General features: G+C 73.3%; 195 protein-coding genes and 6 pseudogenes (1 of these 201 cut by a window edge). 92 read left to right on the top strand and 109 right to left on the bottom strand.

Annotated elements, in window-relative coordinates; all coding sequences use genetic code 11:
• Positions 1 to 297 precede the first annotated feature (297 nt).
• The 3 genes from OG299_RS34425 (at position 298) to OG299_RS34415 (ending at position 1,954) form a co-directional block, all read left to right on the top strand.
• Entirely contained in the window at positions 298 to 600 is a 303-nt protein-coding gene (locus tag OG299_RS34425; protein WP_266631994.1) for a hypothetical protein, read from the top strand.
• Positions 601 to 798: 198 nt separating this feature from the next.
• Positions 799 to 1,260, top strand: a complete 462-nt coding sequence (locus OG299_RS34420) for a cyclic nucleotide-binding domain-containing protein (protein ID WP_266631992.1) — start codon at positions 799 to 801, stop codon at positions 1,258 to 1,260.
• Between the two features lie 250 nt (positions 1,261 to 1,510).
• Positions 1,511 to 1,954 (top strand): SSI family serine proteinase inhibitor, encoded by a 444-nt coding sequence (locus OG299_RS34415; RefSeq protein ID WP_266631990.1) that lies wholly within the window; start codon positions 1,511 to 1,513, stop codon positions 1,952 to 1,954.
• Between the two features lie 122 nt (positions 1,955 to 2,076).
• Here the strand turns inward: OG299_RS34415 and OG299_RS34410 are convergent, their stop codons facing one another.
• Both OG299_RS34410 and OG299_RS34405 read right to left on the bottom strand, forming a co-directional pair.
• Positions 2,077 to 2,949: a GNAT family N-acetyltransferase gene (locus OG299_RS34410; RefSeq protein WP_327363600.1), complete on the bottom strand. Its 873-nt coding sequence runs from the start codon at positions 2,947 to 2,949 to the stop codon at positions 2,077 to 2,079.
• Positions 2,950 to 2,981: 32 nt separating this feature from the next.
• The gene (locus OG299_RS34405) at positions 2,982 to 3,407 is read right to left on the bottom strand and encodes a hypothetical protein (protein ID WP_327363599.1); all 426 of its coding nucleotides are present in this window, start codon (positions 3,405 to 3,407) and stop codon (positions 2,982 to 2,984) included.
• Between the two features lie 149 nt (positions 3,408 to 3,556).
• Between OG299_RS34405 and OG299_RS34400 the strand changes: the two genes are divergently transcribed.
• Entirely contained in the window at positions 3,557 to 4,300 is a 744-nt protein-coding gene (locus tag OG299_RS34400; protein ID WP_327363598.1) for an SIR2 family NAD-dependent protein deacylase, read from the top strand.
• A 50-nt stretch (positions 4,301 to 4,350) separates the two neighbouring features.
• Here the strand turns inward: OG299_RS34400 and OG299_RS34395 are convergent, their stop codons facing one another.
• From OG299_RS34395 to OG299_RS34355, 9 genes are all read right to left on the bottom strand, one after another.
• Entirely contained in the window at positions 4,351 to 4,836 is a 486-nt protein-coding gene (locus OG299_RS34395; protein WP_266631982.1) for a VOC family protein, read from the bottom strand.
• Positions 4,837 to 4,993: 157 nt separating this feature from the next.
• Positions 4,994 to 8,575, bottom strand: a complete 3,582-nt coding sequence (locus OG299_RS34390) for a bifunctional glycosyltransferase/CDP-glycerol:glycerophosphate glycerophosphotransferase (protein ID WP_327363597.1) — start codon at positions 8,573 to 8,575, stop codon at positions 4,994 to 4,996.
• 179 nt (positions 8,576 to 8,754) lie between these two features.
• Entirely contained in the window at positions 8,755 to 9,129 is a 375-nt protein-coding gene (locus OG299_RS34385; protein WP_266631978.1) for a hypothetical protein, read from the bottom strand.
• 94 nt (positions 9,130 to 9,223) lie between these two features.
• Complete coding sequence (locus tag OG299_RS34380) at positions 9,224 to 9,649, bottom strand: roadblock/LC7 domain-containing protein (protein WP_266631976.1); 426 nt, start codon at positions 9,647 to 9,649, stop codon at positions 9,224 to 9,226.
• 80 nt (positions 9,650 to 9,729) lie between these two features.
• Positions 9,730 to 10,521 (bottom strand): transcriptional regulator, encoded by a 792-nt coding sequence (locus OG299_RS34375; RefSeq protein ID WP_327363596.1) that lies wholly within the window; start codon positions 10,519 to 10,521, stop codon positions 9,730 to 9,732.
• Positions 10,518 to 10,922 carry a roadblock/LC7 domain-containing protein gene (locus OG299_RS34370; protein ID WP_266631973.1) on the bottom strand — a complete coding sequence of 135 codons (405 nt, stop codon included), beginning with the start codon at positions 10,920 to 10,922 and terminating at the stop codon, positions 10,518 to 10,520. The genes OG299_RS34375 and OG299_RS34370 overlap by 4 nt, the downstream gene beginning before the upstream one ends.
• A 207-nt stretch (positions 10,923 to 11,129) precedes the next feature.
• Entirely contained in the window at positions 11,130 to 11,372 is a 243-nt protein-coding gene (locus tag OG299_RS34365) for a helix-turn-helix domain-containing protein (protein WP_266631971.1), read from the bottom strand.
• A gap of 162 nt (positions 11,373 to 11,534) precedes the next feature.
• Positions 11,535 to 12,146 (bottom strand): DUF6461 domain-containing protein, encoded by a 612-nt coding sequence (locus tag OG299_RS34360; RefSeq protein ID WP_266633745.1) that lies wholly within the window; start codon positions 12,144 to 12,146, stop codon positions 11,535 to 11,537.
• Positions 12,147 to 12,198: 52 nt separating this feature from the next.
• Positions 12,199 to 12,762, bottom strand: coding sequence for a TetR/AcrR family transcriptional regulator (locus tag OG299_RS34355; RefSeq protein WP_327363595.1), 564 nt, complete (start codon positions 12,760 to 12,762; stop codon positions 12,199 to 12,201).
• A 154-nt stretch (positions 12,763 to 12,916) separates the two neighbouring features.
• Here OG299_RS34355 and OG299_RS34350 point away from each other — a divergent pair, with 154 nt between their 5' ends.
• Positions 12,917 to 14,236 carry a helix-turn-helix domain-containing protein gene (locus tag OG299_RS34350; RefSeq protein ID WP_327363594.1) on the top strand — a complete coding sequence of 440 codons (1,320 nt, stop codon included), beginning with the start codon at positions 12,917 to 12,919 and terminating at the stop codon, positions 14,234 to 14,236.
• Between the two features lie 2 nt (positions 14,237 to 14,238).
• Here OG299_RS34350 and OG299_RS34345 read toward each other — a convergent pair whose 3' ends face one another.
• The 4 genes from OG299_RS34345 to OG299_RS34330 all read right to left on the bottom strand — a co-directional run bounded on the left by OG299_RS34345 (position 14,239) and on the right by OG299_RS34330 (position 20,655).
• Complete coding sequence (locus OG299_RS34345) at positions 14,239 to 16,191, bottom strand: APC family permease (RefSeq protein ID WP_266631965.1); 1,953 nt, start codon at positions 16,189 to 16,191, stop codon at positions 14,239 to 14,241.
• 51 nt (positions 16,192 to 16,242) lie between these two features.
• Positions 16,243 to 17,646, bottom strand: coding sequence for a helix-turn-helix domain-containing protein (locus OG299_RS34340; protein ID WP_266631963.1), 1,404 nt, complete (start codon positions 17,644 to 17,646; stop codon positions 16,243 to 16,245).
• Between the two features lie 307 nt (positions 17,647 to 17,953).
• The gene (locus OG299_RS34335; RefSeq protein ID WP_266631961.1) at positions 17,954 to 18,409 is read right to left on the bottom strand and encodes a (2Fe-2S)-binding protein; all 456 of its coding nucleotides are present in this window, start codon (positions 18,407 to 18,409) and stop codon (positions 17,954 to 17,956) included.
• 35 nt (positions 18,410 to 18,444) lie between these two features.
• Positions 18,445 to 20,655: a xanthine dehydrogenase family protein molybdopterin-binding subunit gene (locus OG299_RS34330; RefSeq protein WP_327363593.1), complete on the bottom strand. Its 2,211-nt coding sequence runs from the start codon at positions 20,653 to 20,655 to the stop codon at positions 18,445 to 18,447.
• A 337-nt stretch (positions 20,656 to 20,992) separates the two neighbouring features.
• Between OG299_RS34330 and OG299_RS34325 the strand changes: the two genes are divergently transcribed.
• Positions 20,993 to 21,241: an SCO4226 family nickel-binding protein gene (locus OG299_RS34325; protein WP_266631957.1), complete on the top strand. Its 249-nt coding sequence runs from the start codon at positions 20,993 to 20,995 to the stop codon at positions 21,239 to 21,241.
• Positions 21,242 to 21,461: 220 nt separating this feature from the next.
• The gene (locus tag OG299_RS34320) at positions 21,462 to 22,886 is read left to right on the top strand and encodes a PP2C family protein-serine/threonine phosphatase (RefSeq protein WP_327363592.1); all 1,425 of its coding nucleotides are present in this window, start codon (positions 21,462 to 21,464) and stop codon (positions 22,884 to 22,886) included.
• 119 nt (positions 22,887 to 23,005) lie between these two features.
• Here the strand turns inward: OG299_RS34320 and OG299_RS34315 are convergent, their stop codons facing one another.
• Complete coding sequence (locus OG299_RS34315; protein WP_327363591.1) at positions 23,006 to 24,487, bottom strand: DNA-binding protein NsdB; 1,482 nt, start codon at positions 24,485 to 24,487, stop codon at positions 23,006 to 23,008.
• A gap of 230 nt (positions 24,488 to 24,717) precedes the next feature.
• On the opposite strand from OG299_RS34315, the gene OG299_RS34310 reads away from it, so the two are divergent.
• Both OG299_RS34310 and kstD read left to right on the top strand, forming a co-directional pair.
• A complete protein-coding gene (locus OG299_RS34310; protein WP_266631951.1) occupies positions 24,718 to 25,842 on the top strand; it encodes an aminoglycoside phosphotransferase family protein in 1,125 nt (374 codons plus the stop codon).
• Between the two features lie 211 nt (positions 25,843 to 26,053).
• Complete coding sequence (kstD, locus tag OG299_RS34305) at positions 26,054 to 27,853, top strand: 3-oxosteroid 1-dehydrogenase (RefSeq protein ID WP_327363590.1); 1,800 nt, start codon at positions 26,054 to 26,056, stop codon at positions 27,851 to 27,853.
• 13 nt (positions 27,854 to 27,866) lie between these two features.
• Here kstD and OG299_RS34300 read toward each other — a convergent pair whose 3' ends face one another.
• The 4 genes and pseudogenes from OG299_RS34300 to OG299_RS34285 form a co-directional block, all read right to left on the bottom strand.
• On the bottom strand, positions 27,867 to 28,367 hold the full coding sequence (locus tag OG299_RS34300; protein ID WP_053787178.1) for a hypothetical protein: 501 nt from the start codon (positions 28,365 to 28,367) through the stop codon (positions 27,867 to 27,869).
• Positions 28,368 to 28,504: 137 nt separating this feature from the next.
• A complete protein-coding gene (locus OG299_RS34295; protein WP_327363589.1) occupies positions 28,505 to 29,356 on the bottom strand; it encodes a maleylpyruvate isomerase family mycothiol-dependent enzyme in 852 nt (283 codons plus the stop codon).
• A gap of 34 nt (positions 29,357 to 29,390) precedes the next feature.
• A complete protein-coding gene (locus OG299_RS34290) occupies positions 29,391 to 32,231 on the bottom strand; it encodes an ATP-binding protein (RefSeq protein WP_327363588.1) in 2,841 nt (946 codons plus the stop codon).
• A 145-nt stretch (positions 32,232 to 32,376) separates the two neighbouring features.
• Positions 32,377 to 32,793, bottom strand: a pseudogene (locus OG299_RS34285) (ACT domain-containing protein); the annotation flags it as partial.
• Between the two features lie 25 nt (positions 32,794 to 32,818).
• On the opposite strand from OG299_RS34285, the gene OG299_RS34280 reads away from it, so the two are divergent.
• Positions 32,819 to 34,030 carry a low temperature requirement protein A gene (locus tag OG299_RS34280; RefSeq protein ID WP_327363587.1) on the top strand — a complete coding sequence of 404 codons (1,212 nt, stop codon included), beginning with the start codon at positions 32,819 to 32,821 and terminating at the stop codon, positions 34,028 to 34,030.
• On the opposite strand, the gene OG299_RS34275 is transcribed toward OG299_RS34280, so the two are convergent.
• The 6 genes from OG299_RS34275 to OG299_RS34250 all read right to left on the bottom strand — a co-directional run bounded on the left by OG299_RS34275 (position 34,000) and on the right by OG299_RS34250 (position 39,269).
• Positions 34,000 to 34,485 (bottom strand): hypothetical protein, encoded by a 486-nt coding sequence (locus OG299_RS34275; protein WP_266631938.1) that lies wholly within the window; start codon positions 34,483 to 34,485, stop codon positions 34,000 to 34,002. The genes OG299_RS34280 and OG299_RS34275 overlap by 31 nt on opposite strands.
• Positions 34,486 to 34,614: 129 nt before the next feature.
• Entirely contained in the window at positions 34,615 to 34,854 is a 240-nt protein-coding gene (locus OG299_RS34270; RefSeq protein ID WP_266631936.1) for a DUF397 domain-containing protein, read from the bottom strand.
• Between the two features lie 130 nt (positions 34,855 to 34,984).
• Positions 34,985 to 36,160 (bottom strand): thiolase family protein, encoded by a 1,176-nt coding sequence (locus OG299_RS34265; RefSeq protein WP_327363586.1) that lies wholly within the window; start codon positions 36,158 to 36,160, stop codon positions 34,985 to 34,987.
• On the bottom strand, positions 36,157 to 37,227 hold the full coding sequence (locus tag OG299_RS34260) for a thiolase family protein (RefSeq protein WP_266631933.1): 1,071 nt from the start codon (positions 37,225 to 37,227) through the stop codon (positions 36,157 to 36,159). Before OG299_RS34260 ends, OG299_RS34265 begins: the two co-directional genes overlap by 4 nt.
• A complete protein-coding gene (locus tag OG299_RS34255; protein ID WP_327363585.1) occupies positions 37,227 to 38,189 on the bottom strand; it encodes a Zn-ribbon domain-containing OB-fold protein in 963 nt (320 codons plus the stop codon). Before OG299_RS34255 ends, OG299_RS34260 begins: the two co-directional genes overlap by 1 nt.
• 279 nt (positions 38,190 to 38,468) lie before the next feature.
• On the bottom strand, positions 38,469 to 39,269 hold the full coding sequence (locus tag OG299_RS34250; RefSeq protein WP_327363584.1) for a crotonase/enoyl-CoA hydratase family protein: 801 nt from the start codon (positions 39,267 to 39,269) through the stop codon (positions 38,469 to 38,471).
• A gap of 190 nt (positions 39,270 to 39,459) precedes the next feature.
• Between OG299_RS34250 and OG299_RS34245 the strand changes: the two genes are divergently transcribed.
• A complete protein-coding gene (locus tag OG299_RS34245) occupies positions 39,460 to 41,103 on the top strand; it encodes an acyl-CoA synthetase (RefSeq protein ID WP_327363583.1) in 1,644 nt (547 codons plus the stop codon).
• Positions 41,104 to 41,169: 66 nt separating this feature from the next.
• Here the strand turns inward: OG299_RS34245 and OG299_RS34240 are convergent, their stop codons facing one another.
• Both OG299_RS34240 and OG299_RS34235 read right to left on the bottom strand, forming a co-directional pair.
• A complete protein-coding gene (locus OG299_RS34240; protein WP_327363582.1) occupies positions 41,170 to 41,385 on the bottom strand; it encodes a hypothetical protein in 216 nt (71 codons plus the stop codon).
• Positions 41,386 to 41,519: 134 nt separating this feature from the next.
• Entirely contained in the window at positions 41,520 to 42,383 is an 864-nt protein-coding gene (locus OG299_RS34235) for an alpha/beta fold hydrolase (protein ID WP_327363581.1), read from the bottom strand.
• Between the two features lie 123 nt (positions 42,384 to 42,506).
• Here OG299_RS34235 and paaK point away from each other — a divergent pair, with 123 nt between their 5' ends.
• Entirely contained in the window at positions 42,507 to 43,808 is a 1,302-nt protein-coding gene (paaK, locus tag OG299_RS34230) for a phenylacetate--CoA ligase PaaK (protein WP_327363580.1), read from the top strand.
• Here paaK and OG299_RS34225 read toward each other — a convergent pair.
• A complete protein-coding gene (locus OG299_RS34225) occupies positions 43,774 to 44,724 on the bottom strand; it encodes a LysR family transcriptional regulator (RefSeq protein WP_266631923.1) in 951 nt (316 codons plus the stop codon). The genes paaK and OG299_RS34225 overlap by 35 nt on opposite strands.
• A gap of 149 nt (positions 44,725 to 44,873) precedes the next feature.
• Here OG299_RS34225 and OG299_RS34220 point away from each other — a divergent pair, with 149 nt between their 5' ends.
• The 3 genes from OG299_RS34220 (at position 44,874) to OG299_RS34210 (ending at position 46,815) form a co-directional block, all read left to right on the top strand.
• The gene (locus tag OG299_RS34220; protein ID WP_266631922.1) at positions 44,874 to 45,623 is read left to right on the top strand and encodes an SDR family NAD(P)-dependent oxidoreductase; all 750 of its coding nucleotides are present in this window, start codon (positions 44,874 to 44,876) and stop codon (positions 45,621 to 45,623) included.
• Between the two features lie 59 nt (positions 45,624 to 45,682).
• On the top strand, positions 45,683 to 45,889 hold the full coding sequence (locus tag OG299_RS34215; RefSeq protein WP_327363579.1) for a tautomerase family protein: 207 nt from the start codon (positions 45,683 to 45,685) through the stop codon (positions 45,887 to 45,889).
• 104 nt (positions 45,890 to 45,993) lie between these two features.
• The gene (locus tag OG299_RS34210) at positions 45,994 to 46,815 is read left to right on the top strand and encodes a YhjD/YihY/BrkB family envelope integrity protein (RefSeq protein WP_327363578.1); all 822 of its coding nucleotides are present in this window, start codon (positions 45,994 to 45,996) and stop codon (positions 46,813 to 46,815) included.
• 16 nt (positions 46,816 to 46,831) lie between these two features.
• Here the strand turns inward: OG299_RS34210 and OG299_RS34205 are convergent, their stop codons facing one another.
• Positions 46,832 to 48,382, bottom strand: coding sequence for a fatty acyl-CoA synthetase (locus OG299_RS34205; protein ID WP_327363577.1), 1,551 nt, complete (start codon positions 48,380 to 48,382; stop codon positions 46,832 to 46,834).
• A gap of 164 nt (positions 48,383 to 48,546) precedes the next feature.
• Between OG299_RS34205 and OG299_RS34200 the strand changes: the two genes are divergently transcribed.
• Positions 48,547 to 51,048, top strand: a complete 2,502-nt coding sequence (locus tag OG299_RS34200) for a penicillin acylase family protein (protein ID WP_327363576.1) — start codon at positions 48,547 to 48,549, stop codon at positions 51,046 to 51,048.
• A 50-nt stretch (positions 51,049 to 51,098) separates the two neighbouring features.
• Here the strand turns inward: OG299_RS34200 and OG299_RS34195 are convergent, their stop codons facing one another.
• The 4 genes from OG299_RS34195 to OG299_RS34180 form a co-directional block, all read right to left on the bottom strand.
• Complete coding sequence (locus tag OG299_RS34195) at positions 51,099 to 52,229, bottom strand: calcium:cation antiporter (protein ID WP_327363575.1); 1,131 nt, start codon at positions 52,227 to 52,229, stop codon at positions 51,099 to 51,101.
• Positions 52,226 to 53,266: a hypothetical protein gene (locus OG299_RS34190; protein ID WP_327363574.1), complete on the bottom strand. Its 1,041-nt coding sequence runs from the start codon at positions 53,264 to 53,266 to the stop codon at positions 52,226 to 52,228. Before OG299_RS34190 ends, OG299_RS34195 begins: the two co-directional genes overlap by 4 nt.
• Positions 53,267 to 53,474: 208 nt before the next feature.
• Entirely contained in the window at positions 53,475 to 55,064 is a 1,590-nt protein-coding gene (locus OG299_RS34185; RefSeq protein ID WP_327363573.1) for an acyl-CoA synthetase, read from the bottom strand.
• Positions 55,065 to 55,078: 14 nt separating this feature from the next.
• Positions 55,079 to 56,185 (bottom strand): NAD(P)H-dependent flavin oxidoreductase, encoded by a 1,107-nt coding sequence (locus OG299_RS34180; protein ID WP_327363572.1) that lies wholly within the window; start codon positions 56,183 to 56,185, stop codon positions 55,079 to 55,081.
• A gap of 145 nt (positions 56,186 to 56,330) precedes the next feature.
• Between OG299_RS34180 and OG299_RS34175 the strand changes: the two genes are divergently transcribed.
• On the top strand, positions 56,331 to 58,190 hold the full coding sequence (locus tag OG299_RS34175; RefSeq protein ID WP_442817553.1) for a serine hydrolase domain-containing protein: 1,860 nt from the start codon (positions 56,331 to 56,333) through the stop codon (positions 58,188 to 58,190).
• A gap of 17 nt (positions 58,191 to 58,207) precedes the next feature.
• Here the strand turns inward: OG299_RS34175 and OG299_RS34170 are convergent, their stop codons facing one another.
• On the bottom strand, positions 58,208 to 58,594 hold the full coding sequence (locus tag OG299_RS34170) for a VOC family protein (protein ID WP_327363571.1): 387 nt from the start codon (positions 58,592 to 58,594) through the stop codon (positions 58,208 to 58,210).
• A gap of 150 nt (positions 58,595 to 58,744) precedes the next feature.
• Between OG299_RS34170 and OG299_RS34165 the strand changes: the two genes are divergently transcribed.
• Complete coding sequence (locus OG299_RS34165) at positions 58,745 to 59,206, top strand: nitroreductase family deazaflavin-dependent oxidoreductase (RefSeq protein WP_266631910.1); 462 nt, start codon at positions 58,745 to 58,747, stop codon at positions 59,204 to 59,206.
• Between the two features lie 6 nt (positions 59,207 to 59,212).
• On the opposite strand, the gene OG299_RS34160 is transcribed toward OG299_RS34165, so the two are convergent.
• From OG299_RS34160 to OG299_RS34140, 5 genes are all read right to left on the bottom strand, one after another.
• A complete protein-coding gene (locus OG299_RS34160; protein WP_266631908.1) occupies positions 59,213 to 60,784 on the bottom strand; it encodes a phytoene desaturase family protein in 1,572 nt (523 codons plus the stop codon).
• A complete protein-coding gene (locus tag OG299_RS34155; protein ID WP_266631906.1) occupies positions 60,781 to 62,856 on the bottom strand; it encodes a serine/threonine-protein kinase in 2,076 nt (691 codons plus the stop codon). The genes OG299_RS34160 and OG299_RS34155 overlap by 4 nt, the downstream gene beginning before the upstream one ends.
• A 33-nt stretch (positions 62,857 to 62,889) precedes the next feature.
• Positions 62,890 to 63,828 (bottom strand): oxygenase MpaB family protein, encoded by a 939-nt coding sequence (locus tag OG299_RS34150; protein ID WP_327363570.1) that lies wholly within the window; start codon positions 63,826 to 63,828, stop codon positions 62,890 to 62,892.
• A gap of 122 nt (positions 63,829 to 63,950) precedes the next feature.
• Positions 63,951 to 64,919, bottom strand: coding sequence for an agmatine deiminase family protein (locus OG299_RS34145; RefSeq protein ID WP_327363569.1), 969 nt, complete (start codon positions 64,917 to 64,919; stop codon positions 63,951 to 63,953).
• Positions 64,814 to 66,808, bottom strand: a complete 1,995-nt coding sequence (locus OG299_RS34140) for a serine/threonine-protein kinase (protein WP_327363568.1) — start codon at positions 66,806 to 66,808, stop codon at positions 64,814 to 64,816. The genes OG299_RS34145 and OG299_RS34140 overlap by 106 nt, the downstream gene beginning before the upstream one ends.
• Before the next feature lie 192 nt (positions 66,809 to 67,000).
• Here OG299_RS34140 and OG299_RS34135 point away from each other — a divergent pair, with 192 nt between their 5' ends.
• From OG299_RS34135 to OG299_RS34120, 4 genes are all read left to right on the top strand, one after another.
• The gene (locus OG299_RS34135) at positions 67,001 to 67,564 is read left to right on the top strand and encodes a TetR/AcrR family transcriptional regulator (protein WP_327363567.1); all 564 of its coding nucleotides are present in this window, start codon (positions 67,001 to 67,003) and stop codon (positions 67,562 to 67,564) included.
• A 167-nt stretch (positions 67,565 to 67,731) separates the two neighbouring features.
• Complete coding sequence (locus OG299_RS34130; RefSeq protein WP_327363565.1) at positions 67,732 to 68,898, top strand: agmatine deiminase family protein; 1,167 nt, start codon at positions 67,732 to 67,734, stop codon at positions 68,896 to 68,898.
• A gap of 108 nt (positions 68,899 to 69,006) precedes the next feature.
• On the top strand, positions 69,007 to 69,726 hold the full coding sequence (ureA, locus tag OG299_RS34125) for an urease subunit gamma (protein WP_327363564.1): 720 nt from the start codon (positions 69,007 to 69,009) through the stop codon (positions 69,724 to 69,726).
• Positions 69,723 to 71,486: an urease subunit alpha gene (locus OG299_RS34120; protein ID WP_327363563.1), complete on the top strand. Its 1,764-nt coding sequence runs from the start codon at positions 69,723 to 69,725 to the stop codon at positions 71,484 to 71,486. Before ureA ends, OG299_RS34120 begins: the two co-directional genes overlap by 4 nt.
• Positions 71,487 to 71,515: 29 nt before the next feature.
• Here OG299_RS34120 and OG299_RS34115 read toward each other — a convergent pair whose 3' ends face one another.
• Entirely contained in the window at positions 71,516 to 72,091 is a 576-nt protein-coding gene (locus OG299_RS34115; protein ID WP_327363562.1) for a TetR/AcrR family transcriptional regulator, read from the bottom strand.
• A 294-nt stretch (positions 72,092 to 72,385) separates the two neighbouring features.
• Here OG299_RS34115 and OG299_RS34110 point away from each other — a divergent pair, with 294 nt between their 5' ends.
• Genes OG299_RS34110 through OG299_RS34085 form a run of 6 tightly spaced genes read left to right on the top strand, consistent with a single transcriptional unit; the run spans position 72,386 to position 78,743 of the window.
• Positions 72,386 to 73,405 (top strand): agmatine deiminase family protein, encoded by a 1,020-nt coding sequence (locus OG299_RS34110; protein WP_327363561.1) that lies wholly within the window; start codon positions 72,386 to 72,388, stop codon positions 73,403 to 73,405.
• A 20-nt stretch (positions 73,406 to 73,425) separates the two neighbouring features.
• On the top strand, positions 73,426 to 75,120 hold the full coding sequence (locus OG299_RS34105; protein ID WP_327363560.1) for an ABC transporter substrate-binding protein: 1,695 nt from the start codon (positions 73,426 to 73,428) through the stop codon (positions 75,118 to 75,120).
• Positions 75,117 to 76,076 (top strand): ABC transporter permease, encoded by a 960-nt coding sequence (locus OG299_RS34100; RefSeq protein WP_327363559.1) that lies wholly within the window; start codon positions 75,117 to 75,119, stop codon positions 76,074 to 76,076. The genes OG299_RS34105 and OG299_RS34100 overlap by 4 nt, the downstream gene beginning before the upstream one ends.
• Complete coding sequence (locus OG299_RS34095; protein WP_327363558.1) at positions 76,073 to 76,927, top strand: ABC transporter permease; 855 nt, start codon at positions 76,073 to 76,075, stop codon at positions 76,925 to 76,927. Before OG299_RS34100 ends, OG299_RS34095 begins: the two co-directional genes overlap by 4 nt.
• On the top strand, positions 76,924 to 77,931 hold the full coding sequence (locus OG299_RS34090; protein WP_327363557.1) for an ABC transporter ATP-binding protein: 1,008 nt from the start codon (positions 76,924 to 76,926) through the stop codon (positions 77,929 to 77,931). Before OG299_RS34095 ends, OG299_RS34090 begins: the two co-directional genes overlap by 4 nt.
• A gap of 14 nt (positions 77,932 to 77,945) precedes the next feature.
• Positions 77,946 to 78,743 (top strand): ABC transporter ATP-binding protein, encoded by a 798-nt coding sequence (locus OG299_RS34085; protein WP_327363556.1) that lies wholly within the window; start codon positions 77,946 to 77,948, stop codon positions 78,741 to 78,743.
• A gap of 15 nt (positions 78,744 to 78,758) precedes the next feature.
• On the opposite strand, the gene OG299_RS34080 is transcribed toward OG299_RS34085, so the two are convergent.
• Positions 78,759 to 79,412: a TetR/AcrR family transcriptional regulator gene (locus tag OG299_RS34080; protein WP_327363555.1), complete on the bottom strand. Its 654-nt coding sequence runs from the start codon at positions 79,410 to 79,412 to the stop codon at positions 78,759 to 78,761.
• A 175-nt stretch (positions 79,413 to 79,587) separates the two neighbouring features.
• Here OG299_RS34080 and OG299_RS34075 point away from each other — a divergent pair, with 175 nt between their 5' ends.
• Entirely contained in the window at positions 79,588 to 80,766 is a 1,179-nt protein-coding gene (locus OG299_RS34075; protein ID WP_327363554.1) for an agmatine deiminase family protein, read from the top strand.
• A 72-nt stretch (positions 80,767 to 80,838) separates the two neighbouring features.
• Here OG299_RS34075 and OG299_RS34070 read toward each other — a convergent pair.
• Positions 80,839 to 80,949, bottom strand: a pseudogene (locus OG299_RS34070) (sulfite oxidase-like oxidoreductase); the annotation flags it as partial.
• A gap of 557 nt (positions 80,950 to 81,506) precedes the next feature.
• On the opposite strand from OG299_RS34070, the gene OG299_RS34065 reads away from it, so the two are divergent.
• Positions 81,507 to 82,757 carry a methyltransferase domain-containing protein gene (locus OG299_RS34065; RefSeq protein ID WP_327363553.1) on the top strand — a complete coding sequence of 417 codons (1,251 nt, stop codon included), beginning with the start codon at positions 81,507 to 81,509 and terminating at the stop codon, positions 82,755 to 82,757.
• A 3-nt stretch (positions 82,758 to 82,760) separates the two neighbouring features.
• Here OG299_RS34065 and OG299_RS34060 read toward each other — a convergent pair whose 3' ends face one another.
• Complete coding sequence (locus OG299_RS34060; RefSeq protein ID WP_327363552.1) at positions 82,761 to 84,512, bottom strand: multicopper oxidase family protein; 1,752 nt, start codon at positions 84,510 to 84,512, stop codon at positions 82,761 to 82,763.
• Positions 84,513 to 84,841: 329 nt separating this feature from the next.
• Entirely contained in the window at positions 84,842 to 86,032 is a 1,191-nt protein-coding gene (locus OG299_RS34055; RefSeq protein ID WP_327364647.1) for an acyl-CoA dehydrogenase family protein, read from the bottom strand.
• Positions 86,033 to 86,180: 148 nt separating this feature from the next.
• Here OG299_RS34055 and OG299_RS34050 point away from each other — a divergent pair, with 148 nt between their 5' ends.
• The gene (locus OG299_RS34050; RefSeq protein WP_327363551.1) at positions 86,181 to 87,002 is read left to right on the top strand and encodes a hypothetical protein; all 822 of its coding nucleotides are present in this window, start codon (positions 86,181 to 86,183) and stop codon (positions 87,000 to 87,002) included.
• A gap of 232 nt (positions 87,003 to 87,234) precedes the next feature.
• Here OG299_RS34050 and OG299_RS34045 read toward each other — a convergent pair whose 3' ends face one another.
• On the bottom strand, positions 87,235 to 88,071 hold the full coding sequence (locus OG299_RS34045; RefSeq protein ID WP_266631887.1) for a class II fructose-bisphosphate aldolase: 837 nt from the start codon (positions 88,069 to 88,071) through the stop codon (positions 87,235 to 87,237).
• Complete coding sequence (locus OG299_RS34040; protein WP_266631885.1) at positions 88,068 to 88,970, bottom strand: SIS domain-containing protein; 903 nt, start codon at positions 88,968 to 88,970, stop codon at positions 88,068 to 88,070. Before OG299_RS34040 ends, OG299_RS34045 begins: the two co-directional genes overlap by 4 nt.
• 149 nt (positions 88,971 to 89,119) lie before the next feature.
• Between OG299_RS34040 and OG299_RS34035 the strand changes: the two genes are divergently transcribed.
• Both OG299_RS34035 and OG299_RS34030 read left to right on the top strand, forming a co-directional pair.
• Entirely contained in the window at positions 89,120 to 89,899 is a 780-nt protein-coding gene (locus OG299_RS34035) for a DeoR/GlpR family DNA-binding transcription regulator (protein ID WP_266633742.1), read from the top strand.
• Between the two features lie 226 nt (positions 89,900 to 90,125).
• Entirely contained in the window at positions 90,126 to 90,809 is a 684-nt protein-coding gene (locus tag OG299_RS34030) for an AAA family ATPase (protein ID WP_327363550.1), read from the top strand.
• A gap of 36 nt (positions 90,810 to 90,845) precedes the next feature.
• On the opposite strand, the gene OG299_RS34025 is transcribed toward OG299_RS34030, so the two are convergent.
• The 3 genes from OG299_RS34025 to tdh form a co-directional block, all read right to left on the bottom strand.
• Complete coding sequence (locus OG299_RS34025; RefSeq protein ID WP_266631881.1) at positions 90,846 to 91,760, bottom strand: LysR family transcriptional regulator; 915 nt, start codon at positions 91,758 to 91,760, stop codon at positions 90,846 to 90,848.
• 485 nt (positions 91,761 to 92,245) lie between these two features.
• Positions 92,246 to 93,454: a glycine C-acetyltransferase gene (locus OG299_RS34020; protein ID WP_266631879.1), complete on the bottom strand. Its 1,209-nt coding sequence runs from the start codon at positions 93,452 to 93,454 to the stop codon at positions 92,246 to 92,248.
• 164 nt (positions 93,455 to 93,618) lie between these two features.
• Entirely contained in the window at positions 93,619 to 94,647 is a 1,029-nt protein-coding gene (gene tdh / locus OG299_RS34015; protein WP_266631877.1) for an L-threonine 3-dehydrogenase, read from the bottom strand.
• 215 nt (positions 94,648 to 94,862) lie between these two features.
• On the opposite strand from tdh, the gene OG299_RS34010 reads away from it, so the two are divergent.
• Entirely contained in the window at positions 94,863 to 95,771 is a 909-nt protein-coding gene (locus tag OG299_RS34010; RefSeq protein ID WP_266631875.1) for an alpha/beta hydrolase fold domain-containing protein, read from the top strand.
• A gap of 18 nt (positions 95,772 to 95,789) precedes the next feature.
• On the opposite strand, the gene OG299_RS34005 is transcribed toward OG299_RS34010, so the two are convergent.
• Both OG299_RS34005 and OG299_RS34000 read right to left on the bottom strand, forming a co-directional pair.
• Positions 95,790 to 96,713, bottom strand: a complete 924-nt coding sequence (locus OG299_RS34005; RefSeq protein ID WP_266631873.1) for a class I SAM-dependent methyltransferase — start codon at positions 96,711 to 96,713, stop codon at positions 95,790 to 95,792.
• A gap of 106 nt (positions 96,714 to 96,819) precedes the next feature.
• Positions 96,820 to 97,752 carry a LysR family transcriptional regulator gene (locus OG299_RS34000; protein WP_327363549.1) on the bottom strand — a complete coding sequence of 311 codons (933 nt, stop codon included), beginning with the start codon at positions 97,750 to 97,752 and terminating at the stop codon, positions 96,820 to 96,822.
• A gap of 240 nt (positions 97,753 to 97,992) precedes the next feature.
• Between OG299_RS34000 and OG299_RS33995 the strand changes: the two genes are divergently transcribed.
• The 3 genes from OG299_RS33995 (at position 97,993) to OG299_RS33985 (ending at position 103,320) form a co-directional block, all read left to right on the top strand.
• Positions 97,993 to 99,411, top strand: a complete 1,419-nt coding sequence (locus tag OG299_RS33995) for an MFS transporter (RefSeq protein WP_266633741.1) — start codon at positions 97,993 to 97,995, stop codon at positions 99,409 to 99,411.
• Entirely contained in the window at positions 99,380 to 101,560 is a 2,181-nt protein-coding gene (locus tag OG299_RS33990; RefSeq protein WP_327363548.1) for a SpoIIE family protein phosphatase, read from the top strand. Before OG299_RS33995 ends, OG299_RS33990 begins: the two co-directional genes overlap by 32 nt.
• Before the next feature lie 353 nt (positions 101,561 to 101,913).
• Positions 101,914 to 103,320: an APC family permease gene (locus OG299_RS33985; protein ID WP_266631867.1), complete on the top strand. Its 1,407-nt coding sequence runs from the start codon at positions 101,914 to 101,916 to the stop codon at positions 103,318 to 103,320.
• A gap of 26 nt (positions 103,321 to 103,346) precedes the next feature.
• Here the strand turns inward: OG299_RS33985 and OG299_RS33980 are convergent, their stop codons facing one another.
• Both OG299_RS33980 and OG299_RS33975 read right to left on the bottom strand, forming a co-directional pair.
• The gene (locus OG299_RS33980; protein WP_327363547.1) at positions 103,347 to 105,164 is read right to left on the bottom strand and encodes a glycoside hydrolase family 15 protein; all 1,818 of its coding nucleotides are present in this window, start codon (positions 105,162 to 105,164) and stop codon (positions 103,347 to 103,349) included.
• Between the two features lie 68 nt (positions 105,165 to 105,232).
• Positions 105,233 to 105,790 carry a DoxX family protein gene (locus OG299_RS33975; protein WP_266631865.1) on the bottom strand — a complete coding sequence of 186 codons (558 nt, stop codon included), beginning with the start codon at positions 105,788 to 105,790 and terminating at the stop codon, positions 105,233 to 105,235.
• Between the two features lie 116 nt (positions 105,791 to 105,906).
• Here OG299_RS33975 and OG299_RS33970 point away from each other — a divergent pair, with 116 nt between their 5' ends.
• The 3 genes from OG299_RS33970 to OG299_RS33960 all read left to right on the top strand — a co-directional run bounded on the left by OG299_RS33970 (position 105,907) and on the right by OG299_RS33960 (position 108,141).
• Positions 105,907 to 106,371: a MarR family winged helix-turn-helix transcriptional regulator gene (locus tag OG299_RS33970; RefSeq protein ID WP_327363546.1), complete on the top strand. Its 465-nt coding sequence runs from the start codon at positions 105,907 to 105,909 to the stop codon at positions 106,369 to 106,371.
• Positions 106,372 to 106,430: 59 nt separating this feature from the next.
• The gene (locus OG299_RS33965) at positions 106,431 to 106,760 is read left to right on the top strand and encodes a YkvA family protein (RefSeq protein ID WP_327363545.1); all 330 of its coding nucleotides are present in this window, start codon (positions 106,431 to 106,433) and stop codon (positions 106,758 to 106,760) included.
• A gap of 70 nt (positions 106,761 to 106,830) precedes the next feature.
• Positions 106,831 to 108,141: an SUKH-4 family immunity protein gene (locus tag OG299_RS33960; RefSeq protein WP_327363544.1), complete on the top strand. Its 1,311-nt coding sequence runs from the start codon at positions 106,831 to 106,833 to the stop codon at positions 108,139 to 108,141.
• Between the two features lie 37 nt (positions 108,142 to 108,178).
• Here the strand turns inward: OG299_RS33960 and OG299_RS33955 are convergent, their stop codons facing one another.
• Entirely contained in the window at positions 108,179 to 108,814 is a 636-nt protein-coding gene (locus tag OG299_RS33955) for an alpha-ketoglutarate-dependent dioxygenase AlkB (protein ID WP_327363543.1), read from the bottom strand.
• Positions 108,815 to 109,186: 372 nt separating this feature from the next.
• On the opposite strand from OG299_RS33955, the gene OG299_RS33950 reads away from it, so the two are divergent.
• Complete coding sequence (locus OG299_RS33950; protein ID WP_327363542.1) at positions 109,187 to 111,154, top strand: APC family permease; 1,968 nt, start codon at positions 109,187 to 109,189, stop codon at positions 111,152 to 111,154.
• Positions 111,155 to 111,255: 101 nt separating this feature from the next.
• A complete protein-coding gene (locus OG299_RS33945) occupies positions 111,256 to 111,810 on the top strand; it encodes a universal stress protein (RefSeq protein ID WP_266631859.1) in 555 nt (184 codons plus the stop codon).
• A 34-nt stretch (positions 111,811 to 111,844) separates the two neighbouring features.
• Here the strand turns inward: OG299_RS33945 and OG299_RS33940 are convergent, their stop codons facing one another.
• On the bottom strand, positions 111,845 to 112,762 hold the full coding sequence (locus OG299_RS33940; protein WP_327363541.1) for an aldose 1-epimerase family protein: 918 nt from the start codon (positions 112,760 to 112,762) through the stop codon (positions 111,845 to 111,847).
• Between the two features lie 277 nt (positions 112,763 to 113,039).
• Between OG299_RS33940 and OG299_RS33935 the strand changes: the two genes are divergently transcribed.
• Genes OG299_RS33935 through OG299_RS33920 form a run of 4 tightly spaced genes read left to right on the top strand, consistent with a single transcriptional unit; the run spans position 113,040 to position 116,955 of the window.
• Positions 113,040 to 113,876, top strand: a complete 837-nt coding sequence (locus OG299_RS33935) for an SDR family oxidoreductase (protein ID WP_327363540.1) — start codon at positions 113,040 to 113,042, stop codon at positions 113,874 to 113,876.
• 45 nt (positions 113,877 to 113,921) lie between these two features.
• On the top strand, positions 113,922 to 115,394 hold the full coding sequence (locus OG299_RS33930; RefSeq protein WP_266631856.1) for a cytochrome ubiquinol oxidase subunit I: 1,473 nt from the start codon (positions 113,922 to 113,924) through the stop codon (positions 115,392 to 115,394).
• On the top strand, positions 115,391 to 116,443 hold the full coding sequence (locus OG299_RS33925) for a cytochrome d ubiquinol oxidase subunit II (protein ID WP_266631855.1): 1,053 nt from the start codon (positions 115,391 to 115,393) through the stop codon (positions 116,441 to 116,443). Before OG299_RS33930 ends, OG299_RS33925 begins: the two co-directional genes overlap by 4 nt.
• Positions 116,440 to 116,955 carry a gluconokinase gene (locus OG299_RS33920; protein ID WP_266631854.1) on the top strand — a complete coding sequence of 172 codons (516 nt, stop codon included), beginning with the start codon at positions 116,440 to 116,442 and terminating at the stop codon, positions 116,953 to 116,955. The genes OG299_RS33925 and OG299_RS33920 overlap by 4 nt, the downstream gene beginning before the upstream one ends.
• 4 nt (positions 116,956 to 116,959) lie before the next feature.
• Here the strand turns inward: OG299_RS33920 and OG299_RS33915 are convergent, their stop codons facing one another.
• Positions 116,960 to 118,705 (bottom strand): cation:proton antiporter, encoded by a 1,746-nt coding sequence (locus tag OG299_RS33915; protein ID WP_327364646.1) that lies wholly within the window; start codon positions 118,703 to 118,705, stop codon positions 116,960 to 116,962.
• Between the two features lie 14 nt (positions 118,706 to 118,719).
• Positions 118,720 to 119,673 (bottom strand): DUF389 domain-containing protein, encoded by a 954-nt coding sequence (locus OG299_RS33910; RefSeq protein ID WP_327363539.1) that lies wholly within the window; start codon positions 119,671 to 119,673, stop codon positions 118,720 to 118,722.
• Positions 119,674 to 119,828: 155 nt separating this feature from the next.
• Between OG299_RS33910 and OG299_RS33905 the strand changes: the two genes are divergently transcribed.
• The 6 genes from OG299_RS33905 (at position 119,829) to OG299_RS33880 (ending at position 126,527) form a co-directional block, all read left to right on the top strand.
• Positions 119,829 to 120,761, top strand: coding sequence for a cyclase family protein (locus tag OG299_RS33905; protein WP_327363538.1), 933 nt, complete (start codon positions 119,829 to 119,831; stop codon positions 120,759 to 120,761).
• A gap of 129 nt (positions 120,762 to 120,890) precedes the next feature.
• On the top strand, positions 120,891 to 122,471 hold the full coding sequence (locus OG299_RS33900; protein WP_327363537.1) for a GMC oxidoreductase: 1,581 nt from the start codon (positions 120,891 to 120,893) through the stop codon (positions 122,469 to 122,471).
• Positions 122,472 to 122,511: 40 nt separating this feature from the next.
• Positions 122,512 to 124,329, top strand: a complete 1,818-nt coding sequence (locus tag OG299_RS33895) for a glycoside hydrolase family 15 protein (protein WP_327363536.1) — start codon at positions 122,512 to 122,514, stop codon at positions 124,327 to 124,329.
• 117 nt (positions 124,330 to 124,446) lie between these two features.
• Entirely contained in the window at positions 124,447 to 125,451 is a 1,005-nt protein-coding gene (dhaK, locus tag OG299_RS33890; protein WP_327363535.1) for a dihydroxyacetone kinase subunit DhaK, read from the top strand.
• 42 nt (positions 125,452 to 125,493) lie between these two features.
• A complete protein-coding gene (gene dhaL / locus OG299_RS33885) occupies positions 125,494 to 126,123 on the top strand; it encodes a dihydroxyacetone kinase subunit DhaL (RefSeq protein ID WP_327363534.1) in 630 nt (209 codons plus the stop codon).
• Positions 126,120 to 126,527: a PTS-dependent dihydroxyacetone kinase phosphotransferase subunit DhaM gene (locus OG299_RS33880; RefSeq protein ID WP_266631847.1), complete on the top strand. Its 408-nt coding sequence runs from the start codon at positions 126,120 to 126,122 to the stop codon at positions 126,525 to 126,527. Before dhaL ends, OG299_RS33880 begins: the two co-directional genes overlap by 4 nt.
• Positions 126,528 to 126,543: 16 nt before the next feature.
• Here the strand turns inward: OG299_RS33880 and OG299_RS33875 are convergent, their stop codons facing one another.
• The gene (locus OG299_RS33875; protein ID WP_327363533.1) at positions 126,544 to 126,939 is read right to left on the bottom strand and encodes an RNA-binding S4 domain-containing protein; all 396 of its coding nucleotides are present in this window, start codon (positions 126,937 to 126,939) and stop codon (positions 126,544 to 126,546) included.
• 134 nt (positions 126,940 to 127,073) lie between these two features.
• Between OG299_RS33875 and OG299_RS33870 the strand changes: the two genes are divergently transcribed.
• The 3 genes from OG299_RS33870 (at position 127,074) to OG299_RS33860 (ending at position 130,546) form a co-directional block, all read left to right on the top strand.
• The gene (locus OG299_RS33870; protein ID WP_266631845.1) at positions 127,074 to 127,469 is read left to right on the top strand and encodes a TOBE domain-containing protein; all 396 of its coding nucleotides are present in this window, start codon (positions 127,074 to 127,076) and stop codon (positions 127,467 to 127,469) included.
• A 112-nt stretch (positions 127,470 to 127,581) separates the two neighbouring features.
• Positions 127,582 to 128,400, top strand: coding sequence for a molybdate ABC transporter substrate-binding protein (gene modA, locus OG299_RS33865; protein WP_327363532.1), 819 nt, complete (start codon positions 127,582 to 127,584; stop codon positions 128,398 to 128,400).
• A gap of 148 nt (positions 128,401 to 128,548) precedes the next feature.
• A complete protein-coding gene (locus OG299_RS33860; protein WP_327363531.1) occupies positions 128,549 to 130,546 on the top strand; it encodes an ABC transporter permease in 1,998 nt (665 codons plus the stop codon).
• Positions 130,547 to 130,754: 208 nt separating this feature from the next.
• On the opposite strand, the pseudogene OG299_RS33855 reads toward OG299_RS33860, so the two are convergent.
• The 3 genes and pseudogenes from OG299_RS33855 to OG299_RS33845 form a co-directional block, all read right to left on the bottom strand.
• Positions 130,755 to 130,850 (bottom strand): annotated as a pseudogene (locus tag OG299_RS33855) (IS5/IS1182 family transposase); the annotation flags it as partial.
• A gap of 18 nt (positions 130,851 to 130,868) precedes the next feature.
• Positions 130,869 to 132,365, bottom strand: a complete 1,497-nt coding sequence (locus tag OG299_RS33850) for an IMP dehydrogenase (protein WP_327363530.1) — start codon at positions 132,363 to 132,365, stop codon at positions 130,869 to 130,871.
• 271 nt (positions 132,366 to 132,636) lie between these two features.
• Entirely contained in the window at positions 132,637 to 135,366 is a 2,730-nt protein-coding gene (locus tag OG299_RS33845) for a phosphodiester glycosidase family protein (protein ID WP_327363529.1), read from the bottom strand.
• Between the two features lie 223 nt (positions 135,367 to 135,589).
• On the opposite strand from OG299_RS33845, the gene OG299_RS33840 reads away from it, so the two are divergent.
• The gene (locus tag OG299_RS33840) at positions 135,590 to 136,603 is read left to right on the top strand and encodes a DUF4328 domain-containing protein (protein ID WP_327363528.1); all 1,014 of its coding nucleotides are present in this window, start codon (positions 135,590 to 135,592) and stop codon (positions 136,601 to 136,603) included.
• A gap of 58 nt (positions 136,604 to 136,661) precedes the next feature.
• On the opposite strand, the gene OG299_RS33835 is transcribed toward OG299_RS33840, so the two are convergent.
• A complete protein-coding gene (locus OG299_RS33835; protein ID WP_327363527.1) occupies positions 136,662 to 138,728 on the bottom strand; it encodes a SpoIIE family protein phosphatase in 2,067 nt (688 codons plus the stop codon).
• Between the two features lie 42 nt (positions 138,729 to 138,770).
• Positions 138,771 to 140,012: a DUF6777 domain-containing protein gene (locus OG299_RS33830; RefSeq protein ID WP_327363526.1), complete on the bottom strand. Its 1,242-nt coding sequence runs from the start codon at positions 140,010 to 140,012 to the stop codon at positions 138,771 to 138,773.
• A gap of 422 nt (positions 140,013 to 140,434) precedes the next feature.
• Here OG299_RS33830 and OG299_RS33825 point away from each other — a divergent pair, with 422 nt between their 5' ends.
• On the top strand, positions 140,435 to 141,724 hold the full coding sequence (locus OG299_RS33825; RefSeq protein ID WP_327363525.1) for a streptophobe family protein: 1,290 nt from the start codon (positions 140,435 to 140,437) through the stop codon (positions 141,722 to 141,724).
• 61 nt (positions 141,725 to 141,785) lie between these two features.
• On the opposite strand, the gene OG299_RS33820 is transcribed toward OG299_RS33825, so the two are convergent.
• Positions 141,786 to 142,481, bottom strand: a complete 696-nt coding sequence (locus OG299_RS33820) for a hypothetical protein (RefSeq protein ID WP_327363524.1) — start codon at positions 142,479 to 142,481, stop codon at positions 141,786 to 141,788.
• Positions 142,482 to 142,487: 6 nt separating this feature from the next.
• Positions 142,488 to 144,848, bottom strand: a complete 2,361-nt coding sequence (locus OG299_RS33815) for an FHA domain-containing protein (RefSeq protein WP_327363523.1) — start codon at positions 144,846 to 144,848, stop codon at positions 142,488 to 142,490.
• A 151-nt stretch (positions 144,849 to 144,999) separates the two neighbouring features.
• Here OG299_RS33815 and OG299_RS33810 point away from each other — a divergent pair, with 151 nt between their 5' ends.
• From OG299_RS33810 to OG299_RS33790, 5 genes are all read left to right on the top strand, one after another.
• Positions 145,000 to 146,034: a cation diffusion facilitator family transporter gene (locus OG299_RS33810; protein WP_266631834.1), complete on the top strand. Its 1,035-nt coding sequence runs from the start codon at positions 145,000 to 145,002 to the stop codon at positions 146,032 to 146,034.
• 79 nt (positions 146,035 to 146,113) lie between these two features.
• Entirely contained in the window at positions 146,114 to 146,602 is a 489-nt protein-coding gene (locus OG299_RS33805; protein ID WP_266631833.1) for an NUDIX hydrolase, read from the top strand.
• A 48-nt stretch (positions 146,603 to 146,650) separates the two neighbouring features.
• Complete coding sequence (locus OG299_RS33800) at positions 146,651 to 147,907, top strand: Tm-1-like ATP-binding domain-containing protein (protein WP_266631832.1); 1,257 nt, start codon at positions 146,651 to 146,653, stop codon at positions 147,905 to 147,907.
• A gap of 155 nt (positions 147,908 to 148,062) precedes the next feature.
• Positions 148,063 to 149,661 (top strand): serine/threonine-protein kinase, encoded by a 1,599-nt coding sequence (locus tag OG299_RS33795; RefSeq protein WP_327363522.1) that lies wholly within the window; start codon positions 148,063 to 148,065, stop codon positions 149,659 to 149,661.
• The gene (locus tag OG299_RS33790) at positions 149,658 to 150,242 is read left to right on the top strand and encodes a hypothetical protein (RefSeq protein WP_266631830.1); all 585 of its coding nucleotides are present in this window, start codon (positions 149,658 to 149,660) and stop codon (positions 150,240 to 150,242) included. The genes OG299_RS33795 and OG299_RS33790 overlap by 4 nt, the downstream gene beginning before the upstream one ends.
• Before the next feature lie 117 nt (positions 150,243 to 150,359).
• Here the strand turns inward: OG299_RS33790 and OG299_RS33785 are convergent, their stop codons facing one another.
• Positions 150,360 to 151,649, bottom strand: coding sequence for an ATP-binding protein (locus OG299_RS33785; protein ID WP_266631829.1), 1,290 nt, complete (start codon positions 151,647 to 151,649; stop codon positions 150,360 to 150,362).
• A 160-nt stretch (positions 151,650 to 151,809) separates the two neighbouring features.
• Between OG299_RS33785 and OG299_RS33780 the strand changes: the two genes are divergently transcribed.
• A complete protein-coding gene (locus OG299_RS33780) occupies positions 151,810 to 153,324 on the top strand; it encodes a glycosyltransferase family protein (RefSeq protein ID WP_327363521.1) in 1,515 nt (504 codons plus the stop codon).
• 33 nt (positions 153,325 to 153,357) lie between these two features.
• Here OG299_RS33780 and OG299_RS33775 read toward each other — a convergent pair whose 3' ends face one another.
• Positions 153,358 to 154,182, bottom strand: coding sequence for an alpha/beta hydrolase (locus OG299_RS33775; RefSeq protein ID WP_266631827.1), 825 nt, complete (start codon positions 154,180 to 154,182; stop codon positions 153,358 to 153,360).
• A 153-nt stretch (positions 154,183 to 154,335) separates the two neighbouring features.
• On the opposite strand from OG299_RS33775, the gene OG299_RS33770 reads away from it, so the two are divergent.
• Positions 154,336 to 155,100 (top strand): trypsin-like serine peptidase, encoded by a 765-nt coding sequence (locus OG299_RS33770; RefSeq protein ID WP_266631826.1) that lies wholly within the window; start codon positions 154,336 to 154,338, stop codon positions 155,098 to 155,100.
• Between the two features lie 16 nt (positions 155,101 to 155,116).
• Here the strand turns inward: OG299_RS33770 and OG299_RS33765 are convergent, their stop codons facing one another.
• From OG299_RS33765 to OG299_RS33755, 3 genes are read right to left on the bottom strand one after another with little or no spacing between them, the layout of a single operon-like run.
• Positions 155,117 to 155,617, bottom strand: coding sequence for an NUDIX hydrolase (locus OG299_RS33765; protein ID WP_266631825.1), 501 nt, complete (start codon positions 155,615 to 155,617; stop codon positions 155,117 to 155,119).
• 36 nt (positions 155,618 to 155,653) lie between these two features.
• Entirely contained in the window at positions 155,654 to 157,276 is a 1,623-nt protein-coding gene (lnt, locus tag OG299_RS33760) for an apolipoprotein N-acyltransferase (protein ID WP_266631824.1), read from the bottom strand.
• 44 nt (positions 157,277 to 157,320) lie between these two features.
• Positions 157,321 to 157,836 carry a hypothetical protein gene (locus OG299_RS33755; RefSeq protein ID WP_405704267.1) on the bottom strand — a complete coding sequence of 172 codons (516 nt, stop codon included), beginning with the start codon at positions 157,834 to 157,836 and terminating at the stop codon, positions 157,321 to 157,323.
• A 152-nt stretch (positions 157,837 to 157,988) separates the two neighbouring features.
• On the opposite strand from OG299_RS33755, the gene OG299_RS33750 reads away from it, so the two are divergent.
• Positions 157,989 to 158,465: a VOC family protein gene (locus tag OG299_RS33750; RefSeq protein WP_327363520.1), complete on the top strand. Its 477-nt coding sequence runs from the start codon at positions 157,989 to 157,991 to the stop codon at positions 158,463 to 158,465.
• A gap of 28 nt (positions 158,466 to 158,493) precedes the next feature.
• Here the strand turns inward: OG299_RS33750 and OG299_RS33745 are convergent.
• Positions 158,494 to 159,059: pseudogene (locus OG299_RS33745) on the bottom strand (FAD-dependent monooxygenase).
• A gap of 167 nt (positions 159,060 to 159,226) precedes the next feature.
• Here OG299_RS33745 and OG299_RS33740 point away from each other — a divergent pair.
• Together OG299_RS33740 and OG299_RS33735 are read left to right on the top strand one after the other, a co-directional pair.
• A pseudogene (locus OG299_RS33740) lies at positions 159,227 to 159,828 on the top strand (TetR/AcrR family transcriptional regulator).
• Positions 159,798 to 160,745 carry an ADP-ribosylglycohydrolase family protein gene (locus OG299_RS33735; protein ID WP_442817552.1) on the top strand — a complete coding sequence of 316 codons (948 nt, stop codon included), beginning with the start codon at positions 159,798 to 159,800 and terminating at the stop codon, positions 160,743 to 160,745. Before OG299_RS33740 ends, OG299_RS33735 begins: the two are co-directional and overlap by 31 nt.
• Here the strand turns inward: OG299_RS33735 and OG299_RS33730 are convergent.
• Together OG299_RS33730 and OG299_RS33725 are read right to left on the bottom strand one after the other, a co-directional pair.
• Positions 160,721 to 161,110: a cytidine deaminase family protein gene (locus tag OG299_RS33730; RefSeq protein ID WP_327363519.1), complete on the bottom strand. Its 390-nt coding sequence runs from the start codon at positions 161,108 to 161,110 to the stop codon at positions 160,721 to 160,723. The genes OG299_RS33735 and OG299_RS33730 overlap by 25 nt on opposite strands.
• A gap of 7 nt (positions 161,111 to 161,117) precedes the next feature.
• Positions 161,118 to 161,912 carry a glutamate racemase gene (locus tag OG299_RS33725; RefSeq protein WP_266631814.1) on the bottom strand — a complete coding sequence of 265 codons (795 nt, stop codon included), beginning with the start codon at positions 161,910 to 161,912 and terminating at the stop codon, positions 161,118 to 161,120.
• Between the two features lie 503 nt (positions 161,913 to 162,415).
• On the opposite strand from OG299_RS33725, the gene OG299_RS33720 reads away from it, so the two are divergent.
• The 5 genes from OG299_RS33720 to OG299_RS33700 all read left to right on the top strand — a co-directional run bounded on the left by OG299_RS33720 (position 162,416) and on the right by OG299_RS33700 (position 168,676).
• Positions 162,416 to 163,585, top strand: coding sequence for a glycosyltransferase (locus OG299_RS33720; RefSeq protein ID WP_327363518.1), 1,170 nt, complete (start codon positions 162,416 to 162,418; stop codon positions 163,583 to 163,585).
• 246 nt (positions 163,586 to 163,831) lie between these two features.
• A complete protein-coding gene (locus OG299_RS33715) occupies positions 163,832 to 164,347 on the top strand; it encodes a DUF6643 family protein (RefSeq protein ID WP_266631810.1) in 516 nt (171 codons plus the stop codon).
• Positions 164,348 to 164,402: 55 nt separating this feature from the next.
• A complete protein-coding gene (locus OG299_RS33710) occupies positions 164,403 to 165,227 on the top strand; it encodes an MOSC domain-containing protein (RefSeq protein ID WP_266631808.1) in 825 nt (274 codons plus the stop codon).
• A 260-nt stretch (positions 165,228 to 165,487) separates the two neighbouring features.
• The gene (locus OG299_RS33705) at positions 165,488 to 166,093 is read left to right on the top strand and encodes an Rv1733c family protein (protein WP_327363517.1); all 606 of its coding nucleotides are present in this window, start codon (positions 165,488 to 165,490) and stop codon (positions 166,091 to 166,093) included.
• A gap of 132 nt (positions 166,094 to 166,225) precedes the next feature.
• Positions 166,226 to 168,676 carry a right-handed parallel beta-helix repeat-containing protein gene (locus OG299_RS33700; RefSeq protein WP_266631804.1) on the top strand — a complete coding sequence of 817 codons (2,451 nt, stop codon included), beginning with the start codon at positions 166,226 to 166,228 and terminating at the stop codon, positions 168,674 to 168,676.
• A gap of 178 nt (positions 168,677 to 168,854) precedes the next feature.
• Here the strand turns inward: OG299_RS33700 and OG299_RS33695 are convergent.
• Positions 168,855 to 171,224: pseudogene (locus OG299_RS33695) on the bottom strand (hypothetical protein); the annotation flags it as partial.
• 235 nt (positions 171,225 to 171,459) lie between these two features.
• Between OG299_RS33695 and OG299_RS33690 the strand changes: the two are divergent.
• Entirely contained in the window at positions 171,460 to 171,957 is a 498-nt protein-coding gene (locus tag OG299_RS33690; protein ID WP_266631802.1) for an SRPBCC family protein, read from the top strand.
• A 44-nt stretch (positions 171,958 to 172,001) separates the two neighbouring features.
• Here the strand turns inward: OG299_RS33690 and OG299_RS33685 are convergent, their stop codons facing one another.
• Complete coding sequence (locus OG299_RS33685; RefSeq protein WP_266631800.1) at positions 172,002 to 173,138, bottom strand: L-cysteine desulfhydrase Cds1; 1,137 nt, start codon at positions 173,136 to 173,138, stop codon at positions 172,002 to 172,004.
• A gap of 198 nt (positions 173,139 to 173,336) precedes the next feature.
• Between OG299_RS33685 and OG299_RS33680 the strand changes: the two genes are divergently transcribed.
• Entirely contained in the window at positions 173,337 to 173,885 is a 549-nt protein-coding gene (locus OG299_RS33680; protein WP_266631798.1) for an ATP-binding protein, read from the top strand.
• Positions 173,886 to 174,035: 150 nt separating this feature from the next.
• Here the strand turns inward: OG299_RS33680 and OG299_RS33675 are convergent, their stop codons facing one another.
• Positions 174,036 to 175,271 (bottom strand): ROK family protein, encoded by a 1,236-nt coding sequence (locus OG299_RS33675; RefSeq protein ID WP_266631796.1) that lies wholly within the window; start codon positions 175,269 to 175,271, stop codon positions 174,036 to 174,038.
• Positions 175,272 to 175,315: 44 nt separating this feature from the next.
• Positions 175,316 to 176,032, bottom strand: a complete 717-nt coding sequence (locus OG299_RS33670; RefSeq protein ID WP_327363516.1) for an alpha-ketoglutarate-dependent dioxygenase AlkB family protein — start codon at positions 176,030 to 176,032, stop codon at positions 175,316 to 175,318.
• Between the two features lie 36 nt (positions 176,033 to 176,068).
• On the opposite strand from OG299_RS33670, the gene OG299_RS33665 reads away from it, so the two are divergent.
• Together OG299_RS33665 and OG299_RS33660 are read left to right on the top strand one after the other, a co-directional pair.
• A complete protein-coding gene (locus tag OG299_RS33665) occupies positions 176,069 to 176,815 on the top strand; it encodes a maleylpyruvate isomerase family mycothiol-dependent enzyme (protein WP_327363515.1) in 747 nt (248 codons plus the stop codon).
• A gap of 58 nt (positions 176,816 to 176,873) precedes the next feature.
• Positions 176,874 to 177,125, top strand: coding sequence for a DUF6332 family protein (locus tag OG299_RS33660; RefSeq protein ID WP_327363514.1), 252 nt, complete (start codon positions 176,874 to 176,876; stop codon positions 177,123 to 177,125).
• 81 nt (positions 177,126 to 177,206) lie between these two features.
• Here OG299_RS33660 and OG299_RS33655 read toward each other — a convergent pair whose 3' ends face one another.
• Both OG299_RS33655 and OG299_RS33650 read right to left on the bottom strand, forming a co-directional pair.
• Positions 177,207 to 178,151: a spherulation-specific family 4 protein gene (locus tag OG299_RS33655; protein WP_327363513.1), complete on the bottom strand. Its 945-nt coding sequence runs from the start codon at positions 178,149 to 178,151 to the stop codon at positions 177,207 to 177,209.
• A 140-nt stretch (positions 178,152 to 178,291) separates the two neighbouring features.
• Entirely contained in the window at positions 178,292 to 178,990 is a 699-nt protein-coding gene (locus OG299_RS33650; protein ID WP_327363512.1) for a TetR/AcrR family transcriptional regulator, read from the bottom strand.
• 147 nt (positions 178,991 to 179,137) lie between these two features.
• Between OG299_RS33650 and OG299_RS33645 the strand changes: the two genes are divergently transcribed.
• Complete coding sequence (locus OG299_RS33645) at positions 179,138 to 179,599, top strand: nitroreductase/quinone reductase family protein (RefSeq protein ID WP_266631784.1); 462 nt, start codon at positions 179,138 to 179,140, stop codon at positions 179,597 to 179,599.
• A gap of 134 nt (positions 179,600 to 179,733) precedes the next feature.
• Here the strand turns inward: OG299_RS33645 and OG299_RS33640 are convergent, their stop codons facing one another.
• Positions 179,734 to 180,966, bottom strand: a complete 1,233-nt coding sequence (locus OG299_RS33640) for a geranylgeranyl reductase family protein (RefSeq protein ID WP_327364643.1) — start codon at positions 180,964 to 180,966, stop codon at positions 179,734 to 179,736.
• A gap of 254 nt (positions 180,967 to 181,220) precedes the next feature.
• On the opposite strand from OG299_RS33640, the gene OG299_RS33635 reads away from it, so the two are divergent.
• Positions 181,221 to 182,585, top strand: coding sequence for a dipeptidase (locus tag OG299_RS33635; protein ID WP_266631783.1), 1,365 nt, complete (start codon positions 181,221 to 181,223; stop codon positions 182,583 to 182,585).
• A gap of 74 nt (positions 182,586 to 182,659) precedes the next feature.
• Positions 182,660 to 183,361: an MBL fold metallo-hydrolase gene (locus OG299_RS33630; RefSeq protein WP_266631782.1), complete on the top strand. Its 702-nt coding sequence runs from the start codon at positions 182,660 to 182,662 to the stop codon at positions 183,359 to 183,361.
• Positions 183,362 to 183,409: 48 nt separating this feature from the next.
• On the opposite strand, the gene OG299_RS33625 is transcribed toward OG299_RS33630, so the two are convergent.
• Positions 183,410 to 184,468, bottom strand: a complete 1,059-nt coding sequence (locus OG299_RS33625; protein WP_327363511.1) for an NUDIX hydrolase — start codon at positions 184,466 to 184,468, stop codon at positions 183,410 to 183,412.
• 121 nt (positions 184,469 to 184,589) lie between these two features.
• Here OG299_RS33625 and OG299_RS33620 point away from each other — a divergent pair, with 121 nt between their 5' ends.
• Positions 184,590 to 185,624, top strand: a complete 1,035-nt coding sequence (locus OG299_RS33620) for a LacI family DNA-binding transcriptional regulator (RefSeq protein ID WP_327363510.1) — start codon at positions 184,590 to 184,592, stop codon at positions 185,622 to 185,624.
• Between the two features lie 12 nt (positions 185,625 to 185,636).
• Here OG299_RS33620 and OG299_RS33615 read toward each other — a convergent pair whose 3' ends face one another.
• The 8 genes from OG299_RS33615 to OG299_RS33585 form a co-directional block, all read right to left on the bottom strand.
• Complete coding sequence (locus tag OG299_RS33615) at positions 185,637 to 186,524, bottom strand: hypothetical protein (protein WP_327363509.1); 888 nt, start codon at positions 186,522 to 186,524, stop codon at positions 185,637 to 185,639.
• A complete protein-coding gene (locus tag OG299_RS33610) occupies positions 186,521 to 187,447 on the bottom strand; it encodes a hypothetical protein (protein ID WP_327363508.1) in 927 nt (308 codons plus the stop codon). Before OG299_RS33610 ends, OG299_RS33615 begins: the two co-directional genes overlap by 4 nt.
• A gap of 320 nt (positions 187,448 to 187,767) precedes the next feature.
• Positions 187,768 to 189,066, bottom strand: a complete 1,299-nt coding sequence (locus OG299_RS33605) for a DUF6986 family protein (RefSeq protein ID WP_327363507.1) — start codon at positions 189,064 to 189,066, stop codon at positions 187,768 to 187,770.
• A 185-nt stretch (positions 189,067 to 189,251) separates the two neighbouring features.
• The gene (locus tag OG299_RS33600) at positions 189,252 to 190,214 is read right to left on the bottom strand and encodes an electron transfer flavoprotein subunit alpha/FixB family protein (RefSeq protein ID WP_266631771.1); all 963 of its coding nucleotides are present in this window, start codon (positions 190,212 to 190,214) and stop codon (positions 189,252 to 189,254) included.
• Positions 190,215 to 190,273: 59 nt separating this feature from the next.
• Complete coding sequence (locus tag OG299_RS33595; RefSeq protein WP_266631769.1) at positions 190,274 to 191,059, bottom strand: electron transfer flavoprotein subunit beta/FixA family protein; 786 nt, start codon at positions 191,057 to 191,059, stop codon at positions 190,274 to 190,276.
• Between the two features lie 203 nt (positions 191,060 to 191,262).
• On the bottom strand, positions 191,263 to 191,796 hold the full coding sequence (locus OG299_RS33590; protein WP_266631767.1) for a flavin reductase family protein: 534 nt from the start codon (positions 191,794 to 191,796) through the stop codon (positions 191,263 to 191,265).
• A gap of 71 nt (positions 191,797 to 191,867) precedes the next feature.
• Positions 191,868 to 191,948 (bottom strand): putative leader peptide, encoded by an 81-nt coding sequence (locus tag OG299_RS42840; RefSeq protein ID WP_353962368.1) that lies wholly within the window; start codon positions 191,946 to 191,948, stop codon positions 191,868 to 191,870.
• Between the two features lie 98 nt (positions 191,949 to 192,046).
• The gene (locus OG299_RS33585; protein WP_405704245.1) at positions 192,047 to 192,379 is read right to left on the bottom strand and encodes a thioredoxin family protein; all 333 of its coding nucleotides are present in this window, start codon (positions 192,377 to 192,379) and stop codon (positions 192,047 to 192,049) included.
• A gap of 207 nt (positions 192,380 to 192,586) precedes the next feature.
• On the opposite strand from OG299_RS33585, the gene OG299_RS33580 reads away from it, so the two are divergent.
• Positions 192,587 to 193,309, top strand: coding sequence for a lysophospholipid acyltransferase family protein (locus OG299_RS33580; protein ID WP_266631763.1), 723 nt, complete (start codon positions 192,587 to 192,589; stop codon positions 193,307 to 193,309).
• A gap of 72 nt (positions 193,310 to 193,381) precedes the next feature.
• On the opposite strand, the gene OG299_RS33575 is transcribed toward OG299_RS33580, so the two are convergent.
• Positions 193,382 to 194,593 (bottom strand): alginate lyase family protein, encoded by a 1,212-nt coding sequence (locus tag OG299_RS33575; protein ID WP_266631761.1) that lies wholly within the window; start codon positions 194,591 to 194,593, stop codon positions 193,382 to 193,384.
• 100 nt (positions 194,594 to 194,693) lie between these two features.
• A complete protein-coding gene (locus OG299_RS33570) occupies positions 194,694 to 195,266 on the bottom strand; it encodes a CGNR zinc finger domain-containing protein (RefSeq protein WP_266631759.1) in 573 nt (190 codons plus the stop codon).
• An 81-nt stretch (positions 195,267 to 195,347) separates the two neighbouring features.
• On the opposite strand from OG299_RS33570, the gene OG299_RS33565 reads away from it, so the two are divergent.
• Positions 195,348 to 196,628, top strand: a complete 1,281-nt coding sequence (locus tag OG299_RS33565; protein WP_327363506.1) for an MFS transporter — start codon at positions 195,348 to 195,350, stop codon at positions 196,626 to 196,628.
• On the opposite strand, the gene OG299_RS33560 is transcribed toward OG299_RS33565, so the two are convergent.
• The 5 genes from OG299_RS33560 to OG299_RS33540 form a co-directional block, all read right to left on the bottom strand.
• A complete protein-coding gene (locus OG299_RS33560; RefSeq protein WP_327363505.1) occupies positions 196,573 to 197,172 on the bottom strand; it encodes a transglutaminase-like domain-containing protein in 600 nt (199 codons plus the stop codon). The two genes, OG299_RS33565 and OG299_RS33560, sit on opposite strands and share 56 nt — an antisense overlap.
• Positions 197,173 to 197,262: 90 nt before the next feature.
• Positions 197,263 to 198,324, bottom strand: a complete 1,062-nt coding sequence (locus OG299_RS33555) for a threonine aldolase family protein (RefSeq protein ID WP_266631753.1) — start codon at positions 198,322 to 198,324, stop codon at positions 197,263 to 197,265.
• Complete coding sequence (locus OG299_RS33550) at positions 198,321 to 199,085, bottom strand: SDR family NAD(P)-dependent oxidoreductase (protein ID WP_266631751.1); 765 nt, start codon at positions 199,083 to 199,085, stop codon at positions 198,321 to 198,323. The genes OG299_RS33555 and OG299_RS33550 overlap by 4 nt, the downstream gene beginning before the upstream one ends.
• Positions 199,086 to 199,111: 26 nt before the next feature.
• A complete protein-coding gene (locus tag OG299_RS33545; protein WP_266631749.1) occupies positions 199,112 to 200,518 on the bottom strand; it encodes a DUF6421 family protein in 1,407 nt (468 codons plus the stop codon).
• Positions 200,519 to 200,763: 245 nt separating this feature from the next.
• Positions 200,764 to 201,885 carry an LLM class flavin-dependent oxidoreductase gene (locus OG299_RS33540; RefSeq protein WP_327363504.1) on the bottom strand — a complete coding sequence of 374 codons (1,122 nt, stop codon included), beginning with the start codon at positions 201,883 to 201,885 and terminating at the stop codon, positions 200,764 to 200,766.
• A 49-nt stretch (positions 201,886 to 201,934) separates the two neighbouring features.
• Here OG299_RS33540 and OG299_RS33535 point away from each other — a divergent pair, with 49 nt between their 5' ends.
• The gene (locus tag OG299_RS33535) at positions 201,935 to 202,570 is read left to right on the top strand and encodes a PadR family transcriptional regulator (protein ID WP_327363503.1); all 636 of its coding nucleotides are present in this window, start codon (positions 201,935 to 201,937) and stop codon (positions 202,568 to 202,570) included.
• A 188-nt stretch (positions 202,571 to 202,758) separates the two neighbouring features.
• Positions 202,759 to 203,448, top strand: coding sequence for a glycerophosphodiester phosphodiesterase (locus OG299_RS33530; RefSeq protein ID WP_266631743.1), 690 nt, complete (start codon positions 202,759 to 202,761; stop codon positions 203,446 to 203,448).
• 27 nt (positions 203,449 to 203,475) lie between these two features.
• Here the strand turns inward: OG299_RS33530 and OG299_RS33525 are convergent, their stop codons facing one another.
• Positions 203,476 to 204,015, bottom strand: a complete 540-nt coding sequence (locus OG299_RS33525; protein ID WP_266631741.1) for a GNAT family N-acetyltransferase — start codon at positions 204,013 to 204,015, stop codon at positions 203,476 to 203,478.
• A 130-nt stretch (positions 204,016 to 204,145) separates the two neighbouring features.
• On the opposite strand from OG299_RS33525, the gene OG299_RS33520 reads away from it, so the two are divergent.
• On the top strand, positions 204,146 to 204,688 hold the full coding sequence (locus OG299_RS33520) for a DUF5134 domain-containing protein (protein WP_266631739.1): 543 nt from the start codon (positions 204,146 to 204,148) through the stop codon (positions 204,686 to 204,688).
• Positions 204,689 to 204,779: 91 nt separating this feature from the next.
• Positions 204,780 to 205,718, top strand: coding sequence for a M56 family metallopeptidase (locus OG299_RS33515; RefSeq protein WP_327363502.1), 939 nt, complete (start codon positions 204,780 to 204,782; stop codon positions 205,716 to 205,718).
• 33 nt (positions 205,719 to 205,751) lie between these two features.
• Here OG299_RS33515 and OG299_RS33510 read toward each other — a convergent pair whose 3' ends face one another.
• Entirely contained in the window at positions 205,752 to 206,516 is a 765-nt protein-coding gene (locus tag OG299_RS33510; protein ID WP_327363501.1) for a dienelactone hydrolase family protein, read from the bottom strand.
• Between the two features lie 289 nt (positions 206,517 to 206,805).
• Here OG299_RS33510 and OG299_RS33505 point away from each other — a divergent pair, with 289 nt between their 5' ends.
• Complete coding sequence (locus tag OG299_RS33505; RefSeq protein WP_266631733.1) at positions 206,806 to 207,435, top strand: TetR/AcrR family transcriptional regulator; 630 nt, start codon at positions 206,806 to 206,808, stop codon at positions 207,433 to 207,435.
• A 12-nt stretch (positions 207,436 to 207,447) separates the two neighbouring features.
• On the opposite strand, the gene OG299_RS33500 is transcribed toward OG299_RS33505, so the two are convergent.
• Positions 207,448 to 208,944, bottom strand: coding sequence for an LVIVD repeat-containing protein (locus tag OG299_RS33500; RefSeq protein WP_266631731.1), 1,497 nt, complete (start codon positions 208,942 to 208,944; stop codon positions 207,448 to 207,450).
• Between the two features lie 78 nt (positions 208,945 to 209,022).
• Here OG299_RS33500 and OG299_RS33495 point away from each other — a divergent pair, with 78 nt between their 5' ends.
• Together OG299_RS33495 and OG299_RS33490 are read left to right on the top strand one after the other, a co-directional pair.
• On the top strand, positions 209,023 to 209,676 hold the full coding sequence (locus tag OG299_RS33495) for a DUF305 domain-containing protein (RefSeq protein ID WP_266631729.1): 654 nt from the start codon (positions 209,023 to 209,025) through the stop codon (positions 209,674 to 209,676).
• A gap of 52 nt (positions 209,677 to 209,728) precedes the next feature.
• Positions 209,729 to 211,090 carry an FAD-dependent oxidoreductase gene (locus OG299_RS33490; protein WP_266631727.1) on the top strand — a complete coding sequence of 454 codons (1,362 nt, stop codon included), beginning with the start codon at positions 209,729 to 209,731 and terminating at the stop codon, positions 211,088 to 211,090.
• A 72-nt stretch (positions 211,091 to 211,162) separates the two neighbouring features.
• Here the strand turns inward: OG299_RS33490 and OG299_RS33485 are convergent, their stop codons facing one another.
• The 3 genes from OG299_RS33485 to OG299_RS33475 form a co-directional block, all read right to left on the bottom strand.
• Positions 211,163 to 211,516: an ArsR/SmtB family transcription factor gene (locus tag OG299_RS33485; protein ID WP_266631725.1), complete on the bottom strand. Its 354-nt coding sequence runs from the start codon at positions 211,514 to 211,516 to the stop codon at positions 211,163 to 211,165.
• A gap of 88 nt (positions 211,517 to 211,604) precedes the next feature.
• A complete protein-coding gene (locus tag OG299_RS33480; protein WP_266631723.1) occupies positions 211,605 to 212,738 on the bottom strand; it encodes an NADH:flavin oxidoreductase/NADH oxidase in 1,134 nt (377 codons plus the stop codon).
• Between the two features lie 80 nt (positions 212,739 to 212,818).
• Positions 212,819 to 214,180: a wax ester/triacylglycerol synthase family O-acyltransferase gene (locus tag OG299_RS33475; RefSeq protein ID WP_327363500.1), complete on the bottom strand. Its 1,362-nt coding sequence runs from the start codon at positions 214,178 to 214,180 to the stop codon at positions 212,819 to 212,821.
• Positions 214,181 to 214,394: 214 nt separating this feature from the next.
• Here OG299_RS33475 and OG299_RS33470 point away from each other — a divergent pair, with 214 nt between their 5' ends.
• From OG299_RS33470 to OG299_RS33460, 3 genes are all read left to right on the top strand, one after another.
• Entirely contained in the window at positions 214,395 to 215,486 is a 1,092-nt protein-coding gene (locus OG299_RS33470) for a WD40/YVTN/BNR-like repeat-containing protein (RefSeq protein WP_327363499.1), read from the top strand.
• Positions 215,487 to 215,509: 23 nt separating this feature from the next.
• Positions 215,510 to 216,196 (top strand): uracil-DNA glycosylase, encoded by a 687-nt coding sequence (locus OG299_RS33465; RefSeq protein ID WP_266631717.1) that lies wholly within the window; start codon positions 215,510 to 215,512, stop codon positions 216,194 to 216,196.
• Positions 216,197 to 216,305: 109 nt separating this feature from the next.
• A complete protein-coding gene (locus OG299_RS33460) occupies positions 216,306 to 217,226 on the top strand; it encodes a sirohydrochlorin chelatase (RefSeq protein ID WP_266631715.1) in 921 nt (306 codons plus the stop codon).
• Positions 217,227 to 217,317: 91 nt separating this feature from the next.
• On the opposite strand, the gene OG299_RS33455 is transcribed toward OG299_RS33460, so the two are convergent.
• The 6 genes from OG299_RS33455 to OG299_RS33430 all read right to left on the bottom strand — a co-directional run.
• On the bottom strand, positions 217,318 to 218,403 hold the full coding sequence (locus tag OG299_RS33455; RefSeq protein WP_442817551.1) for a lactonase family protein: 1,086 nt from the start codon (positions 218,401 to 218,403) through the stop codon (positions 217,318 to 217,320).
• Positions 218,404 to 218,462: 59 nt separating this feature from the next.
• Entirely contained in the window at positions 218,463 to 219,599 is a 1,137-nt protein-coding gene (locus tag OG299_RS33450) for a nitric oxide synthase oxygenase (RefSeq protein WP_327363498.1), read from the bottom strand.
• A gap of 256 nt (positions 219,600 to 219,855) precedes the next feature.
• On the bottom strand, positions 219,856 to 221,349 hold the full coding sequence (locus OG299_RS33445; RefSeq protein ID WP_327364641.1) for an FUSC family protein: 1,494 nt from the start codon (positions 221,347 to 221,349) through the stop codon (positions 219,856 to 219,858).
• Positions 221,350 to 221,623: 274 nt separating this feature from the next.
• Positions 221,624 to 222,280 carry a class I SAM-dependent methyltransferase gene (locus tag OG299_RS33440; protein ID WP_266631709.1) on the bottom strand — a complete coding sequence of 219 codons (657 nt, stop codon included), beginning with the start codon at positions 222,278 to 222,280 and terminating at the stop codon, positions 221,624 to 221,626.
• Positions 222,281 to 222,388: 108 nt separating this feature from the next.
• A complete protein-coding gene (locus tag OG299_RS33435) occupies positions 222,389 to 224,557 on the bottom strand; it encodes an FUSC family protein (protein WP_327363497.1) in 2,169 nt (722 codons plus the stop codon).
• 63 nt (positions 224,558 to 224,620) lie between these two features.
• A protein-coding gene (locus tag OG299_RS33430; protein WP_266631705.1) for a histidine phosphatase family protein crosses the window boundary here: on the bottom strand, positions 224,621 to 224,811 show its 3' end. 403 nt of this gene lie beyond the right edge of the window; only the last 191 of its 594 coding nucleotides appear in the window; its start codon lies beyond the right edge, outside the window — the gene reads right to left on this strand; the stop codon is at positions 224,621 to 224,623.

Genomic DNA, 224,811 nt, shown 5'->3' with positions numbered 1-224,811 from the left:
GGCCGGTCGGGCAACGGACGGATGCCGCGGCCAAGTTACCGGCCGGTCGCCGTCCAGGGAACCCAAAGGAGCGCCGACTTTCCGGCCGACCCCCCGCCGACGGCCCGCCGCCCCGCCGTCGACCTGCCGACGCCCCGCCGACGCCCCGCCGACGCCCACGCCCGTCGCCGGCCGGGGCGGGCGGTGATGCGGGCCGGCCCCGTACGTGCGGTCACCCTGGCGAAACAGCCCCGCGCGGGGTCCTCAGCGCCTACCGTGCCCCTCACGGGGACGGGAACGCACGGGAGGGTGGGGCAGATGGACGAAGAAGAGGACCTGCGGCTGGCGAGGATGACGCCGGAGATCTCCCGCCGCACCCTCACGATGCTGCGCGGCCTCGCCGGGCTGGAGCCACCGGAGCAGGTTCCCGAGGACGCGATGATCGTCGCCGACGCGATCCTGGCCGAGCACGGCACCGACGGGCTGCGCGTCCTGGTCATGACCCTGGCGGCCTGGGCCACGGCGCAGATCGAGAACGTCGCCGAGCTGAGCCGGCGCAGCCACGAGGCGGTCCTCGACGCGATGGAGCTGGCCTGCCTGGAGGCGAGCGCCGAGGAGTGACCCTGCACGGGGAGGAGCGCCCCGACGGGCCGCTCGCCGTGACCCCGGAGGACTTCCGGGAGTCGTCGGCGATGCCCGCGTCGGGCGTGTGCAGGGCGGCCTCGGGGGTACTCGGACAACCGGGTGATGCGCCGCGCCCGCATTCGTACGGGCGTCGGCGACACTGGGGGTAGTGGGGGGCCCTGATCGGAGGCCGTCGTGAGCACACCTTCCCCCATCCGAATCGCCGCCGTCCTCTCCGCCGAACATCGCGGACGGCTGATGTCACAGGCCCGTGAGGTCAACTTCCCCGAAGGCGCGACGATCTTCGAGGAGGGCGGCCGCACCGAGGCCTTCTGGATCGTGCGCTCCGGCACGGTGACGCTCCAGGTCCCCCTGCCCGGCCGCCGGCCCGCCCCCGTCGAGAACCTCGGCCCCGGTGAACTGGTGGGCTGGTCCTGGCTCTTCCCGCCCTACGTGTGGCAGCTGAGCGCGGAGGCGATGACCCCGGTGCGCTCGTACGAGTTCGACGCGACGGCCGTACGGATGCTGATGGACGCCGACCCCGCCTTCGGCTCCGCCGTCGGCCACTGGGTCGGACGCGTGCTCGCGCTCCGGCTCCAGCAGACCCGCACCCGGCTCATCGACCTCTACGCCCCGCGCATCTCGACGAGCCGCTAGCGGACGCTCCCCAGGACGCCGAAACCGCCCCCGGGGGCCGGTCCGGACCCGCCCCCGGAATGTTTCAGCGCGTGTGTTCGGCCGATTCGGCGGCCTGCTCCCCCACAGGTCAACACCCCTCACACGGCTGCGGTCTGCATACATTCGCTTACGATCCGTGACGAGAAATGGCCATACGGACGGGCGTTCACGGTCCGTGTCGGCAAGACTCCTGTCCGCTATCCGAAGCAACCACTCAAGGGAGTTCGAAATGCGGTCCATCGCAAAGGGTCTCGGCCTCGGTTCCGCCGCCATGGCGCTCACCGCTCTCACGGCCCTGGCCTGGCCCGGAGCTGCCGACGCCGCACCGTCCGGTGCGGAGAGCCTGTACGCGCCGTCCGCCCTCGTCCTGAGCATCACGGCCGGGGAGGACACGACGCACGGCACGGTGCTGCGTGCGGTGACGCTCGTCTGTGCGCCGGCCCCGGGCGGGACGCACCCGTCCCCGGCCGCCGCGTGTGCCGACCTGCGGGCGAACTCGCACGAGTTGGACGCGGTCGCGGCGCCGGGCGCCGGCGTCGACTGCACCAGGGAGTGGAACCCGATGACGGTCACCGCCGTCGGGGTGTGGCAGGGCCGCCGGCTGAACTACTCGTACACCTTCGGCAACCCCTGCGGCCTGCGGCACACCAGCGGCGCCCTGTTCGGCTTCTGACCCGGCACGACGCGACCGGCCGGGCGGCGTCGTGCGACCGCCGTCCGGCATCCCGCCTCATGCCCGGCACCCCGCCGGCCCAGCACCCCGCCGGTCCGCCGACCCGTCAGACCGCGCGCCCCTCAGCCCAGTTCGAGGCTCGTCACCCCGTACATCCCGGCCAGCTCGACCTCCGGGGCAGGGCCGGTGTACATCCGGGCGGCCTCGAAGGAAGGGGCCAGCCCCAGTCCGGCCAGCAGGGCGGTGGCCGCCGGATGGGCGTCGGGCACGTCCACGGCGACCGCCCCGTCGGGGCTGTGCTCCGCGAGCCGGTGCAGCAGGGCGGCCGCGATACCCGGGGTGGAGGCGTACAGCGGGCCGATCCGGGAGGCCCCGCTGCACGGGCGGATCACACCGAGGCCCTCGATCCGCCCGTCGCGGACGGCGGCGAGGGCGGTGCGGCCGGGCAGGCCGGTCCAGGCGGCCAGGAAGGCGTCGCGCGACGCGGGGAAGAACCGGCGGTCGTAGGCGGCCAGCTGCCCGAAGGGGAGCGAGGCGGCGTCGACCACCTCGGCCCCGGCCCCGTCCGCGCCTGCGCCTGCGCCTGCGCCTGCGCCGTTCATGCGTGGGACGCCCTCGTACCGGACATTGTTCCAGGCCGAACGGAACCCGGACTTGCGGTAGTTGTCCTGCTGGTCGACGACTCCGTCCAGGCCGACGAGCCGCCCGTCGAGCCGCTCCATCCCGGCGTGCCACAGCCGGATCCCGTAACCCTGCCCGCGGAAGGCGGGGCGGGCGATGTAGAAGCCGATGAACCCGAAGGCGGACCCGTAGCGCACGGCCGAGATGCAGGCCACGGGTTCACCGTCGATCCGGCCGACGAGGAAACCGGCCGGATCGGCGACCGCGAAAGCGAACCGGTCGGAGTCGCCCGGGTTCCACCCTTCCTCGTCGGCCCAGGTACGGATCATTTCCATGTCGGCGGCGCTCGCGCCGGTGATCTCGAATCCCGTCATGTCCGGTGTTGTACCAGACGGGGTACGGGCGGTCAGCCCGCGCAGATCACATCGTCGAGCTTGATCGGCCGGGAGTCGAGCCGCACGTACGCCGTGAACGTGTCGGTGCTGTCCGCGCTCCAGTGGGTGGTGACGGTGGCCCAGCCGACGCCGGCCGACTGGGCGACGGTGACCGGGCCGACGGCGATGTCCCAGGGCTCGTTCCGGGAGCAGAGCAGGACGTCGGAGTCCGGGATGTGTGCCTGCTTGTCCTTGAGCTGCTGCGAGACGCGCTGGTCGCGGTCGTGCGGGGAGGGGCCGTGGTGGCCGTAGAAGGAGGCGAGGAAGGCACTGATCTCGGCGGCGTTGTGCCGGTGGCGGACTTCGACCGGGGCGGGGTCGGCGACGGCGGTGGTCGGGGCCGGCAGCGCGAGCAAGGGCAGCAGCAGGGCACCGAGGCTGTACGGCATGATCTTCATGCGGGATGTGTAACCGCCGCGGGTCTTCGCGGGCAGGGGTGGACCGCGGAACTCACTCCTGTGGGGGGCGGGATTCACCGCAGAAACGACCCTCTCGGACGAAGACAATCCAGTCGCGGGCCCGTACCGGTCGTACGTAGGGTCGGGGCATGGGGAAGCCGCTTGTCGCAGTGCTCAGTGGGGCCGGGATGTCCACCGACTCCGGGATTCCGGACTACCGGGGGCCGCAGGGGTTGTGGCGCCGTGATCCCGAGGCCGAAAAGCTCGTGACGTACGAGTACTACATGGCGGATCCGGAGATCCGGCGCCGCTCCTGGCAGATGCGCGCCGAGGTCGGCGCCCTCGGGGCGCGGCCGAATGCCGCGCATCTGGCCGTGGCCGCGCTGGAGCGAGGCGGCACCCCGGTTCGGGTGATCACGCAGAACGTGGACGGGCTGCACCAGCTCGCCGGGATGCCGCCGCGCAAGGTGTTCGAGCTGCACGGGACCGCGCGGGCGGTGGTCTGCACGGCCTGCCACGCCCGGTCGGGAATGGACGAGGCGCTGGCCCGGGTCGCCGCGGGGGAGCCGGATCCGGCCTGTCTGGCCTGCGGCGGGATCCTCAAGTCGGCGACCGTGATGTTCGGCGAGCGGCTCGACCCCGAGGTGCTGCGGCAGGCCGTGGCCGTGGCCAAGGGCGCACACGTGTTCATCGCCGTCGGGACCACGCTCCAGGTACAGCCCGCCGCCTCGCTGGCCGGGATGGCCGCCGAGGCGGGGGCCCGCCTGATCATCGTGAACGCCGAGGAGACCCCGTACGACCCGCTCGCCGACGAGGTGATCCGCGAGCCGATCGGAACGGCCCTCCCGGCCCTGCTGGCCCGGATCGGCAACCTCGGCCGGGCGACAGCCTAGGCCTCGGCCCGGGTACGCCGGAGCTCTTCTTCGGGCCGGCCGGAGCCCTGTTACACCGCGTCGGCCGCCCGGCGCATTTCCGCCACGTCCAGCTTCTTCATCTTCATCATGGCCGCGGTGGCACGGGCGGCCCGCCCCGGGTCCGGGTCGGTGACCAGGTCGATGGCGCCGGCCGGGACGACCTGCCAGGACACCCCGAACTTGTCCTTGACCCAGCCGCACGCGGACTCCTGGCCGCCGTCCTTCGTCAGCTCGTCGTAGTAGTAGTCCGACTCCGCCTCGTCGCCGCAGTGGATCTGGAACGAGATCGCCTCGGTGAAGGGGAACTGCGGACCGCCGTTGAGGCCGACGAACTTCTGGCCGTTGATCTCGAACTCGACGACCATCACGTCACCGGCCGTGCCCGGCCCCGCCTCGTTGTAGTAGCCGGTCCGCCCGATCTTCCCGTCCTTGAAGACGGACACGTAGTAGTCGGCGGCGGCCTCCGCATTGCCGTCGAACCACAGGCACGTGGTGAATCCGTTGCTGCTGCTCATGACTGCCTCCAGGCGGGTGCGTGGTCGAGTCCGTGCGGTGGGCACCGTCTCGCTCCCATACAGACCGGCCCCGGGCCCGAAATTCATCGGTGGGCCCGGGGCCGGTCCGTAACGCGTCCTGAATCCACTCCTACGGCTCACACCGCAGGCCTGCAGCTCACACCGCGGGCTTGGCCGCCATGCCCAGCATCCGGTCGACGACGCGCTCGGCGGCGCCGCCGTCGTCCAGGTCGCAGAACTCGGCGCGGAACGCGGCCCGCGCCTCCTTGTACTGCGCCCCGACCGAATCCGCGCCCCGCACGGCCTCGATCAGGCTCGCCGAATCCGCCAGCAGCGGGCCGGGGGCCTTCTGCGCCAGGTCGAAGTTGAAGCCGCGCAGCGTGGTCCGGTAGTGCTCCATGTCGTACGTGAAGAGCAGGATCGGCCGGTCGGTGAGCGCGAAGTCGAACAGCGCCGAGGAGTAGTCCGAGATCAGCACGTCGGCGACGAGGAGCAGGTCCGTCGCGTCGGGCCAGCGGGACACGTCCACGACGAAGCCGTCGCGCACGTCGTCGCGGACCTGCTCGGTGACGTGGTGGTGGCCGCGGACCAGCAGGACGTGGTCCTCGCCGAGCTCGCGCCGCGCGGCGTCCAGGTCGATCTGCAGGTCGAGCTTGTAGCCGCCCGACCAGCCCTCGCGGTTCTCGCGCCAGGTCGGCATGTAGAGGACGACCTTCTTGCCCTCGGGCAGGCCGAGCCGGCGGCGGACCTCCGCGATCCGCTGCGGGTCGGGCTTGACGAGCGCGTCCGTACGCGGGCTGCCGGACTCGATGACCTCGCCCTGGTAGCCGAGGGCGCGCTTGAGCAGCGGCGTCGCGTACGAGCTCGGGGAGGCGAGCAGCGACCACTGGGCGCTGTCGTGCTCCAGACCCTCGAGGATCTCGGGGCTCGTGTAGTAGTCGTGGATGAAGTCGTGGCCGATCTCCTTGATCGGCGTCCCGTGCCAGGTCTGGACGACGATCTGGCCGGCGCGGCGCTGGAAGCGCCGCGGCACGTTGTCGTTCACGACGTAGTAGCGGGCCCGGGCCAGGACCTCCCAGGCTTCGACGCTGTCGTACTGCACGGCGCGGGCGGTCGCGGGGACCTCGGCGCGGCCGTCGCGAACGAGCCAGACGTGGTCGAGCTTCTCGCCGCGGCGCAGCAGCTCCTCGTGGATGGCCCGGGGCGAGTCGCCCGCGCCGTTCCCCTGGAAGGTGTCGTAGACGACGATGTCCTTGACCGGCAGGGCGCGCTGCGCCGGGTAGGTCTCGAACCGGGTGACGCGCTGGGCGTACCGGGAGCGGTCGTGCGGGCTGAGCAGCGGGTCGGCGACGAGCACCATGCGGTCGTAGAAGCGGGCCTCGACCCGCATCCGGCGGCCCTCCACGGTGAGGGCGTGCGGCCCGGCGTGCAGGGCGGAGGGCGCGAACTGCACCGGGGCGCCCCGGTCGACGCCGAGCAGGCCCGCGGTGGTGCCGCCCTGGGCGAACGGGCGCAGGGTGGGCCACCAGCGGCCCTGCGGCAGCGGGGTGCGGCCGGCGTAAGCCTCGGGGAGCACGGGCTCGAACGAGGACTCGAAGCGGTCGCCGTCGCGGGTGACGGGGTAGCTGAACTCGGTGCCGTGGGCGTCGTGCAGGACCAGCTCGTACGGCTCGTCGGTCGGGGCGACGAGGCGGCCCTTCAGCGTGACGGTGCCGTCCTGGGTGGCGACCGAGTCGACCAGCGGCGGCGAGGGCTGCACCGAGAGGGTCAGGTGTCCGGTGTTGCCGCGCTTGGCGAAGAGGGCGCGGCCGGTGTCCCCGCCGGTCAGGGGTACGACCAGGCCGGCGAAGCCGCCGCGCTCGTCGTGCACGAGACGGTGGTCGGCGCCGTCGGCGCCGACGATGGTCAGGCTCCACGGCTCGGGGGTCCACTCGCCGGGCTCGCACGCGGCGTCGGGTACGGCGGCCAGCTCGGCCAGCGGTACGCGCACGGAGAACGGGATCCGCCCGGCGCCGCCGGCGGCGGCGGTCTCGAGCGGGAAGGTGAGGACGGTGCCGGTGGAGACGTGCTCGGCGCGCAGGGTCGCGTCGGCGCCGATCGCGGCGGCGAGCTCGCCGGTCACCTCGACGGCGTCGTCACCGGCCGGGCGGACGTCCAGGGCGCGGGCCCGGACGACCTCCACCTGGATGGTGAGCGCGCCGGTGGAGTTCGGGACGATGCGGACGTCCGGGGCCACCCAGTGGGCGGGCGGGTTCTGGCCGGTGTCGGACTCGCCGCCCTTGAGGCGGGCGCGGTGCAGGCCGCCGGCGCCGGTGACGGCGATGGACGTGGTCCATATGCCGTCGTTCCACTTGCCGCCCGTCTGGAAGACGGTGGGGTCGACGACGGCGGTGAAGCCGGCCCAGTCGGCGTGCCGCAGGGCGAGGTGCGGGGAGTTCACGGTGGCCATCGGGGAGGCGACCGTACGAGTGCTGACGACGGTGCGGCGGCGCTTGCCGCCCTCGCGGAAGACCAGCACCTTGCGCGAGCCGAGACGGCTCTCCGCGCCGAGGTGGCCGGGCAGCGCGTAGCCGCGCAGCAGCAGCTTGCCGTCGCTCCAGACGGCCTGCTCGAGGCGGCTGACGACGCGGCGCTCGCGCGGGCCGAGGGTGAGGATCTTGGCGGGGACCGGCGGACGGCCGTGCAGGAACGGGTAGTCGGCCTGCGGGCGGGCCAGCCCCTTGACGGGGACGCTGTAGGAGTAGTCGCTCTGGTGCTGCGTGAGGGCGATGAAGTCCTCGACGCGGCCTTCGCGGGCCAGGTACGCCTTGAGGCGGTCGGCCACGGTCAGGGCGGACCAGGGGCCGGTGCCGATCTCGCGGACGAGCCCGCCGACCTCCTTGACGAAGGCGGCCCGGAAGTCGGCGCCGCCCTCTCCGACGTACTTGTAGATGAGCGGGAGCTCCTCGCTCAGCACGTTGTAGTCGTAGTCGCGCAGGTAGCGGACGTACTTGGCGCCCTCCTTGGCCTTGAGGGCCTCGCGGACCAGGCGGACGGAGGTGACGCGGTCGATCAGGGAGACCGGGTCGGTGGAGCGCTGGGTGATCGAGCGCTCGCCGGTTTCGCGCACGCGCCAGTGGTAGACGCAGTCGCTGATGACGTCGACGCTGGACGCGAAGTAGTGCGCGGGGATGCTGACGGGGGCGTCCTCGTAGAGGATGCCCTCCGGGTACTGGAAGCCGTGCTCGTCCCAGAAGCTGCGCCGGTAGACCTTGTTCCACGCGGTGCGGTCGGTGACCAGCGCCGGGAACTTGGAGATGTGGGTCTTCAGCTGCGTCTTGGTGAAGGCGGCCCGGTGGCCCCAGGACTGCTGCATGCCGACGGAGCGGAAACGCTTCACGTTGCCGCCGGCGAAGTCGGAGCCGGTCTCGTCGAGGGCGGCGATCAGGCGCTCGTAGGCGTAGTCCGGCATCGTGTCGTCACTGTCGACGAAGGCCAGGTACTCGCTGTCCTTGGAGGCGTGGCGGGCGCCCACGTTGCGGGCGGCGCCGAGTCCGGCGTTGTCCTGCATGACGACCCGGAAACGCTTGTCCCGCGCGGCGAAGGCCTTGGCGATGACGGCGCTGGTGTCGGTGGACCCGTCGTCGACGAGGATGCACTCGAAGTCGTCGAACGTCTGGGCGGCAATGGACTCCAGGCACTCGTCGAGGTAGAGCTCGACGTTGTAGACGGGGACGACGATGCTCAGGCGCGGGGGCATGGGTGGCGGGTTCTCCAGCGTTTTAAGCTATTTCGATGATCAGGTGATGACAGCATCCTACTCGGTAACGGGATGATAAAGTCCCCCCATCATGGACATATGACCCTTGTTCCCCGGGGCGGACGGCAAAGAATTCAGCCGCCCGCCACCTCTGCGTCGGGGTCGGACCGAACGTCTGCTCAGACTTCGAGCTCGGCCTCGATCTTCTGGAGCTGGTGCCGGGCCATGGCGAGGTTGGCGCGGCCGCGGTCGAGCGCGAGGTAGAGGAAGAACCCCTTGGAGTCGCGGCTCTTCATCAGCCGGATGAGGTGGTACTGGGTGCCGAGGGTGATCAGGATGTCCTCGATCTCATCCTTCAGGCCGAGCATCTCCATGGTGCGGACCTTGGCGCGGACCACGTCGGTGTTGCCGGCAGCGGCCACCGTGAGGTCGAGGTCCTTGCCGCCGCCGATGGTGCCGAGGGCCATGCCGCTGCCGTAGTCGACCAGGGCCGCGCCGATCGCGCCGTCGATGGTGGCAAGGGTTTCCTTGAGTGCGGTCTCCACGTTGGCCATGAGTGGCCCTCCTCTTTCTTCTACCGTTTCTACGGTGTCTGCGGTTTCTGCGGTCGGTCGGTGGTGGGTAAGGGGTGCGGTGCGGTGGGACGGCTCAGGCCGACGGGACCTCGGGGCCGCGGCGCCCGAGGACCTGGTCGATGAGCTCCGCTATCCGGAGGCTGGAGCGGCGGGCTTCCAGATGGAGCCGGCCGACGTTGACGCGGGGCTCCGCGATCAGGGTGAGGACGGCGGCGTCCCCGGCCGCGTAGGTGGCCACGTATCCGTGTTCGCCGCGGATGAGCAGCTCACGGAATCCGCCCTGGCCGGTGCAGTCGCTGAGCCGCTGGGCCACTCCGAGGGCGGCCGCGGTCAGTGCCGCGACGGACTCCACCTCGGTCGCGGCGCTGTCCTGTGCGAGCACCAGGCCGTCGGCGCTGCCCGCGAGGGCGCCGGTGAGCTGGGGGACCCGGGCGCGCAGCCTGCGGAGCTCGGCGAGTATGTCCGCTTCGGCCTCGGGGGGCACCATCACCGTGCTCATGTCGGGCTTTCTCCTGTCTGGCAGCCTCCGCTCGGAGCGGTCGGCGCGCTCCGAGCGCAGAGCCGGTCGCAGCGGGAGCCTCACAGGCTTGCCTCCAGTGCGTCGCGTAACCGGCGGAGCAGCGCCACGTCCGGGGATTGGGTCTGGGTGATCCAGTCGGGCAGGGGTGTTTCCACCGGTGCCAGGACCGGAGCGTGCGGGGTCTCGACGAGACCGGCCGCCGCGAGTCGCCGTACGTCGAGCAGCGTGTGGAAGGCCGGGCGGCCCAGCACCCACGCGAGGTCGGCCGGGGTCCGTACGCCGTCCGCCCTGGCCAGCAGGACGCGCTGGCGGCCGGTGACGGTCTGGCCGGGGGCGGCGGCCCGCGGCACCACGGGGGAGGTGTCCAGCAGCGGGTACGGCCACACCGCGTCGAGCAGCTCCCGCCGGCGCTGGGTCTCCCGCTCGACGGCGGCGGCCGGGACCGAGCGGACGGAGCCGATCCAGTGGGTGGCTCCGCGGCGGAACCGGGAGGGGCCGGTGCCCGGGGACAGGGCGAAGAAGGCGGCGTCGAATATCGCGGCGAGATGGCAGATCTCCAGTTCGCCGCCGGCGAGGCCCCCGCTGTCCACGAGGAAGCGGGCGACCTGGCGGCGGGCGCCGGCCCGGTCCACCGCCTCGCGCCAGCGCTCGGGGGCGAGGCCGCCGCCGGTGGTGAGGAGCACGTCGAGGCCGGGGGTGGCCGGGCTCTCGGCGTGCACGATGCGGCCGTCCTCCAGGAAGAGGGTGCCGCGGTCGCGGAGCAGGGCGCCGGTGGCGCGCTCGGCGGCGAGCCGGGTGAGCAGGGGGGAGACGGCAACGGCGGCGAGGCCGCCCACCTGGGTGCCGGTCATCTGAGGACCAGCCCCTCGGCGAGGACGCGGAGTCTGTGCCGGGCGAGGGCGAGGTTGCCGTCGGTCCGGTCCAGCCACAGGTGGAGGAAGACGCTGCTGTCGAAGCTGGTCTCGACGAACCGCAGGACGTGGTAGCCGGTCCGGGTGGTGACGATCAGGTCCTCCACGGGCTGGCCCGCGGGCTCGCCCTGGGCGGAGTCCGGGGCCGGCTGGGCGAAGGACTCGTACTCGGCGGCGGCCCGGGCCAGCTCGGCGGTCTCGGCGGCGGTGGTCTCGTGGTCGCCGACCGGCGAGTCCCCGGCGGTGCCGAGAGCCAGCCCGCTGCTCCAGTCGACCAGCGCGGCCCCCCGCGCACCAGGCAGGGCCATGGCTTCGAGCAGGCATTCGTCGATCCCGGGCACGCGGGCTCCCCTCCCGGCCAGACGTGCGAAGTGCACGGTCTACGGCGCGACAGGAGGGAACTTACTCACGTTCCACAGCGCGGAAGGGGCTTCTGGCATTTTCCGCTGGAACATGCACAGAACCACGCGACAGCTTGGCCGGAACCCGTCCACTTCTGACCACGAATGTTGATCACCGCCGCCGGTCGCGCAAGGGCGCACGGGGGCTCACGAAGCGAGCGGAAGATGGTCCGCGAGCCGGAACGCCCCGCCTTCGCGCTCCACGTATCCCTCGTGGGTGAGGGTGCGCAGCAGGTGGTACACGGTGGGCAGCGGAATGCCGGTGACCCGCGCGAGCCGTTTCGCCGTCGCCCCGCCCTCGGCGTACATCGCCTCGACGAGGCGCAGCGCGCGCTGCACGGAACCGATCAGGGTGGGTGCGCTGTCCTTCTGGCTGCCGTCGGTGCCCATGAATACTCCCCCTGCTCCGGTACGAGTCCTGGCACCCCCATAAAAGTCGCTTACCGCGCGCAATCCCAGCTGACTCGCGCAGTTCCGGGCATAAGATCACCACGCTTCGGGCCGACTGCCCCCACACTCGCGCACAACACCGCACTCCGGCCCCGCCGCGGGCTATTGGGTGCATGTCACGAAGGCCGGGAGGGGGGTGTCCTCGATCAGGTGACGGGGCAGGGACAGGGCGAAGCGGTGTTCGAGGACGGCGAGGGTGCGGCGGTCGCGGTCCGCGCAGGGTTCGTCCTCGGGGCCGGCGTGGGTGCCGTCCGGGGCGAGGACCCCCGCCGCGACCAGTTCCGGGAGCAGGAAGTCCGGCCGGTGGCCGCCGCGCCAGCCCTCCTCGCCGAGGCCGAAGCAGCACACGATCTCGCCGTCCCGGGCGTACGCGAACTGCCGGGGCGGGTGGTCCGGCTGCGGGTCGAGGTGGACGGCCTCGACGCCGGACCGGGAGACCTCGGCCAGCCGCTCCGCCCCGGCCGGCATGCCGTGCTCGACGGCGAAGGACCAGCCGCCCCAGCTGCCGACGCGGGCCACGCCGTCGCCGTCCATCGTCTCGGTCACCATGCTCCAGGCGTCCGTCGCGCCCAGCGGGCCGGGCCGGATGCCCGGCAGCGCGCCGAGGCGCAGCGCCAGTTCGCCGGGTGCTATGCCGCGGGCGAAGGTGAGGCCGGCGTACCAGCCGTCCCAGTCCGCCAGCCACTGGATACCGCCGCCCGAGCCCCCGGTCATCTCCACGGTCCCCTCCGCGCTGCGTGCCGGCACTCCCCCACCGGCACGATAGTCAGTGCGCGGGGCGCTCCGGGAGGAGGCGCTCGACCATCGCCTCGATGAGCCCCTCCACCGGGTACGGCTCGAGCAGCGCCGGCGCGGTCAGGTCGTCCACGATCAGGCCGAGCATCGCCAGGTGCAGCAGCAGCGCGCCCTGCCGGTCCCCCGGCAGCCCGGCCTCCCGGTGCCGGGCCGCGTCCGCCTCCAGCTCGGCCTCCTGGAACGCGGCGAGCTCCGCCCGGAGTTCGGGGCGCCGGATGCCCTCCAGCCGCAGTTCCAGCAGGGCGACGCGGAGGCTGCGCTCGCGCCGCACCCGTTCCAGGAGCTGCCCGAGCAGCGCCTCGCCTGCCGGCGGCCCGGCCGGGTCCGCCGGGCCGGGGATCAGCCGCTCCCGGGTGCGGTGCAGGATCTGTACGAGCAACTGGGCCCGGTCGGCGAAGTAGTTCGCGGCGGTGCCCGTCGGTACGCCCGCCTCGGCGTCCACCGCGCGCAGGGTCAGGCCCCGCGAGCCCTTGCGCGCCAGGACTTCGATCGCGGCGTCGAGCAGCGCGGCGCGGCGCTCCGGGTTCTGGCGCATGGGCGGTTCCCTGACCGTGTACGGCTGTACGGCTGTACGGGGGTGCGGAGCGCGGTACGGCGGCCACTCCACATGCAGTGATTCGGACACGCTAGCGGATGCGGCACGGTCCGGGCCCTCCCCTCGAACCCCTCCCACGTGTCACTCTGCCCGCATGGAGCGGATCATCGAGGAGATACGAGAGGACCTGTCCCGCCGCATCGCGGTGACGGCGGACCGGCTCGCCGACCGGACGCTGGCCGAGGACCCCGCGTACGCCGCCCTGCTCGGCCGGGCCGAGCTGCGCGAGCGGATCCACCACAACCTGCGGCAGGCGGTCGAGGGCCTGGTCCTCGGCATCCGCGGCCTGCCCGTGGAACTCGCCGATGCGTGCGCCACCGGTACGCTCCGCGCCGAACAGGGCCTGCCCCTCGCCTCGCTGCTGCGCACCTACCGGCGCGGCGGCCGGCTGGTGTGGCAGGCCCTCAGCGAGGCCGTGGCCGCGCACGACGCGGCGGCGCTGCCGCAGCTGCTGCCGGCCGCGGCCGTGCTGTGGGACGTACTGGACCAGCTGACGGACGCGGTGGCCGACGCCTACCGCCGTACGGAGGCCGCGCGCTGGGACCGCGACCGGGAGCGCCGGGCGGCCCTTCTGGACGCGCTGCTCGACGGTGCGGGTCCGTCGGACGGGCCCGCGGCCTCGGAGGCGGCGGCCCAGCTGGGGCTGCCCGAGCGCGGCCGGTTCGCGGTCGTCGTACTCGGCGCGGGCGACTCGGGCGGCTCCGGCGTGTCCGGCGGCTTGAGCGGCCCCGGCGGCTCGGGCGGCTCAGCCGGTCTCGGCAGCTCCGGCGATCCGGGCGGCCCCGGCCGGCCCGGCGCCGGGCCGGCGGCGAGCGGCCTGCGCGTGCTGTGGCGGATCCGCGCCGACGGGGAGACCGGCCTGGTGGATCTGGGCCACCATCCGCTGGAGTCCGTACGGGAGCTGCTCGGCCCGCTCAGAGCCCGGGCCGGGGTCAGCCCGGTCGTGGAGACCCCCGGCGACCTGGCCCGGGCGCGCTGGCTGGCCGCGCTGGCGCTGCGCACCGTCCCGGCGTCCGGCGGTCCGTGCACCGCCCTGCTGGACGAGCGGCTGCCGACGGCCCTGGTCGCCTCCCAGGCCGAACTCGCGGGCCGGCTGCGGGAGGTGGTGCTGGGGCCGGTGCTGGCGCTGCCCGCGGAGGACCGCCGGGTGCTGCTGAACACGCTGGGCACCTGGCTGACCTGCCAGGGCTCGACGACGTACGCCGCCCAGCGGCTGTACTGCCACCGCAACACCGTCTCGAACCGGCTGCGGCGCCTCGAGCAGCTGACCGGCCGCACGCTTTCCGACCCGGCGCACGTGGTGGAGCTGGCGCTGGCCCATGCGGCGGTGCTCCAGCGGGCCGCGGGCGCACCGGCCGCACCGGCCGCACCGGGAGCGAAGCCGGCCGGCCGCGCCCCGCGCCGCAGCGGCTGACCTCAGGCCCTCGTCGGCTCCGCCGGCTCGTGCGGTGCGGCCCGCCGGGCCGACTCGAGCAGGTACGGTACGTCGATCACCGCGACGCCCGGGGTGAACAGCAGCCTCGCCTTGAGCCGGAACGCGTTCTGGTTGTGCAGGGGCTGCTCCCACCAGTGCCCGACCACGTACTCGGGGATCACCACGGACAGGATGTCCGTCCCCTCGGCGGCGGCCAGTTCCTGGATGTGCGCGAGCACCGGCCCGACGACCTCGCGGTACGGGGAGTGCAGGATCTTCAGCGGGACGCCCGGGTCGTGCTCCGCCCATGCCTCGCGCAGCCGGCGCGCGTCCTCCTCGTCGGCGGCGACGGTGACGGCCGTCAGGGTGTCCGGCCGCAGCGCCTGTGCATAGCCGAGCGCCTTCAGCGTCGGGGCGTGCACGTTGGCGACCAGCACCAGCACGTGGTGGCGGGAGGGTTTGCGCGGTTTGACCCCGGGGGCGACGGCGACCTGGGCCGAGACCCGGTCGTAGTGCCGGCGGACCCCCTTCATGCCGAGGAACAGCACCGGCATCGCGATGACGACCAGCCAGGCGCCGTGCGTGAACTTGGTGAGCAGGACGATGACCAGGACCACGGCGGTCAGGGTGGCGCCGACCGCGTTGATCGCCAGCCGGCGGTGGATGTGGATCCGCTGCTCCCGGGGCGTGGCCGGGGAGGCGAGTTCCCGCCGCCAGTGCCGGACCATGCCCGCCTGGGAGAGGGTGAAGGAGACGAAGACGCCGATGATGTAGAGCTGGATGAGGCGGGTCAGCTGGGCGTCGAAGGAGACGATGAGGGCGACGGCGACGAGCGCGAGCAGCACGATGCCGTTGGAGTAGACGAGCCGGTCGCCGCGGTTGAAGAGCTGGCGCGGCGCGTACCGGTCCTTGGCCAGGATCGAGGCGAGCATCGGGAAGCCGTTGAAGGCGGTGTTCGCGGCGAGGATCAGTACGCCCGCGGTGACGGCCTGGAGCAGGTAGAAGAGGAAGTGCCAGTCCCCGAAGGTGGCCCGGCCGATCTGGGCGAGCGCGGTCGACATCGGCGTGCCGGGCGGCAGGCCCAGTTCGGTGGGGTCGGCGGCGACGTGCACCTCGTACACCATGGCCAGGATGGTGATGCCGAGGAACATGGTCACCGAGAGGACGCCCATCACGGCCAGGGTGTTCGCGGCGTTGCGGCTCTTGGGCTTCCGGAAGGCGGGTACGCCGTTGCTGATCGCCTCGACACCGGTGAGCGCCGTGCAGCCGGAGGCGAAGGCCCGCATGACGAGGAGGACCAGGCCGAGGCCGGTGAAGGTGGCCTCCGCGGTGATCGGGAGGTCGGCGGACTCGGCGCGGACGGTCTCGCCGGTCCCGAGCCGGACCGCCGCCACCGCGAACATGAGGTAGATGACGAGGACGAACCCGTAGGTCGGAATGGCGAAGATGCGTCCCGACTCCCGTACGCCGCGCAGGTTCATCAGCATCAGCAGCACCACGAACCCCACCGACAGGCTGACTTCGTGGTCGCTGAGCGAGGGGATCGCGGAGGTGATGGCGTCCACGCCGGAGACCACGGAGACGGCGACGGTCATGACGTAGTCGACGAGCAGCGCGCTGGCGGCGGTGAGGGCGGCGGTCTGGCCGAGGTTCTCCGAGCTGACGATGTACGCACCGCCGCCGCCGGGATAGGCGTAACAGGTCTGCCGGTAGGAGGCGACGACCACGATCATCAGGAAGACGATGGCGGCGGCCGCGTACCAGGCGAGGTGGAGCAGCGCGGCGCCGCCGAGGGCGAGGATCAGCAGGATCTCCTCGGTGGCGTAGGCCACGGAGGAGAGCGGGTCGCTGCAGAAGATCGGCAGCGCGAGCCGTTTGGGCAGCAGGGTCTCGCCCAGTCGCGCGGTGTCGAGCGGTTCACCCACCAGCACGCGCTTCAGATTGATACGCCTCATCCCGGCATGATCGTGCATATTTCATGCGCTTTGTCCCTCATTGGGGCTGTGTCATGCCGCGAACCCGGCCAGTTCCTCGGCCCGGTGGGCCAGCCACAGGTCGTAGCGGGCGCTCGGCGAGCGCAGCAGCGAGCGCTCCAGCAGCGCCTCGATCCGGGTCAGCCGCTTGCGCGTGCCCGGCACCGAGATGCCGAGCGCGGCCGCCGCCGGGACCAGGTGCGCGTCGTGCCGCAGCCAGGCCCGTACGGTCTCCCGGGCGCCGGGCGGGGCGTCCCGCCCGGTCAGCGGCGCCAGATGCGCGCGGGCCCAGGCCGCCAGGTCGGGGTGGCGCAGTACGCCGTCCAGATCGGCCGGAGCGCCGGCCGCGCCACCGTGGGAAGGCCCGGCCACGCCACCTCCGGAGGATCCCGCGCCGCCGCCCGCCCCGCCCGGGGTCAGCCGCAGCGCGAGCGAGAGCGCCGCCTGCTCGGGGAGCCGCGCGAGGTCCGTGCCGAGGACCGACTCGATCAGCCGCAGCCGGGTGGCCAGGGTGTTGCGGTGGATCTTCAGCAGCCGCGTGGCGTGCGAGCAGAAGTTCAGCCAGGCGTGCGCGGTGGCCCGCAGCTCCTGCGCGCCGGGGTCCTGGGGGCGCCGCGGCACGTACGTGTGCAGGGGCGCGAGCAGGGCCTCGGCCCAGCCGGTCCCGGCCGCGTGGGCGGCCAGCTCCAGTTCGGGCCCGGGGCCGAAACGGGCGTGCCGCCCGCCGCGGCCGCGGGCGACGGCCAGGGCGTGGAAGGCCTGGGTGTAGGCGGCCGGGGCCTCGCGCAGCCGCAGTTCCGCGCTGACCCCGACCGTGCAGTGGCGGGCCACCGCCACCAGCGCCTCGGCCAGCGGATCGTGCGCGGCCGAGGTCGCCGCGAGGTCGCCGGGGACCAGGACGAGGAGGTGGCGCACGTACACCGGGCAGCGCACGATCCAGGCCCGGCCGCCCGTCAGCTCCTCGCAGAGCCGGGCCACCTCGCCGCGCTCCCCGGCCCGGCACTCCACGACGTACATCCGCATCGGCTCGGGCAGCGAGGGGCAGAGCGCCTCGGCGATCTGGTGGGCGGTGGAGAGCCTGCCGTTCATCAACAGGTGCAGGACGGCCTCGCGGGCCCGTGATTCGGCGAGTTCGGCCCGCTCCTCGCGCCGCTCTGCCTCCTCGGCCCGCAGGACGAGGGCCAGTACGGCGGCGGCGTCCGCGAGCAGCGCGGACGCTCCCGGGTGGTGCGGCAGGTCCAGTACGGCGGCCAGCGCGCGGCTCCCGTCCAGCGCGAACAGCAGCGCTGCCGAGCGCTCGCCGTGCAGGACGGCCGAGCGCACGGCCCTGGCATGCAGCTCCGCGGCCCCGCGGAGGGCGAGCTCCGGACCTGCGGCTCCGTCGGCGTCCACCACGCCGGTCCAGCCGCCCAGCCGGGCGGCGAGCCACTGCAACACCGCTGCCGAGCCGCCTGATTGGGCGAGCCGGTGCAGCTTGAGGACGTCCTCGGACCGGCTGCGCGACCGGTCCGCGGGCGTTTGCGGGATGGGCGGATGCGAAATGACGGGGTCCCTCCGGTCCGGTCGCGCCGGCGGGTCAACCACCCCGGCGCATCACTGTGCTCAGTGATACCCGTTCTGCCCGGTCACTGTGCACGGCGGACCCTGCGAACCGGCGTCCCGCCGCATAGGTTTGACCGCGAGCGGTCGGGCCCCGGGGTCGACGGGGGAGTCCCCGGGGCCCCTCTCGCTCGCTCCCGGACGCTCACATCCTGGCGGCCGCGCTGCGGATGGCCTCCCGGATGCGGAAGTAGGTGCCGCAGCGGCAGATGTTGGCGATGGCGTCGATGTCCTCGTCCGTGGGCGTGCCGGTGCGCTTCAGGAGGGCGACGGCGGCCATGATCTGGCCGGGCTGGCAGAAACCGCACTGGGCGACGTCCTGTTCGAGCCAGGCCTCCTGTACGGGGTGCAGCTCGTCCCCGTTCGCCAGTCCCTCGATGGTGGTCACCGCCCTGCCGGCGCACGCGGCGACGGGCACCACGCACGGTCGGACGTCCACCCCGTCGAGATGGCTGGTGCAGGCCTTGCAGACGTCCACGCCGCAGCCGTACTTGGGGCCGCGTACGCCCAGCATGTCGCGGAGCACCCACAGCAGGGGCAGATCGTCGGGCGCGTCCACGGTGACGCTCTGCCCGTTGACGGTGAAGGTGTGCGAGGGCACGGCGGACTCTCCTGAAATGACTGGCAGTTGCTGTTCTAGCGGGGGTACGGGGTGAAGTCGACGTCGAAGTCGAGGGGGAAGCTGCGCGGCTTGTTGCCGGTGGCCCGGGCCCAGGCATTGGCGATGGCGCCCACCGCGGCGGGTACGCCGAGCTCGCCCGCGCCGCCCGGCTCCTCCCCGGTGGCCGGCAGCACGAAGACCCGTACGTCATACGGGGTGTCGCGCTGCCGGGCCCAGTGGAACTGGCTGTAACTGCCCTCCAGCGGCAGCCCCTTGTCCAGGTGCAGCCCGGCCTTCAGGGTGGTGGAGATCGCGTCGGTGAGGCCGCCGATCATCTGGGCCTCCAGTCCGCGCGGGTTGACGGGCAGGCCCACGTCGACCGCAATGACGGCCTTGGTGACGCGGACGTGCTCCGGGTCGCGGGCGTCGATCTCGACCAGGCAGGCGGTGCGGGACTTGTACTCGTCGTGGAAGGCGATGCCCTGCGCGCAGCCCGCCGGCATCGGCCGCCCCCATTCCCCCTCGGTCGCCGCCTTGTCGAGCACCGCGCGCTGGGCGGCGGTCTTCAGGAAGGCGCGCCGGAACTCGTACGGGTCCTTGCCCGTCCGCGCCGCGAGTTCGTCGACCACGATCTCCTCGGCGCCCCGGGTGTTGGCGGAGTACACCGAGCGCCAGGAGCCGGTCGGGATGCCGGTGGGCACCTCGCTGAGCCCGTGGGTGGTGAGCCCGAAGTGGTACGGGGACTTGATCGTGGTGTGGAACAGGGTCTGCGCCAGGGTCGCGTTGCCGATGCCGAGCGGCAGGCTGGCGGCGGTGGCGGTGATGATCTCGCCGAGCCCGTGGCGGAAGTCCGTCTCGGCGGCGGCGACCCGGTGCTCGAAGCTGAGCACCTCGCCCAGCAGGTGGGTGGCGCGGATCTTGTGGTGGGTGGCGGGGCGCATCCGGCCGTGCCGGGTGTCGTCGACGCGGGTCCACATCAGCCGGACGGGCCGGCGGCAGGCCTTGGAGACGCGGGCGGCCTCCAGGGCCGCGTCGAAGAAGAGCCGCCGCCCGAAGGAGCCGCCGGCCTGGATCACGTGCACGGTGACCTTGTCGAGCGGCAGGCCGAGCTCGGCGGCGATGGTCTCGCGGGCCACGATCGGGGACTTGAGCCCGGACCAGATCTCGGCGCGGTCGTCCCGTACGTCGGCCACGGCGGAGTTGGTCTCCATGGCCGCGTGGCTGACGAACGCGAAGTCGAACTCGGCGTCCACGTAAGGGGTGAGCAGCGGCGGCACCAGCAGCGGCGGGGTGGCGGCGCGCAGCTTGGCGCGGATCTGCGCGTCCGAGAGCTGGTCGGCGGGGCCGGGACCCCAGGTGACCTGGAGGGCTGCTTTGGCGTCGAGGGCCTGCCCGAAGGTCTCGGCGACGACGGCGACACCGGTCGGGACGGTGACCACGTGCAGGACGCCGGGCATGGCGCGGACGGCGGCGAGGTTGGCGACGGCCTTGACGCTGCCTCCGAGGGAGGGCGGGCGGCGCAGCACGCAGGGCTTGGCTCCGGGCACGTCGAGGTCGAGGGTGTACTGCTGGGCGCCGGTCACCATGGCGCGGGCGTCGATCCGGCCGGTGGGCCTGCCGACGAGGGAGTGCTTCGCCGCCTTCTTCGGGGTGGCGCCGAGGACGATCAGGGCGGGGTCGGCGGCGGCCGCGGAGAGGCCGCCGTAGTCGGCGGTGCGTCCGTCGGGGGCCCGTACGGCGCCGTTCGCGGTGGTCAGCGAGGAGGCGGCCAGGCCCCACCGGCGGGCGGCCGCCGCGACCAGGCGGGCCCGGGCGGTGGCGGCGGCCTGCCGGACCGGCCCGTAGAGGGAGCGGATGGAGTTGGAGCTTCCGGTGAGCTGGTTGAACAGCAGCTCGGGCCGCGCGTCGTCCAGTTCCACGCGGACGGCGGCCAGCGGCGCGTCGAGCTCTTCCGCGACGAGCATGGCCACGGCGGTGGTGAGCCCCTGGCCGACCTCCTCGCGCGGCAGCCGGAAGCGGATGGTCCCGTCCGTCTCCACGGAGAGCGCCAGCAGGGCGGAGGTGGGCGCGCCGGCCAGGATGAACAGGTCGCCGAGGTCCACCAGATCGGCCGGGGCGGGCAGGCTCGGGACCACGGCGTGGGCGGGCTGCGGGGCGAGGACGTCGGCCCCCGCCCGGGTGACGAGGGCGAGCGTCGGCGCCGCGACGAGGTACGTGAGGAAGGAGCGGCGGCTCTGCCCGGTCATGTTGCTGTGTCCCCAACCCCTGCGCGGGCCCGCGTTCACGGACCTCCCCCGGCTCGTTACCGACACGTAGAGTAGCGATCACCTGGTGGGGTGGGAAGCGGGACGGCGGTACGGGTCGCGCGGGGAGGGGGTCCTGCGTTCAGGGGGTCCTTCGTTCGGGGGGTACTCCCGCGGGGGCGTTGATCCGGCTCGGATACGGGTTCCGCCGCGCGCGGGTCTCGTACATCTCGTCCGTACGATCGATCCGCGCCCTCCGGAGGGCCGGTTTCCGGCCGCGGGAGGACGATGGGAGGAGATACGGCTGCACTCGCAGCGACACGTGAGGAGGTGTGCGGCGGTGACGATGTACATGGATGTCCACCACGGCATGAAGGGCATCACCGAAGCCGAGCTGATGGCCGCCCACAAGGCGGACCTGGCGATCGAGGGCGACGAGAAGGTGCACTTCGAGCGCGCCTGGGCCGACCCCGCATCCGGGACCGTCTATTGCCTGTCCGAGGCTCCCTCGGCGGACGCGGTGCTGCGGATCCACGAGCGCACGGGACACCCGGCCAGCGAGATCCACCCGGTGCCGCTCAGCGTGTGACACGGGACGGCGGCCAAAGACCGCCGATGGGATCCCGGTAGGGCTGACCGGAAACGTTCGTACAGGCGAAGGGGGGGCCGGGAGGCCCTTGGCATATGCCAGAAGCAACGACGTTACGGATGTTGCCAAACGCCTTACGGGCCGTCGCGGCCTGTGCAACAGTCGTAACCGGTCCTTCCTTCAGACTTGGCCGTGCCGCGCCGCCTGTATCGGAGTTCTCATGCCGTCCCACCTCTTCGCGGACCGTCCCGCGCAGCCGCCAGAGCCAGGTTCGGTGGACGCCCTGATCTCGCAGACCCGGCGGCTGCGCGGCGAGGTGGACGCGGTGCGCCGCGACACCGTCGTCGACGACGACGACGCCCAGGGCCGCTGGCAGCGCGCCCTGTGCGACCTCGCCGTCCACCAACTCGACGACCTGCGCGAGCACCTGGGACAGCTCAAGGAAGGCCTGCCGCCCGCTCCCGAACTCGACGAGCTCCCCGACGGGGCGCCGGCCACCGGAACGGAACCCCAGCAGACCCGCGTCGGCAGCGCCGAGTGGAACCTGCTCACCGACGAGGTCAACTGGTCCGAGGAACTGTTCCAGATCTTCGGCCGCTCGCCCGAGGCGGGCCCGCTCCCCCTCGACGAACTCGGTTCCACCCTCTTCTCCGATGACCAGCCGTTGCTCACCTCGATGGTGACGGCCTGTCTGGTCGACGGAAAGCCGATCGACGGCGAGTTCCGCATCGTCCGGGCCGACGGCCGCGTCCGGACGCTGCACATGCGAGGCGAGCCGGTACTCGACTCCGACGGCTGCACGGCCTCCATGTGGGCCGTGTTCCGGGACGTGAGTGAGCTGCGCCGAAGCCAGCGCGCCGTACGCGAGTCCCGTGACTCGCTGCAGCGCCGGCGGGAGATCGCGCAGACCGAGCACCGGCTGGCGGTCGAGCTGCAGGAAGCCGTGCTCCCCCCGTGGCGCGGCTCCCTGCGGTTCCCGCACCACACCACCGGCGCACTCGACGTCGCCGCACACTACCTGCCCTCCGCGACGAGCGCCCTGATCGGCGGCGACTGGTACGACGCACTCGAACTGCCCGACGGCTGCTCTCTGTTGACGGTCGGTGACCTGACCGGGCACGGGGTGACGGCCACCTCCGGGATGGCGATGATGCTGGGCGCCCTGCGCGGCATGGCCATGGCCGGGATCGAGCCGGGCCCGCTGATGGGCTGGCTCAACCAGCTCCTGGAGGCCTCCGTACAACCGGCGCTCGGCTCGGCCGTTTGCTGCCGTTACGATCCCGTGCGCCGTGTGCTCTCCTGGGCGCAGGCCGGCCATCCCGCCCCGCTGTTGTTCCGCGGCCGCTCGGGCCGCGCCCTGCAGCCGCCGGAGGGCGTACTGCTGGGCGCGACCTCCGGGGCGGCGTACGGGCAGGCCGAGGAACGGCTGCAGGTCGGCGACGTACTCGTCCTGCACACGGACGGACTGACGCCGCGCAGCATCGAGTTCAGCCGGGCGGACGGCACCGAGCGGCTGCTGGCCCTCGCGCCGCGGTTCACGGCGGCGCGGTCGGCGCAGGACTGCGTGCGGATGGTGGTCGAGGAGTTCGGCGAGAGCGAACGCGAGGACGACGCCTGCGTCCTGGTGGCCAGGATCGGTGGCTGAGCGCCGGGTCGCACCGACTCTTCACCGGGTCGTACCGACTCTTCAGGGCCGCGCCGGACGGCGCGGCCTTTCTCTTCTCCGTACGGCTGCCGGTGCACGCACCGGGTGCCCGCGCACGGCTAGACGCTGTGCTGCGTCGGGCTGTTCGGCAGGGCCAACTTGATCTCCGCGCGCAGGTCCTCGATGCGCGCGTACCCGGCGTACTGGCCGGTGAGCCGGTACATCTCGCGCAGCCGGTCCCACGTCCGGTGCGAGGAGGTCTCGTTCATCGAGACCAGCGCGAGGCGGGCGTAGCGGTCGGCCTGTTCCGGGTCGTCGGCGATGAAGCAGGCCGACGCCATGGAGATGTAGTCGAAGATCTGCGAGCGCTGGTGGCCGCCGGACCGCAGCCGCAGCGCCTCCCGGGCGTGCCGCTGGGCGATCGGCGCGACCGAGGGGTCGTGTTCGGCGAGGGTGCGGAACGCCAGGGCCTGCATGCCGTGCAGGTCCGCCTCGTCGAAGTTCTGCATCCACGACGGCGGGGGCACGTCACCCTGGTCCGACACGAACAGGTCCTCGGCCTCGCCGAGGGTGCGGCGCATGGCCTGGCCCTTGCCCATCGAGGCCTGTGCCCAGGCCTCGATGGTGTGCAGCATGGCGCGGGTGCGCGGCAGGGTCTGCTCGCCGGAGCCCGACTGTGCCAGCTTCATCAGGTCGAGGGCCTCGTTCGGCTTGCCCAGGTGGACCATCTGGCGCGCCGCCCGGGACAGCGCTTCGCCGGCCCGTGGCCGGTCCCCGCCCTCCCGGGCGGCGTGCGCGGCGATGACGAAGTACTTCTGCGCGGTGGGTTCGAGACCCACGTCGTGGGACATCCAGCCCGCCAGCACGGCGAGGTTGGCCGCCACGCCCCACAGCCGCCGCTGCAGGTGGTCGGGGTGGTGGTACGCGAGCATGCCGCCGACCTCGTTGAGCTGGCCGACCACGGCCTTGCGCTGCAGTCCGCCCCCTCGGGAGGCGTCCCAGGCGCGGAAGACCTCCACGGAGCGCTCCAGGGCCTCGATCTCCTGGGAGCCGATGGGGGCGGCCTCGTAGCGGTCGTAGCCGGCCGGGTCGGCCTGGAAGGAGTCGCCGAAGGCCTGCGGGGACTTGGCGGGGGCGGGATCGGTGTGCAGCCAGTCGTTCATGGCGTAGGTGAGGGCGGAGCCTGCGGTGAGCGCGACACCCGCGCCCATCAGACCGCGTCGGTTGAGCATGAGGTCCATTCCCGTGAATTCGGTGAGGACCGCGGCTGTGCGTTCGGGCGCCCAGGGCATTCCGTCGGGGTTGTCCTTCGCCCCGTCCGGCTGCCGTTTGGAGGTGCGCCGCTGCCGTACGAACCCGAGGTCCTCGATGGTCACGACACGACCGAGCCGCTCGGTGAACAGGGCTGCCAGTACGGTGGGCACCGGTTCGCGCGGGGTCTCCCCCATGTCGATCCAGCGCCGTACCCGCGAGGTGTCGGTGGCCAGTTGGTGGTGACCCATGGCCGCCGCCTGCCGGTTGACCATCCTCGCCAGCTCACCCTTCGACCAGCCGGCCATGCCGAACAAGTCGTTCAAGCGGGTGTTTGGTCCTTTGCTCACGTCAAGCCCCCAGGTTCTCGGCTGATTTGACAGTAGCCCGCCGTCAGATGCCCAGCGACTATTCGCCAGGCTTCGCCAGGGCACGCAAGATGGTCCGCCACCCACGGCCGGGTGTCAGGTAGGAATGCGCCTCCCCGACCCGGTCTCCGGGCGGAACTCCCCAGGGTGAAGTACGGGACCGGCGGGGTGGCGTACGCAACTCGTCGGCGCACGAAGGGATCCGTAACGCCATGTACGCAGCAACGTCCTCCGTGTCCGCCCCGGTTCGGCCGCACCGCACGCTCCAGGCGGGCGGCGGCCCCTACCTCGACCCCGGCCGCCAGGCGGCACCGGCGCAGGGCGCCGTACGGGCGCGGCGGATGCCGGGGGCCGGATCGCAGCCGCTCAGCGGAAGAATCGACCTCTCGGGGCCGCAGGGGGCGCAACTGCGCACCGCGCTCGCCTCGGTGCAGCGCATCTGCCCGGAGTTCGCGCCGGTACAGGTGCTGCGGCGCAGCGGCCGGTCGGTCCTCCTGGTCGGGACGACGGGCCGGATGACCGCCGTCGCCAAGGTTTTACTGGACCACTCGCCGGAATGGCGCGAGCGGTACCGGCACGAAATAGCGTCGTACCGGACGTTCGTCCGACACCGCCCGCCGGTCCGGGTGCCACGGCTGATCGCCGCGGACCCCGAGAACTGCACGCTGGTGGTCGAACGGATGGCGGGCCGGGTCGCAGCATTGCAGCGGCACCCCGTGGAGGCCCCGCCGCGGGCCGACGTACGGGCCGCCCTGGGCGCGGTGTGCCGGGTGAACCAGTGGCGCCCGCCGACCGATCTGTTCGGGGACCCGCTGAACTACCCGCAGCGGGTGGCGCGTTACCACGAGCTGGGACTGCTCACCGACCGGGACCTGGGTGATCTGCAGAAACTGCTGTGCGGGCTGAAACTGGCCGGTGTGCAGCGGCAGTTCAACCACGGTGACGCACTCCTGTCGAACCTGCTGCTGTCCCCGGCCGGGCCGGTGCTGCTCGACTGGGAGCACGCGGGCTGGTACCTGCCCGGCTACGACCTGGCCACGCTGTGGACGGTGCTGGGCGACGCCCCGGCCGCCCGCAGTCAGATCAGCCGGCTCGCCCAGTCGGCCGGTCCGGCCTCGCGGGACGCGTTCCTGGTCAACCTGATGCTGGTGCTGACCCGGGAGATCAGGATGTGTGAGACGGCGGTCCAGCGCTCCATGCTGGCGACCGCTCCGACCCAGCCCCTGCCGGTGGGCTCCCTGTCCTCCGGCGAGGAGCAGCGGCTGCTGCTGCGCCGTCTGCACGACGACTGCGGCATGGCGCGCAGGGCGGTACGCGCGGCGGTCGGCACCCGCTGATCCCGGCGGCCCGCACCCCGTACGAAAATCCCGTGGTGTACGCACTCGCTGTGCGTACCACGGGATTTCGTGCGTTCGGGGCCGTCTCGGCCCGGCTCGCCGTCCCTGCGTATGCCTTGACATCACATGATCCCCCGAACACCTTTTCTGACTCAGCATCAGAAATGCTGGAGCCGCCGTCCCGCCCTCCCCACTCCGCTGGAGCCCGCCCATGTCCGCAAGCGCTGATTCCGTACGCCCCGACCCCCTCCGCCCCGCTCTCCCCTCCCGTCGGACGGTCCTCGCCGGGGCCGGGGCGGGGGTGGTCGCGGCCGCCGTGCTGCCGTCCGCCGCCGCGCGGGCCGCGGACGGGGTTCCGCTCGGTGAGTACGACGTCGTGGTGGTCGGGTCCGGGGCGTCCGGGATGACCGCCGCGCTCACCGCCGCCAGGCGGGGTCTGAGCGTGCTGGTGGTCGAGAAGGCGCCGACCTTCGGCGGTTCTGCGGCGCGCTCCGGGGCCGGGATCTGGCTGCCGAACAACTCGGTGATCCTGGCCGCGGGGGTGCCGGACACCCCGCAGAAGGCGGCTGCGTACCTGGCGGCGGTCGTCGGCGACGGCTCGTCGGCGGACCGGCAGGCGGCCTTCCTCGCCAACGGCCCCCGGATGCTCGACTTCGTGATGGCCAACAGCCCGCTGCGCTTCCGGTACATGGACGGGTACAGCGACTACTACCCGGACCTCCCGGGCGGGCTGCCGAACGGCCGGTCCATCGAGCCCGACCAGATCGACGGCCATCTCCTGGGCGCCGAACTGGCCCGGCTGAACCCGGCGTACCTGCCGGTCCCCGCCGGGATGGTGGTGTTCAGCCAGGACTACAAGTGGCTGAACCTGGCCGCCGTGAACGCCAAGGGGCTGGCGGTGTCCACGGAGTGCCTGGCGCGCGGCGCCAAGGCCGCACTGTACGGGCAGAAGCCGCTCACGATGGGCCAGGCACTGGCGGCCGGCCTGCGGGCCGGACTGATGCAGGCGGGGGTGCCGCTCTGGCTGAACAGCCCGCTGGTCGACCTGGTGCAGGAGGCGGGTGCGGTCACCGGTGTGGTGGTGGAGAAGGAGGGGGTACGGGGGGTCGTACGGGCCCGCAAGGGCGTGGTCGTCGGCTCGGGCGGCTTCGAGCACAACGCGCAGATGCGGGCGCAGTACCAGCAGCAGCCGATCGGCACCCAGTGGTCGGTCGGCGCCAAGGAGAACACGGGCGACGGGATCCGGGCCGGGCAGCGGGCGGGGGCGGCGCTGGCGCTGATGGAGGACGCGTGGTGGGGTCCGTCGATCCCGCTGCCGGGCGAACCGTACTTCTGCCTCGCCGAACGCACCCTGCCGGGCGGGCTGATCGTGAACGGGGCGGGCGCGCGTTTCGTCAACGAGGCGGCCCCGTACAGCGATGTGGTGCACGTGATGTACGAGAAGGACCGGGGCTCGGTCGGCTCGCACATCCCGGCGTGGCTGATCGTGGATCAGAACTACCGCAACAAGTACCTGTTCAGGGACATCCTGCCGACGATCGTCTTCCCGGACTCGTGGTACCAGGCGGGCGCGGCGAAGAAGGCGTGGACGTGGGACGCGCTGGCCGGCCAGATCGGGGTCCCGGCGGGAGCGCTCCGGGCGACCCTCAACCGGTTCAACGCGCAGGCGTGGAACGGGACCGACCCCGACTTCCACCGGGGCGACACGGCGTACGACCACTACTACACGGACCCGGGGGTGCAGCCGAACTCGTGCCTGGCCCCGATCTGGGCGCCGCCGTTCTACGCCTTCAAGATCGTGCCGGGTGACCTGGGCACGAAGGGCGGCATCGTCACGGACGCACGGGCGCGCGCCCTGCGGCCGGACGGCTCGGTGATCCGGGGCCTGTGGGCGGCGGGCAACGCGAGCGCGGCGGTGATGGGGCACAGCTACGCGGGGGCGGGGTCGACGATCGGCCCCGCGATGACGTTCGGCTACGTGGCGGCGAACGACATCGCGGACACCCCCTAGTAGGGGGTGGCTGCTACCCCTGCTGGAAGAGCTCGGCGGGGAGCGGCTTCAGGAGGGCGTACAGGTCGTCGGTGATGGGCCGGTCCCAGCTCGCGATGGTGACCAGCACGTTGTCGCTGCGGTCGAACTGCACGCAGCTGATCCGGCCCTCGGAGAGCTTGATCTTCCGGACGATGAGGAGGTTGTCGCCCTGCATGACGGGGCAGTCCTCGGTGCCGGTGACCTCGACGTCCTCGTCGTTCTCGAGGGCGTCGAGGAGCTGGGCCACCTCGAAGGGGACCTGGCCCTCGGTGAGCTCCCGGGCGGGGGAGCCCTCGGGGAGGTTGCCGATGATCATTGCGGGGCCGCGTCCGCCGAACAGGTCGTAGCGGAGAAAGACGCCCTGGCAGCTGCCGTCGGGCGCGGGCAGCAGCCCGGCCCCGAGATTGCCCGGCCAGTCCCCCGGGTCCATGGCCAGGACGTCGAAGTCCGGGCCGGCGGGTGTGGCGGCGCGGTTGCGGCGGAGGAAGGACATGCCGCCATGGTACGTGCCCGCCCGCCTTTTCCGGCCCCGGGCCCCGCCCATCACCCGGAGGGCGCGCCTCCGGTCCGGCCTCCGGCGGCGGGGGTGGTGGGGGGCCGCTGCGCAGGGCTGTCGGCTCCGCGCAGCGGTCAGACGGGCGGGACCAGGGTGAAGTAGTGCGGCAGCAGGTCCGCGTCCCCGGTGACCGCCAGGCCGGTGGACGGGATCCGCCGCCAGAGGAACAGCATCAGGTCCGACGCCGTCCCCGCGGCCTCGACATCCACCGGGTCCGTGACCCCGTGCTCCACCAGGACCCGCTCCCCCGAGAACGTGACCGTCCAGGACTCGGGGCCGTCCGTCCGCCGCAAGCGGTACCGCTCCCCCGCCCCGGCCGGGGCCCCGGTCATGGCCCGCCGGAACGGGGCCATCGCCTCGAAGGTCTGCGGGACCGCGTCCACCGCGATCTCCGCGTCGATCGGCCCCGGCGCCCCGGTCGCGGACTCCGCGTCCCACCGGTGCACCGCCAGCTCGATCGTCTGCATCCGCAGCCAGAAGCCACTCGTGTGCGCCGCGCGATCCGCCGCGTCCACCGACCACGTCCACACCGGCACGTCCGGTCCCAGCTCCCGGAACAGGCCCTCCAGCTGCCGCGCGCCCTGCGCGAACCACTCCGTCAGCGCCTGCGGCACCGGCCCCCGGTTCGGCTCGGTCTCCGGCTTCGGCCAGGCCGCCCGTACTGCCGGGTCCTGCGGGATCGCGAAGATCGTCAGATCGGTGTGGTCCGGGGCCTCGGCCAGGCGGTCGCGCAGGATGCGGCCGACGAACCGGTGCACCCCGCCGAGGTGCCCGACGAGGTCGGCGGCCGACCAGCCGGGGCAGGACGGCACGAGCGGGACCGGTCCGTCGCCCGCTTCGGCGATCGCACGCCGGATCGCCTTCTCGAAGGCGAGCGTCTCGTTGCGGAAGTGGGAGAGCCTCTGACCGTGGTCGATGACGTCCATGACGAGACCCTGCCCCCGCCGGCACCGGTCCACGTCACCTTGAGCTCCGGGCGAACACCTCCAGCGCCTCCGCGAGGCCGGACCGGTCCGTGCCCAGCTTCCGGTAGAGCGGGGACAGGTCCCGGCCCCGCGCCGCCGGGTCGTCCCGTACGGCCAGTTCCGCCATCCGGAATTGCTCGTCCGTCAGCCCGTCCTCCCGGACCGCACCGCCCGCCGGCGCGGCGGGCGTCCCCACACCGCCCTGTGCCGCAGCACCCGTCGGTGCCCCGCCCAGACTCGCCACCAGCCCGTCCGCCCCGCACTCCCGCGCCGTCGCCACCGCCTGCGCCAGCAGCTCCGCGTCCCCGAGCTCCGTGGCCAGCGCGGCCAGCGCGCACGCCAGCTCGTACCCGGCCGGCGAGGCCGACAGCAGCTCCACCGCCTCCGTCAGCAGCCCCGCCCGCTCGTCCGGGGCCGCCACCTCCGCCGCCACCCGCAGCGCCTGCCCCACACCCGACGGGGCCCCGAAGGCGCGGGCCCGCCGTACCGCATCGGCGGTCAGGGCCTGCGCCCTGGCGGGGTCCTGTGCCGCCACGGCCCGGGCCAGGTGCAGCTGCCACGGACACCAGGACGGGTTCTGGATCCCGCGCCGGCTCAGCCTGCGGTCCACGGCCTCGAGTTCGGCCGCCGCCGCCTTCGTCTGGCCGCGGGCCAGCAGCAGTTCGGCGTACACGGTCTGGGGGTCGGGGAAGACCACCGCTGCCGGGACGGACTCCCCCAACGCGTGCTCCTGCGCCAGCTCCCAGGCCTCGTCCACCCGTCCCCGCGCGAGCAGCGTCGTGGCGAGGATCGCGATGTTGTACCAGTGCACGGGCGTGCCGCGCCCCACGCGCTCGGCGAGCCGCAGTCCGGCCCGGGCCAGCTCCTCGGCCTCCGCGAGGCGCCCGCGCCGGTAGCGGATGTACGCGCGCAGGCTGTACGCGAAGGACAGGTGGGCCCCGCGCCAGCCCTGCCGTTCGAACTCGGCGGTGCCGGCCTCGAAGAGTTCCTCCGCCCGGCCGGGCCGGTCGGCGTACATGTGGACCATGGCGGCGAGCACCGGTACCTCGAAGCCGCGGTCCTCGTAGGCCCAGCTGAACTCCTTGCCCAGGGCCCGTACGGCGTGGTGCAGGACCACGTCCACGGGTTCGCCGCGCAGGCAGGCGTCCCAGGCGCGCAGCCCGATGATGTACCGCTCGGTGAGGTCGCGGCCGGTCAGCCGGTCGGCGAGCCGGGTCAGCCGGCGCGAGCGCGCCGGGGAGTCGGGCTCGACGGCGTCGAAGGCGTCCCACATGAACTGCTCGGACTGCAGGCGCAGTCGGGTCCGGGCGTCCGGGGTGTGCGGGATCTCCCGCGCGAGCGAGTCCGAGGCCTCGGCGAGGCGGTCGCTGTGGGCGAGGACCTGGGCGAGCCGGATGACGATGCCCTGGCGCAGCGCGGGGTCGTCGAAGGGTTCGGCGAGCGCGGCGCGCAGGTGGTTCACGGTGTTCGCGGGTTCGGTGAGCAGGGAGGCGCAGCCGAGCTCGTACAGCACGGCCGCGCGCCCGTCGAAGTCCGGAGGCTCGCGCAGGGCGCGGGCGAGCTGGCGGCGGGCGGCCTCGGGGGCGCCGGCCCGCAGGTTCTCGGCGGCGGCCTCGCGCAGGGTCCGTACCACCCAGGGGTCGTTCTCGGGGTGGGTCTCCAGCAGGTGGCGGGCGGCGTTGGAGGCGCCGAGTCCGGCGTCGACGACGGCCACGGCGGCCTGTCCGTGGAGGGCGACCCGCAGTGCGTCGGGGATGGCCCGGTACAGGGCGGTGGCGATGAGCGGGTGGACGAACTCCAGCCCGGCGTCGGGCTCTTCGCCGGGGCCGGACAGGATGCGGGCCTCCCGCAGCCGCCGGGTGGCGTCGGCCGCCTCCTCGGGACCGAGTGTGCCGACCCGGGCGGCGAGCTCCTGCGGGATGGCGGTGCCCAGGACGGCGCAGGCCCAGGCGAAGCGGACGGTGGAGGGGCCGAGGCGTTCGAGGCGGGCGACGAGGCCGCTGCCGCGCTGGGCGGCGGCGAGGTCGCGCAGCAGCGGGGCGCTGGCCGAGGTGGGGTCGAGGCCCTTGTCGCGGACCTTGGCGGTGAGCTCGACGGCTTCGAAGGGGTTGCCGGTGGTGACGGCCCAGGCCTCGCGGCAGAAGGCGTCGTCGGCGTGGTCCCCGACCGCCTCGCGGACCAGGGTGGACACGGCGGCCTCGGTGAGCGGTGCGAGGGCCAGCGGGCGGTGTCCCGCGCGGCCGGGCAGCGTACGGAACGCCTCGGCGTGCGCGGGCAGTTCCTCGGGGCGGTACGCGACGACGAGGAGCAGCGGGAGGTGCTCGGCGCGCGGGGCGAACGCGGCGAGCCAGGAGAGGGATTCGGGGTCGGCCCAGTGGGCGTCGTCGAGGACGAGGGTGACGGGGGCGCGCTGCACGGTGAGGTGGGTGAGGACCCAGTCGAGGCCGTCGCGCAGGCCCTGGGGGTCGGGCGGGGCGCCCTGTTCGGGGGCGCACAGGCCGAGCGCGGGGCCGACGATGGGGTACCAGCTGCCGAGGGCGGCGTGCAGTTCCTCCTCGGAGTGGCCGGCCAGTTGGGGCTGGATGAGCTGGCGGGCGACGTGGAAGGGCTGGCTCTGCTCCTGTTCGCCGCCGCGGGCGGCCAGCAGCGTGCAGTTGCGGGCGAGGGCGCGGCGGCGCACCTCGGCGAGGAGGGTGGTCTTGCCGAGGCCGGCGGGGCCGGAGAAGGCGAGCAGCACGCCGCCCGCGACGGTGTCCGTACGGCGTGCGCCGCGGGATCCGGTGAGCTGCTCCAGGGCTTCGTCGACGGTGGCGAGTTCTGCCTCGCGTTCGAACATCTTTCGCCGTTTGCGGGTCCGGCGTTCCGTCATGGCTGGTACCCCCCAGGCCTGTTCGGGGCATCAGCGTACGCCCGCGCGCGCGTGGGGGAAGGCCCTCTGCGGGGAAAGATCGGAATCTTTGGTATCGGGCCGTTGCAGTCCTTTACGGGTGCCCCTCTTGCGCCGAACGGGTTGCCAGTTGCTCCAGTACCGCGACGGCCTCGGCCGCCCGTTCGGCGGGTACGAAGAGGTGGTCGTGGTGGTACCCGGCGATGACGTTGCAGCTGAGTCCGTGCGCGGCGAGCTCGGCGGCGAAGGCGCCGGTGAGGCCGACGGCGTCGAGGGCGGAGTGGATGCGCAGGGTGATCCACCCGGCGGTGTAGTCGTAGGCGAGGCCGGCGGCGTCGGCGTCCTCCTGGCGCAGGACCAGGGTGAGCCCCTCGGCTTCCAGGACGGTGGCGACGGGGGTGGCTGCGGCGGGCGGCGCCGTGGCTCCGGGGACGGTGCAGAAGACGTACCGCCCCTCGTGCAGCTCGGGGCGCATGCCGCTCAGCAGTTTCCTCAGGTCGCTCTCGCCGCTCGGCCACCCTACCTATCATCCCGTTATGACCGATTCCGCGCCGGCAGGGTCGGCGCCTGCGGAGGGCGAACGGCACGCCTCCTGGCTGGAGCTGTTCTTCGACCTGACGGCGGTGGCGGGCGTCGCCCAGCTGGCGCACCTGCTGCACGGCAGCCCCGGTGGGGACGATGTGGCGCTGTACGTGGTGATGTTCCTGGCGTTCTGGACGGGCTGGATGCTGTTCACGGTGTACGGGAACGTCAGCGGCGAGGAGGTCCGCACGTGGACGGTGCTGGCGGGGATGTTCGGGATGGCGGTGATGGCGGCCTCGGTGCGCGGCGTACGGGAGGACCGGGCGGGGGCGTTCGCGCTGGCCTACATCCTGGTGCGGTCGCTGGCAGGCAAGGCGTGGGAGCGGCGCGGGGAGTACGTGCCGGACCTGCCGATCACGCAGCTGGGGCTGGGGCTGACGCCGTGGATCGTGTCGATGTGGTTCGACGGGACGGCCCGGTACGCGCTGTGGGCGCTGGGGCTGGCCATCGACCTGGCGGTGATGTTCTCGGTGTCCGGCACGAGGCTGGCCGCCCGGGTGGACGCGCAGTACGCGCAGGAGGCGGCGCGCAGGCGGCGGGCCGCGCCCAAGCCGGTGGCGGCGCTGATGGACGCGCCGCATCTCGGGGAGCGGCTGGGCCTGTTCCAGCTGATCGTGCTGGGCGAGGCGGTGGCCCAGGTGGTGGCCGCCGCCTCGCAGGTGGAGTGGGACGCGGCGCTGTACGGGGTCGGCATCGGCGCGTTCCTGCTGCTGCTCCTGCTGTGGTCGCTGTCGTTGCGGCACGGGGCGGACGGGGTGCCGCTGCTGGCGTGGGACGTCCTTCCGGTACGGCTCGTGCTGCCGCTGCACTGCTTCGTCGCGGGTTCGGTGGCGGCGCTGGCGGCGGCGCTCGGCAATGCGGTGGAGTACACGGACCATGCGGTTCCGGAGTCGGTGCGGTGGCTGTTGTGCGGGAGCCTCGCGGTGTACCTGGCGATCGCGGGGGTGGCGGCGCTCGGCACGGGGCGCGGGAGGCGGGAGGTTCTGCTGCTGGTGGGGCCGTCGCTGGCGGCGGTGCTGGTGGCGGGGGCGGTGGCCCGGGGTGCCGCGGCCGTCCAGCTGGCGTGGCTGCTGGTGCTGGCGGCGGCGTGGCCGCGGGTGGTGCTGGAACGCCTCCCGCGGACGCCGCCGACGCCTCACCAGAACTCCCGGCCCTCGCTGTCGTAGATGCGGCGGTGCCACCAGGCGAGGGGGCGGCCGCTCCAGTCGGCCCACCGGCCGGCGGGCGGGTCCGGTTCGGGGAGGGTGCGCCGGCGGAACTCCGCGTCCAGGACGTGCAGGACGCGGCCCAGCGCGGTGCGGGCGGCGGGCGGCAGGGTGTGGTGGAGATCGGCGAGTTCGTCCCGGACGACGGCGACGTCGTCGCGCGCGCATCCGGGGCAGGCCGGGCACGAGGAGCGGGCCAGGAGCAGGGGGCTGCCCGGGCGGCTCAGGAAGGCCCGGTACCGCATCAGCAGGTCCGCGACCTCGTCGCCCCGGCCGGCCCCGGCCCAGTGGACCGCCGCTGCGGCGGCGGCCGGGAGCCGGTCCACGGAGGGCAGTTGCCATGCCCAGGCGGGCGGCCGGCGGTCCTCGTACGTTCCTCGTTCGGCGCGCAGTGCGCCGGGCCGTCTACGCGGCATCGCCCTTTCGGCGGATGATCGTCATACCGGCCACTCTCGCACATCCGGGCGGCCGTGTCAGGCGGATGTGCGGCGGCGCCACCGGCGCGGCGGCTCCGCGTCCGGTGGTGCGCCGCGTCGGGCCGCCGACTACGTCAGGTCGAACTCCCCGCCCCGCGCGTTCATGACGAACTTGCGCCACTCGTCCGGCGCGAAGATCAGCGAGGGGCTCTCGGGGCGGTCGCCGTTGCGCATCGCGATGAACCCCTCGACGAAGGCGATCTGGACGTCGCCCGCCCCCCGGCTGCTCGACTGCCAGTCCGCCCCGCTGAGATCGAGGTCCGGCTTGCCCCAGCCGGCCAGAGGCTGCGAAATCATGCTTTCGGCCACGTGCGTGCTCCTCCCGGTACGTCGTCCGGGGGCCAGAGTAACCATGGCAGCGGGTGCCGCACAGGCCACGGTGAGTCACCCGTGGCCGGTCGGGCACCAGCCGCGCGCCCGCCGGGAGGAGCGAGCCCGTTCAGGAAGTCGGGGACCCCGCTCCCACCAGCCACATCGCGAAGAACTGCGCGCCGCCGCCGTACGCGTGGCCCAGGGCCCGGCGGGCGCCCGGCACCTGGTGTTCACCGGCCTGGCCGCGGACCTGGAGGGCCGCTTCCGCGAAGCGGATCATGCCGGAGGCGCCGATCGGGTTGGTGGACAGCACCCCGCCCGAGGGGTTGACCGGGAGGTCTCCGTCGAGTTCGGTGACCCCGGCCTCGGTGAGCTTCCAGCCCTCGCCCTCCTCGGCGAAGCCGAGGTTCTCCAGCCACATCGGCTCGTACCAGGAGAACGGCACGTACATCTCCACCGCGTCGATCTCGCGGCGCGGATCGGTGATCCCGGCCTGCCGGTAGACGTCGGCCGCGCAGTCCTTGCCCGCCTGCGGGGAGACGAAGTCCTTGCCCGCGAAGAGCGTCGGCTCGCTGCGCATCGCCCCGCCGTGCACCCAGGCCGGCGGCCGCGGTGAACGGGCCGCGCCCGCCCGGTCGGTGAGGACCATCGCGCAGGCCCCGTCCGAGGAGGGGCAGGTCTCGGAGTACCGGATCGGGTCCCACAGCATCGGCGAGGCCTGGACCTTCTCCAGGGTGATGTCGTGCTCGTGCAGGTGCGCGTACGGGTTCTTCAGCGCGTTGCGGCGGTCCTTGTAGGCCACGAGCGAGCCGACCGCATCGGGGGCGCCCGTACGCCGCATGTACGCGCGCACGTGCGGGGCGAAGAACCCGCCGGCGCCCGCCAGCAGCGGCTGCTGGAAGGGGACGGGCAGCGACAGGCCCCACATGGCGTTGGACTCGGACTGCTTCTCGAACGCGAGGGTCAGGACGGTCCGGTGGACCCGCGCCGCGACCAGGTTGGAGGCGACGAGGGCGGTGGATCCGCCGACCGAACCGGCGGTGTGGACGCGGAGCATGGGCTTGCCGACCGCGCCGAGGGCGTCCGCCAGGTACAGCTCCGGCATCATCACGCCCTCGAAGAAGTCGGGGGCCTTGCCGATGACGACCGCGTCGATGTCCGCCCAGGTCAGCTCGGCGTCGGCGAGGGCGCGCGCCGCTGCCTCGCGGACGAGCCCCGCGATGGAGACGTCGTGGCGGGCGGCGACGTGCTTGGTCTGGCCGATGCCGACGACGGCGACCGGCTCCTTTCCCGTACGCGTCATGCGGGTTCCCCTTCCAGGACGGCGACCAGGTTCTGCTGGAGGCAGGGGCCGGAGGTGGCGTGCGCGACGGCCCGGTCGCAGGCGCCGCGGTGGATCCGGGCGGCGGCCTCGCCGATCCGGATGAGGCCGGCGGCCATGACCGGGTTGGCGGCGAGCGCCCCGCCGGACGGGTTGACGACGACGTCCTCGCCGAGTCCCAGCGCCTTGCGCAGGACCACCTCCTGGGAGGAGAACGGCGCGTGCAGTTCGGCCGTGTCCACCGGGCGTTCGAAGACCCCGGCGTGCTCGGCGGCGATCCGGGTGGACGGCGAGTCGGTGAGGTCGCGCAGGCCCAGGCTGTGGGCCTCGATGCGGTGGTCGATGCCGGTGATCCAGGCGGGTCGCTCGCAGAGCCTGCGCGCGGTGTCGCCCGCGGCGAGGACGACGGCGGCGGCGCCGTCGCCGATGGGCGGGCAGTCGCCCGTACGCAGCGGCCGGACCTCGTACCCGCCCTGCGCGACGGCGCCGCCCCTGAGCTGGGCGTGCGGGTTGGCCTCGGCGGCGGCCCGGCTGCGGGCTCCGATCCCGGCGAGCGCCGCCTCGTCGGTCTCGCCCGCGTCGATGAGCGCCTGGGCCTGGAGGGCGGCCAGGGCCACCGAGTCGGGCCAGAGCGGAGCGAGGTAGTACGGGTCGAGCTGCCGGGTCAGGACGTCCCGTACGGATCCCGGGGAGGACTTCCCGTACGAGTAGACCAGCGCGGTGTCGGCCTCGCCGGTCTGGATCTTGACCCAGGCCTCGTAGAGGGCCCAGGCGCCGTCCATCTCGACGTGCGACTCGGAGATCGGCGGCCAGGCGCCGACCCCGTCGAGGGTCATGGTGAAGGAGAAGGCGCGGCCGGCGAGGTAGTCGCTGGATCCGGAGCAAGTGAAGCCGATCTCGCCGGCCTTCAGACCGGTCTGGGCCAGGACCTGGTGCAGGACCGGCATGACCATCTCGACTTCGCTGAGTTCGTCGCTGCGGCGCCGGTGGTCGCTCTGCGCGAAGGCGACGACGGCGACGTCGCGTGCGTACCTGCTCGTCGCGGGCATCAGATGAGCTCCTTGTACGCGTCGTAGTCGGCGTCCGGCTCGCCGGTGGGGCGGTAGTGGTCGGGGTGGCGGCCGCCCTCGGTCCACACGGGTTCGACGCGCAGGCCCATGCGGACCTGGTCGTACGGGATGCCGCCGATCCGCCCGTGCAGGGCGAGGTCGGCGCCGTCGAGGGCGATGTGGGCGTAGACGTAGGGGACTTCGATGTCGAGATTCCGGGCCTTGATGTTGACGATGCAGTACGTGGTGACCGTGCCGGCCGGGCCGACCTCGACCTGGTCGGTGGTGGCGACCCCGCAGGTGGGGCAGGCCCCGCGGGGCGGTACGTACACCTTGTGGCAGGAGGGGCAGCGCTCGCCGACGGTCCGCCGGTCGGCGAGGGCGTTGATGTAGGCGGTCTGGGAGCGGCCGGGGCTGTAGGTGTAGTCGAGGCGGGCGGCGGCGACGATGCCGGTGACGGCGTCGGCGAACTGCCCGTCGTGCGGGGTCGCTTGCGCGGCTTCCGGGGTGTCGTGCGGCTCGAAGCAGGCGATGTCGGTGATCGCCCCGGTGCGCTCCTCGGCCCAGCGGATCCGGACCCGCATGCCCGTGTGGACGGCTTCGGGGCCGGGGGCGTCGAGGGCGTGCAGGATCGCGGTGTCGGCGCCGTCGAGGCGGACCAGGACCCAGGCGAAGGGGGCGGCGAGGGGCTGGTTCGGGCGCGGGGAGCCGTTCCAGGCCCAGGTGGTGACGGTTCCGGCGGCGCCGACCTCGACGAGCTCGCGGATCTCCTCGGCGGTGACGGGGTCGTACTCGACGGGCGGGACCATCACCTTGCCGTCGGCCGTCTTGACGCCGAGGACGACGCGCTCGCGCAGCCCGGTGAGGAAGGCGCTCTGGACGGGCCCGAGGGACCGGGTGAAGGGGAATTCGACGACGAGGGGCGCACGGAGCACCTCGGGTGGGGACGCGGCTGCTGTCATGAGAGCCCTCCGATGTTCGAAAACGATCAACAACACGTGCAAGTCCAGACACGGGAACCCCGGCCCCGCCCGGCAGAATCCGGCCCCGCCGACGTCTGGGGCTCCGGGGCCCGGGACGACGCCCGACCGGCAGAATCCAGCCCCGCCGGCGTTTGAGGCGCGGGGGTCCGGGGGCGGAGCCCCCGGCAGCGGCGCCGCACCGGCACTCGACCGCCGGGCCCGGCGGCTCCGGCAGGGCCCCGGCTGCGGCCGGCGGAGCAACGGCGGGGGCCGGGCCTGCTACTCCCGCCGGTACACGGCATCCCGCTTCTCCGCGAAGGCCCGCGCCCCCTCCTTCGCGTCGGCCGTGTCGAAGATCGGCCATCCCCGCACCAGTTCGGAGGCGAGCCCTTCCCGCTCGGTCATTTCGGCCGCCTCGTAGACGGAGGCCTTGACGGCCTCGACGGCCAGCGGCCCGCACGCGTTGATCTGCCCGGCCAGCTCCAACGCCGTCTCCAGCGCGGCCCCCTGCGGGACCACCCGCCCGATCAGCCCGATCCGGGCTGCCTCCTCGGCCGAGTACGGCCGGCCGGTCAGCAGCATCTCCAGCGCGTGCGTCCGCGCGATCTGCCGCGGCAGCCGTACCGTCGAGCCGCCGATCGGGAACAGGCCCCGCTTGACCTCGAAGAGCCCGAAGGTGGCGCCCGCGCCCGCGACCCGGATGTCCGTGCCCTGCAGGATCTCGGTCCCGCCTGCCACGCAGTAGCCCTCCACCGCCGCGATCACCGGCTTGCGCGGCCGGTGGTGGCGGAGCATCGCCTTCCAGTGCAGGTCGGGGTCGGCCTTCAGGCGGTCGCGGTACTGGTCGCCCGCCATCCCCTTCCCGGCCAGCGCCTTGAGGTCCATCCCGGCGCAGAAGTCCCCGCCCGCGCCGGTCAGGACCACCGAGCGGATCGTGTCGTCGGCGTCCGCCTCCAGCCAGCCGTCGTACAGCCCCACCAGCAGCGGCAGCGAGAGCGCGTTCTTCGCCTCGGGCCTGTTCATGGTGAGCACCAGCGTGGCGCCGTGGCGCTCCACGGTCAGGTGTTCGGTCCCACCCATTGCCGTCCTCCCGTCTCAAGACCTAGAACAGGTTGCAGGAGGGCCGGGTGCAGTTCAATAGTTTTCTGACACACAGTCAGATTTCTTGGACCGCGCCCTTCCCACTTGGGCTGAGCGGCGCTCTAATGACCGCCGCGGGCAGCACAGCCATGGGCCCGGCAACGGGCAACCTCGGGGGTGAGGAGGAACGGTGGAGTACAACCTTGCCGACCTGTTCGAGTCGGTCGTCGACGTGGTCCCGGACCGCGAGGCCCTTGTGTACGTGGACCACCCCGGGACCGGCGCCGAGCGCCGCCTCACGTACGCGGAGCTGGACACCGCGGCGAACCGCATCGCGCACCACCTGCTGGACAGCGGCTTGACGGCCGGCGAGCACCTGGGCCTGCACCTCTACAACGGCATCGAGTACCTGCAGACCGTCCTGGCCTGCCTCAAGGCCCGCCTCGTACCGGTGAACGTCAACTACCGGTACGTGGAGGAGGAGCTGGTCTACCTCTACAACGACGCCGACCTCGCCGCGCTCGTCTTCGAGGGCGAGTTCACGGAGCGGGTGGCCGCCGCCCTCCCGCAGACGGCGAAGCTGCGCCACCTGATCCGCGTCGGGGCCACCCCCGAGGGCGCCCCGGAGCCCTCGATCGCCCCGGTCGCGTACGCGGACGCCGAGGCGGCCGGCTCGCCCGCGCGCGGCTTCGCGCCCCGCTCCCCCGACGACCTGTTCATCATCTACACGGGCGGCACCACCGGCATGCCCAAGGGCGTCATGTGGCGCGCGGAGGACCTGTTCTTCGCGGGGCTCTTCGGCGGCGAGCCCTCGGGCGAGCCGGTGAAGCGGCCCGAGGAGCTCGCCGAACGGGTCGCGTCGAAGGGCGCCGGGCTCACCTTCTTCCCCGCGCCCCCGCTGATGCACGGCACCTCGACGCTGACCTCGTTCATCGCCTTCAACTACGGCCAGCGGGTGGTCATCCACCGCAAGTACGCGCCGGAGGAGGTGCTCCGCACGATCGAGAAGGAGAAGGTGTCGAGCGTTTCGCTGGTGGGCGACGCGATGCTCCGGCCGCTCATCGATGCGCTGAGGGGCCCGCTCGAGGGGACCGACCTGTCCTCGCTGTTCAGCGTCTCCTCGTCCGGGGCGATCATGTCGGAGACGGTACGGGCCGAGTTCCAGCGGCTGGTGCCGAACGTGATGCTGCTGAACAACTTCGGATCCTCGGAGTCCGGGTCCAACGGCCGGGCGGCGGACGACTCGAGCCCCGAGAAGGGCTTCCGCCTCGTCGTCAACGACCGTACGCAGGTGGTGGACCCGGTGACGCACGAGCCGGTGCCGGTCGGCGTACCGGGGCGGCTCGCCCAGCGCGGCCACGTCCCGCTCGGCTACTACAACGACGCGGCGAAGACCGCCGAGACGTTCTTCCGGAAGGGCTCCGAGCGGTGGGTGCTGCTCGGGGACATGGCGACGGTCGACGAGGAGGGCATCGTCACGGTCCTCGGGCGCGGTTCGCAGTGCATCAACACGGGTGGCGAGAAGGTCTACCCGGAGGAGGTCGAGCAGGCGCTGAAGTCCCATCCGGACGTGTACGACGCCCTGGTCGCCGGGGTGCCGGACGCGAAGTGGGGCAATCACGTGGCGGCGGTGGTCCAGGTCCGACCGGGCGCCCCGGAGCCGAGCCTGGAGGAGATCCAGAGCCACTGCAGGACCCGGCTCGCGGGGTACAAGATCCCGCGCCAGCTGGTCGTCATGCCGGCCATCCAGCGCTCGCCGAGCGGCAAGGCGGACTACCGCTGGGCGAAGTCGGTGGCGACGGAGGCGGACGCCGGCGCGGACGCGGCGCACTGATCCGGCCGGGCGCCGTGGCCGCGGGCGGGGCCGGCAGGCCTCGCAGGGCGCGCGCCCAGGTCCCGTCTACAGCTGGGTGCGCAGTTCGGCCGCCAGGCTGCGGGCCCAGGACGCGAGCTCGTCGCGGTCCGCGCCCTGGCCCAGTACGTCGGCCTGCTCGTCGGAGAGCCGCACCGGGCCGGGGTGTTCCAGCAGGAGGGCCACCTCGGCCAGCAGCCCGACCAGGCGGCGGGCGCCGGCGGCGCCGAGCCGTACCGATACCGCGGGGTCGATGACGGACATCGCCGCCGCCTCCCTTCACGCCTCTTCGGCGGGGGCCTCTCCCTCGACCGTACGCCGCGGGCCGGGCGGCCGCCTGCCGCCCGGGCCGCGCGGCCGCCCGGGGTCCGCCCGGCCCGGCCGCCCTTGCCCGGCGCTCAGACCCCTTCGGCCAGGAAGCGCTCGACCCGGGCCGCGAACCACTGCGGGTCGTCCAGCCACGGGAAGTGCGCGCCGCCCGCCTGGACGTCGACGGCGCCGTGCGGGAAGAGCCCCGCGAGTTCGGCGGCAAGCGCGGGGGTGGGGTTGCTGTCCAGTTCCCCGGCCAGCACCAGCACCTCGCCCTCGACACGGCGGAGCCCGGCCCGGGTGGCGGGCGGGTCGAAGGCGCCGGGGCCCGCGTAGGCGGCGGCCGCCACCGCGTTCTTCTCGCGGTCGCTCGCGTCGAGGTGGGCGCGCACCTCGTCGTTCCAGCGCCCGTACGCGAGCGGCATGGCCTGGCGCCAGTCCGCGGGGGCGGGGGTGCCACCGGCCGCCATGATCCCCTGGATCCGTTCGTAGGCGGCGATGGCCGTGTCGTAGGGCTCGCTGCCCGAGCGCTTCCGGACCACCTCCAGGCGCTGCTCCGGGGTCGAGTCGAGGCCCACGGCCCAGCAGGTCGGGGTGACCAGGACCAGGCGCCGCACCCGCTCGGGGTGGACGGCCGCGTACAGCTGGGCGAGGTTGCCGCTGGCCGAGTGGGCCAGCACGTCCATGCGCTCGAGGCCGAGGTGGACCCGCAGCGCCTCGACGTCGGCGACCTGGTGGTCGACCCGGTACGTGGACTCGTCCGCCGGTATCGCCGAGTCGCCCGTGCCCCGCAGGTCGAGGAGGATCAGCCGGCGTCCGGCGGTCAGCCCGCCGAGGTCGCCCAGGTACGCGGAGGCCCGCATGGCGCCGCCCGGGAGGCAGACGAGCGGCTCGCCCTCTCCCCGGACGTGGTAGGCGAGTTCGGTGCCGTCATGGGAAGTGAAGATCGACATGCGCCCATCTCACCATGCGATCACTCGTTCGAGTCATTGATTTAGTCGCGGAGCTGGGGCAATCTACCGAATGATCGGTCGGTTTGTTGGCTCACGGCTCACGGCTCACGATGGGGTGACGGCATGACGGCGCATGCGGATGTCCACGACGACAGCGAGCGGCTGAGCAGCGACGAGCTCGCCGCGCTCCAGCTGAAGCGACTGCGTACCACGCTGAGCCGTGCCTACGAGCGGGTGCCCCACTACCGGCAGGCCTTCGACAAGGCCGGCGTGCACCCCGACGACTGCCGCTCCCTCGCCGATCTCTCCCTCTTCCCCTTCACCACCAAGGCCGACCTGCGCGACCAGTACCCCTTCGGCATGTTCGCCGTGCCCCGCTCCGAGGTGCGCCGCATCCACGCCTCCAGCGGCACCACCGGCCGCCCCACCGTCGTCGGGTACACCGACGGGGACCTCTCCACCTGGGCGGACGTGGTGGCCCGGTCCATCCGGGCGGCGGGCGGCAGACCGGGCCAGATCGTGCACATCGCGTACGGGTACGGCCTGTTCACCGGCGGCCTCGGCGCGCACTACGGCGCGGAGCGGCTCGGCTGTACGGTCGTCCCGGCGTCCGGCGGGATGACCGACCGCCAGGTCCGGCTGATCCAGGACTTCCGGCCGGAGGTGATCATGGTGACGCCCTCGTACATGCTCACGCTGCTGGACGAGATGGAGCGCCAGGGGATCGACCCGCGCAGCACCTCGCTCCGTACGGGCATCTTCGGCGCGGAGCCGTGGACCGAGGAGATGCGCCGGGAGATCGAACAGCGGCTCGACATCGACGCGGTGGACATATACGGGCTGTCCGAGGTGATCGGCCCGGGCGTGGCGCAGGAGTGCGTGGAGACCAAGGACGGCCTGCACATCTGGGAGGACCACTTCTATCCGGAGGTCGTCGACCCGTTCACCGGCGAGGTGCTGCCGGAGGGCGAGTCCGGGGAGCTGGTGTTCACCTCCCTCACCAAGGAGGCCATGCCCATCATCCGCTACCGGACCCGGGATCTGACCCGGCTGCTGCCCGGTACGGCACGTCCGGCCTTCCGGCGGATGGAGAAGGTGACCGGCCGCAGCGACGACATGATCATCCTGCGCGGGGTCAACCTCTTCCCGACGCAGATCGAGGAGGTCCTGCTCCGCACGCCCGGCCTGGCGCCGCACTTCCAGCTGCGCCTGACCCGCGAGGGCCGGATGGACGCCCTGACCGTACGGGTGGAGGCGCGCCGGGAGGCGGACGCCGGTCTGCGGGAGTCGGCGGCCGCCGCCGTGGTCCGGGCGGTCAAGGAGGGCGTCGGGGTGTCCGTGCGGGTCGAGGTGGTCGACCCGGAGACGCTGGAGCGCTCGGTGGGCAAGATCAAGCGGCTGGTGGACCTGCGAGAAGCTCGGTAACCGCCCGCAGAGCCGCCTCGGGACGGCCGAGGCGGGCCACGAGCTCTTCGACGAAGGCCTCCACGTGTGGCGGCCTGGGGCCGGGGCGGGTGGCGCAGAACCAGGTGCGGGCCAGGGGCCGGGCTCCGATCCGGACCAGCGCCAGGCCGTGGGAGGCCGCGTACGGGGCGGCCACCCAGTTCGGCAGGACCGCGACGCCCTGGCCGCCGGCCGCCATCTCGATCACCAGGTCGGTGACCAGGGGCATGGTGGTGATCCGGCCGGGCCGGGCCCCGGGGGGAAGCGGCAGCGGGAACGACGGGATCCGGCTCTGGTCGTAGACGTCGTAGAGGACCAGGTCGACACCGGTGAAGTCGGCGGCAGTCACGTGCTTGCGGGACGCCCAGGGGTGCCCGGCCGGCACGACGGCCACCATCTCGTCCTCGAACAGCGGGATCAGCTCCACCCGGTCCATCTGCACGTCCGGCTTGGTGACCAGCGCGACGTCGACGAGATCGGCGAGCAGCGCCGGAATGGGAGCGTCGTCGGCAACCGCCTCGATCCGCACCTCGGCACGGGGCTCGCGTTCGCGGAACGCGCGCAGCACCGGAGGCAGCCACTGGAAGGTGGTGCTGCATTGCGCGGCGAAGCGGACCCGACGCTCCCGGCCGTCGCGCATCTCCCGCAGATCGCGGGTGGCCGACTCCAGTTCGCCGAGGATCCGGTGCGCTGCGACCAGCATCCTGCGGCCGGCCGCATTGGGCACGAGGCGGCGACCCTGCCGGTCGAACAGCTGCATGCCCAGCCGGTCCTCCAGCCGCGTCAGCCGCTGGCTGAGGGCGGGCTGGCTCACGAAGAGCCGTTCGGCGGCCGCGGTCAGCGATCCGGCATCGGCGGTGGCGGCCAGAAGTTCCAGGTCGCGCAGGTCCACATCCATAACGATGGATTATCACATGCTTCAAACTCCGTCGTGGTGTTATGAGTTCGGGGCTCATACGTTTCGGGTGTCGCTCGACGAACGACACAACCGGCCCGGACCGACCGCCGGCCGGCCGGCCGAACCGACTGAGCCCGAAAGGCAGAACCATGTCCTACGCCAGCACCCGCACCCGCACCGCCCTGATCACCGGCTCCTCCAGCGGCATCGGCCTGGACATCGCCCGCGCCTTCCTGGCCGACGGCGCCAACGTCGTCCTCAACGGCCGAGACGCCGACCGGCTCGCCAAGGCGGCGGCCGGGCTCGGCCACCCGGAGCGCACCGCCTGGGTCGCGGGCACCATCGCCGACCGCACCACCGGCGAGGCCCTCGTCCGTACCGCGCTCGACCGGTTCGGCAGTGTCGACGTCCTCGTGAACAACGCCGGCACCTTCGCGTCGAAGCCCTTCACCGAGGTCACCGAGGAGGAGCTGGACGGCTTCCTGACCCACAACCTCAAGGGCACGTACATCACCACCCAGTCCTTCGTGCGCGCCGCGCGCGAGCAGGGCCGCGGCGGCAGCGTCGTCAACATCGGCACCGTCCTCGTGGACCACGGACTGGCCGGCTTCCCGGCCTCCGCGCCGGTCGTCAGCAAGGCCGGTGTGCACGGGCTGACCACGAGCCTCGCCGCCGAACTCGCGGCCGACGGCATCCGGGTCAACCTCGTGTCGCCCGGCATCATCCGCACGCCGCTGCATGCGGGCTCCGACGTGGACTCCTTCGGAGGCCTCGCGCTGCTGAACCGCGTCGGCGAGGTCTCCGAGATCTCGCAGGCGGTCCTCTACCTCGCGGACGCCGAGTTCGTGACGGGCCATGCCCTGCGCGTGGACGGCGGCCACGTCACCGGCCGCTCCTGACCCCGCCGACCCCGGCCCCCACCCCGGCCCGACCCACCGGTTTCCCGGAAGGACCCGTCATGCCGTACGTCAATGTGAAGATCACCCGCGAAGGCGCCACCGCCGCCCAGAAGGCCGAGATCATCGCCGGTGTCACCGACCTCCTGGTCCGGGTCCTCGACAAGGACCCCGCCACCACCTTCGTCCTCATCGACGAGGTCGACTTGGAGGACTGGGGTGTAGGGGGCGTTCCGACCGAGGAGTACCGCCGCCGCACCAAGGGCTGAGCGCATCCCGCAAGCTGCCGCGCGGGCACGCGAAACCACCCCTTCGGGCCTACTTCGGGGGAGCCTCCGAGAGCCGGGGGGTCCGTCCGGGTAGTCCATGAGGCGTGACCTCGATCTTCCGACAGCTCCACGACCGGCTCCAGGCCTCCCCGGCCGGGCTGGCGTGGAGCCGGGGGCGGGAGATGGAGCTGATGCACCGGGCCATGGGCTTCGCCGCCCTCGGCTTCCTGACCCTGGTGCCGCTGCTGGTGGTCGTCGCGGCCGCCGCCCCCGGCAGCGGCTCCGGCTTCGGCCGCTGGCTCGGCCAGGCCCTCGGGGTCACCGAGTCCTCGCGGGCCCGGGTCGAGATGCTGTTCGGCGCGGCCGACCTGGCGCTCGAGCGGACCACGGCCTTCGGGCTCGCGGCCCTCGCCGTCTTCGGCCTGACCTTCGGCTCGGCCGTGCAGACCGGGTACGAGAAGGTCTGGGACCTGCCCACCGCCCGCTGGCACACCATGTGGCGGCACGTCGTGTGGCTCGCGCTGCTGGTCTGCTACCTCGGGCTGCTCGTCGAGATCCCCGCGCCGTCGAACGACGCGACCGGCACGATCCTCGGCACCACCGGCGACCTCGTCGGCACCTGCGCGTTCTTCTGGGGCTCCCAGCGGCTGCTGCTCGGCGGCCGGGTCCGCTGGCGGGCCCTGCTGCCGGGGGCGGTGGCGACCAGCCTGGGCCTGCTCGGCCTGCGGGTCTTCTCCCAGCTGGTGTTCTCCCCGCTGATCGCGTCGAACGCCGTCACCTACGGCCCCTTCGGCACGCTGCTGGTCGTCCAGTCCTGGCTGGTCGGCGTCGGCTTCGTCGTCTACGGCGGCGCCCTCGTCGGCCGCATGGTCCACGAACACCTCACCCTCCGGCGCCTCCACGACACCGGGCTGCCGCCCGAGTGACGCCCTGCGGCCGGGTCTACCCGCCCCGCCGGTCGTCCTGCCCGAACCGGTCCCGGAGTTCGCGCTTGAGGATCTTGCCGCTGGCGTTGCGCGGGAGGGCGTCCACGAACAGGACCCGCTTCGGGGCCTTGAAGCCGGCCAGCTTCTCCCGGGCGTACGCCAGCAGCTCCGCCTCCGTCACCTCGCCGCGCGGCACCACGACCGCCGTGACGGCCTCGATCCACCGCTCGTCGGGCAGGCCCACCACCGCCGCCTCGGCCACCCCCGGATGGGTGTACAGCGCGTCCTCGACCTGCCGGGAGGCCACCAGCACGCCGCCCGAGTTGATGACGTCCTTCACCCGGTCGACGACCGTGAAGTAGCCCTGCGCATCGCGCACCGCGAGGTCCCCGGAGCGGAACCAGCCGTCCCGGAAGGCCTTGTTCGTCGCCTCGGGGTCGTTCCAGTAGCCCAGGCAGAGCTGGGGCGAGCGGTACACCACCTCGCCCGCCGTGCCGTCCGGCACGTCCGCGCCGTCCTCGTCGACGACCTTCGCCTCGACGTGGCGGACCGGCCGGCCGCAGGAGTCCATCCGGCCCTCGTGCTCGTCCGGTCGAAGGACGGTGGCCAGCGGCCCGATCTCGCTCTGCCCGAAGCAGTTGTAGAAGCCGAGCCCGGGCAGCCGCGCCCGCAGCCGCTCCAGGACGGGCACCGGCATGATCGAGGCCCCGTAGTACGCCTTGCGCAGCGCGCCCAGCTCCCGCCGCCCGAAGTCGGGGTGGCCCGCGAGCCCGATCCACACCGTGGGCGGTGCGAAGAGGCTGTCGGCCCGCCCCGCCTCCACCAGGTCGAAGATCGTCTCCGCGACCGGCGCGTCCAGGATCGTGTTCTGCGCGCCCACCGCCAGGTACGGCAGCAGGAAGACGTGCATCTGCGCCGAGTGGTAGAGCGGCAGCGAGTGCACCGGCCGGTCCCCCTCGGCCAGGTCCAGTGCCTCGATCGCGCTCTCGTACTCGTGGACCAGCGCCTTGTGCGTCATCACCGCGCCCTTGGGCAGCGCCGTGGTCCCCGAGGTGTAGAGCAGCTGCACCACGGCGTCGGGATCGCGGTCCGCCGCGAAGGGCAGCGGACCGGCGAGCTCCGCCAGGAAGGAGCCGGGCGCGTCGCGCAGCGCCCGTACGGCACGGCCCCCGGGGATCCGCGCGGCGAGGTCCGGGTCGGCGAGGACCAGCGCGCTCGTGCAGTCGTCCAGGATGTACGCGAGGTCCTCGCCGGTGAGGTTCTGGTTGACCGGGACGTGGGTGAGCCCGGCCCGGGCGCAGGCGAGGAAGGCGAGCAGGTAGGCGTCGGAGTTGTGGGCGAAGGTCGCGACCCGGTCGCCGGCGGCCAGCCCGTACCGCTCCCGCAGGACGGCGGCGCCGGTGGAGACGGCGGCGTCGAGCTCCGCGTACGTCCAGGTCCGACCGCCGTAGCGGACGGCCACCCGGTCGGGGACCCGCAGCGCGCTGTCGCGCACCAGCCCGTCGACCGTGTTCTGCCGCACCGGCTCCCCGGCCTGCCCTGCCTGCACCGTCTGCGCTGCCGTCATGGCGTGATCCTCGTCTCCGCCGACGGCCGGGGTCAAGAACCGGCACAACCGGGGTACCGAACGGGATGTTGACAGATCATCAGGCCGCCTGCATGAGTGTGGGGGCACGCAAGCACCGCCTGTTCCACGGGCAACCACGCCCATCCGCAGGCTACTTGGGAGGCATGTTGCGCTTTCTTGATGGATACTGCCGCACCCGCCCGCTGCTCCGGCGCGCCGCGCTCACCGGCGCCGCCCTGCTCGCCGTCACGGCAGCGGTGCCACAGGCCTCGGCCGCGACGGCCGCCGCCGACCACGGGCCCTCCGGCGGCGGCCTGTCCGCCGTCATCCGGTACACCGAGAACGGCATCCCCCACATCCTGGCCCAGGACTACGCGCACCTCGGCTTCGGCACCGGCTGGGCCCAGGCCGCCGACCAGGTCTGTGTGCTCGCCGACGGGTTCGTGACCGTGGCCGGCGAGCGCTCGCGCCGGTTCGGAGCCGACGCGGCGCCCGACGGCTCGCTCTCCTCCGCGAGCAAGAACCTCACCAGCGACCTGTACTTCAAGGGGGTCCGGGAGTCCGGCACCGTCGAGAAGCTCCTCGCCACGCCCGCCCCGGCCGGCCCCACCCGGGACCTCAAGGAGCTGATGCGCGGCTGGGCCGCCGGGTACAACGCCTGGCTCGCCCAGAACAAGATCACCGACCCGGCCTGCAAGGGCGCCGCATGGGTGCGCCCGGTCACCGTCCTCGACGTGGCCTCCCGGGGCTTCGCCGTCTCCGTGCTCGGCGGCCAGGGGCGCGCCGTCGACGACATCGCCGCGGCGCAGCCGCCGGGCCGGGCGGCGTCCGGCCCGGCGGCCGCCGCCCGTACGGAGTCCGCGGCCGACGGGGTCGCCCGTACGGATCCTGCGGCCGCGGCCGACCCGGCGGCAGCCGCCGAGGCCGCGCGGGCCTTCTTCGACACGGGCCGCTACGACATGGGCTCCAACGCCGTGGCGTTCAGCGGATCCACCACCGCGAGCGGGAGCGGCCTGCTGCTCGGGAACCCGCACTACCCCTGGCAGGGCGGCCGCCGGTTCTGGCAGTCGCAGCAGACCATACCCGGCGAGCTGAACGTCTCCGGCGGCTCCCTGCTGGGCACCGCCGTGGTCAACATCGGCTTCAACGAGAAGGTGGCCTGGAGCCACACCGTGGCCACCGGCACCCCCGTCAACCTGCACCAGCTCACCCTGGACCCGGCCGACCCGACCGCCTATCTGGTCGACGGCACGCCGGAGAAGATGACGCGGCGGACGGTCAGCGTCCCGGTGGCGGGCGGCGATCCCGTCACCCGCACCCAGTGGTGGACCCGCTACGGGCCCGTGATCACCGGCCTCGGCCCGGGCCTGCCGCTGCCCTGGACGGCCGGCACGGCGTACGCCCTGAACGACCCGAACGCCGCGAACCTGCGCGGCTCCGACACCGCCCTCGCCATGGGCAAGGCCCGCACGGTCGCCGGGATCCAGGACGCGCTGCAGCGCACGCAGGGCCTGCCCTGGGTCAACACGGTCGCCGCGGACTCCGCCGGCGGGACGCTGTTCACCCAGTCCCAGGTGCTCCCCCGGATCACCGACGAGCTCGCCGCCCGCTGCTCCACGCCGCTCGGCCGGGCCACGTACCCGGCGTCCGGGCTCGCGGTCCTCGACGGCGCGCGCGGCGACTGCGCGCTCGGCTCGGACCCGGACGCGGTGCAGCCGGGGGTGTTCGGCCCGGGGAAGGCGCCGACGCTGCGCGACGCCCCGTACGCCGAGAACTCCAACGACAGCGCCTGGCTGGCCAATGCCGACCGGCCGCTGACCGGGTACGAGCGGATCTGGGGCAGCCTCGGCACCACGCGTTCGCTGCGGACCCGGGGCGCGGTGCAGGACGTGGCGGCGATGGCCGCCAAGGGCGGGCTGACCGTGGCGGACCTGCAGGAGCAGCAGTTCGCGAACCGGGTCCCGGCCGGCGACCTGGCCGCGGCCGACGCGGCGAAGGCCTGCGCCGCCCTGCCCGGCGGCGCGGCCACCGCGAGCGACGGCCGGCCGGTGGACGTCTCGGCGGCCTGCGCGGTACTGGCGGGCTGGGACCGTACGGCCGACACCGGCAGCCGTGGCGCGCTGCTCTTCGACCGGTTCTGGCGCAAGCTGACGGCGGGCACGGCGGCCAAGGACCTGTGGCTGGTGCCGTTCTCTGCGGCCGACCCCGTACGCACCCCTCGTACGCTCAACCAGGCGGCGCCCGGGATCGGACGGGCCCTCGCGGACACGGTGGCCGAGCTGACGGCGGCGGGCATCGCCCTGGACGCGCCGCTCGGCGCGCACCAGTTCGTGGTGCGCGGCGGGCAGAAGCTGCCGGTGCCGGGCGGCACCGAGGCACTGGGCGTGTGGAACAAGATCGAGGCGCCGTGGAACGCGGCCGCCGGGGGCTATCCGGAGGTCGTGCACGGCTCCAGCCACATCCAGGCGGTCGGCTGGGACGGCGGCCGCTGCCCGGTGGCGCGCACACTGCTGACGTACGGCCAGTCGTCGAACCCGGCCTCGCCGTACTACGCCGACCAGACCCGGCTGTTCTCCCAGGAGCGGTGGGTGACCTCGCGGTTCTGCGAGCGGGACATCCTCACCTCGCCGCAGCTCAAGGTGGTCTGGCCGCGCGAGCGCCGCTGACCTCCGTCCGTTCTCGGCGGGGCCGGACCGTTCCGGCCCCGCCGGGGTGCTCAGGGGCTGACGGCGAGGAACAGGTACGCGGCCAGCAGCACGAGGTGGACGCCGCCCTGGAGCAGCGTGGCGCGGCCGGGCGCGATGGTGAGGGAGCTGACGACGACGGTCAGGGCGAGCAGCACCATGTGGATCGGCCCGAGGCCCAGCAGCAGCGGGCCCGACAGCCAGATGGTGGCGAGGGCGATGGCCGGGATGGTCAGGCCGATGCTGGCGATGGCGGAGCCGTAGGCCAGGTTGAGGCTGGTCTGGACGCGGTCGCGGCGGGCGGCGCGGACGGCGGCGAGGGTCTCGGGGGCGAGCACCAGCAGGGCGATGATCACACCGACGACGGCGTTGGGCAGGCCCGCTTTGGCGACGCCCGTCTCGATGGTGGGCGAGACGGCCTTGGCGTCGCCGACCACGGCGACGAGGGCGACCAGCAGCAGGCCGAGGCTGACCAGCGCGGCGCGGGCGGTGGGCGGCGCGGCGTGCTCCCCGTCGCCGGAGCCATCGCCGGAGCCGTCGGCCTTCTTCGTACCCGCCTCGGTGGCGACCGGCAGGAAATAGTCCCGATGGCGGACCGTCTGGACGGCGATGAACAGCCCGTACAGGGCGAGCGAGGCGACGGCGGCGAAGACCAGTTGCGCGGTGGAGAACTCCGGTCCCGGCTTGCTGGTGGTGAACGTCGGCAGGACCAGGCTGAGGGTGGCCAGGGTCGCCACGGTGGCCAGCGCCGCACCGGAACCCTCGGCGTTGAAGACGGCGACCCGGTTGCGCAGGGCGCCGACGAGCAGGGACAGGCCGACGATGCCGTTGCAGGTGATCATCACGGCGGCGAAGACGGTGTCCCTGGCGAGCGAGGCGGTCTTGTCGCCGCCGTCGGCCATCAGGGTGACGATGAGGGCCACTTCGATGACGGTGACGGCGACGGCCAGGACGAGCGAGCCGAGGGGTTCGCCCACCCGGTGGGCGACGACCTCGGCATGGTGGACGGCCGCCAGCACCGCGCCCCCGAGGCACAGGGCGACCAGGGCCACGGCGAACCCGGGCAGATCGCGTCCCCAGCTGAAGACGAGCGCGATGAGCGCGATGACCGGGACCACTACGGTCCAGTCGGTGACGAAAGACCTGCCGGCTGTCGTACTCATGCCCCCACGCTGCCATGCGCCGTGGTCCGCTGCGCGATCGGCGGTACGGGCCGGCCGCGGGCCCCGTTACGGGATCCGCGGCCGGCCACCGCACGCCTGCGCGAACTACCAGAAGATGACGGCGTACCGTCGCCACTGCGAGTCGACGAACCGCCATTGCCGCCCGACGTGGTGCCACTGCCACCACCGGCCGCGCCGATCCCGCCGAGGCCCTCGAAGTCGGGCAGGCCGATGATGCCGTCCGCGACACCGCCGCCGCTGCCGCCGGGCCCGCCCGGCTCCCCGGGTCGGGTCACACCGCCGGTGCGGCAGGTGGCGGTGCCGCCGGTACCGGGCGTACCGTCCTCTCCGTCGGTGGTGGTCCCGCCACCGCCGCCGCCGCCACCGCCGCCACCGCCGCCGGCGGTGACCAGGATGTCTCCGCCGGGCGAGGCCAGGGTGGTGGCGCTGCCCGCAGTGCCCGGGTTGCCTGCTGCGCCGGGGCCTCCTCCCGTGGCACCGGCGCCACCGGTACCGCCGGTTCCGCCGTCGCCGACGAGGACCACGTACGACTTCCCGGGCTTCACCGGGATGCTGCACCATGCGAGGCCACCGCCGCCGCCGCCACCGGTGCCGCCGGAACCGACGTTGGTGCCGCTGCCGCCGCCACCGCCACCGGCGCCGCCACCGCCCGCGCCCCAGGCCTGGATGAACACCGAGGTCACGCCCGGCGGGGGTACGAAGGTCCCGTCGTTGGTGTACTCCTGTACGCCGTGCGGCGGGGCCTTCGGCTTCGGCTTCGCGCTCGGCTTCGACTCCTCTCCCCCGGGTGGCGGGCCGTCCTCGTGGCGGGGGTCTTCGCCCCGAACGAGCTCGTCGAGGCCCGGCGGCGGGTCCAGCAGCTTCCTGGCGGCGGAGCTCGCGTCGGCCGCTCGGTCTCCGTCCGCCTGGGCCAGCGGGGACATGACCAGCAGCTGGCCGGTGACGGCCGCCGCCGTGAGGGCCGCGACGGCCAGGGCCCGGTGCCGGGAGCGGCGGGAGGTGGTACTCGCGTTCATGGTTTCCTCACATCCCCGGGCCGTGTACGGCCGGAGGGGTGCGGTGAGGGGGCAGATGGAAAGGACCAGGCCGGCCCGCCGCCCATCTCACCGAATACCGCACCCGCGCCCGCAGAGGCACGGCCGTCCGTTAGCCCGGCCGGCCCGAACGGTTGCACTGTTCAGCCCACGGCGGGTCCCGGGACCGCGGGTCCCGTGGGCAGGCACCTCACACCGCGCGCTCGCGGCCCTCCCAGTACGGATCGCGCAGCCTGCGCTTGTACAGCTTGCCGTTCGGGTCGCGGGGCATCGTCTCGATGAAGTCGACCGACTTCGGCCGCTTGAAGCCGGCCAGCTGCCGCTCGCAGTGGTGCAGGATCTCCGCGGCGAGGGCGGCCCCGGCCACGAAGCCCTCGGCCGGTTCGATGACCGCCTTCACCTCCTCGCCCCAGTCGGCGTGCGGGATCCCGAAGGCGGCGGCGTCGGCGACCGCCGGATGGGTGAGCAGGGCCGACTCGATCTCGGCCGGGTAGATGTTCACGCCGCCCGAGATGATCATGTCGATCTTGCGGTCGCGCAGGAAGAGGTACCCCTCCTCGTCCATCAGTCCGAGGTCGCCCACCGTGAAGAAGTCGCCGATGCGGTTCTTCTTCGTCTTGCCCTCGTCCTTGTGGTAGCTGAAGCCGCCGGTGTTCATCTTCAGGTAGACGGTGCCGAGTTCGCCGGGCGGCAGCCGGTTGCCGTCGTCGTCGAAGATGGCGAGCTCGCTGATCGGCCAGGCCTTGCCGACCGTTCCGGGCTTCTTCAGCCAGTCCTCGGCGGTGGCGAACGCGCCGCCGCCCTCGCTGGCCGCGTAGTACTCCTCCACGCAGGTGCCCCACCAGTCGATCATCGCCCGCTTGACGTGGTCCGGGCAGGGCGCGGCCCCGTGGATCGCGTGCCGCATCGAGGAGACGTCGTACGCGTCCTTCGTCTCCTGCGGGAGCGCGAGCAGCCGGTGGAACTGCGTCGGGACCATGTGGGTGTGCGTGCACGCGTGGCCGTCGATGAGCCGCAGCATCTCCTGCGGGGTCCAGCGGTCCATCAGGACCAGCGGGTGCCCGATGTGCAGGGCGGCTCCGGCGAATTGGAGGACGGCGGTGTGGTAGAGCGGCGAGCACACCAGGTGGACGTTGCCGTCGAACGGGCGGATGCCGAAGATCCCGAGGAAGCCCCCGAGGTGCGTCTCCTCCGGGAGCTTGCCGGGCAGGGGGCGGCGGATGCCGCGCGGGCGCCCGGTGGTGCCGGAGGTGTAGTTCATGACCCAGCCGAGCGTGCGCCCGTCGGGCGGTGTCGCGGGCCGTCCGCCGAGGAGTCGGTCGTACGGGCGGAAGCCCGCGACCGCTCCGACGGCATAGCGGTGGCTCGCGGGCAGGCCCGCCTCGTCGGCCGCGGCGGTGGCGGCTTCGGCGAAGCGCTCGTGGGCGATGAGGACCTTGGCACCGGAGTCGGAGACGATCCAGGCGATCTCGGGGCCGACGAGGTGGTGGTTGACCGGGACGAGGTAGAACCCGGCCTGGGAGGCGGCGAGGTAGGCGGCGATGAACTCGACGCCGTTGGGCAGGACGACCGCGAAGACGTCGCCCTGCTCCAGACCGGCGGCGCGCAGTCCGTGGACGAGGCGGTTGACGTCGGCGTGCAGCCGGCCGGCGCTCCACTCCTCCCCCTCGGGGGTGACGAGGACGGTGCGCTCGGGGTCGGCGGCGGCCTGCGCCCAAAATCCTCCCCCGGACTCTGTCCGGGGGGACCCCCATGCGGGCTGCTCACTCGTGTCGCTCATGCTGATCACGCCTCTCAGGCCCGGCCGGCGATGCGGTTGATGCGGTCGATGGCGCGCTCGAAGCCGCTGGTGAGCTCGTCGAAGACGGCCTGGACACTGCGTTCGGCGGTCATCCGGCCGACGATCTGGCCGACGGGCGTACCGAGCAGCGGCTGGACCTCGTACTTCTGGATCCGGGAGACGGCCTCGGCGACCAGCAGCCCCTGCAGGGGCATCGGCAGCGCGCCGGGGCCGTCCGGGTCGTCCCAGGCGTCGGTCCACTCGGTGCGGAGCTGACGGGCGGGCTTGCCGGTGAGGGCACGGGAGCGGACGGTGTCGCCGGATCCGGCGGCCAGGAGCTTCTCGGTCAGCGCGCGGGAGTGCAGGTCCGCCTCGGTGGTGGTGAGCCAGAGGGAGCCGAGCCAGGCGCCCTGGGCACCGAGGGCCAGGCCGGCGGCGATCTGCTCGCCGCTGCCGATGCCGCCCGCGGCGAGGACGGGGAGGGGGGCGACGGCCTCGACGATCTCGGGGACCAGGACCATGGTGGCGATGTCGCCGGTGTGGCCGCCGGCCTCGTAGCCCTGGGCGACGACGATGTCGATGCCGGCTTCGGCGTGGCGGCGGGCGTGCTTGGCGCTGCCGGCGAGGGCGGCGACGAGGACGCCGTGGTCGTGGGCGCGCGCGATGACGTCGGCGGGCGGGGAACCGAGGGCGTTCGCCAGGAGTTTGATGGGGTAGTCGAAGGCGACGTCGAGCTGGCCCCGGGCGACCTGCTCCATCCAGCCGGTGATCCGCCAGCCGGAGGCCTCGCCCTCGGCGAGCTCGGGGACGTGGTGCTTGGCGAGGGTGTCGCGCACGAACTCTCGGTGGCCGGCCGGGATCATCGCCTCGATGCCGGCCTCGCTGATGCCGTCGACGGCCTTCTTGGCGGGCATGACGACGTCGAGGCCGTACGGCTTGCCGTCGGTGTGCTCCTGCATCCAGTCGAGGTCGCGTTTGAGGTCGTCGGGGGAGGTGTAGCGGACGGCGCCGAGGACGCCGAATCCACCCGCGCGGGTGATGGCCGCGGCGACCGCCGGGAAGGGCGTGAAGCCGAAGATGGCGTGCTCGACTCCCAGTTTCTTGCTCAGCTCCGTCTCCATGGGCGGCAGCATGCCGCAGCTCGGCGGCCGAGGGAAGAGGTTTTCTGATGCATCGTCAGATTCTTTGCGGGCCGGTCGGTGCGGGGCCCGCCGTGCCGGCGGGCAGATACTTCGGGAAGCCGACTCGGCGAACAGGAGGCCGCTGATGGAGGAGCACACGGGGGACGAAGAGGCGCGCCGCGGCGGCCCGGGCGGGCCGGCAGCGCCGGGCGCGGGCACGCCGGCGAGCGGGATGAGCCGGCGGCGGCTCGGGGCGCGGCTGTTGGCGCTCGGCGGGGTGCTCGTCCTGCATGCCGCACTGCCCGGGGCCGCGGGGGCCTCAGGCAATCCGGCCGAGCGGCGCGCACTCCAGGGGCTGCGCCTGCGGTACGGCTCCGCACGCCAGGCGGGACTCGTCGAGAAGCACCTGGAGGCGGCGGCCGACGAGGCCCGGCGGTTCCTCGGCCCCTCCCCCGAACACCCTTACTACGCCGGGGCCGTGGTGCTCGCCGGCCGGGGCCGCACGATCGCCCTGCACCGCGCGATGGGCGAGGCGGTCCGGTACGCCGACTACGACGGCCGCACCGACCGGGTCCGGGAGTTCCCGGCGGCGCAGCGCATCCCGATGACCGAGGACACCGTCTTCGACCTGGCGTCGCTGACGAAGCTGTTCACCTCGCTCCTGGCCGTGCAGCAGATGGAGCGCGGGCACCTGGAGCTGGAGGCTCCGGTGGACCGGTACCTGCCCGAGTTCACCGGCGGCGGCAAGGAGCTGATCACGGTCCGCCAGTTGCTCACGCACACCTCGGGGCTGCGCTCCTGGGCGCCGTTCTACCAGCAGTCCACACGCGAGGGGCAGCTGAGGATGCTGTGGGCCGTGCGCCCGCAGGAGGCCCCCGGGACGGTGTACCGGTACTCGGACCTGAACCTCATAGCGCTACAGCTGCTCCTGGAACGGATCACCGGTCACACTCTGGATCTCCTGCTCCAGGACGAGATCACCGCTCCGCTCGGGATGCACCGCACTCGTTACAACCCACCGCTCTCCTGGCGCCGGATCACCGCCGCCACGGAGGTGCAACGGCCGCCCTGGTCGGGCCTGGACCGCGGGCTGGTCTGGGGCGAGGTCCACGACGAGAACGCCTACGCCCTCGGCGGCGTCGCCGGCCACGCCGGCGTCTTCGGCACGGCCTGGGACCTGGCCGTCCTCGCCCGCACCCTCCTCGACGGCGGCGCCTACGCCGGCAAGCGCATCCTGCGCCCCGCCTCCGTGGAGCTGCTCTTCACCGACTTCAACACCGCCTTCCCCGGCGACGACCACGGCCTCGGCTTCGAGCTCTACCAGCACTGGTACATGGGGGCCATGGCCACCCCGCACTCCGCCGGGCACACCGGCTTCACCGGCACCTCCCTGGTCCTGGACCCCTCCACCGACTCCTTCCTGATCCTGCTCGGCAACTCCGTCCACCCCGTACGCACCTGGCGGGCCGGCAGTGCGCCGCGGGTCGCGGTCGGCAACCGCTTCGCCCGCGCCGTCCCGGTCCGTACGAAGCACGGCGGCCCCGCCTGGTACTCGGGCATGGAGACCGGCGGGTCCGGCACGCTCACCCTGCCCCCGCTGACCCCGGCCACGGCCGCCGCCCGGCTGCGCTGCGCCGTCTGGTGGGACACCGTGCCCGGCGAGGGCGCCCTCCACCTGGAGGCCTCGGCCGACGGGGAGACCTGGGAGCCGCTGCCGTTCACCACCCTGCGGTCCACGGGCGGCTCCCCCGAGCAGTGGCCGCAGGGCAGTGTCGGCGGCTGGTCCGGCCGCATCTGGCACCGCCTCGAGGCCCCGCTCACCGCATGGGCGGGGCGCCCGGTGCACTTGCGCTTCCGGCACACCGCGACCGGCCGCTACGTCGGCCGCGGGGTGTACGTGGACGTCGTACGCGTGGCGGAACCGGCCCGCCTCCTCTTCGCGGAGGACCGCCCCGCCGACGCCTCCCGCCTCGAGGCCACAGGCTGGACCCGCGCGACGGACTAGGGGGCCCTGCGGGGACGTCAGGCCTGGCGGACCAGACAGAAGGGGTGGCCCGCCGGGTCCGCGTAGACGCGCCAGCCGTCGCGGCCGGCGTCTGCGCGGGCGTCCAGCAGCGTCGCACCGCAGGCCAGCACCCGCCCCTGCGCCCGGTCCAGGTCCGGCACGCCGAAGTCCAGGTGGAACTGCTGGGGGTGGGCGGGGTCCGGCCAGCGCGGCGGCCGGTGGTCCGCCACCCGCTGGAAGGCGAGCACGAGACCCGACGGGGCGTGCAGCGTCGCCCATTCCTCGTCGACCGACCACCGCGGGTCCGGCCGGTTGACGGTCCCACCCAGCACCGCCCGGTAGAACTCGGCAAGCCGCAGCGGATCGGAGCAGTCCAACACCACACACTGGAGTTCGGCGATCACGGCTCGATCCTAGAACCGCGCCCCTCCCTGCGACCGTCAACAAGGGGGCCCGGCGGCATAAAAGCCGTGCCCCATGCCGTTGACGTTCGTTGAGTTTCGTTGGCTGTTCAACCCCCGCACGCAGCACGACAGCGAAAGCAGGTAGAGGCAATGGCGAACACCGACATCGACTGGGACCACCCGAAGGACCCCAAGCCGGGCACCTGGCAGCTCGACCACGTCAAGCAGTACGTCGCATCGAACGGGGCCGAGGGGCACGACTGGAACGGCACCCAGACCCTGCTGCTCACCACCGTGGGGCGGGTCTCCGGCAACGCCGTGCGCACCCCGCTCATCTACGGCGAGGGCGACGGCCGCTACCTCATCGTCGCCTCCAAGGGCGGCGACGACGAGCACCCGCTCTGGTACAAGAACCTGACGGCCCACCCCGAGGTCCGCGTCCAGGTCGGCCCGAAGGTCCTCCAGGGCACGGCCCGCACCGCGACGCCCGAGGAGCGCGCCGCGTACTGGCCCGTGATGGTGAAGCACTGGCCCGCGTACGACGAGTACCAGGGCAAGACCGACCGCGAGATCCCGATCGTCGTCATCGAGCCGGTCGGCCCCGCCGCGTAACGGCGGTCAGTGCCCCAGCACCGCCATCGCCGCATTGTGGCCGGGGACCCCGCTGACGCCGCCTCCGCGCACGGCGCCCGCGCCGCACAGCAGGACGTTGGCGTACGGGGTCCCCACCCCCCAGCGGCCTGCCGCGCCCTGGTCCTGCGCGTACGGCCAGGACAGGTCCCGGTGGAAGATGTGCCCGCCGGGCAGCCGCAGTTCGCGCTCCAGGTCCAGCGGGGTCTTGGCCTCGATGCACGGCCGCCCGTCCGCGTCGAAGGCCAGGCAGTCGGTGATCGGCTCCTCCAGGTGCGCGTCCAGCTGCGCGAGCGTGCCCGTCAGCAGCACCTCGCGCGCCCCCTGGTTGTCGCGTCCGAACAGCCGGGCCGGGGTGTGCAGCCCGAACAGGGTCAGCGTCTGGTACCCCTGCGCCACGAGCTCCGGCCCGAGGATCGAGGGGTCGGTCAGCGAGTGGCAGTAGATCTCCGAGGGCGGTACGGACGGCAGTTCCCCGGTGGCGGCCTCGGCGTAGGCCCGGGCCAGCTCCGCGTACCCCTCGGCGATGTGGAACGTGCCGCCGAAGGCCTCGCGCGGGTCCACCGAGGTGTCCCGCAGCCGCGGCAGCCGGCTCAGCAGCATGTTGACCTTGAGCTGCGCCCCCTCGGGAGCCTCCTCCGCAGCCGCCGCCTCGCCCAGCAGTTCGCCCAGGGCCCTCGGCGAGGCGTTGACCAGCACCGTCCGCCCGACGACCCGCCCCTCCCCGGTCGCCGTACGGAACGTCACCTCGGCCGGAGCCCGCCCGTCCGTCTCGATCCGGAGCACCTCGTGCCCGGTGGCGATCTCGGCCCCGGCCGCCAGGGCCGCAGCCGCCAGGGCGTCGGTGAGCGCGCCCATCCCGCCGACCGGAACGTCCCAGTCCCCCGTCCCGCCGCCGATGACGTGGTACAGGAAGCAGCGGTTCTGGGCGAGCGAGGCGTCGTGCGCGTCCGCGAAGGTGCCGATCAGGGCGTCCGTGAGCACCACGCCCCGGACCAGGTCATCGGCGAAGTGCTCCTCGACGGCGCGCCCGAGCGGCTCCTCGAACAGCATCCGCCAGGCCGTCTCGTCGTCGATCCGGGCCCGCAGCTCCGCCCGCGTGGGCAGCGGCTCGGTCAGCGTCGGGAACACCTTCTCGGCGAGCCTCCCGGTCCGGCCGTAGAAGGCGCGCCAGCTCTCGTACTCGCGCTCCGAGCCGGTCAGCCGCTCGAACGACTCCCGGGTGCGGGACTCCCCGCCGCCGACGAGCAGCCCGCCGGGCCGCCCGTCGCGCTCGACCGGCGTGTACGAGGACACCGTCCGCTTACGGACCGCGAACTCCAGCCCCAGGTCCCGCACGATCTTCGCCGGGAGCAGGGAGACGAGGTACGAGTACCGCGAGAGCCGGGCGTCGACGCCGACGAAGGGGCGGGTGGAGATCGCGGCGCCGCCGGTGTTCCCGAGCCGCTCCAGCACCAGCACCGAACGGCCCGCCCGGGCCAGGTACGCGGCGGCGACCAGTCCGTTGTGCCCGCCGCCCACGATCACGTCGTCGTATACATCGTGCCCGAAGCTCGTCATGGCTCTTGGTAACACACCTGGCCGAGCCGCTCCAGACAGTGCGCCTCGTCGGCGTGGGCCGCCACCGTGTCCGGATGGTCGTCGCCGAGGGAGCGCTCGCGGATGCCGGAGAGCTCCCGGTACACGGGCAGGGCCTCGTCCCAGCGGCCCAGCCGGCCGAGCCCGACGGCGAGTTCGCGGCGGCTGACGAGGGTGTCCGGGTGCTCGGCGCCGAGCGCCTTGGCCCGGGCCGCGGCGACCTGCCGGGCCTCGGCCACCGCCTCCTCCCAGCGATCCAGCCGACCCAGGTTGACGCCGAGGACGTGCCGGGCGCGGAGCGTCTCCGGGTCCGCGGCCCCGTACGCCCGGGTGCGGTCGCGGACCAGGCCCCGGAACAGGTCCAGGGCCTGGTCGGCGTGCCCGGTCCGGCCGAGCGCGATGCCGACCTCGTAGCGGGCGGCGAGGGTGTCGGGATGGTCCCGGCCCAGCACCCGTTCGCGTACGGCGGCGACCTGGCGGAACCCGTCCAGGGCCTCCTGCCAGCGCTCGAGGCGGCCCAGCGCGTACGCGACCTCGTACCGGGTCAGCAGCGTGTCCGCGTGTTCGGCGCCCAGCACGGCCGCCCGGTCGGCGGCGACCTCGGCGGCGGTGCGGTGGGCGTCCGCGAACCGGCCCAGCGCCCCGAGCGTGCAGGCGAGGTTGTGGCGGCAGCCCAGCGTGTCGGGATGGAGCGGGCCCGTGCTGCGCTCCCGGGCGACGAGCACCGCACGGTAGACGTCGTGGGCCTCGCGGTGGCGTCCGAGCCGGCCCAGTTCGTACGCCGCCTCCTGGCGCGCCGCGAGGGTGTCGGGGTGGTCGGCGCCGAGCAGCCGGGTGCGCCCCTCGGCGACGGCTTCGTACGCGGCCAGGGCCTCCTCGGGCCGACCCGCGCGGCTGAGGGCGAAGGCCCGGGTGTGGCCGGCGGCGAGCGCGCCGGGGCCGGCCCCGTCCAGGCCGGTCCCGTCGGAGCCGAAGGCGTACGGGACCCCGTACGGCGCGGTGAGCCGCGGGTCCTCGGCTGCGGCGGGGCGCAGGATGCGGTGTTCACCGCTGGGGCGCCCGGCGGTCCAGGAGCCGGTGAGCACGGCCCAGGCGCCGCTCGCGGGGCGGGCGTCGATGCCCGCCTTGCGGCCGGCGGTCATGCCGCGGGCCCAGTCGGGCAGCGGGGCCGGGGCGCCGGGCAGGCCGCCGGGGCCCAGGCGGTCCTCGACGAGCCGCCGGTGCAGGTGGCGGGCGTCGCCGGGGCGGTCCTCGGGGCGCTTGGCCAGCAGGTCCAGGACCACCTGCTCGAAGTATTCGGGCAGCTCGGGGCGGTGCTCGCGCAGCGGCACGGGGGCGGTGTCGCGGTGGCCGACCAGCACCGACCAGGAGTCGCCGAGGTCGAAGGGCGGGGCGCCGGTGGCGATCTCGTACAGGACGCAGCCGAGGGAGTACAGGTCGCTGCGGTGGTCGACCTCGCCGCCCGCGATCTGCTCGGGCGACATGTAGTGCGGGGTGCCCATGGCCATGGCGCCGCCGGTGAGTTTGGCGGTGAAGCCGATGTCGTGGGCGAGGCGGGCGATGCCGAAGTCGCAGATCTTCACCGTGCCGTCGGTGAGCCGCATGATGTTGGCCGGTTTCAGATCGCGGTGGACGACGCCCTGGTCGTGGGTGTAGCCGAGGGCGGCGGCCAGCTGTTCCGCGATGTCGACGACCACGTCCACGGGGAGCGGGCGCGTCTCGTTGTCCTCCAGGAGCTGGCTGAGGTTGCGGCCCTCGAGGAGTTCCATGACGAGGTAGAGCGGGCCGCCCGCGGCGCTGTCGTCGCCGAAGTCGTGGACGACGGTGACGCCTCGGTGCTGGAGGGAGGCGGCGACGCGCGCCTCGCGGCGGAAGCGCTCGCGCAGGACCTGGGTGAAGTGGTTGTCCTGCTCGGGCCCGAGCGGCTTGAGGCATTTCACTGCGACCTGCCGGCCGAGCGACTCGTCCCGGGCGCGCCACACCTCGCCCATGCCGCCGCGCCCGATCAGATCGAGCGACCGGTAACGGCCCTGGATCAGTCTGGACTCCGCCATGTCTTAAAGCCGCCCCCGTTGTCGTGCTACGTCCTACGCCCTCCCCGGCCGGTCCAGTATGGCCGCTGATGTACGCAGTGTGTACGCCGAGGGGCGGCTGCCGGGGCCCATGCGACGCATCGCTTTCAAGATGTGACCTGGCGGCAGCTGCCACCGCAGACCTGCGGGAATGCTGCGCAGCAGGGTACCGGTGAGGCGCAGGCGACGGGTGATGACGGGCGCCGGCGGCGCCGCCCGCCCGTACAGCCGGTGCGCGTAGCCGGGGAGGGAACCGTAGGCCAGTTCCGAGACCGGGCGCCACAGCAGGTTTCGGCCAGGGACGAGGAGGGCAGGGGTGGGCGGGCTCCGCAGGAAGGCGACCACGGCGCGGGCGTCGGGGCCGGCGGCGAGCTCGGGGCGGACCTTGTCGAAGTACGCGGCGAGGGCTGCCGTGTCGGCCGGGACGTGGGCCGGGTCGAGGCCGATGAGGCGGGCGCCCACGCGGTTCTCGTCGACGTAGCGGTCGGCCTGGGCGGGGGTGAGGGGGACGCCGGAGCGGCGCAGGATGTGCAGGAAGCTGTCGATCTGCGCGCAGTGCACCCAGAGCAGCAGCTCGGGGTCGTCGACGGGGAACCGCTCGCCGGTGGCGGGGTCGGTGGCGGACAGGCTCCGGTGGATCCTGCGGACGCGGGCCCCGGCGCGTTCGGCGGCTTCGGTGGTGCCGTAGGTGAGGGTGCCGACGAAGTCGGCGGTGCGCAGCAGCCGGCCCCAGGCGTCGGAGCGGAAGTCGCTGTTCTCCACGACCCCGCGGACGGCGCGCGGGTGCAGGGCCTGGAGGTAGAGCGCGCGGACCCCGGCGATCCACATGATCGGGTCGCCGTGGCACTGCCACGTGACGGACGCGGGCCCGTAGAGCCCCGGGTCGGCCCCGGGCGGCGTCGGTGCGCTCCCCCGCTCGGGCGGGGTCGGTGCACTGCCCCGGGTCGCGGCCATTCCCGTACCTCCCCGTATCGCCCTCTGCTCCAGCCTACCCACGCACGGCGGGCCGGAGCAGGGGTGCGCGACGGGTCAGGGGCAGCGGTCGGCCCTCACCCGGTCGGCCCGCGATACGGGTCCTACTCGGCGGCCGGCTTGCCGGGCTGGTCGTGCGTCGAGCAGTGGATGCCGCCACCGCCGGACGCGATGGTGTCGATCTTCACGGGCACGATCTCCCGCTGGGGGAAGTGCTCCTGGAGGATCCCCTTCGCCCGGTCGTCGGCCTTGGCATCCCCGAACCGGGGCATGAAGACGGCCCCGTTGGCCACGTAGAAGTTCGCGTAGGTGGACACGAACGCGTCACCGCGGCCGGTGATCCGGTCGAGGTCCGGCTGGGGCAGGTCGACGACCTCGAGGCGCTTGTCGCGCGCGTCGGTCGCGTCCTTGAACACCGTCCTCGCCTGGTCGGCCGCGCGCGACCACACGTCGGGCGGGCTGCCGGGAAACGCCTGGTCCAGGAGGACGACGCCCGGGGCGGTGAACCGGACGAGGCTGTCGACGTGCGCGTCCGTGATGTCCTGGCCGCGCACGCCGGCGAGCCAGATCACCTTCTTGATCCCGAGGGTGCTCTTGAGCTCGGACTCGATCTGGTCGCGGCTCTTGCCGGCATTGCGGTTCTTGTTGACCACCGAGCTCTCGGTGACCAGCAGGGTGCCCTGGCCGTCGGTCTCGAAGGAGCCGCCTTCGGCGACGAGCGGGGCCTGCACGCGCTCGATTCCGTACTTGGCGAGCAGGACGCGGCCGACCTGGGCGTCGTTGCGGTGCTCCTGCTTGTTGCCCCAGCCGCTGAAGTTGAAATCGACGCCGAGCAGCTTGCCGGGCTCCTCCACGAACACCGGCACGGTGTCCCGCGCCCAGAGGTCGTCCACCGGGACCGGGATCACCTCGACCTGCGAGCCGCACGCCTGCTGCGCCGCCGCCTGCTGGTCGGGCCGGGCGAGCATCACGACGGGTTCGTACGCGGCGACCGCGCGGGCCACGCGCGCGATGTCCTCCCGCACCGCGGGCAGCTGCTCGTACCAGACCCGCTCCAGTGCGGGCCAGGACATGAAGGTCCGGGCGTGGCTCTCCCACTCGGCGCCGAACCTGCGCTCGCCCGCCGGGCCGGGGGCGGGCGAGGTCTCGGCGCCGGCATCGGCGGGCTCGGCCGGAGCACAGGCGCCGGCTCCGGCTCCGAGGGCGAGCGCGCCGCCGATACCGGCGAAGGCGCGCAGGGCGGCACGACGGGACATGAAAGAAGGGGACGACATGGCTCCACTCTGGCACTGACTGAATATTCAGTCAATCCGCCGCGCGAGTCATCCGTTGCGGCGGTAGTGTCCACGGAGACCTTCACCGGCCCGTCCCCGGGACCGGCCGTGAGGACGGTGACGATCCCGACGTCCCGGCCGTCCTGGGCCCGCAGGCAGAAGGTCCGGCCGGCGCGCAGCGTGGCGAAGGGAAGCTCCGTGACGGGTTGGCTCTCGATGCCCTTCAGGCAATCGGCAAGCCCCCGCCGGCCGTCCTGCGTGATGTACGCATCACTGCTCTCGGGCACGTAGAACTCGGTGGCGCTCCGGCCGACGTACCAGGAGACGGTCTCCCGCGGCACGACCCGGCCCGCCCTGACGTCGAACTCGTAGCTCTGGTCCGGCGAGACGAGTTCGGTGCCGGTGTGGACGGCGGTGTACCCGGGGGCGGACACGGACGGGGCGGGAGTGGGCACGGCGGTGGGCGCGCCTGCGACGGCTCCGGCAGGATCGGCGGCCTCCTCGTCGTAGCCGTCGCCTCCGAAGTCGGGGTCGAGCAGCGCGAACGCCCCCGCGGCCCCCAACAGCAGGGCGGCGGCGGCCACCAGCGCCGTCCGGCCGCGCCTTCGGTCGGGCGCGGCCGCCCGTCTGCGCCCGCGCGGCTGCAGGTGCGGCGCCGCCGGGGGTTCCTGCGCCTCGGCCCGGACCTGCCGGGGGGTCGGCGCCGTACGCGGGGCGGCGACGGTGTGCGCCGCATCGAAGGCGGTGGCGGGCGCAGTGGGCGACGGTACGGGCAGGTCGGCGTGGCGGCGGACCTCGGTGGTGACCTGGTCCGGCAGCCAGTCGCCGGCGAAGCGCAGTTCGCCGCCGACCTCGGGGTGGCTGCGTACGGCCTCGATCACCTGGGCGGTGGTCGGCCGGCGCTCCGGATCCTTGGCCAGGCAGTGCCACAGCAGCGGCTGCAGCGCGGCCGGAACCCGGCCGAGGTCCGCCTCTTCGTGCACCACCCGGTAGAGGGCGGCGGAATCGGGCCCTTCACCGAAGGGCGGCGCGCCCCCGACCACGTACGCGGCGAGTGCGCCCAGCGCGAAGACGTCCGTGGCCGGGACCGCCGGCCGGCCCACCGCCTGTTCGGGGGCCATGAACGCGGGCGTGCCGACGCGCAGCCCGGTGCCGGTCAGCGCGCCCGCGTGCGCGGCCCGGGCGATGCCGAAGTCGATGACGCGCGGCCCGTCCGCGGCGATCAGGACGTTGGCGGGCTTCAGATCGCGGTGGACCACGCCGGCCCGGTGGATCTCCTGGAGCGCCTCGGCGATACCGGCGACGAGAAGGAGCACGGTGCGCGCGGGCAGCGGGCCGTGCGCGTGCACGGCCTGCTGCAGGGAGGGGCCGGGGACGTACGTGGTGGCCAGCCACGGGGTGGGGTCGTCGGCCCCCGAGTCGACGACCTGGGCGGTGTACAGCCCGTGGATGCGCTGCGCGCTGGTCACCTCCTGGGCGAACCTGCGGCGGAACTCGGGATCGCCGGCGAGTTCGGGCCGGACCACCTTGAGCGCCACGGGACGACCGCCCGGGGTGTACGCGAGGTAGACCCGGCCCATTCCGCCGACGCCGAGCCGTGCGACCACGCGATAGCCGCCCACCTCGCGCGGATCGTCGGCGGCGGGCGCCTGGAGGTGCGGAGCGGCACCCGGGTGTCGTGTCGTCATGTCGGCTCTCCCGGCGACGAGGGCGGATGTGCGGGGTGTTACGGGGGTGCGGCATTCGGTGCCCGTGCGGCGGCGCGCCGGCCGATCGGCACCGGATCCTATCCGACTGGAATTTCAGTCAGGAATGGGGTCATACGCGTCATGCGCACCCAGGTAGGGTGTCGGCTTGTGGCGGATCGTCGAACAGCAATCATGGAAGGAGCCGCGCGGGTGATCGCCCGTCGCGGCGTGCGCGGCCTGCGCGTGGAGGAACTCGCCGCGGAGGCGGGCGTGTCCACGGCGTTGATCTACTACCACTTCAAGGACCGCGCCGGGATCCTGCGCGCGACCCTGGAGTTCATCAACGACCGCGCGGGACGGTACACCACGGAGCGGGAGCCCGACGCGCCCCCGCTCGACGCCCAGGGCGAGCTGGAGGAGACCCTCCTCCTCGAGTTCCAGGACAGCCCCGAGGTACGGGAGAACAGCACGGCCTGGGGAGAGCTCCGGGCGACTGCGGTCTTCGACCCCGACCTGCGCGAGGAACTGGCCCGTGCCACGCTCGTATGGGTGCAGGAAGTGGGCGAGCTGCTGGGCCGCGTCCGGCCCATGGCGGGCGCCGCGGCGCTCGCCGGAGCCGCCGAGCGGCTGACGGCCCTCGTGGAGGGCCTGAGCTCGCGCTGGCTCAGCGGCAGCCTGCCGCTGGCACACGCGCGCGAGCTGATGACCACGGCCATCGCGGCCGAGCTCCGGCACCTGGCACAGCCGGGCCGGTAGCGGTACCGGGGCTCCCCCTCCACCTCACCCACTGCGCCGCCGAGGCCGGCCGCTCGTCCGACCTCTGCGACGAGCGGTTTTCTCGCACCCTGCATCTTGACTGAATTTTCAGTCAGTGTCAGAGTCGAGTCACGGCGCCTCCCCGCGCACGAGATCTGGAGGGTCCCATGAGCGCATCCGACGGCGAAAGCCGCTCCCTCCTCAGCCGCCTGTTCGGCTCCGCCGAACCCTCCCGCAGGCACGTCCTCGGTGCCGCCGGCCTCGGAGCGGCCGGTGTGGCCCTGGGTGCGACGGCAGCTGCCCCTCAGCGGGCGAGTGCGGCGGAGCCGGGCCGGTGGGTGGACCGGGACGACGTACCGCACGCCCGCACGTGGATGTCCTGGCCGTCCCGCACGTCCATCTGGGGCGGCCGGCGCCTCGCCGGGGTGCAGGAGGACATCGCCCTGATCGCCCGGACGATCGCCCGCTACGAACCGGTGGTCCTCTGCGCGCCCGACTCCGACACCGCCGCCAAGGCCCGGTCCCTGTGCGGCCCGGGGGTCACCGTCATCGGCTCGATCCCCACGGACGACCTCTGGATGCGGGACACCGCACCGGTCTTCCGCCGTGACGGCCGCGGGGGGCTCGACGCCCTCGGCCTCAACTTCAACGGGTGGGGGGACAAGCAGACCCACTCCTACGACGCCGATGTCGCGGAGCTGGTCGCGGACGACGTCCACCTGCCCTTCCGCCGGGCCGACTTCGTCGGCGAGGGCGGGGCGATCGAGACCGACGGCGATGGCACCGTGATGGCCACGGAGAGCAGCCTGGTCAACAAGAACCGCAACCGCGGCATGAGCAAGGCGGAGATCGAGGACGCCGTCCTCCATGCGTACGGCGCGGACAAGATGCTCTGGGTCCCCGGCATCAAGGGCAAGGACATCACGGACGACCACATCGACGTGACCTCGCGCTTCGTGCGCCCGGGTGTGGTGATGGTGCAGGTCCCGCCGGCGGACCGCAACGACGTCTGGGCACGGGACGCCCGCGAGCAGTTCTCGATCCTCTCCCGCGCCACGGACGCCCGGGGGCGACGGCTGAAGGTGATCCGGGTGGAGGGCCCCGACACCGTCCGGTCGAAGGACTCCCAGTTCGTCGACTCCTACCTCAACTTCCACGTGGTCAACGGAGCTGTCGTCACCGCCCAGTTCGGGGACGCGGCGAAGGACGCCGCCGCCGTGCGCGCCCTGGCGGAGGCCTTCCCCGGGCGGGCGGTCGTACAGATCGACGTCGACCGGCTCATGGCGGGCGGCGGCGGCATCCACTGCTCCACGATGCACGAACCCCTTCCGTAGCACGTCCGAACACCGAACACCGAGTACCGAGTACCGAGTACCGAGTACCGAGTTCCGAGTTCCGAGTTCCGAGAACAGTCCGCCGTACCCCCTTCCAGACGAGGCAGTATGCGACTGACACCGACCGAGCGGGACCGACTGCTCATCTTCACCGCGGCGGAACTGGCCCGCGCCCGGCGCCGCCGGGGCGTGAAGCTCAACGTCCCCGAAGCGACCGCGCTGATCGCGGACACCGTGTGCGAGGCGGCCCGGGACGGCCGCCGCCTGGCCGAGGCGATCGAGGCCGGCCGCGGCGTCCTCGACGCCGACGACGTACTGCCCGGCGTACCCGACGTGGTCACCACCCTGCAGGTCGAGGCGGTGTTCGAGGACGGGACCCGGCTCTGCGTCATCGACGACCCCTTCGGGCAGCACGGCGCACTCGGACCCGACGCCCCCGGCGCCGTCCTGCCCGGGGACGGCAAGGGCTACGACCGCGCCGGTCCGACGCTGCGGCTGCCCGTGCACAACACCGCGACCGTGCCCATCAGCGTCTCCTCGCACTTCCACTTCTTCGAGGCGAACCCCCGCCTCGCGTTCGACCGCGCGGCGGCGTACGGCGCCAGGCTCGCCGTCCCGGCCGGCTCCACGGTCCGCTTCGATCCCGGACGCACCGTCCTGGTGGAGCTCCTGCCGATCGGCGGGGCGCGCGTCGCCATCGGTTTCGCCGGGCTCGTCGACGGCCCGTTGGACGCCCCCGGCGCACGGCAGGCCGCACTGGCCAAGGCCCGCGCCACGGGTTACCTCACCGCATACCAGGAGCAGGATCAGGATCAGGAGCAGGCATGAGTGGCAGCATCTTCGACGCTGCGGGCTGTCACGGCCGCCCCGGCGCAGCCCCGGCGGACGGTACGGACCCGTACGCGTACACGGCGGTCCACGGCCCGCGCGCCGGAGACCGGGTGCGGCTCGGCGACTCGGGCCTGATCGTGCGGGTCGAGTCGGACTCGCAGCAGCCCGGTGACGAGTTCCTGGCCGGCTTCGGCAAGACCGCCCGCGACGGCCTGCACCTGAAGGCCGCAGCCGTCCGCGAGACCTGCGACCTGGTCATCAGCAACGTCCTCGTCATCGACGCCGTCCTCGGCATCCGCAAGACCAGCATCGGCATCCGCGAGGGCCGGATCGCCTCCGTCGGGCGGGCGGGGAACCCCGACACCCTGGACGGGGTGGAGGTGGTGGTCGGCACCGGGACGACCATCGTCTCCGGCGAGGGAATGATCGCCACCGCCGGCGCCGTCGACACCCACGTCCACCTGCTCTCGCCCCGGATCATGGAGGCTTCGCTGGCCTCCGGCGTCACCACGATCATCGGCCAGGAGTTCGGCCCGGTCTGGGCGGTCGGCGTCAACTCCCCCTGGGCCCTGCGCCATGCGTTCAACGCCTTCGACGCCTGGCCGGTCAACATCGGCTTCCTCGCCCGCGGTTCGTCCTCCGATCCGGCCCCGCTGGTCGAGGCGCTGGCCGAGGGCGGTGCGTCCGGCTTCAAGGTCCACGAGGACATGGGCGCGCACACCCGCGCCCTGGACACCGCGCTGCGGGTGGCCGAGGAGCACGATGTTCAAGTCGCGCTGCACACGGACGGGTTGAACGAATGCCTGTCGGTGGAGGACACCCTGCGCGTGCTGGACGGGCGGACCATCCACGCCTTCCACATCGAGGGCTGCGGCGGCGGACACGTCCCCAACGTGCTCAAGATAGCCGGCGTGCCGAACGTCATCGGCTCCTCCACCAACCCCACCCTCCCCTTCGGCCGGGACGCGCTGGCCGAGCACTTCGGCATGATCGTCTCGGCGCACGACCTCAAGGTCGACCTGCCGGGCGACGCCGCGATGGCCCGTGACCGCATCAGGGCCGGGACGATGGGCGCCGAGGACGTCCTGCACGACCTCGGGGTCATCGGCATCACCTCCTCGGACGCCCAGGGCATGGGGCGGGCCGGCGAGACCGTACGCCGTACGTTCGCCATGGCCGGGAAGATGAAGGCCGAGCTCGGCCCCCTGGACGGCGAGGGCTCTTTCGGCACGGCGGCCGGCGGCGACGACAACGAGCGCGTCCTGCGCTACATGGCCAAGCTGACCGTCAACCCCGCCATCGCCCACGGCTTCGCGCACGAGGTCGGCTCCATCGAGGTCGGCAAGCTCGCCGACATCGTCCTGTGGTGGCCGCAGTACTTCGGCGCCAAGCCCCAGCTCGTCCTCAAGGCCGGTTTCCCCGCGTACGGGGTCACCGGCGACCCGAACGCCTCCACCGACCGGTGCGAACCCCTCGTCCTGGGACCGCAGTTCGGCTCGTACGGAGCCACCGCCGCCGACATCTCCGTCGCCTTCGTCGCGGAAGCCGCCGTGGCCAACGGCGATCAGATGCCGACGCGCCGACGCCGCGTGGCGGTCCGCGGAACCCGCGGGATCGGACCGCGGAGCATGCTCCGCAACGCCCGTACCGGCACGGTCGATGTGCACCCCGGCACGGGCCTGGTGTCGCTGGACGGCGAGCCCCTCGTTTCGGCACCTGCCGATTCGGTCTCGCTCGGCCGTCTCTACTTCCTCTAGGCGGTCTCTTTCCGCCTCATGTCGCCGGCTCAGTACCGGCGGTTCAGCTCCACTTCGATCGCGTCCGCGAGGAGCCGGCGCGCGTGCTCCAGGGGCAGGGAGCCGCTGAGCCAGCGGACGCTGAGGCCTTCGAGGAGGGCCGTCAGACGTTCTGCCGCGGCCGCGTGCGCCGGGGCCGTACCCATGGGCCGGGCGTGGGCGAGCAGGTCGGCGATCTCGTGCACCCACGTGTGCGTGGCCCTGGCCACGTCCTCGCGCAGGTCGGCGTCGAAGACGGCGCTGGCCCTCAGCTCTCCCCACGCGGTGCTGTTCTCCCGTACCTCCGGCGTGTCCTGGAGCTCGAGGAGCAGGACCTGGGCCAGCTCGGTCCGCGGGTCGGCGGGATCCAGTCCGGGGTCGCGCTCGGCGGTGTAGCGGTCGGCGCGGTCGCTGATGAACTCCAGGGTCCGGCGCAGGATCCCGGCGCGATCGGTGAAGTGGTAGTAGATCAGCGAGGTGGACACCCCCGCCTCGGCGGCAAGCTCTCCCACGCGGAGCCCGCGCACGCCGCGGCGCGCGATCACTCGCGTGGCGGCCCTGAGTATTTCCGTTCGACGGTCTGACACGAGGGGTCACTCTACCCGCCGAGGCGGTCACCTGGGGCTATTTCCTGACCAGAGCGTCAGTCGCACTTTCCGTGCGTCGGCGCCACGATCTTGCCTGGTCAGAGGCAGATCACAGCACAATCGCCGATCAGTACGAGTGCACGTCCACACCTCACCGGGCGCACCGCCGACCGATTCGGCAACTCATGGGCCAGAATCATTGACTGAATTTTCAGTACGGAGGAGGATGCGGGGCACGCAGCCCCACCTCCCCTTCCTCCATGCTGACTGAATATTCACACAGGAGTGATCACGATGGATTTCCGGATGCCGGCCGAGTGGACCGAGCACGAGGGCTGCCTGATGGCCTGGCCGACGCGGCAGGAACTGTGGGGTGACGTCTTCGACGAGGTGAAGACGGAGTACGCACAGGTCGCGAGCGCGATCGCGCAGTTCGAGCCGGTGACCATGGTGGCGCTGCCCGGGAGCGGAGCCGAGGCCCGCGAGCGGTGCGGGGAGGGCGTCACCGTGGTCGAACTGCCGCTGGACGACTCCTGGTTCCGGGACTCCGGGCCGATCTTCGTGCTGGGGCCCGACGGACAGCGCGCGGGGGTGGACTTCCGCTTCAACGCCTGGGGCGGCAAGCACCACCCGTACGAAACCGACGACAAGATCGCGGCCGCCCTGCTGGAACACCTCGGCGTGCAGCGCATCGCCTCCCGGATGATCCTCGAGGGCGGCGCGATCACCGTCGACGGCGAGGGCACGCTGATCACCACGGAGCAGTGCCTCCTGCACCCCAACCGCAACCCGGGGATGAGCAAGGAGGAGATCGAGGCGGAGCTGATCGCCCGCCTCGGCGTCACCAAGGTGATCTGGCTGCCGTACGGCGGTCTGCTGGACACCGAGACGGACGGGCACGTGGACGGGGTCTGCGCGTTCGTCGCCCCCGGCAAGGTGGTCGCAGCGCTGCCGAGCGACCCGGAGCACCCCGACCACGAGCGGATGCGCGTGAACCGCGCCGTCCTGGAGGAGGCCACCGACGCCGCCGGGCGCCGCCTGGAGATCATCGACCTCCCGCAGAGCGCGTTCGTCGAGGTGGCCGGCCGGGAGACCGAGGTCGGGTACCTGAACTTCTACGTCGCCAACGGCGGGGTCGTCGTCCCGGTGGCGGACCTCCCCGAGGACGAGGGGGCGCTCGCCGTCATCGCCGCCGCGCTGCCCGGCCGCAAGGTCGTCGGCGTCCGCTCCCGCGTGATCGCGTACGGCGGCGGCGGCGTCCACTGCATCACCCAGCAGGTCCCCTCCGCGGTCCCCGCCGCCACCTCCCGTTGAGCACGGAAGAGAGAGCCCCGATGCCGAGATCCCTTCCCTGGTCCGGAGCCGGCAGGTCCGCGCTCCGGCGGGCTGCTCACCGGCCCTCCCCGCTCCGGCGGTACGCGCTGCCGGCCGCCGCACTCGCCGTGGTCTCCCTGGTCGCCGCCTGTTCCGGGCCGCCCAAGGACGGACCCGCCCCCGGGAGCGCCGCGTTCAAGCTGTCGGCGGGTACCCCTGCCGCCACGGGCGGACTGGACTCCTTCACCTGGGCGCTGTACGCGGAACCGCCCACGCTGGACTACATCTCCGCCTTCGACTACCCGCAGAACACGATCGTCTCCAATGTCTGCGAGAGCCTGATGCGGTGGACCCCGCAGCTCACCGTGGCTCCGGGCCTGGCGGAGAAGGCCACCAACCCCGACCCGACGACCTGGGTCTACGACCTCCGCCCGGGCGTGCACTTCCACGACGGCGGTGTGCTGAGCGCCGACGACGTGGTGTTCAGCCTCGGCCGGCAGCTGGACCCCGCCGGCGGATCGGCCTGGAACAGCAACTTCGCCAACGTCGAGGCGATCACCAAGACCGGCCCGCTCCAGGTCACGGTCAAGCTGAAGCAGCCCGATGCGCAGTTCCCGCAGTACATGGCGACCGCCGCCGGCGTCGTGGCCTCGAAGTCCGGTGTGGAGAAGGCGGGCCAGGACTACGGCACCTCGGGCAGCCTGGACTGCACCGGCCCGTTCAAACTCGGAACCTGGAACAAGGGCCAGTCGATCGAGCTCCAGCGCTTCGACGGCTACTGGGGCGCCAAGGCGAAGTCGGCGAAGGTGGTGTTCAGCTTCCTCACCGACCCCTCCGCCCGCACCAACGCCCTGCTCAACGGCGAGGCCGACGGCGGGTACCTGATCCCCACCGAGAGCTACGACCGGCTGAGCAAGAGCGGGGTGGGCACGCTCTACTTCGGCGAGGGACTCAGCACGGTCAACGTCAACGTCACCAGCATGAAGGGAGCGCTCGGCGACGTACGGGTGCGCCGGGCGCTGTCCATGGCGCTGGACCGCCGCGGATTCGTCAAGGCGGGCCTGGGCGGCGCGGGCACCGCCACCAACTCCCTCACCACCAAGGCCGTCTGGGCCACCGCCCCCGAAGAGGTCCGCAGAGCCGCCTTCGACGGGTTGCCGTCGCCCGAGCAGAACATCGAACAGGCCAAGACGCTGATCAAGGAGGCGGGCGCCACCGGCAAGACGGTCACCATCGCCACCAGTGCGATCGGCCAGGACGTATCGCTGCTGGCCACCGCGGTCCAGGCCGCCGGCAGCAGGATCGGGCTGGACGTCCGGCTCAAGACCATCGCCCCGAACGCCTTCACCGCGCTGTTCACCGACCCCCAGGCCCGCGAAGGCCTGGACATGTTCCCCGAGACGTACTACGACTCCATCACCGACCCGATGGACCTGCTGAGCAACTTCCAGACCGGGGCCTTCCAGAACTACGCCGGCTACAGCGACCCGGCCTATGACGACCTCGCCGCCAAGGCCCGGGCGGAGTACGACCCGGCCCGGCGGATGGCGGCGGCCGCCCAGCTCCAGAAGAAGGCCGCCGACGAGGTCCTGTGGATCCCCGTGGCCGAATGGCCCACGGCGGTCTTCCTGAACAAGCGGATCACCGGCGCGCCCACCACCATCTCCTACCTGTACCACCCGTGGGCCGCCGACGTCGGGGCGGCCGGGCGATGAGCTTCCTGAGATTCGCCCTGCGGCGGCTGGCCGAGATGGCGGCCACCGTGCTGGCAGCCTCGTTCGTCATCTTCGGCGCGATGTACCTGGCGCCCGGCAATCCGGCGAGCTTCCTGCTCGCCGGGCGCTCGGCCTCCCCGGAGGCGCTGCGGGCGATCAACGCGCAGTACCACCTGGACGAGCCGTTCGCGGTGCAGTACCTGCGCTGGCTCGGCCAGGTGGCTCAGGGCGACTTCGGGCGCTCGATCACGTACCGCACCGACGTGTCCCGGCTGCTGGCCGACCGCCTGCCCAGCACCCTGCTGCTGATCTCGATGGCGCTCGTGCTGGTCGTCGCCGTCGGTCTGCTGCTGGGCTGGACCGGCGCGGTCCGCGGCGGCGCCGCCGACTCGACGATCCTCGTCACGACCACCTTCGCGATCGGCACCCCGTCGTTCGTGGCCGCGGTCCTGCTCCAGGGGCTGTTCGCGGTGAAACTGCACTGGTTCCCCACCGGGGGCACCGGCGAGGGCCTCGGCCCGATGATGTGGCATCTGACGCTGCCCGCCGTCGCGTTGGCGCTCTACCTGATCGGGATGCTCGCCCGCGTCACCCGGGCCGCGATGCTCGAAGTCCTCGGTCAGGAGCACGTCACCGTGGCCCGCAGCCGCGGGGTCGCCGGGCACCTGGTCATCCGGCGGCACGTGTTCCGCAACGCCCTGGGCACGGTGCTCACCACCGGCGGGCTGATCGTCTCCACCCTGCTGGTCACCACCGTCCTGGTGGAGTCGGCGTTCAGCGTCGGCGGCATCGGCCAGCTGCTCGAACTGTCCACCACCACCAAGGACTTCCCCACCGTGCAGGCCATCTCCCTCATCATGGTCGCGCTGTTCATGACGGTGAACCTCGTCGTCGACCTGCTCCATCCGCTGGTCGACCCCCGGGTCGCCCTCGGCCCCGGGAAGCAGGCCGCATGAGCACCACCCTGCTGCGCCGGCCCGGCCTCGCCCGGATCCGGACCTCCCGCGCACCCCTGTCCGCGCTCTGCCTGGGCTTCGTCGCCCTGATCGTCCTCGTCGCCCTGCTCGCCCCCTGGATCGCCCCGTACGACCCGAACGCCGTCGACCTGGGCAACGCCCTGGCCGGGCCGTCCGCCGAGCACCTCCTCGGGGTCGACGCCTCCGGGCGCGACACGCTCTCCCGCCTGGTGCTGGGCGCCCGCACCTCCCTGCTCGGCCCGCTCGGCGTGGTGGTCTTCTCCACCGTGGCCGGGGTCGCCATCGGGACGGCCGCCGCCTGGCGGGGCGGCTGGCTGGACTCGGTACTGTCCCGCAGCACCGAGCTGGTCTTCGCCTTCCCGGGGATGCTGCTGGCCATCCTGATCGTCTCGGTCTACGGCGAAGGGCTGCTCGCGCCGGTCATCGCCCTGGCCATCGCCTACCTCCCGTACGTCAGCCGGCTCACCCGCTCCCTCGTCCTCGCCGAACGGACCCGTCCGTACGTGGAGGCGTACCGCGTGCAGGGCCACTCCGGGCTGCAGATCTGCCTGCGCCATGTCGTCCCCGGGGTCGCCCCCGTCGTCCTCGCCCAGTCCACGGTCAACTTCGGCTACGCCCTCATCGACCTGGCCGGCCTGTCCTTCCTCGGCCTGGGCGTACCCGCCCTGACGCCCGACTGGGGCCGCATGGTCTTCGACGGCAAGACCGCCATCCAGTCCGGATACCCGCTCTCGGCGATCGTGCCGTGCGCGGCCATCGTGCTGACCGTGGTCGCCTTCAACGTCGTCGGTGAACGCCGGGCCGACCAGGTCGCCGGGAGGGACCGTTGAACACCCTCGACATCCGGGCGCTGCGGCTGCAGCTGCCCCACACGGCCAGGCCCGTCCTCGACGGCGTCGACCTCACGGTCGCCGCCCGGGAGACCGTCGCCCTCGTCGGCGAATCCGGCTCGGGCAAGACGCTCACCTCCCGCAGCGTGCTCGGCCTGCTGCCGGCGGGAGCCGCCGCGGAGGGGTCGGTGCGCGTCGTCGGCGACGACGTCCTGACGATGACCACCGGACAGCTGCGGATCCTGCGTACGAGCACGGCGGCCATGATCTTCCAGGATCCGCGGGCCGCCATCAACCCGATGCGCCGCGTCGGCGACTTCCTCACCGAGAGCCTGCGCCTGAACGCCCGGATGGGCAAGGACGCCGCCGCGACGCGGGCGGTGCAGATGCTGGAGGCCGTCGGCCTCACGGGGGCGGCGCTGCGGAAGTATCCGGGGCAGCTCTCCGGCGGCATGCTGCAACGGGTCATGATCGCGGCCGCGCTCATGGGCGACCCCGCGCTGATCCTCGCCGACGAACCCACCACGGCCCTGGACGTCACGACGCAGGCGGAGGTGGTGGCGCTCCTCGGCGAGCTGCGCGAGCGCTTCGGCACCGGTCTGCTCTTCGTCACCCACGACCTCGGACTCGCCGCCGCCATCAGCGACCGCGTGTACGTGATGTACGCGGGCCGGATCGTCGAAACGGGCCCCGCCGAGGAGTTGTTCGCCCGGCCGCGCCATCCGTACACCGTCGCGCTCCTCGATTCGACCCCGCGCCTGGACGCGCCGCGGGGCCGACTCGCCGCCATCGAGGGCCGGCCGCCGAGCCTGCGCGAGGAGTTGGCGGGATGCCCCTTCGCCGCGCGCTGTGCGTACGCGACCGACCTCTGCGCGCAGCAGGCACCGGCCTTGCTGCCGCTCACGCAGGCCCCGGACCCGGGCCCGGCCGCCCACCTCGCCTCGTGCCATCACAGCGACCGGGTCGGGGCAGTGGGCCGGCCCCAGTCCCCGTCCCCCGCCTGAAAGGAATGCCACCCATGAGCAAGACCGTGCTGGAGGCCGTCGGCCTGCACCGGGCGTACGGGCAGGTCCGGGCCGTGGACGACGTCTCGTTCCGGCTGGCCGAGGGCGGTTCGCTCGGCATCGTCGGCGAATCGGGCTCGGGCAAGACGACCACCGCCCGCATCGTCGTGGGCCTCGAGCACGCGGACGCCGGCCGGATCCTGGTCCACGGCCGGGACCGGGGTGATCGCGTGCGCGGCAGGGCGCAGCGCCTGGCACGGGCACGGGAGGTGCAGATGGTCTTCCAGGACCCGTTCCTGTCCCTCGATCCGCGCACCACCGTGGGCGCGGCGCTGCGGGAGACCCTTGCCCTGCACTTCCCCGCCGCCGATCGCGACCGGCGGATCACCGAGCTGCTCGACCAGGTGGGGCTGGGGGCCCGGGAGGCGGACGCCCTGCCCCGGCAGCTGTCGGGCGGGCAGCGCCAGCGGGTCGCCATCGCCCGCGCGCTGGCGGTGGAGCCGGCCGTCCTCGTGCTCGACGAGGCGGTGGCCGCGCTGGACGTGTCCGTACAGGCGCAGATCCTGAACCTGCTCGCCGACATCCGCGAACAGACGGGCATCGGCTACCTGTTCATCACGCATGACCTCGGCGTGGTGCGGTGCGTCACCGACGACGTCCTCGTCATGCGGCACGGACGGATCGTCGAAGCGGGTCCGACCGCGCAGGTCCTCGCCGAGCCCCGGCATCCCTACACCCGGCTGCTGCTGGAGTCCGTACCCCGGCCGGGGTGGGACCTGCGGGGCATCGCGGCGGCCCGCCGCGCCCTCTGAGGGGGCGGGCGCGGCTCAGGGGCGTACGGCCGCCGTGGCGAGGCCGGCGACGAGGACGCGTACGGTCAGCTCGGGATCGACGCGGGAGTCCAGGGACTGGAGGGCCGCGAGCCCGTCTGCGGCGGCCGCGAGGGCCGTGCCCGGCGGAACGGGGTCGAAGGCGCCTTCGTGCTCGTCGGCCAGCACCTGGAACAGCCGGACGAAGCAGTCCCGCCAGCGCCGGTACTCCGCGTCCACCGCGGCCCGGACCCGGTCGTCGTTCAACGCGAACCAGTGGAGCGCGGAGTGCAGGCGTGAGAGGTCCGGGCCCTCGGGCTGCGTCAGCAGTCCGATCACGCGCTCGGCACGCTCGGAGAAGGAGCCGGGGCCGTCGACGGCGGCTTCCATCGGGCCGATCCATTCGGGCCCGATGTCCCGGGCGACGGCCACGATCAGGTCGGTCCGGTCCTGGAAGTGGTAGTGGCACATCCCGTGCGAAATCCCGCAGAGCGCGGCGACGTTGCGGGTGCTGAAGCGGGCGAAGCCCTCGCCTGCCAGCAGCGTACGGGCGGCTGCGATCAGCCGGGCGCGGGTCTGCTCACCCTTCGCCGAGGTACGGGCGGTACGGGAGGTGCGGGCCGGAGGGGAAGGCCGTCCGTCCGCGGCTTCTGCTGCCAGGTCTGCTGCCACGGCGCCACTCTAACGACCCGGTGTCCGCGGCACCGGCGAAAAGGATCAAGAACTCTCAACTCCCTTTTATTTCAGGGAGGTTGATGGCCCCAGATTATTGACCGAGCGCTCGGTCAGTAATACGTTCCGGGCCAGTCGGTGGAGCGATCCACCCCTGGCTGATCGGAGAACAGTGATGAACGATCACGCTGCACCCAAGGACCCGGCCGGCAGAACGCCCCGCCGGACCCTGGACAGGCGAGGCTTCCTGGCCGCGGCAGGCCTCACGGCCGTCGGCGCCGCACTGGCGGCGGCGGGCGGCGAGGCCTTCGCGGCCGCGCGGCCCCCGGCGAGGACGGCGGCCGCCGGCGGCTTCACCGTCCCGCTCGACACCGTCCGGCACACCCGTACGTGGATGGCGTGGCCCGACAGCTCGGCGATCTGGGGCCGCAAACTGGCGGGCGCCCAGGCCGACATCGCGCTCATCGCGAAGACCATCGCCAGATACGAGCCGGTCGTCATGTGCGCCAACTCGGCGAGCGTCTCGAAGGCGAGGAGCGCCTGCGGACCGGCCGTCACGGTCATCGGCTCGATCCCGGTCGACGACTGCTGGATACGCGACAGCGGCCCGGTGTTCCGCAGCAACGGCGCGGGCGGCCTCGATACGGTCGGCCTGAACTTCAACGGCTGGGGCAACCAGCAGACCCACGCCAAGGACGCCCTGGTCGCCGGGCGGATCGCGGCCTACGCCGGGGTTCCGATCACCACCGCCGGCTTCGTCGGCGAGGGCGGCGCGGTGGAGACGGACGGCGCGGGCACCCTCATGGCCACTCGCAGCAGCATCATCAACCCGGACCGCAACCCCGGCCTGACGCAGTCGCAGATCGAGGCGGCGATGTGCAGTGCCTTCGGGACCTCCAAGGTGATCTGGTTCAAGGGCGTCCTCGGCCGGGACATCACCGACGACCACGTCGACGCCACGTCCCGGTTCCTCGAGCCCGGCCGGGGGCTGGTCCAGATGCCGCTGGCGGGCGACACCGACCCCTGGTCGAACGACGCGCGCCAGCAGTACCAGATCCTCTCCACGTCCACCGGCGCCCAGGGCAACCCCCTCTCGGTCACCAAGCTCCAGGGCCCCGACTACAACCTGATCCGCTCGACCGACCCGAACTTCGTGGGCGCGTACGCCAACTACTACGTGTGCAACGGAGCGGTCATAGCCCCCCAGTTCGGCGATTCCCGCGCCGACGCCGGAGCCAAGTCCACCCTCCAGCACCTCTTCCCGGGTCGCACGGTCGAGCAGCTCAACATCGACCGCCTGGGCGCGGGCGGCGGCGGGATCCACTGCGTCACCCAGCAGCAGCCCGCCCCGTAACGACGGACGCAGGCAGCGGCCGGGCACGACGCCGACGGCGCCGAGGGCTGCACACCGGTTCGGTGCGCGGCCTCAGGGGGTGTCTTCCTGGTAGGAGTGACGCTGCCCGGCCCAGGGGTCGGCGATGTTGTGGTAGCCGCGTTCCTCCCAGAATCCGCGCCGGTCCTGGGGCATGTACTCAATGCGAACCGGGGCACGGGGCCGTAGTGGGAGACGGGCCAGCCCTTGACCGTGCGCTGCCCCGGAGGGAGGGGTTCGGCCCCCATCGCGTACCTCACCCTCCACCGCTCCCGACCGGGCACAAGCGGCGGGAAGGCGGCATTCAACCTTGCAGATGCGATCCATTGTGGCAGATTTGCCTCTTGGATGATTGACTAGAGCCACACGGGCCACTCTGGCCTGTTTCCGTGTCCGGATCCAGTCGCCCTGCCGGGTCGATGTTGGTTGACTGACACGCACACCGGCCCCGTGACGGTCGAGCGGCTCTCGCCGCCATGGGGAGCACCGGCCAAGAGGCCCCTGCATGCCGATCAGCGGTGTTCGGCACGCAGGGGCCCTGTGCGCCCCGGCCCTCAGCCGCACGCCCGGCGCCTGTTCGGATCGCCCGTTTTCGGGCCGCCATCCGACGGTTAACCGTCTCACGCACCGGAGCCTGGCTGGCATATGCACCCCACACCGGGGCATGCTTGCGCAGATGCGGCCGGAAACGGCGGCGGTGGCTCGAATGTGAGGACTGAAGTATGGCGGTTGTCGTCATGCAGCACGCGGCCGGGCAGGCTCCGACCGCCGTGACCAGGGTGCTCGCCGCAGCGGGTCTGGCCTCCCGGACGGTCTCGCTCGCGGCCGCTGCGGATCCGTCTGCGGACCTGAGCGGCATCGAGGGCCTGATCGTCCTCGGCGGCCCCCGGACCGCCCCGTCCGGCCCGTCCGCCCGGTCCGGCCCGTCCGCCCGGTCCGGCCGGCCCGCCTCGGGCGTAGCCGATCCGGCCCTCGTACGGGAAGCCCTGGCCGCGGAGGTGCCCGTGCTGGCCCTGGGAACCGGTACGCGCCTGCTGGCGCCGGCGAGAGGCGCAAGGGCCGCCGACCCCGGCACGGCTGCCGACCGCCCCCTGCTGGAACTCACGCCGGCCGCGGGGTCCGACCCGCTCTTCGCCGGAGCCGCGCCGCCCTCCCCCGGCCTGCGGCCGGCCCCCGGCTCCCTCGACCTGCCGGCCGACGCCGTCGTACTGGCCTCCTGCGACGGGTACCCCGAGCAGGCCTTCCGCATCGGCGCCAGCGCCTGGGGCATCCGGTTCCTGCCGCAGGGCGGCGATACGGAAGGAACGGCGGCCGGGCCCACCCTCGATCCTTGGGGGGAGCAGCTCCTGGGCCGGTTCGCCACCCTCGTGGCCGCCCGCGCCGAGCACACCGCCGCCCGGGCCTTCTTCACCCGCCGGGCGGACGCCTGGGAGGAGCGCTTCGCCTACCAGACCCCCGCCTACGAGGCCGCGGCCGCCCGGCTGCGGCTCGAGCCCGGCGGCCGCGCGGTGGACCTCGGCTGCGGCACCGGCCGGGCCATGCCCGCGCTCCGGGCGCAGGTCGGGCCCCGCGGCCACGTACTCGGCATCGACGTCACCCCGGCCATGCTGGCGGCCGCCGCCCGGCACGGCCGCACCCGCCACGGGCACCTCCTCGCCGCCGACTGCACCCGCCTCCCGCTGCCCGGCGCCTGCGTGGACGGCATCTTCTCGGCAGGGCTGCTCGACCATCTCCCGGACCCGCTCGCCGCCCTGCGCGAATGGGCCCGCGTGAGCGCGGCCGACGGCGTCCTGCTCCTGTTCCACCCGTCGGGCCGCGCGGAGCGCGCAGCCCGCCACGGCCGCGCCCTCGACCCCGCCGACCTCCTCGCCGAGCACAACCTGCGGCCCGCCCTGGAGGCGACGGGCTGGCACCTGGACGCGTACGAGGACGGCGCCGACCACTTCCTGGCCCGCGCCGTTCCCCGCGGCTGACCGTCAGTCCTGAACGATCGTCCAGGGGCGCATCAGGTCGTCGTCCTCGTGTTCGAGCAGGTGGCAGTGGTGGATGTACGTCGCGGGGAACTCGGTTCCGCTGTCCGGAATCGACGCGATCGTTTCCGTCGGCGGGCTGAATTCCCGGCAGATGATCCTGGTCACCGTCTCCGGATAGGATTTGACCGTGTCCTTTTCGGACAGCGCTTCGTCCGGGTCCGGCGGAATCGGCGGGCCGGTGAAGTACTTCTCCAACACCGGGATGTCCCCCGGTTTGCGGCCACCGTCGATCCACTTTTCGTAGTCCGCCTGGTAGGCGGCTGCGTCGATCGGCTGCCTGTTCAACACCTGGAAGTTGACGAGGTGGACATGCATCGGGTGGGCGTCGTGGTTGGGATTGATGTACTCCCAGATCTCGGTCGAGCCCGCCTTGATGAAGTCCTCGGACGGCTCCATGAACGGCACCGCGTTGAACGTCATGGTGCTGAAGAGCTTGTGCTGGTACACGACCCACTGCCGCCGACGGGTGTCCGGTTTCGGCACGATGGGTTCCGCCGTGGGCAGCTTGAGGTCCTTGGGCGGAGTGCTCCTGTCCGGGCCTCCGGACAGTCGCTTGGTGACCCGGAACTGCATGATCTCCGAGATCTGCGGTCCCTGGCCCGGCATGCCGGGGTAGTGGACCGGTGCGTGGTAGTTCGTCATCGTGATGTTCGTGCCCATGGGCATCTGGCTGAAGTCGACGATCAGGTCGTACCGCTCGGCCGGCCCGATCAGGAAGTTCAGCATCTGCAGCGGAGCACGGAAACCGCCGTCGGTGCCGATCAGCCAGAACGGCAGGTTGGGCTGGAGCAGTACGTCCGTGGGGACGTCGAACCTCAGCCGCCAGAAGCGCTCGTTCGACGCGTTGAGAATGCGCAGCCGGTAGCGCCGCGGCTCGACGGCCAGGAAGGGGTACGCCTTTCCGTTGACGACCGGGGTGTCCTCGCCCTCCTGCAGGGTCATGGTGTAGGCGAGCGAGCCGTCCGGGTAGAAGGTCCGGTCCTGCAGGATGAGGGGGACCTCGAATGCGCCGTGCGGCAGCCCGAGCTGCTCGTCCTCCGGGTCACGGATGACGTAGAGACCTGCCAGGCCCGCATAGACGTTGAGGCTGGTCATCCCCATGCCGTGGTCGTGATACCAGAGCAGGGACGAACGCTCGTGGTTGGTGTAGGCGCAGATCGCTTCGTTGGGTTTGACCCGGCTCGGGTCCAGGGTGGTGTACGACTCGGCGTGAATGCCGTCCGGGCTGAACGAATGCAGCGGCATGCCGTCGGACTGCGGCGCCGTGAAACCGCCGTGCTGGTGCACGACGTTCCACACATTGACGTTCGGGGGAAACGGCTGCATGGGCTCGTAGGGCGGCGGCGGGATCGGGGTGAGCTGGGGGTCCCCGGTGCGAATGCCGTCGATCACGGATTGGAACAGGTGGGTGGTCGGCAGGTGGTTGCGGTACTTGACGACGGTCGGGTGGTCCTTGTCGACGCTGATGGTCGGACCGAGATAGCCCATGCCGATCGCCTTGCGAGGGCTGTGCGGGTTCTTGGCCCAGTAACCCCACACGGTTGCCGGCCCGAGGTCGCGGTGGAATTGCCAGGAGCCCTGCCGCATCGTGTATTCGTAGTAGTCGGCGCCCGGATAGACGGAAGGATCCGGGATGGCCGTCACCGGCGTGGGCAGCGCGTCGACGTACTTCGTCAGCGGAGGGGTCTTCGGCACCGTGGTGTCTGCAGACCGTGACCCATGCCCGTGACCGTGACCGTCACCGTCCGATGCATGCGCTGGCGTTCCCAGAACACCCCCCGGAAGCATGGCCGCACCCCCCATGGCACCGGCCATGAGGAAGTCTCTTCGCCCGACCATCGTCTCCGCCCTTTCCCTCGCCTCGCCTCACGCTCAAGGGATACAAGGCTGGTTCGGAACGTTGCCGCAGCTCGCCGGTCCGGTCCGGGAAAGACACTCATTGAGCGGCAATTCGGCAGACATCAGAATTGGAATCCAATTATTCGGAATTGGAACCTGATGATGATCGCCGGTTGCGCCACCCCTCAGCGGCGGACGCGGGGCATGCCCAGGCCGATCCAGGAGATGATCTCGCGCTGGATCTCGTTGTTCCCGCCGCCGAAGGTGAAGATCACGGCGCTGCGGTAGCCGCGTTCGAGCTCGCCGTGCAGCACCGCGCCCGCGGAGCCGTCCTTGAGGGAGCCGGCCGCGCCGACCACCTCCATCAGCCAGGCGTACGCGTCCCTGCGGGCCTCCGAGCCGTACACCTTGACGGCGGAGGCGTCCTGCGGGGTCAGCGTGCCGTCCTGGACGGCGTTGACCATCTGCCAGTTGAGCAGTTTCATCGCGTCGAGCCGGGCGTGGGTGCGGGCCAGGCGGCCGCGGACCCAGGAGAGGTCGATGACGCGGCGGCCGTCGGCGAGCTTGGTCCCGGCGGCCCAGCGCTGTACGTCGTGCAACGCCCGGATGGCCATGGTCCCGTGGGCGGCCAGGGTGACGCGCTCATGGTTGAGCTGGTTGGTGATCAGGCGCCAGCCCTTGTTCTCCTGCCCCACGCGGCGGCTCGCGGGAACCCGGATGTTCTCGTAGTGGCTGGCGGTGGTGTCGTGCGAGGCGAGGGTGTTGATCAGGGTGCAGGAGTAGCCGGGGTCGGCGGTCGGCACGAGGAGCATGGTGATGCCCTTGTGCGCAGGGGCGTCCGGGTCGGTGCGGACGGCGAGCCAGACCCAGTCGGCGGTGTCGCCGTTCGTGGTCCAGATCTTCTGGCCGTTGACCACGTACGTGCCGGTCTCCTCGTCGCCCTCGCGGACGGCCTTGCACTTGAGCGCCGCGAGGTCGGTGCCGGCGTCCGGCTCGCTGTAGCCGATGGCGAAGTCGATCTCGCCGGCCAGGATCTTCGGCAGGAAGTACGCCTTCTGCTCGTCGGTGCCGAACTGCATGATGGTCGGTCCGACGGTGTTGAGCGCCATCAGCGGCAGCGGTACGACGGCCTGCGCGGCCTCGTCGAAGAAGATGAACTGGTCCATCGGGGACATCCCGCGGCCGCCGTACTCCTTGGGCCAGCCGACCCCGAGCCAGCCGTCGGCGCCGAGCCGGCGGATGGTCTCCCGGTAGAAGCGCTTCTGCGCGGCCGGGTCCTCGTAGCGGGCGTAGACGTCCTGCGGCACCAGCTCGGCGAAGTAGGCGCGCAGCTCAGTGCGCAACTGCTGCTGCTCAGGCGTGTATTCGAGGTGCACGGCCCCTCCGGGTGTCTCGCGGTCCAGCCGGTCGCTGTGGTGGCGGCGCACAGAGTAGAACGTGTTCCAAGAAGGGGGAAGGACTCGCGGGCCGCCGATTCCGCCGACCTCCGGCGGGGCGCGGACCCGTGGCGGACAATGGGCTTGCGTGGCAGGGGAGTTCAAGGGACCGGGGGGACACATGGACAAGGCCTGGGAGCAGGAGTTCGCCGGCCGGGACCGGATGCCGCAGCGCCGGGACCGCACGCCCGCGGACCGGCCGCCCGCCGACCGCGTACCGGCGGACCGGCTCCCCGCCGCCCGGGCGGAGCACTCCGCGGGCGTGACCCAGATCCACGAGCCGGGAGCGCTCCCCGTCGACCCCGGGGTCCCCGCCCGCGAGGGGTGCTGGGAGCTGCTGCCGGGCGACGTCCGGGCCAAGACGCTCGAGAAGGCGGGGCGGTCCCTGGTGTGGTGGGCCCGGGTCTACGACGACGGCGCCCCGTTCGCGGTGGTGTTCGGAGACCGGGGGCTGTGCCGGGTCCAGCCGGTGTACCGCAACGGCCGCGCCGAGGAGCACCGGGGCGAGCGGGCCCGGGTGGAGCCCGGGTCGCTGCTGAGCCGCTCCTTCGACGGGCGTCCGGCGCAGGCGGGCGGCGGCGCGGCAGCGCCCGGCCGGCCCGGTGCACCGGTGGAGCGGCTGGTCCTGGACCCGCCCCAGGCGCAGGGGGTGCTCGGGCACTTCCCCCTCGACGTGCAGGACTTCCTGCAGCGCCCCTTCCTGGCCGACCGGCGGACCGTCACGGCCGAGTGGTACTACGAGGAGACCGTCGAGCCCTCGCACACCGGCCTGTTCGTCCTGCTGTGCCTGTCCACCGACCGCCACGTCACCGCGGTCGAGGCCCGCCGCACCCTGGACCGGGGCGCGACGCCGGACCGGGCCCGATGGCAGCACATCACCTGCCACCAGGCCCGGCTCACCCCCCGCTGACCCGCGCGACGGCGTCGGTCCGGTTGCGCGGGGAGAAGGCCGGCTCGGAGGAACCCGGGTCGGCGGCCTCGGGGATGACGACGCACTCGTCGCTCTCCGGAAGACGTCGCTGAAGGCGACGGTGATCACGCCAGGGGGCTCCGAGCATGATCAAACAGCTCTTCCGCGCCACCGGAAAGGATGGTTTCCCGCCCTATTGTCCATGGCATTCACCCCCTTTGCGCACCTCCGGTCAGTTCAGCGCCGTGATCATCGCCGCGGCCGTCGCCGCCATCGCCGTACGGGCCGCCGTCAGGTACGGGCGCGGGTCCGCCGGGGTCAGGTGGGTGCGGATGGCCTCGGTCATGGCCAGGTTCAGCGCGGTACCGATGTTGACCTTCCGGATGCCGCCCGCCACCGCCGCCGCGAGTTCCGCGTCCGGCAGGCCCGAGGAGCCGTGCAGCACCAGGGGCACGTCCACGGTCTTCGCCAGCCGGGCGAGCAGCGCGTGGTCCAGCGCCGCGGTGCGGCTGGTCATCGCGTGGCTGCTGCCGATCGCCACGGCCAACGCATCGACACCGGAGTCGGCCACGAACCGCCGGGCCTCGTCCGGGTCGGTACGGGCACCGGGCGCGTGCGGGTCGAGCGGGGCGGCGCCGTTCTTCCCGCCCACCTCCCCCAGTTCGGCTTCGACCCACAGCCCGTTGGCGTGCGCCCAGTCGGCCGCGGAGCGGGTGGCCTCCAGGTTCTCCGCGTACGGGAGCTGCGCGGCGTCGTACATCACCGAGCTGAACCCGGCGTCCACGGCCTGCCGGAGCAGGTCGGCGCTCTTGACGTGGTCCAGGTGCAGGCCGACCGGGATCCCGGCGGCCTCCGCGCAGGCGGCGGCGGCCCGCGAGATCGGCAGCAGCTGCCCGCCGCGGAACTTCACGGCGTTCTCGCTCAGCTGGAGGATGACCGGCAGGCCCGCCCGTTCCGCCCCGGCGACGACGGCCTCGGCGTGCTCCAGGGTGATGATGTTGAACGCGGCGACGGCGCGGCCGGCGGCCGCCGCCTCGAGGACGAGCGTCCCGGCACAGACGAGGCTCATCGGACCGCCTCCTCGCCGACGGTGAGGATCACCGAGCGGGTCAGGTTCCGCGGCTGGTCCGGATCCAGGTCCTGGTGGGCCGCGACGGCGATCGCCAGCCGGTGGACCCGTACCAGCTCGGCGAGCGGGTCGAGCCGCCCGGCCACCCACTGGCCGCCGGTCGCCCGCACCTGCTCGGCGAGCCCGTCGGGGGTCTCGCCGAGCGACCAGGTGAGGGTGCCGGGCCCGGTGACGCTGATCGGGCCGTGCCGGTACTCCATCGCCGGATACGACTCGGACCAGGACAGGGAGGCCTCGCGCATCTTCAGCGCGGCCTCGTGGGCGAGGCCCACGCTCCAGCCGCGACCGAGGAAGGTGAACTGCCCGCGGCTCGCCGCCTGCTCGGGCAGCGGCTCGGTGAGCGCCGTGCGCGCGTCGGCGACGACGGCCGGGTCGTGCAGACCGTAGTGGGCGCGCAGCAGGGTCAGCGCGGTCGTCGCGAAACGGGTCTGCACGACGGACTGCTCGTCGGCGAAGTCGAGGACGACGAGCTCGTCGGCGAGGGTCATCACCGGCGTCGCCGGGTCCCCGATGACGGCGGTCGTACGCACACCGGCGTCCCGCAGCCCGGCCAGCAGGTCCAGCACCTCGGTCGTGGTACCGGACCGGGTCAGCGCGACGACCCGGTCGTAGCGGCGGTGCAGGGGGAACTCCGAGGCGGGGAAGGCGTCGGTCTCCCCCTGGCCCACCTCCTCGCGCAGGGCGGCGGCCGCCTGGGCCATGTAGTAAGAGGTCCCGCACCCGACGATCGCGGTACGCTCCCCCGGCTGGGGCAGCAACGCCCGCTGGGCGGGGGCCAGTTCGGCGGCCCGCTCCCAGCACTCGGGCTGTGTGCCCAACTCGTACGCGACGTGGCTCATGGCGGCTCCCTGGCGTGGTCGGTGCAGTTTCCTGCAAGGTAGCGGCCCATTTCACGCAACTTCAAGCACCTCAGGGGTTGATCTCCTGAGTTAATGTCGACGCGTAGGCCGATGGAGCACACCCGAGGGGGTCGATCGCCGTGGGTTCCATGACCCGCAAGGAGCGCTGGCAGACGCTGCTGGATCTGCTGGTGGAGCGGGGCGAGCTGGAGGTCGAGCCGGCGGCGGAGAGCCTCGGCGTGTCCGCCGCGACCATCCGCCGCGACCTCGACCAGCTGGCCGAGCAGCAGCTGCTGGTCCGCACGCGCGGCGGGGCGGTGGTCCACGGCGTCTCGTACGAACTCCCCCTGCGCTACCGGACGTCCCGCCGCGCCGCGGAGAAGCAGCGCATCAGCGAGGCGGTGGCGGAGCTGATCACGCCGGGCGAGGTGATCGGCCTGACCGGCGGCACGACGACCACGGAGGTGGCCCGCGCCCTGGCCGGCCGCCCGGACCTGGCGTCGGGCTCGCCGGCGCTGACGGTGGTGACCAACGCGCTCAACATCGCGGGCGAGCTCGTCATCAGGCCGCAGTTCAAGATCGTGCTGACGGGCGGGGTCGCCCGGCCCCAGTCGTACGAGCTGACCGGCCCGCTGGCCCAGCAGGTACTGGGCCAGCTCACGATGGACACGGCGGTCGTCGGCGTGGACGCCTTCGACCCGACGGACGGCGCGGCGACCCGCCACGAGGACGAGGCCGCGATGAACCGCCTGCTGTGCGAGCGGGCCCGCCGGGTGGTCATCGCGGCGGACTCCAGCAAACTCGCGGTCCGCGCCTTCGCCCGCATCTGCCCGACCCGCTCGGTGGACATCCTCGTGACGGACGTATCCCTCCCGGACGCGGTGGCGGCGGAGTTCGAAGAGGCGGGTGTGGAGGTACGGCGGGTGTGAGAGGCCCCCTGTGAGGGGCGGCCGACCGGCCTGCGAGGATCGTGGACGCCGCAAGGGGGCGACCCCCGTTCGCGGCGAGTATGCCGGAGACCGCCCTGGACAGTGCTGCAGCGGCGCGCGCACGCCGGGGATGCCGGCGGGCGCGCCGCCCCCTTGGCGTCCGCCACGTCGACGGAGAGCGTAGCGATCACTCCGTGTCGGGTGCACAGAGGGGGAGGCGAGTGGCATGTCCGCGGTGGACGTGAGGGACGGGAAGGCCGTCGGCGAGGGCGCGGCCGGACCGGTCATACGCCCGCGCGGGTTGGTGGACCTGCGGGGGCGGGGCGGCGGACCGCTCCTGATGTCGTACCCGGCGGGTGCCGTGGTGGTGGTGTCCGGACTGCCCGGCAGCGGCAAGAGCACCCTGCTCCGCCGCTGGTCGCGCATGGCGCCCGTCGTCGACCCCAGGGCCTCGCACCTCGCCTGCGAGGCCCTGATGCCCGCGTGGCTGCCGTACGCGGTGTACCGCCCGTGGGCCCGGCTCAGGCACTTGCTGCGGCTGCGCGCCGAAATCCTCTCGGGGGGACCGCTCCTGGCCCACGACTGCGGCAGCCGGACCTGGATGCGGCGGTGGCTCTCCTGGACGGCGCGGCGCCGCGGCGGTGAGCTGCACGTCGTCCTGTTGGACGTCGGAGCGGCCGAGGCCCTGGCCGGGCAGGAGGCGCGGGCCCGACGGGCCCCTCGGCGCGTCTTCGCCCGACACCGGCAGGGACTGGACCGACTGCTCGAAGCGCTCTGCCTGCACGACTCGGCAGCGGTGCCGGAGGCGGTCTCGGTGGTACTGGTCGACCGGATATCGCGGGAACGCATGACAGCAGTGCGGTTCAGCCCCGCCGATGCACCTCGTGCCCCGCTGGATCGCAATCCGTGAGGTCGAAGTCCTCGGACCCGACCCCCACGCTCCGGCTCAGTGCAGGGGCAGGCGGCCCGCCTCGTGGCCCAGGGCTGCCAGGACCGGGGCGATCAGGGGGTGGGATTCCGCGCCGCGGCGGGTTGCGGCGAAGACCCTGCGGGTGGGGGCCGAGCCTGCCACCGGCCGGACCTGGACCTCCTTGAGGTCCATGCCGCGCAGCGCCGAGCGCGGGACGAGGGCCACCCCCGCCCCGACTCCCACCAGTGCCGTCACGGCGCGGAAGTCGTCCGACGAGTGCACGAACCGGGGTTGGAAGCCCGCCAGTTCGCAGGCCAGCAGGGTCACGTCGTGGCACGGGTTCCCGGGATACTGGCCCACCCAGTCCGCGTCGGACAGGTCCGCCAGCGACACCTCGGGGAAGTCGGCCAGGTGGTGCCCCGAGGGGAGGACCGCGTCGAAGGGCTCGGCGTACAGCGGGAGGACCGAGAGGCGGCCGTCGTCGGCGCCCGGGGCGCCGCGGTACTCGACCGCCAGCGCGAGGTCGGCCTCGCCGTCCAGCAGCAGCGGCAGGCTCTGGTCGCCTTCCGCGTCCCGGACGCGCAGGCGGATGCCCGGGTGTTCGCGGGCCAGGCGGGCGATCGCCGGGGCGAGGACCTCTGCGATGCCGGTGGCGAAGGCGGCCACCGTGACCTCGCCCGCGGCGCCTCCCGCGTAGGCCGCGAGCTCGGCTTCGGCGCGCTCCAGCTGGGCGAGGACCTCGTGGGCGTGCCCGAGCAGGATTTCGCCGGCTGCCGTCAGCCGTACCCCGCGGCCGCTGCGGGTCAGCAGCACGTGCCCGGTCTCCTGCTCCAGCGCCGCGAGCTGCTGGGAGACGGCGGACGGGGTGAGGTACAGGGCTGCGGCCGCGGCGGTCACCGTACGGTGGTCCGCCACGGCCCGCAGGATGCGCAGCCGGCGGGGGTCGATCACCCCACCATTCTCGCAGGTGACACAGCCCGCCCGACCCGCCGATCACGCAGGCGGGACGGGCCGGGCCGGCCGGCGCCAGCCGGACCGCTCAAGCCGGCCGGCATCAGCCAGGCCGGACAGGCGGACCGGCATCAGCCAGGCCGGTCAGACCCTGCCAAGGCCGCCGATCACGCAGGCCGTTCAGGCCGGACAGGCCGCCGCCAGCCAGGCCTCTCAAGCCGGCGCGAGCCAGGCCGGACAGGCCGGACAGGCCGGACAGGCCGGACAGGCCGGCGCGAGCCATGTCAGACCGGCCTCCGTCGGCCAGGCCGGACGGGCCGGCATCAGCCAGGCCGGACAGGCGAGCCGGCGACAGCCGGGCCGGACAGGCCGCAGCCCGACCCGCCCGCAGCCAGGCTGCCCGGCTGCCCGGCCAGGCAGCCCGCCCCAGCCGCCGCAGGTCAGGTCAGGTCAGGTCAGGCAAGGCAAGGCAAGGCCAGGCCAGGTCAGGCCCCCGTCGCCGCCAGTGCCGAGCGGGCGTCGATGAAGGCCGCGATCGCGCGTTCCACGTCGGCCGTGGAGTGGGCCGCCGAGAGCTGGACGCGGATGCGGGCCGCGCCCATCGGGACCACCGGGTAGGAGAAGCCGATCACGTACACGCCGCGCTCGAGCAGCAGCTCCGCCATCTTGGCCGCCTCCGCCGCGTCGCCGATCATCACCGGGGCGATGGCGTGGTCGCCGGGGAGGATCTCGAAGCCGGCCTCGGTCATCTTCGTGCGGAAGAGCGAGGTGTTGGCGGCGAGCCGCTCGCGCAGGTCGCCAGCCGACTCCAGCAGGTCCAGGACCTTCAGCGAAGCCGCGGCGATGACCGGCGCCAGGGAGTTGGAGAACAGGTACGGGCGCGAGCGCTGGCGCAGCAGCTCGACGATCTCGGCGCGGGCCGCGACGTAGCCGCCGGAGGCCCCGCCGAGGGCCTTGCCGAGGGTGCCGGTGATGATGTCGATGCGGTCCATGACCCCGTGCAGTTCCGGCGTGCCGCGGCCGCCGGGGCCGACGAAGCCGACGGCGTGCGAGTCGTCGACCATGACCATGGCGTCGTAGCGCTCCGCGAGGTCGCAGATCTCGGCGAGCGGGGCGACGTAGCCGTCCATGGAGAAGACGCCGTCGGTGACGATCAGCTTGCGCCGCGCGCCGCCCTCGGTGGCCTCCTTCAGGCGGGCCTCGAGCTCGGTCATGTCGCGGTTGGCGTACCGGAAGCGGCGGGCCTTGGACAGGCGGATGCCGTCGATGATCGAGGCGTGGTTGAGGGCGTCGGAGATCACCGCGTCCTCGGCACCGAGCAGGGTCTCGAAGACGCCGCCGTTGGCGTCGAAGCAGGAGGAGTAGAGGATCGTGTCCTCCTGGCCGAGGAACGAGGACAGCCGCGCCTCGAGCTCCTTGTGCACCTCCTGCGTACCGCAGATGAAGCGGACCGAGGCCATGCCGTAGCCCCAGCGGTCCAGCGCGTCCTTGGCGGCGGCGACGACCTCGGGGTGGTCGGCCAGGCCCAGGTAGTTGTTGGCGCAGAAGTTGAGGACCTCACCGGGGGCGCCGCCCGCGGTCACCGCGACGGCCGCGTTCTGCGGGGTGCCGATGACGCGCTCGGGCTTGTGCAGGCCCGCGGCGCGGATCTCGTCGAGGGTGGTGCGGAGGTCTTCGCGTACGGACTCGAACATGGGCTTCGGCTTCTCCTTGTGCGGCGGACGAAGGGGGCCGGGCCCCGCGGAGGGGGGAGGGTGGGCGGGGCCCGGCCGGAGGGAGATGGTTCGGTGGGACGGAGGCGAGGAGGACCTGAGGCGAGGAGGGCGGTCGCGCCCTGCTCGCCGCGGCCCGGGGGCCGTTACGCCGTCCAGTCCAGGATGATCTTGCCGCTGCGGGCGGTGGCCGCCTCGTCGAACGCGGCCTCGAAGTCACGGTGCGAGTAGCGGCCGGTGATGACCGGGCTGAGGTCCAGGCCGCCTTCCAGCAGCACCGTCATCGCGTACCAGGTCTCGAACATCTCGCGGCCGTAGATGCCCTTGATCGTGATCATCGAGGTGACGACCTTCGCCCAGTCCACCGGGAACTCCTGCGCGGGCAGGCCCAGCATGGCGATCCGGCCGCCGTGCGTCATGTTGTCGATCATGTCGCGCATGGCCTCGCCACGGCCGGACATCTCCAGGCCGATGTCGAAGCCCTCGCGCAGGCCCAGACGCGCCTGCGCGTCGGCGATCGTCGCCTTCGAGACGTCGAGCGCGAGCGTGGCGCCGGCCTTGCGGGCGATCTCGAGGCGCTCGGGGCTGACGTCGGTGATGACGACGTTGCGCGCACCGGCGTGCTTGGCCACGGCCGCCGCCATGATCCCGATCGGGCCCGCGCCGGTGATCAGTACGTCCTCGCCGACCAGCGGGAACGAGAGCGCCGTGTGGACGGCGTTGCCGAACGGGTCGAAGATCGCCGCCACGTCCAGGTCCACGGCGGTCCGGTGCACCCACACGTTCTGCGCGGGCAGGACGACGTACTCGGCGAAGGCGCCGTCGCGCCCGACGCCGAGGCCGACCGTGCTGCGGCACAGGTGGCGGCGCCCGGCCAGGCAGTTGCGGCACTTGCCGCACACCAGGTGGCCCTCGCCGCTGACGAGCGCGCCGGTCTCGATGTCCTGGACGTCAGCGCCGACGGCGGCGACCTCGCCCACGAACTCGTGGCCGAGCACGAGCGGGGTCTTGACCGCGCCCTGCGCCCAGCCGTCCCAGGAGCGGATGTGCAGGTCCGTACCGCAGATGCCGGTGCGCAGCACCTTGATCAGCACGTCGCCGGGGCCGTACTCGGGCTCCGGTACGTCCATGAGCCACAGCCCGGGCTCGGCCTTGTGCTTGACGAGTGCCTTCATGGGAGTGGCTCCAGGCATGCGGAGGGGACGTTGCAACCACGGGGTCGGGTGCGACGTATCGACAAGGACCAATCTGCCGAGCGCGGAGGTGATCAGTCCATCGAGGATTTCTTAAGCGGGTCGACAGCCCAGCTTCACGCCTATGCTCCTCCCGTGAAGGGCTGTGGCCTGGGCAGGGGCCCGCGGCCGGGGCAGGGAATGGGGAGGTGAGGGGCGTGCCGAGTCTGCGCAGCAGAGCGCTGTCGGTCGCGCTGATCGCGGCGGGTCGGCGAAGACGGTTCGCGAGTGCCGAGGCGGTACGCGCGCGGGTGGCCGAGTCGGCCCGCCGGCCGGCGTCGCACCTGCCGCCGCGCTCGCTGGGCCGGGTCGCCGAGGTCTCCCGCACCTTCGTCGGTGCCTGGCCGGTGTACGACGCGTCGCCTCGCGGGGTCGAGCCCGCGGCCCAGGTGCTGTACGTGCACGGCGGCGGGTACATCAACGAGCTGGTCCGGCCGCACTGGTCGTTGATCCGGACCCTGGTCACCGAGGCGCAGGCGCGCGTCGTCGTACCGGCGTACATACTGGCCCCGCGCGGGACCGCGGACCGGACGGTTCCGGTGGCCGCGGACCTGCTCAGCGGGTTGATCGCGAGCGGCGGAGCCGGCGGTACCGTGCTCATCGGGGACGCGGCGGGAGCCGGGATGGCGCTGGCCGCCGCCCAGCGGCTGCGCGACCGTACGGGGGCGCAGCCGTCGCGGATCGTACTGATATCGCCCTGGCTGGACCTCACCATGAGCCACCCCGACCAGGCGGCCATCGAGGCCGCCGACCCGGTGCAGGCGCGGCCGGGGCTGCTGGAGGCGGGCCGGCTGTACGCGGGCACCCTGGCCACCGACGATCCGCGGGTGAGCCCCCTGCACGGCTCGTTCGCGGGGCTGGCGCCGCTGACGGTGTTCACCGGCACCCGGGACGTGCTCACCACCGACAGCCGGGAGCTGCTGCGCCGGGCCCGTGCGGACGGGGTGGAGGTGGAGTTCCACGAGGAGCCGGGGCTGCCGCACGGGTACCCGCTGCTGCCGGTGCCGGAGGGGCGGGCGGCCCGGGACCGGATCGTGGAGCTGATCAGGTCGGCCGCCGACGAGTGACGGCCGCCGGGTGGGCCGTCACGCCGTGCAGGTCATCAGCGAGCTGATCGGCCAGGCGCGGTAGGCGGTCCAGTACGCCTCGTCGCGTGCGCCGTCGGCGGGCGGGGTCCGGTTGGGCTGCCAGCCGACCGTGGAGAAGCCCGCCTCGACGGCGGCCTCGGCGAAGTCGGAGTGCGCCCACTCCCGGAACTCGAAGTCGGCCGGGGGCTGGGTCAGGAACTGCGCCTTCAGCAGCGGCGCGTCGCCTTCGTGGACGCGGTCGACGATCCGCACCCCGTACGGCGACCAGTCGACGTTCGGGTACGCGCCGGCGTTGGGCACGATGGCCAGCAGCCGGCCGCCGTCGCGCAGGTTGGCCCGGATGGACCGGAACATGGCGTGCAGGGCGGACCGGTCGGTGGCGTAGTTGAACAGGTACACGGCGGTGGCCAGGTCGAAGGGGCCCATCTGCGGCAGCTTGGCGGCGTCGGCGACCAGGTACTCGATCGACGCGGCTTCGACGGGCGCGGCTTGCGCGGGCGCGGCTTCCACCGGTGCCGCCTCGACGGGTGCCCCCTCGGCACGTGCGGCCGCGCCGCGGGCCGCCCCGGTGTCGGCGGCCGCTCCCGTGGCGGCCACCGCGCCCGCCCCGCGAACCGGGAGTACTGCGCCCACTGCACCTTCCAACGCGCCCACACCGTCGGCGCCGATCACCCCGTGCGCGCGGGCCAGCCGGATCATCTCCTCCGAGATGTCCACGCCGACGGCCCGGCGGGCCCCGCCGCGGGCCAGCAGCCGCGTGTTGTAGCCGTATCCGCAGGCCAGGTCGAGGGTGTCGAGCCCGCGCACCCCGCCGAGCGCGTCGAGCGCCCCGAGCAGGGTGTGGGTGTCGGCCGCCGAGAAGGCCGCCGTGGTCTTCGACTCCACGAACCGCTCGCCGATGCTGTCGTACTGGAACCGCATGCTCTGCCTTCCGTGGCGGGGTGGGACGCGTGCGTATCGTGCCCCGGAGCGCGGCCGGCGAGGGCCTGTGCGGCGGCCCGTCCCCCGGACGGGGGAGGCGTTCGGGTCAGTGCGTACGGCGTACGGGGTGTCCGGCGACCTCCGGGAGCAGTTCGCGGGCGCAGCCGCGCAGCCACGCGTGGGCCGGGTCGGCGTCGTGGCGCGGGTGCCAGGCGATGCCGAACGGCAGGGTCGGCAGGTCGAGCGGGATCTCGAAGGCTTCCAGCCCCAGCTCGGCGGCGAGCGGCGCGGCCTGGGAGGCGATCAGGCCGACGAGGTCGCTCTCGCGCAGGATGAACAGGGACGCGGGGTAGGAGCCGACGCTGCCCACCACCCGCCGGGACAGCCCCTGTACGGCGAGGGCCGCGTCCACCGGGCCCTCCAGCCTGCCGCGCCGGGAGACGATGAGGTGCTCGGCCGCGGCGAACCGGCGCGGGGTGATCCGGCCCCGCAGCAGCGGGTGGCCGGCCCGGGCGACGCCCATCATGTGCTCGTCGAAGAGGTGCTCGACGCGCACCTCGGGGGACCGGCTGTCCACGACGCCGAGTTCGAGGTCGGCGATGCCCTCGCGCAGGGCCGGGACGTCCACGTGGCTCTCCGACAGGAAGCGCAGCCGGACGCCGGGCGCCTCCTTCGCCACCCGGGAGAAGAGCGTGGCCCCGAAGGTGGCGGCGAAGGCGTCGTGGGCCAGCACGGTGAAGGTGCGGGTCAGGGTAGGGAGGTCGACCTGTCCGCCCGTCAGGAAGAGGGCCCGGGCCCGTTCCACGACGGCCCGGACCTCGCCGTGGACGGCGAGGGCGTGCGGGGTCGGGACCATGGCCCGCCCGGCGCGGACCAGCACCGGGTCGCCGAGGGCCTTGCGGATCCGGCCGAGGGTGCGGCTCATGGCGGGCTCGGAGAGGTGCAGGCGGGCGGCCGCGCGGGACACGCTCGACTCCTCCAGGAGGACGTCCAGGGCGACGAGGAGATTGAGGTCCAGCCCGGATTGCGTCACACGCATTCATCCCTTGCATAACTTGCACTGGAAAGCAGGTCACCCCAACTCTACGGTGAGACACAGGGGATGACGCCGACCGCGCTCCCCCTCCCCCACACCACTCACCGTCACCGACTCCGAGGAGGAGCCGTGCTCCGCCCTGCCCGCGAACGGGATGCCACCCATCCCGCCGCCGATCCCGCCGCCGATCCGTCCGCCGATCCGTCCGCCCCGGCGCCCGTCGCCGCCCTCACCCGGCCCGCGCTGCTCGTCCTGTGCGCCTGCGTCCTGGTCGCGCAGGCCATGGTCGCCGCCGTCAACCTGCTGATCCCGCAGCTCGCCGCGTCCGCCTTGCACCCGACCCCCGGCCAGCTGGTCTGGGCGGTCGACGCCTACGTCATCGTCTTCGCCGCGCTGCTGATCCCGGCCGGTGCGCTCGGCGACCGGTACGGCCGCAAGGGCGCCCTGCTGGCCGGGCTCGCCCTGTTCGCCGCGGGCGGGGCGGTCAGCGCGCTCGCCGCGACCCCGGCGGTGCTCATCGCCGGGCGCGGTCTGTGCGGGGCCGGCGCGGCGCTGATCATGCCCGCCACCATGTCCGTCCTGATCCACCTGAGCCCGCCCGAGCGCCGCGGCCAGGCGCTGGCCACCTGGACGCTGGCCGCCGGCCTCGGGGGCCTGGCGGGCAACGTCGGGGGCGGACTGGCCGGGGAGTACCTGACCTGGCGGGCACTGTTCTGGGCCGTCGTCCCGCTCGGCGCGCTGCTCGCACTCGCCGTCGCCCGTACGGTCCCGCGCACCCCGGCCCGCGCCGACGCCTCCGTCGACCCGTTCGGCGCGCTGCTGCTGGCCGCGGCGCTCCTCGCGGTCGTCTACGGGATCATCGAGGGGCCCTCGTACGGCTGGACCTCGGCGACGGTGCTGATCGCCTTCGGCGCCGGCGCCGCGCTGCTCGCAGCCTTCACCGGCCACGCGCTGCGCGCCGCGCGGCCGCTGCTGGACCCGCGGATCTTCGCCTCGCGCAAGCTGCGCGCCGGATCGCTCGGCATCGGCGCCGCGTTCTTCGGGCTCTTCTCCCTCTTCTTCGTCAACGCCCAGTACCTCCAGTACGCGAAGGGCTTCTCGCCCGCCCGGACGGGCCTGGCGATCATCCCGCTCACCGTCGGCATGGCGGTCGTGCCGAAGCTGGGCGCGCGGCTCGCGGAGCGGACCGGGCCGCGGCTGCCGGTCGGCATCGGGCTGGGCCTGATCGGGGCCGGGCTGCTGCTGGTCTCCACCGCCGACGCGGGCACCCCGTACGCGCTGTACGCCTGCTACCTGCTGGTGCTGTCGGTCGGAACGGGCCTGTGCGCGCCGTCGCTGACCCTGACGGTGGTCGCGGAGCTGCCCGCGCACCAGGCCGGGCTGGGCTCCGGGCTGAACACCGCGGCCCGGGAGATCGGCGCGGCGCTGGGGGTGGCGGTGGTCGGCACGGTGCTGGCCTCCCGGTTCCACGGCGATCCGCAGGATCCGGCGCAGATCGGCGCCTTCACGGACGCGATGGGGGTCGCGCTGCGCACGGTGGCCTGCGTGCTGCTGCTGGCGGCGCTCGCGGTGGTGGCCGGCTACCGGGACGGCGGGGGCACCCGCCGGGGCGCGGGGCGCGGGCGCCGGGATGCAGCGTCCGGCGTCGGGGGCGCATGCTGACTGTGTGACGGCGAGAGCGGACAGCGGCCCCGCCACCGACGCCACGGCCCGCGTGCTCGCACGGGCCTGCGTCGATGCGGTGCAGGCCGTTGGCGGGTTTGCGGGCGGCATCTACCTGCGCTCCGGCCCCGAGGGACCGTTGCTGCTCGCCGTGCTCATGGGCCTGCCCGGGAAGCTGTTCCGCCCGTGGTGGCGGATGCACGTGAACCGCCCGTACCCGGTCGCCGAGGCCTACCGCTCCGGCCAGTCGGTGCACCTGCCCGACGCGGACACGGCCATGCAGCGCTTCCCGCAGATGATGGCCGGGCTGCCGTTCCCCTTCGGCTCGCTCTACGAGCCCGTCATGGCCGGGGCCGAACGGTTCGGGGTGCTGTTCGTCCTGCGCCCCGCGACCCCCGGTGCCCCGGTCGACGCCGCCGACCGGGAGCGGCTGCGCTCCGCCGCGGACGGGCTGGCCGACGGGCTCGCCGCACTCACCGCGACCGGGCAACCGGTGCTCTGGAAGGGCGATCCGGTGTGCGTACCGCCGCCGGACACGGCGCAGGGTGCGCGCGAGGCGGTGGAGCGGCTCACGCTGTCGGTGCTCTCCGTGGACCGACAGGGCAGGATCCGCTACGTCAACCACTCCGCAGCACGTCTGCTGGGCATGGATCCGGCGGAGCTGCGCGGGCGGGTGGTGTGGGAGGCGGTGCCCTGGCTCGGGCAGCCCGCGTACGAGGACCACTTCCGCGGGGTGTTCATGTCCGGCGAGCCGGTGCGCTTCCCGGCCCGGCGCGGCCGGCAGCCGGACGGGGACTGGGTGACGGTGGACCTGTACCCGGGCCCGGACGGGGTGACCGTGACGATAGGCGCTGCCGATCCGCCCGTCTACGCGCCCGGGCCCATGGTCCGGTCGGGCGCGGGGCCGGGTTCGCCGGCCGACCGGGCCTCGGCGCTGTACCGGCCGGTGGCCCTGGCGATCGCGCTGACGGAAGCGGTCACGGCCCGCCAGGTGTCGGCGGTGGTCACCCAGGAGCTGCTGCCGGCTTTCGGCGGCCGCCAGCTGGCGATCTACCTGCTCAACGAGCGGCATCTGCACCTGGCGTGGGAGACGGGCTTCCCGCAGGGCTTCCTCGACCGGTTCGACGGAGTGGCGCTCGATGTCCGGCTGCCGGGCGTGGAGACGCTGACCACGGGCCGGCCGATGTTCTTCGAGTCGATGGAGCACCTGGCCGCCGCGTATCCGGGGATCCCGCTGGACGCCCACATAGGGGCCCGCGCGTTCCTGCCGCTGATCGCCTCGGGCCGGCCGGTGGGCTCGTGCATCCTCGGCTTCGACGCGCCGCGCGGGTTCAGCCCGGAGGAGCGCACGGTGCTGACCGCGCTGGCCGGGCTGATCGCGCAGGCCCTGGAGCGGGCGCAGCGCTACGACTCCGAGGCGGCGCTGGCCCGCGGACTGCAGGCGGCGCTGCTGCCGCACCGGCTGCCGGTGGGCGGGCACGTGGAGACCGTGGCCCGCTATCTGCCCGGCACCCAGGGCATGGACGTGGGCGGCGACTGGTACGACGTGATCGAGACGAGCGAGGGCGTCCTGGCCCTGGTCATCGGGGACGTCCAGGGCCACGGGGTGGCGGCGGCCGCGACCATGGGCCAGCTGCGCAGCGCCGTACGGGCCTTCACGCTCGGCGGCAGTCCGCCGGAGCAGGTGATGGCGGGCACCAACCGGCTGCTGATCGACCTGGACCCCGGCCAGTTCGCCAGTTGCTGCTACGTCCTGCTCGATCCGGCTTCGGGCCGGGCGCGGGCCGTCCGGGCCGGGCACCCGCAGCCGCTGCTGCGCCACGCGGACGGGCGGGCGGAGGTGCTGGACCTGCCGGGCGGGGTGGTGCTCGGCATCGACGTGGACGCCGCGTACCCGGTGACGGAGCTGCGGCTGGCACGGGGCTCGGTGCTCGCCCTGTACACGGACGGGCTGGTCGAGGAGGCCGGGGAGGACATCGACCTCGGCGTGGAGCGGCTGCGGGCGGCGCTGGCCGCGGCCCGGCCGTCGCCGCTGACGGAGGCGGCCGACCTGCTGGTGGGCGAGGCCGGGAACTCCGCGGACCGGCCGGACGACATCGCCCTGCTGCTGGCCCTGCGCACGGACGGCGGGCCTGCCGCGAGCAGCTGACCCGGAAGGCGTCGCGGGAGCTCTGCGTGCGGCGTCGCGGGATGCCCACTCCTTGGGCAGGTGGTGTCGCCGCGGGCACATGTCGGCAAAGCGGAAGAAAATTTGCCCGCGCTCCGCTGCGGTTCCCGCACCCGGACTCTGTGCAGCGTTTACGCGGTCTTAACACCGCCGTAGGGCTGCCGCAGCTCGGCGGGACGATGGAATCCGCAGGGGAACTGCTATTGACCTGCGGATCTCGCAGGGATTCGATGTCGGCCCGGGAGCCACTGAACCACTCTGCTCACCACCGCCTCGGAGGCGATACCGCTCCCGCACCTCAGCTCACCGCACCTGCCGATCGGAACCCCGCACCGATGTCTGAAACGATCAGCGCCCCTCAGGCCCTCGCGCCCGCCACCGGGCCCGTCCCCCAGAAGCTCAAGCGTTCCATCGGCGTCGTCGGCGGCACACTGCTGACGCTCTCGTGCGTGACGCCCGCTTCGACCCTGTTCGTCGTCGTGCCCGACCTGTTCTCCAGTCTCGGCACGTGGACCGCCCTCACGATCGCCATCGGTTCGCTGCTCTGCATCGGCGTCGCGTTCTGCTACTCGGAGCTCGGCACCCTGATCCCCAGCGCCGGCGGCGAGTACGCGATGGTGTCGACCCTCGCGGGCCGGCTGGCCGGGTGGCTGGTGTTCGTCCTCTCCCTGCTGGTCGTGATGATCGTGCCGCCCGTGATCGCCATGGGTACGGCCGACTACCTCGCGCCGATCGTGCACATACCGGCCCCGGTCGCGGGCGGCGGCGTGATGCTGCTCGCCACCCTCGCCGGCCTTCTCGATCTGCGGGCAAACGCCTGGATCACCGGCATCTTCCTGGTGCTCGAGGTCATCGCCGCCGCGCTGGTCGCCGTACTGGGCTTCGCGCACAGCGAGCGCGGCGCCGACGCGCTGGTGCACGGCACGGTCGCGGCCGAGGGCGGCGGCACCTCCACGGTGACCGCGATGATGGTGGTCTCCGGGCTCGCCATCGCCCTGTTCATCACCCAGGGCTTCTCGACCGCCGTCTACCTCTCCGAGGAGCTGGAGAACCCGCGGCGCAACGTCGCCCGTACGGTCCTCGCCACCCTCGCCATCTCCACGGCCGTCATCCTGGTCCCGGTCATCGCCATCACCGTGGGCGCGCCCGACCTCTCCGCGCTGACCGAGGGCGACCTCGGCGGCATGGTGACCGCCTGGTCCAACTCGGCCGTCGGCACCTTCGTCAGCCTCTGCGTCGCCCTCGCCATCATCAACGCCGGCATCGTCATGGTGATCCAGAACTCCCGCGTGCTGTTCGCCTCCGCCCGTGACAAGGCCTGGCCCGAGCCGGTCAACCAGGCGCTGTCCAAGCTGGGCCGCTTCGGCTCCCCGTGGGTGGCCACCCTGCTCGTCGGCGTTCCGGGCGCGGCCCTGTGCTTCGTCAACCTCGACACCCTGTACGGAGTCACCGGCGTCTCGGTGACCGGCATGTACCTGCTCGTCGCGGTGGCCGCGCTGTTCGCCCGGCGCGGGGCTCACCGCGAGGTGGCCGCCTGGCGGATGCCGCTGTGGCCGGCGGTGCCGATCGTGCTGATCGCCGTACTCGCGTACATCCTGACCCAGCAGGAGACCCAGTACCTGCTGTGGACCGGCGGGATCACCGCCGTGGCCACGCTGTACTGGGCGCTGTACCTGCGGCCGCGGCAGGACAGCCGCTGGCTGGTCAGCATCCCGGAGGACGGCGAGTCCGCCGCGGTCTGACGCGCTTCTCGGCGGGGTCGGCGGGATCAGTTCCCGTCGGCCCCGACGATGCTCTTGACGGCGGGCCGGCCCAGGGTGATGGCCGTGTTCACCAGGCCGACGTGGCTGAACGCCTGGGGGAAGTTGCCGAGTTGGCAGCCGGCCACCGGGTCGTACTCCTCCGCGAGGAGCCCCACGTCGTTGCGTACGGCCAGCAGCCGCTCGAACAGCTCCCGCGCCTCCTTGTCGCGCCCGGTCATGTGGAGCGCGTCGGCCAGCCAGAACGAGCAGGCCAGGAAGGCCCCTTCATCGCCGGGCAGCCCGTCCACCGAGGGGCCCTCGGTGCTGTAGCGGCGGACCAGGCCGCTGCTGCCGAGCTCCGCCCGGACCGCGTCGACCGTGCCGATCACGCGCGGGTCGTCGGGCGGCAGGAATCCGACGCGCGGGATGAGCAGGGTGGCCGCGTCCAGCTCGCGGGAGCCGTAGTACTGCGTGAAGGTGCCCCGCACGGGGTCGAAGCCGTGCTCGAGCACGTCGTGGTGCACCTGGTCCCGCATGGTCCGCCACCGCTCCACGTCGCCGAGCAGCGAGGAGTCGCTCTCCATGGTGCGCACGGCCCGGTCCGCGGCGACCCATGCCATCACCTTGGAGTGCACGAAGTGCCGGCGCGGCCCGCGCACCTCCCACAGGCCCTCGTCCGGCCGGTGCCAGTTGCGCTCCAGGAAGTCGAGGATCGCGAGCTGGATCCGCCAGGCGTGCCGCTCCGCGGGCAGTCCGCTCGACCTGGCCAGGTACAGGGAGTCGAGGACCTCCCCGTACACGTCGAGCTGGAGCTGGTCCACGGCCGCGTTGCCGACGCGGACCGGGGCGGAGGCGGCGTAACCGCGCAGCCACGGCAGGTCGAATTCGGGGATCCGCCGCTCGCCGCCGATCCCGTACATGATCTGGAGGTCGGCGGGGTCGCCGGCGACCGCGCGCAGCAGCCATTCGCGCCAGGCGCGGGCCTCGTCCAGGAAGCCGGTCTCCAGGAGGGAGCCGAGGGTCAGGGTGGCGTCGCGCAGCCAGCAGTAGCGGTAGTCCCAGTTGCGGACGCCGCCGAGCTCCTCGGGGAGGGAGGTCGTGGCCGCGGCCGCGATTCCGCCGGTCGGGGCGTACGTGAGGGCCTTGAGGGTGATCAGGGAGCGGGTCACCGCCTCCCGGTAGGGGCCCTCGTAGGTGCACTGGGCGCTCCACTCGTGCCAGTCGGAGAGGCCCTGGTCCAGCGCCTCGAACGGGTCGCAGGGCTCGGGGCGCGGCTCGTGCGAGGGGTGCCAGGTGAGGACGAAGGCGACCCGCTCGCCGGCGGTGACGGTGAACTCGGAGCGGGTGCTGTTGGCCTCGCCCCAGGTGTGCACGGGCGGCTCGCTGCGGAACCACGCGGAGTCGGGCCCGGCGACGGCGACCCGGTCACCGTCGGCGCGCCGGACCCAGGGGACGACGTGCCCGTAGTCGAAGCGCAGGCGCAGCACGCTGAGTACGGTGGCCTCGCCGGAGAGACCCTCGACGACCCGGATCACGTCGGGTGCGCTGTCGCGCTGCGGCATGAAGTCGATGACCTTGAACGAGCCGCCGTCCGGGGTGTCCCAGTAGGACTCCAGGACCAGCGAGCCGTCGACGTAGCTGCGGCGGGTGCACCGCGCGCCCTCGGCCGCCCCGGCCGGGGCGATGCGCCAGTGGCCGTTCTCCTTGTCGCCGAGGAGCGCCGCGAAGCAGGCGGGCGAGTCGAAGCGCGGCAGGCACAGCCAGTCGATGGACCCGTCGCGGCCGACGAGCCCGCTGGTCATGAGGTCGCCGATGAGTGCGTAGTCTTCGATGGGTTGTGTCATTTGTGCGCTGTTCCCCCGAATGCCCGGGCCCAATCAGCCCCGGGCCCGGGCACCCTCGTGTGCGCGGCTCAGTTGCGTACGAGGAGCAGTGCGCTCGCGATGATCACGCCGAGGGCGACGGCGAGGGCGCCGTGGGCCAGGCGGTGGCTGCGCAGGACGGGCAGGAAGCGGTCGGCGGCGTACCGGCCGGGGCCGGTGAGGGCGAGGGCGGCGGCGCCCACGGTCAGCAGGAGCTCGTACTCGATGCCCTTCGGGGCGAAGAACGACCCGGCGCCGTGGACCGCGATCGCGTTGATCATGGTGCCGACGACGGCGGCTCCGGCGAGCGGGGTGAGCAGGCCGAGGACGAGGCCGAGGCCGCCGAGGGTCTCGGTCAGGCCGGCGAGCACGGCCATGGCGTCGCCCGACGGGTAGCCGCTGGCGGTGAAGAACTGGCCGGTGCCGCTGATGCCGCCCCCGCCGAACCAGCCGAAGAGCTTCTGGGTGCCGTGGCCGGCCATGGTGAGTCCGAGGACCACGCGCAGCAGGAGCAGGCCGGCGTCGTGGGCGGGGGTGGAGAGGGCGAGCGGGACGGCCGGGACGGCAGCGGCCTGCGGCTTCGTCGCGGTGACGGAGGGGCTGGTCATGGGGGGATCCTTCCGGTCGGGCGGTCCGGGGCGGGGACGGAGTAGTTCAAATTCGAACCGCCAACCCCGACCCTAACCATTGATTCAAATTGGAACAACCCGTGTACCCTGGGCCCATGGCTGAAACGAGATGGCTGGACGAGCGCGAGATGCGCGCCTGGAGCGGCTTCCTGGCCGCATCCGCCCTGGTGAACCGCCGTCTCGACCAGCAGCTCAAGGACGATTCCGGGCTCTCGCACCCCCAGTACGAGATACTCGTGCGGCTCGCCGCGGCTCCGGACCGCGAGCTGCGGATGACGGAACTGGCCAATGGCCTGATCAATTCGAAGAGCGGGCTGACCTACCAGGTCACCCAGCTGGAGAAGGCGGGCCTGGTCCGCCGCCGCAGCTGCCCCTCCGACGTCCGCGGGGTCTTCGCCGTCCTCACGGACGCCGGCAGCGCCCGCCTGGAGGCGGCCGCGCCCGGTCACGTGGCCACCGTCCGGGAGGCACTGATCGACGTCCTCACCCCCGAGCAGCTCGAGGTGCTCGCCGACGGGCTGGGCGAAGTCAGCCGCCGGCTGCGCGAGCACGGCGGATGACACGGCGGATATCCTGGCGGATAAGCCGATATCGGCACCTGACGGGGTAGAGGGGTGACATGGACGGAACGGTCTGGCTGACGGTCGTCGCGCTCGTCGCCCTCGGGCTGGCGGTCGCGGCCGGTGTGCTCCTCGTACGCGTCTTCGCGGCGCGGCGCCTGCTGCTCGACGCGGGGATCCCGCTGCGCGACAAGGCGCTCTTCTGGGTCGCGGTGATCTACACCGTCTCGCCCGTGGACCTGATCCCGGACCCGGTGTACCTCGACGACATCGGCGTGCTGCTGCTGGCGCTGCGCTCCCTGCACGCGGCGGCGGGTGCGGTGCGGCCGGGCGCGGGCCGTGCCACGTCCGCGGAACCCGTCACGGCCAAGGAGCCGGGCACCGCGTAGCCGCGGGCCGCCTCGGCCCCGGCATCCCCTGGATCAGGGACCGTCAGTGGCCGGTGGCACCATGGGCGGCATGCCTCTTGACGATCTTGACGCCCGGTTCTCCTCCCCCGCCGCCCTGTTGGAGGCCGGACCTGCCCGGGTGCGGGAGTGGCCCGGCTCGGCCGGCGGCGGGGTCGGCCGCGAGGTCTTCACCCAGGCCGAGGCCGTTTTCGGGCAGGCCGAGGTGTCTCGGGCGGAGTTCGGCTCCTGGCTGCACTTCGCCGCGAAGGTGCTGGGACACGACGCGTACGCGGAGCAGGTGGCCGCGGCCGAGCCCGGCATGCCGTGGCGGACCGTATGGGCCTGGTGGCGGCCGGTCGGGGCCTTCCGGGCCGAGCCGAACCTCAGCGGGGACGCCTGCGCCGACGTGTTCGACGGGCCGGGCGGCCGGAGCCTGCTGAAGGTCTCGTCGCTGTGGACCGCGGAGCGCTGGTTCGACCTGGCCACCGGCGAACCGCGACCGGCGCCCGCCGCCGGGGAGTTCACCGAGCGCACGGAGGAGGCCGGGCAGGACGAGCCGCTCCTCTTCGACCCGGACGAGGACGCCTGGGCCCTGCACTGCCCCGGCACCTGGGAGGAGCCGATACCCCTCGGCGCGGGCCGCTTCCTGCTCGCCGAGGCGCGCGGGATCCTCGTGGTGGAGCGCAACGAGGCGGTGGCGGCGACCGGTTGGCCCACCGGCGGAGCCGACACCGGTTCGTGGGACGAGAGCGCGGGCGAGCCCTGGTTCGCGGGCCCGGCGCCCGGCGGGGCGCCGTTGGACGCGGCCCGCGTGGAGGCGGTGTTCGGCGCCGACTGCACGGTCCGCGTACCGGATGCGCTGCTGCCCGCGGCCCTGACGCACCGCCCCACCCGGGAGCTGATCACCACGGTGGGGCTGCCGCGGCACTGGGCGGCGGGCGTGACCTCGTTCGCGCTCGCCTGGACCGAGGAGGGGCCGCAGGAGCCGCAGCCCGGGGACGCGCGGCCCGAGGACCCGGAGCCCGACGTCGACTTCGGCGGCCTGCTGCACCTGGGGACGTTCGAGCTGGGCTACGCCGACGAGGGCCAGGTGCTGCTCCACCCGCAGACGGGGGCGGTGTCGCTGGTCCGCGAGGGCGAGGGACCGTTCCCCTTCGCCCGGGACACGGAGACGTTCGTGCGCCTCCTGGAGGCCGTGCGCCGGTTCATGGGGGCGTGCTGGGACCCGTACCCGGGCGAGAGCGGCCACGGCTCCTTCCGCTGCGAGGTGGCGGAGCTGGAGCCGGACGTCCTGGAGTCCGAAGATCCCGAAGAGCCGGGCGCCGCGGTGTGGGAGCACGTCTTCGCGTCCATCACCGAGCTGAGCGTGTACGGCTACTGACCCGGGCGCGGCGGGCCGGGAGGCGTCCGGCCGCGGCTCAGCGGACGCCGCGCGGGCGGTACTGGATGCTGATGCGCGGGCCGACGGCGCGGGTGGACTTGGGCACCGCATGCTCCATGGTCCGCTGACAGGACCCGCCCATCACGACGAGGTCGCCGTGCCCCAGGGGCAGGCGCAGCAGGGTGGGGCCGCCTTCACGGGGGCGCAGGACGAGATCGCGGGGGTCGCCGACCGACACGATCGCGACCATGGTGTCCTCGGTGGCGGACCGGCCGATCCGGTCCCCGTGCCACGCGACGCTGTCCCGGCCGTCGCGGTAGAGGCAGAGCCCGGCGGTGGCGAACGGCTCCCCGAGCTCCGCGGCGTAGTGCCGGGTCAGCGCGGCGCGGGCCTCGGTGAGCGCCGGGTGCGGCAGGGGCTCGCCCTCGTCGTAGAAGGCGAGCAGGCGGGGTACGTCGACCTCGCGCTCGTACATCCGGCGGCGTTCGGCCCGCCACGGCACGTCCTCGGCCAGCCGCTCGAACAGCGTGTCGGCGCCGGAGAGCCAGCCGGGCAGGTGGTCGACCCAGGCGCCGGAGCCGAGCGGGGTGCGGCGCAGGTCCGAGAGCGGGCCGAGGCGGATCTCGTCGCCCTGGTCGAAGAGGGAGCCCTGGAGGCCGGAAATCGTACGCACGGATCCATCGTAACGCTTCACTCGAACACGCGCTCGATTAAATGGCCGTACGGACCCGTCGCCCCGCGCCCGCTCCCCCGCGAGCGGCCGTCAAGGTATCGCTAGAGAGCCGTTAAGGAGACGTCAAGACCGGTCGCGGCCGCGCGACCGGGCGTCCGGCGGCAACGGGGCGCGGAGAGGCGCGTCTACGCAGGTGGGAGGCGGGTTCGGGCTCGAGTGCAGCCCTCCGGCCAACTGGAGCAGCCGGCCGCGCGACACCGTCAGGGGCCCATCAGCATGGGAACGCGCGCGTGCACGAATGATCGGGTTCCGTACGCTTGCCCAGCCGTCGTGCCGATGGCCGGATCCAAGCCGTACGAAGGAGCACCCGCGATGGCCACCCCCGCCCAGCCGAGCCGCCTGAGGGCATGGCTCCTGGAAGGCCTGACCGACCAGACGAAGCACAGGTCGGGGCATCGGCCGGAGGAGGAGCCGGGGGAGGGCGGGACGTCCGCGACCGCCGACCACGGGCGGCCGTGGTGGCGGGTGATGTGCCTGACGGGACTCGACTACTTCTCGACCCTCGGCTACCAGCCGGGCATCGCGGCGCTCGCGGCCGGCCTGCTGTCGCCGCTGGCGACGATCGTGCTGGTGGTGCTGACGCTGCTCGGGGCCCTGCCGGTCTACCGGCGGGTCGCGGAGGAGAGCCCGCACGGCGAGGGGTCCATCGCGATGCTGGAGCGGCTGCTGTCGTTCTGGAAGGGCAAGCTGTTCGTCCTGACCCTGCTGGGCTTCGCCGCGACCGACTTCCTGATCACGATCACCCTGTCGGCGGCCGACGCGACCGCGCACCTGGTGGAGAACCCGCACCTGACCAGCACGCTCAACGGCCACCAGGTGCTGATCACCCTGATCCTGATCGCCCTGCTGGGCGGCGTGTTCCTCAAGGGGTTCAGCGAGGCCATCGGGGTGGCCGTGGTCCTGGTCTTCTCGTACCTCGCGCTGAACGTCGTCGTCATCGGGGTCGGCCTGTGGCAGGTCATCAGCGAGCCGCACGTCATCACCGACTGGAAGGAGGCGCTGACCGCCGAGCACGGCAACGTGTTCATGATGATCGCCATCGCGCTGGTGGTCTTCCCCAAGCTGGCGCTCGGCCTGTCCGGGTTCGAGACCGGGGTCGCGGTCATGCCGCACGTCCAGGGCTCCCCGGACGACACGGACGAGAAGCCCGCGGGCCGGATCCGGGGCACGAAGCAGCTGCTGACCACGGCCGCCGTGATCATGAGCGTCTTCCTGATCACCAGCAGCTTCGTCACCACCCTGCTGATTCCTGCCGACCAGTTCAAGGCCGGCGGCGAGGCCAACGGCCGGGCGCTGGCCTACCTGGCCCACGAGTACCTCGGCTCCGCCTTCGGCACCGTCTACGACATCTCGACCATCCTGATCCTGTGGTTCGCGGGCTCCTCCGCCATGGCCGGCCTGCTCAACCTGATGCCGCGCTACCTGCCCCGCTACGGCATGGCCCCGCACTGGGCCCGCGCCCTGCGCCCGATGGTCATCGTGTTCACGCTGATCGCCTTCCTGGTCACCTGGATCTTCGACGCCGACGTCGACGCCCAGGGCGGGGCGTACGCCACCGGTGTCCTCGTCCTGATCACCTCGGCGGCCGTCGCCGTGACCATCGCCGCCCACCGGGCCGGGGAGCGCGGCTGGACCATCGGCTTCGGTGTCATCTCCGCGGTGTTCGTCTACACCACTGCGGTCAACGTCGCGGAGCGCCCCGACGGCGTGAAGATCGGCGCCTGCTTCATCGCCGGCATCATGGCCCTCTCCCTCCTCTCCCGCCTCGCCCGCGTCTTCGAGCTACGCGTCACCCACGTGGAATTCGACGACATGGCCCAGCGGTTCATCCGCGACACCGCCAACCGTACGATCCGGTTCATCGCCAACGAGCCCGACAACCGCGACGCCGACGAGTACCGGCTGAAGAAGCAGCAGATCCGCGCGGACAACGACATCCCCTCCGAGGACGACGTCATGTTCGTCGAGGTCACCGTCCTGGACGCCTCCGAGTTCGAATCCGGCATGCGCGTGCGCGGCGAGGTCCTCCACGACCGCTACCGCGTCCTGACCCTGGAGAGCTCCAGCATCCCCAACGCGCTCGCCGCGCTGCTGCTCCACGTACGGGACGAGACCGGGCAGCGGCCGCACATCTACTTCGAGTGGACCGAGGGCAACCCGATGGCCAACTTCCTCCGCTTCTTCCTCTTCGGCCAGGGCGAGGTCGCCCCCGTCACCCGCGAGGTCATCCGCGAGGCCGAACCGGACCGGGGCCGCCGCCCCCACGTCCACGCCGGCTGACACGGGCCCCTCAGGGGGTGTCAGGAACCCGTCATGTTTCGCGGCTTGCGCATCAGGAACCCGTCAGCGGACCTACCCGGCTCCGCCCGCCCGGCGCTTGTATGGGCGGCGGCAGCGGACCGGATGAGGGGTGGGGCGCGGTGCGGCACAGAGTCGTGGTCGGTGTGAGCGGGAGCTCCGGCAGCCCGACGGCCCTGCACCGGGCCGCAGGCGAAGCCCGGGTACGGGGTGCGGAGCTGTGGGTGGTCCTGGCCTGGCAGGGTCCGGGTGGGGACGTCGCCAGCCGCGGCCCGGCCGGCGCCGCGGTGCTCGCCGCAGCCCGGGCCGCGGCCGTGGAGCGGTTGCGGCTGGCCCTCGACACCGCGTTCGGCGCGGGCGGCCCGGGCGTGACCCTCGAGGGGCACGCCGTACGGGCCACGGCCGGCGCGGCGCTCGTGGACGCGGTGGACGGCCCGGAGGACCTGCTCGTGGTGGGGACGGGCGCACGCGGCGCGATACGCCGCCTGCTGCGGCCCTCGGTGGCCCGCTACTGTCTGGCGCACGCGCCCTGCCCCGTACTGACCGTGCCGCCGTCCCCCCTCCAGGCCGAACTCGACGCCGTCCACCGGCGCAACGTCTGGCGGCTGCCGCTGGACGCGCGCGAGCTCGCCGAATGAGAGATCCGGCGGCGCACGCCGCCGCGGCCCTGCGTCACCGGCCCGGCCAGGGCGCGATTCCCCACTGCAGCGTGTGCCGGGCCCCCGGCTCGAGACGTACGCGCTCGGTGTCGCAGCGGAAGGCGTCGGGGCCGCAGCTCATCGGCTCCACGGCGACGCTCCGGCGGCGGTGCGGCTCGGGCAGGGTGTCCCCGGTGAACACCTGCACGAAGTCCGCCCCCTCACCGAGCCACAGATCGCAGCCGTACGCGCCGGACGGCTCGGCGATACGTACGACGGCACGCCCGTCCGCCTCCCGCCGCAGGTCCGTGAAGGCCGTGTCCAGCCGCTGCGGGCCGATGGGCCGCGGCGTGCCGAAGTCGTTGGGCGTCCCCGCGACCGGCTCGGACGCGACGGGCAGGCCGCGGTCGTCGGTGCGGAGCCAGGTCCGGGCGGGAACGGTCAGCAGCATGCCGTCGACCGTGCGCGGTGCCACGGCGAGGTACGGGTGCTGACCGACTCCGTACGGGGCGGGGGTGTCGCCGACGTTCCGCGCGGTGATCGTGACCGTCATGCCGTGGCGGTCGAGTGCGTACTCCGCCCGCGCCACCAGGTGGAAGGGGTAGCCGGGTTGCGGCCAGAGCGTGGTCGCCAGCACCACGCGGCGCTCCGCCTGCTCCACCGCCTGCCATGACGTCCAGCGCAGCAGTCCGTGGATGGCATTGGCGTGTTCGGTCTCGTTGACGGGCAGCTGCAGTTCCCGCCCCTGCCACCGGTAGCGGCCGTCTCCGATCCGGTTGGGCCACGGCAGGAGGAGCTGTCCGCGGCCGCCCTCTATCGGATCGTCGGCGTCGAAACCGTCGACGATCAGGCGCTCGGCGACGGAGTAGTGGCGCAGGGCGCCGCCCAACTCCACGACGACGACGGTCTGCGGACCACAGGTCAGCCTGAACTGGGCACCCGTCCGATGCATGTTCGCCATCCTCACCGGTGGCGATCGGGGTTCGGGTTCCCGCACACCGGGTCGTTCCATTCCATCACCGCACGGATCGCATCGCACCTCGGCCGGGCGTCCCCCGCCGTGGGCGCGCATGCGTCGGCCGCTCTCCCCCGCCACCGTTGAGCCGTTCGGCCCGGGGAGAGCACTCCATCGGGGCAGCCGCAGCCGTGCCACCGGGCCCCGGCCCTGCCGCGGTGCTCTCGTTGTGGCGCGGCCGTCGCGTACCCGCCACCACCCAGGGAGAGTCTCAGTGGAAGCCAGCAGTGACCGTGGAACGCTGCTCGTTCCTCAGCTCCTCAAGGGGCAGAAGGCCCTGGTGACAGGGGCGAACTCCGGCATCGGCAAGGCCACCGCGATCGGTCTCGGACGGGCGGGCGCCGACGTGGTCGTGAACTACGTCGCCGATCAGGACGCCGCGGACGAGGTGGTGCGGGAGATCGAGGGCTTCGGAGTCCGCGCCTACGCGCACGAAGGGGACGTGTCGCAGGAGGACCAGGTCGTCGACATGGTGGCCCGGATGGTCCAGGAGTTCGGGACCATCGACATCATGGTCGCGAACGCCGGCCTGCAGCGGGACGCCGCGGTCACGGACATGACCATGGCCCAGTGGAGCAAGGTGCTGGACGTCAACCTCACCGGTCAGTTCCTGTGCGCCCGCGAGGCGACGAAGGAATTCCTGCGCCGAGGCGTCGTGCCGGAGGTTTCCCGCTCCGCGGGGAAGATCGTTTGCATGAGCTCGGTGCACCAGATCATCCCCTGGGCCGGGCACGTGAACTACGCCTCCTCCAAGGGCGGCGTACAGATGCTCATGACCACGCTCGCGCAGGAGCTCGCTCCGCACCGGATCCGGGTGAACGCCGTCGCTCCGGGTGCGATCCGCACGCCCATCAACCGCAGCGCCTGGGACACCCCCGAGGCCGAGGCGGACCTGCTGAAGCTCGTCCCGTACCGGCGCGTCGGCGACCCCGAGGACATCGCGAACGCCGTGACCCTCCTCGCCTCCGACCTGCTCGACTACGTGGTGGGGACGACGATCTACGTGGACGGGGGCATGACCCTGTTTCCCGGGTTCGCCACCGGTGGCTGAGGCCCGCAGCCCTTCAGCCGTCCGGCACGAACTGCTAAGGCTCACATGAACAGCGCGATCGCGATCATGGCGGACACCCCTCCGCAGCTGCTCCCTGCCCGCGAGCTCATGGCCTTCACCCTGGCTTCCCACATCCTGCTCGTGCCCTTCGGCGTGGCCCTGCCCGCCATCACCCTCCTGATGCACTACCGCGGGCTGCGCAAGGGCGACGCGGTCGCCCTGCTGCTCGCGCGGCGCTGGTCGGCGGTCATGGCCGTGCAGTTCGCCATCGGCATCGTCACCGGGACCGTGCTCTCCTTCGAGTTCGGCCTGCTGTGGCCGGGTCTGATGGGCAGGTGGGGCGATGTCTTCGGGCTCGGATTCGGGGTCGAGGCATGGGCGTTCTTCCTCGAGGCGATCCTGATCGCCATCTACCTCTACGGCTGGCGGAGGCTGAAGCCGTGGACGCACTTCTGGCTGGGGCTGCCCCTGCCGCTGACGGCGCTGATGGGGGCGTTCGGCATCATCGCCGCCAACTCCTGGATGAACACGCCGCGCGGCTTCTCGCTCGACGCGGACGGCAACCCCGTGGACGTCGATGTCCGCAGGGCGATCTTCACGCCGATGTTCGGCCCCGAGTACTGGCACTTCGTGGCGGGTGTGATCCTCACGGCGGGCTACGTCGTGGCCGGGGTGTACGCGGTCGGCTGGCTGCGCGGCCGGCATGACCACTACCACCGGCTCGGCTTCACCGTGCCGTTCACCGTCGCCGCGATCCTCACTCCCGTGCAGTTCATGCTCGGGGACTCCATCGCCCGCTCGGTCTTCCACAAGCAGCCGGTGAAGTTCGCCGCCACCGAGATCGTCTGGAAGACCGACACCCACGTACCCGAGTACATGTTCGGACGCCTGCATCCCGACGGGACGATCTCCGGCGGGATCAAGATCCCCCAACTGGACTCGATCCTCGCCGGCTTCAGCCCGGACACCCAGGTGACGGGCCTGTCCTCGGTCCCGGCGAGCGACCGCCCGACCGCGACCCAGGCCACGATCGCCCACTGGGCGTTCGACATCATGGTGACGATCGGAAGCCTGCTCGTCCTGCTCGCGCTCTGGTACGGCTGGTGCTGGCTGCGCCGCCGCGACCTGCCGCGCTCACCGTGGTTCTTCCGGTGCGCCGCCGTGGCCGGGGCGGCCTGCCTCGTGACGGTGGAATGCGGCTGGATCACCACCGAGGTGGGTCGCCAGCCCTGGATCGTCTACGAGAACATGCGGGTGTCCGAAGCCGTCACCGACACCCGGGCCTCGTCCCTGTGGGCGATGCTCGGCATCGTCATCGTGGTCTACACCCTGATCCTCGGCACCTTCCTGGCCGTGCTGCTCAAGATGCGCACCCGTTGGCGGGCCGCCGACGAACAACACGCCGGCGCCGACGTCGCCGGCACTCCGGAGGGCGACACCCCCTACGGGCCCCGCCGCACGACCGCCGCGGCCGCACCGGATCACGGCACGGCACACGGTGACGGAGGAGGGCAATGATCCAGGACGTCATGGCCTGGGTGCTGCTGGCCGCGGTGGCCGCCTATGCGTGCGCCGGCGGGACGGATTACGGAGCCGGGTTCTGGGATCTGTTCGCGGGCGGCGCCGAACGGGGCAAGCGGCCCCGGTGGCTGATCGACCACGCCATGGAGCCCGTCTGGGAGACGAACAACGTCTGGCTCATCTTCGTCCTGGTGATCATGTGGACGGGCTTCCCGGTCCTGTTCCAGACGATCTTCACGGCCATGTGGCTCCCTCTGGCGCTCGCGGCCGTCGGGCTCGTCCTGCGCGGTGCGGGCTTCGCCCTGCGCAAGCCCATGACCCGCCTCGCGCGCCGCAGGATCTACGGCGCCGCCTTCGCCGTGTCCTCGCTCCTGGTGCCCTTCTTCCTCGGAGCGGTGGTCGGAGGCCTGGCCACGGGCCGGGTCGCACCGGGGACGAAGGCGTCCGCCGACGCATGGGCCAACGGGACCTCCGTGCTCGCCGGACTGCTCACCGTCGCCGCGACCGCCTTCCTGGGCGCGGTGTTCCTCACCGCCGACGCCCGCCGCTTCGACGCCCCCGACCTCGTCCACTACTTCCGGCTGCGGGCCTGGTGCAGCCTCGGAGTCATCGCCGTCCTGGCCGTCGTCGGCCTCGCCGTCACCCACCACGACGCGCACTACGTCCACGAGGGCCTCACCAGCGGCATCGGCCTGGCCCTCGTCCTGGTGGCCGCCGTCAGCGCCGTGGCCACCGCCGGACTCCTGTACCGCACGGCCACGGGCTGGGCGAGGATCACGGCGGTCGGCAGCGTCGCCCTCGTCGTGGTCGCCTGGGGGCTGGCCCAGCGGCCGTACCTCATCCCGACCTCGCTGACCGTGGACCAGGCGGCCGGAGCCTCGACGACACTGCGCTGGCTGCTCCTGGTCACGGCCATCGCGATGGTGCTCGTCGGACCGCCGCTGGTCCTGCTCTACCGGCTGGACACCAGCGGCGCCCTGCAGCCCCTCGCCGAGAACGACCTCCGCAGGACGGCCGCGAACCGGGATCCCGGCACGGACCGGTGATCGTGGTGGTGCTCGGCGTGGCGGGCGCCGGGAAGAGCAGCGTCGGCAGGGCCCTGGCCGAGGGACTCGGAGTGCCGTTCCTGGAGGGCGACGGCCTTCACCCCGCCGCCAACATCGCCAAGATGGCCGCCGGCCGCTCCCTGGACGACGCGGACCGCGCCCCGTGGCTGCGTACGCTCACGGACCGGATGCGGCAGTCCTCCCGGTCGGGCGGCCGACTGGTCGTCTCCTGCTCGGCCCTCAAGCGCGCGTACCGCGACGAACTGCGCGGGGCCGCCCCGGGCGTCTGGTGCGTGTACCTGGCGGTGGACCGCGACACCGCCCGGGACCGGGTCTCCCGGCGGACGGGCCACTTCATGCCGCCGCGCCTGGTCGACTCTCAGTTCGAGATCCTGGAACCGCTGGAACCGGACGAGCCCGGCGCGACGGTCGACGCCACCGGCGACCCCGGGGCCACCCTGGCCCGGGCACGCCGCGCCGTCGCGGATTTCGTCGGCGGGCCGGCCCGCTGAGGGGTCAGCCGCCCAGGAGTACGGCCGTGTCCCCGGGGCGCGGCTGCGGACCGCCGGTCCGGGTGACGGGCAGCAGCGTGCCGTCCGCACGCACCAGGAACAGCAGATGATGTCCGGCCGGGACGGGCCCGTGGAGGCGGCGCGTGACGAGGCGGGCGCCCTGGTCGTAGCGGCGGGACAGCTCGGCTCCGGTCAGCGCGGAATCGAAGAGCACCTGGCCGCCGGTGTACGGGGCGACGACGCCCTGGGTGTCGGTCGCCGGCCCCAGGCGGTACACCGGGCCCTCCACACTGCCCTGGAGGTTCATGGAGGCCAGGGCGTTGAAGTCGCTCTCGTCGGTGAGGAGCAGGACGCCGGTGAGGCCCTCCAGCTCGGCGCCCGAGCCGGTGGCCGCGGCGAACAGCTCCCCGGGGGCGAGTTCGAGCCCGGCGGCCCTGATCCGGTCCCGCTGCGCATCGTGCCCCGCCCACATGACGACCTCCAGCCCGGCCGACCGCAGGGCCAGTCCCAGATCGACCACCCAGGGATCACCGCCCACGAGCAGCGGCCGGGAGCGCGACGGACGCACGACGCCCAACCGTTTCGCGACCGGCACGGCGGTGAGCCCGTAGAGCGTCACGGTCACCACGATCACCACGAACGTGGCGGGGAGGATCTTCGAGGCGCCGCCCACGCCCTCGTCGGCCAGCGTGGCCGAGAACGTCGAGGCGGTGGCCGCGGCGACGATGCCGCGCGGCGCCATCCATCCCAGGAAGCCCCGCTCCCCGCGCGTCAGATCCGTACGCAGCGACGCGACGGCCGCCACGAGCGGCCGGGTCACCAGGACGAGGACCGCGACGAGAGCGAGCGCCGGCAGCACCACGTGGCGCAGCGACTGGGGGCTGACGGTGGCCGAGATGGAGATGAACAGGAGGCCGATGACCAGGTGCACCAGGGTCTCGAAGAAGGGATTGCGGGCGCCAGTGTCGGAGCCGGGCAGGTTCGCCACCGCCAGGCCCATCAGAACGGCGGCGATCAGGCCCGTGTCGTCCCGGATCACGTTGCAGGCCGCCGCCACCCCGATCACCGCGGCCAGCTGGACCGTGGTGCCCAGCACCGCCCCCGGCCGCAGCCTGCGCAGCAGCATGAGCACCACAGTCCCCACGATGCCGCCGGCCAGGCCCACCGCGGTACTGGTGGTGAACTCCAGTACCTTGCTGCCGAGGCCGCTGCTGTTCCCGGCCACCACGCCGTGGAAGACGAGGGCCCCCAGGATGGCTCCCACAGGGTCGATGAGCGTGCCCTCCCAGATGAGGATGTGCTGCAGCCGTTCCGTGGGACGTACGAAGTTGAGCAGCGGTCCGACGACGGTCGGGCCGGACACGATCAGGATGGCCCCGAGCATCACGGACGCACCGCCCGACATCCCCAGCAGAACGTCGGCGAGCAGCGCCGCCGACCCTGCGGTGAGCAGCCCGCCGAACCAGATCAGCCGCACGACGACCCGGCGGGTGTGCGCCCTGAACCGTTTCAGGTCCAGGCCGAGCCCGGCGTCGTAGAGGATCACGGCGACGGCCAGCGAGACCAGCGGGGAGAAGGCGGCTCCGAGCAGTTTCTCGGGGTTCACGTCATCGGTCAGCGCGCCGGCGGTGAACCCGGCCGGCAGCAGGACGATCAGCGCGGGGATGCGCAGCCGGCTCGCCAGCAGCTGGGAGCCCACGGCCAGGACGACGATCAGTCCGAGGCCCGTGAACACCTGGTCTTGCGACAGGGCGGCGGCTGCGTTCACGGTCCGGTCCGCCGGCTGCGGCGCGCACTGACTCGCCGCCACATCGCGCGCTGGACCTTGAGCGTCCCGGTTCCGACCAGGATCAGCACGACGATGTTGAGCAGCAGTTGGAACAGGGATCCCAAGGCCTCGTCCCAGCTGGCGAACGCGCACGAGACCCCGATGTCGGCTGCCGCCGGAATGGTGGTCACCGAGATGAAGACGCCGAGCAGTGCGCTGGTGCGGGCTTCGGTCAGCGAGACGATGCCGACGATCCCGGCGAGCACGGCCACCACGGCGGAGAAGAAATTGGGTGTGTTGATCAGGTTCGACACCGGCCTGATCCCGAGCTCGAAGGCGTGCGACTGGAGGCCGAAGCCGCGGACGAGCAGGCCGAACAGGAAGGTGACGGCCACGACCAGCGCAAAGCCCACGAGCAGCGCCGCAAGGCCTTCCCGGACGGGCGAGCGGGAACGGTGGTCGATGCCCAGGGCGACGCTGGTGACGGCTCCGTACTCCGGACCGACCACCATGGCCGCGACGATGAGGATCTGCGAGTTGGTGATGATGCCGACCGCACCGATGACACCGGCGATGACCATGAAGAGGTAGAAGCTCGGGGGGTAGCGCCCCTCGGCCCGGATCCGGGCCTCGACCTGCTCCCATACCGGCACGCGCAGCCGGGACCCGAGCACCTCGGCCCCGGCTCTGGCCGCGTGATCGGAGAAGGCCGTGTCGATCGGGTCGAGAACGATGGACCCCCGGCGTTCGAGTCCGAGGTCGCGCAGCCCGCGCAGCACCTCGTTGGCGACTCCGGTGAGGACATCGCACACGATGGCGTCGCCGTCGGGGTTCCGTACGCTGTCGGGCTGCAGGGAGAGGTTGAGCACGCACGGCTGGGCGCTCAGCAGGGTCATCACACGACCCGTGAGGTCCGGCGGGCTCACGGCCCGGACGTGCAGCATGTCCAACCGAATCTCCGCGTGTGAGAGGGAGGCGCACGGGTGCGTCGGGCCCGGACAGGCCGCCCGTCCATTAACGCGGCGGCCCGGGAGCTCGGCAAATCGGATGCGGCCGGGCCACCGCTCGGCGCGCGCCGGCGGCGGGTGTGCCGGATGGTGAGGACATGGGTACGCCCGACGGGATGAGCGGGGCCGACTTCCGGTCGCTCTATCGTGAACTGAGCCGTACGGCACCCGGTGGTGCCGCACCCCTGGGAGCTCTGGGCACCCTCACCCCCGCACAGACGCTGGCAGCCGTCCACGAAGTCCGCTCCGGCCGCACGGTCTCGCTCGCCGCGCCCGTGAACACCAGCAAGGGACCGGACAACGCCGAACCGGCGGAGCACCGGCTCACCGCCCCCGTCGCCGGCGCCCCGGACCCCGGCGGCCTGCAGTTCGCCCGGGACCGCATCGCCATGAACATCCACGGCGACGTCGACAGCCACATCGACGCCCTCTGCCACGTCATCTACGAGGGCACGCTGCACGGCGGCGTTCCTGCCGCGGACGTACTCTCCCCGGACGGAGCCGGGGCCCTGTCCATCGACCTGGCCCGCGACGGCATCGTGGGCCGGGGAGTACTCCTGGACATCCCCCGCCTGCACGGCACCCGCTGGCTCGAACCGGGATCGCACGTGACCGCCGAGGACCTTGCCGCCGCCGAAGCGCGGCAGGGGCTGCGGGTCGGCAGGGGCGACATCCTCCTCGTACGCGTCGGGCACCGGCGGCGGCGCCAGGAGCTCGGCGCCTGGGACTCGGCCGGCGCGCGGGCCGGACTCCACCCGACCGCCCTGCGCTTCCTGGCCGACCGCCAGGTGGCCGTACTCGGCAGTGACGGCAACAACGACACGGCTCCCAGTGCCGCGCAGAGCGTCGCGTTCCCCGTGCACGTACTCGCCATCCATGCCATGGGGCTGCACCTGCTCGACTACCTGCAGTTCGAGGAGCTGGCCCCCCTCTGCGAACGCGAGGGCCGCTGGTCGTTCCTCTGCGTGATCGCACCACTACGACTGCCCGCGGCGACCGGTTCTCCCGTCAATCCCCTCGCGATCCTGTGACCGGCCGGGCATCTTGGCGTCGCCGCCCGCCCGACTCGCTGGGCATCCCCTCCGGAGCTACGTTGTAGTTGCGATACGGACCCCAACTCACCCGACAGGAGCAGATCGTGCTCCGCGGAGGTGGCCCGCATGACCGAGGCCCGGGAGTACGACGTCATCATCATCGGCACAGGCGCCGGCGGCGGCACGCTCGCCCACCGCCTGGCGCCCACCGGCAAGCGGATCCTGCTTCTGGAGCGCGGCGACTACCTGCCGCGCGAACGGGACAACTGGGACTCGACGGCGGTCTTCGTCAAAGGGAAGTACCGCGCACCGGAGTTCTGGTACGACAAGCACGGAGACCGGTTCCCGCCCGAGGTGAACTACTACGTCGGCGGGAACACCAAGTTCTACGGCGCCGCGCTCTTCCGCATGCGCCCCGAGGACTTCGGCGAAATCCGCCACCACGACGGCGTCTCTCCCGCCTGGCCGCTGAACTACGGCGACCTGGAGCCGTACTACACGCAGGCCGAGCACCTCTACCTCGTCCACGGGCGGCACGGCGAGGACCTCACCGAGGGGCCGGCCGGCGCCCAGTACGCGTACGCGCCCGTGCAACACGAGCCGCGCATCCAGCAGTTGAGCGACGACCTGGAGAAGCAGGGCCTGCACCCCTTCCACCTCCCGATCGGGGTGAACCTCCTCCAGGACGACCAGGGGCGGGCAGTGCACGGGAGCGCCTGCATCCGCTGCGACCGCGTCGACGGCTTCCCCTGCCTGGTCGGCGCGAAGTCGGACGCCCAGGTCATCTGCGTGGACCCGGCCCTGGAACACGCCAACGTCGAGCTGATCACGCATGCCGACGTACGCCGGCTCGAGACGGACGCCACCGGGCGCAGCGTCACCTCGGTCGTCGCGGAACTGGGCGACGGCTCGACCGTTCGGTTCGCCGCCCACATCGTGGTGGTGGCCTGCGGGGCCGTCAACTCCGCGGTCCTGCTGCTGCGTTCGGCCGACGACAGGCACCCCCAGGGCCTGGCCAACAGCTCGGACGTGGTCGGCCGGCACTACATGCGGCACAACAACCTGGCGCTGATGGCGGTGTCCAAGGAGCCGAACGACACCAAGTTCCAGAAGACACTGGCCCTGCACGACTGGTACCTGGGCAGCGACGACTGGGACTACCCTCTCGGCGGCATCCAGATGCTCGGCAAGTCCGACGCCGACCAGATCCACGGCGAGGCACCCCGCTGGGCCGGTGCCGTCACCCCGGACATGCCCTTCGAGGTGCTCGCCCACCACGCGGTCGACTTCTGGCTGTGCGGCGAGGACCTGCCGGCCCCCGGCAACCGCGTCACCCTCGATGCGGACGGCGGGATCCACCTCGCCCTCGACGAGAAGAACAACATCGCCGGGCTGAAGCGGCTGCGGCACAAACTGCAGGGCATGCTCGGCCATCTGGGCATGCACGAGCACCATCTGCTGCCGCACAGCATCTACCTGCACAAGGGCATGCCCATCGGGGCCACGGCGCATCAGGCCGGCACCGTCCGCTTCGGCCGCGACCCGCAGAGCTCCGCCCTCGACGTCAACTGCAAGGCCCACGACCTCGACAACCTCTACGTGGTCGACACGAGCTTCTTCCCGAGCATCGGCGCGGTCAATCCCTCGCTGACGGCCATCGCCAACGCCTTGCGCGTCGGAGACCACCTCGCGGAGCGACTGCAGTGACCGGGCACCGATCCGCCGGGCCGACCTGAGGAGGAGAACCATGGACCGCTATCCGCCCATCGCCGACCACGGGCTCGTCGGGGACCTGCAGACCACCGCTCTGATCTCGTCCCAGGGAGTGGTCGACTGGTTCGCGGCGCCGCGGTTCGACTCCCCCAGCATCTTCGCCGCGCTGCTCGACCACGACGGGGGCGGATACTTCCTGCTCGCGCCCGAACAGACCGAAGGGACGTGGAAGCAGCTCTACTATCCGGACACCGCGGTCGTGGTGACCCGCTTCATGTCCCCCGACGGGGTCGGCGAGACCGTCGACTACATGCCCGTCCACCGGGGCCTCACGGCGTCCGACCGGCACACCCTGGTGCGTGTGATCCGCGCGGTGCGCGGCACGGTGCGCTTCTCCCTCGAATGCCGCCCCCGCTTCGACTACGCGCGGGCACCCCACCGGCTCGAGCTGACAGAGGGCCGGGCGACCTTCCGGGCGCCCGGGGCGACCGCGTTCCTGCAGGCCACGTTTCCGCTCGAACGGGACGGCGAGGACGTCCGGGCCTCGATCACGCTCAGCGCGGGTGAGGCGGAGGCAGCGGTGTTCACCACCGGCGGGGAGGGCAGCGCGGCGCCGCCGCCGCCGGAGCGCGACAGGATCACCGAGGAGCTGTGGGAACAGGTCGACTACTGGCAGAAGTGGGTGCGCACGTCGCGCTACCACGGCCGCTGGGCGGAGATGGTGTACCGCTCGGCCATCACGCTCAAGCTGCTCACGTACGCCCCCTCCGGCGCGCCGGTCGCCGCCGCCACCATGGGTCTTCCCGAGCAGGTCGGCGGCGAGCGCAACTGGGACTACCGCTACACCTGGGTGCGGGACGGATCCCTGTCGGTACGGGCCCTGCTCGACCTCGGCTTCGTGGAGGAGGCGGCCCGCTTCACCCACTGGCTCGGCGACCGCCTGCGCGCCCACGAGGGTCCGGACGGGGAGCCCCTGCAGATCATGTACCGGGTCGACGGTGACCCTCACCTGACCGAGGAGATCCTCGAGCACTTCGAGGGCTACCGGGGTTCGTACCCCGTGCGGGCCGGGAACGCGGCGATGGACCAGTTGCAGCTCGACATCTACGGCGAGGCGCTGTACGCCCTGTCCGAGGGCCACGCGGTCGCCGTACAGGGCGACTACCACGGCTGGAAGGCCCTCGCCCGGACCCTGGACTGGCTCGCCGACTCCTGGGACCGGCCCGACGAGGGCATCTGGGAGACCCGCGGCGGCCGGCAGGACTTCACCTACAGCCGCGTGATGTGCTGGGCCGCATTCGACCGCGGCCTGAAAGTCGCCGCCGAGTTCAGCCGGCCGGCCGACACCGCCCTGTGGACCAAGGCGCGCGACGACATCCTCGAACAGGTCATGGAACGCGGCTGGAGCGACAAGGAGCACTCCTTGGTCCAGCACTACGGCAGCCACGTCCTGGACGCCTCGCTGCTGCTGATTCCCCGGGTCGGATTCCTCGCGCCGAGGAGCGCGAGCTGGCTGTCCACTCTCGATGCGATGGACCGCGTCCTGGTGTCCGACAGCCTCGTCTACCGCTACGACCCCTCAGCCTCTCCCGACGGACTGCGCGGCTCGGAGGGAACGTTCAGCCTCTGCACGTTCCTCTACGTGGACGCCCTCGCCCGTGCCGGGCGGCTGCCGCAGGCTCGCTACACCTTCGAGAAGATGCACACGTACGCCAACCACATCGGTCTGTTCGCCGAGGAGATCGGCCCCAGCGGCGAGCAACTCGGCAACTTTCCGCAGGCCTTCACCCACCTGTCACTCATCATGGCCGCGACCACGCTGAACGAGGCGCTCGACGCCCTCCGGCTCTGAACCCGCAGACGTCCCCGCCGGACACGGCGGCCTGGTCCCGGGCAGCGGGCTGCTCTACCGTCGCCATCGGGCCCACCGCCCGCAGGCTCACCCCGTCGGCCCGATCAGGAGACACACATGCGGATGCTGATCAACAGTCCCGAGACCGTCGTCGCCGATGCACTGCGCGGGATGGCGGCCGCGCATCCCGAGCTGGACGTCGACGTCGAGCGGCGGGTCGTCGTACGTCGGAACGCGCGAGGCGGGGGCAGGGTCGGCGTGGTGTCCGGGGGCGGGTCCGGGCACGAGCCGCTGCACGCCGGGTTCGTGGGGTACGGGATGCTGTCGGCGGCGTGCCCGGGCGAGGTGTTCACCTCCCCGGTGCCCGATCAGATGCTGCGGGCGGCCGCGGCCGTGGACTCCGGGCAGGGGGTGCTGTTCGTCGTCAAGAACTACACCGGTGACGTGCTGAACTTCGAGATGGCCGCCGAACTCGCCGAGGAGGACGGCCTGCGGGTCGAGCGGGTCCTCGTGAACGACGACGTGGCCGTCACCGACAGCCTGTACACGGCGGGGCGGCGCGGCACCGGGGCGACGCTGTTCGTCGAGAAGATCGCCGGTGCCGCCGCCGAGGAGGGCGCCCCGCTGGAGCGGGTCGCCGAGCTCGCCCGCCGGGTGAACGCGTCCTCGCGCAGTTTCGGGGTGGCGCTCAGCGCGTGCACGACCCCGGCGAAGGGCAGTCCGACGTTCGACCTGCCCGACGGGGAGCTGGAGTTGGGCATCGGCATCCACGGCGAGCCGGGCCGCGAGCGGCGGGCCATGATGCCGGCGCGGGAGATCGCGGAGATCGCGGTGGGCGCCGTACTGGAGGAACTGGCGGAGGTGGGCCCGGCGGGCGGGCCGGTGCTGGCGCTGGTCAACGGCATGGGGGCGACGCCGCTGCTGGAGCTGTACGGATTCCACGCGGAAGTGGCCCGGGTGCTGGCGGAGCGCGGGGTGACGGTGGCACGGACACTGGTCGGAAACTACGTCACCTCCCTGGACATGGCGGGGTGTTCGGTGACGCTGTGCCGCGTGGACGAGGAGCTGCTGCGGCTGTGGGACGCGCCGGTGCGGACGGCGGCGCTGCGGTGGGGCCGCTGAGAAGGTGAGCGGACGAGTGCGGACGACCTGAGGAGACGGAAAATGCGTGACGCAGAGTTCTTCCGGCGCTGGATGACGGCCGCCGGGGCCGCGGTGGAGCGCGAGGCGGACCGGCTGACCGAGCTCGACTCCCCCATCGGGGACGCCGACCACGGGAGCAATCTGCTGCGCGGTTTCACCGCGGTACGGGCGGCCCTGGAGGCGGGCCCCGCCGCGACGCCCGGGGCGGTGCTGCAACTGGCGGGGCGGACGCTGATCTCGACGGTCGGCGGCGCCTCGGGCCCGCTGTACGGGACGCTGCTGCGGCGCACGGGCAAGGACCTCGGGGAAGCCGCCGAGGTCTCCGACGAGGAGGTGCGCAAGGCCCTGTACGCGGGGGTGGGCGCGGTGGCTCAGCTCGGCGGGGCGGCGCCGGGCGACAAGACGATGCTGGACGCGCTGGTGCCGGGGGTGGCGGCGCTGAGCGCCTCGTACCGGGTGGCGGCGGACGCTGCGGAGGGCGGCGCACGGGCGACGGTGCCGATGCTGGCCCGCAAGGGGCGGGCCAGTTACCTGGGCGAGCGGAGCATCGGGCACCAGGACCCGGGGGCGACCTCGTCGGCCCTGCTGCTGGCGGCTCTCGCGGACACGGCGGATGCGGCCGATGCGGCGGACCCGGCGGGCTCCGCATGAGCGCGCCGGCGGTGGTCGGGATCGTGCTGGTGTCGCACAGCGCGGTGGTCGCGGAGTCCGTGGCGGACCTGGCACGGGGCCTGGCGGCGGGCGGGCCCGTCGTCCCGGTCGCGGCGGCGGGCGGCACCGCGGACGGCGGCCTGGGCACGAGCGCGGAACGCGTCCTGGCGGCCGCGCGCGAGGTGGACCGGGGAGCGGGGGTCGCGCTGCTGGCGGACCTGGGCAGCTCGGTGCTGACGGTGAAGGCGCTGCTGGTGGAGGACGAACTGCCGCCGGGGGCCCGGCTGCTGGACGCGCCGTTCCTGGAGGGCGCCGTGGCGGCGGTGGTCGCCGCCTCCGCGGGCGCCCCCCTGGACGCCGTGGCCGCGGCCGCGGAGGAGGCCTACACCTACCGCAAGGCCTGACCGGCGGACGGGCCCGTCAGCGGCGGCGGAGGGATTCGATTTCGCGGCGGTCGCGCTTCGTCGGGCGGCCCGTGCCGCGGTCGCGGACGCCGACCACCTCGGCCTCGATGCGCGTCGGCGCCGGCGGGCTGTTGTCGACGAAGCATTCCGCGGCCACAGGCGCACCGACCCGCTTCGTCACCGGCCGCTTGACGACGACGATGCGCTCGCGCCCCGCGTGGAACAGCCGTACCTCGTCCCCCGCCCGCACCGCCTGTGCCGGCTTCGCGCGCTCCCCGTTGACCTTCACATGGCCCGCCCTGCAGGCGGTCGCCGCGACCGAGCGGGTCTTCGTCAGGCGGACCGCCCAGATCCAGGCGTCCACCCGCGCCGTTCCCGTTTCCGCGCCCGTTCCCGTTGCTTCATCAGCCATGCCAAGACTTTAGCGAGCGGGCCCGGCCGAAACGGAATGGATTTTGGCAGATTTGCCAAGAGGCATGGCATCTGCCATGTACATCATCCCAATGGAATTGCAAATGCGGGACGCGTGCCCCTACCTTGTCGCTCATGCAGTCCTACACCATCGGACAGGCGGCGCGCCTGCTGGGCGTCAGCCCGGACACCGCCCGCCGCTGGGCCGACGCCGGACGGGTCGCGACCCACCGCGACGACGCCGGCCGGCGACTGATCGACGGCCGCGACCTGGCCGCCTTCTCCGTAGAGGTGGGACAGGGCGCCCACACCGAGGACGACGAGCCGTACACCTCGGCCCGCAACGCCTTCCCCGGCATCGTCACCGCCGTGAAGCTCGGAGACGTGGCCGCCCAGGTCGAGATCCAGGCAGGTCCCCACCGCCTGGTCTCCCTCCTCACCCGTGAGGCCGTCGAGGAGCTCGGACTGGAGGTCGGCATGCAGGCCACCGCCCGCGTGAAGTCCACCAGTGTGCACATCGACCGCACCTGACCGTCCAGCACCAGCACGCGTCCCCACCCGCTCCGCCCGTCACCGGCGCGGGTCACCACCGCGCGGTCCCGGCACCCGGCCGGCCGCCGACCCGACCGAGGAGCACCAGCTCATGTCCCCGATCCTGAACCGCCGCAGTGCCGTTGCCGCCGCCCTGACCGCCGCCCTCCTCGTACCCGCGCTGTCCGCCTGCGGCAGCAGCGACAAGACGGACGCCGCCGACACCGGGGCCTCCGCCTCGGCCTCGGCCTCCGCCGAGCCCAAGGCCGCGAACCTCACCGTCCTCGCCGCCTCCTCCCTCACCGACGTCTTCAAGACCGCGGGTGCCGCGTACGAGAAAGCACACCCGGGCACGAAGATCACCTTCTCCTTCGCCGGCTCCCAGGAGCTCGCCGCCCAGGTGAAGCAGGGAGCCCCGGCCGACGCGCTGGTCACCGCCGACACCAAGACGATGGACGGCCTCAAGGCCGAGACCAACGACGCGTCGATCATCGCCAAGAACCGCCTGGTCATCGCGGCCGGCAAGGGCAACCCGTTCAAGGTCGACGAGCTGAAGGACCTGGCCGACAGCAAGATCAAGGTCGTGCTCGCCGCGCCCGAGGTGCCGGTCGGCCGCTACAGCAAGCAGATCCTCGACGCCCAGAAGATCGAGGTGAAGCCGGTCTCCCAGGAGCCCAACGTGCGCGCCGTGCTGAGCAAGGTCGAGCTCGGCGAGGCCGACGCCGGCCTCGTCTACAAGACCGACACCCTCAAGTCCGGTGACAAGGTCGCCGTCGTGGACATCCCGGACGCCGAGAACGCCGTGGCCTCCTACCCGGCCGCCACCCTCAAGGCGTCCAAGAACGCCGACGCCGCCGCCGCGTTCGTGGCCTGGCTGAGCACCCCCGAGGCGCAGAAGATCCTCCAGGACGCGGGCTTCCAGAAGGCGTAACCCGCACCGCAGCAACAGGAGCAGCCGCAGCCGCAGCCGCAAATGATCGAAAGGGACTGCCTGGTCCGGGGGGACAGGCAGTCCCTTTCGGCGTGTCGCCCGCCAGGCCCCCGGACCCGTCCCCCGTACGCTCCAGCCAGGAATCCACATGAGCAGAAACCGCACCCGCACCCGGCCCCCCGTGACCCTGGCGCTCCCCGCGCTGCTCGCCGTCGCGTTCCTGCTGCTACCCCTCGTCGGCATCCTCACCCGCACCGAGTGGGGCGAACTCGGCGCCCACCTCACCAGCCCCGGTGTGGTCGAGGCCCTGCGCCTCTCGCTGTTCGTGTCCCTGTGGGCCCTCGGTCTCTCGCTGCTCCTCGGTGTGCCGCTCGCCTGGCTGCTGGCCCGTGTCCCGTTCAAGGGCAAGGCCTTCGTCCGCTCGCTGGTGCTGCTCCCGATGGTGCTGCCGCCCACCGTCGGCGGTGTGGCGCTGCTGCTGGGCTTCGGCCGGCGCGGGCTGCTCGGGCCCTGGCTCGAGGGCACGTTCGGCATCACGCTGCCCTTCCACACGTCAGGTGCCGTCGTAGCGGCCACCTTCGTCGCCATGCCGTTCCTCGTGATCAGCCTGGAGGGTGCGCTCGGCGGGCTCAAGCAGAGCTACGAGGAGACCGCCGCCTCCCTCGGCGCCTCGCCGGTGCGGGTGTTCTTCACCGTGACGCTGCCGATGGTGGCGCCCGGCCTGATCGCGGGCGCCGCGCTTACCTGGGCCCGTGCGCTCGGCGAGTTCGGCGCGACGATCACCTTCGCCGGCAACCTGCCCGGCACCACCCAGACCCTGCCGCTCCAGGTCTACCTGCTGCTCCAGGACCAGCCCGAAGCCGCCACCTCCGTGTCCCTGCTGCTGCTCGTCATCGCCATGGCGGTACTGATCGCCCTGCGCGGCCGCTGGACCGGCACCCCGGTCGCCCGTACCCCCGCCGAGGTTCCGCAGCTGCCGGACGAGACGGCGGCGGCGGCCCGCGATGCCGAGCGGACGCCGACGGCCCCGGTACCGGCCGGCCCGGCCTCCGAGAAGCCCGCCGCCGGCGACCTGGCCGCCGATCTGACCTGCGCCCCGCACGACGACGGCCGCTGGCCCCTGCACGCCGTCGTCACCGGCTTCAACGAGCTCACCCTCGACGCCGAACCCGGTACCACCATCGCCGTCGTCGGCGAGAACGGCGCCGGCAAGACCACCCTGCTGCGCGCCCTCCTCGGCCTCACCCCGCGCGCCCACGCCGAACTCCGGCTCGGCGACACCGATGTCACCGCGCTGCCCCCGCACAAGCGCCAGGTGGCCTGGGTCCCGCAGGACGGCGCGCTGTTCCCGCACCTGAGCGCGCTGGCCAACACCGCGTACGGGCTGCGCGCCCGCCGGGTGCCGCGCGCCGAGGCCCGCCGCGAGGCGCAGCAGTGGCTGGACCGGCTCGGCGTCGGCCACCTCGCCCGGCGCAAGCCCGCCCAGCTGTCCGGTGGCCAGGCCCAGCGCGTCGCCCTGGCCCGCGCCCTGGCCACCCGGCCCCGCCTGCTGCTGCTCGACGAGCCGCTCGCCGCCCTCGACCAGACCACCCGGGCCCGCGTACGGCACACCCTGCGCACGCACCTGGCCGGCTTCGGCGGGGTCTGCCTCATCGTCACGCACGACCCCGTCGAGGCGGTGTCGCTGGCCGACCGGGTCCTCGTACTCGCCGACGGGCGCACCCTCCAGGACGCCCCGCCCCCGGAGGTCACCCGCCACCCGCGCTCCCCGTGGGTCGCCCGGATGCTCGGCCGCAACGCCTGGTCCGGCACGGCGTCGGCCGACGGGCTCGTACTCGCCGCCGGGGGACGGCTGGTGGTGGCGGAGGCGCTGCCCGAGGGGTCCCGGGCGTTGGCGATCATCGGCCCCGAGGCGGTGTCCGTGCACCGCGACCGCCCGGCGGGCAGTCCGCGCAACGTCTGGCAGGGCTCCGTACGGGAGATCACCGCGGTCGGCAGCCGGCTGCGCGTGCTGGTCGGCTCGGCGGAAGCCCCCGACCTGGTCGCGGAGATCACCCCGGAGGCCGCGGCCGAACTGGGCCTGGTCGACGGCTCGAAGGTGTGGACCAGCGTGAAGGCGACCGAGGTCACGCTGGTGGAGCTCTAGGGGGTGTCCGCAGAGTCCTGCCGGGCGCCCGAAGGGCGCCGCCCGCGGCGTCTGGTGCCGTGCATCGCAAGGCGGAGGGGCGCCCGTGTACTGGACGTACTCGGGCGCCCCGACAACGCGGCGAGGCGCGGCACCAGACGCCGCGGGCCAGGCAGGACTTTGCGGACACCGCCTAGGGGTGTCCCGTCGGCCGGCTCGCCGTCCGGGGCCCCTTTTGACGGGCCCCGGCGGCGTGCTGATGAGCCCGGACGATCGTGGCGTCGACGGCGACGACCCAGTTGAGGTCACCCTCAGCGTCGGCCTGGACGGGCCCGGCGGTGCGTCAGGAGACCGTCGCCGGGGTGTCGCGCAAGGTGACGTTCGCGTGGCTCTCCTGGAAGCTCTGGTCGGAGACCAGGGTCAGCCGGGCCGTGGACTGGAACTCCGGCAGGGTCCGGGAGCCGCAGGAGACCATCGTGGTCTTGAGCTTCGCGACGGTCAGCGCGAGTCCTTCATTGAGGTCCCCCGCGTAGGGGACGTAGCCGTCTACGCCCTCCTCGAAGAGCAGCCCCTGGCCCCCCTGGCCGTAGCGCTGCCAGTTGCGGGCCCGGTTCGAGCCCTCGCCCCAGTACTCCTTGACGAACCCGTCACGGGTGGGCAGCTTCGCGCCCGCAGCCTGGTCGAAGCGGGCGAAGTAGCGCCCCATCATGACGAAGTCGGCGCCCATCGCCAGCGCCAGGGCCACGTGGTAGTCGTGCACCAGCCCGCCGTCGGAGCAGATCGGCACGTACTCCCCGGTGCGTTCGAGGAAGGCGTCCCGGGCCGCGGCGACGTCGAGCACGGCGCTGGCCTGGCCGCGGCCGATGCCCTTCTGGTCCCGGGTGATGCAGATGGAGCCGCCGCCCACCCCGACCTTCACGAAGTCCGCGCCGGCCTCGGCGAGAAAGGTGAACGCTTCGCCGTCGACCACGTTGCCGCCGCCGACCGGGACCTCCGGGTAGTGCTTCTTCACCCAGGTCAGGGCCTGCGCCTGCCAGTCGCTGTAGCCGTCGGACGAGTCGAAGCAGAGCGCGTCCGCGCCCGCCTCCAGCAGGGCCGGGACGCGCTCCTGGTAGTCGTGGGTGTTGATGCCCGCGCCCACGCGCAGGCGCTTGGCGGCGTCCACGAGCTGGTTCGGGAACCGTTTGTTGTCCGCGTAGTCCGAGCGGAACACCAGGTGCTGCAGGTGCCCCCCGGCGGTCAGCACCGGGAGGCAGTCCAGCCGCTCGTCCCACAGGCGCGCGTTGGCCTCGGACAGCGTGACGTCGGGCCCGGCGTGGGCCAGGTCGGCGACGGCGGCCATCCGGCCGCTGACCGGTCCGGCCAGGTCGTGGCGCTGCGGGTGGAAGTCCCGGGAGGTCACCAGCCCGAGCAGGCGGCCGGTGGCGGTCCCGTCGTGGGTGACGGCGGCGGTGCTGTGCCCGGTGCGGCGCATGACGTCGACCAAGAGGCCCAGGCTGTCGTCGGGGCGGACGTTGGTGTCGCTGGTGACGAATCCGGCCTTGAAGTTCTTCACCTGGCGGACCTCGGCCGCCTGGTCCTCGATCGACTGGTTGTGGTGCAGGAAGCTGAGGCCGCCGTTGCGGGCGAGCGCGATGGCGAGCTCGGGGGTGCTGACGGCCTGCATGATCGCGGACGTGAACGGGGACTGCAGCTCGATCGCCGGCGCCTCACCCGCGATGTGCCGGACCAGGGGCGTGCGCAGGTCGACGGTCGCGGCCGAGCAGTCCGTCCGGGTCCGGTTCGGCAGGAGCAGGAACTCGTTGAACGTCCGTGAGACCTCGGCGATGATCTGTGCCACTCATTTCCTCCTGACCGGTCGGCCGGGGCCTGGCTGCCCCCGCCGTGCGGATCGCCCCCGCTTCAGGGCCCGGGCAGGCAGAGACCGGCACACCGGCCGTGGAGGTGCCACCGGCCGCGGCAGAGCCCTGACCGGCCCGTATTCAACGGGGTGCGGTCGTGACCTGGCACTTTAGCGGTTGGTCGACCGTCGCACGAATCGCGGCCCGGGCAACGGCGGGCACCTCTGCGGGAGTTGTACCCGCGGCCGGGCCGGGCAGGGCGGGCACCCCCTAGAGGGTCTGCCGGACGGCGAGCCAGTCGCCCTGGGCGAAGGCGTCCACGCCCACCAGGGTCCGTCCGGTGCGCGGGGACGCGACGGACAGCACGCCCTCGGAGCGGCCGGCCGCGAAGGCCGGGGCGCCGAGGGTGAGCACGGCGGCGCGCTTCCCGGTGGTGCGCCGGAACTCGGCGAGCAGGTGCGCCGTCAAGGCCGTTTCCTTGCGGTCGACGGTGTCCGGCGCATCCGCCCGTACGACGGCCAGCGCGCCCGTGGCCGGATCCCGGGCGGCGGCCGCCAGAGCCTCGCGCAGGGCCCGCATCCGGTCCAGACCGCCGCCGCCCAAGGTGCGCCGGGTGGTGTCGAGCGGCAGGAACCGTACGCCGCGGTGCACGAACTGCGCGCGGTCGGCGCCGGTCAGCACGAAATCGGCCCCGGCGTCCCCGGTCCCCGCCCGGCTCCCCCCGGCCGGCTCCACGGCGAACCGCCAGGGCCGCGCCCGGACCCCGGCCTCGGTGGCCACGATCGGATCCCGGACCACGGGCGCCGCGGCGGGCCCCGCGGGCGGGGTCCGGGCGCCGAGCGTGTCGAGGGCCAGCCGTCCGGGGCGCGTCCCCCGGACCGCCGAAAGCCGGGTCACGCTGAACGGCGGCTCGGCGGTGGCCGGGAGCGGCAGGGTGAGCTCCCGCCAGCCGGTCCAGTCCACGGCGGGCCCCCGCACCGTCACGGCGGCCCCGTCGGCGGCGGCCAGCTCCACCGCGGGCCGGGCCCCGGAGCCGTCCCCGCCGACCCAGAGCGTGAGCGAACGGGCGAGCTCCGGGACGGGGAGGGGCCGGGGCGGGGCGGCGCTCGCCTGGGCCGCGGCCCCGGTCAGCTCCAGGGCGAGCCCCGCACCGGAATGCCCCTCGGTCGCGGAGGCGCCCGGGCCGGTCCAGTCGGCAACATCGGCCAGATCGGTGACGGGGAGCGTCACCAGCCCGGCGCCCAGGGCGAGTTCGGTGGTGGGGCCGGAGCCGGGCGCTCCGGCCGCGCCGGCGGCCCCGACCGCCCGCACCGTCGCGCGCAGGCGGCCCGTGGCCTGGGGGACGAGGGCGGTGACAGTGAAGCCCGCGTGCCCGTCATCGGTGACGCGCCACCGCGACCGGTCGAACTCCAGGGCCACGTCCCGGGGTTCCACGACGGCTGCCGCGCCCTGCGCGTCGTATCCGGTCAGCCGGAATCCCGCGCTCTCGCCCTGCTCCGCGAGCCCGATCCGGGCCTGCGTGGGCCGGATCCGGGTCAGCGGGCCGAGGACCTCGAGCGGGAGCTCGCCGTGCGGGAGCTCGCCATGCCGGAGCGCACCGTGCGCCGTCGTGCGCCGGGCGTGCGCCGTCGCACGACCGGGGCGCACGGCGTGGAACACCCCGGCGGAGTCGACCGTGCCGGCCCCCTCGGCCGACCACACCGGCGCGCCCGGCGCCGGGCCCAGCAGCGCGTCGTACCCGGTGGCGGTGAGCGTCCGGGTGAGCCGGGGGAAGACCCGGGTGAGGTCCTGCGTGGTGCCGCCGACGGGTTCGACCCGGTAGCCGGCGGTCCGGCCGGAGCCCGCCGGGACGGTGAGGACGAGCCCGTTGGACACGGGCCGCAACTCTCCGTCCGACGGGGAGTTCTCCAGCGCGAGCGCCGTCGCCCCGCTCAGCCCGGCGAGCAGGGTCGAGGAGCCGCCGCCGTCGAGGTTCAGGGCCTCGTACGCGCCGAGCCGGTGCATCAGGCGGCCCAGCGCGGTCAGGGTGAGGCCGCCGCTGTCCCGCTGGCGGCCGTCCACGGTGAGGATCCGCAGCCGCCGCCCGTCGCGCGAGAACCCGACGGCCGTGCGCGGGGCGGCGGTGTTGTTCGGTTTGCCGTCGTGGTCCTGCGGGACGCCCGCCACGACGAGGGCCTCGCGCCCGCCGACGGCCGCCACCGGGACCGGTCCGGCGTCCGGGTGGGCCCGGGCGGCGACGGCCACGGCGTCCCCGGGGCGCAGGGCGGCGAGTTCGGCAGCGGCCGCACCGCCGGCGGCGGCGAGCACGGTGGTGCCGGGTGCGGGCCGCGCCCGGCGGGCGGGGCCGCGTACCGGCGGGGCGGCTGCCGTGACCCGGCCGTCCCGGACCGCCACGGCGGTGCCCACGGCGGGCAGTTCCGTACCCGGCCAGTCGGCGGTGTACGCGGCGAGGCCCGAGGCGGGCGGCCGGGCCGCGTTGTACCCGGCGAGCGGGCGCACCGCTCCGCCGGGCAGGGTGACGCTCCCTTCGAGTGCGATGCGCAGGACCCGCCCGATGCCGTCGGCGCCGAATCCGACGGCCGGGGCCGCGCCGGGCCCGGGGGTCGCGGAGTGCAGCAGCCGGCCTCCGCCCAGGCCGGGGCCGAGCGGTGCGCCCGTACCGCGGATGTCGAAGAAGTCGCCGTTCACGGCGGCGACCACGCGCCGCCCGGGCCCTGCGGGATGGCGGGCGGCCGCCTCGGCGACGGTGGCCCGTCCCCGGCCGCCCAGGTACTCGGCGCGGACCCCGCCGCGGCCGCCGAGGTCGACGAGGAGCTCGTCGATCCGCAGCCAGCGGTCGGCCTCCAGCCGGTCGTACGACTCCAGGCGGATCCCGGGGGCGATCTGCCGGCCGGTACGGGCGGTCTCGATGCCGTCGGCCTGCGCGGCGGCGGCTGCCCCGGCGGGGCCGACCAGGGCCAAGGCGAGCAGGACGGGCAGCAGCGGACGGAGGCTCAGCACCCAGGCAGGATCGGCCACTCGGCCCGCCGCGGGCGGGCACGACCGTTCGTGCCCCGCGGTTTCAGCCATTCGCCCGGGCACACGGGGGCACGGGCTCCCACTCCGGGCCCGGATAAGGATTTGGCGGCCGGATGCGGGGCTGGCATGGTTCGGACGTGCCCCGCCGCAGGTCAGCGGGGCACCCGCTGCTTCGTCACATGTTCCCGTGGGGGGTACACACCGCATGTCCTTCAACGAGCCGCCGGGCGAGCCGACTCCGCCCCCGTCGAAGCCCCCGGCCGCGGCCGGAGCCCCGCCCGCGTCACCGGCCCCGGCCCCGACCGAAGCCCCGGCGCCGGCCCTCACCGCAGCTCCGTCGCTGTCGCCGTCGCCATCGCCGGAGCAGCAGCCGCCCGCCGCGCAGCCGTACCCGCAGCATGCACCGCCGCAGCCATATCCGGCTCAGGCCTACCCGGCCCAGCCGTACCCCGGCCCGCAGCCCTACCCCGGCCTGCCGTACGCCGGGCAGTCCCCGCCCGGACATCCTGCCGGGCCTTACCCGGGCCTGCCGTACCCGGGGCCCCACCCCGCCACCGACGTACTGCGCTCGCCGCGCGGCCTGGCGGTCGCGCTCACCGCACTGCTGTCGGTCGCGGCCGTGGTCAACCTGTTCGCGGCGGGCATCAGCGGGTACGTCTTCTCGCTCATGCAGAGCCTGATCGCGGACCCGGCGAAGGTCGGCGACAGCACGCTCGAGCGGGGCGACCTCCTGACCGGCGTCGCCGGCGTACTCCAGTCCCTGATGCTGCTGGCGACGGCGGTCGTCTTCGTCATCTGGTTCCACCGCGTGCGCGTGAACGGCGAGATCTTCGACCCCAGCGCCTTCTCGCAGACCCGCGGCTGGGCCATCGGCAGCTGGTTCATCCCGTTCGGCAACCTCTTCATGCCGTTCCGCATCGCGAAGCAGATCTGGGCCGCCAGCACCCAGCGCGGGCCCGACGGCTCCTACCGCGAGGTCTCCGCCGCAGCCCTGAACGCCTGGTGGGCGCTGTGGGTCGGCTCGCTGCTGCTCGACCGCGTCTTCGGCCGGTTGTACGACCGGGCCGAGACCCCGCAGGCGCTGCGCACGGCGTCCGCCGTGGGGATCGTCACCGGCCTGTTCACGGTCGGCGCCGCCGTCCTCGCCGTCGTCTTCGTCCGCAGGCTGACGGCCCTGCAGACCACCAAGGCGGAGCAGGGCCCGTACGCGGCCGTCTGAGCCGTCGGGCCTGAGTCCGCAGGCCTGAGCCCTCGGGGCTGAGCCCGCCGGGCATCCCTCACGCCGCCGCGTGCTCCGGGACGACGAACTCGCACCACACGCACTTCCCGCCGCCCCGGGGCTCCACGCCCCATTCCTCCGCGAGCTGGTCCACGAGCAGCAGGCCGCGTCCCGACACCGCCCAGTCGCCCGCCTCGCGCCGGTGCGGCAGGGCGCTGCTGGAGTCCTCGACCTCGATCCGGATCCGGCCTTCCGCGGTCAGCCGTACGTTGACGTGGCCGCCGCCGTCGGTGTGCACGAGGACGTTGGTCATCAGCTCGTCCGCCGCCAGTTCGATCTCGTCGGCCCGCTCCGCGGAGCCCCAGGCGGCCACCGCCGCCCGGATCAGGTGGCGGGCCATCGACGGGCCCTCGGGGTCGCCCGCAGTGAGCCGCAGGCGCAGCGGGCCGCCGCCGCGCGGAGTGGGGGTGCCGCGGCGGCGCAGCAGGAGCAGGGCCATGTCGTCCCCGACGCCCGCGTCGCCGACGAGGTCGCACAGGACGTCGGCGAGCTCCTCGACGTCGACCGGGCCGCTGTGGACCGCTTCCATGAGCTCGCGGATGCCGGCCTCGGCGTCGCCGTCCGGCCGTTCGAGCAGGCCGTCCGTGCACAGCAGCAGGGTGTCGCCGGGGTGCAGTTCGAGGCTGGTGACGGGGTACCCGGAGCCGGTTCCGGACTGCTCGCGCGGCGGCAGCCCGAGTGGGAGTCCGCCGGCCACCTGGACCCGGTGGCAGGTGCCGTCGCCGCGCCGCACCACCGGGTCGAGGTGGCCGGCGCGGACCATCTGGAGCATGCCGGTGTTCAGGTCCACCTCGGCGTAGGTACAGGTGGCGAAACGTTCCGTCTCGAGCTCCCGCAGGAAGGTCGAGGCCCGGGCCATGGCCGTGCCGGGCGTGTGCCCCTCGGCGACGTAGGCCCGCAAGACGATCCGCAGCTGGCCCATGACCGCCGCCGCGTCCGTGTCGTGCCCCTCCACATCGCCGATCATCACCCCGACCCGGCCCTCGCCGAGCGGGATCACGTCGTACCAGTCGCCGCCGATGTCCCGCCCCATCCGGGCGGCCCGGTACCGTACGGCGATCCGCGCGCCCGGCACCTCCGGGATCCGGCGCGGCAGCATGGCCCGCTGCAGGCCCTCCGCGAGGTCGTGCTCCTGCTCGAAGAGGATGGCGCGCTGCAGGCTCTGCGCGATGCCGCTGCCGAGCGCGACGAGCAGGTTGCGCTCCTCGGCGGTGAAATCGCCGTCCCGCTGGTAGAGCAGCCCGAGCGCGCCGATGGCACGGCCCTGGGCGATCAGCGGCAGGTAGACGCCGCTGCGCACGGACAGCGGCTCGATGTACGGCCAGAGTGCCGGGTAGCGGTGCTGGAACTCTTCGCGCGAGCCGAGGAAAACCGGCTGCAGGTTCCTTACGGCCTCGCTCATCGGGAACTGTGCGTCGATGCGGGTGTACTCGATCTCGGGGACGTACGAGCCGAGCTGCCCCTCCGCGACGAGGTGGATGCGGCCGCCGTCGACGATGCCGAGCATCACGCTGACCGCGCCGAGGTGGCCGAGGGCCTCGGGGTCCTTCAGGACGTCGGTCACGTCGTTGACGGTGCGGGCGTGGGCCAGGATGGCGCTGGTCCGCTCGACGACGCCGGTCATCCGGCGCCGGTCGTCCGCCTGCTCCCCGCCTGCGCCGGGCTCGCCGGGGTCGTGGGCCGCGTCGCGCAGGATCCCGATGATCCGGTACGGGCGGCCGTTCCCGTCGCGCAGGATGTGGCCCTGGATGTGGGTCCAGGCCGGCCTGCCGTCACGGCGGCGGGTGCGGACGTACGCCCCGTAGTGGCTGCGGCCGTCCTTGAGGGCCTGTGCCACCCGGGCGTCGAGCCGGACCTCCTCGCCGGGCGACACCCGCATCCGCAGCCCCTCGGGGGTGCCGCTGAACTCCTCCGGGCGCAGGTCGAGGACCTCGAGGGCGGTGGGATCCAGATGCATCTGCCCACTGTCGAGGTCCCAGTCGAAAGTGCCCATGCGATTGAGCGCGAGGCTCATGTCCGGCTGCGCGGGCCAGTCGACCTCGGGGCTCGCTCCCCTTTCGGCCATGCAGCCAGGGTCTCACCGTTCCCGCACCCATGCCCGCCCGCGTCAGGTTCCGGCTTCGCCGTCGGCTCCGCGCTGCCCCGTCGTGGGAGACGGGGTCGGGGTGCCGGCCCGGTTCGTCGCGCCCGTGTCAGACCCGGGCTCGTTCGTCCTTTGCCTCAGCTCCGGCGCCACCGAGGACGGCGGGGCCGGAGACGGTGGTTCCGCCGAGCTCGGAGGGGGCGCCGGCGCGGAGGAGACGGACGCGGACGCGGTCACCGGCGCCTTCGAGGACGCGGGCGCCGACGCGGGCTGCGAGACGGACGGCGTGACGGACCCGGCCGGCGCCTTGGACTCCGGCGGCGTCGCGGGCGGCGTCGGCGTCGGCGCTTCGGGCTTGACCGGTGCCTTGGAGGCGGGCTTGGACGGCGCCGTGGACTCGGGCTCGGACGGGCGCCCGGGAGGGGACTCGGTCTTCGTCGGTGACTGCACCGGGGGCGGCGAGGCCTTCGTGACCGACGGGCTCGGCGGTATCGGCGGTATCGGCGTGATCGGCGGCTTCGGGATCACGGGCGGCGGCACGGGCTTGTCGTGCTTGGCCTGGTGGTCGCCGCGGTTGCGCTCGAACCAGTGCCGGTCGTGGCGGTCGTAGATGACGAACTTCTGGACGACGGTCACCGACGGCACGACGGCGACCACGTTCTTGGGCTGGTACGAGCTCCACGGCTGGCCGGACCGCTTCGGGTTGCCCTTCAGCGCCACCGGGGACCCGAGCGGGTTGCCGCACGCGCACCGCACCCGCGGCACCCCGCGGGCGTCGACCAGCACCGCCGTTCCGGCCTGCAGCACCGCCTGGTAACCGGTGGCCTTTCCGTCGCGGTAACCGTGGTTGGTGACGCGGGTGTCCATGCCCAGCTGTACCGGGGTGAGCGAGCGCAGGTAGCCGGGTACCGTCCCCGGCTGGATGCCGAGCGCCGAGGCGAAGGCGCTGTTCTTGGCGGGCTGGGCGGTCAGCACCCGGATCTGCTTCTCGACGTCGCAGCTGGCCGTTGCCTTCGTACCGCCGTACAGGCCCGGCACCGCGCCGCTGACGCCTTGCGTGACGATGGTGCCGGTGGTGGGCGCCGCGGTCTGCGGCAGGGGCGGTGTGGTGATCTGCGGCGGTGGAGTGGCCTGCTTCGCGGCGGTGGACTGCGTGAACGGGTCCGGGCCGGAGGCGGCCGCGGGCTGCAGGAACACCTCACCGCCGGCGGTGGAGGTGCCGCTGGGCCGGGTCAGGACCACGGCGAGGGCCACCGCAGCGGCCACCGCGACGAGCGCGGTGGCCAGCCGGGGCCCGGACCGCCACCAGGGGCCGCCCGGCGGTGGCGTGCCTCCGGGCGGTGGCCCCGATGGCGTACCTCCGGGCGGAGCCGGCGGCGGGGGTGGCGGCGGCCCCTCCCGCCCGCCCGAGAGGGGGCCGGAAGGGGGGCCTGCGGGGCGCTCGGCCGGCGGGTGTACGGACTGCGTCGGCTGTTGCGGCTCCCGGCCGGAGGGTTGCGTGGTCACGTGCCCTTCTTCCCGGGCGGAGGAGTTCCGGCCCCTGTGGCGCCTGGGTGGCTCGGACACGAGGCGACGCGGACACGGAGATGGCTCAGACACGGAGGTGCCGGGATTTCCTGCACTCCTGCGGACCATTGTCTGCGCCGCTCGGGTGGTGGCCGCAAGCCGAGCGTGCCTACGGTGGCAGCGTGAGCAGTCCGTCAGCACCGAGTTCACCACCCGGGGGCTCCGCGAGGGCATGGCGGGACGCCCTCGTCGCCGTCGTGGCGGGCTTCGTGGTGATGGCCGCCGTCGCCGCGGCGGGACTGGCCTGCGCGGGGGCGGCCGATCTGCCCGGCGGGGCGTTCCCCCGGGTGGTCGCGGCGGTCGTCGTACTGGCGGCCGGCGGATCGGTCGAGGTGACCGGCGCGGCCGGCTTCCTGGCCGACGCCCATGCGAGCCTGTCGGTGCTCCCGCTCTCGGTGAGCCTCGCCGGGGCCCTCGTTGCCGGCTCGTTCTTCCTGCGCCCCCTGCACAACCGTGCGGTGACCCGGCCGGGCGAACTCGCGGCCCGCACCGTGCCGTTGGTCCTGCTGTGGCTGCTCGCCCTCACCGGGACCGCGTTCCTCGCCCGCCAGACCTTCGGCATCTCCGGCGGCGACTCCCTCGTCGCCGACCTCGGCGAACTCCTCGACTCCTCCCCGACGGTCGGCTTCAGGGCCGCCCTGCCCGCGACCCTCTTCTTCGGACTGCTGTGGATCCTGGGCCTGTTGCTCATCGCCCTGCTGATCTCGCGCCGGGCGCCGCTCCCGGCCCGGCTGGTCCGCTTCCACGCGGCGGTGCGGCCCGCCGCCTTCGCCACCGTGGCGCTGCTCCTCGCGTACGTCGTCATCGGCCTCGGCATCGGCGTGGTCGTGGCCGTCACGCAGGGCCACGCGGGCCGGACGTTCGCCGTGATCCTGCTCGGCCTGCCGAACCTCGCCTGGCTGGCGCTCACCCTGGGCCTCGGCGGGGCCTGGGACGGCCGGGTCGAGGGGCTGTTCGGACTGCCGATGCCGCAGTTGCTGGACCAGGTGCTGCGCGGCCCGGAGCTGTCCAGGATCGACGTTTCCACGCTCGCGCAGCACGACTCCCGGGCCTGGTGGCTGGTGGCCGTGGCCGCCGTGCTGCTGCTCGGCGCGGGCTTCCTGGCGGCCGTACGCTCCCCCGCGCACGTCCGCGCCTGGCAGCACGCGCTCCACCTGGGCGTGGCCCTCGCCCTCGCCACCCTGACGGTGTGCCTGCTGACCGCCCTCGAGGCCCGGTTCGGGCTGTCCCTGCTCGGCATCGGCGACGTCGGCTGGCTCGACGCGAAGACGGTGCTGCGCCCCGTGCTGTGGCGCAACGTGGGCCTCGCCCTGCTCTGGGGCGCGCTCGCGGGCTTCCTCGGAGCCCTGCTGGCCCGTCCGGTGCACCGCCGCGGTCTCGTCGAGCAGCCGACCGGGACCGTCGCCCGCTGACCTCGCCCCGCCCTGCCGGTCCCCGTCGGACTCGGCCTCGAGGTCGGACTCGGCCTCGAGCTCACCCGCCGTCCGGCGGTGCCACGACCTGCGTCGGTTCACGCCCTTCGCCTCCGGGCACCCGTCCTGGTTCCCGGCTGGGTCCGTGCCCGGGTGCACCGGGGGTCCGCCCGCCCGCCGTTGCCGTGTCGACCCGTGCGCCGGGCGATGCCTTGCGTTCCGTCTCCGCGGCCGGGGGCTCCGGCTCGGCCGGGTCCCCCGGCCCCGCGCCGACCGCGTACGTCGTGAGGCGGGTGCCGTCGCCGTACATCCAGCGTCCGCTGGCCTCTTCGTACAGCCAGACGGCCTCGTCGTCGACCACGATCCCGACGCGCAGTCCCTGGGTCGCCCGCCGGAAGCCCTCGGTGTCCGTGCGTCCGGCGGCGAGTTCCTCGGCGGCCCGGCGGTAGCGCTGCAGGGTCTCGGCGCAGTGCGCGAGCAGCGGCAGCGGGTCCTCTTCGGCGTGCGTGACCGGCCGGCCGCCGGTCGGCGGCGGCTCGGGTACCGCGACCAGGAGCCGTCCGTCCACCCAGGCGGACCAGCCGTTGGCGCACAGGATCTCCCCCCATTCGCCGCGCCGGGACAGGAGTTGCACGGGCAGGAAGGGGTCCAGGGGCACGGTGGGCCGGGAGACGTCGGGCTCTTCCCAGGCGGGCAGCCCCTCACGGGGGACCACGTGCGTGGGCTGGAAGTCGAAGGGCCCGGTCAGGTTGGCCATCGACGCCTACTTTCGCATGATCGCGGGCTCGTGGCGGCGCAGCAGCCGCAGGATCAGCACTCCGAACAGTATGGACAGGCCCACGAGCATCCCGAGGTCGAGCAGCCACACCCCGGCGCTGTGTGCGAAGAGCGGATCGTCGGTGAGCTTCCCGGGGACGATCGCGCCGAGGTCGATGGTGCCGGCCATGGCGCCGAGCGCCCACCGGGACGGCACCAGCCAGGCCAGCTGCTCGATCACGGGCACGCCGTTCAGCTGCAGCAGGGCTCCGCAGAAGACCACCTGGACGATGGCGAGGAGGACCAGCAGCGGCATGGTGACCTCCTCCTTCCGGACCAGGGCGGAGACGAGCAGGCCGAGCATCATCGCGGTGAAGGACAGCAGGGCCACGGCGAGGGTGATTTCGGCGAGGGGCGAGAAGAAGACCCCTTTGCCGCCGGGGGCGTTGGTCTTCACCCCGTAGAGGCCGACGAGCGTCATCACCACGGCCTGGGCCACGGTGACGACGCCGAGCACCACCACCTTGGACATCAGGTACGCGGATCTGGACAGGCCGACGGCCCGTTCCCGCTGGTAGATGACACGCTCCTTGACCAGTTCCCGTACGCCGTTGGCCGCGCCGGTCAGCACGCCGCCGACGCACAGGATGAGCAGGGCGTTGATCGCCGTCTCCTTGGTGAGGGAGCTGCCGGCCAGGGCCCGGGTCATGGCGCCCATGACGAACGGCAGGGCGATCATGATGACGAGGAAGGTGCGGTCGGCGCTGAGCGCGGCGGCGTAGCGGCGGACCAGCGTGGAGAGCTGGGAGCCCCAGCTCTGGGCCTTGGGCGGCGGGGCGACGAAGCCGGCCGCCCCGGACCGGTCCTCGTCTCGCCGGGGCTGGCGCGCGGCGTTTTGTACGTACGTGAGGTGCTGCGGAGAGGTGCGGTACTCCTGCGCCCAGTCCCGGCCCTGCTGGTTCTCGAAGGCTTCGAAGGCCTCGGGCCACTCGGCGAACCCGAAGAAGCCGAGGGTCTCCTCGGGCGGCCCGAACCAGGCGATGCGCCCGCCCGGGGCGAGGACCAGCAGCCGGTCGCAGACGTCGAGGCTGAGCACGCTGTGGGTGACGACGATGACGGTGCGGCCGTCGTCGGCGAGGCCGCGCAGCATGTGCATCACGGAGCGGTCCATGCCGGGGTCGAGGCCGGAAGTGGGCTCGTCCAGGAAGAGCAGGGAGGGCTTGGTCAGCAGTTCCAGGGCGACGGAGACGCGTTTGCGCTGGCCGCCGGAGAGACTGTGGATGGGCTGGTCGGCGCGCTGTCCGAGGCCGAGTTCGCCGATCACCTCGTCGACCCGGGCCTGGCGTTCGGCCCGGGCGGTGTCCTGCGGGAAGCGCAGTTCGGCGGCGTAGGCGAGGGCGCGGCGGACGGTGAGCTGCGCGTGCAGGATGTCGTCCTGGGGGACGAGGCCGATGCGGCTGCGCAGTTCGGCGTAGTCGCGGTAGAGGTCGCGTCCGTCGTACAGGACGCTGCCGTGGTCGGCAGGGCGCAGTCCGGTGAGGGCGCCGAGGAGGGTGGACTTGCCGGCTCCGCTGGGGCCGACGACGGCGAGCAGGCATTTGGCGCCGACGGGGAAGGAGACGTGGTCGAGGAGGGTCTTGCGGCCGCGGTCGACGGAGACGGCGAGGTCCTGGACGTCGAGGGAGACCTCGCCGGTGTCGAGGTACTCCTGGAGCTGGTCGCCGACGAGGCAGAGTGCGGTGTGGCCGATGCCGACGATGTCGCCCTCGGCGACGGGGGCCCGTTCGACGCGGGCGCCGTTGAGGAAGGTCCCGTTGTGGCTGCCGAGGTCGATGATCTCGTACGTGCCGTCGGTGAGGGCGTGCAGTTCGGCGTGCCGGCGCGAGACGACGAGGTCGTCGATGACGAGGTCGCTGTCGGGGGCGCGGCCGATGCGCACGGCGGTCCGGGTGGGGAGCGGGCGCACGGTGGTGGGGCGGCGGAAGGTGCCGGTCAGGGACGGGGTGGACACCGAGGCCGGCCCGGAGCCGGCGGGCCCGCCGTTGGGAACCGGGCCGCGGCACCGGGCGCGCGGGCCGTCGGAGGCGTTGCCGAAGCGCAGCTCGCTGCCGACGCCGATGCTCCACTCGTGGACGCGGTGGCCGTCGACCCAGGTTCCGTTGGTGCTGTGCTCGTCCTCCACGGTCCAGTGGTCGCCTTCGGGGCGCAGGATCGCGTGGTGCCAGGAGACGCGGGCGTCGTCGAGGCAGATTTCGCACAGGGGGTCCCGGCCGACGTGGTACGTCCGGCCCGGGCTCATCGCGGTGGAGCCCGTGGCGGTTTCCAGGACGAGCTCGGGCGCGGTCGGCACACCGGGGCGCTGGACCATGAGCAGATTTTCCCACGATCCGACCGGTCCAGCATAACCGCAGGTCAGCGGCCTCTTATGGGTAATGACAACGGTCCCCGTTGCAGCCTTTGCCCATTGCGTCACGGTGCGCTTCACTTCACGCGTCGGAACCGAACACACGGGGGACGCCATGAGTGGGCACGAGCACGCGCACGAAGACCACGGCCACGCCGCCGGCCACGACCACGGCGGTCACGGCCACGGCGGGCACAGCCACGGCGTCTCCGCGGACGCCGACCGGCGCTGGCTGGCCATCGCGCTCGGCCTGATCGGCGCGTTCATGGCGGTCGAGGTGGCGATCGGCATCGTGGCCCAGTCGCTGGCCCTGATCTCCGACGCCGCCCACATGCTCACCGACGCCGTCTCGATCGTCCTCGCACTGATCGCGATGCGGCTCGCGGCCCGCCCGGCGCGCGGCGGATTCACGTACGGCCTCAAGCGCGCGGAGATACTCTCCGCCCAGGCCAACGGGCTCACGCTGCTCCTGCTCGCGGTCTGGCTGGCGTACGAGGCGGTCCGGCGGCTGATGGACCCGCCGGAGGTGGCGGGCGGGCTGGTCCTCGTGACGGCGCTCGCGGGCATCGTCGTGAACGTGGCGGCCGCGTGGTGCATCTCCAGGGCGAACCGCTCCTCGCTCGCCGTCGAGGGCGCCTACCAGCACATCCTGAACGACCTGTTCGCCTTCATCGGCACCGCCGTCGCCGGTCTGATCGTGCTCACCACGGGATTCGTCCAGGCCGACGCGATCGCCACGCTCGTCGTCGTGGTGCTGATGGTCAAGGCGGGCTACGGGCTGGTCCGCGAGTCCGGCCGGATCTTGCTGGAGGCGGCGCCGGCGCACATGGACCCGGACACGGTCGGCGACCGGCTCGTCGGGCACCCGCCCGTCACCGAGGTGCACGACCTGCACATCTGGACGATCACCTCCGGGCAGGCGGCCCTGTCGGCGCACGTGCTCGTCGAACCGGCCGGCGACTGCCACGCCGTACGCCGCGACCTGGAGCGGCTGCTGGACAAGGAGTACGGGATCACGCACACCACCCTCCAGGTGGACCACGTACAAGAAGCCCTGCTCAGCGTCGGCCGCCCGGGCGAGGACCCGGCCGACCCGCACTGCGCGGACGCGCACGGACCGGTGCACCGCCAGGGCCCGCACGACCACTGACGGCCGGTCCACGGTGGCGCCGGCGGCCGATCGCCGACGGCCGCACTGACCCGCCCGCCGACGGGGCATACATGCAGCCATGACGCAGAAGCGCAGCGCCGGACTGCTCCTGTTCCGTACGGCCGCCGAGCCCGCCGCCTCGGCGCAGGACGCCGTCGAGGTACTCCTCGGCCATATGGGCGGCCCCTTCTGGGAGCACAAGGACGACGGGTCCTGGGCCATCCCCAAGGGCGAGTACGAGGCGGACGAGACCCCGCTCGACGCGGCCCGCCGGGAGTTCACCGAGGAGATCGGCCTGCCGCCGCCCGAGGGCCCGTACCTGCCGCTGGGCGAGGTGCGGATCCCCGGCGGCAAGCTGGTGACGATCTGGGCCGTACGGGCCGACCTCGATCCGGCGCTGATGGTGCCCGGGACGTTCACGATGGAGTGGCCCCCGCGCTCGGGCCGGACGCAGGAGTTCCCCGAGCTGGACCGGGTGGCCTGGTTCACTCCGGCCGTGGCCGAAAGCAAGCTGATTCCCTCTCAAATCCCCTTCTTGGAGAGGCTGTTGGGGCTCCTGAAGGGTTGACCCGACCTTGACTTGCCAACAAACCCCACCTGCATGGACATTGCACATATGACGAACGTCGTGCTGGTGGGAACCCTGGACACCAAGGGTGTCGAGTACGGCTGGCTGCGCGAGAGGCTGCTGCGCACCGGCGTCGAAGTGATCATGGTCGACACAGGCATCATGGGCGAACCCCGGGTGCCCGCGGACATACCGCGCGAAGCGGTGGCCCGGGCAGCGGGAACCGAACTGCCGGAACTACGCACGGCCGCCGACCGGGGTGCGGCCGTGACCACGATGGCCCAAGGCGCCGAGGCGACGCTGTTGCGCCTGCACGCCGAGGGCCGGCTGCACGCGGTGCTCGCCATAGGCGGCAGCGGCGGCACCTCCATCGCCACCCGGGCGATGCGCGCGCTGCCGCTGGGCGTGCCGAAGCTGATGGTCTCGTCCATGGCGTCCGGGGACGTGGCCCCGTACGTCGGATCCTCGGACATCGCGATGATGTACAGCGTGGTGGACATCGCGGGGATCAACAGCATCTCCGCGCCGGTCCTGGCGAACGCGGTCGAGGCGGCCGCGGGGATGGCCAAGGCCTTCGAACGGGCCTCCCGCGAGCTGCACCGCCCGGCCCGGCTGGGCACCGGCTCCCGGCCGCTGATCGCGGCGAGCATGGCGGGCGTCACCACCATCGGGGTGGACGCCGCCCGCGAGCACCTGACCGGGCTCGGCTACGAGGTCCTGGTCTTCCACGTCAGCGGCACCGGCGGCCGCACCCTGGAGACCCTGGCCGGGCAGGGCATCTTCGCGGGCGTGCTCGACCTCACGCTCAGCGAGCTCGCCGACGACCTGTGCGGCGGCATCCTCACCGCCGGCCCCGACCGGCTCAGCGCGGCCGGACGGGCCGGGATCCCGCAGGTGGTGAGCCTGGGGGCGCTGGACATGGTGAAGTTCGGGCCGCTGGAGACCCTGCCCGATCGGGCCCGCTACCGGCGGGTCCACGTACACAACCCGTCCATCACGGTGATCCGTACGACCCCCGCCGAATGCGCGGAGCTCGGCCGCCGGGTCGCCGCCAAACTCCGCGCGGCGACCGGCCCCACGGCCGTCTGCGTCCCACTCCGCGGACTGTCCACGCTCGGCGCTCCGGGCGGCACCTACCATGACCCCGACGCGGACCGGGCCCTGTTCTCGGCACTGCGCGAGGGGCTGCGCGGCAGCTCCGCCCGGCTCTACGACTACGACACCCACATCAACGACCCGGACTTCGGGAGGGCGGCGGCCGACCGGCTGCACGCCATGATCGGCGCGGCGCGGGCCGCGGCGTGACCGTCGTCTGACCGCCGACCGACCGCCCACCGACCGCCGTGGGAGATGCCCGGCAGGGTTGGGAACCGGCCGTGGCGGAAACCGTGTCCCTGGGTGTGGCCGGTCGGCGTGCGACCGGGCCTGGGGCTCGGTGACGCCACGGACGGGGGCAGACGATGAAGAACGCGTGGACGGTGCCCGGCTATGCGCAGGTCCGGGAGCTCGGCTCGGGTGGCAGCGGCCGCGTGGTCCTCGCCGTCCACGAGGCCACGGGCACGCCGGTCGCGGTGAAGTACCTCAGCGACCGGCTGCGCGAGGACCCGGCGTTCGTCGGGGAGTTCCGGGCCGAGGCCCGGCTGCTCGGCGGACTGGACACGCCGTACGTGGTCCGGCTGTACGAGTATGTGGAGGCGCCCGGCGGCGCCGCCATCGTGATGGAGCTGGTCGACGGGATCTCCCTGCGCGCACTGCTGAAGCAGGCCGGGCAGGCCGATCCCGAGGCCGCCCTGGTGGTGCTGAAGGGCTCGCTGCTGGGGCTGGCCGCGGCGCACCGGGCGGGCGTCGTCCATCGCGACTACAAGCCCGAGAACGTACTGGTCGCCCCCGATGGCTCCTCGAAGCTGGTGGACTTCGGCATCGCCGCGCGCCGCGGTACGACGCCCGGAGTGGCCGGCACCCCGGCGTACATGGCCCCCGAGCAGTGGCAGGGCCGACCGGCCTCGCCCGCGGCCGACGTGTACGCGGCGACGGCGACGTTCTTCGAGTGCCTGACCGGCCGCAAGCCGTTCGCCGGGGAGAACTTCGCGGAGCTCGCCGTCCAGCACATAGAGGCACCGGTCCCCGAGACCGAGGCCCCCGAGCCGGTGCGCCCGCTGATCCGGCGGGGTCTGGCCAAGGCCCCGGAGCAGCGGCCGGAGAACGCCGAGGCGTTCGTGGCGGAGCTGGAGGGCGTGGCGCTCGCCGCGTACGGGCCGGACTGGGAGGAGCGGGGGCAGCGCAAGCTCGCGGCGCTGGCCGCGCTGCTGCCGCTGCTGTTCCCCTCGGCGGGCGCCCCCGCAGCGGGGACCACGGCGCTGGCGACGACCACGTTTCCGAGCCCCTCGCGCTGGGCCCCGGGTCGGCGCGGCCTGATCGCGGGCGGCGCGGCGCTGGTCCTCGGCGTGCTGACGGCGCTCACCTACAGCGCGGTCGGCGGGGAGCCCGGCGGGGCCTCGGCGCTGAACGCGTTCGCGACGTCGAGCGCGAGCCCCGGCGGTACCGGTCCGACACCGGCCCCCGGCCCGAGCGTGTCCGCCTCCCCCTCGCCGTCCCCGTCCCCGTCCCCCTCGCTGTCACCGTCCGCGTCGCCATCGCCCACTGCGAGCCCGAGCTACTCGCCGACGGTGACGCCCACGATCACGGCGCCGACGACGAAGCCGCCCACCACTGCGCCGCCCTCGCCGAAGCCGACGGTGGTCGTCGGCGCGGTGTCCGTCACCCTCCGCGAGACGGGGCCCTGGCTCGGCCAGGCGACCGTGACCGTCGAGGCGAAGGGCACCGCGCCGGTCACGGTGGTGCTCGAGTGGTTCACCGGCAACGCGGACGGGAAGCTGGGCACGCCCGACGGCGCGCCGGACACCCTCACGTACCAGCCGGGCGCCGCCGCGCCGCTCGTCAAGGCCCACACCTTCTCCGGCCGGGGCTGCTACTGGGGCGTACGGGCCACCACCAAGCCCGCCGCCGGCAACGGTTCCTCGACCTCCCAGGTCTTCATCAGGCGGTGCACGATCTCATGAGCGACAGCGACGACGACTACAGCGCCACCGTCCTCGGCAGCCACTGGTTCAGCGGGCCGCCGCAGCCGCAGGAGGCCGTGCCCGACCGTGTCGAGGGATCCGTGCTGCGGTTCGGGCCCGGGGTGACGGCCGCCATGCCGGCGCCGTTCCCCGTGGTCGCGGAACCGGTGCCGGCCCGCCGGCGCGGGGAGTGGCGCCGTTACACCCTGGCCGCCGTCGTCCTGCTCGCGGTGCTCGCGTACCTGGCCTGGCAGCGGTACGGCCCGGCCATCGAGGTACGGGGCGTGACGGTCGCCGCCGCCGACCCGCAGGGTCCCGGCTGCGATTCCGCCGCCGACGTGGTGGCCGTCGTACGGACCAACGGGCGGCCGGGGACCCTCACGTACCGGTGGATCCGCTCCGACGGCACGCAGTCGGAGCAGCTCACCGAGCGGGTGCCGCGCGGGAGGAAGGAGGCCCGGCTGCACCTGCTGTGGACCTTCCAGGGCCGGGGCACGTACGCCGCCGAGGCGAAGCTCCAGCTGGTCTCGCCCGGGCAGCGCACCGCGGCGACGCAGTTCACGTACCGCTGCACCGGCTAGCGGGCGGCGGGACCGACGGCCCGGTGGCGGCGGGAGCAACAGCGCCGTCCGGGCCGTCCTGCCGACCTGTCCGTGGCAGGCCGGGCCGAACCCCCCGGTTTCAGTCTCCTTCCTGTTTCAAAACCGGGCGTGGGCGGTGATGTCCGCCTCGAACTCGCCGGTCATCGCAGGGGTCACCGTCGGCCTGCACTGCGCGACCGCCGCCAGGTAGTCCTGCGTGGAGGCGCCGAGCTGGGCCGCCGCCGCGCCGCGCACGCCCACCGCCTCCAAGTCCCGCTCGAAGGACACCTGCGCCGCGATCCGCGCCGCGTGCTCGATGTCGGCCGGGGTGAACAGCTCGCTCGCCGCCACCAGGGCCGCCACGTCCACGTCCGGCCGGCCCGCCGTGTAGCGGGACCAGATCGCGGCGCGCGCCCCGGCGTCCGGGGTGCCGATCGGGATCAGGTAGTCGAAGCGCCCGGGCCGCAGGAAGGCCGGGTCCAGGGAGCGGATGGAGTTGGTGGCGCACACCAGCAGCCGCTCGTCGCCCTCCCGGAATCCCGGGATCAGCTTGAGCAGCTCGTTCGTGACCCCGTGGATCCCGCCGGGCTGCGCCGGCTCGGTGCGCACGGGCGCTATCTCCTCGACCTCGTCGATGAAGACGAGGACCCGCTCCAGCTCGGCGATCCGGGCGAACGCGTCGCGCAGCGCCGCGGCCAGATTGCCCTCGTCGGCGAGGCGGGAGGGCAGCAGTTCCACGAAGGGCCAGCCGAGCCGGGAGGCGATGGCGCGGGCGAAGGTGGTCTTGCCGGTGCCGGGCGGACCGAAGAGGGTGATGGCGCGCGGCGGCCGCACGCCGTGCGCGGCGGCCCGCTCGGGCTCGGCGAGCGGCAGCACCACGCGCCGCTCTATGAGGTCCTTCTCCTGCTCCATGCCGGCGACCTTGGTCCACAGGTCGTTGGGGAGGAAGCGGCCGCCGAGGTCGTCGAGGAGGCCGGCCGCCGGTCCGTGCAGCGGCTCGGTCTTCTCGAAGTAGGCGACGGCCGGCTGGCGCGTGTAGCCGGCGTTGAGCAGGCCCTCGCCGAGCAGGTCCTCCTCGGGCAGGACGTACGCGATCCGGCCGACGCGGGCGGCGATCAGCCGCCGCTCCAGCTCGACGAGCAGGGCGCTGGCCAGGCCCCGGCCGCGCCAGCCCGCGGCGATCGCGATGCGCATCACCCAGGCCCGCTCGCCGGTGACGCAGGCGAGGGCCGCGCCGATGGGGACGCCCTGGTGGACGGCGACCACGCACGGCTGCCGGTCGGTGAGGGCGCTGATGCACTCGGCGAGCGAGAAGACGGACTCCTGGCCGAGTTCGGCCGTGGTGTCGATCAGATGGACGACAGCGGCGAGATCGCTCTCGCGGTAGTCGTGGATGAGCCAGTTCACCGGGTACCGCCCCTCGTTCGTGCTCCTGCGGCGAGGCTAGGGGCGGCCGGGCCCGGCGATCACGCTCCGCGGTGCACAACAGCCGGTCCGGAAACCGTCCGTGCCGTCCATAGACTGGTGGTTTCCGCCCGAGCCGCGCATCGAGGACCCGATCCGTTTCATGACTTCCTACATACCCGCCGCCGCCAGGTCCGCCGATGGCTCTGCCGATGGGTCCTCCGATGGGTCCGCTGCCGGACGGCGGACGATCGTGTGGCTGGTCCCGGTCCTGTGGACGCTGGGGCTCGGGCTGTGGGGGCTCTCCCGGCAGGACAGCGTGTGGCGGGACGAGGCGGCGACCTGGCAGGTGGCCGGCCGGTCGGCGGGCGAGATCCTGGACATGCTCGGCAACGTCGACGCCGTGCACGGCTTGTATTACCTCCTCATGCACGGGCTCTTCGAGCTGTTCGGGGCGAGCACGGCCACGCTGCGGCTGCCGTCGGTGCTGGCGGTGGCGGCCGCCGCGGCGTGCGTGGCCCTGATCGGGCGGCGGCTGGCGGGCTTCTGGGCGGGCCTGGGCGGCGGGCTGGCGCTGGGGCTGCTGCCGGCCGTGCAGTTCTACCTGCAGGAGGGCCGGCCGTACGCGCTGGTCGCGGCCGGTGCCGGGCTGTCGACGCTGCTGCTGGTGTCGCTGCTGTCCGCGCCGCCGGGGCCCGGCCGCGGGCGGCGGGCCTGGCCGCGCTGGGCGGCGTACGGGGTCGCGGTGCTGGTGTGCGCGCTGCTGAACTGGCTGTCGCTGCTGATCCTGCCCGCGCATGCGGCGACGCTGTGGTGGGTGCGGGCCGGGCGCGGTGTGTGGCTGCGCTGGGCTGCGTACGGGTCGGGCGCCGTGGCGGGGGCGCTGCCGCTGGTGCTGTTCAGCCGGAGCCAGTCCGACCAGGTGTCGTGGATACCGCCGCTGACCTGGCACATGATGATCGGCCCGGCGATCCTGCTGGCCGTCGGCGGCCTCGGGGCCCTGCTGGACCGGCCGCGCGCGGGCCGGCTCTCGGCTGCCGCGGTGGGGCTGCCGCTGCTGGCGGTGCCACAGCTGGGGCTGATCGGGATCTCCCTGGTCCAGCCGCTGTTCCTGGACCGGTACGTGCTGTTCGGCATGCTGGGTCTGGCCCTGCTGATCGGTGCGGGGCTGGGCGCTTGCGTACGGGCCGCCCGGCCCCGGTTCCCGAGGGCGGCGGGTCTGCTCGTGCCGGGCGTGGTCGGGATAGCGGTGCTGGCGCTGCTGCCGGTGGAACTGGGCAAGCGGGCTCCGGCCAGCCGGGTCGACGACGTGCTCGCGGTGGCGGGTGAGGTGGCCCGGCTGGGGCGGCCCGGCGACGCGGTGCTGTTCGTACCGGCCGCCCGGCGGGACACGGCGCTGGTCTCCCCGGGGGCCTTCGCGGGGCTGGTGGACGTCGCCCTGGAGCGGAGTCCGGTGGCCTCGGCCACCCTCAAGGGCGAGGAGGCGGACCCGGCCCGGATCCGGGCGGCGCTGCGCGGGCAGCGGCGGGTGCTGCTGGTGACGGACGCGGCGAAGGTGGCGAAGCCGTCGGGGGCCGCGCGGGACGCGGCGAAGGCGGCGGAGCTGAAGGAGCGGTTCACCGTGGTGGAGGACCGCCAGGTCCGGGGCCGCCGGGTGACGGTGTACGAGCGCCGCTGACGGCGTACGGGCACCCGTGGACGCCGATGCCGGTCAGGCGGCGCGGGGGTGGGCCGCCGCGCTGTGGGAATCCAACCACGAGAGCGAGGCCTCGGCGAGGTCCGGCCAGCCGTGGTCGACGGTCAGGGAGTGGCCGCGGTCCTCGAAGCACTGGTACTCGGTGGTCGCGTGGGAGTGCCGGTACTGCTTGTAGGTGGAGCGGGTCAGCAGGTCCGGAACGGTGTGGTCGAGCCTGCCGGACAGCAGGAGCAGCGGGCCGCGGCTCTCGTTCTCCGTGTCGACCTTGGTCGGTGAGTGCGGGGTGAAATTGCCGAGGGCCAGCTGGAACAGCGGTCGGGCGGTGCTCGGGATGGTCCACTCCTCGTAGAGCTCCTCGGATTCCTGCTCGGAGACGGCGTTGGCGAAGCCGTAGCGGAACTGCTCACGGTTCAGCGAGACGGACCGGCGGGTGTTGCCGGGGTTGTGCAGGACGGCGAACGTCGACTTGGCCTGGGCCGGCGCGATGGCCTTGACGCCCTTGATCTGCCCGGGGCAGATGGCCACGGCGGCCTCGGCGAGGCCCTGGCCGAGCAGGTACTGGGCGATGAAACCGCCGACCGAGTGCCCTACGAGGACGGGCCGGACGGGCAGGGCGCGGATCACCTTGGCATGCGCCTCGGAGATCTCGACGAGACCGACCCCGGCCTGGTCGTCAGGCCGGCGGCGGGCCTCGTTGACGGTATCGGGGACCCCCGGCCACTCCGGCAGGACGGGCTCGTACCCGGCTTCGCGGAAGGCGTCGGCCCAGCCCTCCCAGCTCGAGGAATGCAGCCAGAGGCCGTGGATGAACACCACGGGCGTTCGGCGCTGTGCGGTCATGGCGGGACACCTCCTGGACCCCCCTGGCGCCTCTGCCAGTCTCGCCCGTGCGACGCGCCCCCGCCTGCGGAGCCCGGATTCACAGCGCATTCATATGGAATACCGGGCTCCGGGCATAGCTTCTGCGGGGAGGCTCGGGGCATGATCCCGTGCATGCTTCCCCGACCGGCCCCCCGCGCCCGCTCCCGGCGGGCATCCCGGATCCTGCTGGCGCTGGCCGCGATGGCCGCCCTGGTGAGCGTGGACCTGCCCGACGCCGCGGCCGAGACGCCGCTCGGCGTGACGGCCGAGGCCGGGTCCGACCAGGCGGCGGACCGGGTGGGCGCCCTCTTCGCGGGCACCCTCGACGGCGGACACTTCTGCACCGCCGCGGTGGTGCACAGCGACGACCGCAATGTGATCGCCACCGCCGCGCACTGCCTGGACAACCCGGACACCACGGTGTTCGCGCCGGGCTACCGGGACGGCAAGGCCCCGCACGGGCTGTGGAAACTGACCGGCGTGCACGTCGCCCCGGACTGGACGGACGGGCGGGACCCGGACGAGGACATCGCCTTCGCGACGGTCGCCCCGGCGGCCGGCGGCGCCGGGCGCATCGAGGACACGGTGGGCGCCTTCCCCGTGGCCACCGAACAGCCGGACGACGTGACGGTGACGATCCTCGGCTACCCCAGCACCGACGAGGCCCCGCTGCGCTGCGCCAACACCACGAGCCTGTTCTCGCAGACCCAGCGCCGGATCGACTGCCCCGACCTCAGCGGCGGCACGAGCGGCAGCCCCTGGCTGGCGAACGGCGCCCTCGCCGGTGTCCTCGGCGGCTACGAGGACGGCGGCACGGTCCCGGAGGTCTCGTACAGCGCGGTGATGGACGACCAGGCCCTGGAGCTCTACCGCGAAGCCGCCGTCTCCGCCGGCTGACCACCCGACCGCGCCGTCAGGCAGGGCGCGGTTCCTCCTGGATCCCGACCGGGGGTGCGAACCAGGTCGGCTCGTCGCGCCCGGCGCGGTGGATGCGGTCCAGTGCGAAGTGCTCCAGCGGGGGCAGGGCGTCCGGTTCGAACCAGGCCACCTCCAGCGACTCGTTGTCGTTGGCCCGGGCCTCGCCGCCGGTGGCCCGGCAGCGGAAGGTGATGTCCTGGAACTGGCAGACGTCGCCGTTCGGGTAGGTGATCGGTTCGAGCATCTGGACCAGCACCACCCGCTCCGGGACGCAGTGCACCGCCGTCTCCTCGTACACCTCGCGCACCGCCGTCTCCGCGGGCTGCTCCCCCGGCTCCGCGATCCCGCCGACCACGGCCCACCGGCCGGTGTCGGAGCGCCGGCCGAGCAGCACCCGCCCCCGGTCGTCGAAGACGATGGCCGTGACCCCGGGCAGCAGGAGCAGTTGCTTCCCGGCGGAGGCGCGGATCGTGCGGATGAACTCAGGTGTGGTCATCCCCCGACCCTACGAGGCCGCGCCGGGCGACCCGCGTCAGGCCGCCCGGCGGGCCCTGATCCGGCGGACGAGGGTCCAGCCGAGGCCGCCGGCGGCGACCAGGAGCAGGACGTACTCGGGCAGCGGACCGAAGCGGGTGGCCGGGGTCTGCGTGGAGCGCAAGGGGATCTCGGAGACGAGCGCGTCCGCGGTGAACATCTCGGTCTGCCGGACGATCTCCCCGTCGGGGCGGATGACGGCGCTGACACCGCTGGTGACGGGGACGAGCACGGTCCGGCTGTGCTCGACCGCGCGGACCCGGTCCATCGCGAGCTGCTGGTAGGTCATCTGCGACCGGCCGAACGTGGCGTTGTTGCTGGGTACGGCGATCACCTGCGCACCGTCCTGGACGGTGGAGCGCACGGCGTCGTCGAAGGCGGCCTCGAAGCAGGTGACCATGCCGACCCCGCTGCCCGCCATGTCGAAGACGCCCGGGTCCTTGCCGGGGCCGAAGTCGCGGCGCACCCGGTCCACGTCCGAGCTGAACAGCCGGACGAAGGACCGCATCGGAATGCGCTCGCCGAAGGGCTGGATCTTGCGCTTGTCGTACGTGTCGGTGGGGCCCTTGACCGGGTCCCAGAGGATCATCGTGTTGCGCAGCGGGCCGGTCTCCGGGACCAGTACGGAGCCGATCGCGACCGGCACGCCGATGGCCTTGACCGCTTTGTCGATGACGTCGTACGCATCGGGCTGCGTGTACGGGTCGATGTCGGAGGAGTTCTCCGGCCAGACCACGAAGTCGGGCTTCGGGACCCGGCCGGCCTTGACGTCCGCGGCGAGCTGCAGCGTCCGGTTGGCGTGGTTGTCCAGGACCGCGCGGCGCTGGGAATTGAAGTCGAACCCGGCGCGGGGCACGTTGCCCTGGACGACGGCGGCCACGGCGGTGCCGTCCTCGGCGGCGTCGGACACCAGCGGGCGGGCGGCGAGGGCCGCGCCGATCGGGGCGGCGACGGTGAGGGCCGCGAGGGCCGCAGTGGCCCGGCGGGGGTGGCTGCGTGCGATGCGCAGGGCCTCGTACAGACCGAATCCGCAGAGCACGACGGCGAAGGAGAGCAGCGGGGTGCCGCCGAGGGCGGCGAGCGGCAGGAAGAAGCCGTCGGCCTGGCCGAAGGCGAGCTTGCCCCAGGGGAATCCGCCGAACGGGGCCCGGGCGCGCAGCGCCTCGCCCGCGATCCAGACGGCCGCGCCCCACAGGGGCCAGGCGGGGAGCCGGCTGACGAGGGCGATCCCGAGGCAGGTGAGGCCGATCAGGAGGGCTTCGAGGGTGACGAGGGCGAGCCACGGGACCGGGCCGACGCCCTCGCTGGTCCAGACGAGCAGCGGCAGCAGGAAGCCCAGGCCGTGCAGGAGGCCGAGGCCGAAGCCCGCGCGGGCGCGGCGGCCGTGGAGGCAGCCGCCGAGCACGGCGAGGGCGACGGGGGCCAGCCACCACAGCGGGCGGGGCGGGAAGCTCAGGTAGAGCAGCGCACCGGAGCCGGCGGCGAGCGCGGCGCGCAGCGGCCAGGAGGCCGCCCGCCCCTTCCAGCGGGATGCGGCGGCTTCGGTTCCGGCGGTTCCGGCTTCCGCTCGGGGTTCCGCTTCGGCGGTGGAGCCGGGGTCTCGGGTGATGCTGCTGCTCATTTGGCGGAGTGTACGTCCCCACCCGCCGGGGGCGGGAGAGCGACTCAGCGGGCGAGGGCGCGCAGGTGGGCGCGGATGACCCGGACCGCGTTCTCGGCGTCGTCGACTGTGACGGTGAACACCTTGCCGTCACCGAGCCGCAGCTCCACCCCCTCGCCGCGCCGGACGATGACCGCGGTGCCCTTCTCGGGGCGCCAGCGGTAGCCCCAGCCGCCCCACTGCTGGGGGGTGATCCGGGGGAGGAATTCGGCGGAGGCCACCTCTGCGAGCTTGATCTTCCGGCGCGGCAGCCCGATGTGGCCGCAGCGGACCTCCATCGCCTCGGCGTCGACGGTGACGGCGACGTACACGAAGGCGAGGGTGCCGTAGAGGATCAGCAGCCCGACGGCGAGGCAGCCGATGACGGACATCAGGAGCGGGACGATGCCGACGGTCCAGGCCGAGTCGACGGCGAGCTGGATGCCGAGTGCGAGACAGGCCGCGCCGGCGGCGGCGAGCAGCCACTGCACGCGGTTGGAGGCCCGGCCCGTCCACAGTGGACCCGGGGGGTGACCCGTCATGTGTAGCAGCGTACTCACGTTCCGCATGTACGCCACCGCCTCTCGCCCGCACGGCGCGGGCGCGTCGGACACGTGCGATCGCGTGCCGTCGCGTCGGATCGCGTCTGCCCGGCATTGACCTCAAGCAAACTTGAGGTCCTACGGTCGTCCGCATGACCACTCACGAGGCGGCACAGCACGCCGTACAGATCGTTCCGGAGCGCTACCGCACGGCGGTCGTGGCCCACGTCATGGTGTCCGACGCGGCCGCCGCACTCTCCTTCTACGGGCGGGCCTTCGGCGCCGTCGAGGACTTCCGGCTCGACCACCCCGAGGGCGGGGTGATGCACGCCGAGCTACGGATCGGCGGGGCCGTGCTCATGCTCGGGGACACCTCCGAGGGCCCCTTCACGGCGCCCTCGGCGCTGGGCGGCACCTCGGTCGCGCTGCACGTGTTCGTACCGGACGTGGACGCGCTCGTACGGACGGCGGTGGCCGAGGGCGCGGAGCTGCTCCAGCCGCCGGCGGACCAGTTCCACGGCGACCGGACCGCCATCCTCCGGGACCCGTTCGGGCATCTGTGGGTGTTCCTCACCCACATGGAGGACGTCTCCTGGGAGCAGCTGGAGGAGCGGCTCGCGGACGCGTAGCCCAAGAACCCCCGAGCCCCCGGGGGCTTCAGCCCGGCAGGAGACCGAGGAGCGCGTCGCGCAGGGCGGGGCGCCGGGCCGTCATGAAACGGTGCAGGTGCCGCGAGCCGAAGGCGACGCGCTGGGCGCTGCGGCGGCGCTCGCCCAGCGCGTCGGGCGGCGGGCAGGGCGGCCCGCCCGTGGGCGGCGACCGCGCGGGCGAGGGCCTCGGCGTCGAGGAGGGCGGTGCAGGCGCCCTGGCCGAGGTTGGGGGTCATGGCGTGGGCCGCGTCGCCCACCAGTGCGGTGCGGCCGCCGTCGACGAACGTGGGCAGCGCCGGGGCGGCCGGCCTTGCGCTCGACCCGTTCGAGCGGCAGGGCGGCCAGCACCTTGCCGTCGGGGCGGCGGATCCGGGCGCTGCGGTACGGCACCGCGCGCGCCCGCAGCGCCTCGCCGAGGCCGAGCCGGTCGAGCGCCGCCTGCGCGGTGGGATGGAGCCCGAAGGCCGTTCCGTACCGTTCGAGCCGGGACCGCCGCTCCAGGACGGTGACCGTCCAGCCCGCGCGGCGCAGCCCGATGGCGGTGGCGAGCCCGCCGACCCCGGCCCCGACCACGACGGCCGTACCCGTGTCGCCGCCCCCGCGCCTGCCCCCGCTCCCGCTCCCGCGCTCACTGCCTGCATCGTTGCGCACGGCGTACCTCCCCGGTCCGCATGACGTGAGATGTGACGCGCCGCGCGACGTGCGACATGGCGCGCGGCGCCCGGGCACCACACGACAACGTGAATCAGGACCGGAGGGACCGGCTGCACGACGCGGCCGTCGCGGTGCTGGCGGAAGCGGGCGGGCGCGGGCTGACGCACCGGGCCGTCGACACGGCCGCCGCCGTACCGCTGGGCACGGCCAAGAACTACTTCCCGACCCGCGACGCACTCCTGCGCGCCGTGGCCGAACGCTGCCTGGAGCAGTACCGGGCGGTGGCCGCCGCCCTGGCGGAAGCCGGACCGGCGCCCACCGGCCGGGCCGGGCTCGCAGCCCTGCTGGCCGGGCTGCTGCGTGACGTGGCCGGGCCCGGCAGGCCGCGCGTACTGGCCTATCTCGAGCTCCAGACCGAGGCGACGCGGCGGCCCTGGCTGGCCGCACTGCTGGATCCCATCGGCGCGGCGGACTTCGCCGCGTACGCACACCTGCTGCGCGCGGCCGGGCTGCCGAACGGGCCGGACCCGGCCCGCACCCTCACCCTCGCGCTGCACGGCGCGCTCCCGCACCTGCTCGCCGGGGGGCCCCGGGCACCCTCGCCGCCGCCGGCCTCACCGACCTGGAAGACTTCGCACGCGGTGTACTGGCCTGCGTATGCCCCGAACCGCCCGAGGAGGAACCGTGATCACTCGACTCGACCGCGCCGTGGGCGCCGTTCTGGGCTCGGCCGCCGGTGACGCGCTCGGCGCGCCCTACGAGTTCGGACCCGCGGGCGAGTTGACCGCGCGCGGCGAGGAGATGCGCGGGGGCGGCGGCTGGGACCCGGGTGAGGCGACCGACGACACGCAGATGGCCGTCCTGGTCGGCGAGTCCCTGCTGGAGCACGGCGGTCTCGAACTCCCGGACATCTTCGGGCGGTTCCAGCGCTGGGCGGCCGGCGAACCCAAGGACATCGGGCTCCAGACGGAGGACGTGCTGACCAACGGCGAGGCCTGGGACCTGGCCGCCGCACTGCACTTCCAGATCAACGCGCGGGCGGCGGGCAACGGTTCCCTGATGCGGGCCTCCACCTCGGCGGTGTACTTCGCCTCCGCCGGGCGGGAGGCCACGATGGACGCCGCCCGCCGGATCGCCGCGCTGACCCACGGCGACCGGGCCGCCTGGGAGGGCACGGCCGTGCTGCACGAGCTCGTACGCGTGGCCCTCGACGGGGGCGACCCGCTGGCCGCCCTCCCCGAGGCACTCGCCGCGGTGCACCCCGACCACCGAGAGCGGTACGGCCTCGTCCTCGGCCCCGACTGGCATCCGGGGCTGGCCACCGAGTTCAACGGAGCGGTCTGGCCCTGCCTGGGCTCCGCAGTGTGGGCCCTGCGGACGACCACCGGGTTCGCCGGGGCCGTACGGGCCGCCGTGGACCTGGGCGGGGACACCGACACGGTCGCGGCGGTCACCGGCACCCTGGCCGGGGCCCGCTACGGGCAGGCGGCCATCCCGCCGGAGTGGACCGCCCCGCTGCACGTGCCGCTGCCCGGGTTCGGGGACCGGGTCCTGGACGCGGACGCGCTGCGCGCGCTCGCTCAGTCGCTCGCGGGGCGGACGTAGCGCTCGGGGAGCAGATCCGCTACGGGCACGGCCCGCAGCGCGCCGCCTGACCCGAGGATCACCCGCAGCCGGGGGTGGAGGTCGAGGAGCACCTGACGGCAGCGGCCGCACGGCGGCAGCACCCCGCGGTCGCGGTCCCCGACGGCGACGATCGCGTCGAGCTCGCGGATGCCCTGCGCGACGGCCGCACCGAGGACGACGAGCTCGGCGCAGGGGCCTCCGGTGAAGTGGTACACGTTCACGCCCCCGACGGTCCGGCCGTCTCGGGCACGGGCCACCGCCGCCACGGTGTGGTCCTCGCCGCGGCAGCGGGTCCGGGCCAGATCGGTGGCGGCCGCGACGAGCACGAGGTCCTGCGGGGTCATCGCCCGGTCATCGCCCGACGGCGGCGCCCTCGCCCGCGAGGAGCCGTCCTTCGGCGTACCCGAGCGCGGCGGCGGGGAGCGCGCCCTCCTGCCCGCTGAGCAGGACGGTCAGGGTTCCGGTCCGGGGCAGACCCGGCTCGGGGAGGGCGCCGAGGCGGCGCAGCGCCTGTACGGCGACGGCTTCGGCGGAGCCGTAGTAGCGGAGCTCGGCGCCGCCGGTCCGCTCGGCCAGGGCGGCCCGGATGGCCACCTCGACGAGCTCGTAGTGGGTGCAGCCGAGGACGACGTCGGTGACGTCGGCCGGGGTCAGCGCGGTGGCCGCGGCGACGGCCGCGGCGACGGCGGCGCCGTCCCCCGTCTCGACGGCGTCGGCGAGTCCCGGGCAGGGCACCTCGGTGACCCGGGCTCCGGCGGCGAAGTCGCGGATCAGCCCGCGCTGGTACGGACTGCCGGTGGTGGCGGGGGTGGCCCAGATGGCCACGCGCCCGCCCGCGGCGGCGGCGGGCTTGATCGCCGGCACGGTCCCGATCACCGGGATCCCGGGCTCGAGCGCGGCTCGGAGGGCGGGCAGGGCATGCACGCTGGCGGTGTTGCAGGCCACGATCAGCGCGTCCGGCCGGTGCCCGGCGGCGGCCTGGGCGACGCCGAGGGCGCGCCCGGTCAGATCGGCAGGGGTACGCGGCCCCCAGGGCATACCGACGGGGTCACTGGAGAGGACCAGATCGACGTCGGGCCGCAGCCGCCACATCGCGGCAGCCGCCGCGAGGAGGCCGATTCCGGAGTCCATGAGGGCGATCTTCACCTGGTCACCTTAATCGAAGCCCGCCGGAAAACCCCCAATCCGGGGTGGGGCGGGGTGGGGGCGGGGGGTGCGGTGGCGGGGTGGGGTGGGGTGGGGTGGGGTGGGGGGCGGCGTCGGAGGTGTCGGTCGGAACGCCGGGGCGGGGTCTTGTGCTCGGCTCGGCGACAAACGTCGATCGGGGGGCCAGGGGGCGGGGTCCGAGCTGATCGGCGTCGGTGTGTGTCCGGGGGCGTCCCGGCAGTCCACTGTCCTTCCGTGTCGTGCCGGTCCCTCAAGGGCGCTCCTCCTCGGTCAGCTCGGACCCCGCCCCCTGGCCCCCCGATCAACTCTTCCGTCCCCGAGCGCACGGACCCGGCCTGCACTTCCCGACCCGCCTCTTCCGTCCCCCGTCCACGCGGACCCGCCCCGCACCCCCCGACCAACACCCCCCGTCCCCGAGCGCACGACCCCCCGCCCCCGCCCGAATGCGGGACACGTCCCTCGGGGTTCGGCAGACTGCCCGCATGGGCCTTCTCTGCGCCGCCTGCGCGTCCCTCGTCGTCTGGATCTGGCTCACGTTCGCCCAGGGCATGTTCTGGCGGACCGACGTCCGGCTCCCTCCGCGCAGCGCCCCCGCCCGCTGGCCCTCCGTCGCCATCGTGGTCCCGGCCCGGGACGAGGCCGGGGTGCTGCCCTGCAGCCTGCCCTCGCTCCTCGCCCAGGACTACCCCGGCGAAGCCGAGGTCATCCTGGTCGACGACGGCAGTACCGACGGCACCGGCGCCCTCGCCCTGCGGCTGGCCCGGGAGCAGCCCGGGCTGCCCCTCACCGTCGTCTCAGCCGGCGAGCCGGAACCCGGCTGGACCGGGAAGCTGTGGGCACTGCGGCACGGCATCGCGCTCGCCCGGACCGCTCACGCCACCGAGCCCGAGTACCTGCTCCTCACCGACGCCGACATCGCGCACGAGCCCGACAGCCTGCGCGAGCTGGTCGCGGCCGCGACGACCGCCGAGCTCGACCTCGTCTCGCTGATGGCCCGTCTCCGTGTCGTCAGCCTCTGGGAGCGGCTCGTCGTACCGGCCTTCGTGTACTTCTTCGCCCAGCTCTACCCCTTCCGCCGGATCAACCGCCCGACCGGCCGGACCGCCGCCGCGGCCGGCGGCTGCGTCCTGCTGCGCACCGAGGCCGCCGTACGGGCGGGCGTGCCGGAGTCGATCCGGCAGGCCGTCATCGACGACGTCTCCCTCGCCCGCGCCGTGCGGCGTTCGGGCGGCCGGATCTGGCTGGGGCTCGCGGAGCGGGTGGACAGCGTGCGCCCGTACCCCGCGCTCGCGGACCTGTGGCGGATGATCTCGCGCAGTGCGTACGCGCAACTGCGCCACCGGCCGCTTCTGCTGGCCGGGACGGTGGCCGGGCTCGCGCTCGTCTACCTCGTCCCCCCGGTCGCCTTCTTCGCGGGTCTGGCCACCGGGCACGTCGCCACCGCGTGGGCCGGCGCCCTCGCCTGGCTGCTGATGGCCGGGACCTATCTGCCGATGCTGCGCTACCACCGCCAGTCGGCCGTGCTGGCTCCGCTGCTTCCGCTCACGGCCCTGCTGTACCTCCTGATGACCGTCGACTCCGCCGTCCAGCACTATCGGGGCCGCGGCGCGGCGTGGAAGGGCCGCACCTATGCCCGTCCGAGTGATGCCTGAAACGGCGAGCTGCCGCCCGCAGCGATGTCATCCCAGGTCACCGTGTTGTGACGCTGCGTCAGCAGCAAGTCGGTGCAACACCCAACCGGTGAGTACGAGTAGGAACAACCCGGGGCGGAAGTGGCGAAACGTGCACATGAACGAGAAGTGAAGCGTGTGGCTCTGACCTGGGAATATGCAGGTCAGGGCGGTGTTCGTCACACCTCGCTATGGACCCGGTGAAGTCGTGGGCTTAACTTAGGTCCCATGACCTCCCCCCGCTCCACTTATGGCGGCGGTTACTACTCCGCGCCCTCCTTCCCGGACACCCCCATCTACGACTCCCTCGTCGCCGAACGCGGCACCCCGCAGATCGCCCCGATCCGCGTTCCGGCCGCGTACGACTCCCCGAGCGCCGGCTATTCGAGCGGTGGGTACCTTCCGGCCCTCGCCTCGTCCATGCCCGCGCTGCCCCCGGCCATGCCGCAGCAGCAGCAAGCCCCGGCGTACGGGTACCCCTACCAGCAGCAGGCGGCGCCCGCGCCGATGCCGCTGCAGAACGCGCCCGCTCCGTACATCCCGCAGCAGCAGCCCGCCGTGGCCCGCGCGGGCTACATGCAGCAGGCACAGCCGCAGCAGCCGCGACCCGTGGCCACGGGCACCGGGTACGAGGCGATGCGTCCGGCCGCACCGCGCCCGATGCAGGTTCCGGTTCCGGCTCCGGTTCCGGCAGCCTCGTACGAGGACCCGTACGGCCGCCCGTACCAGGGACGTGGCTACTGACGGGCCCGCTGACGCTCGCCGGGGCGCGCGTGGGAGCTCCTGGCAGGATGCTCCCATGGCGAACTTGTATGTCCAGGCGCTCCACGTCCATCCCGTCAAGTCGGTAGCGGGGACAGCTCCCGACGAGGTGGTCGTGGAGCCCTGGGGTCTGTCCGGGGACCGGCGGTGGGCAATCGTCGACACCGAGGGCACGGTCATCACCCAACGCCAGCAGCCCCGGCTGGCGTTGGCTGCGGCGCGTCCGCTGGGGGGCGGCGCCGTCGCGCTGTCGGCGCCGGGCATGGCCGAGCTGGTCGTGGGGGTGCCGGAGCCGGGTCCGCTCGAGCCGGTCGTGCTGTTCGGCAAGAAGATCGAGACCGTGGTCGCCGCGAGCGCCGCGGCCGACTGGTTCAGCGCCTACCTGGGGGTTCCGGCGCGGCTGGTGCACATGGACGACCCTGCCGTGCGGCGGCCCGTGGACCCGGAGTACGCGCTGCCGGGCGAGACGGTGAGCCTCGCCGACGGCTATCCGGTGCTGCTCGTGACCCTCGCGTCGCTGGACGCGCTCAACTCGCTGATCGCGCAGGGGGACCATCCCGAGGAGGGTCCGCTGCCGATGAACCGTTTCCGCCCGAGTGTGGTGGTCGCCGGCGCCGAGGCGTGGGCGGAGGACGGCTGGCGGCGCATCGCGATCGGCGACGCAGTCTTCCGCGGGGTCCGGGAGTGCGGGCGGTGCATCGTCACGACCACCGACCAGGCGACGGCGGAGCGCGGCAAGGAGCCGCTCAAGACCCTGGCCCTGCACCGGCGGATCGGCAAGTCACTGGCCTTCGGGCGGCAGCTGGTTCCGGTGCGGGTGGGCACGGTGCGGGTGGGCGACGAGGTCCGCGTCCTGGAGTGAGCGTGCGCCGGCCCCTCGGAATGACACCTTCGAGGGGCTCTGGGGGAAGGCTGGAACCAAGCACCGTGGGCGGGCCGTTGGTGCATTCGACAGGTGTGGCGGGAAGGTGCGGGAGTTCGGCTTCGGCTTCCGTGACTTCGTGCACCGGATCGGGTGACACGACTGCCGCGCGTCCCGGAATGCGCGTTGCCGGGGCATGCGGGAGGCTTGGACCGCAGGGCAGACGGAGGCAAAGGGGGTGCCGGACCGTGTGGACAGCCATGGGTGTGTGGCGTTGGCGGCGCAATCCGCTGCGCCGGCCGACAGATCTCTTCGAGGCATGGGTGGCGTTCGCCGCGCTGGTGTGCGTCCTGCTGGTGGCTCCGGCCGTCGGCACGGTCGCGGGCCTGGAGGTGGACGGCACGCTGCAGCGGGCCGCGCGCGAACAGCGGCAGGAGCGGTACCTCGTCCCGGCGGTGGTGGTCCGGCCGGCCGCCGAGCCGGCCGCCGGTACGGGGTCGGGCGCCGATCCTTCGGCGCAGCGGCAGAGCCCGCAGCGCACGCAGATCGTGGCCTCGTGGACGGCGCCCGACGGCAGCAGCCACCAGGGCACGGTGCCGGCCGCGGAGGAACCGCCGCAGGCAGGGGACCGGTTCCGGATATGGACCGATACGCAGGGCCGGCTCGTGGGGCGTCCGCTCGACGAGACCTCGGCGAGCGGCCATGCGGCGGTGGTGGGCCTGGCCGCCGCTCTCGGCGCGGCCGCGCTGGTGGAGACGGTCCGCCGGCTCGTCGTACGAAGGCTCATGCATCGGCGGTACATACGGCTGGACCGCGCCTGGGCGGCGGCGGGTCCGGACTGGGGCCGGGCGGGCGCGGGCAGCTGACCTGGCATCTCACCGGCTCCGCGCGCGCTACGGTGGAGCGGTCGGAGTCGGTCGCCGCTCCTGTGGTGGGCGGCGGCGGTGGTTTCAGTCGCTTCGACGGCGCGAGTACGAGGGCGGGGGCACGACAGCACCATGGCACAGGGCACGGTCCAGGTGACGCACGGCGGGTCTTCGCGGTGGCGGCGCCGCTCCGGTGAGTATCCGACGCTGGCCGCCGCGCTCGCCGCCGCGGGCGACGGGGACGTGCTGACCATCGCCCCCGGCACCTACCGGGAGAACCTGGTGCTGGACCACGCCGTCACCCTGCGCGGGCCGGAGGGCTCGGTGGGTTCGGTGCGGATCGCCCCGCTCGACGGGGTCGCGCTGACGGTGCGCGCCTCGGCCGTGGTCCAGGACCTGCACCTGGAGGGGCAGGACCGGGCGGCGCCCGCGCTGCTCGTCGAGGAGGGCTCTCCCGAGCTCACCGATCTGCGGGTGAGCACCCGGTCGGCGGCCGGCATCGAGGTGCGCGGCGGGGCCCGGCCCGTGGTGCGGCGGTGCACGGTGGAGAATCCGACGGGCGTCGGGATCGCCGTGCTGGACGGTGGCGGCGGGGTGTTCGAGGAGTGCGAGGTGGTGGCCGCCGGGCAAGCCGGGGTCTCCGTCCGCGGCGGCGGGCATCCGCGCCTGGAGCGCTGCCGGATCCACCATGCGTCGGGCGCGGGCATCGCGGTCACCGGCGAGGGTTCGGGGCTGGAGGCGCTGGGCTGCGAGGTGTACGAGATCAAGGGCACCGGTGTGCAGATCGCCGCGCGCGCGGCGGCCCGGCTCACGGACTGCGCGGTGCACCGCACCTCGACGGACGGGGTCACCCTCGACACGGACGCTGTGCTCACGCTCGCCGGCTGCGATATCCACGACATCCCGGAGAACGCGGTGGACCTGCGCTCCCGTTCGGTGCTCACGCTCAGCCGCACCACTGTCCGCCGGTTCGGCCGCAACGGTCTGTCGGTGTGGGATCCGGGTACCCGGGTGGATGCCGAGTCCTGCGAGATCCACGACAGCACGGGCGACTATCCGGCGGTGTGGATCAGCGACGGGGCCACTGCCTCGCTGAGCTCGTGCCGGGTGCACGACGTGCCGGACGCGGTGTTCGTGCTGGACCGGGGCTCGCGTGCCGACGTCGTCGACAGCGATCTGTCCCAGGTGCGCAACACGGCCGTCTCGGTGAGCGACGGGGCGACCGCGCAGGTCGACGACTGCCGGATCCGGGAGGCGGCGACCGGGGCCTGGTTCCGCGACCACGGCAGCGGCGGCACCCTCGCCAACTGCACGATCGACGCGGTCCAGACGGGGGTGATCGTGACCAAGGGCGCCGATCCCGCGCTGGAGCGGTGCACGGTGAGCTCCCCGTCCGAGGCGGGGTTCTACGTGTCGGCGGGCGGGCGCGGAAGCTTCCATTCCTGCCGGGTGACGGGCAGCTCCGGCTTCGGCTTCCACATCATCGACGGCTGCCGCACCACGCTGACGCGCTGCCACACCGAGCGCTGTGCGCGCGGGGGTTACGAGTTCTCGGAGGACGGCCCGCTCGCCGAGGAGTGCACGAGCGACGAGTCCGGGTCGCGGTTCGCCGCCCAGTCGGCCGCGGCCGGGGCTCTCACCGGTGAGCGTGCGGGCATCCGTACGGTCGGCGCGGTCCAGAGCCCTGCGGCGCAGGCGGCGCAGGTGCCCGCTCCGCGCCCGGTGGAGGAGGCGGACCGGGGGTCGTCGGCGGCGCGCGGTTCCGGTGAGGTGCTGGGCCAGCTCGACGCGCTGGTGGGCCTGGAGAGCGTCAAGCGCGAGGTGCGGGCGCTCACCGACATGATCGAGGTGGGCCGGCGGCGCCGGGAGGCGGGTCTCAAGGCCGCCTCGGTGCGCCGCCATCTGGTGTTCACCGGGTCCCCCGGCACCGGAAAGACGACGGTGGCCCGGCTCTACGGGGAGATCCTCGCCTCCCTCGGGGTCCTGGAGCGCGGCCACCTGGTCGAGGTGTCCCGGGTGGACCTGGTCGGTGAGCACATCGGCTCCACGGCGATCCGTACGCAGGAGGCCTTCGAGCGGGCGCGCGGCGGGGTGCTGTTCATCGACGAGGCGTACGCGCTCGCGCCGGAGGACTCGGGCCGGGACTTCGGGCGCGAGGCGATCGACACCCTCGTGAAGCTGATGGAGGACCACCGGGACGCCGTGGTGGTGATCGTCGCCGGGTACACGGCGGAGATGGACCGCTTCCTGACCGTCAATCCGGGGGTGGCCTCGCGGTTCTCCCGGACCATCACCTTCGGCGACTACGGGCCCCAGGAGCTGCTGCGGATCGTGGAGCAGCAGGCGGAGGAGCACGAGTACCGGCTCGGCGAAGGCACCGAGAAGGCGCTGCTGGCGTATTTCACGGAGCTGCCGAAGGGCCCGGCGTTCGGCAACGGCCGAACGGCCCGGCAGACGTTCGAGTCGATGGTCGAGCGGCATGCGGGCCGGGTGGCGCAGCTGTCGGATCCGGGCACGGACGAGCTCACCCTGCTGTTCCCGGAGGATCTTCCGGCTCTGCCGGCGCTGCCGGCTCCTTGCTGACCCTGGGGGCCGGCACGGCGGGAGTGGCGGCTGCGGCCGGTGCGGCCGCTGTTTCGGGTGTGGTCGCTGTGTCGCCGCCCTCGGGCGGCCCTGCCGGTGCGGCCGGCCGGGCGCGGCGGGCGGGGCCTGCCAACCGGGCCAGGAGGGCGTCGCGTTCGGCGGCGAAGGCGGGATCGGCCTGGTAGTCGAAGTGGCCGAGGATCGGCGCGGGCAGCGGGTGGCGGGCGCTGCGCCCGTAGGCGAGCGGGTCGGCGAGCGGCCCCCGGTCCACGGAATCGGCCGGGGCGGCCGGGCCGGCCGGGCAGTCGGGGCCTGCCGGGGTGATCGGCGCGGCCGGGCCTGCCGGGACGTGGGGGCCTGCCGGGACGTGGGGGCCTGCCCCGCTCGACGGGCCGTCCGGGAGCGTGGTGTCGCCGGCACGAGCGAGGACCGGGCCGCCGATCGGGTCGGTGGCGCGCCAGAGGTTGCGCCAGCAGTCGACGTCGCCGTGCAGCGCGCCGAGCGGGCCCGGGCCGAAGTACGCCGGGAACCAGCGTCCGTAGAGCCGCCGGAGCGGGGAGCCGTAGGTGAGCAGGGCGACCCGGCGGCGGACCTGCGGCGGCAGTTGCCAGACGGCGGCCGCCGCGAGGACGCTGCCCTGGGAGTGACCGGAGATCACCAGGCGGCCGCCGGTACGGCCGGTCCAGCCGGTCATCCGCCAGGTCAGGTCGGGGACGGCGCGCTCGGCGTAGCAGGGCGGCGCGAACGGGTGGGCGGCGCGCGGCCAGAAGGTGCCCACGTCCCACAGCACGCCGATGGTGCGGCGGGCGGCGGGATCCCGGTAGGCGCGGCGGCCCCAGGTGACGAACAGTATGAAGCCGAGGCCGATCAGCCAGGACCCGGCATCCTGGGCGGCGCGGGCGGCGGTTTCCAGCAGCGGGTGGGCGCCGCGGGCGGCCTCGCCCGGGACCCGGCCGCTGATCCAGGCTCCGGCGAGGGCGCCCGCACCGAGCAGCAGCGTGATCCCGGAGACGGCGGCCACGAACCAGGGTGCGGAGTCGGTGAGCGCGGCGGCGGCCCGCGCCCCGGCGATCCGGCGGCTGCGGTCCTCGTCGGGCGGCTCGCCCGGGTATTCGGCGGCCACCCCGGCGGCGAGCCTGCGCCGGGCGCGGATCCCGCGTACGGCGAACCAGGCGGCGAGCAGGGCCAGTACGAGGAGCAGCGGGGGCAGTACGGCGGCCTGCCAGGACAGCAGCACGGGCGGCGCGGGCAGCGGAGCCCCGGCCGGGCCCGGGGCTCCCGCTCCGTCCAGCCAGTCGGCGACCCGCTGGGCGACGCCGCCGGACATCACCCCGCCGAGGGCGCAGCCGAGCATGGCGATGGCGGGGCCGCCGAGGCCGTACAGGGCGGTCGCCGGGTCGGGGGCCAGCCGGTACAGGCGGACGGCGACGGCGGCGAGGAGCAGGACGCAGCAGCCCTGGCCGAGCATGAGAGCGCCGAAGGCGAAGTCGCCGGGGAGCCGCCCGGCGGAGGTCCACCCGGGGCGCGACCAGCCGGCGTACAGCAGGACGGCGGCGAGCAGTGCGAGGGCGGAGCCGGGCAGCAGGGTGACGGCGGCGCGGTCGAGGCGGTGGTCGGGGCGGGCCTCGGTGCGGCCGCGCCGGCAGACGACCCAGGCGACGGCGACGGCCCCGGCGGCGAGCAGCACCTCCACGGCCCAGCCGAGGGCCTCGAGCGCGGGGGTGCCGGCGCGGCGGTCGTAGCGGGCGGTGGGTACGGCGACGGCGGCCGCGACGGTGAGCAGCCCGGCGGCGGTGTGTCCGGCGCGCAGCCGGGCCACGATGCGCCGCCCGTACCAGAATCCGGGCCGGCCGAGCGCGGGCGCAGTGCCCGCGGCGGCTGCGGGGGCGGCGGTGTCGGCGGGCGGCGGCTGGGACTCGTACGCGCTCCACGTGCGGTTCGACAGGAACCACAGCAGCCCGGTCAGCGCGGCCGGGACCAGCGCGCCGAGGGCGAGCCGCCGCCCGGGCTGGCCCCACCAGCCGCCGGGTTCCTCGAACCCGAGCCAGGAACGGGAGCCGGTGCAGTGCGTGGACCCCGCGCACTGCCAGGCGAGGAGGTCGAGCGAGACCTCGCAGGCGGCCGCGATCAGCAGCAGTGTGAGGCTGAGGGCGAGGACGCGTACGAGGACCCCGTACGTCCGCACCCCGCGCGGCGCCGGACCGGTGGCGGGCGCGGCCGGCCGGGCCCAATGGGCGAGGTTGACCACCATGAAGGGCAGGAGGAGCAGCCACAGCGCGCGGGCGCCGTTGCCGGAGGTGAGCCGGGACCAGCAGTAGGCCTCGACCACGGGCCGGCCGGCGTACCACTCGGGATGGTCCTCGGCGTCGGCGTCCGCGGCGCGGCGGAACACGGCGGCGGTCGAGTCCCCGGTGATCCGGACGGTGCGCGGGTCGCCGAGCAGCTCGTCGGGGGGTGCGCCGTGGACTCCGTGCACGCGGAGTTCGAGGGCCAGGGGCCGTGGGGGTGTCAGGAGTTCGAGGGCCAGGGGATGCGGGGGCTTGGGGATGTCCGGCACGGCGGCCTCCGCTCGCGGGGCAGGATCGGCGCACCTCCAGCATCCCGCGCAGCACGCGACCTGCCTAGGCCCCCTCCGGGCGACACTCCGGGCGATCTTCCGGCCGGGCCCTGCCGCCGTCCGGACCGGAAACGGGGCCGCAGCGGACATCTGACGGGGTGCCAGCTATGGTACGCGCACCACACCCGCACGCACGTTCCACTGCACACCCCCAGGAGGCACCGACATGGCACGCCGACTCCGCCCGGTGGGGCTGGACTTCATCGAGGACGCCCCGATCCGCCTGAGCTTCGCCGCGCGGACGGCGGCATCACCCGAGGCCGTGTACCGGGCCCTGGCCGAGGAGGTCGAGGGCTGGCCGCGCTGGTTCGGGGCGGTGACCCTGGCCCGGCCGACGCACGGGGGTGCGGGCCGGGAGATCCGGCTGGTGGGCGGGGTCCGCTTCCAGGAGACGATCATGGCGGCGGATCCGGAGCGGCGCTACGCGTACCGGGTCGACGAGACCAACGCCCCCGGGGTCCGGGCCTTGTTGGAGGAGTGGCGGCTCGTCCCGGCCGAGCCGGGATCCGGCACCCTGGTCCGCTGGACCTTCGCCGCCGACGGCCCGGCGCTCTTCCGGCTCGCCCTCACCGGTGCCCGTCCGGGCCTCGGCCACTCGTTCCGCTCGGCGGTCCGGGCCCTGGACGCCCGCCTGTCGGCGCAGCGCCCGGCGGGCGGGGCCTGACGCGCCGCCGCCGCGGGCGCCGGGCGCCGGGCAGTCCCCGAGGGTCAGGCCGTCGGCTCGCGCCAGACGCCCGTGGCGAGCAGGGTCTCGAGCGTCTCCGTGTACGGGGCGATGTCCAGGCCCTGCGAGGCCAGCCACTCGTCCGAGTAGTACTTGTCCAGGTAGCGGTCGCCCGGGTCGCACAGCAGCGTGACCACGCTGCCCTTGCGCCCCTCGGCCACCATCTCCGAGATGATCTTCAGGGCGCTCCACACACCCGTGCCGGTCGACCCGCCCGCCTTGCGCCCGATCGCCTGCTCCAGCGCCCGGCACGCGGCGACGCTCGCCGCGTCCGGCACCTTCATCATCCGGTCGATCGCGCCCGGCACGAAGCTCGGCTCCATCCGCGGCCGGCCTATGCCCTCGATGCGCGAGCCGCAATCGCTGCTCGCGTGCGGGTCGTTGGTGGTCCAGCCGTCGAAGAAGCAAGAGTTCTCCGGGTCCGGGACGCAGACGCGGGTGTCGTGCTGCATGTAGTGCACGTAGCGCGCGATGGTCGCGGAGGTGCCGCCCGTGCCGGCGGTCGCCACGATCCACGCGGGCTCGGGGTACCGCTCCAACCGGAGCTGCTGGTACATCGATTCTGCAATGTTGTTGTTGCCGCGCCAGTCCGTCGCCCGCTCCGCGTACGTGAACTGGTCCATGTAGTGCCCGCCCGTTCGGGCGGCGAGCTCCGCCGACTCCTCGTACATCTTCATCGAGTCGTCCACGAAGTGGCATTCCCCGCCGTGGAATTCGATGAGGCGGCACTTCTCCGGGCTCGTCGTGCGCGGCATGACGGCGATGAACGGGACGCCGATGAGCTTGGCGAAGTACGCCTCGGAGACGGCGGTCGAGCCGGACGAGGCCTCGATGACGGGGCGGCCGGGCCGGATCCAGCCGTTGCACAGTGCGTAGAGGAACAGCGAGCGCGCGAGGCGGTGCTTGAGGGAGCCCGTCGGGTGGGTGGACTCGTCCTTGAGGTAGAGGTCGATGCCCCATTCCTCGGGGAGCGGGAAGCGCAGCAGGTGGGTGTCGGCAGAACGGTTGGCGTCGGCCTGGACCTTGCGGACGGCCTCCTTCAGCCAGGCGCGGTAGTCCGCGTCGCTACGGTCGACGTCGATTGTCGTAGCCGTCGTACCGGAGGTACGGGTGGTGCTCATGCGCCTTGCTCCTTCGTGCGGTTCTTCGCCCCCTGCTTTCGCAATGTACCCCCCTCACCTGCACAAACGGTCACTTTGGGTATCTATGCGGATCGCTTTCGATCGCGTTCGGTTGCATACACGGGCACCGTGGGTGACCCTGGTGGAGCATTACCGAGGGTGCAGCACCCGTAACACTCATGTCGGGGAGTCGCAGCCGTGATCAGTCATTCACGCAGGCACTGCGTCGTGGAACTGCAGGCCTTGCCGTCCCGGATCGGGCAGATCCGAAGGATCGTTTCGGCGCAACTGCGCCACTGGCAGCTCGATCCGCTCATAGACCGGGCTGCGCTCGGCGTGACGGAGCTGCTCAGCAACGTCCACCGCCATGCGCAGCCGGACAAGACGTGCACGGTCGAGATCGAGCTGCGGCTGGGGCGGCTCACGGTCTCGGTGTACGACAGCGATCCGCGGCTTCCCGTACTGCGGGAGGCGGCCGCGGACGCCCTGGAGACCTGCGGGCGCGGGCTCGCGCTGGTCGCGGCGGTCAGCGAGGCCTGGGGCGCGCGCAACCAGGCCGACGGCCCCGGCAAGGTGGTGTGGTTCTCGCTCCGCGCCGCCCCGGCGGCATCGGCGCAGCAGCGTCCGGTCGGCAACGGATCGATGCCCGTACGAGAACCCGTGCCGACGGTGGTCGTCGCCGTGGACCCGGGCGCCGTCCCGACGGTCATGCCGGTGGCGGCGTCGGTCGGCGCCAGGCCCGGGTGAGGGTTCCGCCGCCGCATCCCGCGCCCCGGCAGCACCAGCGCTGCCAGGGCGCCGGCCGGGCCCGGCGCCGACCCGGCGGCGAGCCCGGCCTGATCGGCCTGATCGGCCTGATCGGCGGCGAGCCCGGCCAGGGACGCCCTGGGGCGTCTCCTAGGCCGCCGCGCCCAAGGCCCCCAGCGGGTCGTCCAGCACCGGCTGCCAGGCCAGTTCCGCCGCGCCGACCAGGCTGTTGTGGTCCAGGGTGCACGGCAGGATCGGCACTCCCCCGCTGCGCCCCCACAGGCTGCGGTCCGCGACCACCGCGCGCAGCCGCTCCGGGTCCGCGTGCAGCAGCTCCCGGTGCAGGCCGCCCAGGATGATCCGGTCCGGGTTCAGGATGTTCACGAGCCCCGCGAGGCCGAGGCCCAGCCGGTCGATGAGCTCCTCGGCGGCCGCCCGTACCGCCGGCTCCGCGTACTCCTCGCGCAGCAGGTCGCGGGCCTGCTGGAGCAGCGACACCTCCGGGCCCGGGGTGCGGCCCGCCGTGGTCAGGAAGGCCAGCGGGTCCGCCTCCACGTCCAGGCAGCCGCGGCTGCCGCAGTGGCAGGGCCGCCCCTCCGGGTTGACGGTGAGGTGGCCGACCTCCAGTGCGAGGCCCGAACTCCCGCTGTGCAGGCGGCCGTCCAGCACCAGCGCGCCGCCCACCCCGCGGTGGCCCGTGGCCACGCACAGCAGGTGCTGGGCGCTGCGGCCCGCGCCGTGCCGGTGCTCGGCGAGCGCGGCCAGGTTGACGTCGTTCCCGGTCAGCGCCGGGCCGTCGATCCCGGCCGCCTTCACGCACTCCGCGAACACCGCCCGTACGGGAGACCCGGCCGGCCAGGCCAGGTGCAGCGGGTTGAGCGCCGTACCGTCCGGCTCCGCGACCGCCGACGGGACCGCGAGTCCGGCACCGATGCAGCGGCGGCCGGTGTCGGCGAGCAGCGCCGCACCCGCCTCGACGACGGCGCCCAGCACCTGCGCCGGGTCCGCGGAGACCGTGACCTTGCCCGGGGCGGTGGCCACGATCCGGCCGCCGAGGCCGACCAGCGCGGCCCGGAACCCGTCGGGGTGGACCTGCGCGGCCAGCGCCACGGGGCCGTTCTCGTCGATGGAGAGCCGGTGCGAGGGACGGCCCTGGGTGCCGCCGGCGCCACCCGGGCGGGAGTCCACGCGGATCAGCCCGAGCGCCTCCAGCTCGGCGGCGACGGCCCCGGCGGTGGCACGGGTGACGCCGAGCTCGGCCGTCAGGACGGCGCGGGTCGGGGCCCGGCCCGTGTGGACGAGCTCCAGCGCCGGGCCGAGGGCGCCGCGGCCCCGCTCCAGCTTGGTCCTCTCCCCCACCCGCGGTGGGGCCCCGTTGCCGTTCATGACAGGGATCCTCGCATGATCGGCGGTGTGCGCGGCGCCGCCGGTCAGTCGGGCGGTGTCCCCAGCCCGCCGATCCGCAGGGTGATGTTCAGCCGCCCGGTCAGCCCGAGCCAGGGCGGGCCGGTGCCGGGCAGGACCTTCGGCACCCCGTGATAGGCCAGCCGGGCCGGGCCGCCGAAGACGAACAGATCGCCGCTGCGCAGCAGCACGTCCTGGTAGGGGCGGCCACGGGAGGCGGTGTTGCCGAAGCGGAAGACGCACGTATCGCCGAGGCTGAGGGAGACGACCGGCGCCCCGGACTTCTCCTCGGCGTCGCGGTGCATGCCCATGCGGGAGTCGCCGTCGTAGAAGTTGATCAGCGCGATGTCGTACTCCTCGGCGGCTCCGGTTCCGGTTCCGGTTCCGGTTCCCGCCCCGCCCCCGGCCGGCGCCGGCCGGCCGTACGCCGCGGTCACCGCCTCGCGCCCCAGCTCCGCGAGCCGGCCGGGCATCGGTTTGACCGGGGCCCCGTCGCCGTCCACCGCGGTGCGGGCGTACCCGTACGGGTACCAGTGCAGCCCGAGGCACACCTGGCGGGCGGTCATCGTCCCGCCGCCGGGTGTCCGTACGGTGCGCAGCCCTGCGGGCGGGCGCGCCCAGGCGCGGCAGGCCTCGAGCAGCTCCCGCTGGCGCTCGGGCGCGAGCCAGTCGGGCACGTGCACGGCGCCGGGGGCGATCTCGGTCCGCTCGCGCGGGAAGAGTTCCGCGGGTTCCCCGTCCATGGCCCCATTGTCGCCGGTCGGTGGGACACTGCCCGCATGAAGATCACAGAGTATGTGGAGACCCTTGCGCGGGAAGGCGAGTTGCTCGCCGACACGGCCGAACGGGCGGGTACGGATGCCCCGGTGCCCACCTGTCCGGGGTGGCGGGTTTCCGATCTGCTGCAGCACACGGGTGCGGTGCACCGGTGGGCCGCCGGGTACGTCAGGGACGCCGTCGTGGAGCCGGGCCCGTTCCCGGACGCCCCCGAGCTGGTCGGCTCCGAGCTGCTGGCCTGGTACCGGGAGGCGCACGAGGCCCTGGTCCGGACGCTGACCGAGGCTCCGGCCGATGTGCAGTGCTGGACCTTCCTGCCGACGGCCGCGCCGTCGCCGCTGGCGTTCTGGGCGCGCCGGCAGGCGCACGAGACCGCCGTGCACCGGATGGACGCGGAGGCGGCGCTCGGCGTGGCCTTCGCACCGCTGGCACCGGAGTTCGCCGAGGACGGGGTGGACGAACTGCTGACGGGCTTCCATGCGCGGCCGCGCAGCCGGATGCGGACCGAGGAGCCGCGGGTGCTGCGGATCCGCGCTGCCGACACGGGCGCGGTGTGGACCATGCACCTGTCGGCGGAGCCGCCCCGCACGGTGGCGGGCGACACGGGCGAACCGGCGGACTGCGAAGTCGTCGGCGAGGCGGCGTGGCTGTACGCGGCGCTGTGGAACCGGCTCCCGCTGCTGGGCCCCGGGGTGACCGGGGACGAGTCGCTGGCGCGGCACTGGGCCGAGACGGCCGGCATCGGCTGACCGGAGCCGCCCTGCGGCACTCTTGTGACCGTACGGTACGAGCTGTGACACTGCGTGCATGGAACGACGTACACAGGAGGACCGCGACGCGATCACGATAGAGATCGGCTACGCCTTCGTCAGCGCGTGCTTCGCGGCCGCCCTCGTGTTCGGGGCGGTGTACGGCCCCGCCCTGGTCTTCGACGTCTCCCCCACCACCGATGCCGTCCTGACCCTGACGGGCGGGGTGCTGGCCGGGGCGGCGTTCCTGTTCCGGGTCACGCACGTCCTGTGGCGCTTCGCCCGCCGCCCGGAGAACAACGGTCGCTGACCGCCGCGTTCGGACGGGCGGCGAGAACGCCGCGAGCAGATCCTGCTCCCGTTCGAGCGGTGCGGCCCGTTGGCGGCGGGGTCAGCCCACGGTGGCGGCGTACGCGGTCTGGCTGCGGAACTTCCAACTCGGCGATTCGTCCCACGGGTTCGGCATGAGCGTGCCGGTCGCGTACGCGTAGCCCGCGCCGCGGTCGAAGGCCGTGCGGAGGGTGGTGCGCATGGCGGCGGCGTCCGGGACCGCGTGGACGAGGTGCCAGAACGCGGTGCCGGTCGGGTCGAGTTCCGTGCCGGGGCGGTAGGCGCCCGACGCGCCGAAGACGTTCCCGCCGGGCCAGCCGCCGCCCGTGTACGCGGCGTACGTGTCCTCGTAGGTGACGAAGACGTCCGCGGTGCGGTGGCCCGGTTCCAGGTAGCAGTCGGCGATGGCGGTGCCGGGGTTGTCGACCACGAGGTCCGGCGCGGTGGGGTCGGCGTCGTTCATGGTGTCCTGCACGTACGCGCGCAGCTGTGCGTAGTGGTCTCGGGTGGCGTTGCCGGGGCCGCAGTCGCGGCTGACCACGTCGAAGAAGATGCCGTCCACGTGCAGGCGGCCGTCGCGGGTCTTGAGGTAGTTGTCGACGGAGGCCTTCACGGCGGCGATGTCGCGGTTGCCGTGGTCGGTGTGGACGTAGCCGAGGACCTTGGTCCTCTCGCCGGTGGCGGTGGTCCCGGCCCGCAGCGCGTCGGCGCGGGCCTGCCAGGGCGCGTCGAAGGGGTCGTCCCCGTTGCCGGGGTTGAGGACCACCACGGAGGCGGCGGGTGTGGTGGCGACGAGGTCGCCGAGCATGGGGGCGCCGGCCCATGCGTACGCGGGAACGCCGATCTCCAGGCCCCGCACGCCGGCTATCCGGGGTCTGGGGGACGGGGCGGCATCCTCGGCCGCGGCCACTTCGCCCGTGCCGGCCGAAACGGTGACGACCAGCGCCGGGGCGGCCAGTAAGGAGGTGATCAGGACGGCGTACAGGGCCTTCACTGCGCGGGCCATGGCTGTTCCTCCGACGAGGGGCGGGGGCAGGAGCACGACCCGACGAACACTAGACGGGCGCCCGTTCGGTGAAAGCCGAACCACTCACATTGATACGAGGAACAGACAAGCGATCTGTCACCTCATCACGTGAGCCGTGGTCATACGGTGGGCAGCCCGACCCCGTGGGCCAGTTGGCCGGCGGCGTGCGTGAAGAAGGTGGCACGGTCCTCGACGACCCGGTTGAACTGGCCGAACAGCTCGAAGGAGACGAGCCCGACCAGCTGCGCCCAGGCCGCGACCAGGGCGGCGGTGACCTCGGGCGGCAGGCCTTCGGCGAAATCCGCGGTCATCCGAACGGCTTCGGGACGCAGGCCGGCGGGCAGCGGCGGGAGCGCGAGGCCGCGGCCGGCGTGGGCGGCGCGGACGATCGCGATGAGGGTGTTGCCGACGCGGGAGGCGGGGCCGACGGTGTCCATGGGGGCGCTGTAGCCGGGGACCGGGGAGCCGTAGATGAGGGAGTACTCGTGCGGGTGGCCCAGGGCCCAGGCGCGGACGGCCTCGCAGACGGAGATCCAGCGCTCGAGGGGCGGGGCGCCGGCGGCGAGGGTGCGCGCGTCGGCCTGCTCGGCGGCGGCGCCGATGCTGTCGTAGGCGTCGACGATGAGGGCGGTGAGGAGCTCGTCGCGGCTGGGGAAGTAGCGGTAGAGGGCCGAGGAGACCATGCCCAGCTCGCGGGCCACGGCGCGCAGCGAGAGCTTGGCGGCGCCCTCGGCCGCCAGCATGCGGCGCGCCTCGTCCTTGATGGCGGCGGTGACCTCGATACGGGCCCGCTCCCGGGCCCCGCGCACGGTACTCATACGAGCAGTGTGCCACGAAGCCAGAGCAGTGCCCAAAAATGGGATCGCCGATCCATTTCGAGAGCACTGCTCTTGCCTTGGTGCAGCGATCCGTGCACACTGGTCTCAAGCGAGAGCACCGCTCTCCCAAGTGCCCCGGAGGCAGTCATGAGCAGCAGGCCCACCCCGTACTACGTCCAGGCCGGCGCTCTCGAAACCCGCTTCAACTCCCTCTTCGGGAAGCTGGCCCGGCTCGGCATCAGCCTGGCCGGCACCGCCGAGCTGTCGGTGCGCGGCCGCAAGTCCGGCGAGATGCAGCGGATCCCGGTCAATCCGCACATGTACGAGGGCGAGCAGTACCTGGTGTCGGCGCGCGGCCACTCCCAGTGGGTCCGCAACATGCGGGTGGCGGGCGGCGGCGAGCTCCGCGTGGGCCGCAAGGTGCGCACGTTCACGGTCACCGAGCTCACCGACCCGGCGCAGAAAGCCGCCGTGCTGCGCGCCTACCTGGAGAAGTGGGGCTGGGAGGTCGGCCGCTTCTTCCAGGGCGTCACCGCGCAGTCCACCGACGCCGAGCTCCAGGCGACCGCCGGCGACCACCCGGTCTTCCGCATCACCATGTCGAACTGACGGACGGGGCGCACCACGCTCCGCCCGCCGCGCCAGGACGAAAACAGCGGCGGCCTTGCCCATACCCCCGACAAGACCGCCACCATCGTCCACACACGGGCCCGGAACAGGCCCGGCCCCGGGCCCGGGACCCGTTAAGCCTGCTCGCTCTCCGGCCCCTGCGCCCGGTTCCGCGCCTGCCTGCCGTCCAGGGCGTGCAGCGCCTTGCGGGCCATCGGATACGTCCGCACCAGGTCGGGCAGCGTCGTCGCACCCCGGGTGATCCGGGCGAAGGCCCGCCATGCCGGGCGGAAGCCGGTGATCGCCGCGTGCATCAGGCCCGGACGGGCCTCGAAGGCCGTCAGCATCCGCTTGCCGACGCTCATCTCCACGCCCAGTCCGGCCTTGACCGCGAACGCGTAGTTGAGGGCCTGGCGGCGCGCGTCCACCGCATCCTGCGCCTCGGAGATCTTCACGGCCCACTCCCCGGCCAGCCGACCCGAGCGCAGCGCGAAGGAGATGCCCTCCCGGGTCCACGGCTCCAGCAGCCCCGCCGCGTCCCCCGCGACCAGCACCCGGCCGCGCGAAAGCGGCGAATCGGGCGTGCGGCAGCGGGTCAGGTGCCCGGAGGAGACGGCGGGTTCGAAGCCGGCGAGTCCGAGCCGGGCGATGAAGTCCTCGAGGTACCGCTTGGTCGCGGCGCCGTCGCCCTTCGCCGAGATGACCCCGACGGTGAGGGTGTCGCCCTTGGGGAAGACCCAGCCGTAACTGCCGGGCAGCGGGCCCCAGTCGAGGAGCACCCGCCCCTTCCAGTCCTCGGCGACCGTCTCCGGGACCGGGATCTCCGCCTCGAGGCCGAGGTCCACCTGGTCCATCTCGACCCCGACGTGCGCGCCGATCCGGCTCGCACTGCCGTCGGCGCCGACCACCGCGCGCGCCAGGACGGTCTCCCCGTCGGCGAGCACCACGGCGACCGTGCGCCGGTCGGGCACTGCCGCCCCGTGCTGCTCGACCCGCGCGACGGCCGTACCCGTACGGACGGTGGCGCCGGCCTTCTCGGCCTCGGCGACCAGCGCGGCGTCGAACTCGGGCCGGTTGATCAGCCCGAACAGCATCTGCCGCGAACGGCGGGTCCGGGTCAGCTTCCCGTTCAGCGAGAAGGTGACCGCGTGGATGCGGTCCTTGATGGGCAGGACGAAACCGGGCGGGAGGGCATCGCGGGAAGGGCCGATGATCCCGCCGCCGCAGGTCTTGTACCGGGGCAGCTCGGCCTTCTCCAGCAGCAGTACGCGCCGCCCGGCCGTCGCCGCCGCGAACGCGGCCGAGGCGCCGGCCGGTCCGGCCCCGACCACGACCACGTCCCACACCTCACCGGTTCCCCCGGCCATCCCGTCCCCCGCCCCCTGAGCGGCCTGTCCTGCTGCTGAGTCGGGTCCCCCGACGGTGCTGTCGTCGCTGCTCACGATGTGCTGCTGCTCCTGATCATGCGGTTGCTCCGATGCAGGGAAATCCTACGGCGCGAGTCCGCCCCGTTCTGCTGTGCGAGGATCGGGACTGTCTTTCGACGTACCCCGCATACGCCCACGACGCGGATGCGGACGGCGTACACGTACACAACGTCGCACCCAAGAGGAGCGTGCCCATGTCCCAGAATCCGATCGCCGAGACCATCGCCTCGCTGATGCCCCGCGCCAAGCAGGAGCTGACCGAGCTGGTGGCCTTCCAGTCGGTGGCGGACTGGGCCCAGTTCCCCCAGAGCGAGAGCGAGGGCGCGGCCAACTGGGTGGCCGACGCGCTGCGCGCCGAGGGCTTCCAGGACGTGTCCCTCCTCGACACCCCCGACGGCACCCAGTCGGTGTACGGCTTCCTGCCCGGCCCGGAGGGTGCACCGACCGTTCTCCTGTACGCGCACTACGACGTGCAGCCGCCGCTGGACGACTCCGCGTGGGTCTCCCCCGCCTTCGAGCTGACCGAGCGCGACGGCCGCTGGTACGGGCGCGGCGCCGCGGACTGCAAGGGCGGGTTCATCATGCACCTGCTGGCGCTGCGCGCGCTGAAGGCCAACGGCGGTGTGCCGGTGAGCGTGAAGGTGATCGTCGAGGGCTCGGAGGAGCAGGGCACCGGGGGTCTCCAGCAGTACGCCGAGGCGCACCCGGAGCTGCTGACCGCCGACACGGTCGTCATCGGCGACGCGGGCAACTTCCGGCTCGGCCTGCCGACGGTGACGGCCACGCTGCGCGGTATGACCCTGATCAAGGTGAAGATCGACACCCTCGGCGGCAACCTGCACTCCGGCATGTTCGGCGGCGTCGCCCCCGACGCGCTGGCCGCGCTGATCCGGCTGCTGGACTCGCTGCGCGCCGCGGACGGTTCGACCACGGTGGACGGCCTGGCCTCGGACGCGGTCTGGGAGGGCCTGCAGTACCCGGAGGCGGACTTCCGCGCCGACGCGAAGGTGCTGGACGGGGTCGAGCTGATCGGCGAGGGCACGATCGCGGACCGGCTGTGGGCCCGTCCGGCCGTCACCGTGCTCGGCATCGACTGCCCGCCGGTGGTCGGCGCCACCCCCTCGGTGCACGCGAGTGCCGGCGCGCTGATCAGCCTGCGCGTGCCGCCGGGCGTGGACACGGCCGAGGCCATCAAGCTGCTGGAGGCGCACCTGGTGGCGCACACCCCGTGGCAGGCGCGCCTCGAACTCGAGGTCGTGGGCCAGGGCCAGCCGTTCCAGGCGGACACGAGCAGCCCGGCGTACGCGTCGATGGCGGCGGCCATGCAGGTGGCGTACCCGGGCCAGGAGATGCAGGTCGCGGGCATGGGCGGATCGATTCCGCTGTGCAACACGCTGACCACGCTCTACCCGGAGGCGGAGATGCTGCTGATCGGGCTGAGCGAGCCGGAGGCCCAGATCCACGCGGTGAACGAGAGCGTCTCCCCGCAGGAGCTGGAGCGCCTGTCGGTCGCGGAGGCGCTGTTCCTCGTCAACTACGCGGAGTCCAAGCGCGGCTGACCTGCGCCACGGGCGAACTCCGCTCCCGGCGAAAGGCCTGCCGGGGGCGGAGTCTGCGCACGTACGTTCGGAGTATGGATCTTGTAGAAGTGCTTCCGCAGCGGCTCCACATGCTCCGCTTCCCGATCGGCCAGGCGTACCTGTGGCGCGACGGCGAAGCCCTGACCCTGATCGACTCCGGCCACGCCGGATCGGCGGCGGCGATCGAGGAGGCCGTCCGCTCCCTCGGGCTGGGCCCGGAGCGGCTGGAGCGGATCGTCCTGACGCACTGCCACCGCGACCACATCGGCGCCGCGGACGAACTCGCCGCCCGCTGGGGCGCGGAGGTGGTGGCGCACCGGCTGGAGGCCCCGGTGATCCGGGGCGAGCTCCCGGCGCCGGAGCCGGTCCTGCTGGACTGGGAGATCCCGCTGTACGAGCACGGCCTGACGGTCCCCGAGGCGCCGCCGACGCGGGTCGACCGCGAGGTCGAGGACGGCGAGGTGCTCCCGTTCGGCGACGGCGCGGTGGTGGTCCACGCCCCGGGCCACACGCCGGGCAGCATCGGCATCCACCTGCCGTGCCACGGCGTGCTGTTCGCGGGCGACTGCATCGCGGGGGTGGGCCGGGTGATGCTGGGCGTCTTCAACGTGGACCGTGACGAGGCCCAGGCCTCCTTCCGCCGTCTCGCGGCGCTGTCCCCGTCGGTGGCCTGCTTCGGCCACGGCGACCCGCTGACCGAGGACACGGCGGCCGCCCTCCTCACGGCAACGGAGTCGGACCCGGTCTTTCCGTAGTGGCTGCCCGGTGGGGCCCGGGAGCCGAGCTCCCGGGCACCGTCGGGGTCACGGCGTGGGGCGGCCCGCCTCCAGGTACAGGGGGCGGCCCCGCTCCCGGGCCCGCAGGGCCCAGCGCAGCCGCTCGTAGCGCACCGGGGGCAGCAGTCCCGCCGCCTCCTCTTCCGTCACGAACCGCCAGGCCCGCAGCTCCGGGCCCGGCAGCCGGAGCCCGGCCGCGGCGGCGGGCGACAGGCGGCCCCCGTCGAACAGCAGCCGCAGCCCTCCGTACGCCGGAGGCATCGGCGGCTCCCAGTCCACGACCAGCAGCCCCGGTACGGCGTCCAGCGTCAGGCCGAGCTCCTCCGCGACCTCCCGCACCCCCGCACACCCCGGCGCCTCGCCCGCCTCCACGACCCCTCCCGGGAACTCCCAACCCGGCTTGTACGTCGGGTCGACCAGCAGCACCCGGTCCTCGTCGTCGAAGAGCAGCACCCCCGCCGCCACCGTCTCCCGCGTCGGCTCCGGCGTCTGCACGATGTCGCAGACCCGGGCCGCGTCCGTGCGTACGGCTTCGGCGATCCGCTCCGCCGTCTCCCGTACGCTCAGGTGCCCGTTGTCGATGACGTGCGCGTCCGCCGCGAGCCAGCCGCCCAGCGCCTGCTGGTACGCGGGGATGTGGTCGTACGCCCACTGCCTGACCCGCACGTCCACGTCCGCCGGGGCACCCGGCTCCTCCCGCGTCGCGATCCGCTCGCGCAGGATCGTTTCCTCCGGGGCGAGCAGCACATGCCGCACCGGTATCCGGCGCGCCGCGAGCCCGCCGAAGATCTCGTCCCGGTACTCCTGCCGCAGCAGCGTCATCGGCACGACCAGCACCCCGCCCAGCTCCGCGAGCATCGCCGCGGCCGTGTCCACCACCAGGCGCCGCCAGCTCGGCAGGTCCTGGTAGTCGCAGACCTCCGCGAGGCGCTTGCGCGGCAGCAGTTGGCGGAGTGCGTCCCCGACGAGCTCCGGGTCGTACAGGGTGCTGTCCGGCAGGATCCCGGTCAGTTCGCGGGCCGTGCTGGTCTTCCCGGCGCTGAATGTGCCGTTGATCCAGACAATCACGTCTACCCCTCTCCCCATGGCTCGTCCGGAGCCCCCAGTGGCTTGCCCGCATCACCCTGCCATGGAAACCCGCTCATCGGCCCAGTGCTTATCCTCAAGGTCAGAGCCGTACCCCGCCGCTTCCGGAGGATTCCGTCCCGTGCCGCAGACCCGCCGCCCGTCCGACCCCCGCTACGGCAACCGGCCGACCATGAAGGACGTGGCGGCCCGCGCGGGCGTGGGCCTGAAGACGGTGTCGCGGGTGGTCAACGGCGAGGCGGGGGTCACCCCGGACACGGTGCGGCGGGTCCAGGAGGCCATCGAGGCACTCGGGTTCCGCCGCAACGACAGCGCGCGCGTGCTGCGCAAGGGCCGTACGGCCACCGTGGGACTGGTCCTGGAGGACCTCGCGGACCCGTTCTACGGGCCGCTGAACCGGGCCGTCGAGGAGGTGGCCCGGGCCCACGGGGCGCTGCTCATCAACGGGTCGAGCGCGGAGGACCCGGACCGGGAGCGGGAGTTGGCGCTGGCGCTGTGCGCGCGCCGGGTGGACGGGCTGATCGTGATCCCGGCCGGGGACGACCACCGCTACCTGGAGCCGGAGATCCGGGCGGGTGTGGCGACGGTGTTCGTGGACCGCCCGGCGGGCCGGATCGACGCGGACGTGGTGCTGTCGGACAGCTTCGGCGGCGCCCGCGAGGGGGTGGCGCACCTGATCGGCGGCGGCCACCGCCGGATCGGCTTCATCGGGGACCAGCCGCACATCCACACGGCGACGGAGCGCCTGCGGGGCTACCGCGCGGCGATGGCGGACGCGGGCCTGCCGGTGGCGGAGTCCTGGGTCTGCCTCGGCTCGACGACCCCGGACCGCGTCGGGGAGGCGGCCCGGGCGATGCTGGCGGCCCCCGACCCCGTCACCGCGGTCTTCGCGGGGAACAACCGGGTGACGGTGACAGTGGTGCGGGTCCTGGCCGAACACCGGCCGCCGGTGGCCCTGGTCGGCTTCGACGACTTCGAGCTGGCCGACCTGCTGCGCCCCGGGGTGACGGTGGTCGCCCAGGACGCGGCGGCCCTGGGCCGGGTGGCCACCGACCGCCTGTTCCAACGCCTCGCCGGCGCCGCGCTCCCCCCGGCCCGCATCGAACTCCCGACCCGCCTGATCCCACGCGGCTCGGGCGAACTCCCGCCGGCCTGAACCGGCCAGGCGCTACTGGGTCAGGACTCCGAGGCCCTGTTCGATGCCGACGAGTGCCGCCTGCCCGGCGAGTGCGGGCGCGGCCTGGAGCAGGCCTGCCCTGATCCGGTGCCAGGCACCGGCCCGGCGCGCCGGCTCCTGGTCGGCGTCCTGCACCAACGCCACGTCTGCGTCGAAGGCGGCTCCGCCGAGCCCGTGCTCGGCCGCAAGGGCCCGGATCTGCTCGGCGAGCAGAGCCCTCCCGCCGGCCGGGCCGCCCACGTGCTGGGTGACGGTCACGCCCTGTGCGGCGGCGCCTCCGTACACGTTCATGGTGAAGGCGGGCGCTGCCGGGGGTCGCTGGTCGTTCATGTACTGCCTCACAGTCGTGTTGGAGATCGACATCGCGCAGTCCTCGCCGCGCGAAGTGAGCATCAGGGCCGGCCCGTCCGGGTCGTCCGTCCACAGCTGGGCCAGCCGGTGGCCGTGGAGGTAGCGGGCGGCCCGCCAGACGATGCCCTCGCGCAGCGGGAGCCCCAGGAAGCGGGTGCGGGCCAGGAAGGGGAGCAGCCGGACCACGGCGTCGGGGGCCTCGGCGGCCTGCCGGACCAGTTCGTCCAGGACGTGGGTGAACTGCGCGTCCACGCGCCCCCGGGCACGGGTGACCTGGTCGGCCTCGGCCAGTCCCGCCGGGGTCGGGCCGACGAGCGCCCCGCCGAAGACGTACTCCAGGGTCAGATGGCCGCGGCCGCGGAGCACGCGGGCTGCTGCCTCCGCCGGGGCGGCGCGCGGGTCCTCGTCGGCGATGAACTCCCCGAGGGGTACGGGGATCCCGGCTGCGGACCGGCGGCCGTACATCCAGATCAGCAGCTCCACGGCCAGATCGGCGACCGACCCCTCGGCGGCCCTGGCGGTGGTCACGGGTGGGCGACGGCGCCGGCCGCCGCGCAGAAATCGTCGATCCCTGCACGGACGCCGGGGTGCGCGCGGAGGACAGCGTGCTCGTTCTCCCTGGCCCGGCCCAGGAGTTCGAGCAACCGCAGGGTGTACTCGGTGCGCCAGGCGGCCGCGTGGCGCTCCGGGTCGAGATCGGAGGCGCTCTGGACGGGTCCTGCTGTTTCCAGCGCTGCCAGCCCGGCCAGAGCCTCGCCGAGGTCGGCGATCAGGCCCTCACGGCCGGATGCCTGCGTCGCGGGAGCCTGCGTCACGGCGGGCCGCACCTCGGGGCGCGGTGGCGACAGGACGGTGAGGCACCGGGCGAGTTCGGTGCCCAGCTCGGCGGCGCGTGCGCAGTGCTGCTCGGCCCAGGCCTGCTCGTCGGGCCGGTCGCGCAGGGCGCGGACGTAGGCCACCCGCTCCGCCTGCTTGAGCCGCCTGCCGCTGGCCTCGTCGAGGTCGGCGCGCAACTGGAGGTGGCGCCGTTCGGCGGCCTGCCGGGACTTCAGCCCGAGGGCGCCCGCGATCCGGGCCCAGGTGATCTTCTTGCGACGGGCGGCCCCGAGCAGCCGCGACTCGTCGGTCTGGAGCTTCTCGCGGAGCTCCCGGATGACGACCAGGGCGGCGAGCAGTTCCGTCTCGGTCACTCCGTCGACGGCGTCGTACTCGACGCAGCGCGCGATGCGGTCGTACTTCTCGGCGATCTCGATGAACTGACGGGTCGAGTCGTGGATGTTCGGCAGTTCCGCGAGTCGCCCGAGCCATTTGTCCTCGGGCTGGACCTGTCGTGTCGTCAGGAGCAGCCAGGCGCTCGGCCGGTCGTACTCGGCTGCAGGGCAACCTTCGGACGTCGTCTCCCGGACGACTAATTCTGTCGTCCGGGAGACGACATCCTGACGTTCGATCATGGGTGAATCTCCTGGAGCATGCGAGTACGGCGGGCGCGACAGGGGGAAACGCGGAATGCCGGGTACGCCGGGCACTCCACTCCCTCCGCCATGCTCCCGGACCGCGGTCGACCACAGGGCTCGCGCCGACTATTCGCCAGGGTTCGCCATGGCACGCTCCACGGTATGCACCACCACTTTCAGGACAGACCGCGCCAAAGAACCGCGGCCCCGCCCGGGGATGTCCGGGCGGGGCCGCGTGCGGGTGCGCAGGTATGGGGCCCCCGGCGATAGCAGGGGGAGCAGGATCCGAAAAAGACGAACTACGAGTGGGACTTCCCTCAGACGGTTGCCGTCAGGGTCGCCGAGCGGCGGGGGATGGCGAAGGCGTCCAGTTCGGCGCGGGTCAGGCCCGTCAGGGCGGTGACCTCGTCCGCGCCCACCGCGCCGCAGTCCAGGCCGCGGACCAGGTAGCCGGCCAGGGCCTTGGCCGTGGCGGGCTCGTCCATCACGTCGCCCTCGATCTTCGCGACGTACGCCTTCAGGCGCGCGGCAGCCGTCTCGAGGCCCTCGCGGTAGAAGGTGAAGACCGCCGCGTAGCGGGTCGGGAGGTGGCCCGGGTGCATGTCCCAGCCCTGGTAGTAGGCGCGGGCCAGGGCCCGGCGGGTGAGGCCGTAGTGCAGCTTCCAGGCCTCGTGGACGTGCTCGGTGGTGCCGATGGGCAGGACGTTCGTCGAGCCGTCGGAGACCCGTACGCCGGTGCCGGCGGCCGCGACCTGCATGATCGCCTTGGCGTGGTCGGCGGCCGGGTGGTCGCTCGACTGGTACGCGGCGGAGACCCCGACGCAGGCGCTGTAGTCGAAGGTGCCGTAGTGCAGGCCGGTGGCGCGGCCCTTGGAGGCCTCGATCATCCGGGCCACGGTCGCGGTGCCGTCGGAGGCGACGATCGACTGGCTGGTCTCGATCTGGATCTCGAAGCCGATCCGGCCCGGGCGCAGGCCGCGGGCGGCCTCGAAGGCCTCCAGCAGCTTGACGAAGGCGCTGACCTGCTCGGCGTACGTGACCTTGGGGAGGGTGAGGACCAGTCCGTCGGGGAGGCCGCCGTGCTCCAGCAGCCCGGACAGGAAGATGTCCGTGGTGCGGATGCCGCGGTCGCGGACGTTGGACTCCATGCACTTCATGCGGATGCCCATGTACGGGGCGTTCGTGCCGTTGGAGAAGGCTTCGGAGACGAGGCGGGCGGCGCGGGCGGCCGCTTGGTCCTCCTCCTCGTCGGAGCGGACGCCGAAGCCGTCCTCGAAGTCGACGCGGAGGTCCTCGATCGGCTCGCTCGCCAGCTTGGCGCGGACGCGGTCGTAGACGGGCACGGCCAGTTCGTCGCTGATGCCGAGCACCTTGGCGAAGGTCGCGGCGTCCGGAGCGTGCTCGTCGAGGGCCGCGAGGGCCTGGTCGCCCCAGGAGCGGATGGTGTCCGCGGCGAAGACGTCACCGGGGACGTAGACGGTGTGGATGGGCTGGCGGGTGCCGGGGTCGCCCGGGTAGTGGCGCGCGAGCTCCGCGTCCACCGGCGCGAGGGAGGCGCTGATGCCCTCGCTGACCGCGCCTGCGAGGCTCGTCGCCACCTTCTCCTGCTGACCCATCGTGCACTCTCCTCTTTTCCGCTTCACGGAAGCTTAGATCCGCATAGCAGAATTTAGTGTCGGGGTTCCGCCCAGTCAATGGTCCCTCCACCGACACAGGCAAACGACTCGGGGCCGTGCGGTGAGAAACACCACACGGCCCCGAGAAGGTCAGCCGAAACTCAGGCTACGAAGAGAAGCGCAGGTCAGCCCTTGCGCGCCTTGATCTCCTCGGTCAGCTGCGGGACGACCGCGAACAGGTCGCCGACCACGCCGTAGTCGACCAGGTCGAAGATCGGGGCCTCGGCGTCCTTGTTGATGGCCACGATGGTCTTCGAGGTCTGCATGCCGGCCCGGTGCTGGATCGCGCCCGAGATGCCGGAGGCGATGTACAGCTGCGGGGAGACCGACTTGCCGGTCTGGCCGACCTGGTTGGAGTGCGGGTACCAGCCGGCGTCGACCGCGGCGCGCGAGGCGCCGACCGCGGCACCGAGGGAGTCCGCGAGGTCCTCGATGATGTGGAAGTTCTCGGCACCGTTGACGCCGCGGCCGCCGGAGACCACGATCGCGGCCTCGGTCAGCTCGGGGCGGCCGGTCGACTCGCGCGGGGTGCGGGCGACGACCTTGGTGCCGGTGGCGAGGGCGCCGAAGGTGACGGCGAGAGCCTCGACGGCGCCGGCGGCCGGGGCGGCCTCGACCGGAGCCGAGTTCGGCTTGACGGTGATGACCGGGGTGCCCTTGGAGACACGGGACTTGGTGGTGAAGGACGCGGCGAACGCGGACTGCGTCGCGACCGGACCCTCGTCACCCGCCTCCAGGTCGACGGCGTCGGTGATGATGCCGGAGCCGATGCGGACGGCCAGGCGCGCGGCGATCTCCTTGCCCTCGGCGGAGGACGGGACGAGCACGGCGGCCGGGGAGACGGCGTCGTACGCGGCCTGCAGCGCGTCCACCTTCGGCACGACGAGGTAGTCGGCGAACTCGGGGGCGTCGGCGGTGAGGACCTTGACGGCACCGTGCTCGGCGAGCACGGCGGCGGTGTCGGCGGCACCGGCGCCGAGGGCGACGGCGACGGGCTCGCCGATGCGGCGGGCCAGCGTCAGCAGCTCGAGGGTGGGCTTGCGGACGGCGCCGTCCACGTGGTCGACGTAGACGAGAACTTCAGCCATGGGACTGCTCTCCTGCTATTGCGAAGTGTCTGGGGGCTATGAGGGAGTGGCCGAAGTTCTTAGATGAACTTCTGGCCGGCCAGGAACTCGGCCAGCTGCTTGCCGCCCTCGCCCTCGTCCTTGACGATCGTGCCGGCGGTGCGGGCCGGGCGCTGCGCCGCGGAGTCGACCGCGGTCCAGGAGCCCTCGAGACCGACCTCGTCGGCCTCGATCTCGAGCTCCTCGAGGTCCCAGGACTCCACCGGCTTCTTCTTGGCGGCCATGATGCCCTTGAAGGAGGGGTAGCGGGCCTCGCCCGACTGGTCCGTCACGGAGACGAGCGCCGGGAGGGAGGCCTCCAGCTGCTCGCTCGCGGAGTCGCCGTCGCGGCGGCCGGTCACGGTGCCGTCCTCGACCTTGACCTCGGAGAGAAGGGTGACCTGCGGGACGCCCAGACGCTCGGCCAGGATCGCCGGGAGCACGGCCATGGTGCCGTCGGTCGAGGCCATGCCCGTGATGACCAGGTCGTAGCCGGCCTTCTCGATCGCCTTGGCGAGCACCAGCGAGGTGCCCATGACGTCGGTGCCGTGCAGGTCGTCGTCCTCGACGTGGATGGCCTTGTCGGCGCCCATGGACAGCGCCTTGCGCAGCGCGTCCTTGGCGTCCTCGGGGCCCACCGTCAGGACGGTGATCTCGGCGTCGTCGGCCTCTTCGGCGATCTGCAGCGCCTGCTCGACGGCGTACTCGTCGAGCTCCGACAGCAGACCGTCGACGTCGTCGCGGTCGACCGTCAGGTCATCGGCGAAGTGCCGGTCGCCGGTGGCGTCGGGCACGTACTTCACACAGACAACGATCCTCAGGCTCACGCCGGCTCTCCTACCGCATCGTCTTTTTTCTGATACCGCCTTGTGCAGGCAGCATAGGCGCCTTGTCGGGCGGATCCCGGTCGGGGCGGCCCGCGCTCCGATGGGAATGTTACTCGTCAGTACACCGTGGGTCCCCCACGGTTGCAAGGCCGGTGAACTGTGATCTGTCCAACGCCGCCCAGACCCGCCCCAGCAGGGACGATTCAGTCGCGCAACGCGTTGAAGCGACCCTGGTGGTACAGCAGGGGGCGGCCCTCGCCGGCCGGGTCCCCGGCGACGGCCTCCGCGATGATCACCCGGTGCGCCCCGGCCGGCACCCGCGCCACGACGCGGCACACCAGCCACGCCAGTACGCCGTCCAGCAGCGGAACCTCGTGCGGACCCGGGGCCCAGCCCGTGGCCGGCCCGAACCGGTCGGCTCCGCTGCGGGCGAACAGCCCCGCCAGCTCCGTCTGGTGCTCGCCGAGTATGTGGACGCCGAGGTGCTCGGAGTCGCGTATCGCGGGCCAGCTGGAGGACCCGGTGGCGATCGTGAAGGACAGCAGCGGCGGATCGGCCGAGACGGAGTTGAGCGAGGTCGCGGTGAACCCGACCGGCCGGCCGCCGTCGGCGGCGGTGATCACGGCCACTCCCGCGGCATGCCGGCGGAAGACGGAGCGGAGCAGGTCGGGCGAGCCCGGCTGGGCGGTGCCGCATCGTGCGGACTGGGCCGTCGGGAGGGCCGGCGGGGCTGTCATCGAGGAGCTTCCTTCTGCCGCACGGGCGGCGGGCACGGGCGCGGTCGGATCGGGTCGGAGGCCGGGGTCGTTCAGTGGCTCCGACAACGCGCGCTCGCGTAGCGGACGAGGTCCACGTGGACCCGCCCGTAAAGCAGGAGTTCGTACCGCATGCGGCCAGCCTGGCGATCTCTCATGTACACAGTCAAGCCGCACAGGGCAGATGCGAGGCGCGTCACGCTGCGTGCGGGCGTGCGTACCGGCGCACCGGTCATACCGCGGCACCCAGCGCGGCGATCACATCCGCCTTGCGGGGCATCCCCACCGCGCGCCGCACGATCCGGCCCGCGGAGTCCAGGACGAGCACGGTCGGCGTCTTCTCGATGCCCAGGGCGCGCACCAGTTCGAGGCGGGCTTCGGCATCGATCTCGATGTGCACGACCCCCTCGACCAGCTCCGCCACCTCGGCGAGGATCCGCCGGGTGGCCCGGCAGGGCTGGCAGAACGCGCTGGAGAACTGCACCAGACTGGCCCGCTCCCCGGGCTCCGCACCCAGTTCCGCGGCTCCCAGACGCCCGACAACCGCCGTCACCGCGGACCTCATTCCTGCATCATTGAATGTGTTCGTACGGTGATCCGAGCGCCCCGGACACGCGCCGCATTCCCGGCGTGACGAGAATCTCCTCGGGCACAGACGTCTGGGCTGGCCAGCAGCGCGCGTATGGGGCACGATCCCAAGGGCCGCGTACCTACGCAGCCGTAACTTCCGGCCGGGAGTACCTCCCCAGGCAGAAAGCGGGGTCTCCCCCTCATGGCTGAGCTCGTCTACCCTCCGGTGATCGGCGCCGCCCACACCCTGTTCCGGGCGCTGGACGTCCGCATCGACATGAAGGGCACGGAGAACATCCCGCGCAAGGGCGGAGCGGTTCTCGTGTCGAACCACATCGGCTACCTCGACTTCATCTTCGCCGGCCTGACCGCGCGGCCGCAGAAGCGCCTGGTCCGCTTCATGGCGAAGGAGTCGGTCTTCCGCCACAAGGTGTCCGGCCCGCTGATGCGCGCGATGAAGCACATCCCGGTGGACCGCAAGCAGGGTGAGACCGCCTACCAGCACGCCCTCGACTCGCTGCGCGCCGGCGAGATCATCGGTGTGTTCCCGGAAGCGACGATCTCCCAGTCGTTCACGCTCAAGAGCTTCAAGTCGGGCGCCGCGCGCATGGCCCAGGAGGCCGGCGTCCCGCTGATCCCGGTGGCGCTGTGGGGCACCCAGCGGCTGTGGACCAAGGGCCGCCCGAAGAACCTCAAGCGCAGCCACATCCCCGTGACGATGCGGGTGGGCGAGCCCATCGAGGCGCCGACCGACCAGTACGCCGGGGCGATCACCCGCCGCCTGCGCGAGCGGGTGCAGGAGCTGCTGGACGCGGCGCAGCGCGCCTACCCGGCCGCCCCCAAGGGCCCCGAGGACTCCTGGTGGCTGCCGGCGCACCTGGGCGGGACCGCGCCGACGGCCGCCCAGGTCAAGGAAGCGGGCTGATCCCGCACCACCGGGTCGGGTGATCCTGCGGCCCCGCTGTTCACGGCGGGGCCGCATCCGTGTGCCCGGCCGTCAGTTCGGGTTCTCGGCGTGGGTGAGCGTCTCCCATGCCTCGAAGTGGTTCTCGGTGCCCGCGGGGCGCCGCGCCTCGGTGAGCTTGCGGGTGTTCTCCATGTCGACGCCGAGCCGGGTGTGCAGGGCGTTGTAGCCGACCTCCGTCGCCGGGCCGATGCCCTTGGTCAGGCTCCCGCCGCACAGCCAGGAGGGGACCGGCGCGCCGAGCTCGTACGCGGCGTGGAAGCCGAGCGCGTGCCGGAAGCGGTCCTTGAACTCCGGGTAGAGGTCGCGGCCCTGGATCCGCGAGGTCTCGGCGACGTGCATGGTCGCGGCGATCCCCATGCCGGTGTGGCCGAAGTCCCGGCAGGTCTCCTGGGCGAGGCCGTCCACGAACGTGCTCTGGCCGTGCCAGTAGTCGATCAGCTCGCTCTTGGTGTCGATGCTCGAGCGCGGCGGGTACTTCGGCTGCGGGCCGTCGGAGGCCAGGTAGAAGTACGCGGGGACCCGGCCCAGGTAGATGGCCATCGCCTTGTCGTAGCTCGCGCGGTCGTCGAGATGGACGGAGATGCCGACGGCGGCGTCCATCATGATCAGTTCCCAGTTGCCGTTGCTGTTCGGCTTGCCGCCCGCGACCTCGGGCAGGTAGACGTCGCGCAGCATGGTCGCGAACCGCCCCTGGTTCGGCCAGCCGCCGGTGTACGTGTGCTTGATGATCTCGGCGGCGCGCGGCCAGGTGGATCCCGCCCAGCCGCTCTGGAGCGGCGCGTTGCTGTTGGTGTGGTCCTTGATCTTCGCGGACCAGGCGTCCATCAGCTCGATCGACTTCTTCGCGTACTTCGCGTCGCGGGTGATGTACCAGGCGAGTGCGTCGCCGTACGCCGCGATGGCGTCCTCGCGCTCGTCGGAACAGCCGATGTCCGGGTTCGAGTACGAGCCGCACTCGACGACGGCGCGCGGCTTGGGCGTGCGGGTCAGGGAGCCGTACTTGCCGGCGAGCATCGCGTCGAACGCGCCCTTCCACGGCTGCTGTCCGGCCTGCACCTTGGTGCGCACGAAGTCCAGCTGGGCTCGACTGTTCAGGACTCCGGGGTGGGCGAACTGTGCGGGGGCGGCCGCGGCGGAGGGGGCCGGCCGTGGGGGGCCGGCGTGGGCGGTGGGGGTGAGGGTCAGGGCCGCGGTTAAGCCGAGTGCGAGGGCGGCCAGCCCCGCGGGGACTCCGTAACGCATGAAGCGCCTTCCGGTCGGAGGTGGGGGAACGGGGAATTCCTGCCGCCGAAAGTACCCATGAGCATGCCAAGTTGACAACGTTATCCAACAGGAAACTTTCCTATTGCTTCGCCCGCCCGGCCTCCTCCGCACGCTTGCGTCTGCGGTGCGCGGCGACCCGCGCACGCGTCGCGCAGGCGGTGGAGCAGTAGCGGCGGGCGCTGCCGGGCCCGGCGCCGAGGAAGAACCGCCCGCAGCCCTCGGCGGCGCAGGCACCCCACGCGATCCGCCCGTACTCGGTGAGCAGTTGGGAGAGCGCCAGGGCCCCGGAGGCCAGGAACCACTCGCCCCACCCGGCCTGCTCCCCCCGGTCCACGTGCAGGTGCCAGGGGTGGCCGTCGTGCCGGGTCAGCCGGGGCCGGGTGCCGTACTGCGCGAAGAGCGCGTTGAGGGCCTCGGCGGCGCGGTCCTCGTCCGTCTCGGCGAGCACCGCCCCCATCCGCCGGGCCGCGGTCCGCAGTTCGGCCGCGGCCGCCTCCGTGAAGGCCTCCTCGGTGAGGTCGGCGGGGTGCTCCCCGTGCCGTGCGAGGAGCGCCGCCAGTTCGGCGCGCGGGAGTCCGGGGTCCACGCGGACCGCCTCGGCGAGATCGATCAGCCGCCGGCCGACCGAGAACCCCTGCGCGGAATCGGCCATCTCCGGATCCTTTCGCTCTACACCCGTATGACGTAACGTCTTGTGCCGCTATCACGTTACACATCTCGAGGGGGTCCGGGGATGCACGGGTTCGGGCGGTACCTGGCCGCCGCGCTGGCCGCGCGGTTCGCCTCGGAGGGCATGAGCCTCGCGGTGGTCCTGCTGGCCCTCGAGCGCACCGGGAGCGCCGCGCACGGCGCCTTCGTCCTGACCGCCTGGCTGGCTCCGCACATCCTGGCGGCTCCGCTCGCCGGAGTGGCCGCCTCCAGGACCCGCCGGCCGAGGCTGTTCCACGTGGGCGCACTGGCCGGGTTCACCTGCGCGGTGGCGGCGCTGTCCGTGCTGCTGGGCAGGGCCCCGGCGCCGCTGGTGCTCGCGGTGGCGCTGCTGGGCGGCAGTTGCGGGCCGATGGTGACGGGCGGGATGTCCAGCCTGGTCGCCGGTCTGGTCCCGGCGGGGGCCGGGCGGGACCGGGCGTACGCGTGGGACGCGTCCACGTACAACGGCGCCGCGGTCACGGCCCCGGCGGTGGTGGGCCTGGCGGCCGCGCTGGGCTCGGCCGCACCCGCGATGGCGGCGCTCGCGCTGGCGGGTGCACTCGCGGCGGCGCTGGCCGCGACCCTCCCGTACGCAGCCCCGCAGCCGGCCCCGGCGGCGAACGGCGGGGCCGCCGCGGGTACGGGCCCGGGCGCGGCCCGGCCGAGCGCTCCCCCGGTCGGTCTGGGCGCCGGACTGGCGGCCCTGTGGCGGATCCGGGAGCTGCGGGCGATCACCTCGGCCACGACGCTGGCCTTCGTCGGCATCGGCACGCTCACCACCACGTCGGTCCTGCTGGCCTCCCGGCTCGGCAGCCCGGGCGCCGGGGGCGTGCTGATGACGGCCTTCGCGGTGGGCGCGCTGGCGGGCTCCCTGACGCTGGGCCGGATCACGGCGCTGGAGCCGGGGCGGCTGGCGCGCTGGGCCATGGCGGGCACCGGGGCCGCCCTGGCGGTGGCCGCCTTCGCCCCGTCCGTCACCCTCGCGGCGGCGCTGTTCGCCGCCGCCGGGGTGTGCGACGGGCCGCTGCTGACGGCCACCCTCCGGATCCGCTCGGAGTACGCCCCCGACGCGGTACGGACCCAGGTGTTCACCCTCGGGGCGGGGCTCAAGCTGACCGCCGCGTCGGTCGGCGCCGCCCTCGTGGGCTTCGCCGCGGCCGCGCCCCCGCAGGCGCTGCTGGCCGGGATCTCCGTGCTGATCCTGGCGGCGGCCCTGCTGCACGCGCTGGTGGCGCGGCAGGCACCGGCACCGGCCGGCGCGGCGGCGGCTACAGAGCCGTCGGGAGGTTCCGCCACAGCTCCGGCCGGTCGGCGGACTCCCTGAGGGCCTTGAGCGCGGCCGGGTGCGGGGTGGCGTACAGCTCGGGGTAGTCGACCTCGCCGAGCTCGGGGCGTACGGGGAAGGCCAGCCGCTCGGCGTCCAGGGCGAACCGGGCGTCCACGCCGGGCTTGTTGCCGCGGGGGTCCTGGCGGGCCCAGTGCGCGGCGCCGGGCAGCCGGAGGGCGACCAGCCCGTGGACGACGGGGTTCGAGCCGTCGTCGTCGGCGAGCCGCTGGTAGCAGAGGCCGGCCGGGATCCCCTGGGCGCGCAACAGGGCGACCAGCGCATGGGACTTGGCGTAGCAGATGCCGTTGCGCGTGCCCAGGACGTCCGAGGCGCGCCAGGAGACGCGCAGGTCCCCGGAGTCGCCGGAGTGCGGGATGGTGTCGCGGACGAACTCGAAGGCGACCTTGGCGTATGAATATGCGTCGCCGGTGGCGGTCCAGAGGGCGTCGGCGGTTTCCCGGACGAGCGGATGGTCGTGGTCGATGACCTCGTCCGCCGCCATGTAGGCGTGAATGTCTGGGCTTTGCGGGATCAGCTGCATGGCCCGGAGCATAGGCATACCCCCGCCCGTGGATCAATGAATTTACGGTCGGGGGTATATCTATTCAGCTATCGAAGGAGGTTGTCACCCTTATCGGGCGAGCTCCTCCTTGAGTGCCTGGAGGAAGCCGTCCACGTCCTCCTCCTGGGTGTCGAAGCCGCACATCCAGCGCACGTGCCCGGCGACCTCGTCCCAGAAGTAGAAGCGGTAACGCTTCTGCAGCCGCCGCGACACCTCGTGCGGCAGCTTCGCGAACACCGCGTTGGCCTGCACCGGGTAGAGGATCTCCACCCCGTCGGTCTCGCGCACGCCGGCCGCCAGCCGCTGCGCCATCGCATTGGCGTGCTGGGCGTTGCGCAGCCACAGGTCCTTGGCGAGCAGGGCCTCGAGCTGCACCGACACGAACCGCATCTTCGACGCGAGCTGCATCGACATCTTGCGGATGTGCTTCATCTGCCGGACCGCGTCCGGGTTGACGACCACCACGGCCTCGCCGAACATCATGCCGTTCTTGGTGCCGCCGTACGACAGCACGTCCACGCCCACCGTGTTGGTGAACGTGCGCATCGGCACGTCGAGCGAGGCCGCGGCGTTGGCTATCCGGGCCCCGTCGAGGTGCACCTTCATGCCGTGGCCGTGCGCGTGCTCGCAGATCGCCCGGATCTCGTCCGGCGTGTACACCGTGCCGAGCTCGGTGTTCTGGGTGATCGAGACGACCTGCGGCATCGCCCGGTGCTCGTCCTCCCAGCCCCACGCCTGCCGGTCGATGAGCTCGGGGGTGAGTTTGCCGTCCGGGGTCGGGACGGTGAGCAGCTTGAGCCCGGCCATCCGCTCCGGGGCGCCGCCCTCGTCGACGTTGATGTGCGCCGTCTCGGCGCAGATCACCGCACCCCAGCGGTCCGTCAGGGCCTGGAGGGCCGTGACGTTCGCGCCGGTGCCGTTGAAGACCGGGAAGGCCTCCGCGTACGGGCCGAAGTGGCTGCGGATGATCTTCTGCAGGTTCTCGGTGTACTCGTCCTCGCCGTAGGCGACCTGATGGCCGCCGTTGGCCAGGGCAAGGGCCTCCAGGATCTCCGGATGGACCCCTGCATAGTTGTCGCTCGCGAAACCGCGTACCGCCGGATCGTGGTGGCGGCGGGCATCGGTCTTCACGGTTGCGGAGTGAGCCACAGACGCTGTCCGTTCACATCGATGGCGGGCCGCTCCCACACGCCGGCGATGGCCTCGGCCAGCTCCTTGACGTCGGTGAAGCCCGCGAACTTCGCATTGGGGCGCTCGGCGCGCATCGCGTCGTGCACCAGTGCCTTGATCACCAGGATCGCAGCCGCGGCGCCCGGGCCCTCCTCGCCCCCCGCCTTGCGGAAGGAGTCGGCGAGGGAGAGCGTCCAGGCCTCGGCGGCCGCCTTGCCCGCGTTGTACGCGGCGTTGTTGGCGACCGGCTTGTGCGCGCCGGACTGGCTGACGAGGACGTAGCGGCCGCGGTCACTGCGCAGCAGCGCGTCGTGGAAGGCGAGCGACGTGTGCTGGACGGTGCGGATCAGGAGCTTCTCCAGGAAGTCCCAGTCCGCGAGGTCCGTGTCGGTGAAGGTGGTGCTGCCGCGCCAGCCGCCCACGAGGTGGACGAGCCCGTCCACGCGGCCGAACTCCTTCTCGGTCCGCTCGGCCCAGGCCTTGGTGGCCTCCAGGTCGAGCAGGTCCACGGTGTCACCGGTGACGGTGGCGCCTCCGTGCGCGTAGCGGGCCGCGTCCACGGACTCCGCAAGGCGCGTCGGGTTGGCATCGGCCGCCACGACCACGGCGCCCGCCTCGGCGAGGCGGAGCAGGGCGGCGTGGCCGGCGGGGCCGCCGGCCCCGGCCACCGCGACGACGGCCCCGTGGAGCTTGCCGTTCCCGTTCTTCCCAGCGCTGTTCATCTGTGCAGCCTCCTGTGGGCGAGCGCTCACGCGGCGACCCGCTCGGCCGAATCGGCGTTCACTGCAGTGATGCCCTTCGTGGAGGCGATCACTCCCTTGAGCTTCTTGGCGAGCGCCTCATAGAACATGCTCAGCGGAAACTCGTCGGGAAGCACGTCGTCGACGAGCTTGCGCGGCGGCTGCGTCAGGTCGAGGGCGTCGGGGCCCTTGGCCCACTTGGAGCCCGGGTGGGGGGCGAGGTACGTGGAGACGAGCTCGTACGCCTTGAACCAGTGGACGAGCTTCGGGCGGTCGATGCCGGCCCGGTAGAGGTCCTCGATCTCGGCGCACAGCTGGTTGGTGACCTGCGGGGCCCGCATCCAGTCGATCTTCAGCGTGTTGTCCGTCCAGCGCACGACGTCGTGCTTGTGGAGGTACGCGAAGAGCAGCTGGCCGCCGAGGCCGTCATAGTTGCGGTTGCGGTCGCCCGACACCGGGAAGCGGAACATCCGGTCGAAAAGGACGGCGTACTGCACGTCACGGCCGTGCTCGTTGCCCTCGGACTCCAGCTTCACGGCCTCCTTGAAGGCGGTGAGGTCGCAGCGCAGCTCCTCCAGGCCGTACATCCAGAACGGCTGGCGCTGCTTGATCATGAAGGGGTCGAACGGCAGGTCGCCGTGGCTGTGGGTGCGGTCGTGGACCATGTCCCACAGGACGAAGGCCTTCTCGCAGCGCTCCTGGTCCTCGACCATGCGGGCGATGTCCTCGGGCAGCTCGATGCCGAGGATGTCGACGGCGGCCGCGGTGACCTTGCGGTAGCGGGCGGCCTCGCGGTCGCAGAAGATGCCGCCCCAGGTGAAGCGCTCGGGGGCCTCGCGGACGGCGATGGTCTCCGGGAAGAGCACGGCGGAGTGGGTGTCGTAGCCCGGGGTGAAGTCCTCGAAGGTGATGCCGAGGAACAGCGGGTTGTCGTACCGGGTGCGCTCCAGCTCGGAGAGCCACTCGGGCCACACCATCTTCAGGACGACGGCCTCGAAGTTGCGGTCGAGGTTGCCGTTCTGCGTGTACATGGGGAAGACGACCAGGTGCTGGAGCCCGTCGGCGCGCTCGGCGGCCGGGTGGAAGGCCAGCAGGGAGTCCAGGAAGTCCGGCACCTTGAAGCCGTCCGCGACCCACTTGCGCAGGTCGGAGACGAGCGCACGGTGGTACGCGGCGGCGTGCGGCAGCAGCGGCGACAGCGTCTCGACGGCGCCGATCGCCCGCTCGACGGTGGCCTCGACATCGACCGGGACGGGGGCGCCCGCGGCCTCGAAGTCGATGGAGCCGTCCTTGGACTGCCAGGGGCGGATCTCCTCCACGGCGGCCTTGAGCTCGGGCCACGCCGGGTGGTCCACCACCCGCGCACCGGCGGTTATCACCGCACCGCCAGAACCCGGCACAAGAATTTCCGTCATGTCACTTCCTCCACAGGAGAACCTCGCGTCAACACAGCGTATGGGTGCAGGCCTCTCCCACTCAAGAGGTCGATCGGGAAATTATCCTGCGACACCCCTATCGACACCGTAATTCTTCCCGCCGTCCACCCCTCGGGCGACGGCTTCGCCCCTTTCGCGTACCGGGGTTCACGTCCGCCCGGCCCGCGGGCGGCCGGCCTCCCGCCCGGTGGGTGACGTCCGTCACCCACCGGGCGGGCGCGGGCTCACGCGCCGCGGAAGTGCGGGATGACCTTCTCGCCCCACTGCCGCAGCGTCTCCAGGCAGGCCTCCTGCGGCACCGTGCCCATCTGGATCAGGCACATGATCTCGTCCGCCCCCGCCTCCTTGAGTCGCCGGACGTACGCGATGGCGTCCTCCGCGCTCCCGTACGCGTGGTCGGCGCGGAACGTGGCCGTCGAGGTGGGCCTCACCGGGATGTCCTGCTCGTGCAGCCGGGCCACCACCTGCTCGGCCGCCCTGTGCATCTCCGCCGCCTCGTCGGCGCCCGCGACCACGGCCTCGTCCGGGATCCCGGTCCCGCCGTACCAGTGGCCGATGGACTGGGCGAAGAACCGCTGGCCCCGGATGCCGATCCGGCGCGCCTCGGCCGGGTCGTCGAGGACGATGGTCGGGCAGAGCACCGAGAAGTGGTCGTTGACCGCGGTCGAGACGAAGCGGGCGCCGCCCCGGCCGGCGACCGCCGCGTCGTACACGGCCCGCATGCCGGCGATGGACTCCGGCCCGGCGAAGCCCATCACCAGGGCCCCGACGCCCAGTTCCGCGGCCTGGACGAGGGTCTCGGCGCGGCTGCACGCCAGGAACAGCGGCGGATGCGGGGTCTGCTTCGGCCGCGGCAGGATCGGGTGCGGGGCGATGTCGATCAGCTCGCCGCGGTACTCCAGCTCCTCCTCCTGCCAGGCCTTGCCGATGATCCGCAGCGCCTCCTCGACCTCCTGGGTGGTGCGGTCCCGGTCGACCCCGCACAGGGAGGTCTCCTGCTCGGTGCCGCCGCGCCCGGCCCCCAGGTCGAGGCGGCCGCCGGAGAGCAGGTCGAGCATGGCGGCCCGCTCGGCCACCCGGACCGGGTGGTTGAAGTTGAAGGGCATGCAGACCACGCCGTGGCCGATGCGTATGGTGTGCGTCCGGGCCGCGACCCAGGTCAGGAAGACCTCCGGGGCGGACATGTGGGCGTACCACTTCAGGGAGTGGTGCTCCACGGCCCAGATCCGGTCGAATCCCATGCGCTCGGCGAGCACGGCCTGCTCCACGCAGTCGTGGATGACCTGGTGCTCCCGCTCCACGGTCGGGTCGGCGAGCTGAGCTTCGAAGATCACGGAGAATTTCACGATGCCTCCAGGGTTGCGTCCCGTGCCCGGCCATACTTCAATTCGGAATATGACTAGTAGTCATACGTCGAAGAAGCAAGACCTTCCGCCGACCGCATGGGCGGTACTCGGGCTGCTGTCCTTCCCCGGGGAGCGCACCGGGTACGAGCTGAAGAAGTGGGCGGACTCCTCCCTGCGCTTCTTCTACTGGTCCCCGGCCATCAGCCAGATCTACGCCGAGCTGCGCCGGCTCGAGGAGCTGGGGTACGCGGCCTCCGCGCGCTCGGGCCCCGAGGAGGCCCGGGCCAAGCGCCGCTACGCCATCACCGACGCCGGCCGCGAGGCCCTCGCCGGCTGGGCCTCGGACACCGCGGAGGCCGGGCCCCCGGTGCTCAAGCACGGGCTGCTGCTGCGGGTCTGGCTCGGCCACCTCGCCGAGCCGGAGCGGCTGCGCGCGATGGTCGGCGACCATCTGGAGCGCACCCGGGGCGAACTGGCCGCCGTACGCGAGGCGATGGAGCAGGCGGGCGGCGTACCGCAGTGGGCCTTCCCGGCGCTCGCGCTGCGCTGGAGCGAGCGGCAGCACCTGGCCGAACTGGAGCTGGGCGAGGCCCTGCTGGCGGATCTCGCGGAGCTGGACCCGGCCGGTACGGGAGCCCCGTCCGCGGATCGTCAAGGCGGCGGGGACGCGCCCACGCCCGGGTGACGCGGCAGGGCCGCCTCGGGGTTCGCGACGGCGTACGGCCCTGGCGGGAACCGGCCTGCGGCCTCGTTCCGGGCGCTGCACGGGCGGTCTCATCGCATCCCCGGCGCACTAGCATGCGTCCTCACCGCGCGGCCGGTCGGGACACCGCGACCGCGCGGGGAGCCGCCGTCGACGGAAGCGAGAGAACCTTGACTTTCCTCACCATCGGTCACCGCGGGGTCATGGGTGTCGAACCCGAGAACACCCTGCGGTCGTTCGTCCGCGCGGAACGTTCCGGGATGGACGTCATCGCTCTGGACGTGCAGCTGAGCAAGGACGGCGTGCTCGTCGTCCTGCACGACGCCGAGGTGGACCGGACCACCGACGGCGCCGGGGCCGTCGCCGATCTGACCCTGGCCGCGCTGCGCGAGCTGGACGCCGGCCAGGGCGAGCACGTGCCGGCCTTCGAGGAGGTCCTGGACGCGGTCCGGACCCCGCTCCAGGTGTCGGTCCACGACGGGGCCGCCGCGGCCGCGCTGGCGGAGCTGGTCCTGCGCCGCGACCTGAACGCGCGGGTGGAGGTGGCCTCCGTCCACGACGGGGTGCTCGCCGAGACGGCCCGGCTGCTGCCCGGGGTGCGCAGCGTGCTCCGTTCGGAGCTGAGCGGCGGGGCCGAGGAGGTCGTGGCCCGGGCCCTCGCCTCCGGCGCGCGCACGGTCGCCCTGAACATCCGCGAACTCACCCTGGGCACGGTGGAGTCGGTCCACGCGGCCGGGCTGAAGGTGACCGGCTGGACCGTCAACACCCTGCAGCAGCTGCGGCTGGCCCGGGCTCTCGAACTGGACGGCGCGGCCACCGACTTCCCGGAGATCCGCAGTACGGGCCGGTTCCTGGCCTGACGGCCGCGCCCGGTCCGGGCTCCCGCGCTACAGCGGCTTGACCAGCAGCTCGAAGGCCAGGTCGTCGCGGAGCGGGACGCCGAAGCGCTCGTTGCCGTACGGGAAGGGGCTCAGCTCGCCGGTGCGCCGGTAGCCGCGGCGCACGTAGTAGGCGATGAGCTCCTCCCGTACGTTCACCACCGTCATCCGCATCTCCTTGGCGTCCCAGGTCTCGCGGGCGCGGCGCTCCGCCTCGGCGAGGATCTCCTTGCCGAGGCCGCCGCCCTGCAGCCCCGGGCGGACCGCGAACATCCCGAAGTAGACGTGGTCGCCCCGGTGTTCGAGCTGGCAGCAGGCGACGAGCCCGCCCGCGCGCTCGACGACGAGCAGGACGCTGTCGGCGGAGTCGATGATCGCGCGGACCCCTTCGGGGTCGGTGCGCTGCCCCTCCAGGACGTCCGCCTCGGTGGTCCAGCCGGCGCGGCTGGCGTCCCCGCGGTAGGCCGACTCGACGAGCGCCACCAGTTCCGGCACGTCCGCTTCTACGGCACTGCGGAAGTTCAGGGCGGTGGGGTGGGCGGTCGACATCGGGGGCTCCGTTCGGCTCGGCGGCATATGACATGCCCGGTGCGGCACCGAGAGCCTAACCCGGGGCGGCGTGCGGGCGTCCGGGCCGGGGCATCTCTTCCGGTGACGCCGACGAACCGGGGGTTCCGCCGTGCACGGTCCCGCGCTGTCCCTTCCCGCCTCCCTCCCCGCCTGGCTGCTCGTGCTGCTGTGCGCGGTGAGCGGTGCGTACTGCCTGCGGCGGGTGCGCAGATCGGGCCGGGAGGCGCGCGGCGGGGCGGCGGGCGAGGCGCTGATGGGGTTCGGGATGGCGGTGATGGCCGTGCCGTCGGGCATCGGCCCGTGGGGGCCCGGGGTCCTGCTGGCCGTCTTCTGCGGGGCCGCGCTGCACGCCCTGTGGCTGCTGCGGGGCGGGGTGCACCACGCCCACCACCTGGTCGGTTCACTGGCCATGGCGTACATGGCGCTGACGATGGCCGCCGGCCACGGGCACGGCGGGGGCCTGCCGCCGGTCACCGGGGCGCTGCTGCTGTACTTCGCGGGGTACGTGCTGCTCGGCGGGGCGCGGCTGGTGACGGCGGGCGGGGGTGCGCAGCCGGTCCCGGGCGGGCCGCAGGTGGTGCCCACGGAGCTGACGCGGGCGTGCCGACTGACCATGGGGATGGGCATGTTGACGATGCTGCTGAGCCTGTGACGCTCGCGGGCCCGGCGGACAAACGTGTCCTGCGTCACCAATGCCGAAAGCCCGTACCCGCAGGTAGCCCCGCGCTCATAGGCTGGCGGGCATGATGGTCCCCGCCGCACTCCTGTTGCTCGGCGTCCTGACCGCAGTGCTCGCTCCCCGTCTGCTGGCCCGGGCCGAATGGCCCGACCGTGAGCCCGTCGTCGCCTTGTGGGTGTGGCAGTGCGTGGTGGGCGCGGTGCTCCTGTGCTTCGCCCTGTCGATGGTGCTGAGCGCGGCCGCCGCCTGGCTGTCGGTCCGGGGCCGGCTCTTCGCGGCCGCGCCGCACGGGGTGGTCGACGCGTACGCGCTGGGCCCGACCGGCGGCCCGTGGGCCGTGGGCACCGCGCTCGCGCTGGCGGGTGGCGGGCTGTGGACCGGGGCCCGGCTGACCCGGGAGGTGCTGCGGGCCCGGGCCCGGCGGCGGGCGCGGGGCGCCGAGCTGCTCGTACGGGCGCCGCTGCTGCCCGGGGAGGACCCGGCGGGGGCGCGGCTCGTCGTACTGGAGGGAACGCGGCCCGACGCGTGGTGGCTGCCGGGCGCGGCCCCGCAGCTGGTGGTGACGACGGCCGCGCTCGGGCGGCTCAAGGGGAGCCAGCTGGACGCCGTGCTGGCGCACGAGCAGGGGCACGCGGAGGCCCGGCACGACTGGCTGCTGCACTGCTCGCGGGCGCTGGCGGGGGGATTCCCGCAGGTGCCGGTGTTCGCGGCGTTCGAGGCGGAGATGCACCGGCTCGTGGAACTCGCCGCCGACGACGTGGCCTCGCGGCGGTACGGGAGGCTGACGATCGCGCTCGCGCTGGTCGGGCTCAACGAGGACCGGGGGGTGTTCGGGCCCTACCCGAGCCCGCAGCCGCACGTCTCGGAGCGGGTGCGGCGGCTGCTGTCGGCGGCGCCCCGGCTGTCGGCGGGCCGCCGGCTGCGGCTGGCGGCCCTGGCCACGCTGGTCCCGGCGGTACCTCTGGTGGTGGCCCTGATGCCGGGCCTGAGCGCGCTCACCTGATCCGGCAGGCCCGCCGGGCGGGAGCCAGGCGCCCTACCGGCCGAGTTCGGCGGCGAACAGGTCGCGCACCCGGGCCCACGAGTCCTCGGCGGCGGCCTTGTCATACGGTTCGCGCCCGGGGAAGAAGAAGGCGTGCCGGGCGCCCGGGTAGACGACCTCCTCGTGCCGTGCCCCGGCCGCCGTGAGCGCCTCGGCGATCTGTGTGCGCTGCTCGGCGTCGATGACGTGGTCCAGTTCCGCGAAGAACATGAGTACCCGTACGTCCCGCTCGGCGAGGGAGCCGGTGGTCGCCAGCAGCGGCTCCGGGCGACTGAGGGCGGTGCCCGCGACGGGCAGCCAGCCCGGGTAGAAGATCGCCGCCGCAGCGAGGTCGAGCCGGGTGGCCGCGAAGTAGGCGATGTGTCCGCCGAGGCTGAACCCGAGCACGCCGGTCTGCTCAGTGGCCTGCGCGTGGGTGCGGACGTGGGCGACGGCGGCCCGCAGGTCTTCCTCGACGCCGTCCCGGGTCAGCTGCCCGAGCAGCTCGAAGGCACGTTCCCGGTTGGCGGCGTTCTCGGCCAGGCCTGTGGCGGTCTCGGGGCCGGAGCGGTGGTAGAGGTTCGGGGCGATCGCGACGTAGCCGAGCGCGGCGACCTGCCGGACGATGCCGCGGACGTCCTCGGTCAGCCCCCACAGCTCCGCACCGACGAGCACGGCCGGGTGGCGTCCGGTTCCGGCGGGGCGAGCCACGTATGCGGTCATCGGCGCGGCGCCGCCGGTCGCGATCTCCACTTCATGTGCAACGGTCTCGTACGTCATGAGGACCCCCTCGAACAGAGCGTGAAACGGTCGACTCTGCGAGCTTGTCACGCCACTGACGGAGTGTGGGCATCCGTATCAGCACGCGGACCGGCACGCGCAGGCGCCGTCTCCCACCGTGTCTCCCACGTCGTGCGGGTGCGCACCGGGCCGGGTCCGGGTAGGCCGAAATCCGCCGTTCCCCCGAGGTGTGGAAGTCCCTGCTCTGGGCGATCCCCCGCGTCGCCCAGAGCAGGCGACCCCGTGCGCTGAGTATATTGGCTGGGAGCCAGTCAACGCAGGAGTAAGCATGTCCCCGCGCAGCGCATCGGTCAATGAAGAATTGCGCAGACGTTCCCGGGAGCGGCTGCTCCAGGCCACGGTCGATCTCGTCGCCGAGCACGGCTACGAGGCCACGACGCTCGGCGACATCGCCGACCGGGCGGGCACGGCCCGCGGCCTGGTCTCGTACTACTTCCCGGGCAAGCGGCAGCTGCTGCAGTCGGCGGTGCACCGGCTGATGCACCGCACGCTGGACGCGGCCCTGGAGCGGGAGCCGCGCAGCGACGACGGCCGCGAGCGGCTCGCCCGCGCCGTCGACGCGATCCTCGGGCTCGCCCGGGACCAGCCGCTGCTGATGCGGACCCACATGGCGGGCATCCTGCAGGCCGAGGGGTTCGTCCAGTGCCCGGAGCAGCAGCGGCTGGCGGAGCTGCTCCGGGACACGGTCACGCGGTACGGCTCGGCGGACGTGGACACCGACTACCCGCTGCTGCGGGCGCTGCTGATGGGCGCGGTGGTCGCGGTCCTGCTGCCGGGAGCTCCGATGCCGCTGGCACGGCTGCGGGCGGAGTTGTTCCAGCGGTACGGGCTGGACTGGGAGCTCGGCGTTCCGCCGGACGGCGGACCGCCCGGCGGAACGTTTCCCTCAAGAGACTGACACCGCCGGCCGTCAGTGGTACTCGGGCTGGGTCTGCACGTTGAGCCGGTCCATCCGCACCCACTTCGCGCCCTCGGTGCGCCAGTCGTCGATCCGCAGCACGTCGAGGCCCTTGGCGATGTCGTTCGAGTAGATGTGGCCGTTGTAGTAGTACGCCGACCAGGACCCGCCGAGGCCGAGCTGGTCGGTGGTGAGCGGGCCGCGCTCGAAGTAGCCGATCTCCTTGGGCCGGGCGGAGTCGGTGAAGTCCCACACCGAGACCCCGCCCTGGTACCAGGCCTGGACCATGATGTCGCGGCCGCCGCCGACCGGGATCAGCGAGCCGTTGTGGGCCACGCAGTTCTCGGTGTCGGCCTGCATGCGCGGGATCTTGAAGTAGCTGCGGAAGACGAGCTTGCGCTGGTCGCCGCGGCCGGTGATGTCGTAGATGCCGTCGGCGCCGCGGTTCGGGCCGGTGGCCTCGTTGCAGGTGGGGCCGCCACCGCCGCCCAGCTCGTCGGTGAACACCACCTTGTCGGCCTTCTCGTTGAAGGTCGCCGAGTGCCAGAACGCGAAGTTCACGTTGTCCTGCACCCGGTCGATGACCCGCGGCTGCTCGGGCTTGCTGATGTCGAAGAGGATGCCGTCGCCCATGCAGGCGCCGGCGGCCAGCTTCTTCGACGGCAGCACGGTGATGTCGTGGCAGCCGGTGGTCTTGGTGACACCGGGGTTGGTGGGCGCGCCCGGGTTGCCGCCGTCCGGGAAGAGGACGGGGAAGGCGACGACCGCGGCCTGCGTCGGGTTCTTCTTCGGGACCTTGATCACGGAGATGCCGTCGTGCGGCGGCTGGCAGTCGGGGAACGCCTCGTTCGGGGAGTAGGAGGCCACGTAGAGGTAGATGTCGCGCTCGCCCGGCACCAGCGTGTGGGTGTGGGAGCCGCAATTGGTCTCGACGGACTTGATGTACTTGGGGTTCTTCTTGTCCTTGATGTCGAAGATCTTGATGCCCTCCCACGAGGACTTCTCCGTCGCGGGCTGCGAGACGCTGTTGCAGGAGTCGTCGCTGCGCGAGGAGTCGGTGGAGAGGAAGAGCAGGTCCCCCTGGACGGAGACGTCGTTCTGGCCGCCGGGGCAGAGCACCTGGCTGACGGCCTTCGGGGCCTTGGGATCGGCGATGTCGTAGATCGTGAAGCCGTTGTAGTTGCCGGCGTAGGCGTACTTGCCCTGGAAGGCCAGGTCGGTGTTGATGACGCCCGGGTAGGTGCTCGGGATGTTGGCCAGGTGCCTGACGTTCGCGCTGTGCACGATCTCGTCCTGGCCGGGGATCTCGCCGGGAGCGAGTTCGCGGCCCGCGGCCGGGTCCGCACCCTGCGCGGACGAGGCGCTGCCTGCGCCGCCGGGCGATAAGTCCCCCGGATCGGGGGTGGCGGCCGCGGGACCGGCCGCGAACAGCGTGGCGAGCAGCCCGGCCGCGGCCACGGCCGCCCCCAGACTCCTGTGCCGCACTCTGGTGGTGTGCTTCGAGGTCACTGTGCCCTCCCATGGGAGTCCGATCGATTCCGCTCGTGGTGGGAACGGAACCAGGACCCCGGCAGTATGTTCCTTACCATGGACATGGCAAAGGGGTTACTCGGTCGAACCGCCGGGACGGTCCTGGCCGCGGGGATGCTGCTCGCCGTGGCCGGCTGCCGGGGCGGCGACGGCGACAACGGGGCGAAGGACGGCGGGGCGGCGGTCATCGCCCCCGGCAGGCCGGGCGAGAAGGCCCGCACCCTCTCCCCCGAGGAAGCGGCAGCACGGCAGCCCGACGACAAGCCCAACGCGGCGGACCGGGCCTACGTGCAGCACATGATCGAACACCACCGGCAGGCGCTCACCATGAGCGCGCTGGCCCCGGAGCGGGCCTCGGCGGACGGCGTCAAGCGGCTCGCCGAGCGCATCGCGGCCGCCCAGCAGCCCGAAATCCGCGCGATGGAGAACTGGTCGGCCCGCTACCCGGCCCCCTCCGGAGCCCCGGCCGGCCACGACCACGGCGCCATGCCGGGCATGGCGACCGAGCAGCAGCTGAAACAGCTCACCGAGGCCGAGGGCGCCGACTTCGACCGGCTCTTCCTCACCCTGATGACCGCCCATCACGAGGGCGCGGTGAAGATGGCGGGCGAGGCGCTGGCCGCCGGAAACAACGGGGCGGTGGAGGAAATGGCCAACGAGGTGGTGGCCACGCAGACCGCCGAGATCCACCGGATGCGCGCGATGGGCTGACGGCCGCCGGGCCCGGTGTCATGCTGGGAGCACCTGCGGGAGGAGCTCCGCCGTGCTTCGTGTCGCCGTCGTCGGTTCGGGCCCCAGCGGGGTCTACGCCGCTCAGACACTCGTACAACAGCGTGAGGTGCCGGGCATCCGCGTCGACGTACTGGACCGGCTGCCCGCGCCGTACGGGCTGGTGCGCTACGGGGTGGCCCCCGACCACGAGAAGATCAAATCGCTGCAGGGCAGCCTGCGCACCGTGCTGGAGGACGAGCGGATCCGCTTCCTCGGCAACGTCGAGGTCGGCGGGCCGCAGCTGACCACCGAACGGCTGCTGGAGCTGTACCACGCGGTGGTGTACTGCGTGGGCGCCGCCCGCGACCGGCTGCTCGGGATCCCCGGCGAGGAGCTGGCCGGGGTGCATTCCGCGACGGCCTTCGTCGCCTGGTACAGCGGGCACCCGGATGCCGAGGGCGAGGCCTTCGACCTGCCCGGGGCGGGCTCGGCGGTGGTCGTCGGCGCGGGCAACGTCGCGGTGGACGTGACGCGGATGCTGGCCCGGGGCGAGCCGGAGCTGGCCCCGACCGACATGCCGCAGCCGGCCCTCGGCGCACTCGCCGACAGCGGGGTGAAGTCGGTGTCGATGGTGGCCCGACGCGGGCCCTCGCAGGGCAAGTTCACCACCAAGGAGCTCCGGGAGCTCGGCACGCTGCCGGGCGTGGCCGCCGTGGTGGACCCCGCCGAGCTGGCGCTCGACCCCGCGTACGCCGACCGGGAAACGGCCGCCTCGCTGCCCGCGGTGGCCCGGCGCAACCTCGAGGTGCTGCGCGGCTGGGCCGAGCAGGACCCGGGCGATGCCGGGCGCCGGATCGCCCTGCGGTTCTACCTGCGCCCGGTGGAGGTGCTGGGCGGCCCCGACGGCCGGGTCACCGGGATGCGCTTCGAGCGGACCGCCCCGGACGGCCGCGGCGGGGTCGCCGGAACGGGCGTGTACGAGGACATCGAGGCGCAGTTGGTGCTGCGCTCGGTGGGGTACCAGGGCGTGCCGCTGCCCGGCCTGCCGTTCGACCCGGCGAAGGCCACGGTCCCGCACGCCGCGGGCCGGGTGCTGCGCGCGGGCCGCGCCTCGGTCGGCGAGTACGTGGCGGGCTGGATCAAGCGGGGCCCGACCGGGGTGATCGGCACCAACCGGCCCTGCGCGAAAGAGACGGCCTCCTCGCTGCTCCAGGACGCGCCGGCGCTGGCCCGGCGGGAGCTGCCGGGCGACCCGCTGGACGCGCTGCGGGCGGCGGGACTGCACCCGGTGGAGTGGCCGGGCTGGCTCGCGATCGAGGCGGCGGAGGCCGACCTCGGGCGCTCGCTGGGCCGCCGCTCGGTGAAGATCCCGGACTGGACGGGCCTGCTGGCCGCGGCGGCCACGGGCGCCTGAGCCGGGGGCGATGCCTAGGGCGTGTCTTTCGGATCAGGGCGGCCGCGTCACCAACCTGCCCGGACAACACACCTAGGCCGTGTCCGCCCGGCGTGCCTGCTCCGCGGCGGCCGCGGTGAGCACGCTGTCGAGCAGCCCCGGGAACAGGCTCTCCAGCTCCGCGCGGCGCAGGTCGTTCATCTTCGCCGTCCCGCGGTAGGTCTGGCGGATCACGCCGGCCTCCCGCAGGACGCGGAAGTGGTGCGTGGTAGTCGACTTGGTGACCGGGAGGACGAAGTACGAGCACGCCAGCTCGTCCGGCGTGACCGCGAGGTCCCGCACGATCGACAGCCGCATCGGGTCCGACAGCGCGTGCAGCACCGCCTCGAGCCGGATCTCCGCAGGCTCGGGGTGGGCGAGCGTACGAGTGGGGGCCGTATCCGTCACGTCTGCTGCTCCGTTCGCCCCCGCTCCGGTGTGTTGTACGAGAAACACCGTAGTACACCGACCGGCCGCAGCACCCGGCCGAGTTGCCCTACCAGGCGCGGTGGTACGGCGTGGGCACCCTGACCCCGGCGCCGAGTTCGGCGGCCGCGCGGCGGGCCCAGTACGGGTCGCGCAGCAGCTCGCGGCCCAGCAGGACGGCGTCCGCCTGCCCGTCGGCCAGGATCTTCCCGGCCTGCTCCGGCTCGGTGATCAGCCCGACGGCGGCCACCGGGAGGCCGGTCCGGGCCTTGACCTCGGCCGCGAACGGCACCTGGTAGCCCGGCCCCACGGGGATGTCCGCCTTCGGGGCCATCCCGCCGGTGGACACGTCCAGCAGGTCCACCCCGTGCGCCCGGAGCAGTCCGGCCAGCCGGACCGTGTCCTCGGGGGTCCAGCCGGACTCCTCCAGCCAGTCGGTGGCGGAGACCCGGAAGAACAGCGGCAGCTCCTCGGGCCACACCGCCCGTACGGCGTCGACGACTTCGAGGGCGAAGCGGGCCCGGTTCTCGAAGGAGCCGCCGTACGCGTCGGTGCGCCGGTTGCTCTCGCCGGAGAGGAACTGGCCGATGAGGTAGCCGTGGGCGCCGTGGATCTCGACGACCTCGTAGCCGGCGGCCAGCGCGCGCCGTGCGGCGGCCGCGAACTGGCCGGTGATCTCGCGGATCTCGGCGGTCGTCAGCTCGTTGGGCACCGGGTCGCCCTCGGCGAACGGCGCCGGGCTCGGGGCGCTCGGCAGCCAGCCGTCCGCCTCGGGGCCGACGTAGCGGCCGCCCTCCCAGGGGCGGCCGGTCGAGGCCTTGCGGCCGGCGTGCGCGATCTGGATGCCCGGGACGGCGCCCTGGGCCTTGATGAACGCGGTGATCGGGCGCAGCGCCTCGGCCTGGGTGTCGTTCCAGATGCCGAGGTCGTACGGGGAGATCCGGCCCTCCGGGGAGACGGCGGTGGCCTCCTGCAGGATCAGGCCCGCGCCGCCCACCGCGCGGGCGGCGTAGTGCGCGAAGTGCCATGCGTGGGCCACGCCCGCGTCCGGGCCGGAGGCCTCGGCGACGTGCTGGCACATCGGCGCCATCCACACCCGGTTCGGGACGGTGACCGAGCGCAGGGTGAGGGGTGCGAAGAGGGCGGCGAAGGCGGCGGGAACGCCGGCGGCAGGGGTCGCGGGGGCGAGCGGGGCAGCACTCATGAAGGACTCTCCGGATGTGGCCGGGCACGCCGACGATCGGCGACTTGTACGAGAGTCACCGTACTACGAAATTTCTCGTACTACGAGACCTCTCGTACAAGCTCGTCGAGCTCGGCGCGCAGCGCCTCGGCGAGGGCGGCCAGGTCCGGGACCGCCGCCGCATCGGCGACCAGGCCGTAGTGGACCGTGCCCTTGTAGGTGGAGACCGCGACCGCGAGGGAGTGGCCGCGGGCGAGCGGGGCGAGCGGATAGACCTCCCGGACCCGGCTGCCGCCGAGGGAGAAGGTGAAGCTGGGCAGCGGGACGCTGGTGACCAGGATGTCGAAGAGCAGCCGGGCCGCCTGCGCGACCAGCGGGCCGCCGAGCCGGTGGCCGAGCGGGTGGACGTGGTCGGCCAGCAGCGCGACGGCCCCGGCGCCGCGGGCGGGTCCTGCCTCCTTGTTGCGGTCCATGCCGGTCCGCACCCGGTGCAGGCGCAGCAGCGGGTCCGGCTCGGCGAGGGGCAGCCGGAGCAGGTAGCCGGAGAGCCGGTTGCCGTAGCGCGCGCCGCCCGGCCGGCGACGGGAGACCGGCATCAGGGCGCGCGGCCCGGGACCCTCCGGCGCGGGATCGCCGCGGCCCACCAGCCAGCGCCGCAGTGCGCCCGCGACCATGGCGATCAGGACGTCGTTGACGGTGCCTCCGGCGACCTTCCGGATGCGGTTGACGTCGTCGAGGTCGAGCGCGAGGCCCGCGACCGCACGGGTGCCGGTCTGCGCCGGGACGGCCGTCAGGGCGGCCGGGACACCGAGGGGGAGTCCGGCGCGGGCGACGGACGCGCCGATCTCCAGGGCCTGGCCGACGTCCTGGACCCTTGCGGCCAGGATCCCGGGAAGGCTGCGCAGGGCGGAGCCGCCGGGCTGCGGTACGGGGGCCGGCCGCGCGGGACCCCGTACGGGCGGGCCCTCGTCGAAGAGCATGGCCGCCAGCGCGAGGGCGCCGAGCCCGTCGGCGAGGGCGTGGTGGAACTTGAAGAGCACCGCGAAGGAGCCCGGGTCGGGCCCGGCCAGGACGTGCGCCTCCCAGGGCGGCCGGCTGCGGTCCAGCGGCCGCGCCATGAGGGGCCCGGCGGCGGCCTGCGGGTCGCCGGTGCGGACGAGGAACACGTGCCGGGCCGGATCGAAGTCCGCGTCGGACGACCAGGCGGCCGCACCGATCGGCAGCAGCACGTCGTGGATGCGGCGGCGCAGGCCCGGGACGGCGACGCAGCGGGCGGTGAGCAGTGCGGCGGCGCGGACCGCGGCGTCGGGGCCGCCGCCGGGGCCAGGACCGGGACCAGGACCGGGAGCGGGGCCCTGCGGGGCGGCTTCGAAGACCGCGAGGGCGCCGAGGTGCATCGGGTGGGCGGCGGATTCGATCCGCCAGAAGGCGAGGTCGAGCGGCGAAAGGTGCTCGGTGACCACGTAGTGCCTCTCGTGCGGTGGTAGAGGTGGAAGTCAACCCCTTTCGGCCTCCTACGATCAAGTAGCCACCCTTTGGATACGCCTGTTGATCGATGGCGACCGGCTGGTCAGCGCAACGGGGCGGCTGCCCGGCCGCTGTCGGCGGGCGGGTGCAGACTGGCCGGACAGAAGCTCATCACGACGAGCGGAACGGCGCAGTCCGGAGGTGTCGACCATGTCCGAGGTGCTCCTGCTCGCGGGGACCCGCAAGGGCCTCTTCATCGGCCGCAGGCGGGGCGGCGGCCCCTGGGAGCTCGACGGGCCCCATTTCAACGCCCAGGCCGTCTACGCCGTCGCGGTCGACCGGCGCGGGCCGGTACCCCGGCTGCTCGTCGGCGGGGACAGCTCGCACTGGGGGCCGTCCGTGTTCAGTTCCGACGACCAGGGGGCGAGCTGGCAGGAGCCTGCCGAGCCCGCCGTGAAGTTCCCGAAGGACACCGGTGCCTCGCTGGAGCGCGTCTGGCAGCTGCATCCGGCCGGCCCCGAGGCACCGGACGTGGTCTACGCGGGGACGGAGCCGGCCGCCCTGTTCCGCTCGACGGACCGGGGGGTGTCCTTCGAGCTGGTCCGCCCGCTGTGGGAGCACCCGAGCCGCCGGAGCTGGGTGCCGGGCGGCGGCGGAGAGGGCCTGCACACGGTGCTGACGGACCCGGCCGACCCCCGCGCGGTGACGGTGGCGGTCTCCACCGCCGGGGTGTTTCGCACCCTGGACGGCGGCGCCTGCTGGACCCCGTCCAACGAGGGGGTCTCGGCGGTGTTCCTGCCGGATCCGCATCCGGAGTTCGGCCAGTGCGTGCACAAGATCGCCCAGGACGCCGGGAACCGGAAGCGGCTGTACCTGCAAAACCACTGGGGCGTGTACCGCAGCGACGACGCCGGGGCCCGGTGGACCGACATCGGCGGCGGCCTGCCCTCCGACTTCGGCTTCGCGGTGGCCGCGCACCCGCACCGGCCGGAGACCGCGTACGTCTTCCCGCTCAACGCCGACTCCGACCGGGTCCCGGCGGAGCACCGGTGCCGGGTCTTCCGTACGCAGGACGCCGGCGCGACCTGGGAGCCGCTCACGCGCGGGCTGCCGGCCGGGGACCACTACGGGACGGTGCTGCGGGACGCCCTGTGCACGGACGACGCGGACCCGGCGGGGGTCTACTTCGGCAACCGCAACGGCGAGCTGTACGCCAGCCACGACGACGGGGACAGCTGGCAGCTGCTGGCCGGGCACCTGCCCGATGTCCTGTGCGTACGGGCGGCGGTGCTGGCTCACTGAATCGGCCAGTAGAGTGACTCACTGTGGCAGCACGACCGTTGAACGAGATCGTCGAGCCGGGCTGGGCCCGGGCTCTGGAGCCGGTGGCGGCACAGATCGCCGCGATGGGCGACTTCCTGCGCGCCGAGATCACGGCGGGGAGGACGTACCTGCCGGCCGGGGCGAACGTACTGCGTGCCTTCCAGCAGCCCTTCGACGAGGTGAAGGTGCTCATCGTCGGCCAGGACCCGTACCCGACCCCGGGGCACGCGATGGGCCTGTCCTTCTCGGTGGCGCCCGAGGTCAGCCCGTGGCCGCCCAGCCTCGACAACATCTTCCGCGAGCTGTACGCGGACCTCGGGGTGCCCCGGCCCGCGAACGGGGACCTGACCCCGTGGACCCGGCAGGGCGTGCTGCTGCTGAACCGCGCGCTGACCACCGCCCCGCGCAAGACCGGGGGCCATCGCGGCAAGGGCTGGGAGGCCGTCACCGAACAGGCCATCCGGGCGCTGGCCGCGCGCGGGAAACCCCTCGTGTCGGTGCTGTGGGGCCGGGACGCCCGCAATCTGCGGCCGCTGCTCGGCGAGTTGCCCGCCGTGGAGTCCGTCCACCCCTCCCCCATGTCCGCCGCCAACGGGTTCTTCGGCTCCAGGCCGTTCAGCCGGACCAACGACCTGCTGGTCCGTCAGGGAGCACAGCCGGTGGACTGGCGGCTTCCCCCCGCCAGTTGATCATTCGGTTGAACGGTATACGACATTCAACGGATAAATACGGACAGAAGCCGCCCGATAAGGCCCTGCCCGAACACTCGGTTCCGATAAGCCAGTAGCATGCGGCGCCATGAGCTCCCCCACTGGGCCCGCAAATGGCCTGCCCGTACGAATGCCGCGACCCCGCCCTGCCGGACGGCACCGCCGACCCGAGCCCGCGGTGGCGCCCGAGGGCGCGCCCGCGCTGGTGCTCGCCGTGCCCGGTGCCCCTTCGGCCGCCTCGCGGGGGCTGGCGGAAGAGATCATCAGCATCGGCCGCTCCGAGCTGCCGGGCCTGGACGCCCGCATCGGCTTCCTCGAGGGCGATGACGCCGAGGTCTCCGAGTTCCCGGCCCTCGCCGGCGTGCTGAGCGCCGTCGCGGCCGAGCGCGTCGCGCGCGCGGAGTTCGCCCGCGCCGCCGGCCACGAGGTGCCCGCGCCGACCGGCCCGGACGCCGTGGTCGTCCCGCTGCTGGCCGGCCCCGACGCCGACCTGCTGCGCCGGATGCGCCAGGCCGTCATGGACTCCTCGGCCGCCGCCGAGCTGGCCGAGGTGCTCGGCCCGCACCCGCTGCTCGCCGAGGGCCTGCACGTACGGCTCTCCGAGGCGGGCCTGGCCCGCGCCGACCGCGCCCGGCTGTTCACCGTCACCACCGCCGCCGACGGCATCATCGTCGCCACCACCGGCGGCGCGGAGGCCGTCCAGGCCGCCGGGGTCACCGGCATGCTGCTGGCCGCCCGCCTCGCGGTGCCCGTCAAGGCGGCCGCGCTCGACCAGGAGGGCTCGGTGGCCGCGGTCGCCGAGCAGCTGCGCAGCGAGGGCTCCACGCAGCTCGCGCTGGCCCCGTACCTGATCGGCCCGGAGGCTGCCGAGGGGCTGCTGGACACGGCCTGCAAGGAGGCCGACTGCGCGGCCTCCGAGGTGCTCGGCGCCTACTCGGCGCTCGGCAAGCTCGTCGTCACCCAGTACTCCGCGGCGCTCGGCCTCGCCCAGGGCGCCGCTGCCCACTGATCCTTCCCAGGACCGCTCGTACGAGGGCCCGCGCCCCGGGGTTCATCCTCCGGGGCGCGGGCCCTCGTCCGTGCGCGCACGGGTGGTCAGGTCAGCCGAAGACGACGCAGGTGGCGGCGGGCACCGCCACCGAGCCGGCCCGGCGCGGCTGCCCGGTCAGCGGGTCGACGTCGAACCAGGTGACGTCTCCGGAGCGCTCGTTGGCCGCGTACAGCCGGCGCCCCGAGGGATCGGCGGCGAGGTCCCTCGGCCAGCTGCCGCCGCAGTCCACGCTGCCGGTGAGCCGCGGTTTCCCGGCCGCGCCGGCGAGCGTGAGGGTGGCGATGGCGTCGGCGCCGCGGACGGCGGCCCATACGAAGCGGCCGTCGGGCGAGGCCACCACGGCCGAGGGATAGGCCCGTATGCCGCCTGGAGCGCCCGCAGAGGCGACCGGAACCTCCTCGACCGGTTCCAGTTGCCCGGAGCCCGGATTCCAGCGGCAGACGGTCAGCTGCGGCTCCAGCTCGTGCAGCACGTAGACCACCTCGCCGTCCGGGTGGAAGGCGAGGTGGCGCGGACCCGTCCCGGCGCGCAGCGCGGTCTCGCCGTGCAGGCGCAGTGCGCCGGTGGCCGGGTCCGGTGCGCAGACCCGGACCGAATCGGTGCCGAGGTCCACGCTGAGCACCCAGCGGCCGCTCGGATCGGGCAGCACCTGGTGGGCGTGCGGCCGCTCCTGGCGGCTCGCGTCGGGGCCGGAGCCCTGGTGGGCGAGGACCGAGGCGGGTCCGGACAGGGCGCCGTCCGCGGCGAGCGGGAGGCTGCTGACGCTGCCGGAGGTGTAGTTGGCGGTCAGGAGCCGGCGCCCGGCCACGCTGAGGTGGGTCGGTCCGGAGCCACCGACCCGGACGGCGGGGCCGAGGGCGGCGAGGCCCTCGGGGGTGGGCCGGAAGGCGGCGGCCGCCCCCTGCCCCGTCTCGCTCACGGCGTAGAGCACGCCGGTGGTCCGGTCGACGGCGAGGTACGAGGGGTCCGCGACCGCATCGGTGGCGGAGAGCAGGGTCAGTGCACCGGTCGCCGGGTCCACGGCCGCGGTGGTGATGCCACGGCCGCCTCCCGAGGTGAACGAGCCGATGTGGACCCGGTGTCCGCCGCGCCGGGCGCTTTCGTACGCGCCCTCCGTACCGTCAGCGTCACCCACGGGATGCCCCTCTCCACCGTTCCGGATCGATCCGTGCGGAGCCGACGGTAACAGAAGGTCTAGACCAGATTGCGCCCTTGGGCGCGTTCCTGTGCGCCGGGGTGGTGCACGTACGCCGTAGAGCTCGGCCGGTCGTCGTACGTGCGGTGGAAGACGGGGGTCGCGGAACCCGAGATCGGCGGCACGATCCAGGACCAGTCGGCGCCCACCTCGCGCCCCTTGCGCTCCTCCCGCTCTATGTGGCTGAGGAAGCGCCGCGACTCGGTGTGGTGGTCCGCGATGGTGACCCCGGCCCGGTCGAAGGAGTGCAGCACGGCCCGGTTCAGCTCGACGAGTGCGCGGTCCTTCCAGAGCGAGCGGTCGCTGGAGGTGTCCAGGCCCAGGCGCCGGGCGACGGCGGGGAGGAGGTTGTACCGGTCGGTGTCCGCGAGGTTGCGGGCGCCGATCTCGGTTCCCATGTACCAGCCGTTGAAGGGAGCGGCCGGGTAGTGGATGCCGCCGATCTCCAGGCACATGTTGGAGATGGCGGGTACGGCGTGCCAGCGCAGCCCCCAGTCGGCCCAGCCCGCGTCGTCGGGGTGCTCGATCGGGACTTCCAGCACGGCGTCCGCGGGGGTGTCGAACCAGCGGGGCTTGTCGTCGACGCCCTGTACCACCAGCGGCAGCAGGTCGAAGGGGGTGCCGGCGCCCCCGGTCCAGCCGAGCCCGAGCAGCGCGCTGGTGAGCGGTGCGTTGCGGGCGTCGCCCACCGTGACGGAGTGGTGGTCGCCGTAGCCGGCGTACCTGACGAGCTGCTCGCTCCAGATCAACGGGCCCGGGCGGTCCGGGGTGTCCGGGGCGAAGACGGTGATGGTGGGCCTGACCCGGCCGCCGTTGGTCGCGTCGCGCAGGTGCTCGAAGCATTCGGCGGCGATGTCGTCGGCGGCGGTGAGCTCGCGGCGGTCGCGCACGCGCAGCGAGTTCCAGTACAGCCTGCCTATGCAGCGGTTACTGTTGCGCCAGGCGACACGGGCCCCGTGGGCGAGTTCCTGCGGGGTGTGCCGGTAGCTTCCGGTCGCCGCGAGCTCGGCCCGCACCGCGGCGAGCCGGGCCCGCGGATCACCCGCCTGCGGATTCTCCCGGTGGAAGAGTCGAATGAACTCCTCGGCTGCTTCCCACACTTGGGCCGTGGTCGAACACTGTTGAAGTATTTCCATCCCGGGCGGTTACCCCCTGTCCGACCAGATCCACCCTGTACGTGCCGGATGAATGTGCAATCAACAATCACCCGTTGTACATGCCGCAGGTCAGCGGTATACGGCACACACGTCCGAAACACTCCACCGAGTGATCTTCGGGCCATTGCCCTGCGGAGCGGACCCGACAGGGCGTAGGATCCGCCGCCATCAGCTCTCTGACCTCGGGGATCATGCAGGCCCGGCCCTGCTCCGGCCGGGCCTTCCCGCGGCCGGATCAGGCGCTGATGACGAGGGGCGAGCGCGGGTCGGTGCGCAGCGGGGCGTGGAGGGCCACGAGGGCGTGCTCCAGGCCGTGCAGGTGCGCGAGGGCCGGCTCCGCGGCGGCGGGCCGGGGGTGGCTGGGAACGGCGGGTTCCGCCGTGGTCTGCCGGGTGGTCAGCGCCTCGACGGCCGCCTCCACCCGCCAGCAGGCCGTGGCCAGCCGGGCGTCGTGCGAGGCCTGCGGATCGGCGGCGACGGCCACCAGCCCGCGCACCTCCCGGGCGCAGTCGTCGAGCAGCCCGAGGACCTGCCGGGCCCGGGCCTTGCGGGCGCGCAGCGGGCTCAGCGGGTGGACGAGGGGCGCGAGAGCCATCCGTACGCGGCCCAGCAGCAGTTCGAGTTCGGCCGCGTGCGGGGCGGGATCGGCGTCGGGGTCTCCTGCGAGGCGGTCGAGGGAGGCCGCGGTGGAGGCCCGTACGCAGTGCAGGGCGCGCTGGATCCAGGCGTCGTTGGCGGCGTGGGTGGTCACCGGGAGGACGAGCAGCACGGCGAGGGCTGCGCCCAGGGCGCCGATCGCGGTCTCCTGGAAGCGCAGGACCAGCAGCCCGGGGTGCAGGACGCCGAGGAGCCCGTAGAGCAGCCCGGCCATGACGGTGACGAAGAACATCATCCAGGAGTACGAGGGGGCCGCGGTGTAGAAGATCCCGAAGACGCATACGGCGACCAGTGCGGCGGTGGGCGCGGGCGCGCCGTGCAGCGGTACGGCGATCAGCAGCCCGGCGGCGATGCCGACGACCGTGCCGAGGACCCGGCGGAATCCGCGGACGAGGGTCTCGCCCCGGGAAGCGGTGTTGACGAAGATCCACCAGGCGGTGCCGACGGCCCAGTACCAGCGGTCGTCGGAGAGCGCCTGGCCGATGCCGAGCGCGAAGGCGCAGGCGGCGGTGGCCTGGAAGGCCTGCCGCGTGGTGGGCCGGGCCAGGCCGGTGCCGGGCAGGCCGGGCGGGGCGGCGGGCGGCGGGGTGCGCCGCTCGATGGGCCACAGCAGGAACCGCACCGCGCCGGCGGACAGCAGCGCCAGTCCGACGGCGGCGTACAGCTCGGGCAGCTGGCCGGGGACGGCGTGCAGGAACTGGGTGACGAAGAACATCATGAAGCCGAAGATCCCCAGGGCGTGCCCGCGCGGCCCCCAGCGGCGGGCGTAGACCCCGGCGAACACTACGGCGAGGAAGGCGGCGTCCCGGGCGAGCGGCATCCCGTGCAGGACGGTGGCCAGCGCGAGGACGGGGAAACCGGCGACGGGGAGCAGTGCGCTGGTGACGCGCTGGGCCCGCACGGTCGGGTCGAGCACGGTGAACAGGGTGAGCAGGGCCGCGAGTCCCCCGGCGATGGAGGCGGTGAGGGAGAGGCCGCAGAGCTCGGCCACCGCCACGGCGAGCCCGATGCCGAGCACGGCCCGCAGCGAGTTCCTCAGCCTCATGCGCCCCGGATCCGGAGCCACGAACATTCTCTTCACGGCGGTGTGCCGCCCCCCTCGAGATGGTGCGCGCCGGCCCGGCGGCCGCCCGGGGGTGGTGGGCGGCAGGCGGGCACGACGAAGGCACCGCGCTCCGGACCGGCCTCGTTGCCGCCCGGCGCTGCACGGCGCCGTAAGTACATGGATACAGCACAGATAAGCATCCGAGGGCCCACTGGCTCAACACGGCACCGGATCACTGGGCCATTGGCCCAGTGTCGAGCCCTGTGGTTCGGCCACCCGCGGCCAACGGACCAGCCGTCGCTCAGGCGGGGCGGCGGGCGTAGCAGAACAGGTGCTCCTCGGGCTCGACCGCCGCGGCGGCTCCGGCGGCCCCCGCGTGCTCGGCCCCGGGCCGGAACAGGGCGGTGTGGTGCTCCAGCACCTCCAGCCCGGCCGCGCCCAGCAGCCGCAGGTGCTCCGCCGTGGACAGGCTGCTGACGCTGACTTCGTGCCCCATCCACACGATGTCGAGGCCGCTGATGTCGCCCGGCACGGTGGCCATCACGAAGTACCCGCCGGGCGCCACCCACGAAGCCATCCGCTCCAGCGCCGCCGCCACCTCCCGCTGGTCCATCACCAGCAGGGGGAAGAAGGAGCACACCGCGTCGAAGCCGCCGGCCTCGGCCGCGTACGTCCGGACGTCGGCCTGCTCGAACCGGGCCTGCGGCACCCGGGAGCGCGCGAGGTCGACCATGTGCGCCGAGACGTCGATGCCGGTCACCGCGCAGCCCGCCCGCGCGAGCGCCTCGGCGGTCGGGCGGCCCGTACCGCTGCCCACGTCCAGCACGCGGGCGCCGGGGGCGAGCCGGGCCGTGAGCCAGTCCAGTGCCGCGAGCTGCCCGGGAACCCGCCCGAACACCTCCTCGTACCGTGCGCCGAGCTCGTCGAACACCTCCGCCGCGGACTTGCCACCACTCATCGGCGCCCCTCGCCCTCATCCTCGGTTCGCGCTTCCCGCCGCCCGTTCGGTCCCGGACGCCGTGGAGTTCCTGCCCGGGCGCACGGCCGGGAAACGACGGACGCGGGATCACACCGGGCCGGCCGGCGCCGCCGCGGCGCGGCCCGACTCGATGGTCCGCAGGTCCGCCGTCAGCGAGTCGAGCCAGGCCGTCGTGGCGAAGTAGACGGGCCCCGCGTCGGGCGGCGCCGCCTCGGCGGACACGGGCACGGCCGGCGCACCGGACCCGGCGGGCCCGGGACCGCCCGGCGTGCCGGTCCCGCCCGCACGGGTCCTGTCGCGGGTCTTGTGCGGGACGTCGGCCACCACCGCCGCCCGGCGCAGTCCGGCCGCCACGCGGGCCGCGTAGTCCCCGAGGTGCGCCGCCTCGCTGCGCGCGAGCGGCGCCCCGTCCGCGCTGCCCAGCACCCGCCCGGCGCCCCAGAGCACGTGGTGCCCGGTCATCACCGTGGCATGCCAGTCCGGGCCCGGCCCGGCCGGGCGCTGCGTCTCGCTCTGGTACTGGGCGTACGCCGACTCGGCCATGACCAGGGTGATCCGGACCCGGTGCTCCGCGTCCTGTGGGGCCTGCGCGAGCCCGCGGGGCGCCGTGGCGACGGCGGTGGTCGACTCGACGTCGTCGGCGCACGCGCGCAGCAGCCCGGCCACCGCCCGGCCCAGTTCGTCCTGGGCCCCGCGCGGCCAGGCCAGGATCCCGCACACGATCCCGATCGCGCTGCCGATGGTCACATCGAGGAAGCGGACCTCGGCCAGCTGCCAGGTGACCTCGGACAGCTGGGCGAAGACGACGGCGACGACCAGCGTGAACAGCGCCTGCGCCCAGCCCACGCCCCGCACGGGCCCGGTGGTGAACGTGAACAGCATCAGCGGCGGGAGCACGATCGCGTAGACGGCGGTGTCCCCGCGGGCCAGGGCGAGCACCGTACCGGCGGCGAGCGCGCCCAGACAGGTGCCGATCAGCGCGGTGCGCACGGTGCCCCGGGTCTGCACGGCGGTGGTCCGGGTGAGGCTGATGACCGCGAGCATCGCCCAGAAGCCGTGCGGGAGGGAGTCGAGTCCGGCCACGGTACGGGCCACCGCGAGGGCCAGCGCGATCCGTACGGCGTTCTGGAAGTACACGGACCGCGGCCCGGTGTGTGCGGCGATCCGGTGCCACCACAGCTGCACGGTGTTCTGCCGGACGTACCAGAACCGGTCCGCCGCGTCCCCCTCCAGGTGCGCGCCGCGCCCCTCCACGGCGATCTCCGCCGCCGTGCGCAGCGCCACCGCGGCGTCCGCGACCTCCAGGAGAGCGGCCTGCCGGCGACGCGACTCCGGCAGCTCGGCGGGGGTGCGCGCGTTCCGGGCGCGCAGGCGGAGCAGTTCCGTCGAGTCCGCGACGGGCCGCCGTCCTTCGCGCAGCAGTGTGGAGCTTCCCGTCGCCGATGCGCGGACCGCGCCCAGCAGGTCGATGCCGGCCTGTCTCGGCTCCCGTCCGGCCGGTGGTGCGGGCAGGTTGCGGAGCCGGGAGAGCAGGGTGCGTGCGGCCAGCCCGGTGTGGGCCAGCGCCCGCTCGCGCAGGCCGGGCCCGGCGGGGCGTTCCGCCTCGGGGACCCGGGAGGACCGCAGCGCTTCGGCGGCCGCCCGGGCCCGGTCGGAAGCGGATTCGGTCAGGACGTAGGGCGGCCGCTCCAGGGCGGCGGCGCAGCGGGCCGCCTCGGCCGTGGAGCCCGCGGCCCGCTCGGCGTACGTCGCCACCCGCGGGTCCGGCAGCACCCACGCCTCGGCCATGATCAGCAGCAGGAGGCCGGTGAGGGTGCCGCCGAGCCGCTCGTCGAGGGTGTGCGGGGCGTACGGCGGGAAGCTCGGCAGGATGTACAGCAGTTGCAGCCCGGCCGCGGCGCCCGCCGGCCGGGGTCCGGCCGCCGCCGAGAAGGCCACGCAGAAGCCGATGACGGCCATGCCGAGGACGGCGCTCCAGGTCCGGACGGCGAGGAAGGTGCCCAGGATCACCAGGACACAGGCCACCGGAAGCAGCCTGACCATCACCGCGGCCCGCTGCCGTCCCGTGCCCGGGATCCGGGAGAGGCCGGCCAGGGACACGGCGCCGAAGAGGGCGTAGGTGGCGCTGACGGGCTGGCCGAGTCCGTACAGGAACAGGTAGAAGCCGGTGCAGGCGGCGAGCGTGGTCCGGACGGCCCGGCGTGCGGCCGCCGGCAGGGCGCCGGTGCCCGTTCGGAGTTCCCCAAGGGCTCGCACGGTTTCAGAATCCCACGGGATGCGGCGGGGCTCTCGGCGGGGACGTCCGCAGGCCCCCGGACCTCAGGGGTGGGTGTTCCAGCCCGCGATCACGGGGAGGCCGTGTTCGGTGGACAGGATGCTGACCGTGCCGGTGCGCAGCAGGAAGAGCCGCCCGTCCTGCGGGGGCAGGCCCAGGTAGCGGGCGGTCAGGACGCGCAGGAAGTGGCCGTGGGCGACGATCACGGCATCGCCGCGGTCCTCGGCGAGGACCG

The organism is Streptomyces sp. NBC_01296 (assembly GCF_035984415.1).
Classification (GTDB): Bacteria; Actinomycetota; Actinomycetes; order Streptomycetales; family Streptomycetaceae; genus Streptomyces.
Note: the sequence above shows the minus strand (reverse complement) of the source record. Positions and strands in the feature narration are given on the sequence as shown.

Excerpts from the sequence above, each read along its gene's own strand:
- OG299_RS34425 (WP_266631994.1), top strand. The coding sequence starts at position 298 with ATGGACGAAGAAGAGGACCTGCGGCTGGCGAGGATGACGCCGGAGATC.
- OG299_RS34415 (WP_266631990.1), top strand. The coding sequence starts at position 1,511 with ATGCGGTCCATCGCAAAGGGTCTCGGCCTCGGTTCCGCCGCCATGGCG.
- OG299_RS34410 (WP_327363600.1), bottom strand. The coding sequence starts at position 2,949 with ATGACGGGATTCGAGATCACCGGCGCGAGCGCCGCCGACATGGAAATG.
- OG299_RS34405 (WP_327363599.1), bottom strand. The coding sequence starts at position 3,407 with ATGAAGATCATGCCGTACAGCCTCGGTGCCCTGCTGCTGCCCTTGCTC.
- OG299_RS34400 (WP_327363598.1), top strand. The coding sequence starts at position 3,557 with ATGGGGAAGCCGCTTGTCGCAGTGCTCAGTGGGGCCGGGATGTCCACC.
- OG299_RS34395 (WP_266631982.1), bottom strand. The coding sequence starts at position 4,836 with ATGAGCAGCAGCAACGGATTCACCACGTGCCTGTGGTTCGACGGCAAT.
- OG299_RS34390 (WP_327363597.1), bottom strand. The coding sequence starts at position 8,575 with ATGCCCCCGCGCCTGAGCATCGTCGTCCCCGTCTACAACGTCGAGCTC.
- OG299_RS34385 (WP_266631978.1), bottom strand. The coding sequence starts at position 9,129 with ATGGCCAACGTGGAGACCGCACTCAAGGAAACCCTTGCCACCATCGAC.
- OG299_RS34380 (WP_266631976.1), bottom strand. The coding sequence starts at position 9,649 with ATGAGCACGGTGATGGTGCCCCCCGAGGCCGAAGCGGACATACTCGCC.
- OG299_RS34375 (WP_327363596.1), bottom strand. The coding sequence starts at position 10,521 with ATGACCGGCACCCAGGTGGGCGGCCTCGCCGCCGTTGCCGTCTCCCCC.
- OG299_RS34365 (WP_266631971.1), bottom strand. The coding sequence starts at position 11,372 with ATGGGCACCGACGGCAGCCAGAAGGACAGCGCACCCACCCTGATCGGT.
- OG299_RS34360 (WP_266633745.1), bottom strand. The coding sequence starts at position 12,146 with ATGACCGGGGGCTCGGGCGGCGGTATCCAGTGGCTGGCGGACTGGGAC.
- OG299_RS34355 (WP_327363595.1), bottom strand. The coding sequence starts at position 12,762 with ATGCGCCAGAACCCGGAGCGCCGCGCCGCGCTGCTCGACGCCGCGATC.
- OG299_RS34350 (WP_327363594.1), top strand. The coding sequence starts at position 12,917 with ATGGAGCGGATCATCGAGGAGATACGAGAGGACCTGTCCCGCCGCATC.
- OG299_RS34345 (WP_266631965.1), bottom strand. The coding sequence starts at position 16,191 with ATGAGGCGTATCAATCTGAAGCGCGTGCTGGTGGGTGAACCGCTCGAC.
- OG299_RS34330 (WP_327363593.1), bottom strand. The coding sequence starts at position 20,655 with ATGACCGGGCAGAGCCGCCGCTCCTTCCTCACGTACCTCGTCGCGGCG.
- OG299_RS34320 (WP_327363592.1), top strand. The coding sequence starts at position 21,462 with ATGCCGTCCCACCTCTTCGCGGACCGTCCCGCGCAGCCGCCAGAGCCA.
- OG299_RS34310 (WP_266631951.1), top strand. The coding sequence starts at position 24,718 with ATGTACGCAGCAACGTCCTCCGTGTCCGCCCCGGTTCGGCCGCACCGC.
- kstD (WP_327363590.1), top strand. The coding sequence starts at position 26,054 with ATGTCCGCAAGCGCTGATTCCGTACGCCCCGACCCCCTCCGCCCCGCT.
- OG299_RS34300 (WP_053787178.1), bottom strand. The coding sequence starts at position 28,367 with ATGTCCTTCCTCCGCCGCAACCGCGCCGCCACACCCGCCGGCCCGGAC.
- OG299_RS34295 (WP_327363589.1), bottom strand. The coding sequence starts at position 29,356 with ATGGACGTCATCGACCACGGTCAGAGGCTCTCCCACTTCCGCAACGAG.
- OG299_RS34290 (WP_327363588.1), bottom strand. The coding sequence starts at position 32,231 with ATGTTCGAACGCGAGGCAGAACTCGCCACCGTCGACGAAGCCCTGGAG.
- OG299_RS34280 (WP_327363587.1), top strand. The coding sequence starts at position 32,819 with ATGACCGATTCCGCGCCGGCAGGGTCGGCGCCTGCGGAGGGCGAACGG.
- OG299_RS34275 (WP_266631938.1), bottom strand. The coding sequence starts at position 34,485 with ATGCCGCGTAGACGGCCCGGCGCACTGCGCGCCGAACGAGGAACGTAC.
- OG299_RS34265 (WP_327363586.1), bottom strand. The coding sequence starts at position 36,160 with ATGACGCGTACGGGAAAGGAGCCGGTCGCCGTCGTCGGCATCGGCCAG.
- OG299_RS34260 (WP_266631933.1), bottom strand. The coding sequence starts at position 37,227 with ATGCCCGCGACGAGCAGGTACGCACGCGACGTCGCCGTCGTCGCCTTC.
- OG299_RS34255 (WP_327363585.1), bottom strand. The coding sequence starts at position 38,189 with ATGACAGCAGCCGCGTCCCCACCCGAGGTGCTCCGTGCGCCCCTCGTC.
- OG299_RS34250 (WP_327363584.1), bottom strand. The coding sequence starts at position 39,269 with ATGGGTGGGACCGAACACCTGACCGTGGAGCGCCACGGCGCCACGCTG.
- OG299_RS34240 (WP_327363582.1), bottom strand. The coding sequence starts at position 41,385 with ATGTCCGTCATCGACCCCGCGGTATCGGTACGGCTCGGCGCCGCCGGC.
- OG299_RS34235 (WP_327363581.1), bottom strand. The coding sequence starts at position 42,383 with ATGTCGATCTTCACTTCCCATGACGGCACCGAACTCGCCTACCACGTC.
- paaK (WP_327363580.1), top strand. The coding sequence starts at position 42,507 with ATGACGGCGCATGCGGATGTCCACGACGACAGCGAGCGGCTGAGCAGC.
- OG299_RS34225 (WP_266631923.1), bottom strand. The coding sequence starts at position 44,724 with ATGGATGTGGACCTGCGCGACCTGGAACTTCTGGCCGCCACCGCCGAT.
- OG299_RS34220 (WP_266631922.1), top strand. The coding sequence starts at position 44,874 with ATGTCCTACGCCAGCACCCGCACCCGCACCGCCCTGATCACCGGCTCC.
- OG299_RS34215 (WP_327363579.1), top strand. The coding sequence starts at position 45,683 with ATGCCGTACGTCAATGTGAAGATCACCCGCGAAGGCGCCACCGCCGCC.
- OG299_RS34205 (WP_327363577.1), bottom strand. The coding sequence starts at position 48,382 with ATGACGGCAGCGCAGACGGTGCAGGCAGGGCAGGCCGGGGAGCCGGTG.
- OG299_RS34200 (WP_327363576.1), top strand. The coding sequence starts at position 48,547 with ATGTTGCGCTTTCTTGATGGATACTGCCGCACCCGCCCGCTGCTCCGG.
- OG299_RS34195 (WP_327363575.1), bottom strand. The coding sequence starts at position 52,229 with ATGAGTACGACAGCCGGCAGGTCTTTCGTCACCGACTGGACCGTAGTG.
- OG299_RS34190 (WP_327363574.1), bottom strand. The coding sequence starts at position 53,266 with ATGAACGCGAGTACCACCTCCCGCCGCTCCCGGCACCGGGCCCTGGCC.
- OG299_RS34185 (WP_327363573.1), bottom strand. The coding sequence starts at position 55,064 with ATGAGCGACACGAGTGAGCAGCCCGCATGGGGGTCCCCCCGGACAGAG.
- OG299_RS34180 (WP_327363572.1), bottom strand. The coding sequence starts at position 56,185 with ATGGAGACGGAGCTGAGCAAGAAACTGGGAGTCGAGCACGCCATCTTC.
- OG299_RS34175 (WP_442817553.1), top strand. The coding sequence starts at position 56,331 with ATGGAGGAGCACACGGGGGACGAAGAGGCGCGCCGCGGCGGCCCGGGC.
- OG299_RS34165 (WP_266631910.1), top strand. The coding sequence starts at position 58,745 with ATGGCGAACACCGACATCGACTGGGACCACCCGAAGGACCCCAAGCCG.
- OG299_RS34160 (WP_266631908.1), bottom strand. The coding sequence starts at position 60,784 with ATGACGAGCTTCGGGCACGATGTATACGACGACGTGATCGTGGGCGGC.
- OG299_RS34155 (WP_266631906.1), bottom strand. The coding sequence starts at position 62,856 with ATGGCGGAGTCCAGACTGATCCAGGGCCGTTACCGGTCGCTCGATCTG.
- OG299_RS34150 (WP_327363570.1), bottom strand. The coding sequence starts at position 63,828 with ATGGCCGCGACCCGGGGCAGTGCACCGACCCCGCCCGAGCGGGGGAGC.
- OG299_RS34145 (WP_327363569.1), bottom strand. The coding sequence starts at position 64,919 with ATGTCCTGGCCCGCACTGGAGCGGGTCTGGTACGAGCAGCTGCCCGCG.
- OG299_RS34140 (WP_327363568.1), bottom strand. The coding sequence starts at position 66,808 with ATGACGACACGACACCCGGGTGCCGCTCCGCACCTCCAGGCGCCCGCC.
- OG299_RS34135 (WP_327363567.1), top strand. The coding sequence starts at position 67,001 with ATGGAAGGAGCCGCGCGGGTGATCGCCCGTCGCGGCGTGCGCGGCCTG.
- OG299_RS34130 (WP_327363565.1), top strand. The coding sequence starts at position 67,732 with ATGAGCGCATCCGACGGCGAAAGCCGCTCCCTCCTCAGCCGCCTGTTC.
- ureA (WP_327363564.1), top strand. The coding sequence starts at position 69,007 with ATGCGACTGACACCGACCGAGCGGGACCGACTGCTCATCTTCACCGCG.
- OG299_RS34120 (WP_327363563.1), top strand. The coding sequence starts at position 69,723 with ATGAGTGGCAGCATCTTCGACGCTGCGGGCTGTCACGGCCGCCCCGGC.
- OG299_RS34110 (WP_327363561.1), top strand. The coding sequence starts at position 72,386 with ATGGATTTCCGGATGCCGGCCGAGTGGACCGAGCACGAGGGCTGCCTG.
- OG299_RS34105 (WP_327363560.1), top strand. The coding sequence starts at position 73,426 with ATGCCGAGATCCCTTCCCTGGTCCGGAGCCGGCAGGTCCGCGCTCCGG.
- OG299_RS34100 (WP_327363559.1), top strand. The coding sequence starts at position 75,117 with ATGAGCTTCCTGAGATTCGCCCTGCGGCGGCTGGCCGAGATGGCGGCC.
- OG299_RS34095 (WP_327363558.1), top strand. The coding sequence starts at position 76,073 with ATGAGCACCACCCTGCTGCGCCGGCCCGGCCTCGCCCGGATCCGGACC.
- OG299_RS34085 (WP_327363556.1), top strand. The coding sequence starts at position 77,946 with ATGAGCAAGACCGTGCTGGAGGCCGTCGGCCTGCACCGGGCGTACGGG.
- OG299_RS34075 (WP_327363554.1), top strand. The coding sequence starts at position 79,588 with ATGAACGATCACGCTGCACCCAAGGACCCGGCCGGCAGAACGCCCCGC.
- OG299_RS34065 (WP_327363553.1), top strand. The coding sequence starts at position 81,507 with ATGGCGGTTGTCGTCATGCAGCACGCGGCCGGGCAGGCTCCGACCGCC.
- OG299_RS34045 (WP_266631887.1), bottom strand. The coding sequence starts at position 88,071 with ATGAGCCTCGTCTGTGCCGGGACGCTCGTCCTCGAGGCGGCGGCCGCC.
- OG299_RS34040 (WP_266631885.1), bottom strand. The coding sequence starts at position 88,970 with ATGAGCCACGTCGCGTACGAGTTGGGCACACAGCCCGAGTGCTGGGAG.
- OG299_RS34035 (WP_266633742.1), top strand. The coding sequence starts at position 89,120 with ATGACCCGCAAGGAGCGCTGGCAGACGCTGCTGGATCTGCTGGTGGAG.
- OG299_RS34030 (WP_327363550.1), top strand. The coding sequence starts at position 90,126 with ATGTCCGCGGTGGACGTGAGGGACGGGAAGGCCGTCGGCGAGGGCGCG.
- OG299_RS34020 (WP_266631879.1), bottom strand. The coding sequence starts at position 93,454 with ATGTTCGAGTCCGTACGCGAAGACCTCCGCACCACCCTCGACGAGATC.
- tdh (WP_266631877.1), bottom strand. The coding sequence starts at position 94,647 with ATGAAGGCACTCGTCAAGCACAAGGCCGAGCCCGGGCTGTGGCTCATG.
- OG299_RS34005 (WP_266631873.1), bottom strand. The coding sequence starts at position 96,713 with ATGCGGTTCCAGTACGACAGCATCGGCGAGCGGTTCGTGGAGTCGAAG.
- OG299_RS34000 (WP_327363549.1), bottom strand. The coding sequence starts at position 97,752 with ATGCGTGTGACGCAATCCGGGCTGGACCTCAATCTCCTCGTCGCCCTG.
- OG299_RS33990 (WP_327363548.1), top strand. The coding sequence starts at position 99,380 with ATGCAGCGTCCGGCGTCGGGGGCGCATGCTGACTGTGTGACGGCGAGA.
- OG299_RS33985 (WP_266631867.1), top strand. The coding sequence starts at position 101,914 with ATGTCTGAAACGATCAGCGCCCCTCAGGCCCTCGCGCCCGCCACCGGG.
- OG299_RS33980 (WP_327363547.1), bottom strand. The coding sequence starts at position 105,164 with ATGACACAACCCATCGAAGACTACGCACTCATCGGCGACCTCATGACC.
- OG299_RS33975 (WP_266631865.1), bottom strand. The coding sequence starts at position 105,790 with ATGACCAGCCCCTCCGTCACCGCGACGAAGCCGCAGGCCGCTGCCGTC.
- OG299_RS33970 (WP_327363546.1), top strand. The coding sequence starts at position 105,907 with ATGGCTGAAACGAGATGGCTGGACGAGCGCGAGATGCGCGCCTGGAGC.
- OG299_RS33965 (WP_327363545.1), top strand. The coding sequence starts at position 106,431 with ATGGACGGAACGGTCTGGCTGACGGTCGTCGCGCTCGTCGCCCTCGGG.
- OG299_RS33960 (WP_327363544.1), top strand. The coding sequence starts at position 106,831 with ATGCCTCTTGACGATCTTGACGCCCGGTTCTCCTCCCCCGCCGCCCTG.
- OG299_RS33950 (WP_327363542.1), top strand. The coding sequence starts at position 109,187 with ATGGCCACCCCCGCCCAGCCGAGCCGCCTGAGGGCATGGCTCCTGGAA.
- OG299_RS33945 (WP_266631859.1), top strand. The coding sequence starts at position 111,256 with ATGGGCGGCGGCAGCGGACCGGATGAGGGGTGGGGCGCGGTGCGGCAC.
- OG299_RS33940 (WP_327363541.1), bottom strand. The coding sequence starts at position 112,762 with ATGCATCGGACGGGTGCCCAGTTCAGGCTGACCTGTGGTCCGCAGACC.
- OG299_RS33930 (WP_266631856.1), top strand. The coding sequence starts at position 113,922 with ATGAACAGCGCGATCGCGATCATGGCGGACACCCCTCCGCAGCTGCTC.
- OG299_RS33925 (WP_266631855.1), top strand. The coding sequence starts at position 115,391 with ATGATCCAGGACGTCATGGCCTGGGTGCTGCTGGCCGCGGTGGCCGCC.
- OG299_RS33905 (WP_327363538.1), top strand. The coding sequence starts at position 119,829 with ATGGGTACGCCCGACGGGATGAGCGGGGCCGACTTCCGGTCGCTCTAT.
- OG299_RS33900 (WP_327363537.1), top strand. The coding sequence starts at position 120,891 with ATGACCGAGGCCCGGGAGTACGACGTCATCATCATCGGCACAGGCGCC.
- OG299_RS33895 (WP_327363536.1), top strand. The coding sequence starts at position 122,512 with ATGGACCGCTATCCGCCCATCGCCGACCACGGGCTCGTCGGGGACCTG.
- dhaK (WP_327363535.1), top strand. The coding sequence starts at position 124,447 with ATGCGGATGCTGATCAACAGTCCCGAGACCGTCGTCGCCGATGCACTG.
- dhaL (WP_327363534.1), top strand. The coding sequence starts at position 125,494 with ATGCGTGACGCAGAGTTCTTCCGGCGCTGGATGACGGCCGCCGGGGCC.
- OG299_RS33880 (WP_266631847.1), top strand. The coding sequence starts at position 126,120 with ATGAGCGCGCCGGCGGTGGTCGGGATCGTGCTGGTGTCGCACAGCGCG.
- OG299_RS33875 (WP_327363533.1), bottom strand. The coding sequence starts at position 126,939 with ATGGCTGATGAAGCAACGGGAACGGGCGCGGAAACGGGAACGGCGCGG.
- OG299_RS33870 (WP_266631845.1), top strand. The coding sequence starts at position 127,074 with ATGCAGTCCTACACCATCGGACAGGCGGCGCGCCTGCTGGGCGTCAGC.
- modA (WP_327363532.1), top strand. The coding sequence starts at position 127,582 with ATGTCCCCGATCCTGAACCGCCGCAGTGCCGTTGCCGCCGCCCTGACC.
- OG299_RS33860 (WP_327363531.1), top strand. The coding sequence starts at position 128,549 with ATGAGCAGAAACCGCACCCGCACCCGGCCCCCCGTGACCCTGGCGCTC.
- OG299_RS33840 (WP_327363528.1), top strand. The coding sequence starts at position 135,590 with ATGTCCTTCAACGAGCCGCCGGGCGAGCCGACTCCGCCCCCGTCGAAG.
- OG299_RS33835 (WP_327363527.1), bottom strand. The coding sequence starts at position 138,728 with ATGGCCGAAAGGGGAGCGAGCCCCGAGGTCGACTGGCCCGCGCAGCCG.
- OG299_RS33820 (WP_327363524.1), bottom strand. The coding sequence starts at position 142,481 with ATGGCCAACCTGACCGGGCCCTTCGACTTCCAGCCCACGCACGTGGTC.
- OG299_RS33815 (WP_327363523.1), bottom strand. The coding sequence starts at position 144,848 with ATGGTCCAGCGCCCCGGTGTGCCGACCGCGCCCGAGCTCGTCCTGGAA.
- OG299_RS33810 (WP_266631834.1), top strand. The coding sequence starts at position 145,000 with ATGAGTGGGCACGAGCACGCGCACGAAGACCACGGCCACGCCGCCGGC.
- OG299_RS33805 (WP_266631833.1), top strand. The coding sequence starts at position 146,114 with ATGACGCAGAAGCGCAGCGCCGGACTGCTCCTGTTCCGTACGGCCGCC.
- OG299_RS33800 (WP_266631832.1), top strand. The coding sequence starts at position 146,651 with ATGACGAACGTCGTGCTGGTGGGAACCCTGGACACCAAGGGTGTCGAG.
- OG299_RS33795 (WP_327363522.1), top strand. The coding sequence starts at position 148,063 with ATGAAGAACGCGTGGACGGTGCCCGGCTATGCGCAGGTCCGGGAGCTC.
- OG299_RS33790 (WP_266631830.1), top strand. The coding sequence starts at position 149,658 with ATGAGCGACAGCGACGACGACTACAGCGCCACCGTCCTCGGCAGCCAC.
- OG299_RS33780 (WP_327363521.1), top strand. The coding sequence starts at position 151,810 with ATGACTTCCTACATACCCGCCGCCGCCAGGTCCGCCGATGGCTCTGCC.
- OG299_RS33775 (WP_266631827.1), bottom strand. The coding sequence starts at position 154,182 with ATGACCGCACAGCGCCGAACGCCCGTGGTGTTCATCCACGGCCTCTGG.
- OG299_RS33770 (WP_266631826.1), top strand. The coding sequence starts at position 154,336 with ATGCTTCCCCGACCGGCCCCCCGCGCCCGCTCCCGGCGGGCATCCCGG.
- OG299_RS33765 (WP_266631825.1), bottom strand. The coding sequence starts at position 155,617 with ATGACCACACCTGAGTTCATCCGCACGATCCGCGCCTCCGCCGGGAAG.
- lnt (WP_266631824.1), bottom strand. The coding sequence starts at position 157,276 with ATGAGCAGCAGCATCACCCGAGACCCCGGCTCCACCGCCGAAGCGGAA.
- OG299_RS33755 (WP_405704267.1), bottom strand. The coding sequence starts at position 157,836 with ATGACGGGTCACCCCCCGGGTCCACTGTGGACGGGCCGGGCCTCCAAC.
- OG299_RS33750 (WP_327363520.1), top strand. The coding sequence starts at position 157,989 with ATGACCACTCACGAGGCGGCACAGCACGCCGTACAGATCGTTCCGGAG.
- OG299_RS33735 (WP_442817552.1), top strand. The coding sequence starts at position 159,798 with ATGCCCCGAACCGCCCGAGGAGGAACCGTGATCACTCGACTCGACCGC.
- OG299_RS33730 (WP_327363519.1), bottom strand. The coding sequence starts at position 161,110 with ATGACCCCGCAGGACCTCGTGCTCGTCGCGGCCGCCACCGATCTGGCC.
- OG299_RS33720 (WP_327363518.1), top strand. The coding sequence starts at position 162,416 with ATGGGCCTTCTCTGCGCCGCCTGCGCGTCCCTCGTCGTCTGGATCTGG.
- OG299_RS33715 (WP_266631810.1), top strand. The coding sequence starts at position 163,832 with ATGACCTCCCCCCGCTCCACTTATGGCGGCGGTTACTACTCCGCGCCC.
- OG299_RS33710 (WP_266631808.1), top strand. The coding sequence starts at position 164,403 with ATGGCGAACTTGTATGTCCAGGCGCTCCACGTCCATCCCGTCAAGTCG.
- OG299_RS33705 (WP_327363517.1), top strand. The coding sequence starts at position 165,488 with ATGGGTGTGTGGCGTTGGCGGCGCAATCCGCTGCGCCGGCCGACAGAT.
- OG299_RS33700 (WP_266631804.1), top strand. The coding sequence starts at position 166,226 with ATGGCACAGGGCACGGTCCAGGTGACGCACGGCGGGTCTTCGCGGTGG.
- OG299_RS33690 (WP_266631802.1), top strand. The coding sequence starts at position 171,460 with ATGGCACGCCGACTCCGCCCGGTGGGGCTGGACTTCATCGAGGACGCC.
- OG299_RS33685 (WP_266631800.1), bottom strand. The coding sequence starts at position 173,138 with ATGAGCACCACCCGTACCTCCGGTACGACGGCTACGACAATCGACGTC.
- OG299_RS33675 (WP_266631796.1), bottom strand. The coding sequence starts at position 175,271 with ATGAACGGCAACGGGGCCCCACCGCGGGTGGGGGAGAGGACCAAGCTG.
- OG299_RS33670 (WP_327363516.1), bottom strand. The coding sequence starts at position 176,032 with ATGGACGGGGAACCCGCGGAACTCTTCCCGCGCGAGCGGACCGAGATC.
- OG299_RS33665 (WP_327363515.1), top strand. The coding sequence starts at position 176,069 with ATGAAGATCACAGAGTATGTGGAGACCCTTGCGCGGGAAGGCGAGTTG.
- OG299_RS33660 (WP_327363514.1), top strand. The coding sequence starts at position 176,874 with ATGGAACGACGTACACAGGAGGACCGCGACGCGATCACGATAGAGATC.
- OG299_RS33655 (WP_327363513.1), bottom strand. The coding sequence starts at position 178,151 with ATGGCCCGCGCAGTGAAGGCCCTGTACGCCGTCCTGATCACCTCCTTA.
- OG299_RS33650 (WP_327363512.1), bottom strand. The coding sequence starts at position 178,990 with ATGAGTACCGTGCGCGGGGCCCGGGAGCGGGCCCGTATCGAGGTCACC.
- OG299_RS33645 (WP_266631784.1), top strand. The coding sequence starts at position 179,138 with ATGAGCAGCAGGCCCACCCCGTACTACGTCCAGGCCGGCGCTCTCGAA.
- OG299_RS33640 (WP_327364643.1), bottom strand. The coding sequence starts at position 180,966 with ATGGCCGGGGGAACCGGTGAGGTGTGGGACGTGGTCGTGGTCGGGGCC.
- OG299_RS33635 (WP_266631783.1), top strand. The coding sequence starts at position 181,221 with ATGTCCCAGAATCCGATCGCCGAGACCATCGCCTCGCTGATGCCCCGC.
- OG299_RS33630 (WP_266631782.1), top strand. The coding sequence starts at position 182,660 with ATGGATCTTGTAGAAGTGCTTCCGCAGCGGCTCCACATGCTCCGCTTC.
- OG299_RS33625 (WP_327363511.1), bottom strand. The coding sequence starts at position 184,468 with ATGGGGAGAGGGGTAGACGTGATTGTCTGGATCAACGGCACATTCAGC.
- OG299_RS33610 (WP_327363508.1), bottom strand. The coding sequence starts at position 187,447 with ATGATCGAACGTCAGGATGTCGTCTCCCGGACGACAGAATTAGTCGTC.
- OG299_RS33605 (WP_327363507.1), bottom strand. The coding sequence starts at position 189,066 with ATGGGTCAGCAGGAGAAGGTGGCGACGAGCCTCGCAGGCGCGGTCAGC.
- OG299_RS33600 (WP_266631771.1), bottom strand. The coding sequence starts at position 190,214 with ATGGCTGAAGTTCTCGTCTACGTCGACCACGTGGACGGCGCCGTCCGC.
- OG299_RS33590 (WP_266631767.1), bottom strand. The coding sequence starts at position 191,796 with ATGACAGCCCCGCCGGCCCTCCCGACGGCCCAGTCCGCACGATGCGGC.
- OG299_RS42840 (WP_353962368.1), bottom strand. The coding sequence starts at position 191,948 with ATGCGGTACGAACTCCTGCTTTACGGGCGGGTCCACGTGGACCTCGTC.
- OG299_RS33585 (WP_405704245.1), bottom strand. The coding sequence starts at position 192,379 with ATGAGGTCCGCGGTGACGGCGGTTGTCGGGCGTCTGGGAGCCGCGGAA.
- OG299_RS33580 (WP_266631763.1), top strand. The coding sequence starts at position 192,587 with ATGGCTGAGCTCGTCTACCCTCCGGTGATCGGCGCCGCCCACACCCTG.
- OG299_RS33575 (WP_266631761.1), bottom strand. The coding sequence starts at position 194,593 with ATGCGTTACGGAGTCCCCGCGGGGCTGGCCGCCCTCGCACTCGGCTTA.
- OG299_RS33570 (WP_266631759.1), bottom strand. The coding sequence starts at position 195,266 with ATGGCCGATTCCGCGCAGGGGTTCTCGGTCGGCCGGCGGCTGATCGAT.
- OG299_RS33565 (WP_327363506.1), top strand. The coding sequence starts at position 195,348 with ATGCACGGGTTCGGGCGGTACCTGGCCGCCGCGCTGGCCGCGCGGTTC.
- OG299_RS33560 (WP_327363505.1), bottom strand. The coding sequence starts at position 197,172 with ATGCAGCTGATCCCGCAAAGCCCAGACATTCACGCCTACATGGCGGCG.
- OG299_RS33550 (WP_266631751.1), bottom strand. The coding sequence starts at position 199,085 with ATGAACAGCGCTGGGAAGAACGGGAACGGCAAGCTCCACGGGGCCGTC.
- OG299_RS33545 (WP_266631749.1), bottom strand. The coding sequence starts at position 200,518 with ATGACGGAAATTCTTGTGCCGGGTTCTGGCGGTGCGGTGATAACCGCC.
- OG299_RS33535 (WP_327363503.1), top strand. The coding sequence starts at position 201,935 with ATGACTAGTAGTCATACGTCGAAGAAGCAAGACCTTCCGCCGACCGCA.
- OG299_RS33525 (WP_266631741.1), bottom strand. The coding sequence starts at position 204,015 with ATGTCGACCGCCCACCCCACCGCCCTGAACTTCCGCAGTGCCGTAGAA.
- OG299_RS33515 (WP_327363502.1), top strand. The coding sequence starts at position 204,780 with ATGATGGTCCCCGCCGCACTCCTGTTGCTCGGCGTCCTGACCGCAGTG.
- OG299_RS33510 (WP_327363501.1), bottom strand. The coding sequence starts at position 206,516 with ATGACGTACGAGACCGTTGCACATGAAGTGGAGATCGCGACCGGCGGC.
- OG299_RS33505 (WP_266631733.1), top strand. The coding sequence starts at position 206,806 with ATGTCCCCGCGCAGCGCATCGGTCAATGAAGAATTGCGCAGACGTTCC.
- OG299_RS33495 (WP_266631729.1), top strand. The coding sequence starts at position 209,023 with ATGGACATGGCAAAGGGGTTACTCGGTCGAACCGCCGGGACGGTCCTG.
- OG299_RS33480 (WP_266631723.1), bottom strand. The coding sequence starts at position 212,738 with ATGAGTGCTGCCCCGCTCGCCCCCGCGACCCCTGCCGCCGGCGTTCCC.
- OG299_RS33470 (WP_327363499.1), top strand. The coding sequence starts at position 214,395 with ATGTCCGAGGTGCTCCTGCTCGCGGGGACCCGCAAGGGCCTCTTCATC.
- OG299_RS33460 (WP_266631715.1), top strand. The coding sequence starts at position 216,306 with ATGAGCTCCCCCACTGGGCCCGCAAATGGCCTGCCCGTACGAATGCCG.
- OG299_RS33450 (WP_327363498.1), bottom strand. The coding sequence starts at position 219,599 with ATGGAAATACTTCAACAGTGTTCGACCACGGCCCAAGTGTGGGAAGCA.
- OG299_RS33445 (WP_327364641.1), bottom strand. The coding sequence starts at position 221,349 with ATGTTCGTGGCTCCGGATCCGGGGCGCATGAGGCTGAGGAACTCGCTG.
- OG299_RS33440 (WP_266631709.1), bottom strand. The coding sequence starts at position 222,280 with ATGAGTGGTGGCAAGTCCGCGGCGGAGGTGTTCGACGAGCTCGGCGCA.